At 68.7% G+C, this 230,686-nt stretch carries 209 protein-coding genes, 1 tRNA gene and 1 riboswitch (1 of these 211 cut by a window edge); of the genes, 161 read left to right on the top strand and 49 right to left on the bottom strand.

Annotated features, from left to right (window positions below; all coding sequences use genetic code 11):
* On the bottom strand, nt 1-731 hold the 5' portion of the coding sequence (locus DNK52_RS01035) for an alpha/beta hydrolase (protein ID WP_110238705.1). 64 nt of this gene lie to the left of the window's left edge; 731 of the gene's 795 nt are visible here — the first part of the coding sequence; its start codon is at nt 729-731; its stop codon lies beyond the left edge, outside the window.
* A gap of 115 nt (nt 732-846) precedes the next feature.
* On the opposite strand from DNK52_RS01035, the gene DNK52_RS01030 reads away from it, so the two are divergent.
* Genes DNK52_RS01030 through DNK52_RS01010 form a run of 5 tightly spaced genes read left to right on the top strand, consistent with a single transcriptional unit; the run spans nt 847 to nt 4,939 of the window.
* A complete protein-coding gene (locus DNK52_RS01030) occupies nt 847-1,620 on the top strand; it encodes a lysophospholipid acyltransferase family protein (protein WP_110238704.1) in 774 nt (257 codons plus the stop codon).
* 11 nt (nt 1,621-1,631) lie between these two features.
* Nucleotides 1,632-2,798: a MacS family sensor histidine kinase gene (gene macS, locus DNK52_RS01025; protein ID WP_110239898.1), complete on the top strand. Its 1,167-nt coding sequence runs from the start codon at nt 1,632-1,634 to the stop codon at nt 2,796-2,798.
* 19 nt (nt 2,799-2,817) lie between these two features.
* Nucleotides 2,818-3,354 carry a flavin reductase family protein gene (locus DNK52_RS01020; RefSeq protein ID WP_110238703.1) on the top strand — a complete coding sequence of 179 codons (537 nt, stop codon included), beginning with the start codon at nt 2,818-2,820 and terminating at the stop codon, nt 3,352-3,354.
* 33 nt (nt 3,355-3,387) lie between these two features.
* The gene (locus tag DNK52_RS01015) at nt 3,388-4,029 is read left to right on the top strand and encodes a response regulator transcription factor (RefSeq protein ID WP_204163378.1); all 642 of its coding nucleotides are present in this window, start codon (nt 3,388-3,390) and stop codon (nt 4,027-4,029) included.
* A 1-nt stretch (nt 4,030) separates the two neighbouring features.
* Entirely contained in the window at nt 4,031-4,939 is a 909-nt protein-coding gene (locus tag DNK52_RS01010) for a hypothetical protein (RefSeq protein WP_110238701.1), read from the top strand.
* Between the two features lie 38 nt (nt 4,940-4,977).
* Here the strand turns inward: DNK52_RS01010 and glpK are convergent, their stop codons facing one another.
* Together glpK and DNK52_RS01000 are read right to left on the bottom strand one after the other, a co-directional pair.
* Nucleotides 4,978-6,444, bottom strand: a complete 1,467-nt coding sequence (gene glpK, locus DNK52_RS01005; protein ID WP_110238700.1) for a glycerol kinase GlpK — start codon at nt 6,442-6,444, stop codon at nt 4,978-4,980.
* 91 nt (nt 6,445-6,535) lie between these two features.
* Nucleotides 6,536-7,741 carry a pyrophosphate--fructose-6-phosphate 1-phosphotransferase gene (locus DNK52_RS01000; protein WP_110238699.1) on the bottom strand — a complete coding sequence of 402 codons (1,206 nt, stop codon included), beginning with the start codon at nt 7,739-7,741 and terminating at the stop codon, nt 6,536-6,538.
* 135 nt (nt 7,742-7,876) lie between these two features.
* Here DNK52_RS01000 and DNK52_RS00995 point away from each other — a divergent pair, with 135 nt between their 5' ends.
* A complete protein-coding gene (locus DNK52_RS00995; protein ID WP_110238698.1) occupies nt 7,877-9,211 on the top strand; it encodes a class II 3-deoxy-7-phosphoheptulonate synthase in 1,335 nt (444 codons plus the stop codon).
* A 98-nt stretch (nt 9,212-9,309) separates the two neighbouring features.
* Nucleotides 9,310-10,311, top strand: coding sequence for a threonine aldolase family protein (locus DNK52_RS00990; protein WP_275426124.1), 1,002 nt, complete (start codon nt 9,310-9,312; stop codon nt 10,309-10,311).
* A gap of 47 nt (nt 10,312-10,358) precedes the next feature.
* Here DNK52_RS00990 and aroF read toward each other — a convergent pair whose 3' ends face one another.
* The 4 genes from aroF to pknB all read right to left on the bottom strand — a co-directional run bounded on the left by aroF (nt 10,359) and on the right by pknB (nt 15,507).
* Nucleotides 10,359-11,408 carry a 3-deoxy-7-phosphoheptulonate synthase gene (gene aroF / locus DNK52_RS00985; RefSeq protein ID WP_110238697.1) on the bottom strand — a complete coding sequence of 350 codons (1,050 nt, stop codon included), beginning with the start codon at nt 11,406-11,408 and terminating at the stop codon, nt 10,359-10,361.
* Nucleotides 11,409-11,517: 109 nt separating this feature from the next.
* Nucleotides 11,518-12,405 carry a DMT family transporter gene (locus tag DNK52_RS00980; protein WP_110238696.1) on the bottom strand — a complete coding sequence of 296 codons (888 nt, stop codon included), beginning with the start codon at nt 12,403-12,405 and terminating at the stop codon, nt 11,518-11,520.
* A complete protein-coding gene (locus DNK52_RS00975; protein WP_110238695.1) occupies nt 12,402-13,325 on the bottom strand; it encodes a deoxyribonuclease IV in 924 nt (307 codons plus the stop codon). The genes DNK52_RS00980 and DNK52_RS00975 overlap by 4 nt, the downstream gene beginning before the upstream one ends.
* Before the next feature lie 79 nt (nt 13,326-13,404).
* Nucleotides 13,405-15,507, bottom strand: coding sequence for a Stk1 family PASTA domain-containing Ser/Thr kinase (gene pknB / locus DNK52_RS00970; RefSeq protein WP_239455302.1), 2,103 nt, complete (start codon nt 15,505-15,507; stop codon nt 13,405-13,407).
* Between the two features lie 167 nt (nt 15,508-15,674).
* Between pknB and DNK52_RS00965 the strand changes: the two genes are divergently transcribed.
* Nucleotides 15,675-16,046, top strand: coding sequence for an Rv2175c family DNA-binding protein (locus DNK52_RS00965; protein WP_110238694.1), 372 nt, complete (start codon nt 15,675-15,677; stop codon nt 16,044-16,046).
* Between the two features lie 19 nt (nt 16,047-16,065).
* Here the strand turns inward: DNK52_RS00965 and DNK52_RS00960 are convergent, their stop codons facing one another.
* Nucleotides 16,066-17,154, bottom strand: coding sequence for a polyprenyl synthetase family protein (locus DNK52_RS00960; RefSeq protein WP_239455301.1), 1,089 nt, complete (start codon nt 17,152-17,154; stop codon nt 16,066-16,068).
* A 97-nt stretch (nt 17,155-17,251) separates the two neighbouring features.
* Nucleotides 17,252-18,553, bottom strand: a complete 1,302-nt coding sequence (locus DNK52_RS00955; protein WP_110238693.1) for a phytoene desaturase family protein — start codon at nt 18,551-18,553, stop codon at nt 17,252-17,254.
* Between the two features lie 125 nt (nt 18,554-18,678).
* Between DNK52_RS00955 and DNK52_RS00950 the strand changes: the two genes are divergently transcribed.
* The 7 genes from DNK52_RS00950 to DNK52_RS00920 all read left to right on the top strand — a co-directional run bounded on the left by DNK52_RS00950 (nt 18,679) and on the right by DNK52_RS00920 (nt 26,472).
* On the top strand, nt 18,679-19,143 hold the full coding sequence (locus DNK52_RS00950) for a hypothetical protein (protein WP_110238692.1): 465 nt from the start codon (nt 18,679-18,681) through the stop codon (nt 19,141-19,143).
* Between the two features lie 247 nt (nt 19,144-19,390).
* The gene (locus DNK52_RS00945) at nt 19,391-19,801 is read left to right on the top strand and encodes a DUF6504 family protein (RefSeq protein ID WP_239455300.1); all 411 of its coding nucleotides are present in this window, start codon (nt 19,391-19,393) and stop codon (nt 19,799-19,801) included.
* 9 nt (nt 19,802-19,810) lie between these two features.
* Nucleotides 19,811-20,281 (top strand): SAV_6107 family HEPN domain-containing protein, encoded by a 471-nt coding sequence (locus tag DNK52_RS00940; RefSeq protein ID WP_239455299.1) that lies wholly within the window; start codon nt 19,811-19,813, stop codon nt 20,279-20,281.
* Complete coding sequence (locus DNK52_RS00935) at nt 20,271-23,936, top strand: DNA polymerase III subunit alpha (RefSeq protein WP_110238690.1); 3,666 nt, start codon at nt 20,271-20,273, stop codon at nt 23,934-23,936. The genes DNK52_RS00940 and DNK52_RS00935 overlap by 11 nt, the downstream gene beginning before the upstream one ends.
* Nucleotides 23,937-23,967: 31 nt before the next feature.
* The gene (locus DNK52_RS00930) at nt 23,968-24,693 is read left to right on the top strand and encodes a methyltransferase domain-containing protein (protein WP_110238689.1); all 726 of its coding nucleotides are present in this window, start codon (nt 23,968-23,970) and stop codon (nt 24,691-24,693) included.
* A gap of 63 nt (nt 24,694-24,756) precedes the next feature.
* A complete protein-coding gene (gene dinB, locus DNK52_RS00925) occupies nt 24,757-25,941 on the top strand; it encodes a DNA polymerase IV (protein WP_110239895.1) in 1,185 nt (394 codons plus the stop codon).
* 90 nt (nt 25,942-26,031) lie between these two features.
* Nucleotides 26,032-26,472: a DUF3040 domain-containing protein gene (locus DNK52_RS00920; protein WP_110238688.1), complete on the top strand. Its 441-nt coding sequence runs from the start codon at nt 26,032-26,034 to the stop codon at nt 26,470-26,472.
* Nucleotides 26,473-26,515: 43 nt separating this feature from the next.
* On the opposite strand, the gene DNK52_RS00915 is transcribed toward DNK52_RS00920, so the two are convergent.
* From DNK52_RS00915 to DNK52_RS00905, 3 genes are read right to left on the bottom strand one after another with little or no spacing between them, the layout of a single operon-like run.
* Complete coding sequence (locus tag DNK52_RS00915) at nt 26,516-28,774, bottom strand: transglutaminase TgpA family protein (RefSeq protein ID WP_110238687.1); 2,259 nt, start codon at nt 28,772-28,774, stop codon at nt 26,516-26,518.
* The gene (locus DNK52_RS00910) at nt 28,771-30,009 is read right to left on the bottom strand and encodes a DUF58 domain-containing protein (RefSeq protein WP_110238686.1); all 1,239 of its coding nucleotides are present in this window, start codon (nt 30,007-30,009) and stop codon (nt 28,771-28,773) included. Before DNK52_RS00910 ends, DNK52_RS00915 begins: the two co-directional genes overlap by 4 nt.
* Nucleotides 30,002-30,940, bottom strand: a complete 939-nt coding sequence (locus DNK52_RS00905) for an AAA family ATPase (protein WP_420812340.1) — start codon at nt 30,938-30,940, stop codon at nt 30,002-30,004. Before DNK52_RS00905 ends, DNK52_RS00910 begins: the two co-directional genes overlap by 8 nt.
* 442 nt (nt 30,941-31,382) lie before the next feature.
* On the opposite strand from DNK52_RS00905, the gene mraZ reads away from it, so the two are divergent.
* The 46 genes from mraZ to pyk all read left to right on the top strand — a co-directional run bounded on the left by mraZ (nt 31,383) and on the right by pyk (nt 81,089).
* Nucleotides 31,383-31,811 (top strand): division/cell wall cluster transcriptional repressor MraZ, encoded by a 429-nt coding sequence (mraZ, locus tag DNK52_RS00900; RefSeq protein ID WP_110238685.1) that lies wholly within the window; start codon nt 31,383-31,385, stop codon nt 31,809-31,811.
* A gap of 235 nt (nt 31,812-32,046) precedes the next feature.
* Complete coding sequence (locus DNK52_RS15935; RefSeq protein ID WP_162598545.1) at nt 32,047-32,199, top strand: hypothetical protein; 153 nt, start codon at nt 32,047-32,049, stop codon at nt 32,197-32,199.
* Nucleotides 32,200-32,207: 8 nt separating this feature from the next.
* Nucleotides 32,208-33,173, top strand: coding sequence for a 16S rRNA (cytosine(1402)-N(4))-methyltransferase RsmH (rsmH, locus tag DNK52_RS00895; RefSeq protein WP_110238684.1), 966 nt, complete (start codon nt 32,208-32,210; stop codon nt 33,171-33,173).
* A complete protein-coding gene (gene ftsL, locus DNK52_RS00890) occupies nt 33,170-33,730 on the top strand; it encodes a cell division protein FtsL (RefSeq protein WP_110238683.1) in 561 nt (186 codons plus the stop codon). Before rsmH ends, ftsL begins: the two co-directional genes overlap by 4 nt.
* A 120-nt stretch (nt 33,731-33,850) precedes the next feature.
* Nucleotides 33,851-35,629, top strand: coding sequence for a peptidoglycan D,D-transpeptidase FtsI family protein (locus DNK52_RS00885; protein ID WP_239455298.1), 1,779 nt, complete (start codon nt 33,851-33,853; stop codon nt 35,627-35,629).
* Nucleotides 35,630-35,672: 43 nt separating this feature from the next.
* Nucleotides 35,673-37,208, top strand: a complete 1,536-nt coding sequence (locus DNK52_RS00880; protein WP_110238681.1) for a UDP-N-acetylmuramoyl-L-alanyl-D-glutamate--2,6-diaminopimelate ligase — start codon at nt 35,673-35,675, stop codon at nt 37,206-37,208.
* 5 nt (nt 37,209-37,213) lie between these two features.
* Nucleotides 37,214-38,593: a UDP-N-acetylmuramoyl-tripeptide--D-alanyl-D-alanine ligase gene (locus DNK52_RS00875; RefSeq protein WP_239455297.1), complete on the top strand. Its 1,380-nt coding sequence runs from the start codon at nt 37,214-37,216 to the stop codon at nt 38,591-38,593.
* Nucleotides 38,590-39,663, top strand: a complete 1,074-nt coding sequence (mraY, locus tag DNK52_RS00870; RefSeq protein ID WP_110238679.1) for a phospho-N-acetylmuramoyl-pentapeptide-transferase — start codon at nt 38,590-38,592, stop codon at nt 39,661-39,663. The genes DNK52_RS00875 and mraY overlap by 4 nt, the downstream gene beginning before the upstream one ends.
* Complete coding sequence (locus DNK52_RS00865; protein ID WP_110238678.1) at nt 39,660-40,676, top strand: Mur ligase family protein; 1,017 nt, start codon at nt 39,660-39,662, stop codon at nt 40,674-40,676. The genes mraY and DNK52_RS00865 overlap by 4 nt, the downstream gene beginning before the upstream one ends.
* A gap of 116 nt (nt 40,677-40,792) precedes the next feature.
* The gene (gene ftsW / locus DNK52_RS00860; protein ID WP_110238677.1) at nt 40,793-42,115 is read left to right on the top strand and encodes a putative lipid II flippase FtsW; all 1,323 of its coding nucleotides are present in this window, start codon (nt 40,793-40,795) and stop codon (nt 42,113-42,115) included.
* Between the two features lie 12 nt (nt 42,116-42,127).
* The gene (murG, locus tag DNK52_RS00855; protein ID WP_110238676.1) at nt 42,128-43,198 is read left to right on the top strand and encodes an undecaprenyldiphospho-muramoylpentapeptide beta-N-acetylglucosaminyltransferase; all 1,071 of its coding nucleotides are present in this window, start codon (nt 42,128-42,130) and stop codon (nt 43,196-43,198) included.
* On the top strand, nt 43,195-44,610 hold the full coding sequence (gene murC / locus DNK52_RS00850) for a UDP-N-acetylmuramate--L-alanine ligase (RefSeq protein ID WP_110238675.1): 1,416 nt from the start codon (nt 43,195-43,197) through the stop codon (nt 44,608-44,610). The genes murG and murC overlap by 4 nt, the downstream gene beginning before the upstream one ends.
* 87 nt (nt 44,611-44,697) lie before the next feature.
* Nucleotides 44,698-45,405 (top strand): cell division protein FtsQ/DivIB, encoded by a 708-nt coding sequence (locus DNK52_RS00845; RefSeq protein ID WP_239455296.1) that lies wholly within the window; start codon nt 44,698-44,700, stop codon nt 45,403-45,405.
* A gap of 245 nt (nt 45,406-45,650) precedes the next feature.
* A complete protein-coding gene (ftsZ, locus tag DNK52_RS00840; protein ID WP_110238673.1) occupies nt 45,651-46,850 on the top strand; it encodes a cell division protein FtsZ in 1,200 nt (399 codons plus the stop codon).
* Nucleotides 46,851-46,856: 6 nt separating this feature from the next.
* Nucleotides 46,857-47,549 (top strand): purine nucleoside phosphorylase YfiH/LACC1 family protein, encoded by a 693-nt coding sequence (locus DNK52_RS00835; protein ID WP_110238672.1) that lies wholly within the window; start codon nt 46,857-46,859, stop codon nt 47,547-47,549.
* Nucleotides 47,546-48,244 carry a YggS family pyridoxal phosphate-dependent enzyme gene (locus tag DNK52_RS00830; RefSeq protein ID WP_110238671.1) on the top strand — a complete coding sequence of 233 codons (699 nt, stop codon included), beginning with the start codon at nt 47,546-47,548 and terminating at the stop codon, nt 48,242-48,244. Before DNK52_RS00835 ends, DNK52_RS00830 begins: the two co-directional genes overlap by 4 nt.
* A gap of 58 nt (nt 48,245-48,302) precedes the next feature.
* Complete coding sequence (locus DNK52_RS00825; RefSeq protein WP_110238670.1) at nt 48,303-48,788, top strand: cell division protein SepF; 486 nt, start codon at nt 48,303-48,305, stop codon at nt 48,786-48,788.
* 4 nt (nt 48,789-48,792) lie between these two features.
* A complete protein-coding gene (locus DNK52_RS00820) occupies nt 48,793-49,086 on the top strand; it encodes a YggT family protein (protein WP_110238669.1) in 294 nt (97 codons plus the stop codon).
* A gap of 148 nt (nt 49,087-49,234) precedes the next feature.
* Nucleotides 49,235-49,990, top strand: a complete 756-nt coding sequence (locus DNK52_RS00815; RefSeq protein WP_110239893.1) for a DivIVA domain-containing protein — start codon at nt 49,235-49,237, stop codon at nt 49,988-49,990.
* A gap of 197 nt (nt 49,991-50,187) precedes the next feature.
* Nucleotides 50,188-50,646 carry a TraR/DksA family transcriptional regulator gene (locus DNK52_RS00810; RefSeq protein ID WP_110238668.1) on the top strand — a complete coding sequence of 153 codons (459 nt, stop codon included), beginning with the start codon at nt 50,188-50,190 and terminating at the stop codon, nt 50,644-50,646.
* The gene (lspA, locus tag DNK52_RS00805; RefSeq protein ID WP_110239892.1) at nt 50,619-51,236 is read left to right on the top strand and encodes a signal peptidase II; all 618 of its coding nucleotides are present in this window, start codon (nt 50,619-50,621) and stop codon (nt 51,234-51,236) included. The genes DNK52_RS00810 and lspA overlap by 28 nt, the downstream gene beginning before the upstream one ends.
* A complete protein-coding gene (locus tag DNK52_RS00800) occupies nt 51,233-52,171 on the top strand; it encodes an RluA family pseudouridine synthase (protein ID WP_110238667.1) in 939 nt (312 codons plus the stop codon). Before lspA ends, DNK52_RS00800 begins: the two co-directional genes overlap by 4 nt.
* Nucleotides 52,158-52,760, top strand: coding sequence for a GNAT family N-acetyltransferase (locus tag DNK52_RS00795; RefSeq protein WP_110238666.1), 603 nt, complete (start codon nt 52,158-52,160; stop codon nt 52,758-52,760). Before DNK52_RS00800 ends, DNK52_RS00795 begins: the two co-directional genes overlap by 14 nt.
* A gap of 18 nt (nt 52,761-52,778) precedes the next feature.
* Nucleotides 52,779-53,741 carry a DUF2332 domain-containing protein gene (locus DNK52_RS00790; RefSeq protein WP_110238665.1) on the top strand — a complete coding sequence of 321 codons (963 nt, stop codon included), beginning with the start codon at nt 52,779-52,781 and terminating at the stop codon, nt 53,739-53,741.
* A gap of 185 nt (nt 53,742-53,926) precedes the next feature.
* On the top strand, nt 53,927-57,484 hold the full coding sequence (gene dnaE / locus DNK52_RS00785) for a DNA polymerase III subunit alpha (protein ID WP_110238664.1): 3,558 nt from the start codon (nt 53,927-53,929) through the stop codon (nt 57,482-57,484).
* Nucleotides 57,485-57,555: 71 nt separating this feature from the next.
* On the top strand, nt 57,556-58,098 hold the full coding sequence (locus DNK52_RS00780; RefSeq protein WP_110238663.1) for a hypothetical protein: 543 nt from the start codon (nt 57,556-57,558) through the stop codon (nt 58,096-58,098).
* A 43-nt stretch (nt 58,099-58,141) separates the two neighbouring features.
* The gene (gene hisD / locus DNK52_RS00775; protein WP_110238662.1) at nt 58,142-59,455 is read left to right on the top strand and encodes a histidinol dehydrogenase; all 1,314 of its coding nucleotides are present in this window, start codon (nt 58,142-58,144) and stop codon (nt 59,453-59,455) included.
* Nucleotides 59,452-60,552, top strand: coding sequence for a histidinol-phosphate transaminase (locus tag DNK52_RS00770; RefSeq protein ID WP_110238661.1), 1,101 nt, complete (start codon nt 59,452-59,454; stop codon nt 60,550-60,552). The genes hisD and DNK52_RS00770 overlap by 4 nt, the downstream gene beginning before the upstream one ends.
* Nucleotides 60,549-61,175: an imidazoleglycerol-phosphate dehydratase HisB gene (gene hisB / locus DNK52_RS00765; RefSeq protein WP_110238660.1), complete on the top strand. Its 627-nt coding sequence runs from the start codon at nt 60,549-60,551 to the stop codon at nt 61,173-61,175. Before DNK52_RS00770 ends, hisB begins: the two co-directional genes overlap by 4 nt.
* Entirely contained in the window at nt 61,172-61,810 is a 639-nt protein-coding gene (hisH, locus tag DNK52_RS00760; protein WP_110238659.1) for an imidazole glycerol phosphate synthase subunit HisH, read from the top strand. Before hisB ends, hisH begins: the two co-directional genes overlap by 4 nt.
* A gap of 101 nt (nt 61,811-61,911) precedes the next feature.
* Nucleotides 61,912-62,652 carry a bifunctional 1-(5-phosphoribosyl)-5-((5-phosphoribosylamino)methylideneamino)imidazole-4-carboxamide isomerase/phosphoribosylanthranilate isomerase PriA gene (gene priA / locus DNK52_RS00755; protein WP_110238658.1) on the top strand — a complete coding sequence of 247 codons (741 nt, stop codon included), beginning with the start codon at nt 61,912-61,914 and terminating at the stop codon, nt 62,650-62,652.
* Nucleotides 62,649-63,410, top strand: coding sequence for an imidazole glycerol phosphate synthase subunit HisF (gene hisF / locus DNK52_RS00750; protein ID WP_110238657.1), 762 nt, complete (start codon nt 62,649-62,651; stop codon nt 63,408-63,410). Before priA ends, hisF begins: the two co-directional genes overlap by 4 nt.
* Before the next feature lie 63 nt (nt 63,411-63,473).
* A complete protein-coding gene (locus DNK52_RS00745; RefSeq protein WP_239455294.1) occupies nt 63,474-65,306 on the top strand; it encodes an ABC transporter ATP-binding protein in 1,833 nt (610 codons plus the stop codon).
* A complete protein-coding gene (locus tag DNK52_RS00740) occupies nt 65,303-67,165 on the top strand; it encodes an ABC transporter ATP-binding protein (protein WP_338036714.1) in 1,863 nt (620 codons plus the stop codon). The genes DNK52_RS00745 and DNK52_RS00740 overlap by 4 nt, the downstream gene beginning before the upstream one ends.
* A 57-nt stretch (nt 67,166-67,222) precedes the next feature.
* Nucleotides 67,223-67,576 (top strand): phosphoribosyl-AMP cyclohydrolase, encoded by a 354-nt coding sequence (hisI, locus tag DNK52_RS00735; RefSeq protein ID WP_110238656.1) that lies wholly within the window; start codon nt 67,223-67,225, stop codon nt 67,574-67,576.
* A complete protein-coding gene (locus DNK52_RS00730; protein WP_110238655.1) occupies nt 67,573-68,172 on the top strand; it encodes a Trp biosynthesis-associated membrane protein in 600 nt (199 codons plus the stop codon). Before hisI ends, DNK52_RS00730 begins: the two co-directional genes overlap by 4 nt.
* 70 nt (nt 68,173-68,242) lie before the next feature.
* Complete coding sequence (locus DNK52_RS00725) at nt 68,243-68,443, top strand: HGxxPAAW family protein (RefSeq protein ID WP_110238654.1); 201 nt, start codon at nt 68,243-68,245, stop codon at nt 68,441-68,443.
* 10 nt (nt 68,444-68,453) lie between these two features.
* Nucleotides 68,454-68,867, top strand: a complete 414-nt coding sequence (locus DNK52_RS00720; RefSeq protein ID WP_110238653.1) for a DUF2752 domain-containing protein — start codon at nt 68,454-68,456, stop codon at nt 68,865-68,867.
* A gap of 119 nt (nt 68,868-68,986) precedes the next feature.
* A complete protein-coding gene (trpC, locus tag DNK52_RS00715) occupies nt 68,987-69,769 on the top strand; it encodes an indole-3-glycerol phosphate synthase TrpC (protein WP_110238652.1) in 783 nt (260 codons plus the stop codon).
* Nucleotides 69,766-71,016 carry a tryptophan synthase subunit beta gene (gene trpB, locus DNK52_RS00710; protein WP_110238651.1) on the top strand — a complete coding sequence of 417 codons (1,251 nt, stop codon included), beginning with the start codon at nt 69,766-69,768 and terminating at the stop codon, nt 71,014-71,016. Before trpC ends, trpB begins: the two co-directional genes overlap by 4 nt.
* Nucleotides 71,013-71,816 (top strand): tryptophan synthase subunit alpha, encoded by an 804-nt coding sequence (gene trpA / locus DNK52_RS00705; RefSeq protein WP_110238650.1) that lies wholly within the window; start codon nt 71,013-71,015, stop codon nt 71,814-71,816. The genes trpB and trpA overlap by 4 nt, the downstream gene beginning before the upstream one ends.
* Nucleotides 71,813-72,436 carry an SCO family protein gene (locus DNK52_RS00700; protein ID WP_110238649.1) on the top strand — a complete coding sequence of 208 codons (624 nt, stop codon included), beginning with the start codon at nt 71,813-71,815 and terminating at the stop codon, nt 72,434-72,436. The genes trpA and DNK52_RS00700 overlap by 4 nt, the downstream gene beginning before the upstream one ends.
* A 34-nt stretch (nt 72,437-72,470) precedes the next feature.
* The gene (lgt, locus tag DNK52_RS00695) at nt 72,471-73,346 is read left to right on the top strand and encodes a prolipoprotein diacylglyceryl transferase (protein ID WP_110238648.1); all 876 of its coding nucleotides are present in this window, start codon (nt 72,471-72,473) and stop codon (nt 73,344-73,346) included.
* A 184-nt stretch (nt 73,347-73,530) separates the two neighbouring features.
* Nucleotides 73,531-78,072, top strand: coding sequence for a glutamate synthase large subunit (gene gltB, locus DNK52_RS00690; protein ID WP_420812326.1), 4,542 nt, complete (start codon nt 73,531-73,533; stop codon nt 78,070-78,072).
* The gene (locus tag DNK52_RS00685) at nt 78,065-79,525 is read left to right on the top strand and encodes a glutamate synthase subunit beta (protein ID WP_110238646.1); all 1,461 of its coding nucleotides are present in this window, start codon (nt 78,065-78,067) and stop codon (nt 79,523-79,525) included. Before gltB ends, DNK52_RS00685 begins: the two co-directional genes overlap by 8 nt.
* 115 nt (nt 79,526-79,640) lie before the next feature.
* Nucleotides 79,641-81,089 carry a pyruvate kinase gene (gene pyk, locus DNK52_RS00680; RefSeq protein WP_110238645.1) on the top strand — a complete coding sequence of 483 codons (1,449 nt, stop codon included), beginning with the start codon at nt 79,641-79,643 and terminating at the stop codon, nt 81,087-81,089.
* A 36-nt stretch (nt 81,090-81,125) separates the two neighbouring features.
* Here pyk and DNK52_RS00675 read toward each other — a convergent pair.
* A tRNA-Leu gene (locus DNK52_RS00675) sits at nt 81,126-81,202 on the bottom strand.
* Nucleotides 81,203-81,321: 119 nt separating this feature from the next.
* Here DNK52_RS00675 and DNK52_RS00670 point away from each other — a divergent pair.
* Nucleotides 81,322-81,924: an ANTAR domain-containing response regulator gene (locus DNK52_RS00670; protein WP_275426123.1), complete on the top strand. Its 603-nt coding sequence runs from the start codon at nt 81,322-81,324 to the stop codon at nt 81,922-81,924.
* A gap of 132 nt (nt 81,925-82,056) precedes the next feature.
* On the top strand, nt 82,057-82,632 hold the full coding sequence (locus DNK52_RS00665) for a GNAT family N-acetyltransferase (RefSeq protein ID WP_110238644.1): 576 nt from the start codon (nt 82,057-82,059) through the stop codon (nt 82,630-82,632).
* 6 nt (nt 82,633-82,638) lie between these two features.
* On the opposite strand, the gene DNK52_RS00660 is transcribed toward DNK52_RS00665, so the two are convergent.
* Nucleotides 82,639-83,115, bottom strand: coding sequence for a hotdog fold thioesterase (locus tag DNK52_RS00660; protein WP_420812325.1), 477 nt, complete (start codon nt 83,113-83,115; stop codon nt 82,639-82,641).
* A gap of 71 nt (nt 83,116-83,186) precedes the next feature.
* Between DNK52_RS00660 and polA the strand changes: the two genes are divergently transcribed.
* Complete coding sequence (gene polA / locus DNK52_RS00655; protein WP_110238643.1) at nt 83,187-85,859, top strand: DNA polymerase I; 2,673 nt, start codon at nt 83,187-83,189, stop codon at nt 85,857-85,859.
* 28 nt (nt 85,860-85,887) lie between these two features.
* Here the strand turns inward: polA and DNK52_RS00650 are convergent, their stop codons facing one another.
* Nucleotides 85,888-87,141, bottom strand: a complete 1,254-nt coding sequence (locus DNK52_RS00650; protein WP_204163325.1) for a lipopolysaccharide biosynthesis protein — start codon at nt 87,139-87,141, stop codon at nt 85,888-85,890.
* A 110-nt stretch (nt 87,142-87,251) separates the two neighbouring features.
* Here DNK52_RS00650 and DNK52_RS00645 point away from each other — a divergent pair, with 110 nt between their 5' ends.
* Both DNK52_RS00645 and DNK52_RS00640 read left to right on the top strand, forming a co-directional pair.
* Entirely contained in the window at nt 87,252-88,589 is a 1,338-nt protein-coding gene (locus DNK52_RS00645) for an acyltransferase family protein (RefSeq protein ID WP_110238642.1), read from the top strand.
* A complete protein-coding gene (locus DNK52_RS00640; RefSeq protein WP_110238641.1) occupies nt 88,586-89,683 on the top strand; it encodes a hypothetical protein in 1,098 nt (365 codons plus the stop codon). The genes DNK52_RS00645 and DNK52_RS00640 overlap by 4 nt, the downstream gene beginning before the upstream one ends.
* Before the next feature lie 61 nt (nt 89,684-89,744).
* On the opposite strand, the gene DNK52_RS00635 is transcribed toward DNK52_RS00640, so the two are convergent.
* Nucleotides 89,745-90,443 (bottom strand): class I SAM-dependent methyltransferase, encoded by a 699-nt coding sequence (locus tag DNK52_RS00635; protein WP_204163324.1) that lies wholly within the window; start codon nt 90,441-90,443, stop codon nt 89,745-89,747.
* Nucleotides 90,444-90,589: 146 nt separating this feature from the next.
* On the opposite strand from DNK52_RS00635, the gene DNK52_RS00630 reads away from it, so the two are divergent.
* The 4 genes from DNK52_RS00630 to DNK52_RS15930 all read left to right on the top strand — a co-directional run bounded on the left by DNK52_RS00630 (nt 90,590) and on the right by DNK52_RS15930 (nt 98,498).
* Nucleotides 90,590-94,666, top strand: a complete 4,077-nt coding sequence (locus tag DNK52_RS00630) for an alpha-(1->3)-arabinofuranosyltransferase domain-containing protein (RefSeq protein ID WP_162598544.1) — start codon at nt 90,590-90,592, stop codon at nt 94,664-94,666.
* Nucleotides 94,663-96,522 (top strand): hypothetical protein, encoded by a 1,860-nt coding sequence (locus DNK52_RS00625; RefSeq protein WP_110238638.1) that lies wholly within the window; start codon nt 94,663-94,665, stop codon nt 96,520-96,522. The genes DNK52_RS00630 and DNK52_RS00625 overlap by 4 nt, the downstream gene beginning before the upstream one ends.
* Nucleotides 96,523-96,623: 101 nt before the next feature.
* Nucleotides 96,624-98,330 (top strand): MmpA family trehalose lipid delivery protein, encoded by a 1,707-nt coding sequence (locus DNK52_RS00620; RefSeq protein WP_162598543.1) that lies wholly within the window; start codon nt 96,624-96,626, stop codon nt 98,328-98,330.
* Nucleotides 98,331-98,354: 24 nt separating this feature from the next.
* A complete protein-coding gene (locus DNK52_RS15930; RefSeq protein ID WP_162598542.1) occupies nt 98,355-98,498 on the top strand; it encodes a hypothetical protein in 144 nt (47 codons plus the stop codon).
* A 223-nt stretch (nt 98,499-98,721) separates the two neighbouring features.
* Here DNK52_RS15930 and DNK52_RS00615 read toward each other — a convergent pair whose 3' ends face one another.
* A complete protein-coding gene (locus DNK52_RS00615; RefSeq protein ID WP_110238636.1) occupies nt 98,722-99,840 on the bottom strand; it encodes a glycosyltransferase family 4 protein in 1,119 nt (372 codons plus the stop codon).
* A gap of 99 nt (nt 99,841-99,939) precedes the next feature.
* Between DNK52_RS00615 and DNK52_RS00610 the strand changes: the two genes are divergently transcribed.
* Complete coding sequence (locus DNK52_RS00610) at nt 99,940-100,692, top strand: class I SAM-dependent methyltransferase (RefSeq protein WP_239455293.1); 753 nt, start codon at nt 99,940-99,942, stop codon at nt 100,690-100,692.
* A gap of 136 nt (nt 100,693-100,828) precedes the next feature.
* Nucleotides 100,829-101,779 (top strand): cell envelope lipid trafficking protein PgfA, encoded by a 951-nt coding sequence (gene pgfA / locus DNK52_RS00605; protein WP_162598541.1) that lies wholly within the window; start codon nt 100,829-100,831, stop codon nt 101,777-101,779.
* An 86-nt stretch (nt 101,780-101,865) separates the two neighbouring features.
* Here the strand turns inward: pgfA and DNK52_RS00600 are convergent, their stop codons facing one another.
* Entirely contained in the window at nt 101,866-102,702 is an 837-nt protein-coding gene (locus DNK52_RS00600; RefSeq protein ID WP_239455292.1) for a class I SAM-dependent methyltransferase, read from the bottom strand.
* A gap of 50 nt (nt 102,703-102,752) precedes the next feature.
* On the opposite strand from DNK52_RS00600, the gene DNK52_RS00595 reads away from it, so the two are divergent.
* The 3 genes from DNK52_RS00595 (at nt 102,753) to coaE (ending at nt 106,022) form a co-directional block, all read left to right on the top strand.
* Nucleotides 102,753-103,628 (top strand): phosphotransferase family protein, encoded by an 876-nt coding sequence (locus tag DNK52_RS00595; protein WP_239455291.1) that lies wholly within the window; start codon nt 102,753-102,755, stop codon nt 103,626-103,628.
* 196 nt (nt 103,629-103,824) lie between these two features.
* Nucleotides 103,825-105,303, top strand: a complete 1,479-nt coding sequence (gene rpsA / locus DNK52_RS00590; protein WP_110238632.1) for a 30S ribosomal protein S1 — start codon at nt 103,825-103,827, stop codon at nt 105,301-105,303.
* 113 nt (nt 105,304-105,416) lie between these two features.
* Entirely contained in the window at nt 105,417-106,022 is a 606-nt protein-coding gene (coaE, locus tag DNK52_RS00585; protein ID WP_110238631.1) for a dephospho-CoA kinase, read from the top strand.
* 51 nt (nt 106,023-106,073) lie between these two features.
* Here coaE and DNK52_RS00580 read toward each other — a convergent pair whose 3' ends face one another.
* The gene (locus DNK52_RS00580) at nt 106,074-107,039 is read right to left on the bottom strand and encodes a sigma-70 family RNA polymerase sigma factor (protein ID WP_110238630.1); all 966 of its coding nucleotides are present in this window, start codon (nt 107,037-107,039) and stop codon (nt 106,074-106,076) included.
* Nucleotides 107,040-107,239: 200 nt separating this feature from the next.
* Entirely contained in the window at nt 107,240-109,390 is a 2,151-nt protein-coding gene (locus tag DNK52_RS00575; protein ID WP_110238629.1) for a S9 family peptidase, read from the bottom strand.
* A gap of 44 nt (nt 109,391-109,434) precedes the next feature.
* Between DNK52_RS00575 and DNK52_RS00570 the strand changes: the two genes are divergently transcribed.
* From DNK52_RS00570 to DNK52_RS00560, 3 genes are read left to right on the top strand one after another with little or no spacing between them, the layout of a single operon-like run.
* A complete protein-coding gene (locus tag DNK52_RS00570) occupies nt 109,435-110,124 on the top strand; it encodes a 5-oxoprolinase subunit PxpA (RefSeq protein ID WP_110238628.1) in 690 nt (229 codons plus the stop codon).
* Nucleotides 110,125-110,147: 23 nt separating this feature from the next.
* Nucleotides 110,148-110,792, top strand: coding sequence for a 5-oxoprolinase subunit B family protein (locus tag DNK52_RS00565; RefSeq protein WP_110238627.1), 645 nt, complete (start codon nt 110,148-110,150; stop codon nt 110,790-110,792).
* Entirely contained in the window at nt 110,789-111,622 is an 834-nt protein-coding gene (locus tag DNK52_RS00560; RefSeq protein WP_110238626.1) for a 5-oxoprolinase subunit C family protein, read from the top strand. Before DNK52_RS00565 ends, DNK52_RS00560 begins: the two co-directional genes overlap by 4 nt.
* Here DNK52_RS00560 and DNK52_RS00555 read toward each other — a convergent pair.
* A complete protein-coding gene (locus DNK52_RS00555) occupies nt 111,603-112,919 on the bottom strand; it encodes a DNA polymerase IV (RefSeq protein WP_110238625.1) in 1,317 nt (438 codons plus the stop codon). The genes DNK52_RS00560 and DNK52_RS00555 overlap by 20 nt on opposite strands.
* Nucleotides 112,920-113,056: 137 nt before the next feature.
* On the opposite strand from DNK52_RS00555, the gene DNK52_RS00550 reads away from it, so the two are divergent.
* Nucleotides 113,057-114,064, top strand: a complete 1,008-nt coding sequence (locus tag DNK52_RS00550) for a DUF4192 domain-containing protein (protein WP_110238624.1) — start codon at nt 113,057-113,059, stop codon at nt 114,062-114,064.
* 10 nt (nt 114,065-114,074) lie between these two features.
* Nucleotides 114,075-115,553: a glutamate-cysteine ligase family protein gene (locus tag DNK52_RS00545; protein WP_110238623.1), complete on the top strand. Its 1,479-nt coding sequence runs from the start codon at nt 114,075-114,077 to the stop codon at nt 115,551-115,553.
* A gap of 19 nt (nt 115,554-115,572) precedes the next feature.
* Here the strand turns inward: DNK52_RS00545 and DNK52_RS00540 are convergent, their stop codons facing one another.
* Nucleotides 115,573-116,010 (bottom strand): hypothetical protein, encoded by a 438-nt coding sequence (locus tag DNK52_RS00540; RefSeq protein ID WP_162598540.1) that lies wholly within the window; start codon nt 116,008-116,010, stop codon nt 115,573-115,575.
* 164 nt (nt 116,011-116,174) lie between these two features.
* Here DNK52_RS00540 and DNK52_RS00535 point away from each other — a divergent pair, with 164 nt between their 5' ends.
* The 5 genes from DNK52_RS00535 (at nt 116,175) to DNK52_RS00515 (ending at nt 120,784) form a co-directional block, all read left to right on the top strand.
* Nucleotides 116,175-116,573 carry a universal stress protein gene (locus DNK52_RS00535; protein ID WP_110238621.1) on the top strand — a complete coding sequence of 133 codons (399 nt, stop codon included), beginning with the start codon at nt 116,175-116,177 and terminating at the stop codon, nt 116,571-116,573.
* A 48-nt stretch (nt 116,574-116,621) separates the two neighbouring features.
* Nucleotides 116,622-117,182 carry an HhH-GPD-type base excision DNA repair protein gene (locus DNK52_RS00530; protein ID WP_110238620.1) on the top strand — a complete coding sequence of 187 codons (561 nt, stop codon included), beginning with the start codon at nt 116,622-116,624 and terminating at the stop codon, nt 117,180-117,182.
* A 175-nt stretch (nt 117,183-117,357) separates the two neighbouring features.
* Nucleotides 117,358-118,800: an RNA polymerase sigma factor gene (locus DNK52_RS00525; protein WP_420812339.1), complete on the top strand. Its 1,443-nt coding sequence runs from the start codon at nt 117,358-117,360 to the stop codon at nt 118,798-118,800.
* Nucleotides 118,801-118,927: 127 nt separating this feature from the next.
* Complete coding sequence (locus DNK52_RS00520) at nt 118,928-120,157, top strand: SGNH/GDSL hydrolase family protein (protein WP_110238618.1); 1,230 nt, start codon at nt 118,928-118,930, stop codon at nt 120,155-120,157.
* A gap of 81 nt (nt 120,158-120,238) precedes the next feature.
* Entirely contained in the window at nt 120,239-120,784 is a 546-nt protein-coding gene (locus DNK52_RS00515) for a hypothetical protein (RefSeq protein WP_110238617.1), read from the top strand.
* Between the two features lie 16 nt (nt 120,785-120,800).
* Here the strand turns inward: DNK52_RS00515 and DNK52_RS00510 are convergent, their stop codons facing one another.
* Nucleotides 120,801-121,277 (bottom strand): DUF456 domain-containing protein, encoded by a 477-nt coding sequence (locus DNK52_RS00510; protein ID WP_110238616.1) that lies wholly within the window; start codon nt 121,275-121,277, stop codon nt 120,801-120,803.
* A 125-nt stretch (nt 121,278-121,402) separates the two neighbouring features.
* Nucleotides 121,403-121,606 (bottom strand): DUF7455 domain-containing protein, encoded by a 204-nt coding sequence (locus DNK52_RS00505; protein ID WP_110238615.1) that lies wholly within the window; start codon nt 121,604-121,606, stop codon nt 121,403-121,405.
* Nucleotides 121,607-121,858: 252 nt separating this feature from the next.
* Between DNK52_RS00505 and DNK52_RS00500 the strand changes: the two genes are divergently transcribed.
* On the top strand, nt 121,859-123,931 hold the full coding sequence (locus DNK52_RS00500; protein ID WP_239455290.1) for a DNA gyrase/topoisomerase IV subunit B: 2,073 nt from the start codon (nt 121,859-121,861) through the stop codon (nt 123,929-123,931).
* A 39-nt stretch (nt 123,932-123,970) separates the two neighbouring features.
* On the opposite strand, the gene DNK52_RS00495 is transcribed toward DNK52_RS00500, so the two are convergent.
* Genes DNK52_RS00495 through DNK52_RS00480 form a run of 4 tightly spaced genes read right to left on the bottom strand, consistent with a single transcriptional unit; the run spans nt 123,971 to nt 129,444 of the window.
* Nucleotides 123,971-124,465 (bottom strand): beta-class carbonic anhydrase, encoded by a 495-nt coding sequence (locus DNK52_RS00495; protein ID WP_110238614.1) that lies wholly within the window; start codon nt 124,463-124,465, stop codon nt 123,971-123,973.
* On the bottom strand, nt 124,458-126,263 hold the full coding sequence (locus tag DNK52_RS00490; protein WP_110238613.1) for an MFS transporter: 1,806 nt from the start codon (nt 126,261-126,263) through the stop codon (nt 124,458-124,460). The genes DNK52_RS00495 and DNK52_RS00490 overlap by 8 nt, the downstream gene beginning before the upstream one ends.
* Nucleotides 126,260-126,958: an LppX_LprAFG lipoprotein gene (locus tag DNK52_RS00485; RefSeq protein ID WP_110238612.1), complete on the bottom strand. Its 699-nt coding sequence runs from the start codon at nt 126,956-126,958 to the stop codon at nt 126,260-126,262. Before DNK52_RS00485 ends, DNK52_RS00490 begins: the two co-directional genes overlap by 4 nt.
* Complete coding sequence (locus DNK52_RS00480; protein ID WP_110238611.1) at nt 126,955-129,444, bottom strand: DNA gyrase/topoisomerase IV subunit A; 2,490 nt, start codon at nt 129,442-129,444, stop codon at nt 126,955-126,957. The genes DNK52_RS00485 and DNK52_RS00480 overlap by 4 nt, the downstream gene beginning before the upstream one ends.
* 77 nt (nt 129,445-129,521) lie before the next feature.
* Here DNK52_RS00480 and DNK52_RS00475 point away from each other — a divergent pair, with 77 nt between their 5' ends.
* The 3 genes from DNK52_RS00475 (at nt 129,522) to DNK52_RS00465 (ending at nt 134,013) form a co-directional block, all read left to right on the top strand.
* Nucleotides 129,522-132,227: a bifunctional acetate--CoA ligase family protein/GNAT family N-acetyltransferase gene (locus DNK52_RS00475; RefSeq protein ID WP_239455289.1), complete on the top strand. Its 2,706-nt coding sequence runs from the start codon at nt 129,522-129,524 to the stop codon at nt 132,225-132,227.
* 68 nt (nt 132,228-132,295) lie between these two features.
* A complete protein-coding gene (locus tag DNK52_RS00470; protein ID WP_110238609.1) occupies nt 132,296-132,895 on the top strand; it encodes a DUF5998 family protein in 600 nt (199 codons plus the stop codon).
* Nucleotides 132,892-134,013 (top strand): alkaline phosphatase family protein, encoded by a 1,122-nt coding sequence (locus DNK52_RS00465; RefSeq protein WP_110238608.1) that lies wholly within the window; start codon nt 132,892-132,894, stop codon nt 134,011-134,013. Before DNK52_RS00470 ends, DNK52_RS00465 begins: the two co-directional genes overlap by 4 nt.
* Nucleotides 134,014-134,031: 18 nt before the next feature.
* On the opposite strand, the gene DNK52_RS00460 is transcribed toward DNK52_RS00465, so the two are convergent.
* A complete protein-coding gene (locus DNK52_RS00460; RefSeq protein ID WP_110238607.1) occupies nt 134,032-134,685 on the bottom strand; it encodes a thymidine kinase in 654 nt (217 codons plus the stop codon).
* Nucleotides 134,686-134,746: 61 nt separating this feature from the next.
* Here DNK52_RS00460 and DNK52_RS00455 point away from each other — a divergent pair, with 61 nt between their 5' ends.
* Complete coding sequence (locus tag DNK52_RS00455) at nt 134,747-135,757, top strand: aldo/keto reductase family protein (RefSeq protein ID WP_110238606.1); 1,011 nt, start codon at nt 134,747-134,749, stop codon at nt 135,755-135,757.
* Between the two features lie 50 nt (nt 135,758-135,807).
* On the opposite strand, the gene DNK52_RS00450 is transcribed toward DNK52_RS00455, so the two are convergent.
* The 3 genes from DNK52_RS00450 to DNK52_RS00440 all read right to left on the bottom strand — a co-directional run bounded on the left by DNK52_RS00450 (nt 135,808) and on the right by DNK52_RS00440 (nt 139,149).
* Entirely contained in the window at nt 135,808-136,671 is an 864-nt protein-coding gene (locus tag DNK52_RS00450) for an MOSC domain-containing protein (RefSeq protein WP_110238605.1), read from the bottom strand.
* A complete protein-coding gene (sepH, locus tag DNK52_RS00445) occupies nt 136,668-137,678 on the bottom strand; it encodes a septation protein SepH (RefSeq protein WP_162598539.1) in 1,011 nt (336 codons plus the stop codon). The genes DNK52_RS00450 and sepH overlap by 4 nt, the downstream gene beginning before the upstream one ends.
* Nucleotides 137,679-137,844: 166 nt before the next feature.
* Nucleotides 137,845-139,149, bottom strand: a complete 1,305-nt coding sequence (locus DNK52_RS00440; RefSeq protein WP_110238603.1) for a D-arabinono-1,4-lactone oxidase — start codon at nt 139,147-139,149, stop codon at nt 137,845-137,847.
* Nucleotides 139,150-139,240: 91 nt separating this feature from the next.
* Here DNK52_RS00440 and DNK52_RS00435 point away from each other — a divergent pair, with 91 nt between their 5' ends.
* The 3 genes from DNK52_RS00435 to DNK52_RS00425 all read left to right on the top strand — a co-directional run bounded on the left by DNK52_RS00435 (nt 139,241) and on the right by DNK52_RS00425 (nt 141,640).
* Nucleotides 139,241-140,356, top strand: a complete 1,116-nt coding sequence (locus DNK52_RS00435; protein WP_110239885.1) for a ferrochelatase — start codon at nt 139,241-139,243, stop codon at nt 140,354-140,356.
* Nucleotides 140,353-141,177 (top strand): inositol monophosphatase family protein, encoded by an 825-nt coding sequence (locus tag DNK52_RS00430; RefSeq protein ID WP_239455288.1) that lies wholly within the window; start codon nt 140,353-140,355, stop codon nt 141,175-141,177. Before DNK52_RS00435 ends, DNK52_RS00430 begins: the two co-directional genes overlap by 4 nt.
* A gap of 172 nt (nt 141,178-141,349) precedes the next feature.
* A complete protein-coding gene (locus DNK52_RS00425) occupies nt 141,350-141,640 on the top strand; it encodes a DUF4193 domain-containing protein (RefSeq protein ID WP_110238601.1) in 291 nt (96 codons plus the stop codon).
* 89 nt (nt 141,641-141,729) lie between these two features.
* On the opposite strand, the gene DNK52_RS00420 is transcribed toward DNK52_RS00425, so the two are convergent.
* Nucleotides 141,730-142,047 carry a DUF4235 domain-containing protein gene (locus DNK52_RS00420; RefSeq protein WP_110238600.1) on the bottom strand — a complete coding sequence of 106 codons (318 nt, stop codon included), beginning with the start codon at nt 142,045-142,047 and terminating at the stop codon, nt 141,730-141,732.
* A 28-nt stretch (nt 142,048-142,075) separates the two neighbouring features.
* The gene (locus DNK52_RS00415) at nt 142,076-142,537 is read right to left on the bottom strand and encodes a DUF3093 domain-containing protein (RefSeq protein ID WP_110238599.1); all 462 of its coding nucleotides are present in this window, start codon (nt 142,535-142,537) and stop codon (nt 142,076-142,078) included.
* Nucleotides 142,538-142,639: 102 nt separating this feature from the next.
* Here DNK52_RS00415 and dut point away from each other — a divergent pair, with 102 nt between their 5' ends.
* The 4 genes from dut to DNK52_RS00395 are packed head-to-tail and all read left to right on the top strand — an operon-like array spanning nt 142,640 to nt 144,896.
* The gene (gene dut / locus DNK52_RS00410) at nt 142,640-143,119 is read left to right on the top strand and encodes a dUTP diphosphatase (protein WP_110238598.1); all 480 of its coding nucleotides are present in this window, start codon (nt 142,640-142,642) and stop codon (nt 143,117-143,119) included.
* Nucleotides 143,120-143,150: 31 nt separating this feature from the next.
* On the top strand, nt 143,151-143,783 hold the full coding sequence (locus DNK52_RS00405; RefSeq protein WP_110238597.1) for a DUF3710 domain-containing protein: 633 nt from the start codon (nt 143,151-143,153) through the stop codon (nt 143,781-143,783).
* 1 nt (nt 143,784) lies between these two features.
* Nucleotides 143,785-144,147, top strand: a complete 363-nt coding sequence (locus DNK52_RS00400) for an OB-fold nucleic acid binding domain-containing protein (RefSeq protein ID WP_110238596.1) — start codon at nt 143,785-143,787, stop codon at nt 144,145-144,147.
* Nucleotides 144,144-144,896: a DUF3159 domain-containing protein gene (locus tag DNK52_RS00395; protein ID WP_110238595.1), complete on the top strand. Its 753-nt coding sequence runs from the start codon at nt 144,144-144,146 to the stop codon at nt 144,894-144,896. Before DNK52_RS00400 ends, DNK52_RS00395 begins: the two co-directional genes overlap by 4 nt.
* Here the strand turns inward: DNK52_RS00395 and DNK52_RS00390 are convergent.
* Entirely contained in the window at nt 144,887-145,552 is a 666-nt protein-coding gene (locus DNK52_RS00390) for a potassium channel family protein (protein WP_110238594.1), read from the bottom strand. The genes DNK52_RS00395 and DNK52_RS00390 overlap by 10 nt on opposite strands.
* A gap of 2 nt (nt 145,553-145,554) precedes the next feature.
* Nucleotides 145,555-146,202: a potassium channel family protein gene (locus DNK52_RS00385; protein WP_420812338.1), complete on the bottom strand. Its 648-nt coding sequence runs from the start codon at nt 146,200-146,202 to the stop codon at nt 145,555-145,557.
* 85 nt (nt 146,203-146,287) lie between these two features.
* Here DNK52_RS00385 and DNK52_RS00380 point away from each other — a divergent pair, with 85 nt between their 5' ends.
* The 11 genes from DNK52_RS00380 to DNK52_RS00330 all read left to right on the top strand — a co-directional run bounded on the left by DNK52_RS00380 (nt 146,288) and on the right by DNK52_RS00330 (nt 160,593).
* Nucleotides 146,288-148,333 (top strand): APC family permease, encoded by a 2,046-nt coding sequence (locus tag DNK52_RS00380; RefSeq protein ID WP_239455287.1) that lies wholly within the window; start codon nt 146,288-146,290, stop codon nt 148,331-148,333.
* Nucleotides 148,330-149,481, top strand: coding sequence for a class I SAM-dependent RNA methyltransferase (locus DNK52_RS00375; protein ID WP_110238591.1), 1,152 nt, complete (start codon nt 148,330-148,332; stop codon nt 149,479-149,481). The genes DNK52_RS00380 and DNK52_RS00375 overlap by 4 nt, the downstream gene beginning before the upstream one ends.
* A 274-nt stretch (nt 149,482-149,755) precedes the next feature.
* Nucleotides 149,756-152,593: an aconitate hydratase gene (locus tag DNK52_RS00370; protein ID WP_204163321.1), complete on the top strand. Its 2,838-nt coding sequence runs from the start codon at nt 149,756-149,758 to the stop codon at nt 152,591-152,593.
* A gap of 141 nt (nt 152,594-152,734) precedes the next feature.
* Nucleotides 152,735-154,102 (top strand): hypothetical protein, encoded by a 1,368-nt coding sequence (locus DNK52_RS00365; protein ID WP_110238589.1) that lies wholly within the window; start codon nt 152,735-152,737, stop codon nt 154,100-154,102.
* On the top strand, nt 154,089-154,604 hold the full coding sequence (locus DNK52_RS00360; RefSeq protein WP_110238588.1) for a SigE family RNA polymerase sigma factor: 516 nt from the start codon (nt 154,089-154,091) through the stop codon (nt 154,602-154,604). The genes DNK52_RS00365 and DNK52_RS00360 overlap by 14 nt, the downstream gene beginning before the upstream one ends.
* Nucleotides 154,601-154,900: a thiamine-binding protein gene (locus tag DNK52_RS00355; protein ID WP_110238587.1), complete on the top strand. Its 300-nt coding sequence runs from the start codon at nt 154,601-154,603 to the stop codon at nt 154,898-154,900. The genes DNK52_RS00360 and DNK52_RS00355 overlap by 4 nt, the downstream gene beginning before the upstream one ends.
* 161 nt (nt 154,901-155,061) lie before the next feature.
* A complete protein-coding gene (locus tag DNK52_RS00350) occupies nt 155,062-155,433 on the top strand; it encodes a hypothetical protein (RefSeq protein ID WP_204163320.1) in 372 nt (123 codons plus the stop codon).
* Between the two features lie 42 nt (nt 155,434-155,475).
* Nucleotides 155,476-156,327 carry an NUDIX domain-containing protein gene (locus DNK52_RS16220; protein WP_110238586.1) on the top strand — a complete coding sequence of 284 codons (852 nt, stop codon included), beginning with the start codon at nt 155,476-155,478 and terminating at the stop codon, nt 156,325-156,327.
* 103 nt (nt 156,328-156,430) lie between these two features.
* On the top strand, nt 156,431-157,078 hold the full coding sequence (locus DNK52_RS00340; protein WP_110238585.1) for a 4a-hydroxytetrahydrobiopterin dehydratase: 648 nt from the start codon (nt 156,431-156,433) through the stop codon (nt 157,076-157,078).
* Nucleotides 157,079-157,186: 108 nt separating this feature from the next.
* Nucleotides 157,187-159,091, top strand: a complete 1,905-nt coding sequence (dxs, locus tag DNK52_RS00335; protein ID WP_110238584.1) for a 1-deoxy-D-xylulose-5-phosphate synthase — start codon at nt 157,187-157,189, stop codon at nt 159,089-159,091.
* Entirely contained in the window at nt 159,088-160,593 is a 1,506-nt protein-coding gene (locus tag DNK52_RS00330) for an amino acid permease (protein ID WP_110238583.1), read from the top strand. The genes dxs and DNK52_RS00330 overlap by 4 nt, the downstream gene beginning before the upstream one ends.
* A 94-nt stretch (nt 160,594-160,687) precedes the next feature.
* On the opposite strand, the gene DNK52_RS00325 is transcribed toward DNK52_RS00330, so the two are convergent.
* Nucleotides 160,688-162,772 carry a 3-hydroxyacyl-CoA dehydrogenase NAD-binding domain-containing protein gene (locus DNK52_RS00325; protein ID WP_110238582.1) on the bottom strand — a complete coding sequence of 695 codons (2,085 nt, stop codon included), beginning with the start codon at nt 162,770-162,772 and terminating at the stop codon, nt 160,688-160,690.
* Nucleotides 162,772-163,971, bottom strand: coding sequence for a thiolase family protein (locus tag DNK52_RS00320; protein WP_110238581.1), 1,200 nt, complete (start codon nt 163,969-163,971; stop codon nt 162,772-162,774). Before DNK52_RS00320 ends, DNK52_RS00325 begins: the two co-directional genes overlap by 1 nt.
* A gap of 173 nt (nt 163,972-164,144) precedes the next feature.
* Between DNK52_RS00320 and DNK52_RS00315 the strand changes: the two genes are divergently transcribed.
* The 3 genes from DNK52_RS00315 (at nt 164,145) to DNK52_RS00305 (ending at nt 167,336) form a co-directional block, all read left to right on the top strand.
* Nucleotides 164,145-165,080, top strand: a complete 936-nt coding sequence (locus DNK52_RS00315) for a proteasome assembly chaperone family protein (RefSeq protein WP_110238580.1) — start codon at nt 164,145-164,147, stop codon at nt 165,078-165,080.
* A 5-nt stretch (nt 165,081-165,085) separates the two neighbouring features.
* Complete coding sequence (locus tag DNK52_RS00310; protein ID WP_110238579.1) at nt 165,086-165,940, top strand: acyl-CoA thioesterase; 855 nt, start codon at nt 165,086-165,088, stop codon at nt 165,938-165,940.
* Nucleotides 165,941-166,040: 100 nt separating this feature from the next.
* Nucleotides 166,041-167,336: a peptidoglycan DD-metalloendopeptidase family protein gene (locus DNK52_RS00305; protein WP_110238578.1), complete on the top strand. Its 1,296-nt coding sequence runs from the start codon at nt 166,041-166,043 to the stop codon at nt 167,334-167,336.
* A 34-nt stretch (nt 167,337-167,370) separates the two neighbouring features.
* On the opposite strand, the gene DNK52_RS00300 is transcribed toward DNK52_RS00305, so the two are convergent.
* Nucleotides 167,371-168,219, bottom strand: a complete 849-nt coding sequence (locus tag DNK52_RS00300) for a MaoC family dehydratase (RefSeq protein WP_110238577.1) — start codon at nt 168,217-168,219, stop codon at nt 167,371-167,373.
* A 1-nt stretch (nt 168,220) separates the two neighbouring features.
* Complete coding sequence (locus DNK52_RS00295; protein ID WP_110238576.1) at nt 168,221-169,555, bottom strand: 3-oxoacyl-ACP reductase; 1,335 nt, start codon at nt 169,553-169,555, stop codon at nt 168,221-168,223.
* 136 nt (nt 169,556-169,691) lie between these two features.
* Here DNK52_RS00295 and DNK52_RS00290 point away from each other — a divergent pair, with 136 nt between their 5' ends.
* The 5 genes from DNK52_RS00290 to DNK52_RS00270 all read left to right on the top strand — a co-directional run bounded on the left by DNK52_RS00290 (nt 169,692) and on the right by DNK52_RS00270 (nt 174,667).
* On the top strand, nt 169,692-170,972 hold the full coding sequence (locus DNK52_RS00290) for an acetyl-CoA C-acetyltransferase (RefSeq protein WP_110238575.1): 1,281 nt from the start codon (nt 169,692-169,694) through the stop codon (nt 170,970-170,972).
* A 16-nt stretch (nt 170,973-170,988) separates the two neighbouring features.
* The gene (locus DNK52_RS00285; RefSeq protein ID WP_110238574.1) at nt 170,989-171,804 is read left to right on the top strand and encodes a DUF1206 domain-containing protein; all 816 of its coding nucleotides are present in this window, start codon (nt 170,989-170,991) and stop codon (nt 171,802-171,804) included.
* An 87-nt stretch (nt 171,805-171,891) separates the two neighbouring features.
* Nucleotides 171,892-172,452 carry a bifunctional pyr operon transcriptional regulator/uracil phosphoribosyltransferase PyrR gene (gene pyrR / locus DNK52_RS00280; protein ID WP_110238573.1) on the top strand — a complete coding sequence of 187 codons (561 nt, stop codon included), beginning with the start codon at nt 171,892-171,894 and terminating at the stop codon, nt 172,450-172,452.
* Nucleotides 172,449-173,381 carry an aspartate carbamoyltransferase catalytic subunit gene (locus DNK52_RS00275; protein WP_110238572.1) on the top strand — a complete coding sequence of 311 codons (933 nt, stop codon included), beginning with the start codon at nt 172,449-172,451 and terminating at the stop codon, nt 173,379-173,381. Before pyrR ends, DNK52_RS00275 begins: the two co-directional genes overlap by 4 nt.
* A complete protein-coding gene (locus tag DNK52_RS00270; protein WP_110238571.1) occupies nt 173,378-174,667 on the top strand; it encodes a dihydroorotase in 1,290 nt (429 codons plus the stop codon). Before DNK52_RS00275 ends, DNK52_RS00270 begins: the two co-directional genes overlap by 4 nt.
* 32 nt (nt 174,668-174,699) lie before the next feature.
* On the opposite strand, the gene DNK52_RS00265 is transcribed toward DNK52_RS00270, so the two are convergent.
* Nucleotides 174,700-175,929 (bottom strand): acetyl-CoA hydrolase/transferase family protein, encoded by a 1,230-nt coding sequence (locus DNK52_RS00265; protein ID WP_110238570.1) that lies wholly within the window; start codon nt 175,927-175,929, stop codon nt 174,700-174,702.
* 177 nt (nt 175,930-176,106) lie between these two features.
* On the opposite strand from DNK52_RS00265, the gene carA reads away from it, so the two are divergent.
* The 14 genes from carA to DNK52_RS00195 all read left to right on the top strand — a co-directional run bounded on the left by carA (nt 176,107) and on the right by DNK52_RS00195 (nt 192,073).
* Nucleotides 176,107-177,255, top strand: a complete 1,149-nt coding sequence (gene carA / locus DNK52_RS00260; RefSeq protein ID WP_239455286.1) for a glutamine-hydrolyzing carbamoyl-phosphate synthase small subunit — start codon at nt 176,107-176,109, stop codon at nt 177,253-177,255.
* Between the two features lie 4 nt (nt 177,256-177,259).
* On the top strand, nt 177,260-180,568 hold the full coding sequence (gene carB / locus DNK52_RS00255) for a carbamoyl-phosphate synthase large subunit (protein WP_110238569.1): 3,309 nt from the start codon (nt 177,260-177,262) through the stop codon (nt 180,566-180,568).
* The gene (locus tag DNK52_RS00250; RefSeq protein ID WP_239455285.1) at nt 180,538-181,602 is read left to right on the top strand and encodes a quinone-dependent dihydroorotate dehydrogenase; all 1,065 of its coding nucleotides are present in this window, start codon (nt 180,538-180,540) and stop codon (nt 181,600-181,602) included. Before carB ends, DNK52_RS00250 begins: the two co-directional genes overlap by 31 nt.
* A gap of 41 nt (nt 181,603-181,643) precedes the next feature.
* Nucleotides 181,644-182,492: an orotidine-5'-phosphate decarboxylase gene (pyrF, locus tag DNK52_RS00245; protein WP_110238568.1), complete on the top strand. Its 849-nt coding sequence runs from the start codon at nt 181,644-181,646 to the stop codon at nt 182,490-182,492.
* Between the two features lie 21 nt (nt 182,493-182,513).
* The gene (gene mihF / locus DNK52_RS00240; protein ID WP_275426122.1) at nt 182,514-182,951 is read left to right on the top strand and encodes an integration host factor, actinobacterial type; all 438 of its coding nucleotides are present in this window, start codon (nt 182,514-182,516) and stop codon (nt 182,949-182,951) included.
* An 8-nt stretch (nt 182,952-182,959) separates the two neighbouring features.
* Nucleotides 182,960-183,547 (top strand): guanylate kinase, encoded by a 588-nt coding sequence (gene gmk, locus DNK52_RS00235; RefSeq protein ID WP_110239880.1) that lies wholly within the window; start codon nt 182,960-182,962, stop codon nt 183,545-183,547.
* Nucleotides 183,548-183,658: 111 nt separating this feature from the next.
* Nucleotides 183,659-183,979 carry a DNA-directed RNA polymerase subunit omega gene (rpoZ, locus tag DNK52_RS00230; RefSeq protein WP_110238567.1) on the top strand — a complete coding sequence of 107 codons (321 nt, stop codon included), beginning with the start codon at nt 183,659-183,661 and terminating at the stop codon, nt 183,977-183,979.
* A 67-nt stretch (nt 183,980-184,046) separates the two neighbouring features.
* Nucleotides 184,047-185,288 carry a bifunctional phosphopantothenoylcysteine decarboxylase/phosphopantothenate--cysteine ligase CoaBC gene (gene coaBC / locus DNK52_RS00225; RefSeq protein ID WP_110239879.1) on the top strand — a complete coding sequence of 414 codons (1,242 nt, stop codon included), beginning with the start codon at nt 184,047-184,049 and terminating at the stop codon, nt 185,286-185,288.
* Nucleotides 185,289-185,358: 70 nt separating this feature from the next.
* Nucleotides 185,359-186,552, top strand: a complete 1,194-nt coding sequence (gene metK, locus DNK52_RS00220; RefSeq protein ID WP_110238566.1) for a methionine adenosyltransferase — start codon at nt 185,359-185,361, stop codon at nt 186,550-186,552.
* A 49-nt stretch (nt 186,553-186,601) separates the two neighbouring features.
* Nucleotides 186,602-188,638, top strand: coding sequence for a primosomal protein N' (locus tag DNK52_RS00215; protein ID WP_110238565.1), 2,037 nt, complete (start codon nt 186,602-186,604; stop codon nt 188,636-188,638).
* 83 nt (nt 188,639-188,721) lie between these two features.
* Nucleotides 188,722-189,267, top strand: coding sequence for a peptide deformylase (gene def, locus DNK52_RS00210; RefSeq protein ID WP_110238564.1), 546 nt, complete (start codon nt 188,722-188,724; stop codon nt 189,265-189,267).
* A 1-nt stretch (nt 189,268) separates the two neighbouring features.
* Nucleotides 189,269-190,198, top strand: a complete 930-nt coding sequence (gene fmt / locus DNK52_RS00205) for a methionyl-tRNA formyltransferase (RefSeq protein ID WP_110238563.1) — start codon at nt 189,269-189,271, stop codon at nt 190,196-190,198.
* Nucleotides 190,199-190,257: 59 nt separating this feature from the next.
* Nucleotides 190,258-190,674 carry an MmcQ/YjbR family DNA-binding protein gene (locus tag DNK52_RS00200; RefSeq protein WP_110238562.1) on the top strand — a complete coding sequence of 139 codons (417 nt, stop codon included), beginning with the start codon at nt 190,258-190,260 and terminating at the stop codon, nt 190,672-190,674.
* The gene (locus DNK52_RS00195; RefSeq protein ID WP_110238561.1) at nt 190,667-192,073 is read left to right on the top strand and encodes a transcription antitermination factor NusB; all 1,407 of its coding nucleotides are present in this window, start codon (nt 190,667-190,669) and stop codon (nt 192,071-192,073) included. The genes DNK52_RS00200 and DNK52_RS00195 overlap by 8 nt, the downstream gene beginning before the upstream one ends.
* 21 nt (nt 192,074-192,094) lie before the next feature.
* Here the strand turns inward: DNK52_RS00195 and DNK52_RS00190 are convergent, their stop codons facing one another.
* The 3 genes from DNK52_RS00190 to DNK52_RS00180 all read right to left on the bottom strand — a co-directional run bounded on the left by DNK52_RS00190 (nt 192,095) and on the right by DNK52_RS00180 (nt 194,227).
* Nucleotides 192,095-192,814: an AAA family ATPase gene (locus tag DNK52_RS00190; RefSeq protein ID WP_110238560.1), complete on the bottom strand. Its 720-nt coding sequence runs from the start codon at nt 192,812-192,814 to the stop codon at nt 192,095-192,097.
* A gap of 31 nt (nt 192,815-192,845) precedes the next feature.
* Nucleotides 192,846-193,397 carry a hypothetical protein gene (locus tag DNK52_RS00185; protein ID WP_110238559.1) on the bottom strand — a complete coding sequence of 184 codons (552 nt, stop codon included), beginning with the start codon at nt 193,395-193,397 and terminating at the stop codon, nt 192,846-192,848.
* A 281-nt stretch (nt 193,398-193,678) separates the two neighbouring features.
* Complete coding sequence (locus DNK52_RS00180; RefSeq protein ID WP_110238558.1) at nt 193,679-194,227, bottom strand: hypothetical protein; 549 nt, start codon at nt 194,225-194,227, stop codon at nt 193,679-193,681.
* A gap of 138 nt (nt 194,228-194,365) precedes the next feature.
* On the opposite strand from DNK52_RS00180, the gene ligD reads away from it, so the two are divergent.
* From ligD to DNK52_RS00130, 10 genes are all read left to right on the top strand, one after another.
* Nucleotides 194,366-195,334: a non-homologous end-joining DNA ligase gene (gene ligD / locus DNK52_RS00175; RefSeq protein WP_110238557.1), complete on the top strand. Its 969-nt coding sequence runs from the start codon at nt 194,366-194,368 to the stop codon at nt 195,332-195,334.
* A 17-nt stretch (nt 195,335-195,351) separates the two neighbouring features.
* Nucleotides 195,352-196,020 carry a ribulose-phosphate 3-epimerase gene (rpe, locus tag DNK52_RS00170; RefSeq protein WP_110238556.1) on the top strand — a complete coding sequence of 223 codons (669 nt, stop codon included), beginning with the start codon at nt 195,352-195,354 and terminating at the stop codon, nt 196,018-196,020.
* A 111-nt stretch (nt 196,021-196,131) separates the two neighbouring features.
* Nucleotides 196,132-196,260, top strand: a riboswitch (FMN riboswitch).
* 86 nt (nt 196,261-196,346) lie between these two features.
* A complete protein-coding gene (ribD, locus tag DNK52_RS00165) occupies nt 196,347-197,447 on the top strand; it encodes a bifunctional diaminohydroxyphosphoribosylaminopyrimidine deaminase/5-amino-6-(5-phosphoribosylamino)uracil reductase RibD (protein WP_239455282.1) in 1,101 nt (366 codons plus the stop codon).
* Nucleotides 197,447-198,097, top strand: coding sequence for a riboflavin synthase (locus tag DNK52_RS00160; RefSeq protein WP_110238555.1), 651 nt, complete (start codon nt 197,447-197,449; stop codon nt 198,095-198,097). The genes ribD and DNK52_RS00160 overlap by 1 nt, the downstream gene beginning before the upstream one ends.
* Nucleotides 198,094-198,801 carry a nicotinamide riboside transporter PnuC gene (pnuC, locus tag DNK52_RS00155; protein ID WP_110238554.1) on the top strand — a complete coding sequence of 236 codons (708 nt, stop codon included), beginning with the start codon at nt 198,094-198,096 and terminating at the stop codon, nt 198,799-198,801. The genes DNK52_RS00160 and pnuC overlap by 4 nt, the downstream gene beginning before the upstream one ends.
* Nucleotides 198,798-200,021 (top strand): bifunctional 3,4-dihydroxy-2-butanone-4-phosphate synthase/GTP cyclohydrolase II, encoded by a 1,224-nt coding sequence (locus DNK52_RS00150; RefSeq protein WP_110238553.1) that lies wholly within the window; start codon nt 198,798-198,800, stop codon nt 200,019-200,021. The genes pnuC and DNK52_RS00150 overlap by 4 nt, the downstream gene beginning before the upstream one ends.
* Nucleotides 200,018-200,497, top strand: a complete 480-nt coding sequence (gene ribH, locus DNK52_RS00145) for a 6,7-dimethyl-8-ribityllumazine synthase (protein ID WP_110238552.1) — start codon at nt 200,018-200,020, stop codon at nt 200,495-200,497. Before DNK52_RS00150 ends, ribH begins: the two co-directional genes overlap by 4 nt.
* A 47-nt stretch (nt 200,498-200,544) precedes the next feature.
* Nucleotides 200,545-200,808, top strand: a complete 264-nt coding sequence (locus DNK52_RS00140) for a phosphoribosyl-ATP diphosphatase (RefSeq protein ID WP_110238551.1) — start codon at nt 200,545-200,547, stop codon at nt 200,806-200,808.
* Nucleotides 200,809-200,819: 11 nt separating this feature from the next.
* Nucleotides 200,820-201,686, top strand: coding sequence for an ATP phosphoribosyltransferase (gene hisG, locus DNK52_RS00135; protein WP_110238550.1), 867 nt, complete (start codon nt 200,820-200,822; stop codon nt 201,684-201,686).
* Nucleotides 201,670-202,137, top strand: coding sequence for a PH domain-containing protein (locus DNK52_RS00130; protein ID WP_110238549.1), 468 nt, complete (start codon nt 201,670-201,672; stop codon nt 202,135-202,137). Before hisG ends, DNK52_RS00130 begins: the two co-directional genes overlap by 17 nt.
* Nucleotides 202,138-202,169: 32 nt before the next feature.
* On the opposite strand, the gene DNK52_RS00125 is transcribed toward DNK52_RS00130, so the two are convergent.
* Genes DNK52_RS00125 through DNK52_RS16215 form a run of 5 tightly spaced genes read right to left on the bottom strand, consistent with a single transcriptional unit; the run spans nt 202,170 to nt 207,227 of the window.
* A complete protein-coding gene (locus tag DNK52_RS00125) occupies nt 202,170-203,453 on the bottom strand; it encodes a DUF1501 domain-containing protein (RefSeq protein ID WP_110238548.1) in 1,284 nt (427 codons plus the stop codon).
* A 7-nt stretch (nt 203,454-203,460) separates the two neighbouring features.
* Complete coding sequence (locus DNK52_RS00120; protein WP_110238547.1) at nt 203,461-204,936, bottom strand: DUF1800 domain-containing protein; 1,476 nt, start codon at nt 204,934-204,936, stop codon at nt 203,461-203,463.
* 32 nt (nt 204,937-204,968) lie between these two features.
* Nucleotides 204,969-205,544: a nucleoside/nucleotide kinase family protein gene (locus tag DNK52_RS00115; RefSeq protein WP_239455281.1), complete on the bottom strand. Its 576-nt coding sequence runs from the start codon at nt 205,542-205,544 to the stop codon at nt 204,969-204,971.
* 16 nt (nt 205,545-205,560) lie between these two features.
* Nucleotides 205,561-206,778 carry an amino acid deaminase/aldolase gene (locus DNK52_RS00110; protein ID WP_239455280.1) on the bottom strand — a complete coding sequence of 406 codons (1,218 nt, stop codon included), beginning with the start codon at nt 206,776-206,778 and terminating at the stop codon, nt 205,561-205,563.
* Nucleotides 206,775-207,227 carry a hypothetical protein gene (locus DNK52_RS16215; RefSeq protein WP_239455279.1) on the bottom strand — a complete coding sequence of 151 codons (453 nt, stop codon included), beginning with the start codon at nt 207,225-207,227 and terminating at the stop codon, nt 206,775-206,777. Before DNK52_RS16215 ends, DNK52_RS00110 begins: the two co-directional genes overlap by 4 nt.
* A 40-nt stretch (nt 207,228-207,267) precedes the next feature.
* On the opposite strand from DNK52_RS16215, the gene DNK52_RS00105 reads away from it, so the two are divergent.
* The 21 genes from DNK52_RS00105 to argH all read left to right on the top strand — a co-directional run bounded on the left by DNK52_RS00105 (nt 207,268) and on the right by argH (nt 230,306).
* Nucleotides 207,268-207,798: an SseB family protein gene (locus DNK52_RS00105; RefSeq protein ID WP_110238545.1), complete on the top strand. Its 531-nt coding sequence runs from the start codon at nt 207,268-207,270 to the stop codon at nt 207,796-207,798.
* A 316-nt stretch (nt 207,799-208,114) separates the two neighbouring features.
* The gene (infC, locus tag DNK52_RS00100; protein WP_110238544.1) at nt 208,115-208,783 is read left to right on the top strand and encodes a translation initiation factor IF-3; all 669 of its coding nucleotides are present in this window, start codon (nt 208,115-208,117) and stop codon (nt 208,781-208,783) included.
* Between the two features lie 65 nt (nt 208,784-208,848).
* Nucleotides 208,849-209,043: a 50S ribosomal protein L35 gene (gene rpmI / locus DNK52_RS00095; RefSeq protein ID WP_110238543.1), complete on the top strand. Its 195-nt coding sequence runs from the start codon at nt 208,849-208,851 to the stop codon at nt 209,041-209,043.
* Nucleotides 209,044-209,117: 74 nt separating this feature from the next.
* Nucleotides 209,118-209,501 (top strand): 50S ribosomal protein L20, encoded by a 384-nt coding sequence (rplT, locus tag DNK52_RS00090; protein WP_110238542.1) that lies wholly within the window; start codon nt 209,118-209,120, stop codon nt 209,499-209,501.
* A 7-nt stretch (nt 209,502-209,508) separates the two neighbouring features.
* Nucleotides 209,509-210,288 (top strand): TrmH family RNA methyltransferase, encoded by a 780-nt coding sequence (locus tag DNK52_RS00085; RefSeq protein WP_110238541.1) that lies wholly within the window; start codon nt 209,509-209,511, stop codon nt 210,286-210,288.
* Nucleotides 210,289-210,341: 53 nt separating this feature from the next.
* Nucleotides 210,342-211,394 (top strand): sensor histidine kinase, encoded by a 1,053-nt coding sequence (locus DNK52_RS00080; RefSeq protein WP_110238540.1) that lies wholly within the window; start codon nt 210,342-210,344, stop codon nt 211,392-211,394.
* An 88-nt stretch (nt 211,395-211,482) separates the two neighbouring features.
* Entirely contained in the window at nt 211,483-212,172 is a 690-nt protein-coding gene (locus DNK52_RS00075) for a response regulator transcription factor (RefSeq protein WP_110238539.1), read from the top strand.
* Nucleotides 212,169-214,781 (top strand): DUF4153 domain-containing protein, encoded by a 2,613-nt coding sequence (locus DNK52_RS00070; RefSeq protein ID WP_110238538.1) that lies wholly within the window; start codon nt 212,169-212,171, stop codon nt 214,779-214,781. Before DNK52_RS00075 ends, DNK52_RS00070 begins: the two co-directional genes overlap by 4 nt.
* A gap of 125 nt (nt 214,782-214,906) precedes the next feature.
* A complete protein-coding gene (gene pheS / locus DNK52_RS00065) occupies nt 214,907-216,004 on the top strand; it encodes a phenylalanine--tRNA ligase subunit alpha (RefSeq protein WP_110238537.1) in 1,098 nt (365 codons plus the stop codon).
* 12 nt (nt 216,005-216,016) lie between these two features.
* Entirely contained in the window at nt 216,017-218,497 is a 2,481-nt protein-coding gene (gene pheT / locus DNK52_RS00060; protein ID WP_110238536.1) for a phenylalanine--tRNA ligase subunit beta, read from the top strand.
* A gap of 77 nt (nt 218,498-218,574) precedes the next feature.
* Nucleotides 218,575-219,669, top strand: coding sequence for an SGNH/GDSL hydrolase family protein (locus DNK52_RS00055; RefSeq protein ID WP_110238535.1), 1,095 nt, complete (start codon nt 218,575-218,577; stop codon nt 219,667-219,669).
* A 155-nt stretch (nt 219,670-219,824) separates the two neighbouring features.
* Nucleotides 219,825-221,102: an SGNH/GDSL hydrolase family protein gene (locus DNK52_RS00050; protein ID WP_162598538.1), complete on the top strand. Its 1,278-nt coding sequence runs from the start codon at nt 219,825-219,827 to the stop codon at nt 221,100-221,102.
* Nucleotides 221,103-221,155: 53 nt separating this feature from the next.
* The gene (gene argC, locus DNK52_RS00045) at nt 221,156-222,193 is read left to right on the top strand and encodes an N-acetyl-gamma-glutamyl-phosphate reductase (RefSeq protein WP_110238533.1); all 1,038 of its coding nucleotides are present in this window, start codon (nt 221,156-221,158) and stop codon (nt 222,191-222,193) included.
* Nucleotides 222,190-222,591, top strand: a complete 402-nt coding sequence (locus tag DNK52_RS00040) for an ACT domain-containing protein (RefSeq protein ID WP_110238532.1) — start codon at nt 222,190-222,192, stop codon at nt 222,589-222,591. Before argC ends, DNK52_RS00040 begins: the two co-directional genes overlap by 4 nt.
* A gap of 28 nt (nt 222,592-222,619) precedes the next feature.
* Nucleotides 222,620-223,771, top strand: coding sequence for a bifunctional glutamate N-acetyltransferase/amino-acid acetyltransferase ArgJ (gene argJ, locus DNK52_RS00035; RefSeq protein WP_110238531.1), 1,152 nt, complete (start codon nt 222,620-222,622; stop codon nt 223,769-223,771).
* Nucleotides 223,768-224,703 carry an acetylglutamate kinase gene (gene argB / locus DNK52_RS00030; protein WP_110238530.1) on the top strand — a complete coding sequence of 312 codons (936 nt, stop codon included), beginning with the start codon at nt 223,768-223,770 and terminating at the stop codon, nt 224,701-224,703. Before argJ ends, argB begins: the two co-directional genes overlap by 4 nt.
* Nucleotides 224,700-225,884 carry an acetylornithine transaminase gene (locus DNK52_RS00025; protein WP_110238529.1) on the top strand — a complete coding sequence of 395 codons (1,185 nt, stop codon included), beginning with the start codon at nt 224,700-224,702 and terminating at the stop codon, nt 225,882-225,884. Before argB ends, DNK52_RS00025 begins: the two co-directional genes overlap by 4 nt.
* Nucleotides 225,881-226,804 (top strand): ornithine carbamoyltransferase, encoded by a 924-nt coding sequence (gene argF / locus DNK52_RS00020; protein ID WP_110238528.1) that lies wholly within the window; start codon nt 225,881-225,883, stop codon nt 226,802-226,804. The genes DNK52_RS00025 and argF overlap by 4 nt, the downstream gene beginning before the upstream one ends.
* Complete coding sequence (locus DNK52_RS00015; protein ID WP_110238527.1) at nt 226,801-227,397, top strand: arginine repressor; 597 nt, start codon at nt 226,801-226,803, stop codon at nt 227,395-227,397. Before argF ends, DNK52_RS00015 begins: the two co-directional genes overlap by 4 nt.
* A complete protein-coding gene (gene argG, locus DNK52_RS00010; protein WP_110238526.1) occupies nt 227,394-228,830 on the top strand; it encodes an argininosuccinate synthase in 1,437 nt (478 codons plus the stop codon). Before DNK52_RS00015 ends, argG begins: the two co-directional genes overlap by 4 nt.
* Nucleotides 228,831-228,878: 48 nt before the next feature.
* Nucleotides 228,879-230,306, top strand: coding sequence for an argininosuccinate lyase (argH, locus tag DNK52_RS00005; protein WP_110238525.1), 1,428 nt, complete (start codon nt 228,879-228,881; stop codon nt 230,304-230,306).
* The last annotated feature ends 380 nt before the right edge of the window (nt 230,307-230,686 follow it).

Below are 230,686 nucleotides of genomic sequence, written 5' to 3'. Positions count from 1 at the left end.
GCGACGATCATCTCGGCGTCGTTGTCGATGGTGGCCACGTGGTAGCTCTGGGGCAGCGAGAGCTCCACGAACTCCCGGGAGGAGACTCCCGCGCGGATGGCCGCCAGGGACGACGGGTCGACGACGTGGTCGGTCGCGGACTTCATGAAGAGGATCGGGGAGGTGACCTGCGGCAGCACCTCCCGGACCTCCTTCCACCCCTGCATCATCGAGTGCGCAGCCTTGAGCGGAGTCCGGTGGTAGCCGTGCTCGTCGACGCCGGGCTTCTTGATGTCATTGACGATGCCGGGCATCGACCCGAGCACCCACTTCAGCACGGGCAGGGCCAGCACGTCCTTGCGCTTCGTGGCCACCGCCGGGTTGACCAGCACCAGGCCGGCGACGCGGTCGCCCAGATCGGCGGCCAGACGCAGCACCAGCCCACCCCCCATGGAGAGTCCTGCGACGACGACGAGGTCGTTCTCCGCCTCGAGCTTCTCGAAGGTCCGGGTGATCTCGGCGTACCAGTCACTCCAGCGCCTGGTGTTCAGCTCCTGCCACGTCGTGCCGTGGCCGGGAAGCCTCGGAACCTCCACGGCGTAGCCGCGCTCCGCCAGCGCCTCGCCCCAGGAACGCATCGAGGCAGGTGAACCGGTGAAGCCGTGGCTCAGCAGCACGCCGACCCGGCGACCGCCGGTCGCTTCCGGACGGGCAGGGACGCTCAAGGGCGCGGCGAGTGGATGGAGGCTCATGGTTGTCCATTGTGCCGCAGTGGCCCACGTCCGGGCAGGTGTTGACGAGGGTTGCCGTGTCTTCGCCATCGATCAGTGAGGCGCGATACAGCGGGGGAACGGCTAGGCTCGGCTGGTGTTCTATTGGTTCCTCAAGTGGATCGCCCTCGGGCCCTTCCTCCGGGTCATCTTCCGTCCCCAGTCATCGGGCCTGCACCATGTCCCGGAAGAGGGGGCGGCGATCCTCGCCTGCAACCACCTCTCCTACGCGGACTGGTTGTTCATGCCGCTCACCCTGCAGCGCCGGGTGACCTTCGTGGCCAAGGCGGAGTACTTCACCTCTCCGGGCATCAAGGGCTTCTTCCAGAAGATGTTCTTCTCCGGCGTCGGCCAGGTGCCGATCGACCGGGCCAGTGGCAGCGCAGCGGCCGGCGCGATGCGCTCGGCGAGCAAGATCCTGTCCGAGGGGGACCTCTTCGGGATCTTCCCCGAGGGCACCCGCTCCCACGATGGCAAGCTCTACCGGGGCAAGACCGGTGTCGCCCGCCTGGCCCTGACCACCGGTGTGCCGGTGATCCCGGTCGCCGTCGTGGGCACCGACGTCGTGGCGCCTCCCGGCAAGACCTTCGGCGCACTCACCCGACCGTCAGTGCGCTTCGGTGCTCCTCTCGACTTCTCCCGCTACCAGGGCCTCGAGAACGACCGGTACATCCTGCGTTCGGTGACCGACGAGATCATGTACGAGATCATGCGGCTCTCCGGGCAGGAGTACGTGGACATGTACGCCACGAAGGCCAAGGAGGAGACCAAGAAGGCGCAGGCCGCGGCCAAGGCAGCGGCAGCAGCTGCCGAGCGTGCGGCGCTGGACGAGGAACTCCTCAGCTCCGGTCCGGACGAGAGAGTGTCCTGAGCGACCGGGTGGTGGCCCAAGGTCCTGGACCCGCAGCCAGGCTGGCGGTCGAGGACCGGCTCTACGCTGCCCTGGCCGTCCTGCGGGTCGTCGTCACCCTCAACTTCGTGGCCCTGACCATCTGGCGCTGGGACAACTTCAGTCGTCCCGGTTGGACCTTGGTCGTCGTGCTGGCGATCCTGCTCTGGACCGTGGTCGTCCAGATCCTCTACAGCGTCCCCTCTCGGCGCACGACCTGGCTCTACGTCGCCGACCTCGCGGTCACGATGGCGGCACTGGCCACCACTCCGTGGTTGAAGTCGGAGAACTTCCGCGCGACCACGCCCGGTTTCTGGGTGATGTGTGTCGTCCTGGCCTGGGCGATCCACTGGAACTGGCGCGGGGGTGTCGTGGCAGGTGCTGCGGTCAGCCTCAGTGACGTCGTGGTGCGGTCGGCGGCCATCACCCAGACCAACTACTCCAACATCTTCCTGCTTCTGCTCGGTGGCGCCGTGGTCGGTTACATGTGCCAGACCCTGCAACAGATGTCCGCGGAGCGGGCCGTCGCCGAACGGCGGGAGGCGATCGCGCACGAACGCGCCCGGTTGGCCCGGGCCGTGCACGACGGAGTGCTCCAGGTCCTCGCGCTCGTCCAACGGCGCGGCTCCGAGAGCACGGGTGACTGGGCCGAGCTCGGCGTGCTGGCCGGAGAGCAGGAGTCGGCGCTGCGGGCCCTGATCCACGCCCAGGACACGTGGTCCACCTCCGCCGTGACCGGAGGTGCCGGGGACGAGGGGCAGCCCGCTCTCCTCGTACGTGACCTCGCCGGTGCGCTGGAGCGCACCGTCGGCACACGGGTCACCGTGGCCACGCCCGGTCGCGCGGTCGATCTCCCGACCGAGGTCGTCGACACCCTCCTGGGCGCCGTCGGGGCCTGCCTGGACAACGTACGGCTGCATGTTGGGCTGGACGCTCCCGCGTGGGTGCTCCTCGAGGACCACGGCGACCGGGTCGTGGTGTCGGTGCGCGACGAGGGGCCGGGGATCGCGGCGGGACGTCTCGAAGAGGCCAGGAGCCAGGGACGCCTGGGCGTCAGCTCCTCGATCTGCGGCCGCCTCGACGAGATCGGTGGAACAGCGACGGTGCAGACTGGATCGTGGGGGACGGAGTGGGAGTTGTCCGTCCCGCGCGACCAGTGACAGCGAAGGGAGGAGCTCCATGACGATTCACAGCAGCCACCCCTTCACGGGTCCCCGTGACGCCCCCGACGAGGTGCGCCAACTGCGGGGCCGGATCGGCGGTGTGGTGACCCTGTGGACCACCGGCACCGGTGCCGCTCGCAGCGGGCTCACGGTCTCCAGCGTCATGGTGGCCCGCGGCGAGGAGGGTCGATTCCTGGCGCTGGTCGATCCGCTCTCCGACTTCGCGGAGGAGTTCGACCGCAACGGGCGCGCCGTGGTTCACCTGCTGCGTTGGCAGCACCGGGACCTGGCCGACATCTTCGCCGGCCTCTCACCTGCGCCGGGCGGGGCGTTCGCCTCCGCCGACTTCACCGGCGCGAGCCACGGGCCCCGACTGATGAGTGCCGGTTCCTGGGCGCAGGTGGAGCGGGAGGGGGCTGACGAGGTCGGCTGGTCCACCCTCTACACCTGCCGGATCGTGGAGGCGCACGTCGAGGACGAGGACGATCCCTTGGTGCATCGCCGGGGACGCTATCGGCGAGCGGCCGACGCGCAGGGGCCCGCCGAGCAGTAACCTCGCAGCGTGAGCGAGCAACCGATCCGAGTCATGGTCGTCGACGACCACCCGATGTGGCGTGACGCCGTGGAGCGTGACCTTGCCGCCTCGGGCCTGGACGTGGTGGCGGTTGCCGCCAGCGGTGACGAGGCGATCACCCGGTTCGCTGCCTCCCGCCCCCAGGTGGTCGTCCTCGACCTCCAGATCCCCGCGCCCAACGGTGTGGAGGTGACGCGCACCGTGCTGGCCCAGGACCCGTCCGCCCGGGTGCTGATCCTTTCGGCGTCCGGTGAGCAGGAGGACGTGCTGGAGGCCTTGAAGGCAGGAGCCACCGGCTACCTGGTCAAGTCGGCGTCGCGCACCGACCTCCTGGACGCAGTACGCCGCGTCGCCGGCGGCGGGACCGTCTTCACCCCCGGCCTCGCAGGGCTGGTGCTGGGGGAGTTCCGTCGGATCTCCGACCCCGCCAACCAGCGTCCCGAGACCCCGGAGCTGACCGAGCGTGAGACCGAGGTGCTCCGGATGGTGGCGAAGGGGTGGGGTTCCAAGCAGATCGCCGAACGCCTCTTCATCTCCCACCGGACCGTGCAGAACCACGTCCAGAACACGCTGCGCAAGCTGCAGCTGCACAATCGGGTGGAGTTGACCCGCTGGGCCATCGAGCAAGGACTCGACGAGGTCGACGAGGTCTGACATGGATGAGCCGGAGGCAGTCGACGAGCGTCTCCTGACGCTGGTCGACGAGTTGTACGCCCTCGACCCCTCCGACTTCACCGCCGCTCGTGACGCCCACGTGAAGGCGCTCAAGTCCGACGACGCGGCGTACGCCTCGCGGGTCAAGGCGTTGCGCCGTCCGGCCACAGCTGCGTGGGCGGTGAATCACTTCGTACGCCGTGAGGCCGCCCAGGTCGAACAGTTGCTGGCCCTGGGGGAGGCGTTGCGCGAGGCACAGAGCGCGTTGGACGGCGAGGAGTTGCGCAGCCTCACCCGCCAACGTCGCCAACTGACGGCTGCGCTCACTTCGCGCGTCAAGGAGGCCGCGGCCGAGTCCGACCAACGACTCAGTGCAGCAGTGCTCGACCAGGTGGAGGCCACGCTCACAGCGGCGTTGCTGGACGAAGGCGCGGCGGTGGCCGTGCGTTCGGGGACCCTCATCACACCATTGACTTCGACCGGGGTCGACGCCGTCGACCTCGCCTCGGCGGTGGCACTGCCCGCCACCTGGGGCTTCGTGCCCCGGGCTCGACCTCCGGTCGCCCCGAAGCGCCCGGCGCTGCGGCTGGTTCCACCTCCGCAGGTCTCGGCCCAGGAACGCCGGCAGGCCAAACAGGCGCTGGCGGAGACCGAGCGGACCCTCAGCCGTGCCCAACGGGAACATCGCAGCGAACAGCGTCGGGTGGGGGACCTCCAGGCCAGGACGCTGCAGGTCGAGTCCGAGCTCGACGAGTTGCGTCGACGCATCGCGCAGTTGGAGGCACAGGCGGCCGAGGTCGCGGACGAACTCGCTGCAGCTGAGGAGAGTTGCGAGGACGCGGCCAGCGCGGTCGCAGAGGCGGAGGAGGAACGCGACGCCGCCGCCACCGCGCTCAACGAGCTGCAGTGACTCCCGGGCGGGGTGCGCGGTGTCGGGTCACCGGCGGCTCAGGCCCAGCCCTTGGAGCGATGCACCGCCTCGGTCCAACGCTCGTAGCCCGCGTCGGCCGCCGTCCGTCCGTCGCCGGGGCTGAAGCGGGCCTCCAACTGCCAGGTCTGCTTCAGTTCTTCGGTCGAGGACCAGACCCCGGTGCCCAGGCCGGCCAGGAAGGCCGCACCGAGCGCCGTGGTCTCGACGAGCTTGGGTCGTTCCACCGGGAGACCGACCTGGTCGGCCTGCATCTGGCACAGCAGGTTGTTGGCGGCAGCGCCCCCGTCGACCTTGATCGAGGTCAGCTCCGGCATGGTCTCGAGGACGTCGCGGACCTCGAAGGCGATCGCCTCCAAAGTGGCGCGCACGACGTGGGCGCGGGTGGTGCCACGGGTCATGCCGATCAGCAGACCGCGCGCGTGCGGGTCCCAGTGGGGGGCGCCGAGCCCAGTGAGCGCAGGGACGAAGTAGACGCCGTCGGTGTCCTCGACGGTCCGGGCCACTGCCTCGGCCTCGGCGGCGGAGCCGATGATCTGCAGGCCGTCACGCAGCCACTGCACGGCCGCCCCGGTGACGAAGATGGAGCCCTCCAGCGCGTACGTCGTCTCGCCCTCGGGACTGCGCCACGCGGCGGTGGTCAGGAGCCCGGCGTCGGAGCGCACGGGCTCGGTCCCGGTGTTGGTGAGGATGAAGGAGCCGGTGCCGTACGTGCACTTGGTGTCGCCGACGTCGAAGCAGGTCTGGCCGAAGAGCGCTGACTGCTGGTCGCCCGCTATGCCGGCGATCGGCAGTTCGAGGCCGCAGAAGGACCGTGCGTCGGTGGTGTCGACGACGCCCCAGCTGGGCACGATCTCGGGCAGAGCCGAACGGGGCACGCCGAAAAGCTCGCAGAGCTCGTCGGACCAGTCACCCTTCCCCAGGTCGAAGAGCAGGGTGCGCGAGGCGTTCGAGACGTCGGTGACGTGCCAGTTGCCGCGCGTCATCCGGGCGATCAGGTAGGAGTCGACGGTGCCCACCGCGTACCGTCCGGACTCGACCAGGGCCCAGGTGTGGGGCTCGTTCTCGCGCAACCAGACCAACTTGGTCCCGGAGAAGTACGGGTCGAGGCGCAGACCGGTCAGCTCGGTGACCCGGTCCTCGTGCCCCTCCTCGCGCAGTCGGGTGCAGATGTCGGCGCTGCGGCGGTCCTGCCAGACGATGGCCCTGCGGGGGGAGCCGAGCGTCTCGCGGTCCCACAGGACCACGGTCTCGCGCTGGTTGGTGATGCCGAGGGCCGTGAGGTCGTCGGCGTCGACCTTGGTGAGGACCTCCTTGGTGGCGGCCAGCGTCGCCTGCCAGATCTCCTCGGGAGCGTGCTCCACCCAGCCGGGTTGCGGGAAGTGCTGGCTGAACTCCTGGTAGCCCTTGGCCACGATGCTGCCGTCGAGGTCCACCACCACGGCGGTCACACCGGTGGTCCCGGCATCGATCGCGAGCACGCTCATCTGGACTCCTTCGTCACGGGTGCCGGCCCTGAACGGTCCCGGCAGTGCTGGAGAAGACCCTAGTGGGCGCCACGGGCCACCACCTGGGCCGTCAGGGAGTCGTCTGGCCGATCCGTTCCAGGATCGCGGTGAACCAGGGCTGGGTGACGTCGAAGGGCTTGTGTCCCGCGATCCGTTCGAACTCGATGGCGCGCAACTCGTCGCCGCGTCCCTCGTCGTGACCGATGACGCCCGGGACACCGGCCATGGCGGAGGCCACCGCCATCTCACTCATCTCGCGGACCAGGGCGAGGTCGGTGTCGTTGGCGCGGGCGGAGCGGGAGAAGTACCCGGACTTCTGCACCATCTTCTTGCCCGCCCCGATGCGTGCCCCAAAGGTCTCGGCGAAGTACTGGCCTGGGTTGATCTTGTCGAGCATGACGTGACCGAAGGGATCGCGCTCGACCTCGGTGCCGTCCGCCTCCAGCTCGGCGACGATGTCGGACACCCCGGCTCCCTCGGAGAGGAAGATGTTGACGCAGCCGACCTCATCCATCACCCGGCGCAGCCTGACGGCCTCGGCGTCGAGGTCGATCGGCAACTCCGGGACGTACAGACCGTGGATGTCCCACCGCTCCGGCGCCAGGCCGATGCTCGGCAGCCACTCCTGCGCGGCATGCCAGGTCAGGTAGTCGCGGGCGGCCACGGCGGTCAGCCAACCGCTCGCGCGCCCCATCACCTCGTGCACGATCAGCATCCGCGGAGCGGCACCGTGCTCGGCGAGCACGTTGCGGGCAAAGATCGACGCCTGCTCGGCCGCGCTCTGGGCGCCGAGTGTCTGGCGGATCGGGACCACGTCGTTGTCGATCGTCTTGGGCAGCCCGACCACGGTCAACTCGATCTCGCTGGCCCTGAGGTGGGCGGCCAGGTCGGCAGCCGCCGTGTTGGTGTCATCGCCGCCGATCGTGTGGAGGACGTCGACGCCGTCGGTGACGAGACGGGTCGCCGCCACCTCGAGCGCGCTCTCACCGTCGCTGATCAGGCCACGCCTGCGGCAGTCCTCGTCGTTGGTCAACTTGACCCGACTGTTGCCGATGGGACTCCCGCCGAAGCGGTGCAGCACGGCGGCCCCGGCGCGCGCTGCCTCGTCCACGACGATGCTGTCGCCCTTGAGCAGACCTTCGTAGCCGTGCCGATAGGCGATGATCTCGGTCTCGGGGGAGTGGCGGGTCCAGATCTCGATCAGGGCACCCACCGCGGAGGAGAGGCAGGGTGCGTATCCGCCAGCGGTGAGGAGTGCCACACGTTTGGGTGCCATGGCGCGAGTCTAGGGGTTCCGGAAGTGGGTTGGGGAGCGTCACAGTCCGAGTGCGGGTCCAGGTCGACGTCGTCGCGGTGAGCCCGAGGGGCGGGCGAATCGGCCCTGTCAGTGCCTCGGACGTAGGCTTGGGGGGTGACCATCCCGAGCCTCGAAGACCTCAACGCCCTCGGTCGGGTTCAGCAGCCGAACTACCCAGATGCTGCTGCTCTCGAGAGTGCGGTTGCCCGCCTGCGCAAGGCGCCCCCACTGGTTTTTGCCGGTGAGTGCGACGACCTGACGGAGAAGCTTGCCGCCGTCACCCGCGGCGAGGCCTTTCTGCTCCAGGGTGGGGACTGTGCCGAGACCTTTGAAGGCGTGACCGCGGACAACACGCGCAACAAGTTGCGGGTGCTGCTCCAGATGGCCGTCGTCCTGACGTACGCCGGCTCCGTGCCGGTGGTCAAGGTGGGCCGCCTGGCCGGTCAGTACGCCAAGCCTCGCTCGTCCGACACCGAGACCCGCGAAGGCGTGACGCTGCCGGCCTACCGCGGCGATGCGGTCAACGGCTTCGCCTTCACCTCCGAGTCGCGCATCCCGGACCCGCAGCGTCTGGTCGACATGTACAACAACGCCGCGGCGACGCTCAACCTGGTGCGTGCCTTCACGACCGGTGGCTACGCCGACCTGCGCCAGGTGCATGCGTGGAACACCGACTTCGTACGCGACTCCGTTGCCGGCCTGCGTTACGAGAAGGTCGCGAGCGAGATCGACCGCGCCCTGAACTTCATGCAGGCCATCGGTGCCGACCCCGACGAGTTCCACCGCGTCGACTTCTACTCCAGCCACGAGGCGCTGCTGCTGGAGTACGAGCACTCGTTGACCCGCATCGATTCGCGCACCGAGAAGCCGTACGACGTCTCGGCCCACATGGTCTGGATCGGCGAGCGCACCCGGCAGATCGACGGCGCCCACGTCGAGTTGCTGAGCAGCATCAGCAACCCCATCGGGGTCAAGCTCGGCCCCACGACGACTGCGGACGACGCCTTGGCGCTGGCAGCCAAGTTGAACCCGGAGAACATTCCTGGACGACTGACCTTCGTCACCCGTTTCGGTGCCGGCAAGATCCGTGAGGGTCTGCCCCCGCTCGTGGAGAAGGTCAAGGCCGCGGGGATCCAGGTGGCCTGGGTCTGCGACCCGATGCACGGCAACACCTTCGAGGCGTCCTCGGGTTACAAGACCCGCCGTTTCGAGGACGTCATCGACGAGGTTCAAGGCTTCTTCGACGTCCACCGCGCCGCTGGTACGTGGCCCGGCGGCCTGCACGTCGAGCTGACCGGTGACGACGTCACCGAATGCGTCGGCGGCGGTGAGCTGATCGACGAGGCCGGCCTGGCCAACCGCTACGAGACGGTCTGCGACCCGCGCCTGAGCCGGGTCCAGTCCCTCGAGCTGGCCTTCCTGGTCTCCGAGATGCTGCGCAAGGCCTGAGCAAGCACGACCCGCACCTGACGACGGCGCGGTCCCGCAGGGGACCGCGCCGTCGTCACATTTCCGGTCGGTCGCAGGGGGTCCGTAGGGTTCAGTGGGTGAGCGACCTCGTTGATCTCCGTTCGGACACCCTGACCCAACCGACCCCGGCGATGCGACAAGCCATGGCCCAGGCGCCCGTCGGTGACGATGTCTACGGCGAGGACCCGACCGTACGGCTCCTGGAGGAGCGTGTCGCCGACCTCTTCGGACACGAGGCGGCCCTCTTCACCCCGACCGGTTCGATGGCCAACGTGCTGGCTGTGCGCAGCGTGGTGGCTCCCGGCCAGGAGATCCTCTGTGAGAGCTCGGCCCACATCGCACGCGCCGAGCTCGGTGCCCACGCCGTCTACAGCCAGGTCACCATGCGGACCTGGACCCGAGCGCGCGGACAGATCGACCTGAGCGCGATCCAGGCTCTGTACGCCCCGGACATGGGTCCGTTCTTCGTGCCGACCGCCGCGGTGTCGGTGGAGAACACCCACAACTTCGCCGGGGGAGTGACGCTCCCGCTGGCCGACCTCGAGGAGCTGCACCGGTGGGCGCAGTCAGTGGGCTGTGCCGTGCACCTGGACGGCGCGAGGATCTGGAACGCGCACGTCGCGACCGGCACCCCGTTGCGTGCCTACGGCGCGACCGCCGACGTGATGGCCGTCTGCCTCTCCAAGGGGCTCGGCGCCCCGGTCGGGTCCCTGGTGGTGGGTAGTCAGCACACGATCGACGAGGCCCGGGTGTGGCGCAAGCGGATGGGGGGCGGGATGCGTCAGGTGGGGATCCTGGCCGCGGCCGGGCTGCATGCGCTCGACCACCACGTCGAACGGCTGGCAGAGGACCACGACCACGCCCGCCTGCTGGCCCAGGCCTGCGGAGTCGACCCGAGCAAGGTCGACACCAACATCGTGGTCATGGAGCGGGACGATGCTGCTGTCTTCGTCGAGCGGGCAGCGAGCGAGGGAGTACGCGTGAGTGCCGTCGGTCCGAGGACGGTGCGCCTGGTCACCCACCTCGGCGTGGATGCCGCTGCAGTGGAGCGGGCTGCAGTCGTCCTGTCCCGGCTCTGAGGCGCTCGGCCCCGGAGACGCTCCGAGAACCGCCGAGGGCAGTCAGGTCAGCGAGCCCGGGCGACCGCGCCGGCGTCGTGCCGACCCATGACCTTCGGCAACTGGCGTACGGCCTGGGCGAGTTCTCGCAGGTCGCTGCCGAGCAGGGCCTGGGGGCCGTCGCACAGTGCAGTCTCCGGATCCGGGTGCACGTCGACGATGACCCCGTCGGCTCCGACGGCGATGGCAGCCCGCGTCAGCGGCACCACCAGGTCCTTACGGCCGGCAGCGTGCGAGGGGTCGACGATGACGGGCAGGTGGCTCAGGGTCTGGGCGAGGGGGACGGCAGAGATGTCCAGGGTGTTGCGGGTGGTGGGTTCGAACGTACGGATCCCGCGCTCGCACAGGACGATGTCGAGGTTGCCTCGCTGCGCGATGTACTCGGCAGCCATCAACCACTCCTCGATGGTGGAGTTCATGCCGCGCTTGAGGAGCACCGGCTTGCCTGACTGACCCACCTCCTGCAGCAACCCGAAGTTGGCCATGTTGCGGGTGCCGATCTGGAGCATGTCGACGTGGCTGGCGACGGTCTCGACGTCGCGCACGTCGACGACCTCGGTCACCACAGGCAACCCGGTGGAGAGACCGACCGAGCGCAGGATCTCCAGCCCTTCGACGCCCAGGCCTTGGAAGGCGTACGGAGAGGTGCGGGGCTTGTACGCCCCGCCGCGGAGCAGGGTGGCCCCGGCAGAGGCCGCCATCCGGGCGGCCGAGACTGTCTGCTCGGCGCTCTCCACGGCGCAGGGTCCGGCGATGAAGGTGAAGGTGTCGGGGCCGATCGGCACCTGGTGGTCGGCAGGGCCGACCCACACCGTGGACCTCTGCGGATGGTGCTGCCGACTGACGAGTTTGTAGGGGTCGGAGATCCGGTGCACCGTGGCGACGCCGCGCAGGGTGCGGAGGTTGAGGTGGTGGAAGGACTCGAGGTCGCCGATCAGACCGATGATCGCGCGGTTCACACCCTTGGAGACGAACGCCTGTCCGCCGGTGGACTCCACGCGTTCGACCACGTGCGCAATGTCCTCGTCGGTGGCTGCGGGTGACATGACGATGACCATCAGAACTCCTTCCGGCGGGCCCCGATGTGGAGTGGGGTGCCTGGTGACGAAGGTACGCGTCTGGGACCGAGCCACGCGCACCCTGACGGATCACAAGACGAGCAGCACCTCAGACGGTCAGGTGGGTCACTTCACCCTCGAGTTTGCGACCGGGGGAGAGCTCGACCAGGAGCATCGCCCCCAGGACCATCAGTCCCCCGAGGACCAGCCGGCCGGTGAGGACCTCGTCGCCCGCAGCGACCGCGAAGGTCGTGGCGAAGACCGGCTCCATGCTCATGATGATCGCGGCCCGGGTGGGGCTCAGGTGCGCCTGCGCCCAGGTCTGCACGAAGAGCGCGGCCGCTCCGGCGACCAGCGCCATGTAGACCAACGAGAGCCAGTCGGAACGGGTGCCGGGCAGGATGATCCCGTCGGGTGCGGTGGCCACGAAGCAGACGGCTGCGATCACCATCAGTTGCACGATCGACATCCCCATCGCTTCCTGCGGACGCGACCACGCACCCAACCCCACGATGTGCAGCGCGTAGAGGCCGGCGGCCACCAGGGTGATCGCCTCGCCGTAGCCGATCGCGACGCCCTGCAGGGTCAGCACCGCCAGGCCGAGGGCTGCCAGCGCCACCGCAGCCCAGGTCATGCGGTTGATCCGGCTCCTGAGCAGGACGGCCGCGAAGAGGGGGGTGAAGACCACGTACATCCCGGTGATGAAGCCGCTCACGCTCGCAGCCGTGTGGGCCAGGCCGGCGGTCTGCAGGATCTGTGCGATGCCGTACAGCACTCCGAGGACCATCGCCTGACGACGTGATTGCGCCGAGAGTCGGGCCAGTGCCCGGGGAGCGACCAGGAGCATGGCCGCGCTCGCGATGGCGAAGCGCACGGCCAGGAAGTCCAGGGTCGGGACCCGATCGAGCAGATCCTTGATCAGGAAGAAGGTGGAACCCCATGAAGCGGTGACGGCGATCAGGGCCAGCGTCGCAACCAGGGCGGGCCGGCGGGTCACAGCCGCGCTGCGAGGCCGTGTGCCCGGTCGCGGAGCGCCTTCAGCAACGGGATGTCGGCGTTGCCCTCGTCACGGGACCCCGGCGTCTCCAGGATGAACGGGACACCGGCGGTCTCCGGATGGGCGAACAGTTCGCTGAACGCGCCCGTGCCGATGTGCCCCTCGCCGATGCGCTGGTGGCGGTCCTTGAAGGCCCCTCGTACGTCCATCGAGTCGTTGGCGTGGATCAGCCGGAGCCGCCCCGGCCCGCCGATCTCGACGATCCGGTCGACGGCAGCGCCTGCGCCCCCCACTTCGTCCAACGGTTCGCCGGCGGCGAAGACGTGACAGGTGTCGAGGCAGATCCCTGCCTTCGGGTGGAGGTCGAGCGCGGACAGGTAGGGGTGCAGGTCCTCGACACCGGCGCAGAGCGAGCGTCCCTGGCCTGCGGTGGGCTCCAGCAGGAGCCAGGGAGCGTCGTCCCCCTCCAGGGTCTCGAGGATCGGCAGGAGGCCTTCGCGGACCTGCTTCATCGCAGCGTCGTACTTGTCCTGGTCGTCGCTCGGGTCGACGAAGGAGCCGGTGTGCACGACCACGCCCTCGACACCGAGGTCGGCGGCGCGCCGCAGGTTGTGGGCGAGGACCGCGACCGACTTCTCGTACGTCGCCGGTGTCGGTGAGCCCAGGTTCACGAGGTAGGGAGCGTGGATGAATGCGCGAATGCCTCGTTCCCCGCAGGTGTCCCGGAAGGCGGCGTCCACGGATGGATCACCTGGGGAGTGGGCCCAGCCGCGGGGGTTGCCCGCGAAGACCTGGATCGTCTCGGCGTCGAGGTCAGCGGCGCTGGCCAACGCTCCGGCGACCAGGCCCTTGCCGACCTGGACGTGCGTCCCGACCGGGTTGCGAAGAGCGGAATCGGCGGTGGTGAGGGTCTCGGGCACCGGTCCACAGTAGGTCTCCCGACCGGCCCGGCACGATCCGGGGCACCCCCGAGGCGGGCCGCCCGGGGCGGGTGACGGGTCAGACGAGGGAGAGGGTGACGGTCGACCCCTTGGGGACCATGGACCCGGCGCGAGGATCGGTGCTGAGCACGACCCGGAGCCCGATGAAGGCCGACGAGTTCTGCACCTCCACCTCGAAGCCGAGATCCTCCAGTGTCTTGGTGGCCGCAGCAACGCTCTGGGCGACCACTCGGGGCATCTCGACCAGGGTCGGGCCCTTCGAGACCTTGAGCGTGACGGTGTCTTCCTTGAAGAGCGTGCCCTCGGTGGGGCTCTGGCTGATCACGATGCCCTCGGCGACCTCGTCGTCGAAGACCTCGTCGCGCGCGACCACCAGACCAGCCTTCTCGAGCCTGGCCTGGGCACGGTCCGCCTTCTTGCCGGTGAAGTCGGTGACCTCGACCGGCTCGCGACCCTTGCTGAGCGTCACGTTGACGGCCGTGCCGGGACGTACCGTCGTGCCGGCCTTCGGGTTGGTGGAGATGACCTGTCCCTCGGGAACCGTCTCACTCCACTTCTCGACCTTGCGCCCGTACTCGAGCTTGAGCTCCTCCAGCGCAACACGAGCCGCGTCGTCGTCCTTGCCAGTCAGTTGCGGCACGTCGTAGCGCTCGGGCCCCAACGAGAGCGAGAGCGTGACGGTGTCGCCGTCCAGGACCCGGTCGCCGGGCTCGGGGTCACTGGTCACGACGAGGTCCTTGGCGATCTCCTCGTCGTAGGACGGCTCGCCGACCTGGGCCTGCAGACCGTTGGCCTCGAGCTCGGCGACGGCCTCGCTCTGGCTCAGTCCCATCAGGCTGGGTGTGGTCGTGTAGCGCGCGAATCCGAACCACCAGGCACCGACGCCGATGGCCAGCACGAGCAGCAGGGCAAGAATCAGCACGAACGGTCCGCGACGACCTCGACGACCGCGATCGGTGGTGCGTCGGTCGGCCTCAGGAGAGGGCAGTCGTCGGATCGGTTTGTCGGCGGCGTCCGCGTTGGCCAGGTGTGCTCCTCCGGTCGCGACGGCGCCGGGAGCACCGGCCCCCATGGCCTGGAGCTCGGCGGGTGAGAGAGCCTGCAGCTGTTGGGTGCGGTCGGTGACCGGAGCCGCGGCTGCGGTCGCGAAGACCTCCTCGACGTCGGAGATCCCTTCGCGCTCTGCCTCCAGCTCGACAGCCAGGGGCGCCACGACCGGTGCCGGGCGCAGGTCCGACTCCAGCTCGTGGTCCTCGGTGATCCCCTCACGCAGGGCCTGGGCCACGCGACGCACCTGGTGGAGCAGCACCCCTGCGTCCGAAGGCCTCTGGTCACGGTCGCGAGCGGTTGCCCGGGCCACCAAGGCATCGACGTACCCGGGGATCCCCGGGACCAGCAGCGACGGAGCCGGCACGTCCTCGTGCACGTGCTTGTAGGCCACCTGGATCTGGTTCTCACCCTCGTGCGGCTTGACGCCGGTGAGGAGCTCGTGGAGGACGACCCCGACGGCGTACACGTCGACCCGTGCGTCGGCCTGTCCCTGCACCACCAACTCAGGGGCGAGGTAGGAGACGGTCCCGATCACGACGCCGGTGGCGGTGTGCTGGCTGGTGGCGCTGATCGCCTTGGCCAGGCCGAAGTCGGCCACCTTGACCAGAGCCGGATCGCCGGCCTGTCCCTCGCCGATGAGCACGTTCTCGGGCTTGATGTCACGGTGCACCACACCGGCGCGGTGGGCGGCGGCGAGGGCGCCGAGGACGGGCTCCAGCAGCGCCAACGCCGCAGCGGGGGAGAGCGGAGCGCGGTCCTTGATCACGTCACGCAACGTCTGGCCGGGGACGTACTCCATGGCCAGGAAGACGATGCCGTCGTCCTCACCCTGGTCGTGGACGGCGACCACGTTGGGGTGTGAGAGCTTTGCGGCGGCCCTGGCCTCGCGTACGAAGCGGGCAGCGAAGTCGTTGCCGTCACCCATGCCGGGGTGCATGACCTTGATCGCCACGGTCCGCTCGAGCCGTTGGTCCACGGCCTCGTAGACGCCGGCCATGCCGCCCCGGGCGATCCGGCGCAGCAACAGGTAGCGGCGGTCGAGGAGGCGTCCGACCAAGGGGTCGCCCGGGTCCACCGACGCACGCTGGCGCGTGTGCTCGTCAGGTTCCACGGTGGGACCTCCAGTGCCGGGGACGGCTGATGTGACGAAGTTGGGATGGTGGTTGTTGGGGCAATCGTAGTGATTGCCCCCTCAGGCCCGGTCGTCCCTGTCCAGTTCCGGCGTGGCGTGACCCGGCCGAACGTGGCCTCGAGGGCGACTGGTGGCACCATGGAGCCATGGACGACGCACCCTTGGCAGACGCAGACCTCGACGCCCTCGTCCCCGAGTGGATGGACTGGGCCAGGGCTGCCCAGTTGCTGGGAGTCTCGGTGGGGCGGGTGCGCACGATGATCCGTGAGCACGAGTTCGCCGCTGCGGTTCCGCGGCCGGGTGCGGGGCAGCAGATCCCGGCTGACTTCATCCAGGACGGTGAGGTCGTCAAGGGCCTTCCCGGTCTCCTGACGGTCCTCCACGACGGGGGTTACGACGACCGGGAGTGCATCGCCTGGATCTACTCCGACCTGGACCTGCCGGGCCGACCGATCGACGCCCTCAGGGAGAACCGGGGTCGCGAGGCCAAGCGCCGCGCCCAGTCGATGGCCTTCTGAGCGCTCGCTTCTGGCAACGTCAGACGGTGCGTTGAGTCACGGCTTCGGCCAGCCAGCGCAGCACCCCGCAGGCGTGGGGGTCGAGTCCGGTTGCGTCCAGGCCGCGCAGGGCCTGGGAGACCAGGGCAGTGATCATCTGCTCGACCTCGGCCCGGGCCCCGGAATCGGTGATGATCCCACGCAGCTGATCCACCTGCGTCGTGTCGAGGGGACTGCCCAAGGCCTGGTCGAGCGTGGCGGCGTCGGCCGGGGAGGCGTTGGCGAGTGCGAGGGCGACGAGCACCGTTCGCTTGCCTTCGACGAGGTCGTCACCGGCAGGCTTGCCGGTGGCTGCCGGGTCGCCGTAGACCCCCAGGATGTCGTCGCGGAGCTGGAACGCCTCGCCCAACGGCAGTCCGAAGGCACTCAGTGCCTCGATCACCTCAGGAGTGGCCCCGGCCAGGGCCGCGCCCACGTGGAGGGGGCGTTCGATTGAGTACTTCGCCGACTTGTAGCGCAGCACCGTCATGGCTTCGTCGACGTCGGCGTGGCCGCGGGCCTGGACGGAGACGTCGAGGAACTGACCGGCGATCACCTCGCTGCGGCACAGGTCGAAGATCTCCAGCGCTGGAGCGACGTCGGCGAGCGGGAGCCCGCAGCCACGGAGCAACTCGTCCGACCAGGCGAGCAACAGGTCGCCGAGGAGGATCGCTGCTGCGGCGCCGTACTGGGCGGAGTCGCCGGGCCACCCGCGGGAGAGGTGCTCCTGCTCCAGCGACTTGTGCGCGGCGAGACGTCCCCGTCGGGTGTCGGAGGCATCCATCAGGTCGTCGTGGACCAGTGCGCTGGCCTGGAGGAGTTCGAGGGCGGAGCAGGCCCGTAGCAGTGCTCGTTCGTCGGTGACCTCGGGCCGCACCGCGCGATGCCCCCACCAGGCGAAGGTGGCTCGGAACCTCTTGCCGCCGCTCAGGGAGGTGCGGGCCTCGTCGAGGAGGCGCGTCGCGTCGGGGCCCAGGTCTCGCAGCCGATCGGTCTGTACGGCGAGGAACTCGTCCAGCGTGGTCTGGACGGCGGCACGGAACGGGCTCGGGTCCCACTCGGTCGGGGCAGTCAGGCACTGTTCTGGCACCCGATGAGCCTATCCAGTCGAGTGGTGACGGTTCCATTCGAGGCCGCTTGCCACGGTGTGTCCGGGTGGATGGGCAGCGGCGATCGCCGAGGTGCCCTCAGGCGGGACCGATGGCCTGGGCCACCAGGGCTCCCGACAGTCCGGTGAAGGGGAGCCCGGAGCCCGGCGTCGCGTGCGCTCCGGCTGCATAGAGCCCTTTCACGGGGGTGTCCGGGCCGAGACGGCGGCGCACGGTCCCGGAGCCGCGCCACTGCACGCCCAGAGGAGAGCCGCCCCACTCGCGGGTCAGGGTCTCCGGCGTACGGTCCAGGCGCGCGATGACACGGTCTCGCAGGTCGTGACCGCGCGCCGCCATTTCGTCGAGCACGTCGGCGGGGACCATCCCTCGGGACTGCACGGTGACGACCCGCCTGCCCTCGGGTGCGCTGCCGCCGTGGCGCAGCACCAGGGGTGAGGCACCGTGCAGGACGAGCTCTCCGGGGGGATCTGCGGCGCCGTCGTCGAGCAGACCGAGATGGGTGAGGTGCGGCAACGACGTGCTCCTCGTACGTTTCACCAGCGGCCGCAGGGCCGGCAGTCGCCGCGGGTCGACGGCACAGACCACGGCGTCGGCCGCCACCTCACCGGCTGCGGTGCGTACGCCGACTGCCCGTCCGCCGCGCACCAGCACGTCCAGGACCGGGGTGGAGGTGTGGATCTCGACCTTCCGGGTCCTCAGTCGTGACGCCATCACTGCACCGAGTCCTCCGAGGCCTTGGGGCGAGGTCCACGACCCGAACTTCTGCTCGACGTAGGAGAGGGTGCCGAGCCAGGCCGGCACTCGCCTCAGGTCGTGTCCCTCCGAGGTGAAGCGGTGGCCCGCGACCAGGGCGAGGCGGTCGTCGGTGAAGGCGCTGCGCAGTCGCTTGGTCAGGGAGAGGCGCGAAGCAAGGATCTTCTTCGACTCGGGAGAGGCCATGGTCGGATCCCAGGGGCGTTCGAGGTAGTCCTTGCGCAGTCGTTCCCAGACCTCGCCCCAGGTGTCGACGTAGCCGACCCACTCGTGGCCGAGTCCTTCGCCGAGAGCTTCGAAGGCGACCTTCTGGCCGGCCCTGGATCCTCCGGTCAGGGCGAGTGAGGTGCCGTCGACGAAGCGGTGCTCGGCGATCACCGGGACGGGGACGAGTTCGTACTCGCGCTCCAGGGGGCGTCCCGACTTGCGGAACAGGTCGCGGGTGACCGCCGGGAGCAGGGTCGTGCTGGGGCCGCTGTCGAAGATGAAGTCATCGAGTTGCACCTGGGAGAGCGCTCCGCCGAGGGCGGGTGCGGCGTCGAACAGGCTCACCGCATGGCCGAGCTTGGCCAGCCGTGCGGCGCTCGCCATGCCTGCGAACCCGCCGCCGATGATCACCACGTGCATGGGTGCAGGCTATCGGCGTACGACCCGGTCGCCGACGATGACCCGGGCCGGTACCGTTGTGCTCTGCCCCTGAAGGTTCGACGCTCACTCCAACTCCCACTCCTACTCCCATGGAGGCTCCACAGATGATCGACAGGCCCACCTCGGTCACCCTGGCCCTGCGCATCGTCGTTGCGCTCTCGTTCATGGCCGGAATGACCACGGTGATGGTCGCGATCTTCCGCACCGACCTCGTGCTCGCCTGGGCCGAGGGCAACGCCGGTGCGCGTCAGATCCTGCGTGAAGGCGGGCTGGCGGCGGTGGAGAGGAGTCTGACGGTGCCCGGGTTCGTCCCGATCGTGGTGACCTCGTTCGTCATCTTCCTGATGCTCGTGTGGGTCTTCGCCGTGTTCTTCCGGGAGGGCTTCACCTGGGGCCGCATCTGCTTGGGTGGGGTGGCTGTCTTCGGCATCTTCCTGGCCGTCCTGTGCATCGCCAGTGACATTCCGACCCTCTTCGTGGTGCTCTCGATCGTGATGATCGTGCTGTGTGCAGCGCTGCTCGTCCTCCTCCTCCACCCGGACACCACGCGCTACTTCCGCGAGATCTGAAGCGCCGACCCCCGGCTGCTCCGCTCGACGTTCCTCACGTCCGTCCCTGCTGACGCATTCCCTGCTGACGCACTTTCCTGAGGGCGTGTGCCACATCGACGATTCGTCCTTCTTGACCTGTTGTCGGTGGCTGGGTGTACCTTGAGAACTGTTCGAACAAACGTTCGAAGCGACCTCGGTGGTGGTGACCTCGACCCCCACCATCGCCGGGGTCGGAGCGGGGTCGAAGACTGCTCGAGGAGGAATCATGCGGCGGTACGACGATCTCGTGGAGGTCCGTAGAGGACCAGTGGCAGGGTGCGTGGACGGGCCCGAACAGTTCCTGTGGAGGGGACGACTCTGGAAGGTGCGGGCGGTGGTTGCCCGATGGGTGGAGACCGATCCGTGGTGGCAGTCGGCCCTGGTGGGCGCCGTCGTCGGTGACGTGAGCGATGACGCGCTCGCGTCGACCGGCCGAGCACCTGGCAGCGACTCGGGGGATCCGAAGGAGTGGCAGCAGTTCGGTTCTGCGCTGGTGGCCGAACGTGAGATCTGGCGGGTCGAGGCAGCCCGCCCGGGGCTGCGAGACCACGTGGATCCCTCGTTGAACGACGGGGTCTTCGACCTCTCCCACGACGCAGTCGAGGGGCGCTGGCAGCTCCTCGGGTGCCAGGACTGAGTGATGGTCATGACGAAGCCCATGAATCCGCACCTGTTGCCTGCGGCGACCCACTCCTACCTGGCCAGGTCGGCGGAGTCGCTCCAGGAGGCGGTGACCGCTCGTGACGTTCCGACCCGGTACGCCTGTGCCCACGTGGCGGCGTTGCGCGCTGCCGCCGCGTTGTTGGCTGCGAGGGCGTTGCCCACGCCGGGGAGGCGCAGACAACGCAACGCCTGGGTGCTGTTGGCCGAGGTGGCGCCTGAGTTCGTGGAGTGGGCGACCTTCTTCGCTGCCGGCGCGGGAAAGCGCGCAGCGGCTGAAGCCGGCTCGACCCGTGCGGTCAACGAGCGGGAGGCTGCTGATCTGGTGCGTGACGCTGACCGGTTCCTGGCCGTGGTGGAGCAATCCTTGGGACTGATCCCGCACACCCAGCACCCTGACCAGCTGGCGTTGGCGCTGGTGGGGGTGCGGACGGCAGGGCGGATCGGTGCCGCGTGACGAATTCGTCCATCTCCATGTGGCCTCGGGTCACTCGCTCCAGTACGGCGCCTCACACCCGAAGGCACTGGTCGAACGCGCCGTCGAGCACGGGATGGACCTCATGGCCCTCACCGACAGGGACGGCACCTACGGTGCGGTGAAGTTCGCGAAGGCTGCTGCCACTCTCGGGATCAGACCGATTCTCGGGGTCGACGTCGCGGTGGGCCCAGGGGCTCTGGCCGTGCAGCGCAAGCCGGCAGTGACACGACAACCCGTACGCGGTGGTGCCTTCCGGGACGACCGCTGGCCCCGGGCGACCTTCCTCGCCGAGGACGGAGCGGGGTGGGCCTCGCTGTGCCGGTTGATCTCCGACACCCACCTCACCGGGGAGCGGGGGAAGCCGGTTGCCTCACCAGAACTCCTGGCCCCGCACCTGGCCCAGGGGCGGGTGAGCGTGCTCCTGGGGCCAGCCTCGGACGTGGGAGCAGCAGTGGCGGCACGCCACGACGAGCTGGCTCGGACCCTGCTGGCGCGCTGGGTGCGTCTGGTCGGTCGTGACCACCTCCGGGTCGAGCTCGTCTCGCACCTGTTGGGGGCGAGCGCCACCGGCTGGTGGGCCGGCAGTACTCCGCACGCGGCCCGAATGGCAGGTCTGGCCGAGGAGGCGGGTGTGGAGACGGTGCTGAGCAATGCCGTCCGCCATGCGCGCAGGGAAGACGCGCCCACGGTCGACGTGCTCGACGCAGCCCGTCGGCTGGTGCCGTTGGACAGGCGACACCTCGACCGGAGGAACGCCGAGGGATACCTCAAGTCCGGCTGCCAGATGGCGGAGATCGCCCAGGAGATCTGCCGTTCCGCCGGACAGGGGCCGCGCGCGGCAGAGCGTCTGCTGGCGCGCACCCGGGAGCTGGGCGAGGCCTGTGCGCTGGACCTGCGGAGGGATCTGGGGATCGGCACGATCCATTTTCCGGAGTTCGAAGTCGTACGCCGTGACGGAGTCCCGGACGCGGGCGGCGGACGGACCCCGGCGGACGCTCAACTGCGCGCTCGATGTGAGGCCGCGATCGGATGGCGCTACGGGCAGTCGCCCCGGCAACGCATCTGGAAGCGGCTCCACGACGAGCTCGACGTCATCGAGTCGCTGGGCTATGCCTCCTACTTCCTCACCGTGGGTGAGGTGACCGACCTGATCCGTGACATGGGTGTGCGGTGTGCTGCCCGCGGGTCGGGGGCAGGCAGCCTCGTCAACTACCTCCTCGGGATCTCGGGCGTGGACCCGTTGCGACACGACCTGCTGATGGAGCGATTCCTCTCACCGCGCAGGAAGTCGCTGCCCGACATCGACGTCGACGTGGACTCAGCTCGACGGGCGGAGGTCTACGAGGCGATCCTGGAACGCTTCGGTGGTGACCGGTGCGTCTGCGTGTCGATGACCGAGACCTATCGGGTGCGACACGCGGTCCGCGACGTCGGTGCTGCGTTGGGGATGCCGCCGGGGGAGGTGGACGCGATCGCCAAGGCCTTCCCGCACCTTCGTGCCAGGGACGCCCGCTCCGCTCTGCGGGACCTCCCGGAACTGCGGGCCAGCGGTCTCGCAGCCGAACGTCTCGACCTGATGTTCGCCCTGGTCGAACGTCTCGACGGGCTGCCCCGACACATCGCGGTGCACCCGTGTGGCGTCCTGCTCTCGGATGCTTCCCTGCTCTCCCGCACTCCGGTCGAGGCCAGTGCAGCGGGCTACCCGATGAGCCAGTTCGACAAGGACGACGTCGAAGACCTGGGGCTGCTCAAGCTCGACGTGCTCGGCATCAGGATGCAGTCGGCCATGTCCCACGCGGTGGCCGAGATCAATCGGGTGGACCATGTCCGACTCGACCTGGACGACGAGTCCCAGGTGCCCTTCGACGACCCGCCGACCTATGAGTTGATCAGCAGCGCACGCACGTTGGGCGTCTTCCAGATCGAGTCCCCGGGGCAGCGTGAACTCGTCGGCAAGTCGGGCATCGACACCTTCGAGGAGATCATCACCGACATCTCCCTCTTCCGTCCCGGACCGGTCAAGAGCGACATGATCACTCCCTACCTGGAGGCGAAGCAGGGGTGGCGCCCGGTGGTCCACCTGCATCCGGACCTGAAACCGATCCTGGAGTCGACCCACGGCGTGGTGGTCTTCCACGAACAGGTGATCGAGATCATCGCTCGTCTGACGGGGGTCACTTTCGCCGAGGCCGACGAGAAGCGGCGGGCGATGGGCAGCGCCGAACAGATGGTGGACGTCCATGACTGGTTCGTGCCCCGTGCTCTCGAACGCGGCTACGAACCGCCCTTCGTCGACCAGATCTGGAAGGTGCTCGAGGCCTTCGCCTCGTTCGGGTTCTGCAAGGCGCATGCAGCGGCCTTCGCGCTGCCGACCTACCAGTCGGCCTGGCTGAAGACGCACTGGCCCGCTCATTTCCTGGCCGGGGTCCTGACCCATGACCCCGGGATGTACCCCAAGCGACTGATCCTCGATGACGCCCGGCAGTTCGGGGTGGCGGTGCATCCCCTGGACGTCAACACCTCCGAGCGGGACTACGTCGTGGCTTATGACGCCGACGCCCCCGCCGGTTACGGCATCCGACTGGCCCTGAGCGAGGTCAAGGGGATCAACGCCCACGAGGTCGAGCGGATCGTCGCAGCCCGCCCCTATTCGTCCTTGGCGGACTTCTGGCAACGGGCAGGCGTCTCGAGGCCGGTGGCCGAGCGCCTCGTGCTGGCCGGTGGGTTCGACCAGATCCATCGGATCGCCGGTGCGGATGCAGGGGTGGTCGTGCGTGACCAACTGACCCGTCGCGACCTCCTGCTCCAGGTGGCTGAGCTGGAGCGCTCCACCAAGTCGACGGGGCGTGGCGCGCGAGGGCGAGGCCGCTCCGTACGGGCAGGGGGAGGCGGTGACGTCAGGGCGCGAGCGGCGGCCCAGGTCCACACGTCGCCGGGCCAGGGTCAACTGGACTCGGTCCAGCTGGCGCTAGACATCGAGTCTGCAGGTGGGCGAGGGGTGAGTGGGCTGCCTGAGCTGAGTCTCGGCGAACGGATGTCGGCGGAGCTCGAGATCCTCGGGCTGGACGTCAGCGGTCACGTCATCGGGGAGTACGACGCTTTCCTCGATGCTCTGGGGGTCACCAGAAGTCGTGACCTGCTCCGCCGTCGGAGCCGTGCCGAAGTGCTGGTCGCCGGGGTCAAGGTGGCCACCCAGACCCCTCCGATCCGTTCGGGTCGACGTGTGGTCTTCCTGACCGTGGACGATTCGACCGGCCCGGTGGACGCCACCTTCTTCGAGGACGCCCAGGGTGCGTACGCCTCCACGGTCTTCTCCTCCTGGTTGTTGCTGGTGCGAGGAGAGGTGCGTCGGACCGGACACCGTGGAGTCTCCGTGCGCGCCACCGGCGCCTGGGCGTTGCCCGAGATGGCGGCGCTGTGGGACGCAGGGACCACCTCCGAGGAAGGACTGGCAGCGGTGCGGGCCCGGATGTCCCGTGCTCCCGTCACGACCACCGGGCCGGGACAACGCCGGGTGCTCGTGCACAGCAGCGGCTTCCGGATGTCGCCGTACGCGGACGTCAAACCAGCTGGTGGGTCGACGACCGCGCCTGCGCGTGGTCTGTGGCACCGAAGTCCGGGGAGCCCAGGATGAAATCGAGGTGTTTCGCCCTAGGGTGTGAGACATGTCAGTCAGCGAGCGACGCAGCGCGGCAAGGTCCTCCGTCGTCTGGGGGGCCCTCGCCCCGGTCCTGGACGGCACGGACGGACAAGTGGTGCTCGACATCGGTGGCGGCACGGGAGGCTTCGCCGTGCAGGTCGCGAGGTCGGGGCACCACGTCACCGTGGTCGATCCCAGTCCTGATGCCCTGGCGGCGCTCGGGAACCGGGCGAGTGAAGCAGGTGTGGAGGTCACCGGCCACCAGGGCGACCTCTCGACCCTGCTCGACGTCGTCGGACCCGGAAGTGTCGACGTCGTGCTGTGCCACGGAGTCCTCGAGATCGTCCCTGACCCGGTCGCTGCGCTCGAGGTGCTGGCCCGGGTGCTGCGCCCCGGAGGCACGCTCAGTCTGCTGGTCGCGCAGCGACATGCCGCCGTCATCGCCAGGGCGATGGCCGGACACTTCCACCAGGCCAGGGAGTTGCTCGATCCCGCTGAGGCCGTGCCCGTCCAGGGCGCACGCTCCACTCGTCGTTTCACGGCCCAGGAGATCGAACGCCTGGTCGTCGACCGCGGGTTCACCGTGGACCAGGTGCATGCCGTACGCGTCTTCGCCGATCTGGTCCCGGGGGCTCTGGTCGATCTCGAACCCGGAGCCACAGCAGCGTTGGTGGAGCTGGAGAAGGCGGTCTCGGAGCGATCCGAGTTCCTCCCCCTCGCAGCCCAGGTGCACCTGCTCGCCACTCACTGACCCGACCCCACAGGCCCCGTCGTTCCCGGAGCTCGGTCCTTGGTCGTCCTGGGTGGTCGGGTGATGAGCCGTACGCCGGTCCTGCACGTCGACATGGACGCCTTCTACGCCTCGGTGGCCACGCGTGATCGTCCCGACCTGGCCCAGGTGCCGGTGATCGTGGGCGGCGGGGGACGGGGGGTGGTGCTCTCGGCCAACTACCTGGCCCGGCGCAGCGGGGTGACGTCGGCGATGCCGATGACCCGGGCCCGTCGGATCTGTCCTGGTGCGGTGGTGCTCGCGCCGGACTTCGCCCTCTTCGACCAGGTCTCGTCGGCAGTGATGGAGAACTTCCGTCAGGTCAGCCCCCTAGTGGAGGTGCTCTCGCTGGACGAGGCGTTCCTCGACGTCTCGGGTGCAGCGCTGCGTCTCGGAACCCCGACCCAGATCGCGGAAGGGTTGCGGGCCACGATCCACGACGAGCAGCGGATCACCTGTTCGGTCGGGGTGGCTGCCACCCCGATCATCGCCAAGCTGGCCAGCCGCCGGGCCAAACCCGACGGCGTGGTCGTGGTCCGCCCCGAGGAGGTGACGTCCTTCCTGCACCCCCTCGACGTCGGTGAGCTCTGGGGGGTGGGGGAGAAGACCCGGGACCAGCTGCACAGATTGGGTCTCATCACCGTGGGGGACCTGGCCCACACTCCGCTCCACACGGTGCAACGGGCCCTGGGTCAGGTCACGGGCACCCAACTCCACGAGCTTGCCTGGGGAGTCGACCGACGGGTGGTCGCCCGGCGTCTCGGACCTCACGCACCGGATCGTTCGATGGGAGCGGACCACACCTTCGAACGCGACGTCGACGACCCGGACACGATCGACCAGGAGCTGTTGCGGCTCAGCGCGAAGGTCGCTGTGAGGATGCGGGCTGCCCGGGTTGCGGGCCGCACCGTCACGATCCGGATCAGGTTCTCCGACTTCACCACGATCACGCGTTCGCGCACCCTCGCCGAGGCCACCGACGTCACCGTGGAGATCCATCGGGTGGCCACCGCGCTCCACCGGGCCCTCGGTCTGCAACGGGCCCGTCTGCGGTTGGTGGGCGTGCGGGTGGAAGGTCTGGTGCCGCGCATCCAGGTGCATCGACAGATGGTGCTGGGGGAGCCGGAGCGAGGGTGGTCAGAGGCCGAACGAGCCATGGATGCTGCAACCCGCCGGTTCGGTTCTGCAGCCGTGCGGCCGGCCAGCTTGATCAGCCGTGGGAAAGGATGACGTATTTCACCCCTGCGGCTACCGTGGAGGAAGACCGCTGCCTAAACTTGGCCTTGCGGATGCTCCGCTTCAGAACCGTCGGGAGGAAAAGTGCCACTCTCGGAAGAGGAGTTGCGACTGCTCGAGCAGATGGAGCGCGCACTCGTCGAGGACGACCCCAAGTTGGCGCACACATTGCGCGGCACGGGCGTCCAGCGAGCTTCGCGCCGCCGCGCCGTCCTGGCGGGGGCAGCGTTCGTGCTGGGGGTCGTGGTGTTGATGACCGGCGCCATCGCCGCCCAACCCGTGATCGGTGTCATCGGGTTCATCGTCATGCTCGCCTCCGCCACCATCGCGGTGACGTCGCTGCGGGCACCACAACAGCCCTCCCCGACGCCCTTCCGTGCCACACCTCAAGGTTTCGGTGTCGCTGACGGCGGAAGCCGAGGTCGGTCCTCCAAGCGGTCTGTCCGCGGCTCTCGTTCCGGCAGCTCCTTCATGGACCGCATGGAGGAGCGCTGGCGTCGTCGCCGTGACACCGGCGGCTACTGACCACCCCTCAACCCCGGTCGAGGCAACACATCGGGCTGCGCGATCACCTGACCCACGGAGCCAGTGAGCGAGGCAGCCACCGTGCTCGCCGCCGGTCCCCACGGGTCCCAGCAGCCTCCAAGGAAGCCAGGCAGGTCTCCAGGTCCTGGATCAGTGCGGCAGTCGCGGGGCCCGAGGCCCGGCTGAATCGGTGGACCTCGACCGCGTGCACCAGACGTCGCACCGCCGCCTGGGCAGTCGGCTCGTCCGGATCGCACCATTTCCTGACCTGCTCGCCGATCACCTGGGGCGAGCGACCCCCTGGCCAGGGGAGACGGAGATCGATGGCGGTGTCGTGCAACTCCGTCCAGAGGCTCTCGACGTCGACCGACTGGAAACGCCTGTGGCGTCGGCGACGACGGAGCCACCCGGGCACAACTGCAACTCCGGCCAGGAGCACTGCCAGCAGCAGGCCGAGTGCCGTCGCCACCATCCAAGGAGACGGACCGGAGTCGGCCCGGTCTGCCTCTGTCGTCTCCTCGGCGCGCGGCTGGGCCTGCGGCGCCACGGGCTCCTCGGACGGCTCGGAGGAGGGGAGCGACTCCTCCGGCGCAGGCGCCTCCTCGCTCTGCTCGAAGTCGTCCTCCGAGTGCTCCGGGACCCCGGAGGCGCGACTGGCGGGCGTCGGTTCGAATCGCACCCACCCGGAGCCGGCGAAGAAGAGCTCGGGCCAAGCGTGCAGGTCGTGCGCCGAGAACTCCCAGAGGTCCTCGCCCACCGAGCGGGGTTCGAGGAAGCCCACGGCCACTCGGGACGGGATGTTGAGCGTGCGCGCCATCACCGCCATCGAGGCGGCGAACTGTTCGCAGTAGCCGACGCGGCCGGACTCGTCGAGGAAGGCGACCAACTCGTCGTTGCCCACGGAGTCGGCCCGCTCGAGGCTGTAGGTGAACTCGCTGCGGAACCACGACTGGAGTGCTCGGGCCTTGCGGTAGTTCGACTCGCTGTCACCGGTCACCCGATCGGCGAGGTCGGCGACCATCGGCGGCAGGTCATCAGGCACCTCCAAGAACTCGTCGGAGACCAGTCCGGTGCGTTCGGAGGCTCCGTCCAGTGTCTCGACGTCGTAGTCCAACTCCACGCCAGTCACCCGCCAGGACAGGCCCGCGGTGTCGAGGTCGTTGTCGAAGGCGGCGAAGTCCATCGTGGCGAGGTCGTAGCGCCAGTCGCCCTCGGCGGTGACCGTGTCGGTGAGTGGCATGACCGGGAGCCACCGTGACCGGAAAGCCGCGGTGGCCTCGAAGTCGTACCGGGTCCGCTCCTGACCCAGAGCGGGTGCGACCCCCGGCAGTTCGAGCGGTGCACCGTCAGCGCCCTGGACGCGGGCAGCGCGACGACTGCCGCTGCTCCACTCCCGCCCGTTGAAGGCGGCGAGCACGGCGGTGCGTACGTACGAAGGCTTGCGGGTGCCCTCCACCCGCAGCAGGGGTACGTCGGCCCCGCGCACCAGGTCACGCCTCAGGTCGACCAGAGGGCTGGTCAGGGTGACCTCGTTGCTCGCGGAGTCCTTCTGGGGGCCGAATCGGGTCCCGGTCCCGGGCACGACGCTGCTCAGCACCGTGGAGAGCGCAATCGCCCCGACCACGGAGAACACCCCGATCTGCCACGCGCTGACCCGACCGGTGCTCGCGTTCGTGACGAATCCCCGTCGGGACCCGGAGTCCGCGACGTCGTGGCCCCACTGGGTGATCACGTTGGCCTGACTCAGGAAGAGCAGACAGAGGTAGCCCGCGGCGACGAGGACGAAGACGAACCAACTCACCTCCGCGCCCAGGTTGACCGGCACGACCTGGAGCACGAAGAAGACCAGGCCGGTGAGTGCGACCCTCCTGGCCGACAGCGCCAGGAGACTGACCACCACCATGCTCACCAGACCCACCGTGAAGAAGAGGGGGGTCACCGGAGCGACGTCGGTGGGCACAGGGGCGGCATACCGATCAGCAGAGTCGAACGCTGCTGCGAAGACCTCGCCCAGTCGAATCAGACTGTCCGACCTCGGGACCGGGCTACCACTGGTCCACCACAGCAGGAGCAGGCCGGCAGTTGCAGTCTGGAGCAACGTGACCCACACGCCTGCCAGGTCGCGCAGACGTGCCACTGCGTTGGTCAGAGCCAGAAGCAGGACGCAGAAGAGCAGTGGAGTCAGGTGTTCGGAGGTGACCGACAGCGGTCGCCAGGCAAACATGGAGATCCAGACGGTGAGGGCGGCCGTCAACGACATCAGGAGGGCCCGCCCGAAGGTCAGGGGTCCCGGGCGGGTCATCGGGCCACCTGCTGCCACACCCGGTCAAGTGAGTCGGTCCGTCCGAGGAGTCCGGCGCGCCATCCACTCGCGGTGAGCAGGGCCACGGTGTCGTGATCGGTCTCCTCGCTGGGTCGGAGGGCGCCGTGCCTCCAGCCGCCGACGTCCAGGACCACAGCGCGGGGCGAGCGTCCATGTCGTTCCAGTCGGGCCAGGGCCCGATGGTCGGCCGCGGTCGTCCCACCCAGCACCGCGATGACCTGCGTGCCGGTCGGCGTGTTCCGCAACCACGAGAGGTCGAGCGCCCGCTCGCTCGTGAGTTCGACGTCCGCCAGCGACTCGAGCAGCGCGGCCGCGTCGCGGGCGGGCTCCGTCCCGCCCGAGAGCACCGTGTCCAACGACCCGGTGGCGGACGCGAGCGTCACCCGATGGCCGCGTGCGACCAGGTGGGTCACGATCGAGGCCGCCACGACCACCGCGGTCTCGAAGGAGGAGGAGAGACCCCGTCCGCCGTGAGCCACCGCTCGGTTGTCGAGCACGAGCACGGCACGCGCCTGGAGGGGCTGTTCCTCCCGACGCACCATGAGTTCCTCGGTGCGTGCTGACGTCGGCCAGTGGACCCGACGCATGTCGTCGCCCTGGCGGTACTCGCGCACGGTGACGTCCTCGGCATGCCCGACGGAGAACGAACGGGGGCGGCTGTGGCCCGAGCCCGCCCAGGTCTGGGCTGCCAGGCCCACCGAGAGCGGAATCGTGCGGGGCACGGCCACGAGGGGAGTGGTGCTCTGGAAGGTACGACCGAGCTCGACCAGGCCGAAGGGGTCGGTGACCCGGATGGTCAACGGCCCGACCGCGTGGCGCCCGCGCACCTCGGGACGCACCGGGTAGGTGAGGTGCTGGTCCCAGTTGCCGGCAATGCTGTTGAGGACGAACCGCGGGCGCGCCCCCAAGGCATAGGGGAGCACCTCTTCGAGGAGCAGGGTCCCGGTCGCCGTCCGGGCCTCGTTGGTGACCACGAGTCGTACGAGCGCAGGCTCGCCGGCGACCACGACCTGCGGCTCGACCGTGCGCCGCAGGACGAGCCGGTGGCGCGACCGACTCAGTACGTACGCCGACGCGACCGGCAGCAGGATCACCAGGGCACCCAGACGGGCCAGGGAGTCCTGTCCGAGGACGAGTGCGCAGACGAGGGCGGTGATGCCCCCTGCCAGGAAGGTGCGTCCCCGCACCGTCAGGGACGAGAGGGCGTCACGCACGACCGGCGTCCGGTATCGGCACCTGGTTGATGATCGTGGCCAGGATCGCCGTGGTGTCCAGCGCGCTCATCGTCGCCTCGATGCTGGGGAGCAGGCGGTGTGCCACCACCTGGGGGGCGAGCCGCACCAGGTCGTCGGGCAGGACGTAGTCGCGCCCGGCCACGGCGGCCGTGGCCTTGGCGGCTCGGACCAGGTGCAGGGTGGCCCGAGGAGAGGCGCCCAGCAGGAGGTGCGGCGAGGTCCGGGTGGCGGTCGCGAGGGCGACGGCGTACCGCTGGACGGTGGGGGAGACGTAGACCTGGTTGACCGCTGCGATCATCCGCCGGATCTCGTCCGCGGACGTCACCGGTGCCAGGTCGTCGAGCGGGTTGGCGGAGGTGTGGCCCTGGAGCACTGCCAGCTCGGCCTCCTCCACGGGGTAGCCCATCGACACCTTGGCCATGAAGCGGTCCCGTTGCGCCTCCGGCAGGGCGTACGTGCCCTCCATCTCCACGGGGTTCTGGGTGGCCACCACCATGAACGGCTGCTCGAGGGGCCATGTCACGTTGTCGACGGTGACCTGCTTCTCCTCCATGCACTCGAGCAGTGCTGACTGGGTCTTGGGGGAGGCTCGGTTGATCTCGTCACCGACCACGATGTTGGCGAACACCCCGCCGGGGCGGAACTCGAACGCGCCGGTGGTGCGGTTGTAGATCGAGACGCCCGTGACGTCGGAGGGCAGCAGGTCGGGGGTGAACTGGATGCGTCGTACGGTGCCGTCGATGCTGCGCGCCAGCGCCTTGCTCAGCATGGTCTTGCCGACCCCGGGGACGTCCTCGATCAGGAGGTGACCCTCCGCGAGCAGGACGACGATGGCGGTGTCGACCACCTCGGTCTTGCCAGAGATCACTCGTTCGATGTTGGCGCGCAGCCGGTCGGTCACTCGACGCAGGGTGTCGAGGTCGCCACCCGAGTTCGTCATGGTCACGCTGGTCCGCCTGTCGTTCGCTGGTCCGCCCCACTGCGCCGGACGGGTCGGGGCTGTCAGAGCCAACTTAGTCGGCGCATCCACTCCGGGGGGCCGGTGGAGAAGATCGCTCGATCGCCATGCGCAGTCTCCTCCACCGTCCTCCACCCACTCCTCTTCTCCTCCACCGTCGCTCCACCTGCACACCACTCTCGGTGCGAAAGCGCCACCCGGAGGCTCACCACAGCCCTGACCAGCGGTTTTCCCTCCATTCGGTGGGACGCGAGACCTGCGACTCCTGGTTCGCCACACACACCTCCTCCCACAAATAGGGGAGGAGGTGAGGCCGTTTGTGGTTGACGGTGGTGAATCGTGGGGTACTGTGGGGGAAAGTGGTGGAGGAGTCGACTGGGTGGGGAGGTTCCGAATGTTCTTCGGTACCTACACACCCAAACTCGATGACAAAGGGCGACTCTTCCTCCCCGCGAAGTTCAGGGACCAACTGACGGAAGGACTCGTCGTGACCAGAGGGCAGGAACGCTGCTTGACGATCTGGTCGACCGAGGACTTCTCACGACTCACCGAACGCCTCGCCCAGGCGCCGGTGACCAACAAGAGCACCCGTGACTACGTCCGCATGTTGTTCGCGGCCGCCAGCCAGGAGGTGCCCGACAAGCAGGGCCGGATCTCGATTCCGTCGGTGCTGCGCGACTACGCCTCGCTCACCAAGGACGTGGTGGTGATCGGCTCGATGAACCGCATCGAGATCTGGGACCCGACGTCGTGGGCGCAGTACAGCGAGCAGCAGGAGCAGGTCTTCTCCGACCTGAGCGACGAGGTGTTCCCGGGCATCTGAGCCCCAGTGTCAACCGCAGGACCAGCACCACAGCAGCAACAACTGAAGACACGGCGACGTGGGGTGAGGTCTCGGGCCCGCTCTCACGACCTTCTGGCACCACTTCCCCGGTACCAGACGGACTTCTGGACGAGAGCGGGCAGGGACCTGACCGACACGACGCCCCCGCACCACAGCACCGCGAGAACACGAGTTCTCCTCACACGTCAGCAACCGTCAGCACGGGGGTGGATCCATGAACGGCACGCACGTAGACCCCTTGCGGTCCACCTCGCACCCCCGGGTGCGTGAACAAGCACGCGACGTCTTTGCCGTGATGGCCTTCTCGGCGTGCGCCTCCGGTGCTTTCGCCCTGGTCTTCCTGTTGATGCTCCTCATGGGCGAGTAGGGCGGGCGATGACGAACTCACGCCACGTGCCCGTGATGCTCGACCGGGTCGTCGCGCTGCTCCGGCCACCCCTGGACCATCCCGGTGCGGTGATGGTCGACTGCACGTTGGGTCTGGGTGGGCACACCGAGGCGGTCCTCGAGGGATGTCCTCAGGCTCGCGTCATCGGCATCGACCGGGACACCCAGGCGATCGCCATGGCCAGTGAGCGGCTCGCTCGCTTCGGTGACCGCTTCACCGCCGTCCATGCGGTCTACGACGAGATCGCCGAGGTCGTCGCCGACCAGGGGCTGGACCACGTCGACGGTGTCTTCTTCGACCTCGGGGTTTCCTCGATGCAGCTCGACGTGCGCGAACGCGGCTTCGCCTACGCCGAGGACGCGCCGCTCGACATGCGCATGGACTCCACGGTCGGCACCACCGCTGCCGACGTCCTCAACACCTATTCAGTGGGTGAGCTCACCCGGGTGCTCAGGGACTACGGCGAGGAGAAGTTCGCCCGCAAGATCGCCTCGGCCGTGGTGCGCGAGCGTGAGAAGGAGCCGTTCGACCGCTCCGGCCGCCTCGTCGAGCTCCTGTACGCCGAGATCCCCGCTCCCGCCCGGCGTACGGGTGGGCACCCGGCGAAGCGAACCTTCCAGGCCCTGCGCATGGAGGTCAACGACGAGCTCGGCGTCCTGCGCCGAGCGATGCCGGCAGCCCTCTCGGTGATCGGTGTGGGCGGACGCGTGGTGGTCGAGTCCTATCACTCGCTGGAGGACCGGCTGGTGAAGCGAGCCTTCGCCGAGGTCACCCGACTCGACGTGCCCCCGGACATGCCCATCATCCCGGCCGGGAGCGAACCGCGGATGAAGCACGTGATCCGCGGTGCGGAAGTGGCCGACGAGGCCGAGAAGGAACAGAACCGCCGTGCTGCTTCGGTCCGTCTTCGGGCCGTCGAACGTGTCCTCCCTGACGTCAGGAGCCCCCGATGAGCAGTCCCGCAGTGCAACTGCGCTCCCGGGTCTCCAGTTTCGGTGAGGCCGCGGTCGAGAAGGCCCGTCTGACCGTCGTACCCGTCAACCGCGGACGCGCCCCCAGAGTTCCCTTCATCGTGCTCGTGTCGGCGCTGGCGATCGTCGGTGTGGTGGGACTGCTGCTCTTCAACACCTCCCTGCAGCAGGCGTCCTTCACCGAGGCGAAGCTCACCGAGCAGGCCTCGGCGATGGTGGACCGCGAGGAGACGCTGCGGATGCAGCTGGACGACCTGCGTGACCCGCAGCGGATCGCGGGCGAGGCCGAGAAGATGGGCATGGTGATCCCCGCTGCGCCCGCCTTCCTGCGTCTGGACGGCACCGTGGTGGGGGAGCCTCGCCCTGCGACCCCCGAGGACAAGTTGCGCATTCGTCCCAAGCCCAGGACGGTGCCCGCAGATCTGCGGCCCCGGGTCAACGTGGTCAAGGTCCGCGCCGACAGGGCCGACAGGGCCGACAGGGCCGACCGCGCCGAGCGCCGCGCCGATCGGAGCGCAGAGGTTGAGGGCAGTGACTGAGCCTGCGGGCGGCGTACCCCGCTGACCCGCCCGCCGACACGCCCACCCGCTGTCGCGGACCGGCCGCCGTGCCGGGTTTGAATGGTGGCCCCCATCAGCCCACGAGGGATCGGAGAACCGTTGTCGAGCAGCAGCCGACCCAGCGACGTCCCTCGGCCCGGCCGGGGCCGACGTGGGTCCCCGACGTTCCGTCTGCGCGTCGGTCTCCTGCTGATCGCAGTGGTGCTCTCGTTCTTCGGGGCGCGGTTGCTCCAGCTGCAAGGGCTCGACCCCAACTCCTACGCGGAGATGGCCACCGCCAAGGATGTGCGTGACGTCGTCCTTCCCGCCCAGCGTGGCGACATCCTGGACCGCAACGGAGTGGCACTGGCCGGTTCGGTGAGTGGCCGGATGATCCTGGCTGACCCGTTGCGCACCACCGCTGACGCACCCGCGATCGCAACCCTGCTCGCCGACGAGCTCGACGTCGACTACTTCGAGACGCTGGAGCAGCTGCGCCGGCCCGAGAGTCGCTACGAGTACATCGCGCGTCGCGTCCCGGCCTCCGATGCTCGCGACGTGTTGGACCGGATCAAGAAGGCCGGCTTCAAGGGGATCTGGACGGAGAACGAGCCGATCCGCGACTACCCGGCCGGCGACGTGGCCGCCAACCTGATCGGTTTCATGGGGACCGACGAGCCCCTGGCGGGTTTCGAACGGACCTTCGACGCCCATCTCTCGGGCAAGGACGGACGCAACCGGTACACGCAGGGCAACGGCTACCGGGTCCCGCTGGCCGAGAACTCGATCGTCAAACCCACCAACGGCCACGACCTCACCACCACCCTCGACCGTGACCTCCAGTGGTACACGCAGAAGGTCCTGGCGCAGACGGTCGAGGACTACAGGGCGAAGTCCGGGGTCGCCGTGGTCCAGGACGTACGCACCGGCGAGCTGCTCGCTGTGGCGGACGCCCCCACGTTCGACGCCAACGACCACCTGGCCGCAGATCCCGACGACCTCGGCTCCCGGGCGCTCAGTGACGTCTTCGAACCGGGCTCGGTGCAGAAGGTGCTCACCGCCGCGGCCCTGGTCGACGCCGGCAAGGTGACCGCGCGCACCAGGATCAAGGTGCCTGCCCAGCTCCGGCGGCAGGACCGCCCGATCAACGACTGGTTCAACCATGGGGTCCTGAAGCTCACCATGGCCGGAGTGATCGCCAAGTCCTCCAACATCGGCACCGTGCTCGCCGCGGATCAGATCGGCAAGCGCAAGCTGTCCAGTTATCTCACCGATTTCGGACTGGGTCAGCGCACCGACGTCGGTGCCAGGGGAGAGGCGAAGGGGCTGCTGCCCAACGCCTCACAGATGACGTCGCAGAACAAGGACCGGATCGTGTTCGGCCAGTCCCTCTCGGTGAACGCCGTCCAGATGACCGCCGCGATCAACACCATCGCCAACGGTGGCGTCCGGGTCTCGCCGAGCCTCGTCAAGGGGTCCGCCACCATGGAGGACGGCACCCTGGTGGGGACCGACCATGCCACCAGCTCCCGCGTCGTCAGTGAGCAGGCCGCCCGCGAGACCATGCTCATGATGGAGCGGGTCGTCGACCCCGAGGTGGGCGTTGCCCAGCGCGCCCGCGTGCCGCAGTACCGGGTCGCGGGCAAGACCGGTACGGCACAGCGAGTCGACGAGGACTGCGCCTGCTACGACGGCTCGTTCTCGCTCTCGTTCGGCGGTTTCGCGCCCGCCGACGATCCACGGTTCACGGTCTACGTCGTGATCCATGCCCCAGGTGTCGACGGTGGTGGCGGCTCGGTTGCCGGTCCTGCGTTCGCGAAGATCATGGCTCGGGCGCTGGCCCACTACAGCGTCCCGCCGACCGGCTCCGAGCCCAACCAGGTGCCGGTGGAGTGGTGACCACATGGTGACCCCGGACTCGGCTGGGGTTAGCCTCACTCGGATGGTCGATGTGCAGAAGGTGGCGGCGACGCGACCGGAGACCCCGCCGCGCAGCTCGCCCGCCGAGATCGCGACGTGGCTGGGCTCCATGGTGGGTGACCCGGCTGCGGTCGAGGTCCGCGGAGACGAGTCCGTCGAGATCACCGGTCTGATGCTCAACACCCAGCGAGTCCTTCCCGGCGACATGTACGCAGCCCTGCCGGGCACCAGGGTCCACGGGGCGACGTACGTCCCGCAGGCCTTGGCGGCCGGAGCGCGTGCAGTGCTGACCGACGCTGCCGGAGCTGCGATGGTGCCCGCTGACGTGCCGGTCGTGGTGGTGGACGCCCCCCGGCACCACCTCGGTGCGCTGGCCGCCCGTCTGTACGGCGAGCCCGCCACCGCCATGCGAATGGTCGGGGTCACCGGGACCCAGGGCAAGACCACGGTCACCCAGCTGGCGGAGGGCGGTCTTGCCAGGTCCGGGACGCCGGCGGCCGTGGTCGGCACCGTCGGCACGAGGATCGCGGGCGTCGACATCCCCTCGACCCTGACCACCCCCGAGGCCCCGGAACTGCAAGCGCTCTTCGCCTTGATGCGCGAGCGTGAGGTGGAGCTCTGTGCGATGGAGGTCTCCAGCCACGCACTGGTCATGGGTCGCGTGGACGCCGTGCTCTTCGACGTCGCCACCTTCCTCAACCTGGGGCGTGACCACCTCGACTTCCACGCCGACATGGAGGAGTACTTCGCGGCCAAGGCCTCGCTGTTCACTCCCCAACGGGCTCGCCGAGGGCTGGTCAACGTCGACGACGCGCATGGTCGCCGACTCGCCGCCGACGCGAAGATCGAGACCGCCACCTTCTCGGCATCAGGCGCCGAAGCCGACTGGCGAGCAGTCGACGTCAACTGCGGCGCGCACGGATCGACGTTCACGGTGCTGGGCCCCGACGGACTCATTCTGCACACCTCGGTGCCGCTTCCCGGCGACTTCAACGTGGCGAACGCACTGGCCGCCATCGCCTCGGTCGCACTCGCCGGTCAGGACCCGGTCGGCGTGGCTGCGGGGATCGCGAACGGTCCGGGAGTGCCCGGACGGCTCGAGAGCATCGAGGAGGGCCAGGAGTTCGCGGTGGTCGTCGACTACGCCCACAAGCCGGACGCGGTCGAGGCGACCCTGCGTACGCTCCGTCCTCTGACCCGGGGGCGGCTCATCGTCGTGCTGGGGGCCGGCGGCGACCGCGACACCGGCAAACGGCCGCTGATGGGTGAGATTGCGGCGCGCCTGGCCGACGTCCTCGTGGTCACCGACGACAACCCGCGCAGCGAGGATCCTGCCGTCATCCGCGCCGCTGTCCTGGCAGGAGTCACCGAGCCCCGTGCCGAGGTGCTCGAGATCGGTGAACGGCGCTCCGCGATCCGCGAAGCGTTGCGCCTCGCAGCCCCCGGGGACATCGTGTTGGTGGCGGGGAAGGGCAACGAGTCCGGTCAGGAGATCGCTGGCGTGACGTGGCCGTTCGACGACCGTGAGGTCGTGCGCGAGGAGTTGGCGACCCGATGATCCCGATGAGCCTGCCAGAGGTCGCCGAGGTGGTCGGTGGCGTGGTGCACGACGACCCCGAGGGGGTCACGGTCACCGATCCCGCCGGCGTCGACAGTCGCTCGGTCCCCGTCGGTGGCCTCTTCGTGGCCGTGGTCGGCGAGCACGCCGACGGCCACGACTACGCAGCGGGTGCCGTGGCGGCGGGCGCGGCCGCAGTGCTGGGATCGCGGCCCTGCGGGGTCCCGGCCGTCGTGGTCGCCGACCCCGTCGTCGCTCTGGGTCTGCTGGCCCGCCACGTCGTCGCAGCCCTGGGTGTCCGGGTGCTCGCCGTCACCGGCTCCCAGGGCAAGACCGGGGTGAAGGACTACCTGGCCGCCGTGCTGGCGGGTGTGGGGCCGACCGTGGCCACGCTGGGCAACAACAACAACGAACTCGGTGTGCCGCTCACGGCGTTGCGTGCCACGACCGGGACCGAGTACCTGGTCGTGGAGATGGGCGCGCGCGGGGTCGGGCACATCGACGAGCTCTGCGTGATCACGCCGCCCGACGTCGCCGCCGTCGTCAACGTGGGGACGGCCCATGTCGGGGAGTTCGGCAGCCGTGAGCGGATCGCGCTCGCGAAGGGCGAGATCGTCGAGGCCTTGGGGGACGACGGCGTGGCCGTCCTCAACGCCGACGACCCACTGGTCCGGGAGATGGCAACCCGGACCTCGGCCCGGGTGCTGACCTTCGGTGCCGAGGGGGAGGTGAGCTGGCGAGGCCTCGACTTCGATGCGCTCGGGCGCCCCACCTTCGAACTCGGCCACCGCGACCACTGGGCGCGCGTCTCACTGCAACAGCTCGGCGCGCACCAGGTGAGCAACGCCGCAGCCGCGGCTGCGATGTCCCTCGCGGTGGGCGTCGACCTCGACACCGTCGCGACGCGTCTGGGCCAGGTGGTCGAGGTGTCGAGGTGGCGGATGGAGCCCCACGTACGCAGCGACGGTCTCCTGGTCGTCAACGACGCCTACAACGCCAATCCTGAATCGATGCGCTCCGCGGTGCAGACCTTGGGTCACATCAAGGCCTCGCGGGCCGGGCGAACCATCGCCGTGCTCGGCGAGATGCGTGAACTGGGGGCTGACACCCTCACCGGTCACCGGTCGGTCGGGGAGAGCGTCGCGTCGGCCCGGATCGACGTCCTCGTCACGGTGGGGGACAGTGCGGCACAGATAGCCGACGCCGCCCAGCAGGAACATGGGTGGGTCGGTGAGGCGATCATCACGGCGAGCCGGGACGAGGCACTGCTCTGGGTGCGGGAGAATGTGACGGCCACGGACGCGGTTCTGGTCAAGGCATCACGAGGTGCGGCACTCGAACGCATCGTCGAAGAAATCCTCGCGGAAGGGGCTGCAGCCCGATGAAAGCGATCCTGTTCGCAGGTGGACTCGCCCTGATCCTGTCGCTCATCGGCACCCGCGGCGCCATCACGTTCCTCTCGCGCCGTGGTTACGGTCAGGAGATCCGCGAGGACGGGCCCACCACCCACCACACCAAGCGCGGCACGCCGACCATGGGCGGGCTGGTGATCATCGGCTCCTCGGTGCTCGCCTACTTCGTCGCCAAGCTGCTCACCGGGCAGGTCCCCAGTGCGTCGGCCTGGCTGCTCCTCTTCCTCTTCGTCGGTCTCGGGTTCGTCGGATTCCTCGACGACTTCATCAAGATCGTCAAGCAGCGCAGCCTCGGGCTGCGGAGCAAGGCGAAGATGATCGGGCAGACGGTCGTGGCCATCGCCTTCGGCGTGCTCGCGCTCTCGCCGATGTTGGCCAACGACCGCGGGCAGTCACCGGCCTCGCACCACATCTCCTTCATCCGGGACTTCGACGCCTGGAAGGTCCCCACGATCCTGCTCGTGATCTTCATCTGGTTCCTGATCACCGGCTTCAGCAACGCCGTGAACCTCACCGACGGTCTGGACGGACTCGCCACGGGTGCCGCCATGATGGTCTTCGGTGCCTACCTCCTGGTGAACATCTGGCAGTACAACCAGTCCTGCGCGCTCTCGCCGTCGACGAGTTGTTACGAGGTGCGAGATCCGCTCGACCTGGCGGTCATCTGTGCGGCCATCATGGGTGCCTGCTTCGGCTTCCTGTGGTGGAACGCTTCGCCGGCGCAGATCTTCATGGGTGACACGGGCTCGCTGGCCCTGGGTGGGGCGCTGGCCGGACTGGCGATCCTCACCCGCACCGAGCTCCTGCTCGTCATCATCGGTGGCCTCTTCGTCATCGAGACCCTCTCGGTCGTTCTCCAGGTGGGCTTCTTCAAGATCACCAAGGGCCGCCGGATCCTGCGGATGGCGCCGCTGCACCATCACTTCGAGATGCTCGGCTGGGAGCAGGTCACGGTGGTGATCCGCTTCTGGATCATCGCCGCGATGGCCGTCGCCGCCGGCATCGGCATCTTCTACGGCGAATGGGTGGCGGGGATCGGATGAGTCGCCCTGACCTCGACGCCCTGACCCGCAACGACTCCTGGGAAGGAGTCCGGGTGGCCGTGGCCGGGTTCAGCGTCGCCGGGTTCGCCTCGGCCGACAACCTGAACCACCTCGGTGCCAGCGTGGTCGCCCTGGACGAGAGGGCCGATCCCGAGCTCGAGGAGAAGGCCGAGCTGCTCGGCGTCCTGGGGGCGGACGTACGGCTCGGGGAGGGCGTGGCAGACCTGCTGCCCGCAGACGTCGACCTGTTGGTCGTCTCGCCCGGATGGCGCCCGGACTCCGCAGTGGTGCTGCAGGCCCTGGAGCGCGACATCCCGGTCTGGGGTGAGGTGGAGCTGGCCTGGCGACTGCGCGACCCCGAGCACGACGTCCCGTGGCTGGTCGTCACCGGCGTCGGCGCGCGCGGTACGACCGTCCGGATGCTTGACTCGATCCTGCGGGCCGCAGGAGTCAGGTCGGTGGCAGCGGGAAATGTGGGGCTCTCGCTCGTCGAGATCGTCATGGAGCCCGATCCCTACGACGTCATCTGCGCCGACGTCTCGAGCTTCCAGCTGCACCACACCTACTCCATGCGCGCCCAGTCGGCAGCGGTGGTCGGTCTCGGGAGCGCCGGCGAGGACGACTGGCCGCGCTGGCACGCCTCGTACGAGGCCTGGCTGGCCGACACGGCGAAGGTCTATGCCCAGGTCGAGCAGGTCTGTGTCTACAACGTCGCCGACGAGCGGACCCGGAAGATGGTCGAGGAGGCCGACGTCGTGGAGGGTGCCCGGGCCGTCGGTTTCACCTTCGGCATGCCCGGTGTCGGCATGGTCGGGCTGGTCGAGGACATCGTGGCCGACCGCGCCTTCATCCCGCAGCGCGACACCAGCGCCGCCGAGCTCTGCACGATCTCCGACCTCGCCTCGACCGAGCCCGAGTACGTCGCCGCCGCGATCGCAGCCGCGACGCTGGCACGCGCGTACGGCGTTCCCCAGGCGGCGGTGCGCGACGGTCTGCGCGCACACCAGCCCTGATCGCGACACGCGCACGATGTGCTGCTGAACGCCCCGGGGCCGGACGAGACTGGTCACACGCGTCTCGTCGAGTTGATGAGCGCTTGTCAGTGCAGTGGGCGACCGGGAGGAGTGAGATGGCCACCACCGGTGCCACCACGACTCGCCCGGATCCATCGCCCTCGGCCGCGCCCGGAGCCGATGACCGGGCCGATGACGTCGCCGGTGCCTCCAGGGGGTCCGTGTCCGCGTGGGGCGGCGTGCGCCTCGCGCTGCGTGACGGGTTGGCTCACCCGTTGGCGTCGTACTACCTCCTGCTCGGTGCCTCGGCCCTGTTGCTGACCATCGGTCTGCTGATGGTCACCAGCTCCTCCAGCGTGTACGCCTTCCGCTGGCACGACGACTCCTACGCCATCGTGAAGCGCCAGCTCATGTGGGTCGCGATCGGGCTGCCGGCTGCCTTCCTCGCTTCGCGGATGCGGGTCGACCTGCTCCGCAGACTGGTCTGGCCGGCGTACATCCTGGCGCTCCTCCTGCTAGCCCTCGTCCAGGTGCCCGGCCTGGGCGTCGAGGTCAACGGAAACACCAACTGGCTCGCTCTGGGGCCGCTGCAGATGCAGCCCTCCGAGGTCGCGAAGATCTCCATCGTCCTCTGGGCGGCCCACGTCTTCGCCCGCAAGGAGCACCTCCTCGACCGCACCTCCCACGTCCTGGTGCCGGTGCTTCCGGGCATCGGTGCACTGATCGGACTCGTGATCCTGGGGCGCGACCTCGGCACCGCGCTCGTGCTGGCCGGGATCCTGATGGCCCTGCTGTGGGTCGTGGGACTCGACTGGCGCTTCTTCGCCGGGGGTTTCGTGGCGATCGTCAGTCTGGCCTTCGTCGCTGCGTCGACGAGCGCCGTCCGCATGGACCGCCTGACCAACTTCGTCGACCCGATGAAGGACTACACCGACACCGGGTGGCAGGCCTCGCACGGCCTCTTCGCGATGGCGACCGGGCGATGGTTCGGGTCCGGGATCGGTGACTCCACGCAGAAGTGGGGTGACCTGCCGGAGGCGCACACCGACTTCATCTTCGCGGTCCTGGGCGAGGAGCTCGGTCTCGTCGGCACCACCTTCGTCGTGGCCCTCTTCGGCACCATTGCGTTCGCCGCGGTCAGGGTGGCGGTCGCCACGGCAGACCCGTTCGTGCGCTACGCCGCCTTCGGGATCGTGGCCTGGCTGCTGGGCCAGATGATCATCAACGTCGGCATGGTCCTGGCGATCATGCCGGTGATCGGGGTCCCGCTCCCGCTGATCTCCTACGGCGGGTCCGCCCTGGTGCCGTCCCTGGTTGCTCTAGGCCTGCTCATCGGCTTCGCACGGCGCGAGCCGGCCGCCGCAGCAGAGCTCGAGGCGCGTCGGGCTCGCAACTCCGGGGTCTCGGCCCGCCTGAGCTCCTCGCGCCGCACCTCCTAGGCTGGAGTCATCATGCATGTTCTTCTCGCCGGCGGTGGCACTGCCGGACACACCTCGCCCCTGCTCGCCACGGCGGACGCCCTCCGCCGGCTCCAGCCTGACGTGGTGATCACCTGCCTCGGCACGAGCACCGGTCTCGAGGCCCGCCTGGTGCCCGAGGCCGGATACCCCTTGGAGTTCGTCCCGAAGGTGCCGCTGCCCCGCAAGCCCGGCAAGGAGTTGCTGCGTACGCCCGCTCGGTTGCTGGCCGCCCGCACCGCCGCCCTGGAGGTGGTCGACCGCGTACGCCCTGACGTGGTCGTCGGTTTCGGCGGGTACGTCTCCGTGCCGGCCTACCTGGCGGCCCGCTCGCGCAAGCTCCCCATCGTGGTGCACGAAGGGAACGCCCTGGCCGGGATCGCCAACAAGTTGGGGGCCCGGATGACCCGTCACGTGGCCACGAGTTTTCCCGACACCGCCCTGCCGCACGCCACCTGGACCGGACTCCCGATCCGCCGCATGATCTCGACGCTCGACCGGGCGGCGCTGCGCGCCGAGGCCCGGATCACCTTCGGCCTCGACCCTGATCGTCCGACGCTGCTGGTCACCGGAGGTTCCCAGGGGGCGGCGCGGATCAACGCCGCCGTCTCGGGTGCCGCTCAGAGCCTGGCTGACGCCGGCGTCCAGGTGCTCCACGTGGTCGGTCCCAAGCAGGAGCTCCGGGCGCCCGAGACAGGCGTGCCCTACGTGGTTCTCAACTACGTCGACCGGATGGACCTGGCCTACGCGGCCGCCGACGCCGTCGTGTGCCGGGCCGGGAGCAACACCGTCACCGAGGTCTCCGGCGTCGGGCTGCCTGCCGTCTACGTACCGTTGCCGATCGGCAACGGAGAGCAGGCGCTCAATGCCCACCCCGTGGTGGACGCAGGGGGCGGGCTCCTCGTCGCCGATCGGGACCTGACCTCCGACTGGATCAGCTCGGCACTGCCGGCGCTGCTCAACGACGAGGCCGCCCTGGAGCTGATGGGTCGCTCAGCCTCGGACGTCATCCCGCTCGACGCCGACGACAAGTTGGCGCGCCTGATCCTGGAGGCTGCTCGATGAAGGTCCCCGTGCCCGACGTGATTCCGGCAGCCGAGGATCTCGGACGGGTCCACTTCGTCGGCATCGGCGGCGCGGGTCTCTCCGCCATCGCCAGGATCATGCTCGAACGCGGGGTGGTGGTCTCCGGCAGCGACGGCAACGACTCGCCCACCCTGGCGGCCCTGCGCGACATGGGGGCAACCGTCCACGTGGGCCACGCGTCGGAGCACGTTGCCGGCGCCGACACGGTGGTGGTCTCCACCGCGGTGCGCGAGGACAACCCCGAGGTCGTGGCCGCGATCGCCCAGGGAGCACGCCTGTGGCCTCGCTCGGCCGGCCTCGCCTCGGTGATGACGGGCAGACGCACCATTGCCGTGGCCGGCACGCACGGCAAGACCACGACGACCTCCCTGCTCACCTCGGCGTTGCAGGCAGCTGGAGCGGACCCCACGTTCGCGGTGGGCGGGGACTTCGCCGCCTCCGGCACCAACGCCCGTGTCGGCACCGGTGACGTCTTCGTGGCGGAGGCCGACGAGAGCGACGGAGCCTTCCTGGTCTACCGGCCCTTCGGCGCTGTGGTGACCAACGTCGAGGCAGATCACCTCGACCACTTCGGCACCGAGGAGGCGTACCGGGCTGCTTTCGAGACCTTCCTCGGGCGCATCGACCCTGACGGCTTCCTCGTGTGCGTCGTGGACGACCCCGGTGCCGCCGACCTGGCGGATCTCGCCGCCGGGCGCGGACTCGACGTCGTACGGGTCGGCGAGAGCGAGGGGGCCGACCTCCGCCTGGTCGATCTCGAGTTCGTCGGCAGCCGGTCCTCGGCGACCGTGCTGGGCGCCGAGGGCGAGCTCGGGCGTCTGGTGCTCCAGATCCCGGGGCGCCACTACCTCCTCGATGCCGCCGCTGCGCTGGCGGCCGGACTGCGCCTGGGGCACGGCTTCGACGAGTTGAACGCAGGTCTCGGCGCCTACGCCGGAACGCGGCGTCGGATGGAGCGCAAGGGTGAGGAGGCGGACGTGCGCGTCTACGACAGCTACGCCCACCACCCGGTCGAGATCGCGGGCGACCTGCAGGCAGCCCGCGCGCTCGCCGGCGAGGGGCGCGTCGTCGTGGCCTACCAACCTCACCTGGTCTCGCGGACCAAGATCTTCGGCGTGGCCATGGGTCGAGCGCTCGAGGCCGCCGACGAGGTGGTCGTCCTCGACGTCTACCTGGCTCGCGAGGAGGCGGATCCGGCGGTGACCGGTGCGCTGGTCGCCGACGCCTGCGAACTGCCGCCGGGCCGGGTCGCCTACCTCCCGGACTTCGACACCGTCCCGGCCGAGCTCGTACGCCGTGCCCAGCCGGGTGACCTCGTGCTCACGTTGGGTGCAGGGACCGTGACCCAGCTCGGCCCGCGGGTGCTGGAGCTCCTCGCCGAGCGGAACTGATCGATGGCCCAGACCCCTCGGAAGTCCCGGACGCCTCAATCGCCTGACCCCCAGCGGCGCGACCGTGCGGCTGCCTCCCAGGAGCGGATGCGTCAGCGGTTCGCCCGTCGACAGCGTGCCCGCCGGTGGGGGGTGTGGCGTCCGGTGCTGGCTCTTGTGGTGCTCGTGGCCGCGGGCGGGGCGGCCGTGTGGGTCGTGTGGTTCTCCTCGCTCCTGGCCGTGGAGTCCGTGGCGGTCGACGGCATCGACCACCTCACGCCCGATCAGGTGCGGAGTGTGGCTGGGGTCCAGGACGGAACGCCGCTCGCCGAGATCGACCTGGCCGGGGTCGAGCGACGGGTCGAGGCGCTGGCGCCCGTGCTCGAGGTGCGCGCAGAGCGGGACTGGCCGCACACACTCAAGGTCGAGGTGACGGAACGAGAGGCTGTGGCGGTCGCCGAGATCGGTGGCGAGACCCGGGGGATGGATCGCAGTGGCGTCGTCTTCCGCGACTATCCGCAGCCCCCCAAGGACCTGCCACGCGTGCGGGTCGGGAGCAACGTCGACCGGGACGCGCTCGAGGAGGCCGCCACCGTGCTGTCGGCGATGCCTGCCGACCTCGCGGCCAAGGTGCGTCGCGTCAACGTCGAGAGCATCGACCGGATCACCTTGGTCCTGCGCGGCGGTCGCACCGTCCTGTGGGGGAGTGGCGAGTCGTCACAGGACAAGGCCGCCGTCCTCGCGGCCCTGCTGAAGGCCCAGACTGCCAAGTCGTACGACGTCAGTGTCCCCGGGCAGCCGGTGGTGTCGGGTTGAACTTCCCGACTTCTGCTTTTCTTTGCTTTTTCTGACCGGCGCGGCGTGTCCAGGCCGATCGAGGCCTGGAGTCTGCCTACTGTCATGGACAACACGAGGTTGACATAACTATAACCCTCAGGCTCACGGTTAGAGTTCCTTCGGGCTCGAGGGCTTGAGGGGCAGGTCAGTTCGTGCCTACCCACCACACAGACATTCCGGAGTCGCGAGCACTGGCTCGGGCTCGAACCAGAAGGGCGTAGACCGTGGCAGCAGCCCAGAACTACCTGGCGATCATCAAGGTCGTGGGCATCGGTGGAGGTGGCGTCAACGCCGTCAACCGGATGATCGAGGTCGGCCTCAAGGGCGTCGAGTTCATCGCGATCAACACCGATGCGCAGGCACTCCTGATGAGTGACGCCGACGTGAAGCTCGACATCGGTCGCGAACTCACCCGCGGGCTCGGCGCCGGCGCCAACCCCGATGTGGGTGAGCGAGCGGCGGAGGACCACGCGGACGAGATCGAAGAGGTCATCAAGGGCGCGGACATGGTCTTCGTCACCGCTGGTGAAGGCGGCGGTACCGGTACGGGTGGAGCGCCCGTGGTGGCCCGCATCGCCCGTTCACTGGGCGCGTTGACCATCGGTGTGGTGACGCGGCCGTTCTCCTTCGAGGGGCGCCGTCGGGCGAACTCCGCCGAGGAGGGCATCAGCAAGCTGCGCGAAGAGGTCGACACCCTCATCGTCATCCCCAATGACCGTCTGCTGTCGATCAGTGACCGCAACGTCTCGGTCCTCGATGCGTTCAAGCAGGCGGACCAGGTCCTCCTGCAGGGCGTCTCCGGCATCACGGACCTGATCACCACCCCCGGCCTGATCAACCTCGACTTCGCCGACGTCAAGTCGGTCATGGCCAACGCTGGTTCTGCCCTGATGGGCATCGGGTCCGCGCGCGGTGACGACCGCGCTGTCCAGGCGGCAGAGATGGCCGTCTCCAGCCCGCTGCTCGAGGCCTCCATCGAGGGTGCGCACGGCGTGCTCCTCTCGATCGCCGGTGGCTCGGACCTCGGACTCTTCGAGATCAACGAGGCCGCAGCGCTGGTCGCCGACGCGGTGCATCCCGAGGCCAACATCATCTTCGGAGCCACCATCGACGATGCACTGGGCGACGAGGTGCGTGTCACGGTGATCGCTGCAGGATTCGACGGCGGGATGCCCAAGCGCCGGGACTCCGGCTCGGCGTTCAACCGCCCGGCCCAGACCCAGACGCAGGCCCAGACGCGCGAAGCGGCGCAGCAGTTCACCCAGAACGGTGGGGCGCGTCCCGCACCGGCGCCGGTGAATGAGGCTCCGGCTGCCCAGCCGGCGCCCGCCCCTGTCGAAACGCCTGCGGCTGAACGCCCCCGGGTCCAGCGCAAGGTCGAGTTCGACGGCGACGACCTGGACATTCCCGACTTCCTGAAGTGAGTTGACGTGTTCGCCGTACGGAGGAGGTCAGCGGGTGGTCCCGACCGGTTCACGGTCGAGATCGCCTTCACCGACGCCTCCGTCGACGTCTCCGAGGGGGCAGGGCGCGACCCGTCGCGTCTGGCTGCGGAGCTGTCGCGGTTGAGTGCCGCCATCGGCGTGCCGCTGGCGCGCATGTCCCAGGTGCACGGGGACGTCGTCGCCGAGGGGTCCACCGACAGCGTTCCGGAAGCGGATGTCCTCGTCACGGATTCGCAGGGACTTGCCCTGATGACGCGGGCGGCCGACTGTGTTCCCGTGGTGCTGGCCGACGACCGGGCGGGCATCGTGGCTGCTGTCCACGCGGGCCGTGCGGGAGTCGCCCTGGGAGTGGTTCCACGGGCCGTCGAGGCCATGCAGGAGCGCGGGGCCGCCGCGATCCACGCCTGGATCGGGCCGCACGTCTGTGGTGGGTGCTACGAAGTGCCGCTCGACATGCGCGCCGAGGTGGCGCGCGCGGTGCCGGCATCGTGGTCCGAGACCTCGTGGGGCACACCTTCCCTCGATCTCGGTCGAGGTGTGGAGTCCCAGCTCGAAGCGCTCGGTGTCGTCCACGAGCGGGTGGGCAGCTGCACGGTGGAGGATGACTCCCTGTGGTCCCACCGCCGAGGGGGCGCGCCGGCCGGACGTCTCGCCGGGCTCGTCTGGATGGCCTCATGAGTCGCCTCGATGACCTGGCCGCAGGACTGGCGACGGTGCGCGGCCGGATCAGTGGTGCGTGCCGAGAGGTAGGGCGCGACCCGGACAGCGTCTCGTTGGTGGTGGTCACGAAGTTCTTTCCTGCTTCCGACGTACGGCTCCTCGCGGAGCTCGGCGTCACCGACGTGGGGGAGAACCGGCACCAGGAGGCGGAGACGAAGGCGCGCGACTGTGCAGATCTCGGTCTGCGGTGGCACTTCATCGGAGGACTGCAGAGCAACAAGGCAGCCGCGGTGGCGGCCTATGCCGACGTCGTCGAGTCAGTGGACCGACCCAAGGTGGTGACCGGGCTCGAGCGTGGGGCCGCGGCCCGTGACCAGGTGATCGACGTCCTGGTGCAGGTGAGTCTGGATCCCCCGGGTGCTGAGCACCGGGCTGGAGTGGACCCGGAGCAGCTCGACGCTCTGGCCCGGACTGTGAGTGGCGCGTCTCATCTGAACCTGGCCGGCCTGATGGCGGTGGCGCCGCTGGGGGAGGACCCTGATCGTGCGTTCGCCCGTCTGGCCGAGGTGCGCCAGAGGTTCCTGGCCAGCCATCCGGCGGCCGTGACACTCTCGGCCGGGATGAGTGGCGACCTCCAGGCTGCCATCGCCCATGGCGCGACACACGTACGTGTCGGGTCTGCGATCCTCGGTCCAAGGCCGGAGATCTTGTAATGTCGAGAAATAGTTGGGTGTCCAACCCGGGCACCCCGATGTACCGGAGGAATGGCTCATGAGCGGCGGCACTATGCGCAGGATCGGCGAGTACCTCGGCCTGCTCGAAGACACCGGTCGGTACGACGACTACGCGGACGATCGAGCCGCGGACAATGAGGCGACCATGGCTGGACATCCGGAGGGCCGCGGCCCTGCGCCAATTGCAGACCTCTCGGAGCGTCGGCGTCCGGCGCCGGTCCCGCCTCCGCAGACAGTGACCGAACTGAGTCGCATCACCACACTGCACCCGCGCACCTACAACGAGGCTCGCACGATCGGTGAGAACTTCCGCGAAGGGGTTCCGGTGATCATGAACCTCTCCGACATGGACGACTCGGACGCCAAGCGTCTCGTCGACTTCGCAGCCGGGTTGGTGTTCGCGACACGAGGCAGCATCGAGCGGATCACCAACAAGGTGTTCCTGCTGTCACCGCCCAACGTGACCGTGGGTGTCGAGGAGAAGGAGCGCCTGGTGGAGGGCGGCTTCTTCAACCAGAGTTGATCGAATGAGTGCGCTCGGCCAGATCCTGTACGGGGTCGTCTGGTTCTTCCTGGTCCTTCTGATCGTGAGGCTCATCGTGGACTGGGTCCAGGTCTTCGCGCGTCAGTGGAGTCCCCGGGGCCCGCTCCTGGTCGTGCTCGAGGGCGTGTACACCGCCACCGACCCGCCCATCAAGGTGGTGCGCAAATGGGTTCCCACCGTGCGCATCGGTCAGGTCGGCCTCGATCTGAGTTTCATGATCGTGTTCATCGCCTGCTGGCTCCTGCTGAGCCTGATCACCGCCATTTTCCTGCGTTGAGTCCCCGCCCTGAGGGCGACCCTCGCGCCCCGCAGGGGTGTGCGACCAGCCTCCATGGCCGTGGGTCCGTCACCACGGGTGGAGAACTGGCGCTATTGTTCCCACAGTCAGAACCACATGTTTGTCGATGAAGAGATTGGGTGAGGTCATGCCGCTGACGCCTGAGGACGTGAGCAACAAGCGCTTTACTCCTGTCCGGCTCCGCGAGGGGTACGACATGGGAGAGGTCGATCAGTTCCTGGATGAGGTCGAGGCCGAGCTCGCTCGCCTGACCAAGGAGAACGACGACCTGCGCGCCAAGCTTTCCGCAGCGCAGCACGCAGCCCCCGCGGCCCCGGCGCCGTCCCCGTACGCGATCCAGGAGCCCGAGCCGGAGCCCGTGCCGGCCCCGGTCGTCGCCCCGGAGCCTGTTGCGCCGGTGATCGCTGCCGCGCCCGCGACCGAGACCATCAAGGTCGAGACCGTCGCCGAGGCCTCCAACGCTGCTGCACGCCTGTTGGAGATCGCCACGCGCAACGCGGACGAGCTCGTGGACAGCGCCAAGAACGAAGCCGACCGGATCGTCGGCGAGGCTCGCACCAAGGCCGAGCGCCTCGAGGCCGAGTCGAAGGGCAAGGCTGACCGTGTCGAGGCTGAGGCTCGCCAGCGGGCGCAGATGCTCGACTCCGAGACCGCTGAGCGTCGCACGCAGATGTTCGGTGCCCTGGAGACCGAGCGCGACAAGCTCAACGGTGAGGTCGAGACCCTGCGTTCCTTCGAGCGTGAGTACCGTTCGCGCCTGAAGACGTACTTCAGCCAGCAGCTCGAGGCACTCGAGGGCACTGCGAGCATGGAGAACCCGCCTGCCGGGGAGGCGTCGGCGCCCAAGCGTCTGCGTTCGATCCTCGGTGACGACGAGGGCTGAACTTCCACCAGTCACAGGTTCTGAGACAACGGCCGGTCCCTTCGGGGCCGGCCGTTGCCATGTCCTGGAGGACCGGCAGGTGCCTCGCCGACACGCAGGGGCGCGGACCATTGAGTCCTCTGCCGGAAAGCACTAACCTGCGATCCACGTGTGTGGCCCCGCGGTCACACTTCTCTTCTGCCCAAGGGGATGCTCCGATGGCTCCAACCGCCCGCAAGAGCGTCAAGACCAAGTCCACCTCGTCGACCTCCGGGTCCGGCCCGGACGGGTTCGTGGTCCAGGACGGTGAGGCCCAGTGGAGTCAGGCCGAGGTCGACGAGGTGCTCACCGAGCTCAACGAGCACCGCGAGCGGTTGGTTCGGATGATGGACGTCCAGGAGCGTGAGCTCACCGGTCTCATGCGCGACGCCGGGGACGGAGCAGGGCACGACCAGGCTGATGTGGGGGCGACGAGCTTCGAGCGCGACCAGGAGCTCACCCTGATGAACAACGAGCGCGAGATGCTCGCCCAGATCGACCGTGCTCTCGCGCGGATCGAGGACGGCTCCTACGGCGTCTGCGAATCGTGTGAGCAGCCGATCGGCAAGATGAGGGTCATGGCCTTCCCGCGTGCGACACTGTGCCTGTCATGCAAGCAACGCGAGGAGCGTCGCTGAGTTCCAGCGGCACGAGACCACGTCCGTCGTCAGGCCAGTGGACCCTTTTCGTCGCAGTGGCTCTGGGGGGTTACCTCCTGGACCAGATCACGAAGGCGTGGGCCCTGGTCGCGCTCGACGACCGCGACGTCGGGGTCATCGGTGACTTCTTCACCCTGCGGCTGGTCTTCAACCCGGGGGCCGCGTTCAGCACCGGCACCGAGTACACGATCGTGTTCACCTGCCTCTCGGCCGTGGCGGCCGTGGCGGTCCTGTACTTCAGTCGCAGGATGGCCAACACGCTCTGGGCGGTGGGGCTCGGTGTCCTCCTGGCCGGCATCCTGGGCAACCTGACTGATCGCGTCTTCCGGGAGCCGGAGCCCTTCCGCGGGCACGTGATCGACTTCCTGAGCTTCGGGAACTTCCCAGTCTTCAACTTCGCCGACGTCTTCATCAACGTGGCCGCCGGGGTGATCATCCTGCAGAGCCTGCGCGGGGTGGCCCTCGACGGGTCCCGCGAGACGGACGCCGACACCGCACCCGACAGCCCCGAGTCCGAGTCGAGCGAGCCCGCGCGACCTCTGAAGTCCGGAGAGGACACCCCCCGATGAACACCCGAGTCGACCACCGCACCGTGCTGGTCCCTGAAGGCCTGGCCGGAGAGCGGGTCGACGCGGCGATGGCCCGGATGTTCGGCTTTTCACGCACCCGGGCTGCCGACCTGATCGCCGTGGGCAACGTGCACCTCGACGGATCACTTGTCAGCAAGAGCGAGCGGGTGCACCCCGGTGCGATGCTCGAAGTGGTGATTCCAGTGGCGTCGGACCCACTCGCCGTGGTCCCCGAGATCGTGGAGGGGATCAAGATCATCCACGACGACGACGCCATCGTGGTGATCGACAAACCCGTCGGAGTAGCGGTCCACCCGAGCCCGGGCTGGGCCGGACCGACCGTGGTGGGCCACCTGGCCGGTGCTGGATTCCGGATCTCGACCTCAGGAGCCTCCGAGCGTCAGGGAATCGTGCAGCGTCTTGACGTCGGCACCTCCGGGGTGATGGTGATCTGCAAGTCCGAGCGCGCCTACACGGTGCTCAAGAATGCGTTCCGTCACCGCACGGTCGACAAGACCTACCACGCCCTGGTCCAGGGCCACCCGGACCCGCACGAGGGCACGATCGACGCCCCCATCGCCCGTCACCCCAGGCACGACTACAAGTTCGCGGTGATGGAGGACGGACGCGCCAGCGTCACCCACTACGAGACCTTGGAGGCGCACCGCTACGCCAGCCTCCTCGAGGTCCACCTCGAGACCGGACGCACGCACCAGATCCGGGTGCACATGTCTGCGCTCAAGCACCCCTGCGTCGGTGACATCACCTACGGCGCGGACCCCACGCTGGCCAAGAAGGTCAAGCTCGAACGGCAGTGGCTGCACGCAGTGAAGTTGGGGTTCGAACACCCCGAGTCCGGGGAGTACGTCGAGTACGAGTCGACCTACCCCGACGACCTGGCTCACGCCCTGGAAGTCATCCGTGGGGCCGACTGAGTCCTCCGGCGAGGACGAGGGTGTCGTACGACTGCGGCCCGCGCTGGTCACCGAGGCCGACCGCTTGGCGCTCCTCCAGTTGAGGGCTCGTGCAGCCACCACGATGCCCCCCGGCGTCCATGACCTCATTTCGCTCTCGGCCCGGTTGGCCGAGCAGATGGCCCAGGACGAGACCTGGGTGGCGGAGGCGGACGGTGCCGTCGTCGGCTACGTGCGTTTCACCGAGGAGTGGCTCGACGACATCTACGTCGACCCGGCGTGGAGCCGGATCGGGATCGGCGCCGCACTCCTCGACCTGGTGAAGTCCCGGATCCCCGGGGGCTTCGGGCTGTGGGTCTTCGAGGAGAACGCGGGCGCCCGTGCGTTCTACGCCCGGCACGGACTGCTCGAGCTGGAGACCACGGACGGATCCGCCAATGAGGAGCGGTGCCCCGACGTACGGACGGTCTGGCCGGGGTCGGACCCGCGCCGCCATCTCGCATGCCTGCTGGACGACGTGGAGGCTCAGCTCGGTGAACTCAGGTTGCGGCGCGATGCCCTGGTGACCGCACTGGTGCGCCTGGACGCATCAGTGGACACCCGCGACTGAGGTCGGCACAGTGGTGACGTGAAACTCTTTGCCACGGTCGACGAGGAGTACGCCGACTTCGCCGCGTACGCGGCCGACGAGTCGCCGTCCTTGGCCGCGTGGGCCCGGGCCGTTCCCGCCGATCCGGAGACGTGCGCATGGCTGGAGTCCTTGCCGGTCGCGAAGCGGCAACCCAACCTGGTGTTCGCAGCCCTGCGCCGTCACGGGGCCGATGCCCGGGATGGCTGGGACGTGGCGCGTGGCGTCCTGCTCGAGCGTCTGGCCCAGGTGGAGCACACCGTCCAGAGCCACGCCACGCAGACCAACGAGGTGGGACGCCTCACGAGCCTCATGCCGCTGCTGGGGGCCATCGAGGGACCGGTGGCGCTGCTGGAGGCCGGGGCGAGTGCGGGCCTGTGCCTGTATCCGGACCGTTACGACTACCGGTGGCAGGGAGCGGGGGAGCTGCGGGGATCCGGAGGCCCGTTGCTGGAGTGCCGGGCGAGTGGGCCGGTGCCCGTGCCGACCCGGTGGCCCGAGGTGGCCTGGCGCGGGGGCGTGGACCTCAACCCGCTCGACGTCGATGACCCCGACGACGTGGACTGGTTGGAGGCCCTGGTCTGGCCCGAACAGGACGAACGACGTGACCGTCTGGCCCGAGCGGTCGAGATCGCGCGCGCGGACCCTGCCCACCTGCACCGCGGGGACCTGCTCGAGACGCTCCCCGCGCTCGTGGAGCAGGCAGCGACGTACGGCACCGTTGTCCTCTTCCACAGTGCGGTGATCGCCTACCTGGAGCCAGCGGACCGGCTCCGCTTCGACGAGATGGCTCGCGGGCTGGTGGCCGCCGGTGCCTGTCGGTGGATCAGCAACGAGGGCCCTGACGTCCTGCCGTCGGTGACCGGGCAGGGCCGTGGGGAGACCGGCCAGTTCGTCCTCGGTCTCGACGGCGAACCGGTGGCGTGGAGCCACGGCCACGGACGCAGTCTGACCTGGCTGTGACCCGAGGGTGCCGACCCGGGCACGGAGGGAGAACGACCGTTCGCCGTCCCGCGAGGAGATTGTCTGCGGTGCCTGTCAGGATGGTCCCCGAGGACGACGTAGGCTGATTCTTCGCTGCACAGTTGCTGCGTTCCACGCCGCGCCGTCCAGTCCTGTCCGCTTGATCCAGGGAGATTGTCCGCCGTATGTCCGCCGGTTCCAGCGACAACTTCGTCCACCTGCACAACCACACCGAGTATTCGATGTTGGACGGCGCCGCACGCCTCCAGGACATGGCCGAGCGGACGGCCGAGCTGGGGATGCCGGCCATCGCGATGACCGACCACGGCAACGTCTTCGGTGCCTACGAGTTCTACAAGAAGGCGAAGAACGCCGGAATCAAGCCGATCATCGGCATCGAGGCCTACTTCACTCCCAACATCTCGCGCTTCGAGCGCAAACGGGTCAACTTCTACAAGGGCGGTCCCGACGACGTCTCGAGTCGAGGCGCGTACACCCACATGACGCTCCTCTCGGAGAGCACCGAGGGGATGCACAACCTGTTCAGGATCTCGACCGGCGCGTACCGCGACGGCTTCTTCCAGCATCCCCGCGCCGACCGCGACCTCCTGCAGCAGCACAGCAAGGGGATCATCGGGACCACCGGGTGCCCGTCGGGTGAGGTCCAGGTGCACCTGCGCCATGACAACTACCAGGCGGCGCGCCAGACCGCCGGGGACTTCCAGGAGATCCTGGGCCGGGACAACTACTTCCTCGAGCTCATGGACCACGGGCTCACGATCGAGAGCCGGGTCCGAGACGGCCTGCTGAAGCTGGCCAAGGACCTCGACATCCCGCTGCTGGCGACGAACGACTCCCACTACGTGCGTGAGGAGGACGCCCTCTCCCAGGAGCACCTGCTCTGCATCAACTCCGGTTCCACGATGGACATCCCGGCCGGTGACGGGCCCGGACAACGCTTCGCCTTCTCCGGCAGTGGCTACTACATCAAGTCCCCGGCGCAGATGCGGGCGCTGTGGCAGGACAAGTACGACCTGCGCGAGGCCTGTGACAACACCCTGTGGATCGCTGAGCGGTGCAACGTGGAGTTCACCGAGGGCAACGGCACCTACATGCCACGCTTCCCCTGCCCGGAAGGAGAGAACGAGGACTCCTGGCTGGTCAAGGAGGTTGAACGAGGGCTCCACTTCCGCTACCCGCAAGGCATCCCCGACGACGTGCGCAAGCAGGCCGACTTCGAGGTCGGCGTCATCACCCAGATGGGTTTCCCGGGCTACTTCCTCGTCGTCGCCGACTTCATCAACTGGGCCAAGGAGAACGGAATCCGGGTCGGCCCGGGCCGCGGCTCGGGCGCCGGGTCGATGGTGGCCTACGCCATGCGGATCACCGACCTCGACCCTCTCGAGCACGGTCTGATCTTCGAGCGGTTCCTCAACCCCGACCGCATCTCCATGCCGGACTTCGACATCGACTTCGACGAGCGTCGACGTGGTGAGGTGATCCGCTACGTCACCGAGAAGTACGGCGAGGACCGGGTCTCGATGATCATCACCTACGGCACCATCAAGGCGAAGCAGGCCGTCAAGGACTCGTCGCGGATCCTCGCCTACCCGTTCGCGATGGGGGACAAGATCACCAAGGCGATGCCCGCGGCCGTGATGGGCAAGGACGTCCCGCTCAAGGAGATCTTCAATCCCGAGCACAAGCGGTACGGCGAGGGTGGCGAGTTCCGGGCGCTGTACGACTCCGACGCCGACGTGCGGCGCGTCGTCGACACGGCCACCGGCATCGAAGGACTGAAGCGCCAGTGGGGTGTCCACGCCGCAGGCGTCATCATGTCCAGCGAGCCGCTCATCGACGTGATCCCGCTGCTCAAGCGTCCGTCCGACGGCGTGATGATCACCCAGTTCGACTACCCGACGTGTGAGTCGCTCGGCCTGATCAAGATGGACTTCCTCGGCCTGCGCAACCTCACCGTCCTCGACGACGCGGTGAAGAACATCAAGGCCAACCGCGACGTCGAGGTGGTCCTGGAGGACCTGGAGCTCACCGACCCGGAGACGTACGCGCTCATGCAGCGCGGCGACACCCTCGGTGTCTTCCAGCTCGACGGTGGTCCGATGCGTGCCCTGCTGCGCTCGATGCGTCCGGACGCGTTCGAGGACATCTCCGCCGTGGGTGCTCTCTACCGTCCTGGTCCGATGGGCGCCGACTCGCACAACAAGTACGCGCGCCGCAAGACCGGGCGCGAGCCCGTCGAGCCGATCCACCCCGACCTGGCCGAGGCGCTGGAGGACGTGCTGGGTGAGACCTACGGTCTCATCGTCTACCAGGAGCAGGTGATGGCGATCGCCCAGAAGTTGGCCGGCTACACGCTCGGTCAGGCCGACCTGCTGCGGCGGGCCATGGGCAAGAAGAAGAAGGAGGAGCTGGACAAGCAGTTCGTCGCCTTCTCCGGCGGTATGGTCGAGAGGGGCTTCTCCCAGGCATCGATCAAGGCCCTGTGGGACACCCTGCTCCCGTTCTCCGACTACGCCTTCAACAAGGCTCACTCCGCCGCGTACGGACTGGTCTCCTACTGGACGGCCTACCTCAAGGCGAACTACCCGGCCGAGTACATGGCCGCCCTCCTGACGTCCGTCAAGGACGACAAGGACAAGATGGCGATCTACCTCAACGAGTGTCGTCGCATGAAGATCCAGGTCCTGCCACCCGACGTCAACTCCTCCGACGCCAACTTCACCCCGGTCGAGACCGACATCCGGTTCGGACTGACCGCGGTGCGCAACGTCGGCGCCAACGTGGTCGAGGGGATCGTGTCGGCCCGTCGTGACCAGGGCCGGTTCAACGACTTCAACGACTTCATGGCGAAGGTCCCCGCGACCGTCTGCAACAAGCGCGTGATCGAGTCCTTGATCAAGGCCGGCGCCTTCGACGAGATGAAGCACCTGCGTCGGGCGCTCGTCACCATCCACGAGTCGGCTGTGGACCAGTACGTCGACATCAAGAAGAACGAGGCGATCGGGCAGGACTCGCTCTTCGGTGGTCTGGACGACGAGGACCAGGGCTTCGGGGTCACCGTGGAGATCCCCGAGATCGACGAGTGGGACAAGATGACCCTGCTCGGCCACGAGCGGGAGATGCTGGGGCTGTACGTCTCGGACCACCCGCTCCTGGGTCTGGAGCACGTCCTCTCCAACGGCACCGACTGCACCATCGGTCAACTGATGCTGGACGAGGACCGTCCCCACGGATCCACGATCACGGTGAGTGGGCTCGTCACTGCGGTCAACCGCAAGATCACCAAGCGCGGGGATGCCTGGGCGACCGTCACCCTCGAGGACCTCGACGGCGCGATCGAGGTGCTGCTGTTTCCGAGCTCGTACCAGTTGGCGGCTCCCTACCTGATCCAGGACGCCATCATCCGGGTGAAGGGCCAGCTCTCCCGGGACAAGGACCAGCCCGAGTTGCGGGGGCAGGAGGTCACGCTGCCCGACCTCTCTGACGGCCCCAGCGGTCCCGTGGTGATCTCCCTGCCCTCGACCCGCTGCACGGCCCCGGTCGTCGACCAACTGCGCGACGTGCTCGCTGCGCACCCGGGGATGACCGAGGTGCAGTTGCGACTGCTCTCGCGGGCCTCGACCACGGTCATGAAGCTGGACGACCGGCTGCGGGTCACGCCCAGTTCCGCGCTCTTCGCTGACCTCAAACAACTCCTGGGGCCGGGGTGTCTGAGCAGTTGAGCGTCCCCGAAGCAGAGAGCACGACCCCGCCCACCGCGGACGAGCCCGCGGCTCGTTCGAGGAGCCGGGGTGTGCTGTCGCTGGACGCTCTGCGGCACGCCCTGCTGGTCGCCGTCGCGGGCGCGTTCGTGGGTGCGTTGCTCGGGGTGGTGTGGGAGTGGGCCTGGACACCGCCCACCGGAGCAGCCTGGAAGGGCGAGTGGCTCCTCGATCCCGAGGGGGTCATGCAGGACGTCAGCTCGACGGGTTGGTTCACCCTGATCGGGCTGGTGGGGGGCATCGCCTACGGGTCGCTCGCGGCTCGCTGGGGCCTGCGACGCCCGCTGGCGACCTTGGTGGGTGTGACCCTGGGCTCGTTCGCCATCGCCTACGTGATGTACCACGTGGGCCACGCGCTCGGACCGCCTGATCCCAGGCCCCTGGCGATGGAAGCCGAAGACTGGGAGCCGATCGTCTCCGACCTGCGGCTCGCAGGGGTCGAGCATCCGATGCGCCCGTTCAGCCTCGAGACCGGAGCCGTGGTGGCTCCCGGGATCGGTGCCCTCATCGGGCTGATCGGGCTCTTCCTCGGCGGCTCCGGCGTGCCACGGACCCGACGCGGCGCCCAGGACTGATCCGGATCAGGGTTCGTCCGGTGGCGCCGCCTATCATGGGCACATGATCCGCCGCATCGACCTCAGGGACGCCGAGCCGTCCGTGGACTACCGCGCGAGCGTGCCTCGCGCCGAGTTCGACGTCGAGGCGGCCACCCATGCCGTGCGACCCATCATCGAGGCGGTCCGCACCCGCGGCGTCGACGCGGTCATCGAGTTCGCGGCACAGTTCGACGGTGTCGAGCAGAGCGAGATCCGGGTCCCGGTCGAGGCGACCACCGCAGCCCTGGCAGGGCTGGACCCGGCGGTGCGCGCTGCCCTGGAGGAGTCCATCCGGCGCCTCCGCATCACGTGTGCCGCCGAGCTCGAGTCCGACGTCGTCAGCGAGCTCGCACCGGGCGCCGTCATCACCCACCGCAAGGTGGCGGTGGACAGGGTCGGCCTCTACGTTCCGGGCGGGCTGGCCCCGCTGGTGAGCAGCGTGGTGATGAACGTCGTCCCCGCGCAGGTCGCGGGTGTCGGCTCCATCGCCCTGGCCAGCCCTCCGCAGAAGCACAACGGCGGTCTGCCCGAGTCCACCATCCTGGCGGCCTGTGCCCTGCTCGGCGTGACCGAGGTCTACGCGGCCGGTGGGGCCCAGGCGATCGCCATGTTCGCCCACGGGGCCGGGGAGTGTCGTCGGGTCGACCTGGTGACCGGTCCGGGCAACATCTACGTCGCTGCGGCCAAGCGTGAGCTGCGCGGCGTCGTGGGCATCGACTCGGAGGCGGGCCCGACCGAGATCGCGATCCTCGCCGACGACTCCGCGAACGCCTCCTTCGTGGCTGCCGACCTGATCAGCCAGGCCGAGCACGACCCGATGGCAGCCTCCGTGCTGGTCACTGACTCCGAGGCACTCGCTGACGCCGTGGAGGCAGAGCTGGAGCGCCAGGTCTCGGTGACCAAGCACGTCGACCGGATCCGTACGGCGCTGGCCGGGCGACAGTCCGGCATCGTCTTCGTCCGCGACGTGGAGCAGGGCCTCGACGTGGTCAACGCCTACGCCGCCGAGCACCTCGAGATCCACACCCGCGACGCCGCGGAGGTGGCTGCGCGGGTCCGCAACGCCGGCGCCGTCTTCGTGGGTCCGTGGGCTCCGGTCTCACTCGGCGACTACTGCGCCGGTTCGAACCACGTGCTCCCGACCGCCGGTTGTGCCTGTCACTCCAGCGGTCTCTCGGTGCGCGCCTTCACCAAGTCCGTCCACGTCATCGACTACTCCCGCCGAGCGCTGGACGACGTGGCCGACCACGTCGTCACGCTGGCCACTGCCGAGGACCTGCCGGGCCACGGCCAGGCGATCGAGGTGCGCCGCGCGCAGGACGGTGCTGGGCAGTGAGCGACCTCGCCTGGCCCCCGTTGCGTGACGCGCTGGCGGGGGAGGTGCCCTACGGCGCTCCGCAGCTCGACGTCCCGGTCCAGCTCAACGTCAACGAGAATCCGTACGGTCCCTCGCAGGCCGCTGCTGCTGACATCGCCGAGTCGGTGCGCGCCGCTGCGCTGACGCTCAACCGTTATCCCGACCGTGACTTCACCGAGCTCCGCGGAGCGCTGGCCGCCTACCTCAACACCGATGGTGGCCAAGGGCTGGTCCCGGAGAACATCTGGGCCGCGAACGGGTCCAACGAGGTGATGCTGCAACTGCTCCAGGCCTTCGGAGGGCCGGGCCGCACAGCCATCTCGTTCGCCCCCACGTACTCGATGTACCCGGAGTACGCGCGCGACTCGCTCACCGACTGGGTCGTGGGTCGGCGTGAGAGCGACTTCAGCCTCGACCTCGAGGTCGCGCGGGCCAAGATCCTCGCCGAGCGGCCGTCCGTGGTGCTCCTGCCCAGCCCCAACAACCCGACCGGGACGGCCCTGCCGCTCGAGGCCGTCTCGATGCTCTGCGAGGCAGCCGGCAACGGTGTCGTCGTGATCGACGAGGCGTACGGAGAGTTCCGTCGCGCCGGGACCCCGAGCGCGCTGGAGCTGTTGCCGCAGCACCGCAACCTGGTGGTCAGCCGGACGATGAGCAAGGCGTTCGCGCTGGCCGGGGCCAGGCTGGGATACCTGGCGGCGGCACCGGAGATCTGCGACGCCATTCGGGTCGTGCGGCTGCCGTACCACCTCTCGGCCGTCACCCAGGCCACGGCGCTGGCTGCCCTGCGGCACGCGCCCGAGCTCCTCGGCAAGGTCGACGAGTTGCGCGTCGAGCGCGATGCCTGCGTCGCGTGGTTGCGCGAGCAGGGCCTCACCGTGGCCGACTCGGACGCGAACTTCGCACTCTTCGGCACGTTCGAGGATCGCAGTGCGGTCTGGCAGGGCCTGCTCGACCGAGGCGTGCTGATCCGCGAGACCGGCCCGCCGGGGTGGTTGCGGGTGTCGATCGGGACCCCCGACGAGATGAAGGCATTCAAGCAAGCCCTCGTGGCTGTGATGGAGGAGACCCGATGAGCCGTACCGCCAGGATCGAACGGAAGACCAAGGAGTCCTCGGTCGTCGTCGAGGTCAACATCGACGGCTCCGGAAGGACCGACATCTCGACCGGGGTCGGCTTCTTCGACCACATGCTCGATGCGTTCGGTCGCCACTCCTTGGTCGACCTGACGGTCCACACCCAGGGCGACACCCACATCGACGCCCACCACACCGTCGAGGACACGGCGATCATCCTGGGCCAGGCGCTGCGCCAGGCGCTGGGTGACAAGCGGGGCATCCGACGCTTCGGCGACGCGACCGTCCCGCTCGACGAGGCGCTCGTCCAGGGCGTCGTCGACGTCTCGGGGCGTCCCTACTGCGTGCACACGGGTGAGCCCGAAGGGCAGATCTACGTCGCCATCGGGGGCGACTACCAGGGATCGCTGACGCGCCACGTCTTCGAGTCGATCTCCTTCCACGCCCAGATCGCGCTGCACATCCGCGTGCTGGCCGGTCGCGACCCGCACCACCTGGTCGAGGCGCAGTACAAGGCTTTCGCTCGCGCGTTCCGCGACGCGGTGGCCTTCGACCCGCGTGAGACCGGTGTGCCCTCGACCAAGGGGACGCTCGAGGGTGACGGAGTGGGTGACGCCCGTTGAGCCGCCGTCCCAAGGTCGTCGTCCTCGACTACGGCTCCGGCAACCTGCGTTCGGGGGTCCGAGCCGTCGAGCGTGCCGGGGCCGACGTGGAGCTGACCTCGGACTTCGAGGCGGGTCTGGCTGCCGACGGGCTGCTCGTGCCGGGGGTCGGCGCGTACGCCGCGTGCATGGAGGGTCTGCGAGCGATCAAGGGTGAGCGCCTGATCGGGCGCCGCCTCGCTGGTGGCCGCCCTGTGCTGGGCATCTGCGTCGGCATGCAGATCCTCTTCGCCCGCGGTGTCGAGCACGGCATCGAGACCGAGGGGTGCGACGAGTGGCCGGGCACGGTCGAGCGTCTTCGGGCGCCCGTCGTCCCCCACATGGGTTGGAACACCGTCGAGGTGCCCGATGGTTCGCGTCTCTTCGATGGCGTGGCCGACGAGCGCTTCTACTTCGTGCACTCCTACGGCGTGCGTGAGTGGGAGTTGGTCACCAATGACCGCACCGAGGCGCCGTTGGTGACGTGGGCCGAGCACGGCGGCGACAGGTTCGTCGCGGCGGTCGAGAACGGTCCGCTCTGGGCGACCCAGTTCCACCCCGAGAAGTCCGGCGACGCCGGAGCCGCGCTGCTGCGCAACTGGGTCGCCACCCTGTGAGGTGACCCGATGAGCCACCGCTGACCGGCAGCGGCTCCAGCACCACCCAGTTCCGTACGCCCCCCGCCGAGGCGGAGGTCTCGCCCCTCAGGAGTCCAGAAATGTCGCCCTACCTCGAACTGCTCCCCGCCGTGGACATCTCCGGTGGTCAGGCGGTGCAGCTCTCCCAAGGTGTGGCCGGCACGGGTGGCCAGTACGGTGACCCGGTCGAGGCCGCTCTGCGGTGGCAGGAGGCAGGCGCGGAGTGGCTCCACCTCGTCGACCTCGACGCCGCCTTCGGCAAGGGGGACAACTCGGAGCTGAAGACCGAGATCGTGGGCCGGCTCGACATCAAGGTCGAGATGACCGGCGGGATCCGGGACGACGAGTCCCTCGCCCGGGCGATGGCGACGGGATGCGCCCGGGTCAACATCGGGACCGCCGCGATCGAGAACCCCGAGTGGTGTGCGCGTGCGATCGCTGACTACGGCGACCGGATCGCGGTGGCGCTCGACGTGCGGGGCACCACCCTGGCCGGTCGGGGCTGGACCAGCGAGGGCGGCGACCTCTACGAGACCCTGGCCCGTCTGGACAGCGAGGGGTGTGCCCGTTACGTCGTGACCGACGTCGACAAGGACGGCATGCTGCAGGGACCGAACACCGAACTGCTGCGCAACGTGTGCGCCGCCACCACTCGTCCTGTGGTCGCCTCGGGCGGCGTCAGCACCCTGGATGACATCCGGGCGCTGGCGCAGCTCGTCGATCTGGGCGTCGAGGGCGCCATCGCCGGCACCGCGCTGTACGAGGGCCGGTTCACGCTCCAGGAAGCGCTCGCGATCACGTTGCCGGAGGGCCGCAGATGAGCCTCGCCGTACGCGTCATTCCCTGCCTCGACGTGGAGGGTGGGCGTGTCGTGAAGGGCGTCAACTTCCAGGGTCTGCGCGACGCCGGGGACCCGGTGGAGTTGGCCAGGCTGTATGACGCGGAGGGTGCCGACGAGCTGACCTTCCTCGACATCTCGGCGTCCCACGAGGGTCGAGCCACGACCATGGAGATCGTGTCGCGCACGGCCGAGGAGGTCTTCATCCCCCTGACGGTGGGTGGGGGAGTCTCCAGCGTGGCCGACGTGGACCGTCTGCTGCGGGCCGGTGCCGACAAGGTTGCGATGAACACCGCCGCGATCCACCGCCCCGAGCTGATCCGTGAGGTGGCGGACCGGTTCGGCAACCAGGTGCTCGTGCTGTCGGTCGACGCCCGTCGCGCCGCGGGCACCGACTCCGGTTTCGAGGTGACCACCCACGGTGGGCGCAGGTCCGCCGGGCTGGACGCCATCGAGTGGGCCGTGCGTGCCACCGCGCTGGGCGCGGGCGAGATCCTGCTCAACGCCATGGACTCCGACGGCACCCAGGACGGCTTCGACCTGGAGATCATCCGCGCCGTGCGTCGCGAGGTCACCATCCCGGTGATCGCCAGCGGCGGAGCCGGGAAGGCGGAACACTTCGCTCCTGCCGTGGACGCGGGCGCCGACGCCGTGCTGGCCGCGTCGGTCTTCCACTTCGGCACCGTGAGCATCACCGAGGTGAAGGCGTCCCTGGCTGCGGCGGGACATCCGGTGCGTTGAAACGTCGGCGCCCGGGAATAGCCTGAGGGGCGCCCGGGTTCGCACCGGGTGAGGAACAACGGTGTGAAGGAGTCGGAATTCGTGGCGGTCGACCAGCAGAAGCCGCGAGGTTCCACCACCCGGGAGGGGTTCCGCGTCCTGGGCGTTGCAGTGCGACGGGAGCCAGTGGTCTTCGCTCTCTCGACCATCGGCAGCGTGCTCTTCGCCGTGCTGACCGTCGCCGACGCGTGGGTGCTCGGGTGGTCGACGGAGAACGTCGTCATCCCGGCGTTCGAGACCGGTGAGATCGGCGCCGACATGCTCTGGGCGGTCGTGGCCCTCTTCATCGGTGTGGCGCTCCTGCGCGCCGTCGGCATCGTCGCGCGCCGACTGGGTGCCGGCATCATGCAGTACCGGATGCAGGCCCACACCCGCCGCGCGGTGACCCGCAAGTACCTCGAGCTGCCCATGGAGTGGCACCAGCGTCACCCCACCGGCCAGCTTCTCTCCAACGCCTCCAGCGACGTCGAGGCCGCCTGGGCGCCCATCGCCCCCTTCCCGATGGCCCTGGGCACGGTGGTGATGATGGTGATCGCCGTGATCCAGATGTTCGCCGCCGACGTGGTCCTGGCATTGGTCGGCCTCCTGGTGTTCCCGGCCGTGCTGGCCGCCAACCTCATCTACCAGCGGATCGCCTCACCCCTGATGACCCAGGCCCAACGTCTGCGCGCGGAGGTCGCCGAGGTCGCCCACGAGTCCTTCGACGGAGCCATGGTCGTCAAGACCCTGGGTCGTGAGGAGGAGGAGACCGCCCGCTTCACCGCGAAGGTCCACGAGTTGCGCGACGTCAACGTACGGGCCGGCCGGGTCCGTGCGGTCTTCGACCCGGTGCTGGCCGCGCTGCCCAGCCTCGGGGTGCTCGTCGTCCTGGCCGTGGGGGTGGAACGGGTCACCTCCGGAGCCGCCAGTCCCGGTGCCCTGGTCACTGTCGCCTACCTCCTCACCATCGTCTCCTTCCCGATCCGGGCCATCGGATGGCTGCTGGGGGAGTTCCCGCGCAGCGTCGTCGGGTACCGCCGCGTCAGCGCGGTCCTCGAGGCGACCGGTGCCATGCCGTACGGGCTGCGGAGTGCCCCCCGCGGGGCCGCTGGTGCCCGTCTCGAGGTGGATGGCCTGCAGTACGCCTACGACCAGGCGGTCCCACTCCTGCGTGACGTGACCTTCACCGTCGAGCCCGGCCGCACGGTTGCCGTGGTGGGTGCCACCGCGTCGGGGAAGAGCACCCTGACCAGCCTGCTGGCCCGCCTCGTCGACCCTGACGCGGGCACGATCCGCATCGACGGGGTGGACCTGCGCGACCTGCACGACGGAGCGCTCGCAGAGGTGGTTGCCGTGGTCCCGCAGACCGCCTTCCTCTTCGATGACACCGTGCGCGGCAACGTCGCCCTCGGCGCCGACGTGACTGACGACGAGATCTGGGCCGCCCTGCGCACGGCCCAGGCCGACGGTTTCGTGGCGGCACTGCCCGACGGGCTCGATGCCCAGTTGGGCGAGCGCGGCACGTCGCTGTCCGGTGGGCAGCGCCAGAGGCTCTCGCTGGCCCGCGCGCTGGTCCGCCGTCCTCGCCTGCTGGTGCTCGACGATGCCACCTCCGCGGTCGACCCCGAGGTCGAGGCTCGCATTCTTGCCTCCCTGCGCGAAGGGGCCGCAGGTACGACGCTGGTGGTGGTGGCCTACCGCAAGGCCACCATCGCTCTGGCCGACGAGGTGGTCCACCTCGAGGGCGGTCACATCGCGGATCGGGGCACCCACCGTGAACTTCTCGGGCGCAACGAGTCCTACGCCCGACTCGTCAACGCCTACGAGGTGGACGCGCCCGTCCCACCCGTCGTCGCATCGGAAGGAGTGCAGTCATGAGCACGACCGAGCACTCGACCGAGGAAGCACGGCCCGAGACGGTGACGACGGCGGCCACGGTGCGCACGAACGCGCAGGGCACCCGGATGGAGACCGGGGAGGAGATCGGGGCGATGGACACCATCCGTCGCGGCCTGCGGTTCTCGCCCGAGCTCACCGAGGGTTTCTGGGGCACACTGACGCTGGCGTTGGTGGCGGCGCTGGGCCAGGTGATCGTTCCGATCGCCGTCCAGCAGACCCTGGACACCGGCCTCAACGGACCGGACGGTCCGGACGTCGGGTTCGTGGTGACGATGGGTGTCGCCGCCTTCTTCGGGCTCGTGGTCACCAGCTTCGCGTCCTACCTGATGACCAGCCGCCTCTTCGCCACCAGCGAGAAGGGGTTGGCCACCCTGCGGATCAAGGCGTTCCGTCACGTGCACGACCTGCCGCTGCTCACCCAGAACACCGAGCGCCGCGGTGCTCTTGTCTCACGCGTCACCAGCGACGTCGACCAGGTCAGCCAGTTCCTCGTCTTCGGGGGACTGCTGTTGATCATCAGCGCCGGGCAGGTGCTGGTCGCCACGGTCATCATGCTGGTCTACAGCTGGCAGCTGGCCCTGGTGGTGTGGCTCTGCTTCGCGCCCCTCTTCATCTCCATCCGATACTTCCAGCGCAAGCTCTCGGCCGCGTACGGCGTCGTACGTCGTCAGGCCGGCGCCATGCTCTCTGCTGTCTCCGAGCCGGTGGTCGGAGCCTCCGTGGTCCGCTCGTACGCCGTCCAGGAACGCACCCAGGGCCGTATCGACACCAGCGTCGACGCGTTTCGCTCAGCAAGCACCAAGGCCCAGAAGTTCACCGTCATCTCCTTCTCCCTCGGAGGGATCTCGGCGGGGTTGGCCAACGCCGGAGTGCTGGTGATCGGCGTGTTCCTGGGTTTCACCGGCGACATGACCGCTGGTTCCGTGCTCGCCTTCGCCTTCCTGGTGACCCTCTTCGTGGGCCCTGTCCAGATGGGGACCCAGATCATCACCGACGCCCAGAACGCCATCGCCAGTTGGCGGCGGGTGATCGGGATCCTGGAGACCCCGGGCGACCTCGTCGACCCGGGCCCCGAGGGCGAGACGCTGCCGCGTGGTCCGATCGACGTCCGCTTCGCTGACGTCACCTTCGCCTACCCGGGCGGAGCGCCGGTGCTCCACGACGTCGATCTCACCATCGATTCCGGGACCAGGGTGGCGATCGTGGGCGAGACCGGCTCCGGCAAGTCGACCTTCGCCAAGTTGCTGACCCGTCTGATGGACCCGTCCGCGGGCGCGGTGCTCCTCGACGGCATCGACGTGCGTGACATCCGCGCGGAGAGTCTGCGCCGCTCCGTCGTGCTCGTGCCGCAGGAGGGCTTCCTCTTCAACGACACCCTGGCGGCCAACGCACGCTACGGACGCCTCGACGCCTCCGACGCCGATCTGGTCGCCTCGGCGACCGAGCTCGGGCTCGCGGACTGGCTCGCGGGCCTGCCCGACGGGCTCGAGACCAAGGTGGGCCAGCGGGGCGAGTCGCTCTCGGCCGGCGAACGCCAGCTGGTGGCCCTGTTGCGAGCTCACCTGGCCGACCCGGACCTGCTGGTCCTGGACGAAGCCACCAGCGCGGTGGACCCGGAGCTGGAGATGCGGATCGGGCGGGCCCTGGAGCGGTTGATGGCAGGACGCACGTCGGTGACCATCGCCCACCGACTGTCGACCGCCGAGCAGGCCGACGAGGTCGTAGTGGTGGATCGGGGCCGTGTCGTGCAACGGGGCCCGCACTCGGAGCTGGTGCTTGACGTCGGCTCTCCGTACGCCCGTCTGCACGCCTCCTGGGTGGCCCAGCAGGGGAAGTGAACCCCGCAACCGGGGTCTCCCACCACGTTGCCTGGACGTGGGCGCGATAATGGCCGGGTGACTGCACTCGACCCCGCCATCTCCGCCCGCCTCAAGCGCAACGCTGACGGGCTGGTGCCGGCGATCGTCCAGCAGCACGACTCGGGCGAAGTGCTCATGCTCGGATGGATGGATGACGAGGCCCTCCACCGCACCCTGACGACGGGGCGGGCCACGTACTGGTCCCGCAGCCGCCAGGAGTACTGGGTCAAGGGGGAGACCTCCGGGCACAGTCAGTGGGTCAAGGAGGTCCGTCTCGACTGCGACAAGGACACGATCCTCCTCAAGGTCGCCCAGGACGGTGCGGCCTGCCACACGGGCGATGCCACCTGCTTCGACGCGGACCTGCTGCTCGCGGTCACCGACTCATGAGCGACCGTACGTTCGGCCCGAGCGTCCTCGTCGGCCTCGCAGGATCCGGGCTGGCGGCCACGGCCGGGCACAAGGACTGGGTCGCGGTGGAGAGTTCGGCCCGCAACGAAGGGGCGATGACGTTCTTCTGGGAGAGTCACCCGGGGCTGGGCCAGATGCCGCTGGCCGGGGCGCTGGGTCTGTTGCTCCTCGCCTGCTGGGGAGTGGTCCTGGTCAGCCGTGGTCGGCCGCGGCGTGCGGTGGCGGTGCTGGGTCTGGGCACCGCCCTGGCGTTGGTCGCGACCTGGGTGGTCGGCTGGTCGAGCCTGCGCGACGACGTCGCCGCCAGGCTGGCCACCAGCGGCCCCGAGGTCGGACAGACACTGGCCTGGACCCCGTGGTTCTTCGCCGCGGGGGTCGGGGCCGCGCTGGCGGTCGCCGCCAGTGCGGTGGCGGTGGTGCGCGTGGCCGGATGGCCGGAGATGGGCAGTCGGTACGACGCTCCGGCCACGGCCAGCGCCGTCACGGGGTCGGAGGTCGTCGCTGTTGATCTCAGCGAGGCTGACCCGACAGACGTCTGGAAGGCGATCGACGAGGGTCACGACCCGACTCGTTGAGGCTCCCCCTAGACTGTGGGCGACCCGATCCTGGGTCTGAATTCCTCGGCTGACTTTGGAGCGCATTCTCATGGCTGACAACCACGGCAACACTCCCGCTGCTTGGACCGCGGTCGCGGTGTCCATGGTCGGGTTCGTGATCGGTAGCGTCGCGCTGATGTTGAGCCCCATCTCCATCGTGCTCTTCTGGGTTGGCATCGTCGTTGCCGTCGGCGCCTTCCCGCTCTTCCTGGTGCTGGCCAAGATGGGCTTCCACCAGGAGTCACACTGATCGTGGCGGGGTGAACGAGCTCTCCGACCGGACCACGGGCCTGGCCCGGGTCCTCGGGGTCGGGGCGATAGTGGGGATCGCCGTGGTGGCCCTGCACGTGCGCGACCCGAATGTCCGTGGCAGTTGGGGTTTCTGTCCCACCGCCCTGATGGGTTTCGACTGCCCCTTCTGTGGCGGGCTCCGGTCGGTGCACCACCTCAGCAACGTGGACCTGCCTGCTGCTGCCTCGAGCAACCTCCTCGTGGTGATCGGCGCCCCGGTGGTGGTCGGACTGTGGCTCTGGGCCCTCTTGCGTGCCTCGCGAGGGCTGCGTCCGCTGGTCCTGGAACGCGTCCCGCCCGGGGCGTGGTGGAGTCTGCTGGCCGTGCTCGCGGTCTTCGCCGTGGTGCGCAACCTGCCGATGGGGAGCTGGTTGGCCTCCTGAGCCACCGCGTCCACCGCGCGGTTCGCCCGCCCGGCAGGACTCGTGGTGAGACGTCACCGCGCAGGTGAGAGGCTTGACCCTGTTCGTACCGCTTCCCAGCCCGTCATGGAGGAATCTGCGTGTCCGTCCTCGACGACATCGTTGCCGGTGTCCGGATCGACCTTGCGCGTCGCGAGTCCGAGATCGGGTTGCGTGACCTCACTGCGGCGCTCGCCGACGTGGACGGCCCGCGCGACCCGATGCCCCACTTCCGGGCCCGGGGTTCCAGCGTGATCGCCGAGGTGAAGCGCAGCAGCCCCAGCAAGGGGCACCTGGCCGACATCCCGGACCCGGCCGTGCTGGCTGCTTCCTACGCCCGAGGAGGAGCCGCAGCTATCTCGGTGCTGACCGAGGAGCGCCGTTTCAAGGGCTCCCTGGACGACCTGCGCGCGGTGCGGGCCGCGGTGGAGACACCGATCCTGCGCAAGGACTTCATCGTGGAGTCCTACCAACTCGTCGAGGCCCGCGCGGCCGGAGCGGACCTCGCGCTGCTGATCGTGGCGGCCCTGGACGACGAGACCTTGCGTCGTCTGTACGACGAGGCGCGCGAGTTGGGGCTCACCGTCCTGGTCGAGGTGCATGACGAGCCCGAGACCGAACGGGCGGTGACGCTGGGTGCTGAGCTCATCGGGGTCAACGCCCGCAACCTCAAGACCTTGGCGGTCGACCCCGCCACCTTCGCCCGTCTCGCGCCGATGATCCCGGACGACCGGGTCAAGGTCGCCGAGTCCGGCATCAACACCCGTGACGACGTGGCCGGATTCGTGGCCGACGGGGCGCGTGCCGTGCTGGTGGGCGAGGCGTTGGTCAAGGACGGCGACCCTGAACGTGCAGTGCGCGACATGACGGGAGTGGGAGCATGAGCGGGATGGGTGACGAGAGCCGTTTCGGCGCCGACGAGCGAGGCTTCTTCGGGAACTTCGGCGGACGATTCATGCCGGAGGCACTGATCGCGGCGCTCGACGAGCTCGACGTCGCCTGGCGTGACGCCATGGCCGACGAGGCCTTCGTCAAGTCCTTCGACGACATCCTGGCCGACTACGCCGGTGCGCCGAGCAAGCTCTACCACGCGGAACGGTTGTCGGCGCAGCACGGCGCACGCATCCTGCTCAAGCGAGAGGACCTCAACCACACGGGTGCCCACAAGATCCGCAACGTCCTGGGGCAGGCACTCCTGACCAAGCGGATGGGCAAGACCCGGGTCATCGCCGAGACCGGTGCTGGGCAGCACGGGGTCGCCAGCGCGACCGCTGCTGCCTACTTCGGTCTCGACTGCACCGTCTACATGGGGGCGGTAGACACCCGCCGCCAGGCGCTCAACGTGGCCCGCATGCAGATGTTGGGCGCCGAGGTCATCGCCGTCGAATCCGGCAGTGCGACGCTGAAGGACGCCATCAACGAGGCGCTGCGCGAGTGGGTGGCCAGCGTCGACCACACCGCGTACCTCTTCGGCACCGCAGCAGGCCCACACCCCTTCCCCAGCATGGTCCGAGACTTCTGTCGCGGGATCGGCGACGAGGCCCGCGAGCAGTGCCTGGAGCAGTTCGGACGCCTGCCCGATGCGGTCACCGCCTGCGTCGGGGGCGGCTCCAACGCGATCGGCCTCTTCACCGCCTTCCTCGAGGACGAGGACGTGGCCATCTACGGCTTCGAGCCTGGTGGTGACGGCGTGGAGACCGGGCGTCACGCGGCGACCATCTTCGCCGGCGAGAGCGGCGTGCTGCACGGCGCGCGGACCTTCGTCCTCCAGGACCAGGACGGTCAGACCGTGGAGTCCCACTCGATCTCGGCCGGTCTGGACTACCCCGGTGTCGGGCCCCAGCACTCCCACCTCGCGCAGGTCGGACGCGCGCGCTACCTCCCCGTCACCGACGCGGAGGCCATGGACGCGATGGCGCTGCTGGCCCGGACCGAGGGCATCATCCCGGCGATCGAGAGCGCCCACGCGCTCGCCGGCACCCTCAAGCTGATCCCTGACCTGGTGGCCCAGCACGGTCCTGAGGCGACCGTGATCGTCAACCTCTCCGGTCGCGGGGACAAGGACATGGGGACGGCCATCGAGTGGTTCGGTCTGGGCCGCTCGGACGACGAGACGGGAGACCCCCGGTGAGCGTCAACTCCACCGCCCACGCTTTTGCCACGGCACGGTCTGAGGACCGCGCCGCCCTGGTCGGCTACCTGCCGGCGGGCTTCCCCGACGTGCAGGGCTCGATCGACGCGATGCGCACCATGGTCTCGGCCGGTTGCGACGTCATCGAGATCGGGCTGCCCTACAGCGACCCGGTGATGGACGGCCCCACCATCCAGGCGGCTGCCCAGCAGGCGTTGGAGCAGAAGACCCGTACGACCGACGTGCTCCGGGTCGTCGAGGCAGTGGCGGCCACCGGCACGCCCACCGTGGTGATGACCTACTGGAACCCCGTCGAGCGCTATGGCGTCGAGCGGTTCGCCACCGACCTGGCCTCCGCCGGGGGCGCTGGCCTGATCACTCCCGACATCACCCCCGACAGCGGTGCGGAGTGGATCGCCGCCGCGGACGACCGTGACCTGGACAAGATCTTCCTGGTCGCGCCCAGTTCGACCGACGAGCGCATCGCGATGACCACGGCCAACTGCCGCGGTTTCGTCTACGCCACCGCGGTCATGGGTGTCACCGGTACCCGCTCCACGACCAGTGACCTCGCGGGCCCGTTGGTGGCCAGGACGAAGGCCACCACCGACCTGCCGGTCGGGGTGGGGCTCGGAGTCAGCAACGGGGCACAGGCCCGTGAGATCGCGCAGTTCGCCGACGGCGTCATCGTGGGCTCCGCCTTCGTCCGCGTCCTGCAGGAGCACTCTGCCGACCGCGCTGCCGGGCTCCGGGCGCTGGGCGCGCTCACGGAGGACCTGGCCCGGGGCGTACGTCGATGAGCGGGATTTCGCGGCGTTCCGGGCGGCGACTGCTTGCGGCGCTCCTCGCCGTCGTGGCGATCCTGCTCAGTGCGTGCAGTGCCAGCGAGCCCGCGGCCGACGAGAAGATGCACGGCGCTGAGCTCGACCAGAAGTACGTGGCGTCACCCATCGAGCTGACCGACACCACGGGTCAGGACGTCGCCCTCGGTGACGTCGAGAAGGACCTGACCCTGGTCTTCTTCGGTTACACCCGGTGTCCCGACATCTGCGGCATCGTGATGTCGAGCATCACCTCGGCCATCACCCGACTGGACGACGACCTGCGGGAGCGCGTCGGCATGGTCTTCGTGACAACCGACCCCGCCCGGGACGACACGAAGACCCTGCGCGGCTACCTCGACCGCTACGACCCGTCCTTCACGGGGCTCACCGGCGACCTCGACGACGTCGTCGAGGTCGGGCGCTCGATGAAGGTCATGGTCGACGAGGGCGAGAAGTTGCCCAGCGGTGGGTACGAGGTCGTCCACAGTGACCACGTCGTGGGTCTGGACGCCGGGGGAGAGGGCACCATCGTCTGGACGAAGGACGTCTCCGCCTCCGAGATGTCCGAGGACATCGAGGCACTGCTCACCCGCTGATCGACCCGACCCGTCCGACCAGGAGACTGCCACCATGCTCAGCCAGGTCCTCGCGCTCACGATTCCCAGCCCGTCCCAGGGCGTCTGGGAGATCGGCCCCTTCCCGCTGCGCGCGTACGCGTTGTGCATCATCGCCGGCGTCGTGGTCGCCATCTGGATGGGGGAGAAGCGCTGGGTGGCCCGCGGCGGGGCCGCCGGCGACGTCCAGGACCTGGCGATCTTCGCGGTCCCGTTCGGCCTCGTGGGCGGTCGGCTCTACCACGTGATCACCGACCACCAGCTCTACTTCGGCGAGGGCGCCAACCCCATCGAGGCGTTGTACGTCTGGCGCGGCGGCCTCGGCATCTGGGGTGCGATCGCCCTGGGCGCCCTCGGGATCGTGATCGGGGCGCGCATCAAGAAGATCAAGGTGTTGCCGATGCTGGACGCGCTCGCGCCCGGGGTGCTGCTGGCCCAGGGGATCGGTCGTTGGGGCAACTGGTTCAACCAGGAGTTGTACGGTGCCCCCACCGACCTGCCGTGGGGTCTGGAGATCGACGACGCGCACCGTCCGTTCGAGTACATCGGTGCCGATGTGGCCTTCCACCCGACCTTCCTCTATGAATCCCTGTGGGCCGTCATCGGCTGCGTGTTCCTGCTGTGGGCCGACCGCCGCTGGCAGCTGGGCCACGGTCGCGTGGTGGCGCTCTACGTGATGTTCTACACGTTGGGCCGTGGGTGGATCGAGGACCTGCGCATCGACACCGTGCAGTACGACGACGTCCTCGGGCTGCGCCTCAACTCCTGGACCTCGATCGTGCTGTTCGTGGCGGCGCTGGTCTTCTTCGTCATCCAGGTCCGCCGCCGCCCGGGTCGCGAGAGCGTCGTGACGTCGCGGCAACCCGGCGAGGACGCCACAGCGGTGGGCTGATTCATGCGCTTGCCCGATGCCCTGGACCCGGTCCGGTCCTCGCGCTGACCTTCGGGTGTGGCTTGAGCCCTCAGGAGTGTTACAGTTTTCCGCCCCGGGCCAACGTCGTCCCGTGCCTCATTACTTGATCAATCCTCACTCCACACGAGTCGACGTTGATCCCAGGACGACGGGAGAAATGCCCATGCACGCATTCCCGCCGCAACAAGGGCTCTACGACGCCTGCCACGAGCACGACGCTTGTGGTGTGGCCTTCGTAGCGACCCTGACCGGCGTTCCGAGCCATGACATCGTTGCCAAGGGCCTCCAGGCCCTGCGCAACATGGAGCACCGCGGGGCGGCAGGTGCTGAACCCAACTCGGGTGACGGCGCCGGCATCCTCCTGCAGGTACCTGACGGGTTCCTCCGAGCGGTCGTCGACTTCGACCTCCCGGCCCCCGGCGCGTACGCCGTCGGCACGGCCTTCATCCCCGGGGACGTCTCCGCAGTGGCTGACACCCGGGCCGCGGTCGAGAAGATTGCTGCCGAGGAGGGCCTCGAGGTCCTCGGGTGGCGCGAGGTCCCAGTTGTTCCCGAGTCGTTGGGCGCGACCGCCCGCTCGGTGATGCCGACCTTCGTCCAACTCTTCGTCTCCGCCCCCGGGGCGGCTGTGACCGGCATGGACCTGGAGCGCCAGGCGTTCTGCCTGCGCAAGCGTGCCGAGCGTCTGACCGAGGTGTACTTCCCCTCGCTCTCCTCGCGCACCCTGGCCTACAAGGGGATGCTCACCACCGAGCAGCTCGACCAGGTCTTCCCGGACCTGTGTGACGAGCGCGTCGCCTCCGCGGTCGCGGTGGTCCACTCGCGCTTCTCCACCAACACCTTCCCGAGCTGGCCCCTGGCCCATCCGTTCAGGTTCATCGCGCACAACGGCGAGATCAACACCGTGATGGGCAACCGCAACTGGATGCGGGCGCGCGAGGCGCTCCTGGCCTCCGAGAAGTTCGGCGGTGACCTGGAGCGACTCTTCCCCATCTGCACCACGGGCGCATCGGACTCCGCGTCGTTCGACGAGGTCCTCGAGCTGCTGCACCTCGGCGGCCGCTCGCTTCCGCACTCGGTCCTGATGATGATCCCCGAGGCGTGGGAGAACAACGACCTGATGGACCCGCAGCTGCGGGCCTTCTACGAGTTCCACTCGACGATGATGGAGCCGTGGGACGGTCCGGCCTGTGTCGTCTTCACCGACGGCGCCCAGGTGGGGGCGGTCCTGGACCGCAACGGCCTGCGTCCCTCCCGGTACTGGGTCACCGAGGACGGCCTCGTCGTCCTCTCCTCCGAGGTCGGCGTGCTCGACATCGACCCCGCGACCATCGTCCGCAAGGGCCGGCTCAAGCCCGGCCGGATGTTCCTGGTCGACACCGAGGAGCACCGCATCGTCGAGGACGCCGAGGTCAAGGAGACCCTGGCCGCCGAGCACCCGTACGAGAGCTGGCTCTCCGAGAGCCTCATCAACCTCAACGACGTGCCCGACCGCGAGCACGTGGTGCACACGCACGCCTCCGTCGCGCGGCGTCAGCAGGTCTTCGGCTACACCGAGGAGGAGTTGCGCGTCATCCTGGCTCCGATGGCCAACACCGGTGGTGAGGCGCTCGGCTCGATGGGCACCGACACCCCCATCGCAGCCCTGAGCCAGAAGCCCCGCCTGATCTTCGACTACTTCCAGCAGTTGTTCGCCCAGGTGACGAACCCGCCGCTGGACGCCATCCGCGAAGAGCTCGTCACGTCGCTGTGGGGCACGGTCGGGCCGGAGTCCAACCTGCTGGAGCCTTCTGCGGACTCCTGCCGCCAGGTGGTCATCCCGTTCCCGGTCCTCTCCAACGACGACCTCGCCAAGCTGCGCTACCTGCACCAGGACTCAGAGCGCCCCGAGTTCGTGACCCACGTCGCTCGCGGTCTCTTCGAGGTTGCCGGTGGCGGCAAGGCTCTCGCCGCCCAGATCGAGGAGATCTGCCGCGACGTGTCCGCCGCGATCGACGACGGCGCCCGGATCATCGTGCTCTCCGACCGTCACTCGACGGCCGACCTCGCTCCGATCCCGTCGTTGCTGCTGACCGCAGCCGTCCACCACCACCTGGTGCGCGAGAAGACGCGTACCCAGGTGGGACTGGTCGTCGAGGCGGCCGACGTCCGCGAGGTGCACCACGTTGCCCTGCTCATGGGTTACGGCGCCAGTGCGGTCAACCCGTACCTGGCGATGGAGTCGGTCGAGGACCTAGCCCGCGACGGCTACTACGTCCACGCCGACCCGGAGCTCGCGGTCAAGAACCTGATCAAGGCCTTGGGCAAGGGCGTCGTCAAGGTGATGTCGAAGATGGGCGTCTCCACGGTGGCCTCCTACACCGGGGCCCAGATCTTCGAGGCGATCGGACTGTCGAGCGAGCTGGTCGACAAGTACTTCACCGGCACCACGTCCCGGCTCGGCGGCATCGGCATCGACACCGTCGCCCGGGAGGTCGCGCTGCGCCACGCGGAGGCGTACCCCCGCGGTGGCGTGGTCAAGGCCGACCGCGAGCTCAACAGCGGTGGCGAGTACCAGTGGCGTCGTGACGGTGAGCCGCACCTGTTCGACCCGGAGACGGTCTTCCGTCTCCAGCACGCCACTCGTGAGGGCCGTTACGACATCTTCAAGCAGTACACCTCCCGGGTGGACGAGCAGTCGCAGCGTCTGATGACGTTGCGCGGCCTCTTCCGGTTCAAGGACGCCGGCGAGTCCGGACGCAGCCCGATCTCGATCGACGAGGTCGAGCCGGTCAGCGAGATCGTCAAGCGGTTCTCGACCGGCGCGATGTCCTACGGCTCGATCAGCCAGGAGGCGCACGAGACCCTCGCGATCGCCATGAACCGGTTGGGCGCCAAGTCCAACACCGGTGAGGGCGGCGAGGACGCCGAGCGTCTCTACGATCCCGAGCGCCGCTCGTCGATCAAGCAGGTCGCCTCGGGTCGCTTCGGCGTCACGAGCGAATACCTGAGCAACGCCGACGACATCCAGATCAAGATGGCCCAGGGCGCCAAGCCCGGTGAAGGTGGCCAGCTGCCCGGCAACAAGGTCTACCCGTGGGTGGCCAAGACCCGGCACTCCACGCCCGGCGTGGGTCTGATCAGTCCGCCGCCCCACCACGACATCTACTCGATCGAGGACCTCGCCCAGCTGATCCACGACCTGAAGAACGCGAACCCGGCTGCCCGGGTCCACGTGAAGCTGGTCTCCGAGATCGGCATCGGCACGGTCGCGGCCGGCGTCTCCAAGGCACACGCCGACGTCGTCCTGGTCTCCGGCCACGACGGGGGTACCGGCGCCTCGCCGCTCACCTCGCTCAAGCACGCCGGCGGTCCGTGGGAGCTCGGCCTGGCCGAGACGCAGCAGACGCTGCTCCTCAACGGACTGCGTGACCGGATCGTCGTACAGGCCGACGGCCAGCTCAAGACGGGCCGCGACGTCGTGATCGCAGCGCTCCTGGGCGCAGAGGAGTACGGCTTTGCCACCGCTCCGCTGGTCGTCTCCGGTTGCGTGATGATGCGGGTGTGCCACCTGGACACCTGCCCGGTGGGTGTCGCCACCCAGAACCCGGTGCTGCGTCAGCGGTTCAGCGGCAAGCCCGAGTTCATCGTCAACTTCTTCACCTACATCGCTGAGGAGGTGCGCGAGATCCTGGCCGAGCTGGGGTTCCGTACGCTCGACGAGGCGGTCGGACAGGTCGAGGTGCTTGACACCGTCGAGGCAGTCGACCACTGGAAGGCCGAGGGTCTCGACCTCTCGCCGATCCTGCACAAGGTGGAGAACCCTGCGCAGTTCCCCGACCAGGACCTGCGGTGCACCCAGACCCAGGACCACGGTCTCGCCAAGGCTCTGGACAACAAGCTGATCGAGATCTGCGCCCCGGCGCTGGAGTCCGGTGAGCCGGTCCGTGCCCAGGTCGAGGTCTGCAACGTCAACCGCACCGTCGGCACCATGCTCGGTCACGAGGTGACGAAGCGGTACCGCGCGGCGGGTCTGCCCGACGGCACCATCGACATCACCTTCACCGGTTCGGCCGGTCAGTCGTTCGGCGCCTTCGTCCCCAAGGGCATCACGATGCGCCTGGAGGGCGACGGCAACGACTACGTCGGCAAGGGGCTCTCGGGTGGCCGGATCATCGTCCGCCCTGCGCGCACCGCCACGTTCGACGCCAGCCAGCAGGTGATCGCAGGCAACACGATCGGCTACGGCGGGACGTCGGGGCAGATCTTCCTGCGTGGCCAGGTGGGCGAGCGGTTCTGCGTCCGCAACTCCGGCCTCACCGCGGTCGTCGAAGGACTGGGCGACCACGGCTGCGAGTACATGACCGGTGGTCGGGTCGTGGTCCTGGGACCGACGGGCCGCAACTTCGCGGCGGGCATGTCGGGCGGCTACGCCTTCGTGCTCGACCTCGACGAGGGTCGCGTCAACCGAGAAATGGTCGATCTCTCGCCCGTCGAGGGGGAGCGGGTCGCCGAGCTCGAGTCGATCATCCGCGAGCACCTCGAGGAGACCGGTTCCACGGTCGCCGACGAGTTGCTCCACGACTGGCCCGCCGCCGTGGGCCGGTTCACCGAAGTCATGCCTCGTGACTACCGTCGCGTGCTCGAAGCCCGCACGGAGGCCCTCGCCGAGGGTCTCAGCGAGGACGAGGCTGCTGCTCGCATCATGGAGGTGCTTCATGGCTGACCCGAAGGGATTCCTCAAGCACGGACGTGAGGTGGCAGGCCGCCGCCCGGTCGGGGAACGAGTCCAGGACTGGAACGAGGTCTACCCCGGGAGCATGGGACGCGCCCTGCTGCCGATCATCAAGACCCAGGCCAGCCGGTGCATGGACTGCGGCATCCCGTTCTGCCACCAGGGCTGCCCGTTGGGCAACATCATCCCGGAGTGGAACGACCTGGTCTTCCGTGACGACTGGGACGGCGCGATGGACCGGTTGCACAAGACCAACAACTTCCCGGAGTTCACCGGTCGCCTGTGCCCGGCCCCGTGCGAGACGGCCTGTGTCCTGGGGATCAACCAGGACCCGGTCACCATCAAGAACGTCGAGGTCGCGATCATCGACCGGGCCTGGGAGTCCGGGTACGTCCGTCCCGAGGCGCCGGAGTGGTTGTCGGGACGTACGGTCGCCGTCATCGGGTCCGGCCCCGCCGGACTGGCTGCGGCCCAGCAGCTGACCCGGGCCGGCCACACGGTCGCGGTCTACGAGCGCGCCGACCAGCCGGGCGGGTTGTTGCGCTACGGCATCCCGGAGTTCAAGATGGAGAAGAAGTACCTCGATCGCCGGCTCGACCAGATGCGCCGCGAGGGCACCATCTTCCGCTCCGGCGTCGAGGTCGGAGCAGGTTCCCTCAGCGGCCAGCGGTTGCTCCAGCGCTACGACGCCGTCGTGCTGGCCATGGGTTCCACGGTCGCCCGCGACCTGTCGGTGCCCGGGCGTGCGCTCAACGGGATCCACCAGGCGATGGAGTTCCTGCCGCAGGCCAACCGCGAGGCGCTCGGCGAGGAGGTTCCGGACCAGATCCGGGCCGACGGCAAGCACGTCGTGATCATCGGTGGCGGTGACACCGGCGCGGACTGCCTGGGCACCTCGACCCGTCACGGTGCAGCGAGCATCACGCAGTTGGAGATCATGCCGCAGCCGACCGAGGTGCGCCCGGCCGGTCAGCCGTGGCCGACCTACCCGATGCTCTTCCGGGTCTCCTCGGCCCACGAGGAGGGTGGCGAGCGGGCGTACTCGATCTCCACCACCGAGTTCGTCGGGGACGACGAGGGCAACGTGAAGGCGCTGCGTCTGGTCGAGGTCGACGCGTCGTTCCAGCCGGTCCCCGGCACGGAGCGCGAGATCCCGGCCGACCTGGTCCTCCTGGCGATGGGCTTCGTGGGCCCGGAGCGGGCTGGCCTCGTCGAGCAGCTCGAGGTGGAGCTGGACGACCGCGGCAACGTGGCGCGGGACGAGGACTACCAGTCGTCGGTCCCCGGTGTCTTCGTCGCCGGCGACGCCGGTCGTGGTCAGTCCTTGATCGTGTGGGCCATCGCCGAGGGACGCGCTGCCGCGGCCTGCGTGGATGAGTTCCTCACCGGGTCGACCGAGTTGCCGAAGCCGATTCCTCCGACGGCACGTCCGTTGATGGTCTGAACGGTCCAGCTCACCGGCACCGGCCGGGTCGCCCTGTGGCGGCCCGGCCGGTGTTGCATGTCCCCAGCGCATGGCGGAGCGACGGGTGCGCAGCGCTGACCGCTAGGATCGAGGAGTGCGTAGAGCGAAGATTGTCTGCACCCTCGGCCCTGCTGTCGACACCCCTGAGCGGATCAGAGAGCTGATCCAGGCGGGGATGAACGTCGCGCGGCTCAACATGAGTCACGGCACCCACGCCGACCACGCGCGGATGTACCAGATGGTGCGGGAGGCCAGCGACGAGAGCGGTCGCGCGATCGGCATCTTCGCCGACCTCCAGGGCCCGAAGATCCGCCTCGGCGTCTTCCGTGACGGCCCCGTCGTGCTCGCGGCGGGCCAGGAGTGGACCATCACCACGCGCGACGTGCTCGGTGACGCGGTGGTGTGCGGGACGACGTACGCCGGGCTCCCCGGCGACGTCACCCCCGGGGACCCGCTGTTGATCGACGACGGCAAGGTGCGGCTCGTGGCGACGGCCGTCGACGGCCAGGACGTACGTACGCGGGTCGTGGTCGGGGGCACGGTCTCCAACCACAAGGGCATCAACCTGCCCGGCGTCGCGGTCTCGGTGCCGGCGCTCTCCGAGAAGGACACCGAGGACCTGCGATGGGCGCTGCGCCAGGGCGTCGACTTCATCGCCCTGAGTTTCGTCCGCCAGGCCGAGGACGCCGACGACGTGCGCGCGATCATGGAGGAGGAGGGCATCTCCGTCCCGATCATCGCCAAGATCGAGAAGCCCCAGGCCATCGACAACCGTGAGTCCATCATCGACGCCTTCGACGGCCTGATGGTGGCCCGTGGCGACCTGGGCGTGGAGTGTCCGCTCGAAGAGGTCCCGCTGCACCAGAAGACACTCATCGAGCTGGCCCGCCGTCACGCCAAGCCCGCGATCGTCGCGACCCAGATGCTCGAGTCGATGATCACCGCGCCGGCCCCCACCCGGGCCGAGGCCTCGGACGTCGCCAACGCGGTGCTGGACGGTGCGGACGCCGTGATGCTCTCGGGTGAGACGAGCGTCGGGGCCTACCCGATCGTCACCGTGCGCACGATGGCCCGGATCGTGGAGAACACCGAGGACCACGGTCTCGCGCGGATGGCAGCCGTCGACTGGCAGCCGCGGACGAAGGGCGGCATCATCTCCAAGGCCGCCGGCGAGGTGGCGGCCCGGATGGGCGCCAAGTTCATGGTCACCTTCACCCAGAGCGGTGACTCGGCGCGGCGCCTCTCGCGCTACCGCGGTGCGATTCCGCTGCTGGCCTTCAGCCCGCTGGCCTCGACGCGTGCCGAGCTCTCACTGAGCTGGGGGGTCGAGACCCTGCAGACCCCTGACGTCGGCAGCACCGACGAGATGGTGCGCCAGGTCGATGAGCTGCTCCTGTCCTCCGGGCGGGTGCAGGAGGGTGAGTTCATCGTCATCACCGCCGGTACGCCCCCGGGCATCCCCGGTTCGACGAACGCCCTGCGCGTCCACCGGATGGGCGACGCGATCCACGGCGTGGCTGCGGCCTACCGCGGCGAGGGCTGAACGCGGCCTGCAGCTGGCTCGAGCTCGGGCGGGGTGTGGTGCCCCGGGTGGGATTCGAACCCACACTGGACGGTGTTTGAGACCGCTTCCTCTACCGGTTGGGATACCGGGGCTTCACCACGGCGACAAAGTTACCGGAGGGGCATCGAGATCCCACCACGGGGGCCGGGGGTGATCGGGGAGTCACCGCGTCGGCGCTGTGCTCATGGGGTGGAGGCGATAGCCTTCCACCGTGACCACTCCGCCCGTCCCCGCAGCAACCGTCGTCATCGCCGAGGACGAGGCGCTGATTCGCATGGACCTGGCAGAGATGCTGGCCGAGGAGGGGTACGACGTCGTCGGTCAGGCGGCCGACGGTCAGCGCGCGATCGAGCTGGCCGAGGAGTTGCGTCCCGACCTGGTCATCCTGGACGTGAAGATGCCCATCCTGGACGGGATCGCTGCCGCCGAGCGCATCGCTGCGCAACGCATCTGCCCGGTCGTCATCCTCACTGCCTTCAGCCAGCGTGACCTCGTCGAACGCGCGCGCGACGCAGGAGCGATGGCCTACCTCCTCAAGCCGTTCAGCAAGGCAGACCTGACTCCCACGATCGAGATGGCGGTGGGGCGGTTCGCCGAGGTGAGGGCCCTGGAGTCCGAGGTGGCCGACCTGGCGGAGCGCCTCGAGACCCGCAAGAGCATGGACCGTGCCAAGGGGCTGCTGCAGAGCGAGCTGGCCATCACCGAGGTCGAGGCCTTCCGGTGGATCCAGAAGACCGCCATGGACCTGCGGCTCTCCATGCGTCAGGTGGCCGACGGTGTGATCGAACACGGTCCCGGGATCGCCAAGGGCTGAGCGGCCACGCTGCTGCGGTGCCCGGAGTCAGCGATGAGGTGTCGGCGGAAGCCTCGAACGGATACGCTGCTGGCAGGGCGCACCGGGGGGCTGTGGCGCCGGCATAGTTTCTTCGTGGTGGGAGGTGGAGCCATGACGCGTGCCACGGTCATGTTGCGTACTGCGGTGGTCGAGGATGCCGCCGTGTTGCGCGAACTGTGGGCCGACGTGTTGCGCTCGGCGCCACTGCCCGACCAGTTGAGTGACGTCGTGGGGATCATCGAGACTGCGGCTTCCGATCCGGACGCGCGTGTGGTGGTCGCCGAGGTCGACGGCCACGTCGTGGGAGCGGTCCACCTCAGGTGCGCTCCGATCACCGCCCTGAACCTGGACCAGATGGTGCACGCCTTCGCGCCCCACGTGCTTCCCGATCACCAACGCCGCGGAGTCGGAGCCGCACTGATGGACTCCGCCGTCACCTTCGCCGAGGAGCGAGGCACCGCGTACGTCGGTTCGGCTGCCTTGGCCTCGTCCCGTGACGCCAACCGCTTCCTGGCCCGTCTGGCGATGGCCCCGCGAGCAGTGCTCCGGGTGGCCCACACCCACGCCCTGCGTCAGCGACTCTCCGCCTCCAGGCCGTCCCGGGGTGTGGGGTCCTCGAGCAGTCGGCACATCGACAAGGTGCTCGCGGCACGTCGCGGTCGCCGCGGTTCCCGCATCGATTCCTGAGCAGGCTCAGCGTTCGGTGGGAAGCAGCGCGCAGGTGATGCGGGAGGTGCACACCCGGCGTCCGGATTCGTCGCTGACGACGATCTCGTAGGCGGCGCTGGTCCGACCCAGGTGGATCGCCGTCGCTACCCCGGTGACCGTGCCCGAGCTGGCGGAGCGATGGTGGGTCGCGTTGATGTCCACCCCCACAGGGAATCGGTCGGGGTAACCGTGCACGGCGGCCCCGATCGATCCCAACGACTCGGCCAGCACCACGGATGCCCCGCCGTGCAGGAGCCCGTACGGCTGGGTGTTGCCCTCGACCGGCATGCTGGCGACGACTCGTTCGGCCGACACCTCGAGCAACGCGATGCCCATCTTGTCCGAGAGCGCTCCCATGTGGTTCTTCATCTCCGCCAGGAGCCCCTCCAGCGACGTGATGTCGGTGCGGTCGGAGCGAGGGGGCGCTGTGGGCACTGCCGGGGTTGCTGGGGGCTGCGTCATGCGCCCATTGTGACTGATGGACGTTCTGGCGGGGGCGAGTTGTGTCGCCGCGTGCAGATAGTGTTCCCGATGTGACCGACAAGCACTCCCGACCTCGTCTGCTGCTCCTGGACGGCCACTCGCTGGCCTATCGAGCCTTCTTCGCGCTCCCGGTGGACAACTTCTCCACCAGCACCGGGCAGCACACCAATGCGGTCTACGGATTCACCTCGATGTTGATCAACGTCCTCCGCGACGAGGAACCGACCCACGTGGGGGTGGCTTTCGACAAGTCGCGTCAGACGTTCCGCCTGGAGGAGTACCCGGAGTACAAGGCGAAGCGAGCCAAGACTCCCGACGAGTTCGGTTCGCAACTGCCGCTCATCCAGGAGGTCCTGGACGCTCTGCACATCCCGCACCTCTCCATGGACGGGTACGAGGCGGACGACATCATCGCGACGCTCGCCACCCAGGCCGTGGCGGCCGGCATGGACGTGCTGATCCTGACCGGTGACCGGGACTCGCTCCAGCTCGTCAACGAGCACACGACGGTTCTCTACCCGATGCGCGGCGTCTCGGAGCTGGCGAGGATGACCCCCGCGGCGGTGGAGGCGAAGTACGGCCTCCCGCCCCACCGCTATCCCGAGCTCGCCGCCCTCGTCGGTGAGGACTCCGACAACCTCCCCGGCGTGCCCGGGGTCGGACCCAAGACGGCAGCCAAGTGGATCGCCACCCACGACGGCCTCGACAACGTGATCGCGCAGGCCGACCAGATCAAGGGCAAGGCGGGGGAGAGCCTGCGCGCCCACCTGGGTGACGTGATCCGCAACCGTCGCCTCAACGCACTGCTGTGTGACCTCACCCTCGAGCTGACGCCGGACGACCTGCTGCGTCGTCCCTGGGATCGTCAGGAGGTGCACACCCTCTTCGACGGCCTCGAGTTCCGGGTGCTGCGCGACCGGCTCTTCGAGTCCTTGACGTCCGAGGAGGAGACCGAGGAGGGCGGCTTCGAGGTCGACGGAGCCACGTTGGCTCCCGGCGCCCTGGGTGCATGGCTCGAGGAGCACGCCACGACTGACGTCGGGTTGCACGTGCGCGGCACGTGGGGAGCAGGGACGGGACGGGTCGACGGACTGGCCCTCGCCAATGCCAGCGGGCAGGCGGCGTACGTCGACGTGGCGGAGCTGACTCTCGACGATGACCAGGCGTTGGCGCTCTGGTTGGCCGACGACACTCGTGGCAAGTTCCTGCACGACGCCAAGGGGCCGATCCTGGCCCTGGGCGCCCACGGTTGGCAGCTCGCGGGGTTGCGCGGTGACACCGCCCTCTCCGCCTATCTCGTACGCCCCGACCAGCGCTCGTACGACCTCGCCGACCTCACCGTTCGCTACCTGCGCCGTGAGCTCAAGGAGGAGGGCGACGGGGCGCAGGGCCTGCTCTTCGCCGAGGACGACGCCGTGGCAGACCTCGCGATGCTGCGGGCGCGAGCGGTGCTCGACCTGGCCGGGGCCCTGGCTGACTCCGTCGAGGAGCACGGGGGTACGACCCTGCTGGCCGAGGTCGAGCTCCCCCTGGTGCACACCTTGGCGCGGATGGAGCAGACCGGCATCGCGGTCGACCTCGATCACCTCCAGGGGCTGGAGTCCGAGTTCGCGGGGGAGGTCAAGCAGGCCGCTGAGGAGGCGTTCGACGTCATCGGCAAGGAGATCAACCTCGGCTCTCCCAAGCAGCTGCAGGTCGTGCTCTTCGACGAGCTCGCGATGCCGAAGACGAAGAAGACCAAGACCGGATACACGACCGACGCCGACGCGCTCCAGCAACTCTTCGAGAAGACCGCACATCCCTTCCTGCAGCACCTGCTGCGCCACCGCGACGTCACCCGCCTGCGTCAGACGGTCGAGGGATTGCTGAAGACGGTGGCTCCCGACGGTCGCATTCACACCACGTTCAACCAGATCATCGCGGCCACGGGGCGGCTCTCCAGCACGGACCCCAACCTCCAGAACATCCCCGTCCGCACGGCTGCTGGCCGGCGCATCAGGGAAGCCTTCGTTGTCGGTGACGGCTTCGAGTCCTTGATGACAGCCGACTACAGCCAGATCGAGATGCGGATCATGGCGCACGTCTCGGGTGACGAACTGCTGGCGGAGGCATTCCGCTCCGGTCACGACTTCCACTCGATCACCGCCTCTCGGGTCTTCGGGGTGGACGCCGACGACGTCACGCCGGAAATGCGCGCGAAGATCAAGGCGATGAACTACGGCCTGGCCTACGGGCTCTCCGCCTTCGGTCTCTCCGGTCAGCTCAAGATCACTCCGGCCGAGGCGCGTCTCCTGATGGACGACTACTTCGAGACCTTCGGCGGGATCCGGGACTATCTCCAGGGCACGGTCGACGAGGCCCGGCGCACCGGGTTCACCGAGACGATCATGGGCCGACGCCGCTACCTGCCGGACCTGACCAGTGACAATCGCCAACGCCGGGAGATGGCTGAGCGGATGGCGCTCAACGCGCCGATCCAGGGCTCTGCCGCTGACCTGGTCAAGGTCGCCATGCACGGGGTCGAGCGGGCGCTCGTCGAGGAGAAGTTGTCCTCCCGGATGCTCCTGCAGGTGCACGACGAACTTGTCCTGGAGGTGGCGCCGGGCGAGCACGAGGCGCTCGAGGCGCTGGTCCGTCGGGAGATGGGGTCGGCGGCCGAGCTGTCAGTTCCCCTCGACGTGTCGGTCGGCACCGGCCGCAGCTGGCACGACGCGGCGCACTGAGCCTCGTCGCGGATCGAGGACGCCGGCCTCAGTGGGGGACGCTCAGCGGCTTCTGCTCGGAAGCCGGTTGGCGGACGATGCTGTAGCTGATGGCCACGAGCGTGACCAGCAGTCCGACGTCGACGAGCAGGACCCACACGAGGAGCCCGGCGACGGAGTCGGTCATCAGGCCGCCCACCACCAGCACGACGAGCGCCAACCACACGATGTAGGACGAGCGCTGTCCTTGACGGGCCAGCACGGAGTAGACCACCAGCTGCAGTAGTGCCAGCACCGTGCCCAGCAGCGCGAAGAGCCAGAGCTGGTCCTGGATCTCCGCAAACTCCTGGCCCCCAGCGAAGTAGAGGGCCAGCCAGGAGAGCATCCAGACGCCCAGGGTGCAGACCATGCCCAGGGCGGTGATCCCGGTCAAACTCTGGGTCAACGCTCGGGTGCGTTGACTGGCCGAAGCCATGGTCGGAAAGGCGACGACCACCACGAACTGGGGCAGGAAGGTCAGCATCTTGGCCAGGATCACTCCGCCGGCGTAGAGGCCGGCGTCATGGTCGGAGAGCGTGTTGCGAGCGACGATCACGTCAGCACTCGACAGGGCGAAGAGGGCCAGCAGCGCCTGCGAGTTGTGCAGCGTCTCGCGCAGGATGGCGCTCGCCGAATGGGTCGGATCCGTGGTGTCGGGCCTGCGGTTGCTCCGCAGGATCCACCAGCCCAGCACGACCGGGAAGATGGCACCGAGCAGCACCGCGAGGACTGCGACCGATGCTGTGGGGCGCCAGGCCAGCAGAGCGACGCCGAGCGCCAGGCGAGGCAGGCCCGCGGCCATGTAGAGAAGTCCGAGGGGCAACCAGCGGCGTTCGCCCTGGAGGATGCCGATGTAGCCACCCACCAGGGTGAGCGGCACGGAGACCGGGCCGGCCAGGGCCGCCAGACCCATGCTGTCCAGACGCAGGACCACGTTGATCACCGGGGTGAGAGCCAGCAGGACGACACCGATCCCGATGGAGACCCGCCAGGTCAGGGACAGCACCTCTGCCTCGATCTGGGCGACGTGCTCGGGGTGGGCAGAGATGCGCCGGGCGGCCGTGGCCTGCAGTCCGAGAGCACCGACGCTGATGACCGTCAGGAGGCTCATCATCGCGGCCACCGGGCTGTAGGCGCCGGGACCCATCAGACTGGCCGCTCCGAGGGTGAAGGCGTACACGGCCACGTTCATGACGCCCATGGCGACGGCGATGCCGGCACCTGTGCTCATGACGGCCTTGGCGCGGTACGTCAGTGAAGTCACCCGAGGAGTCTAGGGGGATCGGCTACCCATGCGTAGGGGGGCAGGCCTCGCGCACGTCCAGAGACCATTCATACGAAGACACAGTGGGCGGCTCATGCTTGAATGTGCGCGTGGCTGCGACTGACGCGACGGTGACCGACCCCACCTCACGTGAGGTGCGGGACGCCCAGATCTCCTCCCTGACGGGCATGCGCGGTTTTGCTGCCCTCATGGTCGTCCTGGTCCACACCGCTGGCAAGACGGAGTACCCGTGGCTGGGTGTGCACGGGTACGGCCCGATCGCGCTCTTCGTCCTCTCCGGTTTCCTGCTCTACCGGCCCTTCGGGCGCTGGATCATGGGGTGGGCGCCGAGACCGTCCCTGCCGGGTTTCGCCATCCGTCGCGTCCTGCGCATCTTCCCGGCCTACTGGGTCACGCTGCACGTCTGGTACTTCATCTACCCGAAGGCAGTTCCGGACACCTTCGGTGAGTGGATTCGTGACCTCACCCTGGTCAACACCCTCCAGTTCTTCGAGCTCACGGTCGGCCTGGAGCAGGCGTGGTCCATGGGGGTCGAGCTGACCTGGTACCTGGCCCTGCCGATCCTTGCGATCGTGCTGCACGGCGTGGTGCCCCGCGTCCCCGAGCGGCACCGACTGAAGGCCCATGTGGGGATCCTGGTGGCGATCTTCCCGGTCTCCGTGGCCTACCTGGCATGGGCGCACCAGCAGGATGTCTGGGACAGCGCCGGCATGTGGCTGCCCAGGTACCTGATCTGCTTCGCCTTCGGTGCCCTGATCGGGTTGATGATGGATGCCGAACGCGCCGGAGCGACCGACATCACCCGCGGACGCAAGATCATGACCGACCCGTGGCTGCTGCCCATGCTGGCGCTGGTCTTCGCGGCTGTCGCGATCTCCGAGTGGAGCGGGCCGGTCTCCTTCACCAAGCTCACCCTCACCCAGGAGTACGTCCGGGACGGCGCCGGACTCGGGCTCGCGGGGACGCTCCTGATCATCTCCGTCTTCTCGGGTCCCGGCGCCCCGTTGGTGCGACTGCTCAGCTCCCGCGTCATGCAGGCGACCGGGCGGTGGTCCTACGGCATCTACCTGTGGCACCTGCCCGTCATCACGATCCTGGCTGAGGACGTCACCTTCCAGGAGGGGCCGCAGGGCCTGTTCTTCAGGTTGCTCTGGCTCCTTCCCATCGCCTATCTCCTGGGCGCGATGAGTTACGCATGGGTCGAGACCCCGGCGATGCAGTGGGCCAAGCACCTCTCCAAGCCCTACGACGGCACCGCGAAGACGGGCGGCAGGCGCCGGAGCGACATCGGGCCGGTCGTGTCGGAGGCGCCGGAGATGCGCGATGCCGTCGCCTCAGAAGCCCCTTACTCGCCCGACCAGTCGCCCTCCGTCGACGCCGCCGCCCCACGGGACGACTCTCGTGGGGGTCCGGGCGCGGTCCAGTGACCGACAGTGACCTGGGTGCGCCGCGCGTGGTGAGTCCCCAGGAGAATGAGACAGCCCTGCGTCGAGCCCAGGAGGTCGTCGGGCTCTACGGGGACCCCGACGTCACCTGGGGGATCTCGCTGGAGCTCTCCTTCGCCGAGCCCGTCGACCTGACCGGCGCACCGGCGCGGCTGACCACGATGGTGCGTGAACACCCGCACCTCGGCCCCGTGCCGAGTCTGCGGCAGGTCCCTGCCCAGGAGTGGGACCGGGTGCGCGAGGAGAGCGCGAGTGCCGACTTCGGTGACGGTCGCCTCGTACGCCTCCTGGCGAGGTCGGACGCTCGTACGTTCTTCGTCACCGCCCATCACGGAGTGTGCGACGGCCTGGGCCTGGTCGCCATCGCTTCGTCGCTGGTCGGCCGGGAACTCTCCTCCTCGGCCCGAGGGGTGGGGGAGCGTCGTTCGTCCCGGAGTTTTCTGACCTCCAGCATCGTCCGGCTGGGTGAGGCCCTGGTGAGCCCTCCCGCACGGTTCGGAGGCACCCGCAATCCCGCCCGCGTGGCCGAGCCTGAAAGTCTTCTCCAGGAGTCCGCGACCCGGTGGAAGGTCAACGGTACGACGGTCTGCACCGCGCTGACCAAGGTCTACGCCGCCTGGCCGCGAGGCCGCTCGCGCGGGGGCCGTCGCTTCCTGGTCGTGATGGGCGCCTCACGGCGAGCCCCGGGGGACATCGCGCCCGATCGACGGACCGCCTACCTGCGGATCCCGCTCAAGCTCGGCTGGGACGAGGCGCGGGTGAAGGCAGCGATCCGCGCGGTGGAGCCGGAGCCCGACTTTCCCGAGACGTCGGCGGGAGGAGTGGGCCCGATGGTGATGCGGGCCCTGAAGAACCGTCTCGGCTACACGGTGAACGTGAGCAACCTCGGTCTGGTGACGGGGGACGGGCTGGAGTCTCTGGCGATGTTCCCCGCGGTCAACGGCCCCCAGGCTGTGGGCATCGGGCTCGTCTCGACCCCACTGCGTACCACCGTGTCGGTCAGGACTCGACGCTCGGACTTCTCCGAGGACGAGGCGCGGCTGCTCCTGCGTCGGCTCGTGGAGGAGATGGGCTGAGGGGCTGCCGTCGACCCGGCCGTGACCGGGCCCTGGTGCCCAGGGCCCGGCGGCTGCTGGCTCAGTACGGGTCGTACGGCGAGTCGTGCCCGAAGACTCGGGCCACGGGGCGCAGCTTGAGGCGCAGCAGCACCTTGATGAAGACGTTGCGGATCCACCACGGCATCTCAGCCAGGATCCGGACGCGGTCTGCGGCGCTGGGCTTGCGCACCCGGAAGAGTGCCTGGGAGTTGCTGCGGCGTTCGTAGGTGATGCGGTTGGAGAAAAGCACGTGACGCAGGATGCCGAGCGTGACGCCGATCGACGAGAAGCAGTCGTGGATCACGATGCCGCCGCCCTCGGGAAGGTGGACGCTCCACTTGAGGTCGTCCGACAGCGTCCAGTAGTCGTGCTTGCCGTCGATGTAGAGCAGGTCGAAGCCGCGGGTCCACGTGGGGCGTAGCCCGGTGCTGTAGTCCTGGACCAACTCGACGACCTGGTTGAGGTCGTTGCTGGCCATGTTGCGCTCGAACTTCTCCTTGGTGGAGAGGCCGCCGAAGAGTTTTCCCTCGACGAAGGGGTCGACGGCGATCACAGTGCCGTCCTTGGGGCGGAGTGCTTCCCCGAGGATGACGGTGGAACGGCCCTGGTGGGAGCCGATTTCAAGGACGGTGCCGCCGGTTCCGAGCTTGGTTGCTTCGTCCCAGAGAATCTGGGCCTGACCCTCCTTGAGCCACCCGGGGACGTCCTGGACCCGCTGCCAGGCCTCGGCAAACGTCACGGGGGCTTGGTCGCGGTCACTGGACAAAGGCGGAACATCTGCGTGGGACATTGCTTGGACCCCTATGGGATGGTTCTGTGCGGGTAAGGTGCCCCGCAGGTTACTACTGAGTTGTCTTATTGCAAGGCGGGTTTCTCACTGTGTGGTTGGGTCGACGTGCGTGGTTCACCCACGCTCATCAACGGTTGTGGCCGCACCTGCTTGTCTGGGCTGCGCTCATCTTCCTCTCGTTCCGCCAGCAGGTGGGACAGACGACCTTCGACACGAAGCTTGATCTGTCGGTCGACGTGGGGTCCTTCCTCGAGCGCACCCTGACCGCGTGGAACCCGATGAGCGCCTTCGGTGAGATGCAGAACCAGGCGTACGGCTATCTCTTCCCACAGGGCGCCTTCTTCCTCCTCGGCGACACGGTCGGCCTCCCCGAGTGGGTCGTGCAGCGGCTGTGGTCCGCGCTGCTGCTCGTGGTGGCCTACGAGGGAGCACGACGACTCTTCGCGGTGATCGACGAGCCGCGCAACCGTGCCTGGCTCCCGATGATGGCTGGTCTGGCCTTCGCGCTCTCTCCTCGGCTCCTGGGCCTCTCGGGGGTCCTGACCGGTGAGATCCACCCGACCGCCGTGCTGCCGTGGGTGGTGCTCCCGCTCGCGCTGGCGTTGCGGGGTGTGCTGACTCCGCTCCACGGTGCCGCCTGGTCCGGATTCGGCGTCCTCATGATGGGCGGAGTGAACGCGACCGAGGTGTTGCTCGCGCTGCCGGTGGCGGGCTTCGTCATCCTGTGCGCGATGCGTGACCGGGTCGGGCGAGCCCTGGCCATCTGGTGGCCGATCGCAGTCATCCTGGCCACCAGCTGGTGGGTCTCCGGCCTGCTGACCCAGGGCAGGTACAGCCCTCCCTTCCTCGACTACATCGAGACGGCCTCGACGACGACGGGCACGCTCGGTTGGGCCAATGTCGTACGGGGTGCGGACCACTGGCTCTCCTTCATCTGGGTCGGCGGTCAACCGTGGTGGGAGGGTTCGTACGAACTCGCCACCGACCCGTGGCTGGTGGGCATCACCGGTCTGGTGGCCGCGGTCAGCCTCTTCGGGCTCTTCCATCACCGGATGCCCTGGCGCCTGCCCTTCGCGCTCAGCGCGCTCACCGGCATGATCCTGCTGGGCATGGGCCACGCAGACGCCTTGGCAGGCCCCTTCTCGGGCACGTTCCGAGGTCTGCTGGACGGCCCCCTGAGTCCGTTCCGCAACATCCACAAGCTCGACCCGATCGTGAGGCTCCCGCTCGCCCTGGGCTTCGCCCACGGGGTGGGCGTCATCACCCATGTCCTGGCCACCCAGCTGGAGCGGCGGCCGCCCCACAGCTCCTTGGTCCCGTACGTCCGGCACGCGCGCCCCGCGACCATCGTCGTCGCGCTCCTGCTGCTGCTGGCGTCGGCCCAGCCGTTGATCTCCGACCAGCTCCGCAAGCCCGGTTGGGACGAGTTCCCGCGGGCTTGGTACGAGGCGGCGGAGTACCTCGAGCGCAACTCCGGCCAGGGGCGGACCCTGATCCTCCCCGGCTCCGGCTTCGGTCAGCAGACCTGGGGTTGGACCATCGACGAGCCCATGCAGCCGTTGGCCGGCGCGCCCTGGGTGTCGCGCAGTCAGATCCCGCTGGCACCGGGAGGGACCATCCGCTACCTCGACGCCATCGAGGAACGGATCCAGGACGGCGTCGGTTCGCCGGTGCTGGCCGATGCATTGGCCCGGGCAGGCATCAAGCACGTTCTGGTCCGACGGGATCTCGACTCGTGGGCGACCGAGACACCTTCCCCCGTGCGTGTTGACCAGGCGCTCAGCCTGAGTCCGGGACTGAAGAAGGTCGCCTCCTACGGCACCGCCGACTTCGGGGTCCAGCCGATGATCGACATCTTCGAGGTGGATCGCAACGTTCCACTCCTCGAGGCGGTCGACCTCGACTCGGTGAAGACCCTGTCCGGTGGACCCGAGGACACCATCACCGCCATGGAGGCGGGGCTGCTCAAGCCGGGCGAGGTGACCGTGAACTTCTCCGAGCCGGGATGGAGCGCCACGCCCGACATCGTCGGTGACGGGTTCCGACGGCGAGAGCGGCAGTTCGGTCGCCTCGTCGACTCCGTCTCCCAGGTGATGTCGGCCTCCGAACCGTTCCGCACCAAGCGCGCTGCCCACGACTACCCGGGGGTGTCCGAGGACGACCGAGTCGTCGCCCAGTACACCTCGTTGGCCTCTGTCACGGCATCGACCTCTTCGGGATACGTCGACATGTTCGGCGCGATCCAGCCGGAGATGGGTCCGTTCGCTGCGCTCGACGGGACAGAGGAGACCTACTGGCGTTCGGCGCCACTGGCCGACCCCACCGATCAGTGGTTGGAGATGCGGTTCACGAAGCCCGAGCCGCTCACCGAGTTGCGTCTGGTTGCCGGCGTCGACGGTGTCTCCGGGGTCCCGGTGCGTCGGGTCAGGGTGCAGGTCGGCCCACGTGAGTTCGAACGCGGGGTCGATCCGGCCACCGGCGAGGTGGTCATTCCGCTCACCGGGGCGAACGTCGACAAGGTGCGCATCGAGGTCGCCGCGGTCTTCGGTGACCCGGAGATGGGCGTCGTCGCTCTGCGTGAGGTCGCCTTCAAGGGCGTCGAGATCGACCGGACCCTGCTGTTGCCCGACAACGGCGCGACCGGGGACACGGCGTTCGTCTTCCGTGCGCGACCGTCCCGTCGCGCCTGCGTCGACATCGGTTACGGCCCCCAGTGCGACGTGAGTTCTGCCCGTGCCAGCGAGGAGGAGTTCGGCCTCAACCGGCGCTTCGTCACCGAGACCAGCGGCAAGTACCTGCTCTCCGCCGAGGTGGTGGTCCGCAGCACGCAGGAGAGCGCGCTCCTGCTCAATCCGTTCCCGAACCAGTTGCGGGCACTGGCCTCATCCACGGTCGGGTGGGATCCCTCGGTCGCCGGCCAGCGGGCCGTCGACGGCGACCCGTCCACGCTCTGGGTGGCCGGACGCAGGGACACTGCTCCGAGTCTGGACCTCGACTGGGGGGTCGAGCGCACGATCAACCAGTTGACCTTCGACCCGGCCAACATCTCTGCCTCACAACCCGTGAAGGCGATCATCGAGGCCGGCGACGAACGACGGGAGGTGGACATGACCGCGGACGCGCTGGGCTACTTCAAGCCGATCACCGCGTCCAGGGCCAAGATCACCTTCCCGATGGCGGCGTACACACCCGGTGGTGACGAGCTTGCTCCGCTGGCGATCGGTGAGCTCAACATCGGAGGGCTCGAGGAGGTCAAGGCGCCGTGGTCCCCTGATCAGCCGACCGGAGCGGTCTGCGGATTCGGCCCGGACGTCAACCTCGACGGAGAGAGGTACCGGACCAAGGTGGTCGGGAAGATGGGCCAGGTCGTCACGGGCACCCCACTCCAACTGGAGCTGTGTGGGAGCGACGAGGTCGACCTCGCTTCCGGTGACCACCGGCTCGCCGTCACCTCCACGCCGCAGTACGCGGTCACCTCGCTGACCCTGACCCCGGCCGAGGAGCGCGGGCTCGTCGAGGAGGAGGAACGAGGCCGTGAGGTCGCGATCCTGGACTGGTCCGCCAGCGAGCGCACGGTCCGCGTCGGCCAAGGACCGGAGGGCGTCCTGCGCGTCCCGGAGAACGTCAACATCGGCTGGGTGGCCACCCTCGATGGGGAGGAACTGGAACCCCTGCGGCTGGACAGTTGGCAACAGGGCTTCAAGCTGCCGGCGGGAGAGGGTGGGGTGGTCGAGCTCAAGTTCGCTCCCGACTCCACCTATCGGATCCAACTCGTCCTGGGAGCCATCGCCGCGCTCCTGGTCTTCGGTGTCGCCGTGGTGCTCGAGGTCGTACGGGTTCCCGGTCCGCGCCGGGTGGCCTCGGTGCCGGTGCCCCGTTGGCTGGGTCGCGGCCGACGGAGCAGGTACGCGGTCGGCGCCGTGGCCGGGTACGTCTTCGCTGGCGTACCGCTGGCTGTCGGCCTCCTGCTGGGGGTCGCGCTGATCGGCCGTGGGGCTGCGCGAGTGCTGCTACCGTCGGCCTTCGTCGTCGTGGCGACCACCGGCCAGGCGATCTCCGCGTCGAACGGGGGAGGGGTCCATGTCTCCTGGACCGACTGGGTGGCGGGTGCTGCTGTGGGCCTGTTCCTGATGACTCTGGTCCTGCCCAACACGGGAGAAGAGGAACGATGACCGACATCGAAGTCCAGCCGACACCGCCGCGGGCCAAACGCCGACTGGAGGCACCCAAGGAGCCGGGGTGGTTGAGCCTGGCGGGCTCCGCCTTCCGGACCCCCGCTGGCTTCATCGCGGTCCTGGTCATCGCAGTGCAGGCGATCTGGCGCGGGGGCCTGGTGGCAGGAGGCTTCTTCACCCAGGACGACTACCTCATGCTCGACCGCGCCGCCAACGAGGCGATGGACCTCGATCACCTGGCTGCCTCCCACTCCGGCGAGTTCTCCCCGCTCGGCAACCTGATCGTGTGGGCAACCACCCAGGCGGCCGGCATCGACTGGGGCGCGGTCACGCTCGTCGTGGTGGGGCTCCAGACCGCAGTGGCGGTGTTGACCTGGGTCGTCCTGACCCAGATCCTCGAGGACCGATGGGTCCGGATCCCCCTGCTGGCCGTCGCCTGCTTCACCCCCCTCACGTTGGGCACCACCTTGTTGTGGGCGCTCGCCACCACCCATCTGCCCGCCGTGTTGCTGCTCCTCCTGGGAACCTCCGCCCTGCTCGCGCACCTGCAGGCGGACTGGCGGCCAGGAGTACGGGTGGCTGCGGCGTGCCTCGTCCTGGTGATGTTCTGCAGCGACCGGGCTCTGCTCCTGCCTGCGGTCTCCCTCATCGCCGTGGCTGCAATGCTTCGACCGGCCAACCTGGGGGTCAGGGCCCGACTCGTCCAGGCGGTCGCCCTCTACGGGCGACTCTGGCTGATCCTGCTGGTGGCCCTGGTCGCTCGGATCCTGCTCTCGGTGAACCGTGAGGGGTCAGGTTTCGGGTGGCCGTCCACCTTCAGCGATGCCCGGTACATCTTCGAGCAGTACTTCCGCCAAGGTGTTTCCGGCCTGGTGGGTGGCCCCTGGTCCGGAGAGATGTCGTCCAGCGTGCTGGTGCCGTCGGCCAACTGGCCCTTGGCCGTCGCCGGTCTGGTCTGCATCCTGCTCGCCGTTCCTGTGGTCCGGTGTCTGAAGGACCCTGTCGTGGCGGTCTCGGCCATCGGTCTGTTCGGATACTTCGTCCTCGGTGCCGGGGTCCTGCTGGTCACCCAGGAGGGCCTCAACGCCATGGGGATGGTCTCGCGGTTCGTGGCCGACGTCGTGCCCGCGGTGGTCCTCTGCCTGGCGTTGGCCCTGCGCCGCAGCACCGTGCCCCACGAGATCGGCCACTGGGTGCGCAAGGCGCCGGCTGGCATCGCTGTCGGCCTGGCCATCGTCTACCTGGTCTCTGCCGCAGTGACCACGCGAGCCGTCACCCCCGTGCTCCAGAACACCGACGACAGGGACTTCGTCGAGCAGATCCGCACCGGCCTCGAGGTCGACCCGCGCATCGTGCTGCTCGACGGGCCAGTCCCGGAAGGGGTCATGTCGACCTGGTTCGGCAACGAGGCGAAGGTCTCGACAGTCGTCGGCCTGCTGCCCGAGCAGCCCACGTTCGACCTCCCGAGCGAACAGTTGCGGATGGTGGACGGGACCGGACTCCTGCGCGAGATCCAGTTGGGCACGGCGGTCTCCGCCGAGGCCGCGGAGGACCCCTCGTGTGGGTGGCCGGTCACTTCGAAGGGCCTGACCGTGCCCATGCAGGGCAACGTCGCCGCAGGTGACCACGTGATGTCGATCGGCTATCTGACCAACGCCGACACGTACGCCCAGATCCAGGCCGGCGACACCTCCCTGCGGATCCCGATCCGTACCGGGTTGAACACCATCTTCGTCCCGGTGAAGTCAGCTTTCGACGAGGTGCAGTTGACCCTCGAGACCATGGACCAGACCTTGTGCGTGGGGTCGATCACCGTTGGCGTGCCAGAGCCGGCTCCCCTGACCGGGGGCTGAGGCGTGCCGGACAGGCTCTCACCGGGCCCCCGTAGGGCTTCGGGGCAACGGTGAGGGACGTACGCGGGAGAGGCCCGGCAGACTCGCTCTTACGAGGTCCGTTGCGCTGGCCAGATCTCGCGTTGGCCGTGGTGGTTGCCATGGTGGTGCTGGGGCCCTTGGTCCTCGACCGCGGCTTCATCCTGGTGGGCGACATGGTCTTCGTGCCGGACCAGCCGTGGAAGGACGCCTGGACCGGAGGGGACGGCGGGGTTCCGCGAGCGGTCCCCGGCGACGCCTGGGTCTCCCTCCTGGATTCGGTGCTGCCCGGCGCAGTCCTCCAGCGCCTGATCCTCCTGGCCACCCTGATCGGTGCCGCGCTGGGAATGTCGCGTCTCACCGCGGGGCTCTCCTTCGGGGCGAGGGCTGCGGGTGCCGTCCTCTTCGTCTGGAACCCGTACGTGTTCGAGCGGCTCGCGATCGGCCACTGGGCGCTCCTGTGTGGCTATGCGGCCCTGCCCTGGGTCCTGGACGCAGCGTTGAAGTTGCGTCGCGAGGACGCCAGCCCCCGAGTCTGGCTCCACCTGCTCCTCCCACTGGCGGTGGCCGGCTGGGCCTCTCCCACCGGCGGAGTCCTGGCGGTCATGGTGGCGTTGGCCTTCACGCTGTCGCGGTGGCGACGGGCCGCTGCAGTGCTGGCCCTGGGCCTGTGGGTGAACCTGCCGTGGATCGTGCCCGCGTTCGGCAACGGCGCAGACCAGCTGTCTCCGGACGCGTTCGGCGTCGCGGTGTTCGCCACGCGTTCGGACACTCCTTGGGGACTCCTCGCTTCCGCTCTCACCTCCGGGGGGATCTGGAAGGAGTCGATCCTTCCCGCTGATCGCGCCAACACCTGGCTGTCGCTGGTGAGCCTCGCCATCCTCGCTCTCGCGGTGTGGGGGCTCTTGTCTCGCCGCGGCAGGGTCCTGTTGCCACCGCTGCCCACGGCCCTCCTGGCAGGCACCGCGCTGGTGTTGGCGCTGGTGGGCGCGGTGGAGTTGACCCGGCCCCTCCTCGAGTGGACGGTCCTCCATGTGCCCGGCGGGGGACTCCTGCGCGACGGGCAGAAGTGGTTGGCCCCGTGGGTCCTGGTGGCGTGCGTGGGGTTCGCCGTCACCGTGGAGCGTCTCGGGGAGCTGACCGCTCGTCGGGCGCCTCAGTCACGCAACTGGGTGGTGAGCCTGGCGCTCCTTCCGGTGATGGCGTTGCCGTCCCTGGCCTTCGGTCTCGGCGGGTTCCTGTCCGCCGACGAGTTCCCCGAGCAGTGGTTCGAGATGCGTCAGGAGATGGAGCAGTTGGACCTGGCCGAGGAGCTCGTGGTGGTGCTGCCGTTCTCGACCTATCGACGCTTCGACTGGACTCCGCGAACGATCCTCGATCCTGCCCCGAGGTTCTTCCCGGGAAGGATGGTCACCGAGGACGCCTTGACGACACGCCAGGGCACCGTGGGTGGCGAGAGTGCCCTCGCCGCACGTGTGCGGGCGACCTCGGACGGTGACGAGCTGGCCCAGGTGCTCAGCGAGGGTGGCGTGCGGTGGGCCCTCGTGCACCGCAGCAGTGACCCGGGTCCGACGCCGACCGGCGCGACGGTCGTGAGCGCAGGCGACCAGGTCTCTTTGCTGAAACTCCCATCCCCGGTCGCCGAACCTGCGTATGCTGGCCACTGGCGCCCCACTACTTACGCTGTGCTCGACTTGGTGGTGCTGAGTAGCGTGGCCTTGACGCTTTGTTCCGCGATGTGGGCAAGGGGTCGCAATGCTGGCTACCGACGCGTACTCTGCAAGCAGTAACCGTTAGGTCTGGGAGGACACTAAATGTTTGGTTGGTTGTTTTCGATCCTCGCGGGCGCCATTGCGGCCGTAGTCTCTATCCTCATCGCTGTCGCCAGCCTGACCGGCGTCGACGCTGACAACGGCGGCCCCAACGAGCCCGGTTCAGGTCAGTACGGCGACGAGTGACCCACGGCCACTGATGGTGGCCCATTGACTTCTCTCTTCAGGGCGAACTCCTTATGGAGTTCGCCCTGAAGCGCGTGCAGAGGCGCCAACGCGGTGGGTGTCGAGGCCGCCCTGCCCAGGACTGGCAGCTCCCGCAGGGCTCGGTGGGGCGACGTGCGAATTGGTCTTGAGACGTGAAAGGGCCCCGCCACAGGCGGGGCCCTTTCACGTCGTGGGGGATCTGTCAGCGCCGGGTGTGAGCCTCGCTGGTCGGAGCAATCTCCAGGCAACTCTCCACCACTGCGGTCGTGGCCTCCCACGTGAATTGCTCACTGCGCATCGCTGCCTTGGTGCCCATGCTTTCCCGCAGAGCGTGATCGGTCAGGAGGCGGCGTACACAGTCGGTGAAGTCAGCCTGGTCGCTGGCCAGTAGACCGGTGACGCCGTCGAGGATGGACTCCTGGACTCCTCCGGCGGAGCGGTAGGCCACCGACGGTGTGCTCACGTGCGCAGCCTCGACGATGGAGAGGCCCCAGCCCTCCTTCAGGGAAGGCATGACGTGGACCCAGGCGCGTGACAACTCGATGAACTTCACCTCGTCGTCGACGAATCCGAGGAAGCGGACGCGGTCGCTCAGACCCAGCTCGTCCACCAGAGCGACGAGGTGGTCGGTCCACCAGCCGTCACCCATGATGGTGAGGGTCGTGGCGGGGCACTCGTCGCGGAGATCGTGCAGTGTGTGGATGGCGTGCTCGATCTGCTTGTGAGGCACGAGACGGCTCAGGGCCACCAGGCTCGGGTGCTTGTCGCGTCCCGGCTCCTCGAACTCAGGCACCGGAGGAACGCCGTTGTAGGCGATGCGGATGCGCTCTGCGTCGACGCCGAGCTCGACCAGTTCTGAGGCGGTGATCTGGCTGACCGCCACGTAGTCGTTGTTCCGGTTCACCCGAGGAGCGGCCTGTGACTCCATGAACCACCCGATCCTGGCCAGCACGGGTCCGACCACGGGCCACTGTTCACGGTGGACGTGGTGCACCAGCACCGTCACCTTGGCCCGGGTGAAGAGGGTCGCCAGGAATGGCATCCCGTTCTGGACCTCGATCACGTGGTCGATGCGCCCCAGTCGGCCGGTGAGCAGGTAGAAGGCCGCCCACAGGTACACGGTCATGTGGCGTCCGACGCGAACGTAGCGGACGCCGTCCCGCGTCTCTTCCTTGGCGCTGCCCGGATACCGCGCGGTCAGCGTCGTCACGTCGTGCCCTGCGGCCGCGAGCCGAGTGGCGACCTGGCGGAGATAGGTCTCCGACCCACCGCCTTCTGGGTGCCACTGGTCGCGCCAGTTCAGGATGACGAGTCTGCTCATCAGTGCACCCCTCCCGTAGGCCCTATGACTGCTGTTCGAATGGTGAACACCACCTGGTCTCCCTCCCGGTGCTGATTACCGGAGGGTAGCATTTCAGATGTGAGCCATTCCACAGAATCTACCGCTGTCGTTCGTGATGACTGGCGTCGTTCGGTCAAGCTCTTCAAGTCCTTCCTGACCGAGCAGACGGACCCAGAAGGGTTCTACGGCCTCATCGCCGACGACACCCTCGAGTTGATGCGCCCGCACGTCGACCTCAGGGGCAAGACCGTCGCTGACTTCGGGGGAGGAGCGGGGTTCTACTCCGACGCCTTCACCCGTGCGGGTGCGACGTCGCTCGTCATCGACCTCGACCACCAGGAGGTGCTGTCCCACGGTGTTCGACACCCACTGTCGGTGGTGGCGCGCGCCGAGGAGGCGCCATTGCGTGACGGTGCGGTCGACATCGGGTTCTCCAGCAACATGCTCGAGCACGTACGTGACCTCCCCGCCGTTGCCGACCAGATCGCCCGGGTGGTCAAGCCCGGTGGTCTCGTCGTGCTGTCGTACACCGCCTGGTACGGCCCGTGGGGCGGGCACGAGACCTCCCCGTGGCACTACCTCGGTGGCGCCCGCGCCGCGCGGCGCTACGAGCGGAAGAACGGGCATCCGCCCAAGAACGTCTTCGGCGAGAGCATGTTTGCGGCGAAGGTCTCCGAAGGATTGGAGTGGGCGCGCTCGCGCGACGACCTCGAGCTTCTCGATGAGCGACCGCGTTACCTGCCCCCTGCCAGTCGCCACCTGCTGCGGGTGCCGGGTGTCCGGGAGGTGCTGACCTGGAATCTGTGGCAGGTTCTCCGAAAGAAGGAATGAGGTCCCGGAATCTCCGGCGACCTGTTCTACACTCCACAGACTCGGGGGAGTTTGTGGCCTGCGTCACCCGTAACGTCTACCGGCTGGTAGCGTGCGGCTACTTAGTGGCATGTTCATGTCTGGAGGGAGCACGCAAGTGCGAGGAAAGTTAGGTCCGATTCTGTCGGGCATCGGTGGATTCCTGCTGATCATGGGAGTTCTCCTCAACGTTTACGCGTACCCGCGGTTGGCCACGGCCCCCGCGGACCAGAACAGCACCTCGGTGCTCAGCGGCCCTGACGCCACGGTGTTCGACAGCGATCCCACCGTCCTGGCGGAGTTCCAGACCAACTTGACGACCACGGCTCTGACCGTCGGTGACGTCGACGCGGCCGAGCGGGCCGGCGACAACGTTCGCGTGTGGGTCAACTCCACCTCGACGAAGTCCGACGACGGTGTTGTTCGCTCGCGAAGTGTCGAGCGAGTCGCCTTCGACGGCTTCACGGGTGAAGCGGTGGACTGCTGCAACGCCTTCTCGGAGACGACGCAGGGTCAGCCCGAGGAAGTCAAGTTCGAGGGTCAGATCTTCAAGTTCCCCTTCCAGACCAAGAAGGAGACCTACAAGTGGTGGGACGGCACCCTGAAGCGTGCAGTCGACGCTGAGTTCGAGCGCGAAGAAGAGCTCGAGGGCGTCAACACCTACGTGTTCGTCCAGACGATCGAGCCCGAGGTCTGGACCCAGCAGGAAGTGCCGCCGTCCGTGGTGGGGGAGTCGGGCGAGGAGTCCGTCATCGCTGACCGCACCTACGGCAACATCCGTACGTTCTGGGTCGAGCCCGAGACGGGCGTCGTCCTCAACCGTACCGAGGAGCAGTCGGCCTACCTTCAGGTCGACGGCGAGAACCGCACGACACTGACCTCGGTCAAGACGGCGTTCTCCGAGGAGACGATGAAGAAGAACATCGATGAGTACTCTGGCAAGTCGACCCAGCTCAAGATGATCCGCTCCACCCTGCCGCTCGTCCTGGGCGTCGGTGGTCTGGTTCTTCTGATCGTCGGTTTCCTGCTCTACCGTCGGTCGAACTCCAGGAGCACCTCGAAGCGCTGAGCAGCTCTGACAGCACCTTCCTCGAGGAAGGAGAAGGGCCCGGACGGATCAACTCCGTCCGGGCCCTTCTGTGTCGCGTGGAAGTCCTAGCCGAGGTCGGCGACGAAGACGGCGGTGCCGGGGATGAGCAGTCCGCGCGTGCGTGACCAACCACCCCAGGTCCGATCGTGCTTCTCGGGCCACTCCGGTTCCTTCAGGGCGACAAGACGGAAGCCGTTCCCCGCGAGGACCTCGACCCAGTCGCCCAGCGTGCGGTGGTGCTCCACGTAGGAGGGTGTGCCGGTCTCGGGGTCCGTCTCCACGTAGGGGGTCCGGTCCCAGTACGACTGGGAGGCGGTGAGTCCTTCTACTCCGGGGTCGTCGGGGAAGGACCAGCGCGTCGGGTGGGTGATGGAGAAGGCGAAACGCCCGCCCGTACGCAGCACCCGCGCTGCCTCGGAGAGCGCCGCGGGGAGGTCGGCGATGAACTGCAGGGCGCCGAACGAGGAGAAGACGACGTCGAACGAGTCGTCGGCGAAGGGGAGCTGGGTCGCGGTCCCGACCACCGAGGGGACCACCACGCCCGTCTCCTCGTCGATGCGACGGGAGTGCTGCAACTGGCGCATGGACAGGTCGAGGCCGATGCCGTTGCCGCCCCTGGCAGTGACCCAGCGCGAGCACTGGCCGGCACCACTGCCCACCTCGAGGACTCGACGGCCGGCGACCGGGCCGAGTGCTCCGGCTTCGTCCTCGCTGAGCCCCTCGGGGCCCCAGATGAACCCTGTGTCACCGAGGAAGGCGCCATGGGTGGCCTGGTACTCGTCGGCGTACCTGTCCCAGTCGGGGCCATTGGCCCGTCGCGAGTCGGCCTCGCTGATCTGGCGCCGTTCGACGCTCACCGACTGGGGTAGATGGTCTGTCCCCGAAGGGATCGTCTCGGACACGGTGTCGATGCTACGCGCGCAACCGGCGTGGGAGTATGGACGGCGTGGAGATGACGTGGGACCCCCTGCCCGGCGGATGGTCGGGGGAGAGTTTTCTCGCGGAGATCGACGGGGTCCGGTCGGTGGTCAGGATCTGTGCCACCCCCAGTGCTCGCGGCGAGCGTGCCGCCGATGTGGACGGCGCCCTGATGCGACTGCTGAGGGGGCTCGTACCGGTCCCCGAGGTGTTGGAGGTCAGAGCGGCCCGGGACGGCAACCCGCCGCTCCTCATCACCCGCTACGTGCCGGGAGTCCGGGCCGACAATCTCGTCCGGGGGCAGGACGCGGGCGTCCTGGCTCCCCTGGGTGCCCAGTTGGGCCGCATCGCAGGCACGCTGGCGGGCATTCCGACCGTGGGCAGCGGCCATTTCGTCGATGCGGGTCTGAGGATCGAACCATTCGCTCCGGAGGCCGACGACCTGCTCTCCCACGTGATGTCGCGCTTGCCCTCGTTGCGAGACTTCGGTCCGGCCCGGACCGAGGGCCTGCTCGAGGTCGCCCGACGTGCCCAGGACGAACTCGACTCCGTCCCACGGACCTGCCTGGTGCACGGTGACCTGAACCCCAAGAACGTGGTCGTCGACCCCGACACCGGGTCCGTGGTGGCGGTGGTCGACTGGGAGCACGCTCATGCCGGGTCTCCTTACGCGGACCTCGGCAGCCTCCTGCGCTTCGATCGTCACAGTGCGTGGGAGGAGGCCGTGCTCTCCGGCTGGGTGGCGGTGCGCGGGGGGACCGCGGAGCAGGCCCGTGACCTGGCCCGTTGTGCCGATCTCTTCGCGCTCCTCGACCTGGCGTCCCGTCCCGCAGGGAACCTGGTGGTCGACCTCGCCGAGGTGTTCCTGCGAGAGATCGCCCGTGAAACCGACTGGAACGCCGCGCCCTGAGCCGAGGTCGCGACCGCTTGTCTGCAGAGCATGCCGGTTGGACGCTGCGCGGTCCGCACGCGTAGAGTAAGACCTTGCGTCACAGGTCTGCTCGGATCCCATACGGAGCGGCTCCCAGCTCGCTGCCGACGTTCGGCGGTGAAACGGTCCTTTGGCGAGCCGTACGACTCCATCCATCCAAGGACAACTCTCCCTTATGACGAGCACGCACATCCCTCTTCCCGATTACGACGCGCCGCAGGTTGCGATCAACGACATCGGTTCCGAAGAGGACCTTCTCGCCGCGATCGACGCGACGATCAAGTACTTCAACGACGGCGACATCGTCGACGGCATCATCGTGAAGGTCGACCGTGACGAGGTGCTCCTCGACATCGGTTACAAGACCGAAGGTGTCATTCCCTCGCGCGAGCTGTCGATCAAGCACGACGTGGACCCGTCCGAGGTCGTTGCCATCGGCGACAAGGTCGAGGCCCTGGTTCTCCAGAAGGAGGACAAGGAAGGTCGTCTGATCCTGTCGAAGAAGCGTGCTCAGTACGAGCGTGCCTGGGGCACCATCGAGCAGGTCAAGGAAGAGGACGGCGTCGTCGAGGGCACCGTCATCGAGGTCGTCAAGGGCGGCCTCATCCTCGACATCGGTCTGCGCGGCTTCCTGCCCGCCTCGCTGGTGGAGATGCGTCGCGTCCGCGACCTGCAGCCCTACGTGGGTCAGACCCTCGAGGCCAAGATCATCGAGCTCGACAAGAACCGCAACAACGTGGTCCTGTCGCGCCGTGCCTGGCTCGAGCAGACCCAGTCCGAGGTGCGTCACGGTTTCCTCACCCAGCTCCAGAAGGGCCAGATCCGCAAGGGTGTCGTGTCCTCCATCGTCAACTTCGGTGCCTTCGTGGACCTGGGCGGTGTCGACGGCCTCGTGCACGTCTCCGAGCTCTCCTGGAAGCACATCGACCACCCGTCCGAGGTCGTCACCGTCGGTGACGAGGTCACCGTCGAGGTGCTCGACGTCGACATGGACCGCGAGCGCGTCTCCCTGTCGCTCAAGGCCACCCAGGAAGACCCGTGGCAGCACTTCGCCCGCACCCACCAGATCGGTCAGATCGTTCCCGGTAAGGTCACCAAGCTGGTGCCCTTCGGTTCGTTCGTCCGCGTCGAGGAGGGCATCGAGGGCCTCGTGCACATCTCCGAGCTGGCCGAGCGCCACGTGGAGATCCCGGAGCAGGTCGTCCAGGTCAACGACGACGTCATGGTCAAGATCATCGACATCGACCTCGAGCGTCGCCGCATCTCGCTCTCGCTCAAGCAGGCGAACGAGACCTCCGCAGCAGCCGACGTCGACGAGTTCGACCCGACGCTGTACGGCATGACCGCCACGTACGACGACCAGGGCAACTACGTCTACCCCGAGGGCTTCGACCCGGAGACCGGCGAGTGGCTCGAGGGCTTCGACGACCAGCGCGCGACCTGGGAAGAGCAGTACGCCAAGGCCCACACCCGCTGGGAGGCGCACGTCAAGCAGCAGGCCGAGGCCAAGGTTGCCGAGGCCGAGGCTGGCGAGTCCACCTCGTACAGCTCCGGTGGCGAGGTCGAGCAGGCCGAGGAGGTCGGCGGTTCGCTGGCGTCCGACGAGGCTCTGCAGGCCCTGCGCGAGAAGCTCACCGGCGGCGCGGCGAGCTGAGTCAACGCTTGACCCGCAACTAGCACCACCACGTACGGCCCGCCCGGTCACACCGGGCGGGCCGTACGGTATTTTTCGCCTCTGCACGAGACCTGTGGGCAAGAAGGAGTGGAATGACGATTCGAGTTGGTCTGACCGGGGGAGTGGCATCCGGCAAGAGCACCGTCTCCGCCCGTCTCGCCGAGCTCGGCGCCGTCGTCGTCGACGCAGATCTACTGGCCCGTGCGGTGGTCGGGCCGGGGACCCCCGGCCTGGCGGCAGTGGTGGAGGAGTTCGGTGAAGGCGTGCTGACCCCCGAGGGCCTGCTGGACCGTCCAGCTCTGGGATCTCTGGTCTTCGCTGACGAGTCCCGGCGCAAGGCGCTGGAGGCCATCCTTCACCCCTTGATCCGTGCGGCTGGCGCTGAGCTCGAGGCGGCTGCCCCTGAGGGTGCAGTGGTGGTGCACGACATCCCGTTGCTCGCCGAGACGGGCCAGGCGGGAGCCTTCGACGCGGTGGTGGTGGTCGACGTCCCGGTCGAGGTGCAGATCCAGCGGATGGTGGAGCAACGCGGCATGTCGTTGGCCGACGCCCGGGCTCGGGTCGCCGCCCAGGCCAGTCGTGAGGAGCGCCTGGCCATCGCAGACTTCGTCATCGACAACACCGGCGACCTCGGTGCGCTCGAGGCCCGCGTCGATGAGATCCATGAAGCACTTCGGGCCCGCGCCGGAGCTGTCTGAAAAGACAGCCTCCGTGCGGGCCCGAAGGTTTTGGCCGACCGGGGAGGGAGGTCAGGCGGCCAGATCTGGATCGCCGAGACGGCGCAACTTCTGCAGGGCCTCACGCTCGAGCTGACGTACGCGCTCGGCGGAGATGCCGTGCTGGGCACCGATGTCGGCCAGCTTGTGCTGCCTGCCGTCGGTGAGTCCGTAACGTGCCCGGACGATCTCAGCCGAGCGTTCGTCGAGTTGGGACACCAGGGTGTCGAGACGCTGGCGGGCCTCCACGTCAAGGACGGTCCCGTCGGGACTGGGAACAGTCTCCTGTGACATCAGGTCACCGAGGGTGGTGTCACCGTTCTCGTCCAGAGGAGTGTCGAGCGAGACGTGGTCCCGACCCCACGCCATCAGGTCGAGGACCCGGTCGATGCTGAGCCCCAGCTCGCCGGCGATCTCGGCGGGCTCGGGGTCCCGGCCGAGCTGCCGCTCGAGAGTGCGGCGGGCGTTGCCCACCTGGTTCAGCTCCTCGACCACGTGGACGGGAAGACGGACCACGCGTGCCTGCTGGGCGATGCCTCGCGTGATCGCCTGACGCACCCACCAGGTGGCGTACGTGGAGAACTTGTAGCCCTTGGCGTAGTCGAACTTCTCGACCGCGCGGATCAGGCCGGTGTTGCCCTCCTGGATCAGGTCGAGCATCGGCATCTGCGCGCGCCCGTACTTGCGAGCGATCGAGACCACCAGACGGAGGTTGGCGCTGACGAACGTGTTGATCGCCTTCTGGCCCTCCTCGGCGAGCCAGGTCAGCTCCTCCTCGGTCGCGCTCATCGGGGCGCCGCCCTTGCGACGGCCGACCCGGCCGGTGGCGAGCAGGTGCTCAGCCATCAGCCCGGCCTCGATGGTCTTGGAGAGCTCCACCTCGGTGATGGCGTCCAGCAGCGGGGTCCGGGCGATCTCGTCCAGGTAGAGACCGACTGAGTCCCGTCCTTCGATTTCGCGGGTCACGCTCTGCGGGCGGGTTGCCGTACGAGTGGCCATGAGGTTGCCTCCTGCTCCGTGTCCGCACTGGGGCGGTCACACCGTGGTCAACGGCTGCTGGTGCACGAAGATTCCCGAAGATCCGCATGACCAAACACCGTGTCTCTCACAGGGTTCGACGTCCGGGGTGGCCGTGAAGTTGCCGCGGGAGCCAACTCTCAGGGAGTTTTCAGGACCGCCCCCACAAGTGCGGGGATTCTTCAGGCAACACCGGTGCTCTGGCCGCTCAGGCCCATCCGGTCGAGGATCCAGGCCAGGGAGAAGGCGCGGTCGTGCCAGGCCTTGTAGCGACCCGAGACGCCCCCGTGTCCGGCGCTCATCTCGGTACGCAGCAGGAACTCCCGCCGGCCCTGGGCAGTGGCTCGGAGCTTGGCGATCCACTTGGCCGGCTCGACGTAGAGCACCCGGGTGTCGTTGAGGGAGGTCTCGGCCAGGATCGGCGGGTAGTCGACGGGGGCGACGTTGTCGTAGGGCGCGTAGGAGGCCATCAGCGCGTAGACGTCGGCGTCGGCCTCGGGGTTGCCCCACTCCTCGTACTCGCCGATCGTGAGCGGCAGGGTCGAGTCCAGCATCGTCGTCAGGGCATCGACGAAGGGAACATTGGCCACCACCCCGGCGAAGAGCTCCGGAGCCTGGTTGACCACGGCCCCCATCAGCAGTCCGCCGGCGCTGCCACCTTCGGCCACCAGGGTGTCCGGACTGGACCACCCGGTCTCGACGAGGTGACGCGCGACATCCACGAAGTCGTTGAAGGTGTTGGCCTTCTGCGCCAACTTGCCCATGTCGTACCAGCGCCGTCCCATCTCTCCGCCCCCACGCACGTGGGCGATGGCGAAGGCGGCGCCGCGGTCCAGGAGGGAGAGGCGTGGCACGGAGAAGTACGGGTCGATGGAGGACTCGTAGGAACCGTAGCCGTAGAGGAGCGTGGGGACAGGTCCGTCGGCCCTCGCCCCCTTGCGGCACACCAGGGAGACCGGAACCTTCTCGCCGTCACGGGCCGTGGCCCACAGCCGGTGCTCCTCGTAGTCGTCGACGTCGAAGCCTCCGAGCACGGGGGTCCGGCGCAGCAGGGTGAGTTCGCGGCTGCGTACGTCGTAGTCGTAGACCGAGGCCGGCACTGCCAGCGAGGTGTAACCGAGCCGTACGGTCGGCTGGTCGAAGTTGGGGTTCCCACCGGAGCCGATCGTGTATACCTCGCGGTCGAACTGGACCAGGTGGCCCTCGCCGACACCGTCGGGGCCGAGGTCGACGATGCGCAACTGGGTCAGTCCCTCGCTGCGCTGGTGGACCACGAGGTGGGTGGCGAAGGCGTCCACGTCCTCGAGGCGCACCCGGGGGTCGTGCGCAATGAGAGCCTTCCAACTCCCGGGCCCGCAAGGGGATGCCGGGGCGATCGCCAGCTCGAAGTCGGGACCCGCGTGGTTGTGCAGCACCAGGAAGACCGACTCACCGCCGATCAGGGCCGGCTCGAGGTTGTACTCGAGGCCGTCCTCTCGGGGGTGGAAGACGACAAGCTCGGCTGCCTCGTCCGCGGTGTCGATGTAGCCCCACTCGGTGGTGCTCTTGGAACCGGAGACAGTGAAGATGTAGCGGTTGTCGCGGCTGCGCCCGACGCCTACCCAGTAGCGTGCGTCCGCCTCGTGGAGGACCAACTCGTCCGCCTCCTGGGTGGTCCCCAGGTGGTGTCGCCAGACCTTGTCGGAGCGCCAGGCGTCGTCGACGGTCGTGTAGAAGAAGGAGTTGCCGTCCGGGTGCCAGGTGACGCCGCCCAGGACGCCGGTGACCACGTCGGGCAGCAGCTCGCCGTCGGCGAGACGCTTGATCCGCACGGTGTAGCGCTCGTCGCCCTCGGTGTCCACCGACCAGGCCAGCAGGGTGTCGTCCAGGGTGAGGGCCGAACCGCCCAGGGAGAAGAAGTCGTGCCCCTCGGCCAACTCGTTCAGGTCCAGCAGGACCTCCTCCCCGGGGAGGGCGGGCTGGTCCACGTGGGCCTGGGCGTCGGGGACCGGGGGCGTCCAGTCGTTCTCGTCGATGACCGGGACCCGGCAGCTGGCGCCGTACTCCTTGCCCTCGAAGGTGCGTGAGTAGAACCACCAGCCCCGGTTGCGGGTGGGGATGGAGAGATCTGTCTCGAGGGTGCGTGCCTTCGTCTCCTCGAAGAGGGTCTGGCGCAGGTCGGCGAGGTGTGCCGTGGCTGCCTCGGTGTAGGCGTTCTCCGCCTCGAGGTGGGCAAGCACCTCCGGCGACTCCTTCTCGCGCAACCACTCGTAGTCATCGGTGCGGGTCAGCCCGTGGAGCTCGCGGGAGACGGGACGACGTGGTGCCACGGGGGGCCGCAGTGAATCCGACATGCAGCGAAGGCTACGGGTCATGACCGAGGGAGCAGAATGTCGCCATGCACGTGGACCTCAACGCAGACCTGGGCGAGGAGATCACCGATGACGCTGCGCTGCTCGAGGTGGTGTCCAGTGCCAACGTGGCGTGCGGCTACCACGCCGGGTCGGCCGCGATCATGCGGGAGGTGTGCGCCCGGGCCACGGCACTGGGGGTCTCGATCGGCGCCCAGGTCTCCTACGACGACCGGCCTCACTTCGGGCGAGTGGTTCGTGACGTCGAGTACGAGGTGCTGCGCGAGCAGGTGGCCGACCAGGTCGGACAACTCAGCAGCATCGCGGAGTCCGAGGGCACACGTGTGCGGTACGTGAAGCCACACGGCGCCCTCTACCACCGGGCCATGGACGACCCCGACCAGGCGAGGGCCGTGCTCGACGGGTCGGGGGACCTGCCTGTCCTGGGGATGGTCCCCGGAGTCCTCCTTGACCTGGCGTCAACGAGCGGGCGCCGCACCTGGTCGGAGGCCTTCCCGGACCGTGGCTACGGCCCAGACGGACGCCTCCTGTCCAGGGAATTGCCCGGTGCCCTGATCGAGGGTGCCGGCACCGTCGCTGCCCGCGCGGTGGAGCTGGCGCAGGACCCAGGGTTCGACTCCCTGTGCCTGCACGGTGACAACCCGGGAGCGGTGGAGACCGCGCGCAGGGTACGGCGCGAGCTCGTCAGGGCGGGGTTCGTGCTGCGCGGGCTGTGAGCCCGGTCTTCTAGGATCTCGGCATGGACCGGCGCAGCGTGCACAGTGACGGGTCGCGCACCCGCCGCGGCCGGACGCTCGCCGTCGGTCCGCACGCGCTGCTCGTCGAGGTGAGTGGCGCCGACGAGGCCCGAGTGCTCGCCGACTGGATCCGGGCCGGCCCCCTGGTCTGTGACGACGTCGTGCCCGCCGCGAGCACGGTGCTGCTGGACGGAGTGGCCGACCTGGACCGGGCCCGGAGCATCGTGGAGAACTGGTCGCCCGAGCAAGCGGTCGCCCAGCACGGTGCCCTGGTGCGCATTCCGGTGCACTACGACGGCGAGGACCTCGGGCGGGTGGCCGACCTGTGGGGAGTGAGCCTGGACGAAGTGGTCGGCCGGCACACGGGGTGCGAGTTCGTCTCCTCCTTCACCGGCTTCGCCCCGGGCTTCGCCTACCTCACGGGCCTGCCCCCGGCCTGGGCCGTCAGTCGACTCGAGTCACCCCGGGCCCATGTCCCTGCGGGTTCGGTCGGGCTGGCGGACGCCTGGTGCGGCATCTACCCGACGTCGTCTCCCGGCGGGTGGCTGCTGCTGGGGCGCACCGACGCCGTGCTCTGGGACCTGGACCGGTCAGGTGGTCCCGCACTGCTGCCCCCCGGCACGCGCGTCCGGTTCGTGGTCGCGTGAGCATTCGCGTCATCGACCCCGGCCCGCTCACCACGGTCCAGGACGGCGGGCGCCTCGGCTGGGCCCACCTGGGGGTGCCACGGGCCGGCTGGTTGGACGCGGACTCAGCGAAGTTCGCCAACCGACTGGTGGGCAACGCCGAGGGAGCCGCTGTTCTCGAGACGACGTACGGCGGAGTGAGCTTCGTGGCGCAGCGGGCCCTGACCTTCGCGGTGACCGGGGCTCGGTGTCGAGTCACGGCAGCTGGCCGTGCAGTGTCCGGTGACGAACCCGTGACCGTACGCGCCGGCGCCGAGGTGGTGGTGGGCCCGGCCCTGGCGGGCGTACGGTCCTATGTCGCCCTCGGCGGCGGGGTCGCCGTCCCCGCAGTCCTCGGATCCCGTTCCAGGGACACCCTGGCGGGCATCGGTCCGGAGGTGCTGCGGTCCGGTGCTGTGCTGGCGCTGGGTGTCGCCGGTCGGCCTGCACCGCTGGATGTGCCGCCCCGGGACCGGCGCTCGGGGGTCCTGAGGCTGCACCGCGGGCCACGGGCGGACTGGCTGCTCGAACCCGACGCGCTCCACGGTGCCTCCTACACGGTCGCCGCCGACTCCAACCGTGTCGGCCTGCGACTCGAGGGGCGACCGGTCCTGCGACGTGCCGGCGAGCTGGACAGCGAAGGAATCGTGCTGGGAGCCGTGCAGGTGCCCGGGTCGGGGCAACCGGTCGTGTTCCTGCACGACCACCCCACGACCGGGGGCTATCCGGTCGTGGCGGTGCTCGACCCGCAGGACCTGGCCGCTTGCGCCCAGGCCCGGCCGGGGGAGCGGTTCACACTTCGTCTGGTGTGACCTCGGGGGCCACCGACAGGTGCAGGGCAGGGTCGTCGAGGGAGAAGGAGCGTACGGGGCCGGGTCCGGTCTCGGCAGTCTCGAACCTCACCGTCACGACCCCACGCCCCGAGCCCCACACCCACCCGGGGCCGTGCTCGTCGTGCACCACGTCGTTGCCGGGGGCCCAGACCGGACGTCGGGAGACGGGGACGGTCACCGGTGGTGGCAGAGGGATCTCCTCGGTGTCTCCGAAGAGCCCCTCCTGCACCCAGTCGGCGAGTCCCGAGATCCCCACCCCGAGGAGCCGGACGCCACCGGAGGTGTCCACCTCGGCAAGCAGGGAGCGAGCCGTCCTGGCGATCAGGGGGGCACTGTCGGTGGGAGCCGGAAGGGTGGAGGAACGACTCATGGTGGTGAAGTCGTGCAGGCGGACCTTGATGGTCACCGTGCGACCCGACTGGTGGGCCTTCGTGAGCCGACTGGCCACCGTCGTGGCCTGACGCGACAACAGCCCTTCCAGGAGGCTCCGGTCGACCAGGTCCTCGGCGTAGGTGTCCTCGACACTGATCGACTTGGCCTCGCGTTCGGCGACGACGGGTCGTGTGTCGATGCCGTGGGACAACCGGTGGAGCACGTGTCCCTGGGCCTTGCCGAGCAGGCGTATGACCTCCGCCTCATCAGTCGCCTCCAGCTCGGCGACCGTGTGGATCCCTGCTCGTCTGAGTCGCTCGACGGTCGCCGGCCCGACTCCGGGGATCACCTTGACGTGCATCGGCCGGAGCAGGTCCTGCTCGGTCCCCGGGACGACGACGGTGAGGCCGTCGGGCTTGTCCAGCTCGCTGGCGATCTTGGCCATGAACTTCGAGCTGGCGAGCCCGACCGTCGCGGTGAGTCCGCCGGTCGCCTCCTGGACGTCACTGCGCAGTCGGACCGCCAGCGCGGTGACGGTCTCCACGTCCAGGTCGGGCAGGTCAGCGGCAGCCAGGTCGACGAACGCCTCGTCCAAGGAGAGGGGTTCGACCAGCGGTGAGATCTCGCGCAGCAACGCCATCACGATCCGGCTGCTCTCCCGGTAGGCGTGGAAGCGCCCGGAGAGGAAGGCGGCGTTGGGGCAGCGTGCGCGGGCCTCACGGGTCGACATCGCGGAGCGTATTCCGAACTTCCGGGCCTCGTACGAGGCAGTGGCGACGACACCGCGTCCTCCGACGCCGCCGATGACGACCGGCTTCCCGCGCAAGGAGGGCTTGTCGCGCTGTTCCACGGAGGCGAAGAACGCGTCGAGGTCGATGTGCAGCAGGGATGCCGTGCTACGCATCACGCCGTCCGCATCGCATGCTCCATTCTCACCTCTCCCGCCACTTCCTGTGCACAGCCACACCGGCCCGGGGGTGAAAGTCGCTTCTCCACAACGACCGCGGCCCGGGGAGGGACACTGGGACGACGCTGGCCTGCATGACATCCCACACCGCTCTGACCGTCCGTACTCCCTCCGACCTGCTCGCCTGTGTGCCACTGCTCCTGGGCTTCGTGCCCGAGGAATCAGCGGTGGTGATCTCCCTGCCCCCCGGTACTGGGCCCCACGTGCGGGTCGATCTCGGCGAGCCCGAGGACCTGACCAGACTGGCGTGCTCGCTGGTGGAGCCAACCCTGCGCCACGGCGTACGACGCATCGCACTCGTCGTCTTCAGCAGTCTCGAGCGAGCACCTGGTCCCGCCCGGTTCCTGGCACGGTCCTTCGCGGAGGCCGGGATCGAGGTCGCGGCCCTGGTGGCCGCCGACGGCAGTCGCTCGATCTCCCTCACCCCGGGCCACGAGAACGACGTACCGACTCCCTACGACTCACTGAGCCATCCCTTCGTGGCCGAGGCGGTCCTTCGAGGACAGGTGGTGCTGGGTTCCCGAGAGGAGTTGCGCGAACAACTCTCGCCGGACGTCGACGCCGTCGCCCGGGTGGCCGCACTGGTCGACGATGAGGTCGGGGACGGGACGGGGCCGGTCGCTGTGCGGCGTTCTGCCCGGTGGGTCACACGCTGTCTGGCCGCACACGCGCGCGCTGGCTCCCTGCCCTCGGACGAGGAGGTCGCGAGCCTTGTGCTGAGCCTCGAGCGAACCCCTTGCCGTGACGCGGCCTGGGCCTGGGTCAAGCGCGTCGACGCCCGCGCGCACGTGGAGATCTGGCTCAGGATCGTGCGCTCGACTCCCGTCGAGTACGCCACCGCGCCGGCGGCAGTTCTCGCGTTCCACGCCTGGTTGGCCGGCGACGGGGCCCTGGCGTGGTGCGCCGTCGAGCACTCCGTGGCGAGCGGCCAGTCGTGCTCACTGACGGATCTGGTCGAGGACCTGCTCGAGCGGGCTGCTCCGCCGCATCTCTGGACGCCCCTCATGGAGGACGCAGTCGATGAGGATTCCTGGGGCGACGTGGTGCCCATGCCTCGCCAACCGGGCCCCCGCGTTGGCTAGTGTCAGCGTCATGGGTGAAGACGTCGATGCGCAGGGCTTCTCGCGTGCTGATCGCACCAGGCACCGGGCGAAGGTGAAGCGCTGCCTCGATGTGTTCGCACAGATGTTGGGCCGTGCCCACTTCGACACCGACGATCCCATGACGGGGATGGAGGTGGAGTTCAACCTGGTGGACGAGCAGGGGTGGCCGACCCTGAAGAACGAAGAGGCGCTGGCGGCGATCGCCGACCCCGCCTTCCAGACGGAACTGGGCCGCTTCAACGTCGAGATCAACTGCGACCCCAAGCGGCTTCGCGAGAAGGGGCTCACCCGTTTCGAGGAGGATCTGCGTCGAAGTCTCAACGCGGCCGAGGCGCGGTCCTCCGAGGTCGGGGCACACCTGCTGATGATCGGTATCCTCCCGACGCTCAACGAGAAGGACCTCGGGGCCGACGCCCTGAGCAGTGATTCCCGGTACCGGTTGCTCAGCGACCAGATCCTGGACGCGAGGGGTGAGGACATCGAGATCGTCATCCACGGTCCCGAGACCCTGCGCACGATCACCGACACGATCATGCCCGAGGCGGCGTGCACGAGCACGCAGTTCCACGTGCAGACCTCGCCGGACGAGTTCGCCGCCCACTGGAACGCCAGCCAGGCAATCGCAGCGGTACAGGTCGCCCTCGGCGCGAACTCCCCGTACCTGCTGGGCAAGGAGCTGTGGCACGAGACCCGCATACCACTCTTCGAGCAGTCCACGGACACCCGCAGCGACGAGTTGAAGTCACAGGGCGTGCGCCCCCGGGTCTGGTTCGGGGAACGATGGATCAACTCGGTCTTCGACCTCTTCGAGGAGAACGTCCGCTACTTCCCCGCCCTGCTTCCCGTCGTCGACGAGGAGGACCCCGACCAGGTGTTGGCCGCAGGCGGGACGCCGCAGTTGCGGGAGCTTCGCCTGCACAACGGCACGATCTATCGGTGGAACCGTCCCATCTACGACATTGCTGACGGAGTGCCGCACCTGCGGGTGGAGAACCGGGTGCTCGGGGCGGGTCCCACCGTGGTGGACACCATCGCCAACGCGGCCTTCTACTTTGGCCTGGTTCGCTCGTTGGTGCGCCAGGACCGTCCGCTGTGGTCGCAGATGTCGTTCGGCGCAGCAGAGGAGAATCTGCACGTCGCGGCCCGACACGGCATCGGTGCGGAGATCTACTGGCCCGGGACCGGCCAGGTCCAGGCCACCGAGTTGGCGCTGCGCCGGCTCCTCCCGTTGGCAGACCAGGGCCTTCAGGACTGGGGGGTGGAGGCCGCCGAACGGGATCGATACCTGGGGATCATCGAAGGTCGATGCCGCACCGGGCGCAACGGCGCCGAGTGGTTCATCCGCCGGGTCGCCCAACGCAGAGGAGCCTCCGAGGGTGAGGGCGCACGTTCGGAGGCGCTGCGTGCCACCGTGATGGAGTACTCGGAACTGATGCACACCAACGAGCCGGTCCACACCTGGGACTGAGCGGGTCGACGACGCGGGGTCATTTGCGCAGTCGCTTCCAGCGCTGCTCGACCCCGCTGGGCAGGTGCGTCCATCCCTCGCGGGTGATCACCGCGAAGCCATGGGGGAGTCCGAGCTCGGCCCAGACCTCGCGGCTGGTCGAGTACCAGCGGAGATCCTCCGAGGAGGGCTCTGGACCTCCTGAGCGAACGATCCACAGCAGGGGAGTGTCCACCCGGTCGCGCACGGCCAGCACCAGCGACATCACGATGTCGACGTGGTGGCCCCGGTCCAGGGTGGTCCGCGGAGCGCCGTGCCCGGTGTCGAAGTTGACGCTCTGAGCAGGCTCCGTGGTGCCCGGGACTCCCACCCAGACCTGGGCAGGCACGTGTCCGCGGGCGCGATGGGCCTTCAGGCCCAGGGCGGCCGTGCGCATCCCCGCACGCAGCGGGCGGGAGAGGGGTGAATGGTCCGACACCTGCGCCAGCCTGCCGCAGCCTGAAGTGCCGTGCGACGCGTTGTCCACAGGCCTCCCGCCCACAGGTCTCCCACCCACAGGCCTCCCGCCCACGGGGCGACATTGGGTACGGTCGTGTCAGGGGCCGAGCGGATCGGGACGCCCACGAGTCGAGGAGTCGTGCCATGGGAACAGTGGTCGTCGGGTACGTGTCCACAGCCGAGGGGGAGGCTGCACTCGAGCGCGCAGTGGCCGAAGCGCAGTTGCGCGGTGCAACCCTCGTGGTGGTCAGTTCGCACCGTGGCGGTGGGGGAGAAGACGACGATGAGGAGCGCCGCGCCGAAGCGCGGGCAGAGTCGGTGAGACGGCGCCTCGAGGAGGCAGGGGTCCCCAGCGAGGTGCACACCCTCGTACGGGGATTCGAGCCGGCAGAAGACCTCATAGCCCTGGCGGAGGCGAACCATGCGGAGTTGATCGTGATCGGCCTGCGCCGACGCAGCCCGGTGGGCAAGCTGATCCTCGGGAGCAATGCGCAGCGGGTCCTGCTCGACGCCCCCTGCCCGGTGCTGACCGTGAAGGCCTGACACCACCTGTCCTCTGCCCGGGTTCGTTCGCACTGGCATGCTGGTCCCATGGCCATCCAGATTGCTCAGGACCCGACTGCCGACGGTCTCCTCCAGGAGTCATCCTTCGCCCTGCTGGTCGGGATGATGCTCGACCAGCAGTACCCGATGGAGCATGCTTTTCGGGGGCCGGCGAAGATCCGGGAGCGTCTCGGCAGTTTCTCGGTCGAGGCGATCGCACATGCCGACCCCGAGCAGTTCGCCGAGATGGCCTCGACCACCCCCGCGATCCACCGGTTCCCGGGATCGATGGCTGCCCGGATGCAGGAACTCGCCCGGATCGTGCTCGAGGAGTACGACGGCGACGCCGCTCGCATCTGGACCGAGGCTGCTGACGGCAAGGACCTGATGAAGCGTCTCACCGCACTGCCGGGGTTCGGCAAGCAGAAGGCGCAGATCTTCGTCGCGTTGGTGGCCAAGCAGATGGGAGTGCGGCCCCAGGGCTGGGAGAAGGCCGCGGGAGACTATTCCCTCCAAGGACACCGTTCCGTGGCGGACGTGGTCGACGGCGAGTCGTTGCAGAAGGTGCGGGACTTCAAGAAGGCACAGAAGTCTGCCGCGAAGGGCTGACTGGTGGCCCCGACGGGGGTGGTGTGGCCCTTCACCATTCGCGTGGCACAATGATTCAAAGCGGCTCTTGACTTTACCGGGCTCGGCCGCGCCCCTTTTCTCTTCCCGAGAGGTGTTCGTGTCTTCGAGCGCACGCAAAGTACTCCCCGCGGAGGTGCTGTCGCACCCCGCCGTCGTGTCCTTGATCGAGGCCGGGTCCGGTGACGGCACCGTCACTCCGGACCACGTACGTCAGGCCAGTGATGCTGCGGCGGTGGAGCCGAGGCACCTGAAGGCGCTGCTGACCCACCTGAGTGGCCTCGGCATCTCGGTGGACATCTCGGCCGTCTCTGCGCGCGCCGCGGCTGCCGACGGGGCACGCAAGACGACCACCGCCAAGACCGCCACCAAGGCGGCAGCGAAGAAGGCGACGGCCAAGAAGGCCGCGGCCCCGGAACCCGCGGGCGAGGTTGCGGTGGCCAAGAAGGCGACCGCGAAGAAGACGACCACCAAGAAGGCGACCGCGAAGACGGTGGCCGACGTGGTCGACCTCGCCGAGGTGGTCGTGGGCGCCGACGGCAAGAAGGTTCTGCCGGACATCCCGGACGAGGTGTTCGAGAAGGACGTCGCCACCGACCCCACGATCAAGAAGGACGAGAAGGAAGCATCCTTCGTCGTCTCAGCGGCTGACGAGACCGACGAGCCTGAGCAGCAGGTGATGGTGGCCGGCGCCACCGCTGACCCGGTCAAGGACTACCTCAAGCAGATCGGCAAGGTCCCGCTGCTCAACGCGGAGATGGAGGTCGAGCTCGCCAAGCGCATCGAGGCCGGTCTCTTCTCCGAGGAGAAGCTCGGCAAGGGCGGCAAGATCACGCCGAAGGTGCTCGAGGAGCTGGAGTGGATCGTCGAGGACGGTCGCCGCGCCAAGAACCACCTGCTCGAGGCCAACCTGCGTCTCGTCGTCTCGCTGGCCAAGCGCTACACCGGTCGCGGCATGCTCTTCCTGGACCTGATCCAGGAGGGCAACCTCGGTCTGATCCGTGCCGTCGAGAAGTTCGACTACACCAAGGGCTACAAGTTCTCGACCTACGCGACCTGGTGGATCCGTCAGGCCATCACCCGTGCCATGGCCGACCAGGCCCGCACCATCCGGATCCCCGTGCACATGGTCGAGGTCATCAACAAGCTGGCCCGGGTCCAGCGCCAGATGCTCCAGGACCTGGGTCGCGAGCCCACTCCGGAGGAGCTGGCCAAGGAGCTCGACATGACCCCCGAGAAGGTCATCGAGGTCCAGAAGTACGGCCGCGAACCTATCTCGCTGCACACTCCTCTGGGTGAGGACGGCGACTCGGAGTTCGGCGACCTGATCGAGGACTCCGAGGCCATCGTGCCCGCGGACGCCGTCTCCTTCACGCTCCTCCAGGAGCAGTTGCACGCTGTGCTCGACACCCTCTCCGAGCGTGAAGCAGGGGTGGTCTCGATGCGCTTCGGCCTGACCGACGGTCAGCCGAAGACTCTGGACGAGATCGGCAAGGTCTACGGCGTGACACGTGAACGGATCCGCCAGATCGAGTCCAAGACGATGTCCAAGCTGCGTCACCCCAGCCGCTCGCAGGTGCTGCGCGACTACCTCGACTGACGAGTCATGACGGTGCCCCCGCTTCGGTCCTTGACCGGCGCGGGGGCATCGTCATGTCCGGGGAGAAAACCGTCCGAGCCCGTGCGTGAGGCTTTTCCATCGGACCACGAGGCGCTACCTTTCATCGATGCCCCGTCGAGTTCGCATCCTTCTGTACGCGATCGTTCTCCTGGTTCTGGCGGTTGCCGTCGGCAAGGTCATCTCGGACCGGTGGCCCGACTCGGACCGGCCTCGCCCCTCAGCGCGTGAGGGGGGCGCCGTGCGCGAAGGGCTCGAGGAGTTCCTCGAGCGGTGGAGCGAGGCGATCCGCAACCAGGAGGAGGAGCCTGCCACGGTCGTCGTCGTGGGGGACTCGATCTCCGAGGGGACGCTCGTCCCCTCTCCCATCCACCGCAACCGCTTCGTTGGCCTGCTCCAGGACCGGCTGAGAGAGTCGCAGGAGATCGAGGGGGGCGCCGGATGGCTCCCGGCCTACTACGGGGACCGGTTGAGCGTCGACGACACCTTGCGCAGCGGCCCTCCCTCCCAGGAGTACATGTTCAAGTCCTGGGGGCTGGGAGGGCGCGCGCTCCTCATGCCTGCAGAGGCTGGGCTGACCTACCCGGAGCAGACAGCGACCAGCGTGCGGGTCTGGTACGGCCGCACCTCGTTGTTCGGAGGACAGGGCAGGGTGCTGGTCGACGGCAAGGACATCACCGACCAGGGCGAGTTGAGTTCCGGGGAGAAGTCAGGCGCGACGATCAACGGTGCTTCTGCCAGCGACGAGTCCGGTCTGTGGTGGACCTCCCCGCCGTTGGACCGTGGCCCTCACGTCGTGCAGGTCAAGAGCTTCGCGCCCAACTCGTTCTTCGTGCACACGGGGGTCGAGTTCTTCGACGGCGACGAGACCTCGGGGGTCAGGGTGGTCGACGCGTCGCACTCCGGAGCGACGGCTGCACACTTCGCGAGCGACAACGCCGTGCGAGGACACTGGAAGGAGGTTGCGACGCTCGAGCCGGATCTGATCCTCGTCAATCTCGGCACCAACCCCGAGAGCGATTACGCCGCCAGCCTGAGCACCATGGTCGCCCACGCGCTCACGGCTGCTCCCACGGCACGCATCCTGCTGGTGGACGGGTATGAACCGGGCAACTGGGACTCGGAGGCCTGGGAGACGATCAGGAAGGCGCGCGCAGACGTGGCTGCGCGGTATCCCGATCGTGTGGAGGTCTTCGACCTCGCCTCCCACTGGCCGGAGCTGGCCAAGGACGGAAGCACCAGCGAGGGGCTGATGGCGGAGGCCACGATGCCGGTGCACCCGAACGCTGAGGGGAACGTACGCATGGCTGAGATCTTTGCGGAGCTCCTCATCCCGTGACCCTCTGGCCGCGCGGGTGACATCGGCGTACGGTCGGTCCCGGAGGGATCTGCTCGGGAGACCTCTCGGACGGAGGAGATCATGAAGCGGTCGAAGTTGGCGGGTCTGGTTGCTGTGACGGCGACACTGGTCGCCACCGTGGCGGCGCCGGCCTCAGCAGGATCGGTGCGCGTGGTGGACGGCGACGACAGCACCATGCTGGCGGACATCCATCGAGTACGTGTCACCCACACCGAGAAGTGGGTCAGGGTGAGGATCAGGTTCGACGACCTGGCCGGGAGCGGTCTGCGGCGGACCCAGGCCTTGTCGATCTTCCTCGACACCGATGCTGCGAGGACGGGCCCCGAGTACCGGTTCCAGACCGGCCTGAACAGGGGCACCGACTACCGTCTCCACAAGGTGAAGAGTTGGGGCGCTCCCGGTCGTCACGTCGACGACTGCGGGTACCGGCTCAAGATCGACTGGACCAGGGACCTCGCCACGTTGGCCGTCCCGCGCGCGTGCCTGAAGGACCCGGCCAAGGTGGCCGCCGCCGTGAAGGCGGTCGAGTGGAACAACAAGGGCACCAAGAAGGTCGACTGGATGACGGCCCGCCGCGCCTTCAGCCCCGCGGTCGCGGCAGGCTGACGAAACCGTCCGCAGGTCAGACCACGAAGAGGCCGACGACCCAGGTCAGGGTGGCGAGCATCGCCGCGGTGAATTCGATCAGGATGCTCAGCCCCACTGCCTTGAGTGCGCTGACGGTGGCGGGCCAGGCCTGGGCGCTGTCGAGGCGACGCAACTCAGCGAGGTAGACGCCGAGGACGAAGCCGAGCAACAGCCCGATCACCGGGATCACGAAGAACCCGACGATCGCCAGGGCTGCGCCGAGCAGCAGGGTGGAGTTCGGCACCCCGGCCGTCTTCAGTCGCCGGCCGGGCACCACGTACTTGACGACGGTCCCCAGGGCGATGAACGTCACAGCCACTGCGAAGACCGTCCAGGCCGTCGGGCTGCCGACGACGACGGCCCAGACGAGGATCGCCCCGCCCACCAGCAGCATTCCCGGGAGGATCGGTACCACGATGCCGACCAACCCCACGGCGATGGCCACGGCCACCAACACATTCGTCAACGTCACGGGTCCACCCTGTCATGGTCCTCGGCCCGGGTCCCTGGGGCACTCGCGCCGGGACTGCCGAAATGATGGCGACCCCGGACCATCAAGGTCCGGGGTCGCGGGGCTCGGTCACACCTGGGCGGTGATCAGCCTTCGGAGAGTCGGTGGGTCTCGTCGACGACCGTCACGGCGATCTCACGGAGCTTGTCCCCGTGTTCACGCGCGTGGTGGGCGCAGAAGAGCAACTCGCCACCACTCTGGAGCTCCACCCGGAGGTAGGCCTGGGCTCCGCAGCGGTCACAGCGGTCCTCCGCCGTGAGGGCGGGCTTGGGGGCAACTGCAGTAGTCACATCGGCCTCATTTCTGTGCTTCGGTGTCTGGCCCAACGTACCGGTCGAGGAAAAGATTCCCCGAGCCCGACGACTGGACTCATCCAATCATGCGCGCGCGCTTCCCGGGGGCCCATTCTGCGGTTGGTCTCGAACTTGCCGCATCGCGGGTGCTGTGAGGCATCAGGCAAGCACCTAGTCGCGCTGCGACGCAGCTGGCCGGTTGGCGTGGCTGCCGGCTTGTGTCGGAGGTCGAAGGTAGATTCGTCTCCCGTGGCCGCACCCAGTGACAACACCTACAACGCAGCGCACCTCCTCGTCCTCGAAGGGCTGGAGGCCGTACGCAAGCGGCCCGGCATGTACATCGGCTCGACCGACACCCGTGGTCTCATGCACTGCCTGTGGGAGTTGATCGACAACGGTGTCGACGAGGCGCTGGCGGGCGCTGCCCACCGCGTCGAGGTGATCCTGCACCCCGACGACTCCGTCGAGGTGATCGACGACGGCCGGGGCATCCCCACCGACAAGGAGCCGCGTACGGGGCTGCCAGGCGTCGAGGTCGTCGCGACCAAGCTGCACGCGGGCGGCAAGTTCGGTGGCGGTTCGTACGTCGCCACCGGTGGCCTGCACGGCGTGGGCCTCTCCGTGGTGAACGCCCTCTCCTCCCGCATGGACATCGACGTGGACCGCTCACCGAGCCAGCAGGGCATCAGTTTCCGTCGGGGCACCCCCGGCGTCTTCGAAGCACCCGGTCCCGACGGCGCCTTCTCACCCCAGAACGGTCTGACTCGCAAGGGAAAGCGCGTCGCCAAGGGCAGGAGCGGCACCACTGTCAGGTTCTGGCCGGACCGTCAGATCTTCACCAAGGACGCCAGGTTCGAGATCGACGGGATCGTCACCCGGGCCAGGCAGACGTCCTACATCGTCCCCGGACTGGAGATCGTCATCCGGGACCTGCGCGGAGACGAACCCGTCGAGGAGAGCTTCAAGCACGACGGCGGCATCGGCGAGTACGTCGATTTCCTGTCGGCGGGCGAGAAGGTCACCGACGTGCTGCGTCTCCAGGGGGAGGGCACCTTCACCGAGACCGTGCCCCTGCTCGACGAGGCAGGTCACATGACCCCGCAGGAGGTCGAGCGCGAGCTCGGCGTCGACGTCGCCCTCAAGTGGGACATGGGCTACGAGACCCAGGTCCGTTCGTACGTCAACGTGATCGCCACCCCGAAGGGCGGCACGCACGTCAGCGGGTTCGAGAGCGCCCTGACGAAGACCTTCAACGACGTGATGCGCACCGCCAAGGTGCTGAAGGTCAACGACCTGGACGTGATCAAGGACGATGTCCTGGAGGGGCTCACCGCGGTGGTGACCGTGCGACTGGCGGAGCCGCAGTTCGAGGGACAGACGAAGGAGATCCTCGGCACCCCAGCTGCTCGCGCCATTGTCCGCAAGGTGATCAGCGCCGAGCTCAAGAGCTGGCTGACCTCGAACAAGCGCGACGAGAAGGCCCAGGCCAAGCTCCTGATGGAGAAGGTCCTGGGAGCGTCCAAGACTCGGATCGCCGCCCGTCAGCACAAGGAGACCCAGCGTCGTAAGACCGCGCTGGAGTCGTCCGCCCTGCCCGCCAAGCTGGCCGACTGCCGCACCAACGACAACGAGCGCTCCGAGCTCTTCATCGTGGAGGGTGACTCAGCCCTGGGCACGGCCAAGCTGGCGCGTGACTCCGAGTACCAGGCGCTGCTCCCCATCCGCGGCAAGATCCTCAATGTCCAGAAGGCCTCCGTGGCCGACATGCTGAAGAACGCCGAGTGCGCTTCGATCATCCAGGTCGTCGGAGCGGGTTCAGGGCGTACGTTCGACCTCGACGCAGCCCGCTACGGTCGGATCATCTTCATGGCCGACGCGGACTCCGACGGCGCCCATATTCGATGCCTCCTGGCGACCCTCTTCTTCAAGTACATGCCGGAGTTGCTCGCCGCGGGGCGTGTCTACACCGCGGTGCCGCCGCTGCACCGGATCGAGTTGGCGAACCCGAAGAAGGGCATGGACAAGTACGTCTACACGTTCTCGGACGACGAGCTGCAGCGAAAGCTCGCGGAGCTCAAGAAGAAGAACGTCCGCTGGAAGGACCCGGTGCAGCGCTACAAGGGTCTCGGCGAGATGGACGCCGACCAGTTGCAGGAGACCACCATGGATCCTCGACACCGCACGCTGCGCCGCCTGACCGTCGACGACGCAGGCGCGGCCTCCACCGTCTTCGAGCTGCTGATGGGCTCGGACGTGGCTCCCCGCAAGGAGTTCATCGTCCAGGGCGCCTACGAGGTCGACATGGCGGCCCTGGACGCCTGACCCGGTGGCGGGTGGTCGGGTCCCGAGGGACCCGCCTGATCACTCGACCGGGTCGAGCAGACCGGTGTCGACGTCGTAGATGAACCCACCGACCTTGACGGTGTCAGGGATCAGCGGGTGGGAGTGCACCTTGCGCACGTCCTCGCGCAGACCGGCGACCTGGTCGCTGACCACCCCGAAGGACTGCCACGAGGCGTCGATTCCGGACGACTCGGTGATCATGTCGCGCAGCACCGGCTCGCTGTGCTTGGCCATGGCGCACTTGGTGTGCGGCACCACGAGGATCCGCTCCACGCCCAGCAGGTGCACACCCAGGACGAGCGCCTCGAGCGCCTGGGGAGTCACCCGGCCACCCGGGTTGCGGAAGATCTTGGCGTCGCCGTGCTTGAGGCCCAGCATCGCCAGGGGGTCGATGCGTGAGTCCATGCAGGTCACCAGGGCCACTCCGGCGTGGGCCTTGCCGTCGAAGCCGCCGAGGGTGAAGTCCTCGGCGAAGTGGCGGTTCGCTGCCAGGAGGTCGTCGAAGTCAGTCATGCCTCAACCCTAGACCGGAGGCGGACCTCGTCCGAGCAGGAGTTGCTGTGCGGAACATCACCAACGCCAGCACCGCCGCGACGACGGCCAGCACGGCGGCGCCGGCGAAGACCGTCGTCTCCTGGGCGAGTCCGGCCTCCTTGAGAAGGAGTGTGAAGGCATCGCAGCGTGAGGCGCCGCCACAGACCTCTCGGACCGACGGAAAGGTTCCCTGCACCGCGTAGTAGCGCCGCAGACCGATCGCGGTGAGGCTGGAGATGCCGACCAGCATGCCCACCATGCGAGCGACCACCACGAGGGCACTGCTCAGGCCGTGCAGGGAGTCGTCGGTGAAGGCAAGGACAGCGGCATTGACCGGAGCGAGTGCCAGTCCGAACCCGAACCCGCAGATCACCAGCACGAGGCTCGAGGACCAGTGCTCCAGGGCAGTGAGTCCCCACTGCGACATGGAGGCGAAGCTGCCTGCTGCCAACAGCATCCCCAGCGCGGTGGGGGGCCCTGAGCCCCACATCCGGGTGAGGTGTCCACCGACGACTGCCCCCACCGGCAGCGCCACCAGGAAGCGCAGGAGGACCAGCGCTGCCATCAGTTGGGAGTCGCCGTGGATCGTGGTGCGGGCGAAGAGCGGGATGTCGATGAGCGCAGCGATCAGGGCGGTGCCGACGAAGAAACTCACCAGCAACGCTCCCCATGCGGGGGTGCGGCGCAGGGCACCGCGTGGCACCAGCGGTTGCGCGGCTCGCCGTAGGTGGACGACCAGGCAGACAGCTCCGAGAGCAGCACCGAGGAGATACCACTCGCCGTGGTCGGCGAAGAGCTGGACCTTGGGGTCGGCGGTCGCGAAGGCAAGGATGATGCCACCCAGAGCCACCGCCAGGAAGGCGGAGCCGACGAGGTCGGCCTCCAGGGCGGCCCGGATCCAGGGCCGTACGTCGATGAGAGGCCGTCGCGCAGTGAGGAGGCGTACGACGAAGAGGGCGAAGGCGGCCATCGCCGTGACTCCCGCGGGGGTGAGCCACCTGCCGTCAGCCAGGAACGGGATGAACATCTGGCCCCAGAAGAGGTCGCGCATCACCACCGCCGGACGCAGGAGGACCAGGGCGGCAGCCACCAGGGCAACCAGCCCCAGAGCCGCTCCCAGTACGTCCGGAGAGCCGTCGAGCCGTCGCTGCAGCAGGGCCGCGGCACGCGCGTCCAGGAGGTCAGGATGTCGGGCAGTCAGGACGCGCAGGGCCGCGGCCAGGACGAGAGCGACTGCCAGGTTGAGGGCGAAGATGGCACGCCAGTCGGACACGGTCAGGACGACGGCCCCGAGGAGCGGGCCGATGACCGATCCGATCTCCTGGACTCCCGAGACGACGCCCAGCGGGACACCTCGCCGGTCGGCGGGGTAGAGATCGGCCACCAGGGCCAGGGTCGCCGGCACCAGTCCGCCGCCGCCGACTCCCTGCAGGAACCGGCCCACCACCATGGAGTTCATGTCGTAGGCCAAGGCCGTCACGAGTGAGCCGACGGCGAAGACCAGCAAGGCCATGACGAGCACCGGGACCCGGCCGTGGAGGTCAGCGATCCGTCCGATCAGGGGCAGCACAGCGACGTAGCCGAGAAGGAAACTCGAGATGATCGGGGCAGCCCGCTGCAGTTCGTCGATCGGGATACCGGCGCTGCCCATCATGTCCGGCAGGGCCAGCACCACCACGTACGTGTCGGCGGCGGCGAACGCGACCGCGATCGCGGCCAGGGCCAGCAGCGAGCGGGTCCCGCGAGGTGCAGTGGCGGGACTGGCGAGACCGCTCACGGCTTGGTGATCGTCCTGTCGAGGCCGTACTCGGTGACAGTGAGGGTGTAGGTCATCTCGTCGCTGTCCTTGTAGAAGACACCCGTCATCTCCGTCTGACGCAGTTGACCGTCGGAGGTCACGTGGTGGACCACGTCGAAGGTGTCGTCCGCGCTGCTCGGGATCACCCGCTTCATGACGTCACCCGCGATGGTTCCCGTGTAGGTCGTGAGTACCTCGGAGTTGTCCTCACCCCCGCGCACGGTGTCCTGCTTGGTCGGATCGTCAGTTGCCTCCAGCAGGGCGACGAGGCCGGCGTCGGCGCCGATGAGTCCTGACGGATCCGGTGCCCCATAGGCGCCCGGATCGATGTCTGACCAACCGGAGGTCAAGGGGATCTGGGCCCAGACCTTGCCGTCGACGGCGATCACCGGCACGTCGAAGTCGATGCCGCCGAGACGGATGTCGAGGGTCCCGTCGAAGGCGGGGGCATCGGTGACCGCGCCCACCGCCGAGGTGATGCCGTTGACTCCCTCGGGCAGCTCGTCCGTGGCCAGCGTCAGGCTGGTGCCGCTGGTCTCGCTGAGCGTCTCGGCCGCACCGGCGAGCACGCTGGCAGGGTCCTCGGAGTGGACGCCCTCGTCGCTGTCGCCCGAGCAGGCGACGAGTCCCAGGCATGCGACGGTCAGAAGCGCGGGGAGCAGGGTGACTCTCATGACGGGGACTCTTCCACGACGCTGTTGACCTGGAGATGGAGGGAGACCGCAGAGGCACAGGCGGCCAGGGGTTGGGCCACCGGGACCCCCGATCCGTCGCGGCGTCCATCGGCCTTCGGCAGGGGCACGGGAGAGCCGTTCGAGGCGGCACCACGTGCCGGGCCGCGGCCAGCCCAGGCGAAGGTGAGGGCGTCCTCGCCCTTGAGGAAACGGTGGCAGCGCACGCCACCGGTGGCACGTCCCTTGGCGGGGTACTCGGAGAACGGGGTGACCTTCACGGACCCGTTGTCCGTGCCCGGCAGTGCCGTGGACGAGCCGGACGAGGTCACCACCACGGCGTCCTCGGTCTCCAGTGCGCCGAACCAGATGGCGGTGGCCCTGTCGGCGAGTCGGATCCCTGCCACGCCGCCCCCGGTCCGGCCCTGGGCGCGGACGTTGTCGGCCGAGAAGTGCAGGAGCTGGGCATCGGAGGTGACGAAGCACAACGTCTCCGAGCCGGTGACGAGTTCGACCGCCCCCACCACGTGGTCGCCGTCCTTCAATGAGATGACCTCCCACTCGTCGCGGGTCAGGACCTCGGGGTTCACCCTCTTGACGACACCGTCGCGGGTGCCGAGGGCCAGGCCCGGCCCGTCCTCGGAGAGGCGGGTGAGGGCAAGGGGCAGTTCACCCTTTTCCAGGTCGACGATCTCGGTCAGCGGTAGGCCGCCGGCCAGGGTCGGGTCGTTGGCCGACGAGGGGAGCTCCGGGAAGTCGAGGACCTGGAGTCGCACCACGCGCCCACGGCTGGTGAGCAGACCGACCTCGCCGCGCACCGTCGTACGGACCGCGGAGACCACCACGTCGTGCGCGGCGCGGTCGCCGCCGTGCCCGGGCGAGGTGACGTCGGAGGAGCGGGCCAGCAGCCCGGTCGAGGAGAGGAACGCCAGGCACGGGTCGTCGGGCACCTCGAGGGCTGATGCCGAGGACGCCGTGACGGTGGTGCCTCCGGAGGCGAGCAGGACCGTACGCCGCGGTGTGCCGTGCGCCCGGGCCACGTCGGTGAGCTCGTCCGAGACGACCTTGCGGAGCAGTTTGTCATCGGCCAGGATCGCCTCGAGTGCCTCGATCTGGGCCTCGAGCTCCGACTTCTCCTTCTCGAGCTCGATCTTCGAGAACTTCGTCAGGCGACGCAGCGGCATGTCGAGGATGTACTCGGTCTGCAGCTCGGTCAGGTCGAAGACCGACATCAGGCGTTCCTTGGCCATCGCGGTGTTGTCGCTGCTGCGGATCAGCTGGATCACCTCGTCGATGTCCAGGATCGCGACCAACATGCCGTCGACCAGGTGCAGGCGGGCGGCGGCCTTGTCCCGACGGTGGGTGGAGCGGCGGCGTACGACGTCGAAGCGGTGGCCGAGGAAGACCTCGAGCATCTCCTTCAGCCCCAGGGTGCGGGGTTGGCCGTCGACCAGCGCGACGGCGTTGATCCCGAAGGAGTCCTCCAACGGAGTCTGCTTGTAGAGCTGCTCGAGCAGCACCTCGGGCACGATGCCGTTCTTGACCTCGATGACGAGTTGCAGGCCGTTGGCGCGGTCGGTGAGGTCCTTGACGTCACTGATGCCCACGAGCTTCTTCGACTGGACCAGGACCTTGATCCGCTCGATGATGCGCTCGGTCCCGACTCCGTAGGGGAGCTCGGTGACCACGATCCCCTTCTTGCGGGCAGTGACGTTCTCGATCCGCGCCGTGGCCCGCATCCTGAAGGTGCCCCGGCCGGTCTCGTACGCGTCGCGGATCCCGTCGAGGCCCACGATCTTGCCGCCGGTCGGCAGGTCCGGGCCCGGGATGAACCGCATGAGGTCGTCGACGGTCGACTTCGGGTGCGAGATCAGGTGCTTGAGCGCCTGGACCACTTCGACGAGGTTGTGGGGGGCGATGTTGGTGGCCATGCCCACTGCGATGCCGGTGGCACCGTTGACCAGCAGGTTGGGGATGGCGGACGGCAGCACGGACGGTTCGGACTCCCGGCCGTCGTAGTTGGGCTTGAAGTCGACGGTGTCCTCGTCGAGCGACTGCGTCATCGACAGTGCCGCCGGTGACATCCGGCACTCGGTGTAACGCATCGCCGCGGGCGGGTCGTCGGGGGAGCCGAAGTTGCCGTGCCCGTCGACCATCGGGAGGCGCAAGGAGAAGGGCTGAGCCATGCGGACCAGGGCGTCGTAGATCGCGGTGTCTCCGTGCGGGTGCAGCTTGCCCATGACCTCGCCGACCACCCGGGCGCTCTTCACGTGACCACGATCGGGGCGCAGCCCCATGTCGTCCATCGTGTAGAGGATGCGGCGTTGCACGGGCTTGAGCCCGTCGCGGGCATCGGGCAGAGCGCGCGAGTAGATGACGGAGTACGCGTACTCCAGGAAGGACGATTTGATCTCGTCGCCGACGTCGATGTCGAGGATGTGTTCCTCGAAGTCGTCAGGGAGAGGAGTCGAGGTGCTGCGACGTGCCATGGAGGCATTCTCCCCGTTCGATGACAGGTAGCGGGCACAGGGCGCGCCGGTGGGGCCCTACCGATAGATTCACCTGCGTGACCGATCCCGCGAGCGGCCCCACCCCCGCACCTCCCACCCACTGGGAGGCCGATGTCCTGCTCCGCGACGGCCGGGTGGCACACATCCGCCCGATCAGGGGCGACGACGAATCCCTCCTCGTGGAGTTCTACAGCCGGGTCTCGGACGAGTCCAAGTACTACCGGTTCTTCGCGCCGATGCCGAAGCTGTCCGACAAGGACGTGCGCCGCTTCACCCACGTGGACCACACCGACCGAGTCGCGTTCGTGCTGCTGATCGGGCAGCAGATGATCGCGGTGGGACGCTATGACACGGTCGCTCCGGGAGAGGCCGAGGTGGCCTTCCTGGTCGAGGACAAGCACCAGGGGCGCGGCATCGGTCAACTGCTGCTCGAGCACCTGGCGCAGGCCGGACGGGAGCGGGGCATCGAGCGCTTCGTTGCTGAGGTGCTGCCCGACAACCACCCCATGATCCGTACGTTCAAGGACGCCGGGTACCAGGTCGCCAGCCAGTACGACGACGGCGTGGTGAGCCTGGAGTTCTCCATCGACTCCACGATGTCGGCCATTGACGTCATGGAGCAGCGCGAGCACCGCGCGGAGTCGGCCTCCATCGAGAAGTTCTTCAACCCACGCTCGATCGCGGTGATCGGCGCCAGTCGCCGTCAGGACACCATCGGTCGGACCCTCGTCCGCAACCTGGTCCTGGGCGACTTCACCGGTCAGGTGCACGCGGTCAACCCGAGCGCCGACGCCGTCTCGGGCCTGCCGGCGTACGCCTCGGTGGCCGACATCCCCGGTGACGTCGACCTGGCGATCGTGGCAGTCCCGGCGGAGAAGGTGCAGGACGTCGTCCTGGACTGCGCGGCCAAGGGGGTGCACGGCCTGGTGGTGATCTCGTCCGGGTTCGCCGAGACCGGCGACGAAGGGCGTCGCCGCCAACGCCAGCTGGTCGGGTTGTCCCGCTCGTACGGGCTCCGCCTCATCGGCCCGAACGCTCTGGGTGTCATCAACACCGCACCGGACGTTTCACTCAACGCCTCGCTCTCCTCGGTGATGCCACCCCGAGGGCGGGCCGGCTTCTTCTGCCAGTCCGGCGCCCTCGGCTCTGCCATCCTCGAGAAGGTCAACAACCGCGGTCTGGGCCTGACCACCTTCGTCAGCGCCGGCAACCGCGCCGACGTCTCCGGCAACGACCTGCTCCAGTACTGGGAGGAGGACGACTCCACCGAGGTGGTGCTCCTCTACCTGGAGTCCATCGGAAACCCGCGGAAGTTCTCGCGCATCGCCCGCCGCGTCTCGCGTCGCAAGCCGATCATCGCGGTGCGTTCGGGACGTGCCACCCAGGGGGTCCCGATGGGCCACGCCGTCCGGAAGATCGCGGCGCCCTCCCAAGCGGTCGACGCCATGTTCCGGCAGGCAGGGGTGATCCAGGTCGACACCCTGGAGGAGATGTTCGACGTCGCCCAGTTGCTCGCGCACCAGCCGTTGCCCCGAGGTCGCCGCGTGGCCGTGGTCGGCAACTCGGACGCTCTCGCCCTGCTGGCCGCTGACGCCGCCGCGGGTGCGGGACTGGTGGTCAACAAGACCGTTGCCCTGGGTGCCGAGGCGGGCGCCGAGGACTTTGAGGACGCACTGGACGCTGCGATCGACGACCCCGAGATCGACGCCGTGGCCGCCATCTACATCCCACCGCTGAACGTTTCTGGGGAGGAGGTCGCCAACGTCCTGGCGGCGATCGGTGAGCAGTCCGACAAGCCGTTGGTCTCGACCTTCCTGGGGGCAGAGGGTGTCCCCGAACTGCTCCGCGTCCCCGACGTCTCGGGCTCCACGGCCGGACGCGGCTCGGTGCCGTCCTACCCTGCCGTCGAGGCGGCCGTCCGGGCGCTGGCGCGGGTCGTGGAGTACTCCGTCTGGCTGCGTACGCCCCAGATCACGCCCAGCGACGAGGCCCTGGTGGACCGGTCGGCGGCCAAGAAGCTGGTCCACGAGCTGCTGCAGCGTCATCCGGAGGGTCGCGACCTCAACGACGACGAGCAGCAGGAGTTGTTCGCCTGCTACGGCATCGACCTGTGGCGCACCATCCGGGTGTCGACCCTGGACGAGGCGATCGCTGCGGGGGAGGTCCTGGGTTGGGAGGCCGTACTGAAGGCCACGGCGACGCACCTGCGTCACCGCCCCGACCTGGCGCACGTGTGGCGCAACATCGACGACGCCGACGACATGCGTACGGCCTGGGAGAGCCTGCACGAGGTGGTCACCCACCCGGGCGGAGCCGGTTTCGTGGTGCAGAAGAACGCGCCGCCCGGGGTGCCCGTGACCGTCTCCACCACCGAGGACCCCCTCTTCGGGCCGGTGGTCTCGTTCGGCATCGGAGGCCCGCTCACCGAGCTGCTCCAGGACCGGTCCTTCAGGATCCCGCCGCTGGCCGAGCACGACGCCCAGGACATGATCCGCGAGATCAAGGCATCGCCGTTGCTGTTCGGTTTCCGGGGGAGCGAGATCGTCGACGTCACCGAGGTCGAGCGCATCGTCCGCCGCGTGGCCCAGTTGCAGTACGACGTGCCCCAGATCCGGCAACTGAGTCTTCCCCTCATCCTGGCCGGCCAGGACAGCTGTGCAGTGCTGGGAGCGAACACTCGCATCGAGCCGGTCATCGACCCGCGATCGGACTGGTTCGTGCGCCGTCTCAGCGTGATGCCCGGCGACACCCTCCCCGGGTGAGGCGCTCGGCGTCCACAGCTCTCGTGACTGTTGACCCCGGTGGGGCGTGCGCATGACAGACTGCAGACATGCGTAGCAGGACCTCCGACCATGCCCACTCCGAAGTCGACCGCGGGCGTGAGTTGCGCCGAGCCATCGACCGGACCGGGTACTACCCCGAGGTGGTCGCCGACGGTGTCTTCGCCGCTGTCGGGGGAGAGGCAGTCGTGGCGTTCTACGTCCACCACGAGCCGACCTTCGAGCGCGACGAGGTGCGTCGGCACCAGAGCGTGATCGTGCTGACGCCGTCGCGTCTCCTCCTGGCCCACACCGACGAGCACCCGGGCGACGACGTGCTGCCCGAGCCCTACACCTCGACCTCCACGGAGGCGATCACGTTGAGCGCAGTGCGCTCGGTCGTGGTGACCCGCATGGTCACCAACCCCACGTCAGGCCCCGCGCCGGCAGTGGAAGCGGTCCTGACCATCGGCTGGGGAGGCGTGTCCCGGATCGACCTCGAGCCGGCCGACTGCGCCGACCCGGCCTGCGAGGCCGACCACGGCTACACGGGTCTCCTGGCGGGTGACGACTTCTCGCTGAGGGTCTCGGCCGCTGCTGACGGAAGGGACGCAGTGGGTGGTCTGCTCGCCTTTGCGGAGTCGCTCTCCTCACGCACCCGTGGAGCATGAGCAACGCGTTCGTCGAGCCGGCGTACGGAGTTCGTTCGCTCGCTGACGTCCTCCCGGCCGTGGCGCAGGCGCTGGGGCATCCCCTGCCCGGCGCCGTCACGCAACTGCGACTCCCCGAAGCAGGGGCCTACGTGGTCCTCCTCGTCGACGGGATGGGCGCCGAGTTGCTGCGCCGCCACGCGCACGCGGCCCCCTTCCTCTCCGAACTCCTGGAGACGCAGCAGGCAGCCACTGCGGGGGTGCCGACGACCACGGTCACCAGCCTGACCTCGCTCGGCACCGGGCTCGCCCCCGGCACCCACGGGATGGTGGGTTACACGGCCCGGATCCCCGGGACCGACCGCCTGCTCAACGCCCTGCAGTGGGATCCGTCCGTGGATCCCGTGGTCTGGCAACCCCACGCGACGGCCTTCGGCCGACTGGCCGAGGCCGGCGTCCGGACCACCGTGGTGAACAGGCGTGACTACGCGACCAGTGGCCTCACCGTCGCCTCCAACCGGGGAGCCGGGTTCGTGGGCGCCGACGGCGCGGACGAGAGACTGGCGGCGGTGGTGGATGCGGCTGCGGCCTCGCCGTCGCTCACCTACGTCTACGACTCCGAGCTCGACTCCACCGGCCACAGGTTCGGGGTCTCCTCGTGGCAGTGGCTCCAGCAGTTGTCGAACATCGACGAAGAGGCCGAGCGGATGCGGGAGCTGCTCCCCGCCAGCACGCGGATGCTGGTCCTCGCGGACCACGGCATGGTGGACAGTCCGCCGGAGTCTCGCATCGACATCGACGAGGTGCGCGTCTTGCGCCACGGAGTGGCCCTGTTCGGCGGGGAGGCGCGCTTCCGCCACCTCTACTGCCGCCCGGGTGCAGTCGACGACGTCGTCGCGACCTGGCGCGAAGTGCTGGGAGAACGGGCCGAGGTGCTGACGCGGCACGATGCCGTGCGGCGTGGCTGGTTCGGCTCCTCACTCGACAGCGTGATCCCACGTCTGGGTGACGTCATGGTGGCCTGTCGTGGCGACCTGGCGATCCTGTCGAGCCAGGACTTCCCCAAGGAGGGCCAGATGATCGGGATGCACGGATCGTTGACCCCGGTGGAGATGCTCATCCCGATGCTGGTGGTCTGAGCAGCTTCCAGGAGCCGTTCAGCCGAAGGGCAGAGGCTCCGGCGCCAGGCTCACTGCCTTGGCGCGAGCTGCGGTCAGACGCCTGCGGTGATGCTGACGGCACAACACTTCGTAGGCCACCTCGGCGGCAGGCTCGTCCGCCATGTCGACGTCGCCCACCACCACGACCTCGCCGTCAGTGACCATGACCCCGCTCTCGGTCCGGGCGTTGTGCAGCGCACGCTTGCCGCACCAGCACAGGGCCTCGACCTGGAGGACGTTGACGCGGTCGGCCAGCTCCACCAGACGCGCGCTCCCCGGGAAGAGGAGAGTGCGGAAGTCGGTCAGGATCCCGAAGGCGAAGACGTCGATCTGGAGCTCGTCGACGAGCTTGGCGAGTTGTTCGACCTGGGCTGCTGAGTAGAACTGTGCTTCGTCGCAGACTAGGTAGTCGATGCGGGCGCCCTGGGTGAGAGAGCCGACGACATGGGCCCAGAAGTCGAAGTCACCAGTGACCTCGAGGGCGTCACGCCTCAGCCCGAGGCGGCTCGAGACCACCGCTGGACCGCCACGGTCGTGGGCGGTGAAGATCTGCCCGACGCGACCCCGGGCTGCGTGGTTGTGGTCGGTCTGCAGCGCCAGTGTGCTCTTGCCCGAGTCCATGGTGCCGGTGAAGAAGTGGAGTTCAGCCATGATGAAGTGATCCTGTCACGCAGGGCGCTGGCCCTGCGCACCACCAGTTAGGTTGGAACACATGGAATTCAGGTTCTTGGGAAACAGCGGACTGAAGATCTCCGCCATCACGTACGGCAACTGGATCACCCACGCGTCCCAGGTCGAGGACGACACCGCCACCCAGTGCGTCAGAGCTGCGCTCGAGGCCGGCATCTCCTCCTTCGACACCGCTGACGTCTACGCGAACACGGCCGCTGAGACCGTGCTCGGCAAGGCACTGGAGGGAGAGCGCCGCGAATCGCTGGAGATCTTCACGAAGGTCTACTGGCAGACCGGTCCGGGCGGTCCCAACGACAGCGGACTCTCGCGCAAGCACATCATGGAGTCGATCAACGGCTCCCTGACCCGGCTCCGGACCGACTACGTCGACCTCTACCAGGCGCACCGTTTCGACACCCAGACTCCGTTGGAGGAGACCATGCAGGCCTTCGCCGACGTGGTGCGCTCAGGCAAGGCGCTCTACATCGGGGTCAGTGAGTGGACCGCTGACCAGATCACCGCCGGTGCCGCGATGGCCAAGGAATTGGGCTTCCAGCTCATCTCCAGCCAGCCGCAGTACTCGATGTTGTGGCGCGTGATCGAGGACGAGGTCGTGCCGGCCTCGCGCGAGGCAGGCGTCTCCCAGATCGTCTGGTCACCGATCGCCCAAGGTGTGCTCACCGGGAAGTACCAGCCTGGCCAGTCCTACCCGGCCGGCTCCCGTGCCACCGACGAGAAGGGCGGTGCGACCACGATCTCCCGCTTCCTCACCGACGAGGTGCTCACGGCTGTGCAGCGGCTGCGACCGCTGGCCGAGTCCCTCGACCTGACCATGTCTCAGATGGCGGTGGCCTGGGTGCTGCAGAACGACAACGTAGCGTCCGCAATCATCGGCGCCTCCCGCCCTGAGCAGGTCCACGAGAACGCGGCCGCCGCTGGCGTACGCCTTCCCGCGGAGACGCTCGCCGCCATCGACGAGGCCCTCGGCGACCTGGTGGAGCGCGATGCCTCCCTGACCGAGAAGAACGCTCCCACCGAACGCCCGACCTGACGCACAGCACTCATCGCGTCAGGGTCGCTCAAGGTGGTGCCCGCGCGGGCTCAGGCCCGTTCGGGCACCACTGCGTCCCCCAGGGTGAGGATTCCCTCGCCCTCGGGGATCAGATTCATCGCGAAGATGACCTTCGAGCCAGACCTTCGGTGACGGGCCAGCGTACGAATCGGCTCCTTGCCGCGTTCGAGTGTCCGCGGATCCACCGTCGTCATGACGCATCGCCCCGACGGGTGGGTGACGCGGAAGGAGACGTCGCCGATCCGGACCCGCTGCCAGAGCTCCTCTTCGAAGGGGGAGGTGCCGCTCACGACGAGGTTGGGCCGGAAACGTTCCATGCCCAGCGGTGCGGGGGTGGGCTCGCCACGCTCGATCGCTCCCTGGGTGATCCACTCGTTGAGCTGAGCCAGCGACGAGTCAGTGGCGAGGGTGAGGGGATACCCGTCCGCGTACGCCGTGTGGTCCTGGGGTGCCGCGTACGTGGGGTTGAGAGAGCGTCCCTGCGGATCGTGGCACCACAGGAGCCGTAGGTCAGAGCGCCCCAGGGTGGTGCGAAGCCATTGCTGTACCTCTGGCGCCGCTTCGGTCCCAGCGAGTGCCTGCCCGAACATGGTGACGCTGCTGCGGGGAGCATTCGGGATCTCGACGAGGAGATCCGGGCGCCCCGAGGATCGGAGACGCAGCGGGGCCTGCAACCCCGGGGAGGTGATGGGGGTGTCGGCCTCCACGGAGAAGAGCGCCGGGAACTCGCGCGCTGAAACCAGGTCGCCCTCGGAGTCGACCACGACCCAGGAACGGTCGTCCTGCAGCCCACGAGCAAGCACCGCACTCCTGGAGAGCGTCCGGATGGCCATGCTCTTGACGGGATGGATGTGGAGACCGGTGAGCAGCGGCTCCGGTGCTGCGGGGCTCACTCGTTGGTGCCGCCGCCGAACATGATCTCGTCCCAACTCGGTACGGAGGCGCGACCACGCTTCTTGCTCGACCGACGGGGGGCTTCGGCCGGCGGCTCGGTCGCAGCGGGGGACTCCGACTCAGACTCGGCCTCGGCTTCCGCGTCGGTCGAGGCGGACTCCGGCGCCGCGGGACGGGGCGTCCCGGTCGGAGCCTGCTCCGACGGCGCCGGCGTGCTGGCCGCCCTGTCGGTTGCGGCGGGCGCGCTGCTGTCGGGGGTGAGGTTGCGGATGAAGTCCGGGGTGCTGTCCAGCTCCGGGCGCGCCGGAGTGACCAGCTCGATGGCGTCGTCACCCAGGGCAGGAGCGTCACTGCGGACGGCGCTCAGGCGCCGTTGACCGGCCGCCACCTCAGGAGCAACGGCGGCAGCGGTCTCCTGGGGCGCGTCACCGACGAGCCAACGCGCGTCCTCGTCCTCCAGGTTGACGTAGTTGCCGCGCATGTCGAAGGTGAACGTGCCGGTGCCACTCCGGGTGCTCGTCTCGAACAGCCCCGTCAGCGTCCAACGTCCGTCCTCGCGACGGAAGGCGTCCCACTCGACGGACTCGGGGTCGACGTTGTGGCCGCGCAACTGGTGGGCCACGGCTTCGCGCAGCGTACGTCCGCCGCCCAGGGAACCGGTCCCTTCGGTCGCGCGGCGCCGCACGGAGGAGAGTTGCGCCCGCTCGGCGACGTGTGCGCGCTCCGCGAGCACGGGAGCGGCGTACGGCATGATCTTCTCCACGCTCGACCTGGCAGCTTCGGCGACGGCCTCGGCCGTCTCTCCGGCTCGAATGCGTGCCTGGATGTCGCGGGGGCGAAGGGCGCTGTCCATACGTGTCTCCAAGTGGCCTGGGCGGGGCTGCTCACCACGGAGGGCGGAGCGTAGAGCGGTGTCGATGTCGAGGGTGAACTTCTCGCCGCCATCGGCGACGAGCAGCAGTCGAGTGCGGTCCTCGCTCAGTCCGACGAGCGTGAGGTGCGCCATCGCCTGCCGTGCTCCTGCCCCTTGTGCTGCCCCCGGAGTCGCCCGGGGGGTGGTGCCTTCGTGGGTCGAGCCTACGCCAGCGACACCTGCGTCGCGGGGATCGGTGGACGGCGGGCCGTCCCATGGACCGCGGGCAGGCTGTTGGGGCGCGTGGGGCCCCTGTGACTCACTCGCCCAGGACATGGCGGAGATGGGGGTTGGTGAGGACCCGGTCGGGGTCGAGACGGTCGCGCACGGCCAGGAACTCCTCGAATCTGGGATAGAGGGAGGCGAGGTCGTCACGACCCCTCTGGTGCATCTTGCCCCAGTGCGGGCGTCCACCGTAGGTCTTCATCACGTCCTCCATGGCAGAGAAGTACTCGGTGTGGTCGGCGCGGTGGTGCACGTGGAAGGCCAGGTAGAGGCTGTCGCGTCCTGAGGCCATGGAGAGCGCTGCGTCGTCGGCCGGTGCCGTGCGCACCTCCACGGGGAATCCGATCCGCCAGTCGTTCGCCTCGATCACGCGGCGCGCTTCGCGCAAGGCGTCGAGACCCACCTCTCGCGGGACGGCGTACTCCATCTCGCGGAAGCGGACGCGACGTGGTGACACGAACACTCGGTGCGCGACGTCGGAGTAGGTGCGCGGTGAGAGTGCGCCGGTGGCGAAGCGGTTGATGGTCGGGGTCAGGGAAGGTCGTCGGGTGCCGAGTCCGGTGACGGCGCCGAAGACCGTGTTGGCGAGGAAGTCGTCGTCCCACCATCCCCGTAGGCGCGAGACCGGCTCGGCCTCGCTGACCGGGCCGGCGAGCCGGGTGTTGGCCTTCAACAAGGCGCCGTCGGTGTGCGGGAACCAGTGCACGTCCACGTGGTGGTGAGCTCTCGTCAGGTCGTCGAAGGTGGCGAGCACCTCGCTCCACGACACCGGTCGCTCCTCGGCCTGCAGGCAGAAGAGCGGCTCCACGCGGAAGGTGATCTCGGTGAGGATGCCGAGGGCCCCCAGCCCCACGCGGGTCAGTCCCAGGAGGTCGTCGGGGCTCTCGGCGTCGACGGTGAGGACTTCGCCGGTGCCGGCGACCATTTCGAAACCGGCCACCTGTGCTGCCAGTCCTGCGGCGACGCCGCCAGTGCCGTGGGTGCCCGTGGAGATGGCTCCGGCCAGGGTCTGTTCGGCGATGTCACCCATGTTGTGCAGCGAGAGACCCGCCGACTGCAAGAGCCTGTTCAGGCTCTTCAGTTGGGTCCCGGCCCGTGCGGTGACAGTCATCGCGTCGCGGTCGATCCGGACCAGGCCAGTCAACTCGTCGGGGGAGAGCATGGTGTGCTCGGGCGCCGCGATCGAGGTGAAGCTGTGACCGCTCCCGACCATCTTCACGCCTGTGCCCTCGTCGCGCGCCCTGGTCACCGCTGCGGCAACGGCAGCAGTGCTGGTCGGACTCTCGACGCGGAGCGGGGTCGCGGACTCGACTCGCGCCCAGTTGCTCCACACCGTCATGGCACTGAGCGTAGTGGGCGACGGTGGAGAAGCGGGTGATTCGCCGCGAGGAACTCGTCGGCGTCAACCAGCCCTCTCTACGATGTTCAGCATGAACTCTCACCCCCGCCCCGAGGTCGCCCCCTACGACGCGTTGCTGCTGCTCTCGTTCGGCGGTCCGGAGAAGCCGGAGGACGTGGTGCCCTTCCTCGAGAACGTGACGCGAGGGCGCGGAATCCCCAAGGAACGCCTCGAGGTGGTGGGTGAGCACTACTTCGGCTTCGGCGGCAAGTCGCCCATCAACGACCAGAACCGGGCGCTGCTCGCCGCCATCCGGGAGGACTTCGCGGCCGCCGGGATCGACGTCCCGGTCTACTGGGGCAACCGGAACTGGGCTCCGTACCTCGATGACGCCGTCGAGCAGATGCGCCGCGACGGAATCCAGCGGGCTGCGGTGTTGACGACCTCCGCCTACTCCTCGTACTCGTCGTGCCGTCAGTACCGGGAGAACCTCGCTGACGCGATGGGGACCGCCGACGAGACCGGCGCCACGCCCCGGCTCGACCGTCTGCGGCAGTACTTCAACCACCCGGGCTTCGTGGAGCCCTTCGTGGACGCCACCCTGGCAGCCCTCGACGAGCTGCCGGCGGAGTTGTGTGACGACGCCCGACTGCTCTTCGTCACCCACTCGATCCCGATCACGATGGCCGAGGGGAGCGGGCCTGAGGGCAACGCCTACGTCGAGCAGCACCTGAGCGTGATGGACCAGGTCGCAGCCGCCGTCGACCGGGCCACAGGAGACACGCGGGAGTACGAACTCGTCTACTGCTCGCGCTCCGGCGCGCCTCACATCCCGTGGTTGGAGCCCGACGTCAACGACCGACTCGAGGAGTTGGCCGAAGCCGGAGTTGCGGGCGTCGTGATGATCCCGATCGGATTCGTCTCCGACCACATGGAGGTCGTCTACGACCTGGACACCGAGGCCCAGGCGACGGCGCAGCGGCTCGGCCTCACCGCGACCCGGGCATCCACCCCAGGCGTCGATCCGCGCTTCGTGGAGCTGGTGCGGGACCTCTTCGTGGAGCGCGCCTCTGCGGAGCGCGGAGAAGGCCCCGTACGCCGGGCGATGGGCACCATCGGGGCGTGGCCCGAGCTCTGTGCGGTCGGCTGCTGCCCCAACCCGCGCGCTGAACGACCCGCCGCCTGCGGCGTGAAGGTCGAGCCGTGACCCTTCCCCCGGACGTGGACCCAGCCGGTCTGCGGGACCTGGCCGTCGAGGTGGCCAGCCGCGCTGCGGATCTCGTACGAGTCGGGGCCCAGGCAGGCGTCGAGGTGGCCGCCACGAAGAGCAGCCGGGTGGACGTGGTGACGGAGCTGGATCGCCGCAGTGAAGCCCTGATCCGCGAACTCATCGCCGTGGCGCGTCCTGATGACGCGGTCCTGGGCGAGGAGGAGGGGGACACCTCCGGCACCTCCGGCGTCCGATGGGTCGTCGACCCTGTCGACGGGACCGTCAACCTGCTCTACGGCATCGGGGAGTACGCCGTCTCGGTCGCGGCCGAGGTCGACGGCGCGCCCGTTGCCGCCGCCGTGGTCGACGTGGTCAAGGGACATGTGTACGCCGCCGCGCTCGGGTGTGGCGCGACGAAGGACGGGGTGCGGCTGCAGGTGCGAGCGGCGACAGATTCCGGCTCGCGGCTCGTCCTGACGGGCTTCGGGTACCGCTCTGAGGTGAGGGCGCACCAGGGAGCTTGCGTGGCGCGACTGCTGCCCGTGGTGCGGGACATCCGGCGGATGGGCTCGTGCGCACTCGACCTGTGTCACGTGGCGGAGGGGATGGCCGACGGGTACGTCGAGGAGGGCCCCCGCCCGTGGGACTGGGCTGCGGGACGGCTGGTGGTCACGGAGGCCGGTGGCCGGTTCGAACTGCTGCCCGGACACCTCGGCCGTCTCGAAGGATGGCCGAAAGAGTCGGTGGTGGTTGCGGCCCCGGCTGCGGGGTGGGACGGTTTCGTCTCCGATCTCGCAGCAGCGGGATTCCTGCTCTGAATGAGGATTGGCCCGCGCGCCCGCGAGGTAGGAATAGGGCGCGGTTCGATTCTGTTTGTCCCACACGCGTTAGACGGTGCTGCATTTCGCGGCTCCGTGATGCACAATCCTCGCGCCGAGAATGGCTCGGGACCTAAGTACGGCACACGAGTTCGGGAAACTGGAAGAAGAGATGGCGACCGACTACGACGCACCACGCAAGACTGAGGAAGACCAGAGCGAAGAGAGCATCGAAGAGCTCAAGGCGCGAAGGCACGACAAGAACTCCGGCAAGGTCGACGAGGACGAGACCGAAGCGGCGGAGTCCTTCGAGTTGCCCGGCGCCGACCTCTCGCACGAAGAGCTCGCGGTCGAGGTGAAGCCCAAGCAGGAGGACGAGTTCACCTGCATGAGTTGCTTCCTGGTCCACCACCGCTCGCAGTTGGCGGACGCGACCAAGGTCATCTGCCGCGACTGCATCTGACGCTCAGCGCACCCCAGTACGACGGAAGCCGTGCCCCCGCGTGGGGGCACGGCTTCCGTCGTCGGACGAGGTGAAGGCTGTCCGCAGGGTCAGGGCGTCTGTGCCTCGGCCTTGTCAGCGTCCTGGCCATCCTTCTGGAGACCGGGCGGGAGGTGGCCGGTCGACTGCGCGTAGTAGTTCGCTGCCTTGCGGGCTGCGAGCATCCGGGCCACCGCGATCGCGGTACCGCTCACCGCCGCCCACATGACTGCCTCCCACAGGTCCACGTCGGGATCGGCTGGGTTGGCCGGGGGGTTCTTGCCCGTGGTCACACGCCACGACTGGTCGAGCGCCTTCTTCGTGATCGCAGCCGCGCCGAGCGCCGCGGCGAGCGACATGACGCTCCAGACCTTGGATCCTGATGCCATTTCTTCCTCCTGAGGGTCGGGGTCGAGACTAGCGAACGGAGCTGTTCGTGGCCCTGCCAGCGGCGTCGAGAGCGCTGACCAGGGCGTCGGGGTGGCGGGTGCTGATCAGCCAGTAGGGGGTGGAGTCGTCGGGATCGGTGATGACGACCCGGACCGACCGCTTGAGGTAGGGGCGCAGCACCAGGTGCGCTCGGGCATCGGCCTCGACACCGGCGACCCGTCTCGTCTCGTCCTTGTCCAGGGCCTCGGCGGCGCCCAGGTGCTCGATCCCGATGTGGGCCTTGCCTGCCCTGAGTCGGGAGCCGTCCACACTGACACGGGCGCCGTACGCGAGGAATGCCGCGGCCATCGCGACCAGCGCCACCGCGGTGAGCGCCCACGCCAGGGGTTCGGGCAGGGCCACCAGAAGGGTCAGCCAGAAGGTGGCGACCAGCATCGTGCCCTGGACCCACCACCGCAGCGGAACGTGCAGGCGTTCGGAGTACTCCACCCCTCAAGCCTAGGGGGGCGACGGGCGGGGACCGCGGGCAGGTGCGGCGACCCCTGTCTGCCGCTGGGTCCCGGGTGGTGGACCCCGGTAGGGTCTGACGACGTGAGTGAAGTCTCCCTGGACGTCCAGATCCTCCGGCTTGACGCCGGGCTCCCGTTGCCGTCGTACGCACATCCCGGCGACGCGGGGGCCGACCTGCGCACCACCGTCGACATCACTCTGGCACCCGGAGAGCGAGCCCTGGTCCCCACGGGGGTCGCCGTGGCACTGCCGGACGGATACGTCGCCCTGATCCACCCGAGGTCGGGTCTGGCCGCCAGGCACGGCCTGTCCATCGTGAACACTCCCGGCACCGTCGACGCGGGCTACCGTGGAGAGATCAAGGTGCTGCTGATCAACCACGACCTCACGGAGACACTCAGCCTCGCGCGCGGGGACAGGATCGCCCAGTTGGTCATCCAGCGGTTCGAGCGCGCTCGCTTCGTCGAGGTGGAGGCGCTCTCCGACTCGGTCCGGGGCGCCGGGGGTTACGGTTCCACCGGAGGCTTCACCTCCGTCGCCGGGCAGTCCGCCCCGGCCTGAGGCCCACTCGTTCCTGCAGGAGGCATCACCCGTGAAGTTCCGCCGCAAGTCCACCCCAGCACCTGGTTCCGCGCCCGCTCCGGCCAGCACCGAATCCGCTCCTGCCGAATCCGCTCCGGCCGGACCAGGGCCGTACGACGTCAACCAGATCCCCGACGACATCGACCGGGTGGACCTGGGGGCGCTCCTGGTGGCCCCGGTGCAGGGGTGCGACCTGCGGCTCCAGGTGAACGAGAAGAGCAACGAGGTTGCCGCAGTGATCCTGGCGGGCGAGGAGGGCGCCATCGAGTTCCAGGCGTTCGCGGCGCCGCGTACGGGCGGGTTGTGGGACGAGGTCCGTCCGCAGATAGCCCAGGACGTGGCACGACGGGGCGGTGAGACCAGTGAGCGTGAGGGCCGCTTCGGGACCGAACTCCTCTGCAAGGTGCCGGTGGACCGCAAGAACCCTGCCTCGGACGTCCAGATTTCTCGCATCGTCGGTGTGGACGGTCCCCGGTGGATGCTGCGCGCCACCTTCTTGGGGCGTCCAGCGATCGAGCCCGACAACTCGGACCAGTGGGAGCACGCGCTCTCGCTCGTGGCCGTCCGCCGCGGAGACCTGGCGATGCCGCTGGCGACCCAACTGCCGTTCGTCATGCCGCCCGAAGCCCGACGGAGTGAGTGAGGTGGCCACCCCACGGCGTCTGCGCGGTGCCATCTCGAGCTGGGCCGACTCCGGTGACCAGGAGATCCGCGACCTGCGCAAGCAGTACGGCGGCGCGGGCACGCTCCGGATCGCCGAGGCTCCCGACCGCCAGCCCGTGACGCTGCGCGGCAGCCTGCGTGCGGTCACCCTGATGCCACGAGGTGGCGTGCCTACGCTGGAGGCGGATCTGGACGACGGGACGGGCACGGTCACGCTCGTCTGGTTGGGGCGCCGCCGGATCCTCGGTATCGAGCCCGGACGATCATTGAGCGCCACCGGCCGGATCGGGATCCACGACGGTCGTCGGATCATCTACAACCCACGATATGAGCTGATGCCGTGAACGAGCAGGAGCGGGGGACCGACGAGGCACTCGGCGAACGCCCAGGTGATGTAGAGACCGTCGAGGCTCTCGTACGCCGCCAGTTGGGGCAGGCGCTCGGCGGGCGGCGCGGCATGGTCGAGGCGGCCGTGCCCACCATCCTGTTCACTCTCACCTGGCTGATCGGACGGGACCTGCGTACGGCGCTCGTCGTGAGCGTCGGTGCCGCGGTCATCCTGCTCGCGATCCGGGTGGTGCAACGTTCTTCGGTCCAGTTCTGCGTGAACGCCCTCTTCGGGATCGCCCTGGGGTGGTTCTTCGTGCAGCGCTCGGCCGCCTCCGGCGGGTCAGCCGAGGACCAGGCTCTGGCCTACTTCCTGCCCGGCATCCTCTACAACGGCGGTTACGCAGTCGTCCTCGGCTTCACCTGCCTGGTCGGGTGGCCTCTGGTCGGTTTCATGGTCGGCAGCGTGACGGGCGATCCCACCGCGTGGCACCAGGACCGTCAGATCGTCCGGTTGAGCACGTTGCTGACCTGGGTGCTGGTCATCCCTTGCGTGCTGCGCGTCGCCGTGCAGGCGCCCGTCTACCTGGCCGGCAAGTCAGCCGCGATGAACCCGGACGCTGCAGTTGCCACGTTGGGACTGATGAAGATCGCGTTGGGATGGCCGCTGCAGCTGGCCGCCCTGGCGGCGATGGTGTGGCTGTTGGGTCGCAACCACACGCCGCTCGCCGATGTGGGTCCCACTGCCTCTCCCAGTCAGGCGTGACGAGGGGCGAGCAACCGCTGCAGCTCGTCCTCGGAGTCCTCACCGATGACGAAGAGCAACTCGTCGCCTGACTCCAGGGGTTGGTCGGCGCTCGGAGGGTAGACCTGTCCGTCGCGCAGGATCGTCACCAGGAGGCAGTTTTCCGGCAGGGGGACGAGCCCGGCCGGTCGGCCGACGTAGGGGGAGTCGTCGGGCAGGGTCATCTCCACGAGGTTGGCGTTGCCCTTGCGGAAGGTGAAGAGCCGCACGAGGTCACCGACCGTGACCGCCTCCTCGACCAGGGCGGACATGATCCGGGGAGTCGAGACGTTGACGTCCACCCCCCAGGCCTCGGTGAAGAGCCATTCGTTGTCGGGGTGGTTGACGCGGCCCACCGTGCGGGGGACTCCGAACTCGGTCTTCGCCAGCAACGAGGTGACCAGGTTGGCCTTGTCGTCACCGGTCGCGGCGATCACCACGTCGCAGGTGTCCAGCCGGGCCTCCTCGAGCGACGAGAGCTCGCAGCAGTCCGCCAGCAGCCAGGTGGCCTCCGGCACTCGTTCCGGCTTGACCGCAGTGACGCTGCGGTCGATCAGGAGCACCTCGTGCCCGCTCTCGATCAGCTCTCGGGCGATGGCCCGCCCGACGGCGCCGGCTCCGGCGATGGCAACACGCATACTCAGTCTTCCTCGGGGCCCTGCTCGATGGTCCGGTACGTCTCCGCAGCGGTCTCCTCGCGCATCACGAGGTGGAGGATGTCGCCCTCCTGGATCACTGAGTCGCGGTGGGGCAGCATGCCTTCTCCCAGACGGTCGATCCAGGCGATTCGGCTGCGGGTCTGCATCTGGAAGTTGACGGTGCGTTGACCGATCCACTCGTTCGTCACCGGCACCTGGTCCAACCTGATGGTCCCGGCGTGGTCGCGGAAGTCCGGCTCGGCCCCGGCCGGGAGGATCCTGCGCAACATCTGGTCGGCGGTCCACCTCACCGTGGCGACGGTGGTGATCCCCAGCCGGGTGTAGACCTCGGCGCGACCCGGGTCGTAGATCCGGGCCACCACCTGCGCGATGTCGAAGGTCTCACGCGCGACACGCGCGGCGATGATGTTGGAGTTGTCCCCGCTCGAGACGGCGGCGAACGCATCGGCACGTCTGATGCCTGCCTTCTCCAGGACTCCCTGGTCGAAGCCCACCCCGGTGATCTTGTCGCCGTTGAAGTCAGCCCCCAGACGACGGAAGGAGTCGGGGTCGGTGTCGATGACCGACACCGTGTGGTTGCGGTCCTCGAGGCTTCGGGCGAGGGTGGAACCGACTCGGCCACAACCCATGATCACGACGTGCACGGCTCCACGCTATACCGGAAGCGGCCGCGCGGGGCCGCGCCGCGGAGCTTTAGGGCTTAGCCTTCCTTGCGTGGGTGTCGGTGATGTCTCTAAACGGATCCTTCTGGGTCGCAAGCTGCGCAGTTCCCAGTTGGGGGAGACGCTGCTCAAGAAACGGGTCGCGCTCCCGGTCTTCGCCAGTGACGCGCTCTCGTCGGTGGCGTACGCGCCCGACGAGATCTTCATCATGCTCTCCCTCGCGGGGGCCTCGGCCTACACGATGTCGTGGCAGGTCGGTGTCGTCGTCGCCATCGTGATGACGGCGGTGATCGCCTCGTACCGCCAGACGGTCCACGCCTACCCGAGTGGTGGCGGGGACTACGAGGTAGCCAAGGTCAATCTGGGCCGTACGGCCGGGGTGACGGTGGCCAGTGCCCTGCTGGTCGACTACGTCCTGACGGTGGCGGTCTCCATCAGTGCCGGTGCCCACTACGTGTCGGCCGCCGTGCCGTTCCTGAGTGGCCATGAAGTAGTCTTCGCCTCGGCGACCATCGCCTTCCTGGCAGCCCTCAACCTGCGCGGCGTACGAGAGTCGGGCATGTACTTCGCGGTCCCCACCTACGTCTTCATGCTCTCGATCCTGGGGATGTGCGGCTACGGACTGCTGCGGCTCTACCGAGGGACGCTGCCCGAGGTCGAGAGCGCGGGGCTGAGGATCCAGGAGGCACCCGGCTACGAGGGCGAGCTCACCACCATCGCGCTGCTCCTCCTGCTGGCCAGGGCCTTCTCGTCCGGCTGCGCAGCGCTGACGGGCGTCGAGGCCATCTCGAACGGGGTGCCGGCGTTCCGTAAGCCGAAGAGCCAGAACGCGGCCACCACGCTCGCTCTCCTGGGCCTGATCGCCATCACGATGATGATGAGCGTCATCGTGCTGGCCAAGCAGATGGACATCCGCCTCGTCGACCCGTACGAGCTCGATCGGCTCGTCGGTCCGGACGGCTCGCCGGTCACCGGCTACGACCAGCATCCGCTGGTCGCCCAGATCGCCCGCGGAGTCTTCAATGACTTCTCACCGGGTTTCTATCTCGTCGTGATGATCACCGGGGTGGTGCTGGTGCTGGCGGCCAACACGGCGTTCAACGGGTTCCCGGTCCTCGGCTCGATCCTTGCCGAGGACGGGTTCCTCCCGAAGGCTCTCGGCTCGCGCGGTGACCGGCTGGCGTACAGCAACGGCATCGTCTTCCTGGGCGCGATGTCGATCGTCCTCGTCGTTGCCTTCGACGCCGAGGTCACCCGTCTCATCCAGCTCTACATCGTGGGCGTGTTCACCTCGTTCACCCTCAGCCAACTCGGGATGGTCAAGCACTGGACCCGTCACCTGCGCACCGAGCGCGACCCGGCAGCACGAGGGCGCATGCAGCGGTCGCGCGTCATCAACGCCGTCGGTCTGTCGTTCACCTCCGTGGTGCTGGTCGTCGTCCTGGTCACGAAGTTCACCCACGGAGCGTGGATCACCGTGCTGGTGATGGGGACGTTCTTCCTGCTGATGCGCGCCGTGCACAAGCACTACGCCCAGGTCGCGCTCGAGCTGGCCGTGGACGAGCAGGACAAGGCACTGCCGACCCGGGTGCACGCGATCGTGCTGGTCTCCCAGCTGCACAAGCCGACGCTGCGCGCGCTGGCGTTCGCGAAGGCCACTCGTCCCAACGTGCTCGAGGCGGTCTACGTCGACACCGACCGGACGGCAACCGCCAAACTGATGCATGACTGGGAGGAACGGGACCTGGGCATCCCACTCAAGATCCTGCACTCGCCCTACCGCGAGGTGGCCCGACCGATCGTCGAGTACGCCCAGGCGATCCGACAGGCCACTCCTCGGGGGGTGGTGGCCGTCTACATCCCCGAGTACGTGGTGGGACGCTGGTGGGAGCAACTGCTGCACAACCAGAGCGCCCTGCGTCTCAAGGGCCGATTGCTGTTCGCGCCCGGTGTCATGGTCACATCGGTGCCCTACCAACTCGAGTCGTCCCAGGTGGCTCGAGAACGCGCGGCCCGTGACCAGAAGCGGGTCAAGGCCGGCGACCTCCGTCGCGGCCGTGTGGTCGACGACGATGATTTCAGGCAGGGAAGACGATGAACAGACACGGCAGGCGCACCCCCCGACAGCGCAAGGTGCGCGGCGAGTCGAGGGTCGGCGAGCGCTTCGAAGCAGTGGTCGGTCCGATCGCCCATGGAGGTCACTGCGTCGCCAGGGTTGCGGCCGACCCCTCGGACCCGACAGTGAGCCGAGTGGTCTTCACCCGCCACACGCTGCCGGGTGAGCGCGTCGTCATCGAGATCACCGAGGGCAACGACGGTGACCGTTTCTGGAGGGGAGACGCCGTCGAGGTGCTCGAGCCTTCGAAGCAACGCGTCGAGGCGCCGTGCCGCTTCGCCGGGCCGAAGGCCTGCGGCGGCTGCGACTTCCAGCACGTGGCCCTCCCTCACCAGCGGGCGTTGAAGGCGGACGTGGTGCGCGAGCAGTTGGTCCGGATCGCGCGCATGGACCCGGCGCACCCCCTCGTCACCGGGCTCAGGGTCGAGGCGGTCAAGGGCGACGTCAAGGGGCTGCGTTGGCGCACCCGCAGCAACTTCGTCGACCTGGGTGAGGGTCGTCGCGGGATGCGCAAGTTCCGCTCCCGCGAGGTCGTGGAGATCGACGACTGCCTGATCTCTGCTCCCGGCACCGAGTCGCACACGGTGCACGGAGTCGACTTCATCGTGGCCCCCGACGGTTTCTGGCAGGTGCACCCCGGTGCCCCCGAGACCTTGGTCAGCACGGTCCTGACGATGCTTGACCCGAAGCCCGGAGAAGCAGTCCTCGACCTGTACGCCGGGGTCGGCCTCTTCGCCCGGTTCCTCGCCGCCGAGGTGGGGGAGGAGGCGCGCGTCGTGCTCGTCGAGGGGGACAAGCAGGCCGCCAACCTGGCCAAGAGCAACCTCGGCAAGCTGGCCAAGGTCCGGGTCAGCGCCCAGATGGTCTCGGACGCCCTCAAGCACGACTTCGACGAACCCTTCGACCTGGTCGTGCTCGACCCCCCGCGCGAGGGTGCCCGCCGTGGCGTCGTGGAGGCAGTCGTCGACCGCGCACCGCGCGCGGTGGCGTACGTCGCCTGCGACCCGGCCGCACTGGCCCGCGACGTCGCGATCTTCGCCGAGCACGGCTACAAGTTGGAGCAGCTGCGGGCCTTCGACCTCTTCCCGATGACGCACCATGTCGAGTGCGTGGCACTGCTGACCCGCTGATCACCGCTCGTGTCCAGCGCCCCCGTCGACTGCTCGGCGGGGGCGCTGTCGTGCGGCGACACGGCGGTGACACGGCGGAGGTGCGCCGGACGGGCGCCGGACATGTGTCGGACATGCGGTTGGGTCGGTCGCCGGACATCGTGTATCTTGATGTCGAGAGACATTCGGTTCTCACCCGGTGCAGGTAAGGGAAACCTTGCTTCCCGCCCGCCACTGAGCGCGGCAAGATGGGTCCGAGTGCGACAACCCCCAATCCCGGTAGGAGATGCGACTGATGGCCAGTCACGACAGCTTCGGTGCGAAGAGCACCCTGGACGTGGACGGGAAGTCCTACGAGATCTTCCGCCTCGACGCGGTGACGGGTGACGACGTCAACGTCGAGACCCTCCCGTTCTCCCTCAAGGTGCTGTTGGAGAACCTCCTCCGCACCGAGGACGGCGCCAACATCACGGCCGACGACATCCGCGCCCTCGCCGGCTGGGACGCCGACGCCGAGCCCGACAAGGAGATCCAGTTCACGCCGGCCCGCGTGATCATGCAGGACTTCACCGGCGTGCCCTGCGTCGTCGACCTCGCCACCATGCGTGAGGCGATGGCCGACCTGGGCGGCGACCCCACCAAGATCAACCCGCTGGCGCCCGCCGAGATGGTCATCGACCACTCCGTGATCGCCGACGTCTTCGGCACTCCCGAGGCGTTCGAGCGCAACGTCGAGATCGAGTACGAGCGCAACCGCGAGCGCTACCAGTTCCTGCGGTGGGGCCAGGGTGCGTTCGACGACTTCAAGGTCGTCCCGCCCGGCACCGGCATCGTGCACCAGGTCAACATCGAGCACCTGGCTCGTACGGTCTTCACCCGCGATGTCGACGGTGAGCTCCAGGCCTACCCCGACACCTGCGTCGGCACCGACTCCCACACCACCATGGTCAACGGCATTGGCGTCGTCGGCTGGGGTGTGGGTGGCATCGAGGCCGAGGCAGCCATGCTCGGCCAGCCGGTCTCCATGCTGATCCCGCGCGTGGTCGGCTTCAAGCTCTCCGGTGACCTGCCCGAGGGGTCGACGGCCACCGACCTCGTGCTCACCATCACCGAGATGCTCCGCGAGCACGGTGTGGTCGGCAAGTTCGTCGAGTTCTACGGCCCCGGCGTCTCGGTCCTGCCCCTGGCCAACCGCGCCACCATCGGCAACATGTCGCCGGAGTTCGGCTCCACGATCGCGGTCTTCCCGATCGATGAGGAGACCGTCAAGTACCTGCGCCTCACCGGCCGCTCCGACGAGCAGATCGCCCTCGTCGAGTCGTACGCCAAGGAGCAGGGCCTGTGGCACGACCCGGCAGCCGAGCCGCGCTTCTCCGAGAAGCTCGAGCTCGACCTGTCCACCGTGGTTCCCTCGATCGCCGGCCCGAAGCGCCCCCAGGACCGCATCCAGGTCACCGACGCCAAGCAGTCGTTCCGCGGTGCGCTGGCCGACTACGTCGACGAGGGCGAGCAGGAGACCAGCGGCTACGACGAAGAGGTCGAGGACACGTTCCCCGCCTCTGACCCGCCCAGCCACAACGGAAACGGCTCGCCGGCGCCCACCGACCACCTGTCGGCTGCGCCCAAGGACGGCGGTCGTCCCAGCAGCCCCGTCGAGGTCACCCTCGAGGACGGCACGAAGTTCACCCTCGACCACGGCGCTGTGACCATCGCTGCCATCACCTCCTGCACCAACACCTCCAACCCGAGCGTGATGATCGGTGCGGCACTGTTGGCCAAGAAGGCAGTCGAGAAGGGCCTGACCAGCAAGCCGTGGGTCAAGACGACCTTGGCCCCGGGCTCGAAGGTGGTCAGCGACTACTACGAGAAGTCCGGTCTGACCCCCTACCTGGACAAGCTCGGCTTCAACCTCGTCGGCTACGGCTGCACCACCTGCATCGGCAACTCCGGTCCGCTGATCCCCGAGGTCTCGGCAGCGGTCAACGAGAAGGACCTCAGCGTCGTCTCGGTGCTCTCCGGCAACCGCAACTTCGAGGGTCGGATCAACCCCGACATCAAGATGAACTACCTGGCCTCCCCGCCGCTGGTCGTTGCGTACGCGCTGGCCGGCTCGATGGACGTCGACCTCTTCGACGACCCGCTGGGCCAGGACCAGGACGGGAACGACGTCTTCCTCAGGGACATCTGGCCGTCCCCGACCGAGGTCGAGGAGACCATCCGCGGCGCCATCGACACCGAGATGTTCGACTCCTCCTACGCCGATGTGTTCGCCGGTGACGAGCGCTGGCGCTCGCTGCCCACTCCCGAGGGCAAGACCTTCGAGTGGGACGCCGAATCGACCTACGTGCGCAAGCCTCCGTACTTCGACGGCATGGAGCGCGAGCCCAGCCCGGTCACCGACATCTCGGGTGCCCGCGTGCTGCTCAAGCTCGGCGACTCGGTCACCACCGACCACATCAGCCCTGCTGGTGCGATCAAGAAGGACTCGCCCGCGGGCAAGTACCTGGCCGAGAACGGTGTCTCGCACCGTGACTTCAACTCCTACGGCTCGCGCCGCGGAAACCACGAGGTCATGATTCGCGGCACGTTCGCCAACATCCGCCTGCGCAACCAGCTCGCTCCCGGCACCGAGGGTGGCTTCACCCGCGACTTCACCCAGGCCGACAACGCTGCGGACGCCCCCGTCACCAGCGTGTACGACGCCTCGGTCAACTACCAGGAGGCCGGTGTCCCGCTGGTCGTCCTGGCTGGCAAGGAGTACGGCTCCGGCTCCTCGCGTGACTGGGCCGCCAAGGGCACCTCGCTGCTGGGCGTCAAGGCGGCCATCGCCGAGTCGTACGAGCGCATCCACCGCTCGAACCTGATCGGCATGGGTGTCATCCCGCTGCAGTTCCCGGCCGGTCAGACCGCTGACTCGCTCGGCCTGACGGGTGAGGAGACCTTCGCGTTCTCCGGCATCACCGAGCTCAACGAGGGTCGCATCCCCAAGGCCGTCAAGGTCACCGCCACGAAGGCCGACGGCTCCGACGTCTCCTTCGACGCAGTGGTCCGCATCGACACCCCCGGTGAGGCGAACTACTACCGCAACGGCGGCATCATGCAGTTCGTCCTGCGCAACCTGCTGAAGGGCTGACGCAGCAACGGATCGTCCGGAGCCCTCGTCCCACCCAGGTGGGACGGGGGCTCCTTCGATTTCGTCGAGAAACATTCGCGCCGCACCCAACCACCGCGACCCTGACGGCGTACTGGTGGGAGAGCGCACACGGGAGGTGTCATGGTCCAGCCAGGACTCGAGGAACGGTTGACGCGGCTTGTCGACCCACAGGTGGATGCTGTCGTGCCCCCGGCCGACGAGCTCTGGCAGCGAGGTCGACGGTGGGGTCGTCGCTCGCGGCTCGTCAACGTGGGCGTGGCTCTGTGCACCGTGGCACTGTTGGCAGGGATCGGAGTCTGGGGCAGTCAGGGCCTCCGGCACCCAGGTCCGGTCCAACCCGTCGACTCCGGGTCCGGGGTGGGCGTGCCGTCCCGGGTGCACACGAACATCTCCTCACGGATGCCCTACCTCGCAGAGCCCGGCGCGCTGGTGGCGGTGACTTCGTGGTCCCACACCACATGGTGGGGACGGTCGGAGCCTGCGGTGGCCGCCGTCTCCGCGCGCACGGGGGAGTACGGCTTCGTCAGGACGCCGGGGATGGCAGGTGGCGAGCCCGCGCTCTCACCGCGAGGAACGCATCTGGCCTACTGGACCGCCGGCACGCCCTCTGGGAGCCCCAACACGACGCGCAACGACGGTGGGACGCTCACCGGGGTGGCGGTCCTGGACTCCGTGACCGGTGAGGTGGTGCGGCACGAGATCGAGACAGCGCACGGTCTCTCCGACCAGGAGCTCTTCTGGTTGGATGACCAGCACCTGCTCGTGCACCCCTTCCACCTGCTCGCAGGCGACGACGGGCCGGAGGAGGAGCAGTGGGCCTCGCGTGGCAAGGACGCCTTCGTCCTGGATGCGTCCACGGGGGAGGTGTCACCCTGGAGATGGGCGGAGCGACTGCCGGTGGACGGTTGGTTGCGGTCCGGGGACGGTGTCCTCGTGTCCGAGCGCGGCGATGCGCTCGTCAACCACCGGACCGGTCGAGTCCTCGAGGTCGGGCTGCCTGCGGATCCGGCGGATCTCGTCACCAGCGACGGGGCACTGTCTCCGGACGGGGACGTGGCACGAGTGGTCCACGGGGACAAGAACACCGACACCGGCCTGACGACCATCTGGGTTGCTCGTCTGGCGCGTCCTGGCTCCGCCGAGAAGTGGCGTGAGGTGCCGCGAGAAGGGTCGTACGTCCATGAGGCGCTGGGCTGGCGTGACGGAAGGATCGTTGCCCTCACTGGTGGCGAGGAGCAGGCGCTGATTCTCGTCGACCCCAGCGACGGCGAGGAGGAGACCCTGGTCGAGTACGTGGAGGACGACGGGCGAGGGGACGGGTCGGTCGGCTGGTCCTGGGCCACTGACCTCCTGCAGACTGCGGACGTGGTCGACAGCCAGGAGCCGGTGTACCCGGTGAATCCGCTGCTCGTCCTCGGTGCCACCGCGGCGGTCCTGACCGCCGCCGCGATCGCTGTGGTGGGGTGGAGGCGTCGTGGCCACCCCTGAACAGTTCGAGGAGTTCGTGGCCGCCAGGTTTCCCGCGCTGGTCCGTTCGGCTCGGTTGTTGGTGGCCGACCCGTCGCTGGCCGAGGACCTCGTGCAGGACGCCCTGATGCGGTGCGTGCCCGTGTGGTCGCGCATCGAGGGGGACCCTGAGGGATACGTACGCACGGTCATGGTGCGCACCAACATCTCCCGCTGGCGACGGCGTCGGCGGGTCATGGAGTCCCCGACAGAGGTCCTGCCCGAGACCGCGACGTGGGACCCCGAGGTGGCAGAGCAGGACGCACTGCGCCGGGCCCTCGGCGAGCTTGGCCCCAAGCAGCGTGCCGTCGTGGTGCTGCGTCACGTCGAAGGGCGTGCCGTACGTGAGGTGGCACAGATGATGGGCTGCAGTGTCGGGACCGTGAAGTCCCAGTCCTCGGCAGCCCTCGCGAGGTTGCGTGTCCTGTTGGCGGAGAATGAGGTGCCCGCCTCCGCCCCACCCGCAGCTAGCCTGATCCCATGATCGTCGCCATCAGCATCAGCCCTTCAGGAGCCGACGAGACCGGGGGTGTTGCGGCGGGCGTCGCCGAGGCCGTCCAGGTGATCCGTGACTCAGGCCTGCCTTGTGAGACCAACTCGATGTTCACCAACATCGAGGGGGAGTGGGACGAGGTGATGGCGGTGGTGAAGCAAGCCGTCTTCAAGGTCGCCGAGAGCTCACCCCGGGTGGGTCTGGTGCTCAAGGCCGACCTGCGAGCGGGGCACGACCACGGGGAGCTCAGCGCCAAGGTGGAGCGCCTGGAGGAGCACCTCGCCTGAGTCGTACCGTCCGGTGAGTGGGCCGCTCGCTCCCTGCTCCGCCGGGATGGGAGGCGCGACAGTGTGGGGCTGCGCGACCCACGGCTGGCGGAGATTGAGGGGAGACCTCAAGAACTGACCTTCACACCTTGTTCGAACAGATGTTCGAGTACGATGACTGGATGTCGATGCCAGTTGCTCCGCCGGGATGGCCTCGGGAGGTCCGTCCTCCCGATGCGCCCGACTGGGAGACGACCGCGGTCAACTGGTTGCTCGATCTGTGCCCCTCGGAGTACCGGCGGTACCAGGGGTTGCGTCGTCACGCCGTGGTGCTTGCCCGCTTCGCCGTGATCCATGTGGAGGCCGACCAGGCAGCCGTGCGGCGCGGCCTCAGCGGGATCAGGGTCGACCTGCGCGACGTGGCCAACGACGCGGTGATCGAGGCTGCCGTGCAGACGTTCCTGATCGAGGACGCCCGTCTCGCTGCCGTGCGCCGTTCGGCGGGACTGGTCGAGGAGGCACTGCGCGGACGGCGCTACGTCGCCCGCCTCTGAGGCGCGGCGAGGTCCCATCGGTGCCGGCGCTAGGTTTCAGTCATGGTCGACTTCGCCTGCGTCGCTCTCGTGGATCCGCGGGGCTGGGTGCTCATGCAGGAGCGCGACACCCGTGCGCGCCGATGGCCGGGGCAGTGGTGCTTCCCCGGTGGCAGCCGCGAGCCTGGTGAGGACGCGGTGGGGTGCGCCGTGCGGGAAGTGGCGGAAGAGACCGGCGTACGGCTCGATCCCGGTGAGTTGACCAGCCTCGGCGAGCAGCAGGAGATTGACCCCGACGGGACCAGGTGGAGTTGGGAGTTCTTCGCCGCACGCAGCGACCTCGGGCAGGAGGACGTGAAGTGTCACGAAGGAGCCCAGATGCTGTTCCGGGACCCGAATGACCTGGCCGGGATCGACCTGGTTCCGTCAGCCACCGATGTCGCCCCGGTGCTGCGGGAGTGGATCTCACGCACACCGCCGGTCCTCGGCGAGAGACGCTTTGCGGGTGTCCTCCTGGTTGACCGCCGCGGACGCCTCCTGCTCCAGGAACGCGATGAGCATGCACGGATCGACCCGGAGCGGTGGGGACTCCCCGGTGGCCACGTGGATCCGGGCGAGACCTTCGCGGCTGCAGCTCCGCGCGAGCTCCTCGAGGAGACCGGCGTGCGTCTGCCCGAAGGAGCCCTGCGCCTCCTGCGTGAGTTCGTCGTGGACCACCGCGCGGCGCACGGCACCTGGGACCGGATGCAGGTCTTCGTCGCGCGTGTCGACCTCACCGACGACGACGTCGAGTGCCATGAGGGACGCCAGATCGTCTTCATCGAGCCCTCGGCCGTGCCCGACCTGCCCCTGACCAGTGCAGCGGCCCAGATCATCGAAGCCTTGCCGCCGGAATGGCTCAGGAATACGTCGTAGGGTGGGTCCATGAGCATCCCCACTGCGCCCGTGGTCGTCGTGGTCGTCGACACCAGGCGCTGACACCGGGGCCGCCGAGCCCGCGTACAGATTCGGAGGACAGATGAGCATCCTCACCTCAGCCCAGGTCGACGAGGCCGGCCTCCACGACTGGCGCCTGCTGCACCACGCCTTGCAGACGCGCTACCGCACCGGTGACTTCGTCACCGGCCTCTCCCTTCTCAACCGGATCGCTGCTGTGGCCGAGGAGATGAACCATCATCCCGACCTGGACCTGCGCTACGGCCACCTCAACATCCGCCTCTTCAGTCACGATTCCCTCGGCGTGACCGGGCGTGACGTACGACTGGCGCGTCGCATCACCGACATCGCCCGGGATGTCGGCGTCGAAGCGGTCCCGGAGGGGCTCTCGGTCGTCGAGATCGGACTGGACACGCCTGACCGCGCCGCGATCGCACCCTTCTGGGCTGCGGTGCTCGCGATGGAGAGCCCCACGACGGATGACGAGGTGCGCGACGACGACGGAGACCTGCCCCGGGTCTGGTTCCAGGAGAGTGGTGGCGAGGAGCCGCGCCAACGCTTCCACCTCGACGTCATGGTGACGCTCGAGGAGGCGCCACGCAGGATCGAGGCGGCGCTCGCGGCGGGGGGACGACTGGTGAGTGAGGGCGATGCCCCGGCGTTCGTGGTGCTCCAGGACGCAGAGGGCAACAAGGCCTGCATCTGCACCATGCAGGGGCGCCACGAGTGACAGCCCACTGGGGCGATCACCTAGACTTGCGGTTTCTCGAACGAGCGCCCCAGCCCAGATGCCCAGCATGCCGGCACAGGCTGTTTCCCACACCGAAAGCGGAGGACCATGGGTCATCTGGACTCGATCGCCACCCCACGTGACCTGCGGGGGTTGAGCGACGCCCAGCTCACCGAACTGGCCGCCGAGATTCGTGACGTCCTGATCAGCACCTGCGCCCGGACCGGGGGACACCTCGGTCCCAACCTGGGCGTCGTCGAGCTGACCCTGGCCATCCACCGGGTCTTCGACTCGCCCCGCGACCGGGTGGTCTTCGACACCGGTCACCAGTCGTACGTTCACAAGCTCGTGACCGGTCGCGCCGCCCGCTTCTCCACGCTGCGTCAGGAGGGTGGCCTCTCGGGCTACCCCAGCCACCTGGAGTCCGAGCACGACATCGTGGAGAACTCGCACGCCTCCACCTCGCTGAGTTACGCGGACGGGCTCGCCAAGGCGTACGCGATCCGTCGCGAGGACCGGCACGTGGTCGCGGTGATCGGAGACGGCGCGCTCACCGGCGGCATGGCGTGGGAGGCGTTGAACAACATCGCCATCGCCAAGGACTCCAAGCTCGTCATCGTCGTCAACGACAACGAACGTTCCTACACCCCCACCATCGGCGGTCTCGCGACGGCACTGACCCGGCTGCGCACCGACCCGCGTTACGAGCAGGTGCTCGACGTGGTGAAGAAGCGTCTGCACCAGGTGCCCGGGGTCGGCGGTGCGGCGTACGACGCCCTGCACGCCATGAAGAAGGGGATGAAGGACGCCCTCGCTCCGCAGGGTCTCTTCGAGGACCTCGGGCTCAAGTACGTCGGCCCCGTCGACGGCCACGACCTGAACGCGATGGAGCAGGCGCTGAGCCAGGCCAAGAGGTTCGGCGGCCCGGTCATCGTGCACGCCCTCACCCGCAAGGGAGCCGGGTACGACCCCGCCGAACGGCACGAGGCGGACCAGTTCCACGCGCCTGGTCCCTTCGACGTGCAGAACGGTGCCGAGAAGCCCAAGGGGCGGATCTGGACCGACCACTTCTCCGACGCCATGCTCGACCTCGGGGAGCGCCGCGACGACATCGTGGCGATCACGGCAGCCATGATGCACCCGGTCGGTCTCGACGCCTTCGAGCGGAAGTACCCCCGTCGTACGTTCGACGTCGGCATCGCCGAGCAGCACGCGGTCACCTCGGCCGCAGGCCTGGCCATGGGCGGGCTGCACCCGGTCTTCGCGGTCTATGCGACCTTCCTGAACCGGGCCTTTGACCAGGTCCTCATGGACGTGGCCCTGCACAAGTGCGGCGTCACCTTCGTCCTGGACCGCTCCGGCATCACCGGTGACGACGGAGCCAGCCACAACGGGATGTGGGACATGTCGATCCTCCAGGTCGTCCCGGGTCTGCGCCTCGCAGCCCCGCGTGACACCGCGCGACTCGTCGAGCTCCTGGACGAGGCGGTCAAGGTCGATGACGCCCCGACCGTCGTACGTTTCCCCAAGGGCCCGCCGCCGGCCGACATGGAGGCCGTCGCGAAGCTCGGCCAGGCCGACGTGATGGTCCGCGAGGGGGAGAAGGACGTCCTGCTGGTGGCCGTCGGAGCGATGGTCGCCACCGCGCTCGAGGTCGCGGAGCGTCTCCTGGCCCAGGGCATCGGCGTCACCGTGGTGGATCCGCGCTGGGTCAAGCCGGTGGACCCGGCGATCGTGGAGGCCGCTGCTGAGCACCGTCTGGTCGTGAGCATCGAGGACAACGGTGTCGTCGGCGGGTGCGGCTCGGTGCTGCTCCAGACCCTCAGCGCACACCGGGTCACCACGCCGGTCCGGCTGCACGGCATTCCGCAGGAGTTCCTGGAGCACGCCAAGCGCCCGGTGCTCCTGACGCGGTCCGGGTTGGACGCCCAGTCCCTGGCCCGTTCCATCGTCGAGGACGTCACCGCCGTCCAGGCCGGCGCGGACGTCTTCGAACCCACCCACGGAGCATGAACCTTCTGCGCACCAAGAGCGTCGAGCAGTCGATCGCCGACACCGACGCGCCTGAGCACCGACTGCGCAAGAGCCTCACCGCTCTCGACCTGACGGTCTTCGGGGTCGGCGTCATCGTCGGCGCAGGCATCTTCGTCTACACCGGGACCGTCGCCGCCCAGAACTCAGGCCCCGCGATCTCGGTCTCCTTCCTCGTCGCCGGACTGGCCTGTGCCCTCGCGGCCCTCTGCTACGCCGAGTTCGCCTCGACCGTCCCGGTCGCGGGCAGCGCGTACACGTTCTCCTACGCGACCTTCGGCGAGTTCGTAGCGTGGCTGATCGGCTGGGACCTGGTGCTGGAGTTCACCGTGGGTGGGGCGGCCCTGGCCTCCAGCTTCTCGGGATACCTGCAGAAGCTCCTCGTCGGCACCCCGTTCGAGCTCCCGGCGGCCCTCGCCTCGTCGACAGATGGCTTCGTCAACCTGCCGGCGGTGCTCATCGCCCTGCTGGTCACCCTCGTCCTGGCGCGAGGCATCAAGCTGGCGAGCATCGTCAACCAGGTGGTCACCGGGATCAAGCTCGCTGTGGTCGCCCTCGTGGTCGTCATGGGCATCGCCTACGTCAACACCGCCAACTGGGTGCCCTTCGTGCCAGAGAGCCGCTCGGTCCCCTCGGAGGAGGCCTCTTTCTGGACGTCGCCGCTCGTCGCCACGCTCTTCGACCTCGAGCCGGCCGTGTACGGCTGGGCCGGGGTGATGGCCGGCGCCGCGGTGGTCTTCTTCGCATTCCTGGGCTTCGACGTCGTCGCGACCGTGGCCGAGGAGACGAAGAACCCCCAGCGCGACGTGCCGCGCGGGATCCTCGCCTCACTGGCGATCGTCACCGTGCTCTACGTCGCGGTGAGTCTCGTGGTCACGGGGATGCAGAACTACACCGACATCGACCCGGAGGACTCCGCCCCTCTCGCGACGGCCTTCCAGTCCGTCGGTCAGGACTGGGTGGGAACGGTGATCGCCGTCGGCGCCACGATCGGACTCACGGTGGTCACGATGACGCTGATCATGGGCCAGACCCGGGTGGCTTTCGCGATGGCCCGGGACGGTCTGCTGCCCCGCTGGCTGGCCAAGGTGCACCCGGTGTACCGCACGCCCTCACGCATCACCGTGATCACCGGTGGCGGGGTCGCCCTGCTGGCAGGTTTCGTCGACTTCGAGACGTTGGGACACCTGGTCAGCATCGGCACCCTCTTCGCCTTCGTCCTCGTCGCCATCGGGGTGGTGGTGCTGCGCAGGACCCGGCCGGACCTGCCGCGTGGCTTCCGCACCCCGGCCGTCCACGTCGTCGCCGTGCTCTCGGTCCTGCTGAGCCTCTACCTGATGCTCAACCTGGTCGGCGAGACCTGGGTCCGGTTCGGCGCATGGATGGTGCTCGGCGTGATCGTCTACTTCTCCTACGGGCGGCGTCACTCAGTGCTCGGTCAACGTGAAGCCGGCCTCGCATCGTCTGTGTCGGCGTCGACCTGACCCGTGTGACCCGTCTGCTCCACGCTTCCGCCTGAAATGCCGCAAGGGCGCCCGAACCCCATGGTCGGACGCCCTCGCGGGCCGTGCTGTCAGATCAGTGGAAACGCTTGCCGTTGACCTTCTCCGAGACGCCGGAGGAGTCGAGCAGCATCGTGAGACCACCGTTCCAGAACGAGAAGCCGGCTCCGGTGATCATCGCCAGGTCGAGGTCCTCGGGGGCCGCGACGACGCCCTCCTCGAGCATCAGACGAGCCTCCTCGGCCAGACCGGAGAGAGCGGCCTCGCGGATCTGGTCCTTCTCGAGCGCGACCGGGTTGGCCGGCTGCTCGAGCATCGCCTTGATCTCGGGGTCGATCGTCAGGTCGGGGCCGTAGAAGGACGACTTCTTCGCCGCCACCACGCGCTCGAGCGCGGGGGAGACGTAGAAGCGGTCCGGGAAGGCCTTGACCAGGGTCTCGTTGTTGTGGAGCGCGATGGCAGGACCGACGAGGCCGAGCAGCATGAACGGCGGCATCGGGGCGATGCCGGCGAACGCAGCGTCTGCGTCCTCGATCGGCGTGCCTGCGTCGACGACCTTCGCGACCTCACCCAGGAAGCGACCCAGGAGCCGGTTCACGATGAAGGACGGGCTGTCCTTGACCAGGATGCTCGTCTTCTTCAGGCCCTTGCCGGTGGCGAAGGCCGTGGCCAGCGTCGCGTCGTCCGTGGCGTCGCCCTTGACGATCTCGAGCAGCGGCATGATCGCGACCGGGTTGAAGAAGTGGAAGCCCACGACCCGCTCCGGGTGCTCGAGCTCGGAGGCCATCTCGGTGATCGACAGCGACGAGGTGTTGGTGGCCAGCACGCACTCGGCGCTGACGACCTTCTCGACGTCGGCGAAGACCGACTTCTTGACCGACATCTCCTCGAAGACGGCCTCGATCACGAAGTCAGCACCGGCGAAGGCCGTGGCCTTGTCGGCGGAGCCACTCACGAAGGACTTGAGCCGGGTGGCCTTGTCGGAGGAGACCCGACCCTTCGACAGCAGCTTGTCGATCTCGGTGTGGACGTAGTCGACACCCTTCTGGGCACGCTCCTCGTCGAGGTCGGTGAGGACCACCGGGACTTCGAGGCGGCGGGCGAACAGGAGCGCCATCTGGCTGGCCATCAGGCCGGCGCCGACGATGCCGACCTTGGTCACCTTGCGAGCCAGGGCCTTGTCCGGCGCGCCGGCGGGACGCTTGGCGCGCTTCTGGACCAGGTCGAAGGCGTAGAGGCTGGCGAGCAGCTCCGGGGTCTTCGACATCGCTTCGAGAGCAGCGTCCTCAGCGGCGAAGCCCTCCTCGCGGGTCGCGGTACGAGCACCCTCGAGGAGCTTGACGATGGTCAGCGCAGCCGGGGAGGCGTTGCCGGTCCTGGCCCACACGACGCCCTTGGCGCGCTCGATGGCTGCGTCCCACGCGGCGCCACGGTCGATCTCGTCGCGCTCGACGGCGACCTTGCCGGCCAGCACGTCGCCGGCCCAGAGCAGGGACTGCTCGAGGTAGTCGGCTCCGCTGAACACGGCGTCGGCCAGACCGAGCTTGAAGGCGGCAGCACCGTTGACGGTCTTGCCGTTGTTCAGCGGGTTCTCCAGAGCCACCGTGACGGCCTTGTCGGCGCCGATCAGGTTGGGCACCAGCCAGGCGCCGCCCCAGCCGGGGACGAGACCCAGCATGGCCTCGGGCAGACCCAGCGCGGGCGCGGAGTCCATGACCGTGCGGTAGTCGCAGTGCAGCGCGACCTCGAGGCCGCCACCCAGTGCGAGACCGTTGATGAAGCCGAACGAGGGCTTCGAGCCGTGCAGCTTGCCGAAGACGGCGTGGCCGAGCTCGGCGACCGTACGCACGCCCTCGGGCCCGCTGGAGGAGACCGACGTGAGGTCAGCGCCCGCAGCCAGGATGAAGGGCTTGCCGGTGACACCGATCGCGGTGATCTCGTCATCGGCCAGAGCTGCGTCGATGGCGGTGTTGAGGGAGATCAGGCCCTTGAACCCGAACGTGTTGGGACGGGTGTGGTCGTGGCCGTTGTCGAGGGTGATCAGTCCGATCACGTCCGCGCCACCGGGCAGGGTGACCTTGCGCAGCTTGGCCTCGGTGACGACTTCGGCGTCACTGGCCAGACCGGCGGCCTTCTCGAGCAGGGTGTTGAGGTCGGACATCAGGCGTTCTCTCCGTTCCAGTGCGGGTTCTCCCAGATGACCGTGCCGCCCATGCCGATACCGACGCACATGGTGGTCAGGCCGTAGCGGACCTCGGGGCGCTCGGAGAAGGTGCGGGCGAGCTGCGTCATCAGGCGTACGCCGGACGAGGCGAGCGGGTGGCCCATGGCGATGGCGCCGCCGTACGGGTTCACGCGCGGGTCGTCGTCGGCGATGCCGTAGTGCTCGAGCAGGGCCAGCACCTGGACGGCGAAGGCCTCGTTGATCTCGAAGGCACCGATGTCGTCGATGGTGAGACCGGCCTGCTTGAGGGCCTTCTCGGTCGACGGGATCGGGCCCGCACCCATGACCTCGGGTTCGACACCGACGTAGGAGTAGGAGACGAGACGCATCTTGACCGGCAGGCCGAGCTCCTTGGCGGTCTCCTCGTCGGCGAGGATCGCGGCCGTGGCACCGTCGTTGATGCCAGAGGCGTTGCCGGCGGTGACGTTGCCGTGGGCGCGGAAAGAGGTCTTGAGTCCGGAGAGGGAGTCCATCGTGGTCCCGGGACGGGGAGCCTCGTCGGTCGTGGCCAGGCCCCAACCCTGCTCGGCGGAGCGGGTGGCGACGGGGACCAGGTCAGGCTGGATCTTGCCGGCTGCGTAGGCAGCCGCAGTCTTGGCCTGGCTGTTCACGGCGTACGCGTCGGCGCGGGCCTTGGTGATGGTGGGGTAGCGGTCGTGGAGGTTCTCGGCCGTCTTGCCCATGACCAGTGCATCGGGGTTGACGATCTTCTCCGACACGATGCGTGGGTTGGGGTCGACGCCCTCGCCCATGGGGTGGCGTCCCATGTGCTCGACGCCGCCGGCGATGACGACGTCGTACGAACCGAAGGCGATGCCGCCTGCGACCGAGGTCACGGCGGTCATGGCGCCGGCACACATCCGGTCGATCGAGTAGCCGGGGGTGGTGTCCGGCAGGCCGGCCAGCAGCGCGGCGGTGCGGCCCATGGTCAGGCCCTGGTCGCCGATCTGGGTGGTGGCTGCCAGGGCAACCTCGTCCACCCGCTCGGGCGGCAACGAGGGGTTGCGACGCATGAGTTCACGGATGCACTTGATGACGAGGTCATCGGCACGGGTCTCGGCGTACTGGCCCTTGGCCTTGCCGAACGGCGTGCGCACGCCGTCGACGAAGACGACCTCTCGCAACTGTCGGGGCACTGAGTCTCCTGGGATCGTGGTGGACCCGGCCGACACGGCGCGGGTGTGCGACACGTTACCCCTCGGTAACTAATCCGTCACCACTCAGGAAGTGTGCCCGTCGTCACCCTGGCGGGCACCCCCGCGGAGCAGGTGGTCGGAGCCCGGGCGGTGCCTCCGCCTAGACTTGGCCCATGTCAGAACCCGCGTCTCGCCTCGTGCACATCGTCGACGACGTTCCTGAGCTCGACGGGGTGGACGAGTTGACGATGGTGGTGGCCCTCACCGGCTTCCTCGACGCGGGTCAGGCGAGCGCCCTGGCCGTCCAGCACCTGCTCGACCAGGGTGAAGGCCCGGTCGTCGCCACCTTCGACGTCGACTCCTTGCACGACTACCGTGCTCGCCGACCTCCGATCTCGTTCGTCGAGGACCACTACGAGAGGTATGAGGCGCCGCGGCTCTCGGTGCGGGTGCTGCACGACACCGGCGGCACGCCCTACCTCCTGCTGCGCGGGCCCGAGCCCGACATCCGGTGGGAGGGCTTCGCCCTGGCGGTGCGTGAGGTCGTGGAACGCCTGGGTGTCACGCGGGTGGTGAGTCTCGGCGCCATCCCCATGGCCGTCCCGCACACGCGACCCACCGCCGTGACGTACCACGCGAACGATCCGGCTCTGCTGACAGGCCGCAGTGTCTGGCGCGGTGAGGTGCGCGTGCCCTCCAGTGTCCAGGCACTCCTGGAGGTGCGGCTGGGGGAGTGGGGTCACCCTTCCCTGGGCTACATCACCCACATCCCGCACTACCTGGCCCAGATGGACTACCCGGTCGCCGCGCTGGTGCTGCTGGAGCAGCTGGAGCGCGGGGGGCGTCTCACGATCGACCTGACTTCGCTGCGCCGGGCCGCCGAAGGGTGCGAGGGTGAGATCCTCGAGTTCCTCGAAAGCCATGCAGAGGTGGCGGACGTGGTCCACGCGTTGGAGCAGCAGTACGACACGTTCCGGCGCGCCGAGGAGTCCGGAGCCTCACTCTTGGCTTCGGACGAGCCGCTGCCGACCGGAGACGATCTGGGTGCCCAGTTCGAACAGTTCCTGGCAGGGCTCGATCGTCCGGATGATGAAGCCGAGCAGGGGTAGGTCACATGGCTGGCAGTGTGGAGAAGCTCCTGGCATTGCTGGAGCTGGAACAACTCGACGTCGACCTGTACAGGGGAGCCCAGCCTGACACCGAGAGGCAGCGGGTCTTCGGTGGTCAGGTCGCCGGACAGGCCCTGATCGCGGCCTGTCGCAGTGCGGACCCGGAGTTCGAGCTGCACTCGCTGCACTCGTTGTTCCTGCGACCCGGTGACACCCGGGTGCCGATCATCTACCAGGTCCACCGGATCAGGGACGGACGCTCCTTCGAGACCCGTCGGGTGGTCGCGCTCCAGCACGGTCGCGAGATCTACTCCCAGACGTGCAGCTTCCAGAAGCCTGAGCCCGGGTTCGACCACAGTGACTCGATGCCGCAGGTGGGTGGACCGGAGTCGGGCATGCCCTTGGTCGACCTGGCCGCGCGCAACGAGGAGGACCTACGGCAGTGGCAGCACGAGTGGGCCGGGCTGGACATGCGCCATCTCGGGATCACCGGGATGGGTCTCGACGCCGATCCCCATCGGGCGGCCCAGGCACGCCTCTGGGTGCGGGTGGACGGGGACCTTCCCACCGACCCGGTCATCCAGAAGGCTGCGTTCACCTATGCCTCCGACCTCACGCTGATCGGGGCCGCGTTGGTGCCGCACGGCATCACCGTCAACTCCAAGAAGTTGCAGCCGGCCTCACTGGACCACACCATCTGGTTCCACCGGCCGCTGCGCGCCGATCACTGGTGGCTCTACGACCAGGAGTCGCCGTCTGCCTCCGGCGGACGTGGGCTCGCGCTGGCACGAGTCTTCTCGCAGTCCGGTGAGCTGGTGGCCACGGTCGCCCAGGAGGGCCTGATCCGACGGATCGGCTGACCTCTAGCATTACAACGGTGTAATTCCCCGCAATTGGGGACAGACACGCCGATGGAACTTACTGTAGGGGCTGTTGTGACGGCTGTGCCTCGTGTGACTCGTGAATCCGAAGGGTTTCTGGTCGGCGGGAGCGGGCGTCTTCCTGCGTCCTAGGGCGGTCCCCGCTGTGCGAGCCTCACGTCGATCAAGACTGCTGAGCGCCGTCATCTGTGCGGTCCTGCCGTTGTCGGTCTTCATCACGGCGTCGCCGGCGCAGGCGAAGAAGAAGAAGGAGCCTGTGCCCGTCACCGGCTACCAGATCCCCTTCGAGTGCAACCAGTCGTGGACCGGGTCCACGCGGTCAAGCCACTCACCCAGCGCCCAATCCGTCGACTTCAATGCGCCCGGTGACCTGGGGAAGCCGGTTGTCGCCGCGGCCCCGGGTCGTGTGGTGACTGCAAACAACTCCAGCAACAAGGGCTATGGACGATATGTGGTCCTGGACCACGGCAACGGCGAGTCATCCGTCTACGCACACCTGAAGAAGGTCACCGTCACGGTGGGCACCTGGCTCGACCAGGGTGCCCTGCTGGGGACGCTCGGAACGACCGGTAACAGCTCCGGTCCGCACCTCCACTTCGAGCAGAAGGTCGGCAAGAAGGTCGTCCCTGCGTGGTTCGGTGGTGCGAAGTACCGCTACGGGACCGCGCGCTCCGCCAACTGCGTGGACGTGCCGATCGCGGGCAACCTCCTGGCGGGGCCGGAGGCTGAGGTGGCGGTCTTCCGCCGGGTCTCCGGACCCTCGTTCCACGTGCTGTCCGCCGCCGACGGGACCACCCGCACCATGCGGGTCGGCAGGGCGTTCGACGAGCCTGTCGTCGGTGACTGGGACGGCGACGGGCTCTCGGAGGTGGGGGCGTACGCAGCCTCAGGCCGGATCTTCACCCTCGCCGGGGAGGCCAACTTCGTCAAGATCAAGTTCGGGGCCCGGGGAGATCGCCCGGTTGCTGGTGACTGGGACGGTGACGGCGCCTCGGAGGTCGGCATCTATCGGCCGTCGAAGGGCATCTTCCGGCTCCGTAGCTCGACCGGTGCGAAGAGCACCATCAGGATGGGACGTACGGGTGGGGTGCCGGTCACGGGCGACTGGGACGGTGACGGCCTCACCGACGTCGGGCTCTACGACCCGAGCACGGCGACGTTCCTGCTCCGTACGCGTTCCGCCGCACCGGTCGTGACCTCGGTGAAGTACGGCTTCGTCGGGGACCTGCCGACCGTCGGGGACTGGGACGGTGACGGGGTCACCGACCTCGGAACCTGGACCCCGGGGACCGCCACCTTCAACCAACGCGTCGCCGCGGCGCCGAACGCGGCGACCCAGCCGCGGAGCATCAGGTTCGGCACTCCGCGGCGGTGAGCGTCGGTGGGTGGACCGTGTCCGCGTCCGGGGGCTAGAGAGCGGTGACCCGTCCCACCACGTGAGGCGACCCGTCCTTGGGGTTGCGGACGGCGAAGTGCCAGGCACTGCGGTCGCCCGTCACCCCGAAGGCAACCTTGCTGGGGAGAAAGACCGGCTTCTTGAAGGCCACGTCGATCTGGACGGCGTCGGGCAACCGGTTCTCGATCGCAGCAAGAGCCCGTGCCTTCGTCCACATGCCGTGGGCGATGTGACGCCGGAACCCCAGCGCCTTCGCGGTCAGCGGGTAGAGGTGGATCGGGTTCATGTCGCCCGAGACGCGCCCGTAGCGGCGACCCAGGTCGTCGCCCAGACTCCACACGGCCTTGCCGTCGGGGGCCTCGGGAAAGGTCAGGCCCGAGGGAGCGTCGTCGGTGCCGCCACCGCGGACGAGGTAGGAGGAGACTGACTCCCACACCGTCTCCTCCCCGGAGCGGATGGTCGAGACGAAGTCGACGACCGTGCCCTTCGCGTGCGGACGCGTGGTCTCGACGTCCACCTGCACTCCGAGCGTCTCGTCCAGCCCGATGGGGCGGTGCGAGGTGATGCGGTTCTCCAGGTGGACGCTGCCCATGGCCGGCCAAGGGAAGGCCTGGTCAGCCATGACACTCATCTGGGCCCCGAAGGTCAGCAGGTGGGGATAGGTGACGGGGACGGTGTCGCGCCGGGGGAAGCCGCAGACCTGGGAGTACCGAGCGACGTGCCCGGCATCGATCGGGACGGGAGGTGTCGTGACGTGCACACCGGCGAAGTCACGAGGCTTGACCTTGCGCACGCCCGGCAACTGGTTGACCCCCGGGACCGAGGGGAGCGCGGCCCGGGTCAGATGGCCCAGTGCACCCATCTCAGGCGCCCAGCATCATCTGGCCGCAGACGCGGACCACGTTGCCGTTCACGGCCGTCGACCCCGGGGAGGCGTACCAGGCGATGGTCTCGGCGACGTCGACGGGCAGACCGCCCTGGCTCATCGCGTTGAGGCGCTGGCCGACCTCGCGGGTGGCGAAAGGCACGGCAGCGGTCATCTGGGTGATGATGAAGCCCGGTGCCACGGCGTTGACCGTGATCCCGTCGGTCAGCTCGCCCGCCAGGTCCTGCACGAGGCCGATCACACCGGCCTTGGACGCTGCGTAGTTGGTCTGGCCCACGTTGCCCGCGATGCCGGCGATCGACGAGACACCGATGATCCGGCCGTTGGGGTTGATCACGCCCTGGTCGAGGAGTTCGCGGGTGATGGTGGCGGGCGCCGTGAGGTTGACCGCGATCACGCTGTTCCAGCGGTCGTCGGCCATGTTGGCCAACTTCTTGTCCCGGGTGATCCCTGCGTTGTGCACGACCACGTCGACCCCGCCGTGCTCGGTCGCCAGGTGGTGCGCGATGCGCTGGGCAGCGTCGGGGTGGGTGATGTCGAGGGCGAGGTGGTCGCCGTCCAGCTCCGTCATCAGCGAGACGAGGTCGCTGGCGGCCTGCGGCACGTCGACGCCCACGACCTTCGCTCCGTCGCGGTGCAGGACGCGTGCGATCTGCTCGCCGATGCCGCGGCTCGCGCCGGTGACCAGAGCGACCTTGCCCTCGAGGGGGCGGCTCAGGTCGGCGACCTCGCCGGCCTCCTGGCTGCCCTCGACGCCGATGCGGACGACCTGCCCGGAGACGTACGCGGACTTGGGGGAGAGGAAGAAGGCGAGGGTGGAGTCGACGGCGCGCTCTGCGCCCGGGGCCACGTACACCAGTTGCGAGGTGCCGCCCCGGCCGATCTCCTTGCCGAGCGAGCGGGTGAAGCCTTCCAGAGCGCGCTGGGTGATGCGGGCGTCGCCCGTGAGGCTCTCCGGCGGCGTGCCCAGCACGATCACGCGGGGGCACGAGGCCAGGCGTCGCATCACCGGGGTGAAGAACTCACGCAGCGTCACCAAGGTGTCGGGGGACTCCAGGCCGGTCGCGTCGAAGACGAGGGCCTTGTACTTCGCGCCCTCGGTGTCGTGGTCGGTCGCGGTGACCTCGAGCTCCTTGAGGGCTGCCACCAACTGGGGGGCGAGTCGGCCGGCACCACCGACCAGGACGGTGCCGTCGACCAGCGGGGCTCCAGGCGTCCAGCGGTCGAGTCGGGTCGGGTTGGGCAGGCCCAGGTTCTTGACGAGAAACTTGCCGATGGACGAGGAGACGAACCCCTGGTACTTGTCGCTCATGGGAAGGACCTCCGAAGCTGGTGTGCAGGCGTGGACGGTGTGCGCCGGTTGCGCGCTATGTGTAACTCTAGGTGTAACTGCACGTTCCACCAATGGCGTCCACATCTGTGGCGCCCACTGAGACAGGAGACACGTGATGCAGGCACAGACCCGCCGCGTAGCCGTCATCGGCGGAAACCGGATCCCCTTCGCCCGGTCCAACGGCGTCTACGCCGACGTCTCCAACCAGGAGATGCTGACCGCCGCCATCGACGGACTCGTCACGCGCTTCGGCCTGGAGGGCGAGCGCGTCGGTGAGGTCGTCGCCGGTGCAGTGCTCAAGCACGCCCGCGACTTCAACCTGGTGCGCGAGTGCGTCCTGGGTTCCAAGTTGGACCCCCGGACCCCGGCCACCGACATCCAGCAGGCCTGCGGCACGGGTCTCCAGGCCGTCATCCAGGTCGCCAACAAGATCGCCCTCGGCCAGATCGACGTCGGCATTGCAGGTGGCTCCGACACCACCTCGGACGCCCCCGTCGCGATCAGCGACAAACTGCGCAAGAAGCTGATGAAGGTCAACACCGCGCGCGACACCAAGGCCAAGCTCACCGCGCTCGCCAAGATCCGTCCGGGCGACGTGGGTCTGGACATCCCCCAGAACGGCGAGCCCCGCACCCGCCTCTCCATGGGTGAGCACCAAGCGCTGACCGCGCTGGAGTGGAAGATCAGCCGTGAGGCCCAGGACGAGCTCGCGGCCCGATCGCACCAGAACCTCGCCCGCTCCTACGAGGAAGGCTTCCACGACGACCTGATCACGCCCTTCCGAGGCGTGGAGCGTGACACCAACATGCGTGCCGACTCCAGCGTGGAGAAGTTGGCAAAGCTGAAGCCCGTCTTCGGCAAGGGGGCTGCGGCCACCATGACCGCCGGCAACTCGACCCCGCTCTCCGATGGCGCGTCCGCCGTCCTGCTGGCCTCCGAGGAGTGGGCTGCCGAGCGCGGTCTGCCGGTGCTGGCCTACATCACGGCGTACGAGACCGCAGCGGTCGACTACGTGAACGGCAACGAGGGGCTGCTGATGGCCCCGGCGTACGCAGTCGCCGAGATGCTGCAGCGCGAGGGATTGTCGCTGCAGGACTTCGACTACTACGAGATCCACGAGGCGTTCGCCTCCCAGGTGCTCTCGACGCTCAAGGCCTGGGAGGACCCGGTCTTCTGCAAGGAGCGTCTGGGCCTCGACGAGCCCCTGGGTGCGATCGACCGGGCCAAGCTCAACGTCAACGGCTCCTCGTTGGCCGCCGCACACCCGTTCGCCGCCACCGGCGGGCGCATCGTGCCGGTTCTCGCCAAGCTCCTGGACGCCAAGGGCTCGGGCCGTGGCCTGATCTCGATCTGTGCCGCCGGCGGCCAGGGCGTCGTCGCCATTCTGGAGAAGTAGGGGCACACTGCTCGGTGTGAACAACATCGGCCGGGCAACGAAGACAACGGGTCGCCAGGCCCACCACAGCACCTGGATGGACCACCTCGCGCGCGTCGGACTCGTCGCGTACGGGGTGGTCCATCTGCTCATCGGTTGGGTGGCGGTGCAGCTGGCCTTCGGGGAGTCGAAGCGGCAGGCCTCGAGCACCGGCGCGTTCGCCGAGCTCGCCTCGCAGCCCTTCGGCACTGCGGCCCTGTGGGCATTGACGCTGGGACTGGTGCTCCTCGTCCTTTGGCGCGTCCTGGAGGCCGGGTTCGGTCACGAGGACGAGGATGACTCCGATCGCCTGCGCAAACGCGCAGCCTCGGGCCTGAAGGCCGTCCTGTACGGAGCCCTGGCCCTGAGCGCGTTCAGGATCCTGCTCGGCGACAGTGGATCCAAGGGACGGTCCACGACGGGCACCGTCATGTCGTGGCCCGGTGGTCAGTGGCTCGTGGCGTTGGCCGGCCTCGCGGTGATCGGTTATGCGGCGTGGACCGCCTACCGAGGGTGGAGCGAGAAGTTTCTCGAGCACCTCGACCAGCAGGGACGGATCGGGGAGATCGGCGATCTCTACCGGTGGTTCGGGAAGATCGGCTACATCGTCAAGGGCCTCTCCATCGCGGTGGTCGGTGGACTCGTGGTCCACGCTGGATGGACCCACAGCGGCAAGGAGGATCAAGGGCTCGACGACGCGCTGCGCACCGTGCTCGAGCAGCCCTTCGGGCCGTACCTGCTGACGGCTGTCGCCGCGGGGTTGGCCTGCTACGGGTTGTTCTGCCTGGCTCGTGCCAGATACCTCGACCGCTGAGCGGAGCGGCGCGCTGGTAGGGTGCGCCGTGATCGACATCCTTTAACGAGCCGTCCTGTGAGGCGGAGAAGGAGGTCCGGCTCGGACATGTCTGAAGCCCCCACCGATGAGACCCCAGATGGGTCCGTACGTACCGTCCTCGACGCCCGCGACGTCTCCCGGGCCCTGACCCGGATCGCGCACGAGTTGCTCGAACGCAACCGCGACGTCTCCGACCTGGTCCTGCTCGGACTGCACACCCGTGGTGTGCCACTCGCCAGGCGGATCGCCGAGCGCATCACCGCTGTCGAGGGAGTGCCGGTGGCCGTCGGCGAGCTCGACGTGACGATGTACCGGGACGATCTACGCAAGCAACCCACCCGTCGGGCCCACCGCACCGACATCCCCGCCGGCGGCATCGACGACCGCGTCGTCGTCCTCGTCGACGACGTGCTCTTCTCGGGCCGCACCATCCGAGCGGCGCTGGATGCCCTCGCGGACCTCGGGCGGCCTTCTGCCGTACGACTGGCGGTCCTGGTGGACCGTGGTCACCGCGAGCTGCCGATCCGGGCCGACCACGTCGGCAAGAACCTGCCCAGCGCCCGGAGTGAACGCGTCAGCGTCCGCGTCGCAGAGGTGGACGGGATCGACGAGGTGACGATCTCGTGAAGCACCTGCTCTCCGTGGACGACCTCGACGTCGACACGATCCAGGAGATCTTCTCGACTGCTGCCGACATGCATGACGTGCAGTCGCGGTCGGTCAAGAAGCTGCCCGCGCTGCGCGGCCGCACGGTCGTCAACATGTTCTTCGAGGACTCCACCCGCACCCGCTCCAGCTTCGAGATCGCCGGCAAGTGGCTCTCAGCCGACGTCATCAACATCTCGGCCAAGGGATCCTCGGCCTCCAAGGGAGAGAGCCTGCGGGACACCGTCCTCACCGTCTGTGCGATGGGGGTCGACGGTCTCGTGATCCGTCATCCCGCCAGTGGTGCGGCCCAGCAGGTGAGCGAGTGGGTCGACGCCAGTGTGGTGAATGCCGGTGACGGCATGCACGAGCACCCGACGCAGGCCCTGCTCGACGCGTACACGTTGCAACGTCAGCTGGGTTCGCTCGAGGGGAGGCACGTCGCGATCATCGGCGACCTCACCCACAGCCGGGTGTTCCGCTCCAACATCCAGTGCCTCACCAAACTGGGTGCTCGGGTCACCGCGGTGGCACCCCCCACCCTGATGCCCAGCGGGGTCACCTCGTGGTCGGCCTCCGCAGGTTTCGAGACCTCGTACGACATCGACGAGGTCCTGCCCCATGCTGACGCCGTGATGATGCTGCGGGTGCAGAGGGAGCGGATGTCGGGCGGCTTCTTCCCGAGTGCGCGTGAGTACACCGTCGGCTACGGCCTCACCAAGGACCGGCTGGCCGTGCTCGGGCCCGACGTGCCGATCTGCCACCCCGGTCCGATGAACCGGGGACTCGAGATCGCGGCCGACGCGGCGGACGCTGCCCAGTCGCTCATCCTCGACCAGGTCTCCGCAGGACTCGCCGTGCGGATGGCCGTGCTCTACCACCTGCTTGCCGGAGAGGAATCCAGCGCGTGAGTCTGCTGATCAAGGGAGCTTCGCTCTTCGGTCGTGAGACGGCCGACCTGCTCGTCGTCGACGGGGTGATCGCGGGGGTGCACGAGGGCGTTGCCGCCGACGTGCCCGCTGGCACCGAGGTGCTCGACGCCGACGGACTCGTGGCGCTGCCCGGTCTCGTCGACCTGCACACCCACCTGCGCCAGCCCGGACGGGAGGACGCCGAAACCGTCCTGACGGGATCGCGAGCCGCCGCGGTCGGCGGGTACACCGCGGTCCTGGCCATGGCCAACACCAGTCCCGTCACCGACACTGCCGAGGCCGCCCTGCGTGTCTGGGAGCTCGGTCGTGAGGCCGGGCTCGTCGACGTGCAGCCCGTCGGGGCCGTCACCAAGGACCTGGCCGGGGTCGAACTCGCCGAGCTGGGCCTGATGCACCGATCGAAGGCGCGGGTCACGGTCTTCTCCGACGACGGCAAGTGCGTCCACGACCCCCGCGTGATGCGTCGGGCCCTGGAATACGTACGCGCCTTCGGCGGCGTGGTCTCCCAGCACTCCCAGGACCCGGCGTTGGCCGGTGCCACGGCGTGCTGCCACGAGGGGGAGATCTCCGGGCGGCTGGGGCTGCCCGGGTGGCCCGGGATCGCCGAAGAGGTGATCGTCGCCCGTGACGTCATGCTCGCGCGGCACACCAGCTCCCGCCTGCACGTCGCCCACGTCTCCACCGCCGGCTCGGTCGACGTCATCCGTTGGGCGAAGGAGCGCGGGATCGACGTGACCTGCGAGGTCACCCCCCACCACCTGATGCTCACCACGGACCTCCTCGTCGGCTACGACCCGGTCTTCAAGGTGAATCCGCCCCTGCGTCCTGAGGAGGACGTCCTCGCGCTGCGCGACGCGCTCGTCGACGGCACCATCGACGCCGTGGCCACCGACCACGCACCGCACGCCCGCCACGACAAGGAGCACGCCTTTCCTGACGCAGCCTTCGGGATGCTCGGGCTGGAGACGGCCCTTTCCGTGGTCCGTACGGCGATGGGCGAGGAGTTCGGTTGGGACGAGATTGCGCGCGTCATGTCGCGCACCCCGGCGAAGATCGCTGGCCTGACGAGCCAGGGTGGTTCGCTGGCGCCGGGGGAGGCCGGCCACGTCGTGCTCGTCGACCCGACGGCCACCGTCACCGTCGATCGCGCCGACTCCGTCTCTCTCTCCCGCAACAACCCGTGGCACGGTCTCGAGCTGGACTCGCGGGTGGTGCACACCGTCTACGGCGGCAAGGTCACCGTCCGCGACGGCGTCCTGACCTGACCGAAGCGCTGGGATCGTCGACGGGCAGCTGCTCAGGCCAGGCCCAGCGCTCCTGCTTCCTCCCACAACTCGTCGCGTACGTCGGGGTGGGCGGCGTACTGGATCAGGTTGGCCGCCTGTTCCTTCTCGCTGCGGCCGGTCAGCCGTGCCAGACCCTGCTCCGTGACCACCGCGCTGTGTTGGAACGAAGTCACCGGTTCGTCCACCAGTGGCACGATCGTCGACACGTCTGCGCGCGGGTGCCAGCTGCGCAGCGCCATGAAGGACTGCCCGCCCGGCGAGTGGGTGGCGCCGACGGTGAAGTCGGTCTGACCGCCGAAGCCGCTGTAGATCCTGGCATTGATGCGAGAAGCGTTGGCCTGGTCGAAGAGGTCGACCTGGAGAGCCGTGTTCACCGACGTCATCCCGGGCTGCTGCGCGATCACGGCCGGGGCGTTGGTCACCTCGGTTCGTCGCAGGCGCACCCGCGGGTTGCGGTCGAGCCACGCGTACAACTCGTCGCTGCCGAAGACGAAGGAGGTGACGATCTCCACGTCGGTGTCCAGGACGCCCTGGCGCTCGAGAGCCAGCACCCCGTCGGAGAACATCTCGGTCCAGATCCTCAGTCCCCGTCGGTCGGTCAGTCGCGCCACGACTGCGTCCGGGACCTCACCGATGCCGGCCTGCAGGGTGGAGTTGTCCCGGACGTGCTCCGCGACGCGCGCTCCGATCACCGCTGCGTCGTCGCCGGGAGCCCTGGCCCGGTGGGAGGCGAGAGGCTCGTCGACGTCGACCCCCAGGTCGATCAGGTCGAGGTCGATCTCGGCGTCACCGAACGTCCACGGCATCCGTGGGTTCATCTGCGCCACGACCACCGCGCCGCGGGCCCTGGCAGCCTCGATCGCGGCGGGAAGGATGTTGACCTCGAGGCCGAGGGACACCTTGCCGTCGCGCGGGGTGGTGGTGTGCACGACCACCACGTCGGGGTGCAACGCGGTGGAGAAGAGTGTGGGCACCGTGGAGAGGCGGGCTGGCACGTAGGCCAGCCGCGGATTGCGCCGCGCCCCCGGACCCACGAAGCACGTCTCGGGCACCACACCGTCGTGCAGGTCCAGGCCCGGTTGAAGGTTCAGCGCATGGAAGCGGACCCGCTCGAAGGCGGCCAGCAGTGGCGCGAGCGTCGTGCGGGGGGTGGCGAAGTTGCCGCTGGCGACGATGCGGATCTCACCGTTGTCGAGGGTGGTGACGTGCCGGACCAGCTCTTCCAGTGACACGGTGCGCATGGGTCCACCATGGCACGGCGGCACCGCGGTCCGGAGCCCTTCTACGGCATGGTTCATGTGGCCCCGCACACCTGCGCCCGTGCGGATCGCGGACTCCGGGCAGGTGCTTGGTACGCTTCGCGCAAGTTCCGAACATCCTTTAACTATCCGTCCTGTGAGGCGGAGAAGGAGGTCGGCGTGCCTCTGCATGCCCCCAAGCCCGCGATCCTCGTCCTGGAGGACGGGCGCACCTTTCACGGTGAGTCCTACGGCGCCGAAGGTGAGACCTTCGGCGAGGCCGTCTTCTCGACCGGCATGACCGGTTACCAGGAGACCCTGACCGACCCGTCGTACCACCAGCAGGTGGTCGTGATGACCGCGCCGCACATCGGCAACACCGGCATCAACGACGAGGACATGGAGTCGACCCGGATCTGGGTCGCCGGCTACGTCGTCCGTGACCCTGCCCGCGTGCCCTCCAACTGGCGCTCGCAGCGTTCGTTGGACGACGAGCTCGTCGCGCAGGGAGTCGTGGGGATCTCCGGGATCGACACCCGGGCCCTGACCCGCCACCTCCGTGAGCGGGGCGCGATGCGCGTGGGGATCTCCAGCGTCGAGTCCGACCCGGCCGCTCTGCTGGCCAAGGTCACGGCGAGCGCCGAGATGCAGGGCGCCAACCTCTCGGCCGCTGTCTCGGTCTCCGAGGCGTACGTCGTCCCGGCGGTGGGGGAGAAGAAGTTCACCGTCGCTGCGGTCGACCTCGGGATCAAGGCGAACACTCCACGGATGATGGCCGAGCGCGGCATCGAGGTCCACGTGCTGCCCGCCACGAGCACCTTGGCGGAGGTCCTGGCGGTCTCGCCCGACGGACTCTTCTTCTCCAACGGCCCGGGCGACCCGGCAGCCACCACGCGTCAGGTCGAGCTGCTCCAGTCCGCCCTCGATGCCGGTCTGCCCTACTTCGGGATCTGCTTCGGCAACCAGCTCTTCGGACGTGCGCTCGGTTTCGGCACCTACAAGTTGAAGTACGGCCACCGCGGCATCAACCAGCCGGTGATGGACCGCACCACCGGCAAGGTCGAGGTCACCGCGCACAACCACGGGTTCGCGGTCGACGCCCCTCTCGAGGGCTCCACCGAAACGCCGTACGGCACGGCCACGGTCAGCCACGTCTGCCTCAATGACGACGTGGTGGAGGGTCTCGAGCTGCGCGACGCAGCCGGTGCGCTCAAGTCGTTCTCGGTGCAGTACCACCCCGAGGCCGCAGCAGGGCCGCACGACGCGGCCTACCTCTTCGACCGTTTCTGCGACCTGATGGCCGCCCGCACCACCGCCCAGGAGGCCTGAGCACATGCCGAAGCGTGATGACATCAAGTCGATCATGGTGATCGGCTCCGGGCCGATCGTCATCGGTCAGGCCTGCGAGTTCGACTACTCGGGCACCCAGGCGTGCCGGGTCCTGAAGGAGGAGGGCCTGCGGGTCATCCTGGTCAACTCCAACCCGGCCACGATCATGACCGACCCCGAGTTCGCCGACGCGACCTACGTCGAGCCGATCACCCCGGAGTACGTCGAGAAGGTGATCGCCAAGGAGCGTCCCGACGCCCTTCTGGCCACCCTGGGTGGACAGACCGCGCTGAACTGCGCCATGCAGCTCGACGCGGCCGGCATCCTCGAGAAGTACGACGTCGAACTGATCGGTGCCTCCATCGAGGCGATCAACCGGGGCGAGAACCGCGAGCAGTTCAAGGCGATCGTCGACAAGCTCGGCGGCGAGTCCGCCAAATCGGTCGTCTGCCACACCATGGACGACCTGCTGGCAGGTGCCGACGAGCTGGGTTACCCCGTCGTCGTACGCCCCTCCTTCACGATGGGTGGCACCGGCTCCGGGTTCGCCCACGACGAGGACGACCTGCGCCGCATCGGTGGCGCCGGCCTCGCCGCGTCCCCGACCACCGAGGTGCTCCTGGAGGAGTCCATCCTCGGCTGGAAGGAGTACGAGCTCGAGGTCATGCGCGACACCGCGGACAACGTGGTGATCATCTGCTCCATCGAGAACCTGGACCCGATGGGCGTCCACACCGGCGACTCGATCACCGTGGCTCCCGCTCTGACGCTCACCGACCGTGAGTACCAGGCGATGCGCGACATGGCGATCGGCATCATCCGCGAGGTCGGGGTGGACACCGGTGGCTGCAACATCCAGTACGCGGTCAACCCGGCCGACGGTCGCTTGATCGTCATCGAGATGAACCCTCGGGTCTCTCGTTCCTCCGCGCTCGCGTCGAAGGCCACCGGCTTCCCGATCGCCAAGATCGCCGCCAAGGTCGCCATCGGTTACACGCTCGACGAGATCGCCAACGACATCACCACCCGTCCTGACGGCCAGAGCACCCCGGCCTCCTTCGAGCCCACCCTCGACTACGTGGTCGTCAAGGTGCCGCGCTTCGCGTTCGAGAAGTTCCCCGGCGCCGACACGACGCTCACGACCCACATGAAGAGCGTGGGAGAGGCGATGGCCATCGGCCGCAACTTCACCGAGTCGCTGCAGAAGGCACTGCGCAGCCTCGAGTCGAAGGAGGCGATCTTCGACTTCGCCTCCGAGACCGGAGATCTCACCGCGCTCCTCGAGAAGTCGACGACACCGACCGACGGCCGACTCTCCACCGTGATGCAGTCGATCCGCGCCGGGGCCACCCCCGAGCAGGTCTTCGAGTACACGAAGATCGACCCGTGGTTCGTCGATCAGCTCTTCCTGATCAAGGAGATCGCCGACACCATCGGTGCTGCGGACGAGTTGGACCTCGCCACCCTGCGGCTGGCCAAGCGCCACGGCTTCAGCGACGCCCAGATCGCTGGAATCCGCGGGCTCGCCGAGGCCGAGGTGCGCAGCGCCCGCCACGGCTTCGGTCTGCGCCCGGTCTTCAAGACCGTGGACACCTGCGCCGCGGAGTTCGCAGCCTCGACGCCCTACCACTACTCGTCCTACGACGAGGAGACCGAGGTCCGCCCGCGCGAGCGTGAGGCCGTCATCATCCTGGGCTCGGGTCCCAACCGCATCGGGCAGGGCATCGAGTTCGACTACTCGTGCGTGCACGCCTCCCTGGCTCTGGCGGAGGCCGGCTACGAGACCATCATGGTCAACTGCAACCCCGAGACGGTCTCGACCGACTACGACACCTCCGACCGTCTCTACTTCGAGCCGCTCACCCTGGAGGACGTGCTCGAGATCGTCCACGCCGAGCAGCAGGCCGGCCCGCTGGCCGGCGTCATCTGCCAGCTGGGTGGACAGACCCCGCTCGGTCTCGCGCAGGGACTGGCCGACGCCGGCGTCCCGATCGTCGGCACCAGCCCCGAGGCGATCGAGCTCGCCGAGGAGCGTGGGGCCTTCGGCAAGGTGCTGCAGGCCGCTGGGCTCCCGGCGCCGAAGTTCGGCATGGCGACGTCGTACGCCGACGCCAAGGAGATCGCCGAGGGCATCGGCTACCCGGTGCTGGTGCGGCCCTCGTACGTCCTGGGTGGTCGCGGCATGGAGATCGTCTACGACGACGAGTCGCTGCGCGGCTACATCGAGCGTGCCACGGTGATCAGCTCCGAGCGTCCGGTGCTGGTTGACCGCTTCATCGACGACGCGATCGAGATCGACGTCGACGCGCTCTACGACGGCACCGAGCTCTTCCTCGGCGGTGTGATGGAGCACATCGAGGAGGCAGGGATCCATTCCGGCGACTCCTCGTGCGCCCTCCCACCGATCACGCTGGGTGGCTTCGAGATCGAGCGCATCCGACGCGCGACCGAGGGCATCGCCGACGGGGTGGGTGTGCGTGGCCTGCTCAACATCCAGTTCGCGCTCGCCTCCGACGTGCTCTACGTCCTCGAGGCCAATCCCCGGGCCTCACGGACGGTCCCGTTCGTCTCCAAGGCCACGGGCACCCCGCTCGCCAAGGCGGCGGCCCGGTTGATGATGGGTGAGTCGATCGCCGAGCTGCGCGCTGCCGGTGTGCTGCCCGCCACCGGTGACGGCGGCAACCTGCCGTCCGACGCCCCCATCGCGGTCAAGGAGGCAGTGCTTCCCTTCAACCGCTTCCGTACCCCCGAGGGCATCAACGTCGACACGGTGCTGGGTCCGGAGATGAAGTCGACCGGAGAGGTGATGGGCTTCGACGCCGACTTCGGCACGGCCTTCGCCAAGGCCCAGACCGCGGCCTTCGGTTCGCTCCCGATGTCGGGGCGGATCTTCGTCTCGGTCGCCAACCGGGACAAGCGCAACATGATCTTCCCGGTCAAGGTGCTTGCCGACAAGGGCTACGAGATCCTGGCGACCTCGGGTACGGCCGAGGTGCTGCGGCGCAACGGAGTCAAGGTCACCACGGTGCGCAAGCACCACCAGGGCGAAGGCCCCGACGGTGAGCTGACCACGGTGCAGATGATCCACAACGGTGACATCGACCTGGTCGTCAACACGCCGTACTCCACCGGCAAGGCAGGTCGTGCCGACGGCTACGAGATCCGTACGGCAGCGGTCCTCGCCAACATCCCTTGCATCACGACGGTGCAGGGACTGGGCGCGGCGGTGCAGGGGATCGAGGCCCAGCACCGAGGTGACATCGGCGTACGCAGCCTGCAGGAGTGGAACGCGGCCTCCGCGCGGTCGCGCTGATGTACGACCAGCTGTTCGAGCGGGCCCTGACCCGGATCGACCCGGAGAGGGCGCACCACGCTGCCTTTGCCGCGATCCGGGCGGCCCGACCGGTGACAAGTCGCGTCCTCGGGGCCCCGCAGGAGAGCGGAGCTCCGGTGAAGGCGTTGGGGATCACCTTTCCGCACGCGCTCGGGCTGGCGGCCGGGTTCGACAAGAACGCCGTCGGCATTGACGCGCTCGCCGCCCTGGGCTTCGGTCACGTCGAGATCGGCACGGTGACGGGGGAGCCGCAGCCGGGCAATCCTGCCCCCCGCCTCTTCCGGCTGACCGCGGACCGGGCGATCATCAACCGGATGGGTTTCAACAACGAGGGAGCCGAGGTCGTGGCCCGACGTCTGGCTGCTCGCTCGGCTGCAGGACCGTCCCCGGTCGTGGTGGGCGTCAACATCGGCAAGACCAAGGTCGTCGCCGAGGAGGACGCGATCGGTGACTACGAGAAGTCCACCGGTCTGCTCGCGCCGCACGCCGACTACCTCGTCGTCAACGTCTCCTCGCCGAACACGCCCGGTCTGAGGGACCTCCAGGCAGTCGAGAAGCTGGAGCCCTTGATGCGTGCCGTCCGGGCGCGCGCCGACCAGGTGAGCGGCGAGCGTCGCGTCCCCCTGCTCGTGAAGATCGCCCCCGACCTCAGCGACGAGGACGTGCTGGCCGTGGCCGACCTGGCCACGCACGTGGGTCTCGACGGCATCATCGCGACCAACACCACGATCTCGCGCGACGGGCTCGCGAGCCCGACGGCGACGGTCGAGGCGATCGGGGCCGGAGGTCTGTCGGGTCGTCCGTTGACCGAGCGGTCGCTGGCCGTGATGAAGATGCTTCGGGGGCGCGTCGGGGCCGGCATGACGCTGGTCGGCGTCGGTGGCATCACGACCGCCGACGATGCCCGGGCCCGGCTGGAGGCGGGCGCGGACCTGCTCCAGGCCTACACGGCCTTCGTCTACGAGGGCCCGCTGTGGCCCCGCAGGATCGTCAGCGCGCTGGCGCGCGGGTGACGCGGGTCCACCCCGCGTCGACAGAGAACTCGAGGAGAGCCATGACCGTGGATGGAAACGGCCCGGAGCCGTTCGGAACCCGCCTGCACCGTGCCATCGCTGAGCGCGGACGTCTCTGCGTGGGCATCGATCCGCACGCCGCCCTGCTCGAGGCCTGGGGCCTCGACGACGACGTGGCCGGGTTGGAACGCTTCGCCCTGACCGCGGTCGAGGCGCTGGCGCCCGTCGTCTCCGTGCTGAAGCCGCAGAGTGCCTTCTACGAGCGCTTCGGGAGCAGGGGAGTGGCGGTCCTGGAGAAGGTCATCGCCCACGCCCGCGAGGCTGGTGCGCTGGTGCTGTTGGACGTCAAGCGGGGGGACATCGGCTCCACCACCCAGGCCTACGCGGATGCGTACCTCGACCCGGCTTCCCCCTTGGCCTGCGACGCCATCACAGCGAGCCCGTTCCTGGGTTTCGGCTCGCTGGACCCGATGGTCCAGACCGCGAGGAAGCACGGCGCTGGCCTCTTCGTGCTCGCGCTCACCTCGAACCCGGAGGGCCACGAGGTGCAGAGGGCCCGTGCGGACGATGGCCGTACCGTCGCCGAGCACGTCCTGGCTGACCTGCGGGCGCTCAACGCCGAGGCCTCGCCCCTGGGCAGTTTCGGCCCGGTGATCGGGGCCACCATTGCCGACCCGGAGACGGAGGTGGACGTCAACGGGCCGATTCTCGTGCCCGGTTACGGCGCCCAGGGCGGCACGGTGGCGGACATCCGACGGATCTTCGGCGCCGCTTCGGCTGCCGTGCTGCCCAGCACCAGTCGTGAGGTGCTGCGCGCCGGCCCCAGCGTCTCGGGGCTGGTCGAGGCCGCGCGTCGCGCCAACGATGACGTGTCCGCCCTCGACGGTTGAGGACGGCTGCTCCACAATGGCGTGAGCGACATCGGTTGCATCTCGGGCACCTGGCTTGTCGTCACCCGTGACGGGGTGACTAGATTGACTCCTTCCGCCGACGAGCGGCGACCCAGCGACAACGACGAGGACCCAGACGTGGCACTGCCCCAGCTCACCCCTGAACAACGCCAGGCGGCGCTCGACAAGGCAGCTGCCTCCCGTCGGGAGCGTGCCGAGGTGAAGAACCGCCTGAAGAACTCCGGTGGCTCGATCCTCGACGTGATCCGCGAGGGTCAGGAGAACGAGGTGGTCGGCAAGATGCGGGTGATCGACCTGCTCCAGTCGATGCCCGGACTGGGCAAGGTCCGGGCCAAGGCCCTGATGGAACGCCTTTCGATCGCCGAGAGCCGCCGGGTGCGTGGCCTGGGGGTCAAGCAGATCGCCGCGCTCGAGCGCGAGTTCGCGGCTCCGGAGTGAGCAGCGCCGTGAGCAGCCCCGCCCCCGACGCCGGACCGGGTCCCTCCAGGCTGGTCGTCCTGGCCGGCCCCACGGCCGTGGGCAAGGGAACGGTGGCAGGCCGGATGCGTGAGGCCAACCCCGACGTGTGGATTTCCGTGAGCGCCACGACGCGTGCCCCGCGACCCGATGAGGTCGACGGTGTGCACTACTGGTTCGTCTCCGATGACGAGTTCGACCGGATGGTGGCCGAGGACGAGCTCCTCGAGTGGGCCGTCGTGCACGGCGCCGCGCGCTACGGCACGCCGCGCGCTCCGGTGGAGGAGGCCCTGGCCGAAGGTCGCCCGGCGATGCTGGAGATCGATCTGCAGGGTGCGCGTCAGGTTCGCGAGACCATGCCCGGGGCGCTCTTCGTGTTCCTCGCCCCGCCGTCCTTCGAGGAACTCGAGCGGAGACTGGTCGGGCGAGGCACGGAGACAGCGGAGGAAAGGGCCCGCCGCCTGGACACGGCGCACGAGGAGCTGGCCGCCGAGAGCGAGTTCGACGTGACGATCGTGAACCGCGAAGTTACCGCCGCGGTCGATGAGTTGGTAGCCTTGCTCAAGTCTGGGTCCTGAACGCCCGCGAGGCTTGTCCTGCAGCGGCGCCGTAGCACTCCAGAAGATCACCTGCACCACCCTCGTACGCTCCTGCGTACGAACCACTACGACCACCAGCGAGGCCCACGCGTGTCTGCACCTCTCATCGCCGCCGAGGGCGTGACGAACCCCTCGATCGACGACCTGCTCACCAAGACCGACAGCAAGTACAAGCTGGTCCTGTACAGCGCCAAGCGCGCGCGCCAGATCAACGCCTACTACTCGCAGCTCGGCGAGGGCCTGTTGGAGTACGTCGGCCCCCTCGTGGACACCCACGTCCAGGAGAAGCCCCTTTCGATCGCCCTGCGCGAGATCAACCAGGACCTCCTCACCTGCGAGGACGTCGACCCGGCCGAGCTGGCCGCCGAAGAGGCTGCTGCCAAGGCTGCGGCCCAGGCCGGCACCGAGTGACCCTGCAGTGACCTGCACCGTGAGCGGTTGCGTGATCTGAGTGACTGCACACGAGATCGACGATGTGATCGACGAGGCCGCGCCCCCCTCGGGGGCGCGGCCCCGCGTCGTACTCGGGGTGAGCGGCGGCATCGCGGCCTACAAGGCCTGCGAGTTGCTGCGTCGCTTCACCGAGTCAGGACACGACGTGACGGTGGTGCCGACCGCTGCCGCCCTGGAGTTCGTCGGTGCCCCGACGTGGGCTGCGCTCTCCGGCAAGCCCGTCTCCGCCGGTGTGTGGGCCGACGTGCACCAGGTGCCGCACGTCCGTATCGGCCAGCAGGCCGATCTGGTCGTGGTGGCGCCCGCCACGGCGGACGTCATGGCCAAGGCTGCCCACGGGTTGGCGGACGACCTGTTGACCAACACCCTGCTGACCGCCCGCTGCCCCGTGGTCTTCGCGCCGGCGATGCACACGGAGATGTGGGAGCACCCCGCCACCGTGGCCAACGTCGCGACCCTGCGTGAGCGGGGAGCAGTCGTCCTGGAACCGGCAGAGGGGCGGCTCACCGGCAAGGACACCGGCAAGGGCCGCCTGCCCGAGCCGGTCGAGATCTTCGAGAGTGCCGTCCAGGTCATGCTGCGGGGAGCGGTGACCCAGGACCTCGCGGGTCGCCACGTGCTCGTCTCCGCCGGCGGCACCCGCGAATATCTCGACCCCGTGCGTTTCCTCGGCAACCGCTCGTCCGGGCTCCAGGGGTACGCGTTGGCGCGCGCAGCGGTGGCCCGCGGGGCGCAGGTCACCCTGGTGGCTGCCAACGTGACTCTGCCCGACCCCGCCGGCGTCGTGGTCCGCAAGGTCGAGACGACGGCACAGATGCGTGAGGCCGTGGTGGCCGGCGCGGCTCTGGCGGACGCGGTGGTCATGGCTGCGGCCCCCGCCGATTTCCGTCCGACGTCGCTGAGCGAGTCCAAGATCAAGAAGGCCGCCGACGGATCGGCCCCCGCCATCGAGCTCGAGCAGAATCCCGACATCCTGGCCGAGGTGGCTCAGAACCGTGCCCGCCAGGGACAGGTCGTGGTCGGGTTCGCGGCCGAGACCGGCGACACCACCGGCTCCGTCATGGAGCTGGGACGGGCCAAGCTTGCCCGCAAGGGATGCGACCTGCTGGTCGTCAACGACGTCAGCGGCGGCGCCGTCTTCGGATCGGCGGACAACGACGTGGTCATCCTCGACGCCGACGGCAGCGCCCTCGACGTGGAGCGCGGCTCCAAGAACATCGTGGCCCACGCCATCTGGGACCAGGTCGTGCGCCGATTCGTGATGTGAGACGGACGTCTTGCATGCTGGTCCGCCTCTAGTCTTGAGGGAACAACACCACCTGGGAGAGAGTGACACCGTGGCAGGACGACTTTTCACGTCTGAGTCCGTGACCGAAGGTCACCCGGACAAGATGGCGGACCAGATCAGCGACAGCGTGCTCGACTACCTCCTGGAGCACGACCCGGCCAGTCGGGTTGCGGTCGAGACCCTGTTGACCACCGGGCTCGTCGTCGTGGCGGGCGAGGTGACCACCAAGGCGTACGCGCCGGTCGCCGCGATCGTGCGCAAGAAGGTGCTCGAGATCGGCTACGACGCCTCCGACAAGGGGTTCGACGGCGCTTCCTGCGGCGTCACCGTGGCCATCGGTGCCCAGTCTCCCGACATCGCCCAAGGCGTCGACGATGCGCACGAGGAGCGGGTGGGGGAGTCCACCGACGACCTCGACAAGCAGGGTGCGGGCGATCAGGGTCTGATGTTCGGGTACGCGTGCGACGACACGCCTGAGTTGATGCCGCTGCCTATCACCATCGCCCAGCGCCTGGCAGAGCGTCTCTCCGCGGTCCGCAAGGACGGCACGTTGCCGCACCTGCGCCCCGACGGCAAGACCCAGGTCACCATCGAGTACGACGCCGACAACCGCCCGGTACGTGTCGACACCGTGGTGCTGTCGACCCAGCACACCGAGGAGACCGACCTCGACAAGCTCGAGGCCGAGATCAAGCAGCACGTCATCGACCCGGTGCTTGCCTCCTTCGACATCCCCAACGACGGCTACCGCCTGCTGGTCAACCCGACCGGTCGCTTCGTCATCGGCGGCCCCATGGGTGACGCCGGCCTGACCGGTCGCAAGATCATCATCGACACCTACGGCGGCATGGCTCGTCACGGTGGCGGTGCCTTCTCGGGCAAGGACCCGTCGAAGGTGGACCGCTCGGCTGCCTACGCCATGCGCTGGGTCGCCAAGAACGTCGTCGCAGCCGGTCTCGCCCGTCGCTGCGAGGCGCAGGTGGCCTACGCGATCGGCAAGGCTGCCCCCGTGGGTGTCTTCATCGAGACCTTCGGCACTGGCGTCGTCCCTGACGAGAAGATCCAGGAAGCAGTCCTCGAGGTCTTCGACCTGCGTCCCGCGGCGATCATCCGCGACCTGGACCTGTTGAAGCCGAAGTACGCCCAGACCGCGGCGTACGGCCACTTCGGTCGTGAGCTCCCCGGCTTCACCTGGGAGGTCACCGACCGTGCCGACGCCCTGAAGGCGGCCGTGGGCCTCTGAGATCGAGGCAGGGCGCCGGATGTCGGCGCCGACTGGTAGTAATTCGCACATGAGTGATGCACACGAGGCCGGGCAGCTGGACATGCTGCCCGGCCTCCGTGCGTCCGTGGCGCAGGCCAAGGCCCAGGTCAGCGAGAGCAGCCGACGCAAGGTGAAGGAGCAGGCGCCCGCCGAGGTCGACCCGGTGGCGCGGGTCCTCGTCGACGTGCCCCTGGCCCACCTCGATCGGCCCTTCGACTACCTGGTCCCGTTGACGATGACTGCGACTGCCGTGCCGGGAGCCCGCGTGAAGGTGCGTTTCGCGGGTCAGGACGTCGATGGGTTCGTCGTTGAACGGGTCGCCTCCAGCGACCACCCCGGAGCGCTGAAGCCACTGCGGCGCGTGGTCAGTCCGGAGCCGGTGCTGACCCCCGCGATCCAGGCGCTCTCCGCCGAGCTCGCCACCCGTTATGCGGGTGCTCGTGCCGACGTCCTCCGGCTGGCCGTGCCCCCGCGCCATGCGACGACCGAGAAGGCACCTCCGCTTCCGAGCGCTCTCGCGGTGTCTGCCGACCTGCCGGCCGCGCTGTTGGCCTGGCGAGGCCACGAGCCTGCCGAGCCCTTCTTGTCCCACCTGGCAGCCGGCGGGGCCCCGCGGGCTGTGTGGCAGGCCCTGCCGGGGGCCGACTGGCCGGCCCAGATGGCTCACGCAGCGGCGCTGACCGCCTCCAGCGGGCGGGGCGTCGTGCTCTGCGTGCCGGACCACCGCGACGTCGCCCGGGTGGCTGCCGCTCTGACCGCGGTGGTGGGCCCTGACCAGTTCGCGGTCCTGACCGCCGACCTGGGGCCGGCGCGTCGATACGAAGCCTTCCTGTCCGTGGTCCGGGGCCAGCGCCGGATCGTGGTCGGCACGCGCTCGGCTGCCTTCGCTCCCGTCGTCGATCTGGGTCTGGTAGTGATCTGGGACGACGGTGATGACCTGCATGCCGAGCCGAGGGCCCCCTACCCGCACACCCGCGAGGTGCTGCTCACCCGCGCCGAGCACGAAGACGCAGCCGTGCTCCTCGGGGGTCTCGTACGCACCGTCGAGGCCGAGTACCTGGTCCGGACGGGGTGGGCCCACACACTCGGGCCAGCACGGGCGCTGGTGCGTGAGTCGGTCCGCGTCGACCTCGTGGCCACCGACGAACAGGCCAAGGGCGCCAGGGTGCCCGGGCAGGCTGTCACTGCCGTGCGCCGTGCCCTCGAGCACGGCCCGGTCCTGGTGCAGACCCCGCGTTCGGGATACGCCGCGCATCTGGGGTGCGAACGCTGCCGTACGCCGGCGCGCTGCCAGTCCTGTCGAGGGCCGCTGCGGCTCGCTGGCCCGACCGAGCCACCCACCTGCGGCTGGTGCGGGATCGTCGACCATGCGTGGGCCTGCCAGGAGTGCGGACACCGAGGGCTGCGGGCCCCGGTGATCGGGCGCGACCGGACGGCCGAGGAGATGGGGCGCATGTTCCCGGGCCACACGGTGCGCAGCTCCGGCGGTGACCGTGTGCTGAGCGAGGTCGGGGTCAGCGCCGACATCGTGGTGGCCACCCCGGGCGCCGAGCCGCCCGCTCGCCAGGGATACGAGGCAGTGTTGCTGCTCGACACCTGGCTGGGTCTGGGGCGCAGTGACCTGCGTTCTGACGAGGAGGCCGTGCGCCGCTGGTTCAACGCCGCCGCTCTGGTGCGTCCGGGCGGCCGCGTGATCGCGATGGGCGATCCCTCGCTCCCGTTGCTCCAGACCCTGGTCCGTTGGGACCCTGTCGGGTTCGCGGGGCGCGAGTTGGAGGCTCGTCAGAGCGCGCACCTGCCACCGGCAGTGCGCATGGCCTCGGTGACCGGACTCCCGGACGCAGTGGAGGAGGCGATGGCACTGGTGGAGCTGCCTGCTGTCGCCGAGGTGCTGGGACCGGTCCCGGTGCTCCAGCGCGAGGAGACGGAGGAAGTACGCGTGGTGATCCGGGTGCCCCGTCACCTCGGAGCAGCCCTGAGCCAGGCGCTCGGTGACATGCAGAGGGCCCGTTCGGCGCGGCGTCTGGCTGCTGTCCGGGTCCAGGTGGAGCCCCTCCAGCTCTGATGTGATCCCCGCAGGGCGCAGGGCGGGGGAGTCGTGCGCCTACGTAGACTGGCGACGAATCCGACGATCGAGGAGCACCATCCGTGGCAGTCCAGCCCATCCGCCTGTTCGGCGATCCGATCCTCCGCAGACCGGCGCTGGAGGTCGTGACCTTCGACAAGGAGTTGCGCACGCTGGTCCAGGACCTCACCGACACCATGGTCGAGGCTTCGGGTGCGGGTCTCGCGGCTCCCCAGATCGGGGTGGGCCTGCGGCTCTTCACCTGGCATGTCGACGGCGAGATCGGTCACCTGATCAACCCGTCCCTCGACCTCTCCGACGAGATCCAGGACGGGCCTGAGGGGTGTCTCTCCCTGCCCGAGTTGACCTACGACTGCCGCCGAGCGCTCAATGTCGTGGCCACCGGCTTCAACATGCACGGCGATCCGGTCAAGGTCGAGGGTTCCGAGCTGCTGGCTCGCGCCCTCCAGCACGAGACAGACCACCTCGACGGAGTGCTCTTCATCGATCGCCTCGACCCCGATGCGCGCAAGGCCGCGATGCGTGAGATCCGGGAGTCGGAGTGGTTCGGCCTGGATCAGCCGACGGTCAAGGTCTCACCCCACGCCACGAACGGATTCGGTTTCTGACATGCGCCTCGTCTTCGCCGGCACCCCTGAGGTTGCCGTTCCTTCCCTCAACGCCCTGGTCGACTCACCCCACGAGGTGGTCGCCGTGATCACACGTCCTGACGCTCCGTCGGGTCGTGGCCGCAAGTTGGTCGCCAGTCCGGTCGCGCAGCGGGCCGAGGAGTTGGGGATACCGGTGCTCAAGCCGGAGCATCCACGCGACCCCGACTTCCAGGCTGAGCTGACGGCCCTCGCTCCTGAGGCGTGCCCGGTGGTGGCGTACGGCGCGCTCCTGCCGCAGTCGGCTCTCGACATCCCGAAGCACGGGTGGATCAACCTGCACTTCTCGATCCTGCCCCAGTGGCGTGGCGCAGCCCCGGTGCAGCACTCGGTCTGGGCCGGGGACGAGTTCACCGGAGCCACCACCTTCCGGATCGTCAAGGCTCTCGACGCAGGTCCGACCTTCGGGGTGATGACCGAGCGGATCCTCGCGACCGACACCTCCGGCGACCTGCTGGGTCGACTCGCCGAGGGCGGAGCCCACCTGCTGGTGCAGACCATCAACGGCATCGAGTCGGGTGAGATCGAGGCACGCGAGCAGCCGACCGAGGGGATCACGATGGCGCCCAAGATCCTGGTCGAACACGCCGAGATCGACTGGAGCCAGCCTGCAGTGGCGATCGATCGACAGGTTCGCGCCTGCACGCCCGCCCCCGGAGCCTGGAGCACCCATGACGGGGAACGCATCAAGATCGGGCGCCTCACCCCGGTCGAGCGCGAACCGTTGGCTGCCGGCGAGTTGGAGGTCACCAAGAACGCGGTCTTCATCGGCACGGGTTCGACCCCGGTGCAGCTGGGCGAGGTCAAGGCGTTCGGCAAGAAGCAGATGCAGGCCGCCGACTGGGCCCGAGGTGTGCGCCTCGAGTCGGGCGTACGCTTCGGCAACACCTGAGGTCGTCGGCGCACTCGCTGGGCTGTCACGCAACAGTGTCGCTGGCCTAGGCTCGTCAGATGAGCCAGCCAGCCCGGCCCGAGGACGTGGACGAGATCTGCGGGTCCCTGCCCGAGACCGAACTCGGTACCTCGTGGGGGGATGTCCCCACGTGGAAGGTCCCGCCGGGCGAGAAGGGCAAGGGGTTCGTGATGTACCGACAACCGCGCCAGGATGCCAAGCATCCCGTGACCGGTGAGGTGTACGACGATCTCGTCGTCATCCTCACGCCGGGGCCGGGGGAGAAGGCCGCACTGGTCGAGGACCCCGACTCGCCGTTCGTCACGATCGACCACTTCCGCAACTTCAACGCCGTACTGGTCCAGGAGTCCCGCCTGGGTGAGATCACCCGGGACGAACTGGCCGAAGTCATCACCGATGCCTGGTTGACCCGGGCCCCCAAGAAACTGGTCAAGGAGTTCCTCGCAGATGGCTGAACCACGGCGACGCGGAGCAGGACAACAACGGCGCCGGCAGGGGGCCCCAGCGCGCGGCGCCACCGCGAAGCCGGCGCCGCAGCCACGCGAGTCGAAGGTCGACCCTGCCCGGAGAGCGGCCTGGGAGGTCCTCAAGGCGGTTCGCGTGGACGATGCGTACGCCAACCTCGCCCTGCCCCAGGCGTTGGCGACGTTCGAACTCAGCGGTCGCGACGCTGCCTTCGCCACCGAGCTCACCGCCGGCACGATCCGCAGTCAGGGCCTTTACGACGCCATCATCGATGCGTGTCTGGACAAGCCCAAGCTCGAGGCGAAGGTGCGCGACGTGCTGCGGCTCGGCGTCCACCAGGTCCTGGCCATGCGGGTGCCGGACCACGCCGCGATCGACTCCTCGGTCGAGCTGGCCCGGGAGCGGATCGGTACCGGTCCCACGGGCCTGGTCAACGCCGTGCTGCGCAAGGTGATGAGCCAGGACCTCGCCGCCTGGATCAACCAGGTGGCGCCCCCGTTGAAGAAGGACCCCAACGGTCACCTCGCGGTGGCCACCTCGCACCCCAGGTGGATGGTCGAGGAATTGCGCGGCGCCCTCTACGGTCACGGCCTCAGCACGGACGCCCTGCCTGACCTGTTGGCTGCCGACAACGTCTCGCCGCGCGTGACGTTGGTGGCGCGCCCCGGGCTGGTCGAGGTGGAGGAGTTGGTCGAGGCCGGCGCGGAGCCTACGGGTCGCTCGCCCTACGCCCTGACCTGGACCGGGGGTGACCTGAGCTCGTTACCTGCCGTCGCCCAAGGTCGGGCTGGCATCCAGGACGAAGGCTCACAACGAGTGGCCCTGACGCTCGCCGAAGCTGAGCTCACGGGGCGTGATGAGCGCTGGCTGGACCTCTGCGCGGGCCCGGGAGGCAAGACTGCTCTGCTGGCTGCCATCGCCGCCACGCGTGGTGCGAAGGTGCTGGGCAACGAGCGCCAGCACCACCGGTCCCAGTTGGTCTCACGAGGCGTTCGGGCTGTGCCCGGGGGAATGCTCGGTGTCGTCACGGCCGATGGACTCAACCCGGCGTGGGCGCCCGGCACGTTCGACCGGGTGCTGGTCGACGCCCCGTGCACGGGGCTCGGCGCACTCCGGCGCCGGCCGGAGTCTCGTTGGCGCCGTACGAAGGCCGACATGGACGACCTGGTCGAGCTCCAGAAGGGTCTGCTGGCCACGGCGTTGGACGCTGCCCGGGTCGGGGGAGTCGTGGTCTACGCGACCTGTTCGCCGGCGATCCCCGAGACCCTCGACGTGGTCGATGCCGTGCTGGCCACCCGCACCGATGTCACGCGCGAGGAGGTCACCCAGTTGTGGCCGCACACCGACGGTTGCGACGCCATGTTCTCGGCGGTGCTGCGCAAGCAGTGAGGTCGCCCCTCAAGTGGTGGTTCAGTCGACCAGGTGACGCAGGTAGCGCTCCGGTTCGTTCATGAACGACCTCCAGTGCCAGACCAGGTCCAACTCGTCCCAGGTCGCTTCGCGCAGACCCCATGCCCCGACTTCGAGGAGGCGGGCGCCCGGCAGTGCGGCGAGGACCGGGGAGTGAGTTGCACAGAGCACCTGGCCGCCCGCGGCGACGACGTCGAGAAGGGCGGACATGAGGGCGAGCGTCCCCTGGAACGACAGGGCGGCCTCGGGTTCGTCGAGGACGTAGAAGCCCGGGCCCGTGAGGTGCTCGCGCACCACCTCGAGGAAGGACTCGCCATGGCTCACCTCGTGGTAGCGCGGACCCGGGCCGCCGAGACCCTCGGCGAACGTGTACCACGAGTGCATCGTCTCGGCCCGCAGGAAGAACCCCCACCGTCGAGTGCCGACGCCGCGCTGGGCCCGGATGATCTCGCCGAGTGGTGACTCCGTCGCACGGGTCGAATGGACACCGTTGATGGTGCCTCCCTCGGGGGACAGTCCGTACGCGGCGGCAGCGGCTTCGACCACGGTCGACTTGCCGGAGCCGTTCTCGCCGACCAGGAACGTGATCCCGGGGGAGAGGACCAGCCCGTCGCGGACCACTTGGGCCACGGCGGGGACGGTCATCGGCCACTGATCCCGGGGCAGCGCAGTCGGATCGTCAACGTCGAGGCGTACCACCGGTGGCTGCTGCAGGCGCATGGTGCGCAGCCTAGACACCGCCTCGCGCTGGTCAGCGGATCCTGGTGGGCCGTGCCTCCAGGACGCGCAACGACTGTGGCGTACCGGCCACGACATGGGTCCCGTCGATGTCGATCCAGGCGCCGCCACCCACGCGGTAGCGACCGGTGTAGGTCACGTCGACGCTGGGGCGTACGGCATCTGAAGCGCGTCGGTACGCGTGAGTGATGGTCGCGTTCGGGTGGGCTGCGCCGGGAGTCGTGGTGGTGTGCGTGGTGACGTCCTCCTCGGTGGCGTCGTCGCCCGGCTGGGCCCAGTGCCACGTCCAGGAGGTGGGAGTGGCTTCGAGTTGGATGCGCACCCCGAGCAGCGTGACGGAGCGGGACTGAGCGGCCGTGTCCGGCGTGCGGAAGATCGTGGGGAGGTTGACCAGCGTCTCACCGTCCGGAGGCTGGATCAGCAGCGTGGCCTCGGGCCAGGTGAGCTCCGTGAAGGCTCGACGGACCTCCACCTCGGTGACGCCTTCGGTCACCTCAGACTCGTCGTCGAGGCACAGAGTCGCCACGTAGGTCCAGTCCTCCTGACCGACGGTGGCCTCTTCCATCCAGTAACTGCTCTTCCCCTCCCAGTAGCAATCAGATGCGCCTCGACACTCGTCTCCGCCCTCATATTTGCAAGTGATCCGGTAGCGGTACTTCTTCGTGGCGACATTCCTGTTGACACGCTCACGCGCCTGATGGGTGGTGTAGGTGCATTCGCGCTCTAGTTCCAGGAGATCGGACCTTTGATCACATGACCGGGACGCCCAAGCTGGGGTGCCAGAGCCCTCGACCAGTTCGAGGAGTCCGAGGAGTCCGGCCACCAGCACGAGAACGAGCGATCGACTCATTGGCCTTCTTCCACCAGTTGAGCGAGTACGAAGCTGTCTTGATGCCTTTTCAGGTGGATTCTGTAGCGGCTCTCCCCGCCTTCCAAACTCTCAACCGGAGCTCCCGCAGTTGACTGGTATTCAGTCGGCGCCGCAGCAACCTTGACGGAATACCGGTTCCGTCCCTTCTCGTCCACCCCTTGGATCAAGCGACCATCTGTGCGGATGAAGCCGTCGTTGGCATAGATCTCTTCGACCCTTTTGACCAGGGCTTCGCAGGGTTGGCAGCCCGCCGACAGGGCGGCGTACTCCTCCGTCTTGCCCGTGTTCTGCATCTCGCGTTCAACCTCGGCCCACCGCACCAGGAACTCTTTGACGGTTTCCTTCTTCGGGGCGGCGTCAACCGTCGGGCTCGGCGGCTCGGCCGTCGGCTCCTCTGCGAACTTGGGCTCGGGTTGCTCCCCGGAGCAGCCCACCAGCAAGGTCAGCCCCATCGCGACGGCGACGAGCGAAGCGCTGACGCGCCGAGCGCCCTGGCGGTGAAACAGAGGAGGCAGACGAAGCATGGGGTCCCTTCCCGAAAATGGTTCGTTCGGGAGCGTAGGGGTTCAAGAGCGCCGCGTGGGCGCCGTCCACGTCGTCTGTGCACAACTCGACCAAGTTCCCCCAAGTGGAGGAGACCCTCACCTGAGTACGGTGAACCCATGGCCAGTTCCCCGTTCGTCGAGATCGAGGTCGAGGACCGTCTCGTCAAGGTCACCAACCCTGAGCGCATCTACTTCCCGGAGATCGGTGCGACCAAGCTCGACCTGGTCGAGTACTACCTCTCCGTCGGGGACGGGATCGTCAACGCCCTGTACGAGCGCCCGTGCATGCTCCACCGGTTCCCCAAGGGACTCGCTGGCGACAAGGTGCACCAGAAACGGATCCCCAAGGGCGCACCCGACTGGGTCGAGACCGTCGAGCTCCACTTTCCGCGCTACAACCGCACCGCCGACGAGCTCTGCGTGACCTCGCTGGCCTCGGTCGCGTGGGCCGTGCAGATGTCGACCGTGGAGTTCCACCCCTGGAACAGTCGCCGCGCCGACACCGAGAAGCCGGACGAGTGGCGCATCGACCTGGACCCCGGCCCGGAGTGTGACTGGGCGACCGTGCAACGGGTCGCTGGCGTAGTGCACGAAGTCCTTGACGAACTGGGCGCAGTCGGCTTTCCCAAGACCAGCGGCGGCAGCGGTCTGCACGTCTACGTCAGGGTGCCTGCCGAGCACGGTTTCGCGGACGTACGTCGCGCAGCCCTCGCGTTCGCCCGCGAGGTCGAGCGCCGCGCACCCGACGACGTGACCACGGCCTGGTGGCGCAAGGACCGGGACCCGAAACACCTCTTCGTCGACTACAACCAGAACGCACGCGACCACACGATCGCCTCCGCCTACTCGGTGCGGGGAGTGCCGAACGCTCAGGTGAGCGCCCCGGTGAGGTGGGACGAGGTGGATGCCTGCGAGCCGGGCGACTTCACCATCCGGACCGTGCCGCAGCGCTTCGAAGAGCTCGGTGACCTGCACTCCGAGATCGATGACCACCCCTTCGACCTGGCGCCCCTGCTCGAGTGGTCGGACCGCGACGAAGCCGACGGAGAAGAGGCAACAGGTCCGGACGAGGACGGGGCGGGCTGAACGCATAGACTGCCCTCGTGGGAATCCAGATCACGCCGTCCATCCTCAACACCGACTTCTCCCGCCTCGGGGAGGAGATCGCTCGCATCCCGAGCGCCGACTGGATCCACGTCGACGTGATGGACAACCACTTCGTCCCGAACCTGACCTTCGGCCCGTCGATGATCGAGGCGCTGAACCGCGCGACCGAGACCCCGTTGGACGCCCATCTCATGATCGAGGACGCGGACCGCAATGCTCCCGCGTACGCCGAGGCCGGGGCAGACAGCGTCACCTTCCACATCGAGGCCACCAAGGCTCCCATCCGTCTGGCCCGCGAGATCCGCCTGCAAGGGGCTCGCGCCTCGATGGCATTGAAGCCGGCCACCCCCATCGAGCCCTACGAGGACCTGCTCCCCGAGCTCGACATGCTGCTCATCATGACGGTGGAGCCCGGGTTCGGCGGCCAGAAGTTCCTCGACCTCTGCCTTCCCAAGATCCGTCGTGCCCGCGCACTGATGGAGAAGCATGGCGTCGAGACCTGGCTGCAGGTCGACGGCGGTGTGAGCCTCGAGACCATCGAACGTTGTGCCGAGGCAGGCGCCGACGTCTTCGTGGCAGGCTCCGCGGTCTACTCCGCCTCTGATCCTGATGCGATGGTGCGCCAGTTGAAGGTGACCGCCGAGATGGCCAGTCCGCTCCTCTGACGGAAGTCACCCCGCCCCGCCTGACTCCTGGTCGGGTGAGGTACGTCATCTGGGCCTGAACGCTCTGACCCCGCGCAATGGGTTAGTCTTCACCCATCGAGTTGACTCAACTCGCGTGCTCTGGGGGCGGTGAAATTCCGCACCGGCGGTAAAGTCCGCGACCCGGCCACTGCCAGTGGCCGGTTGAACAGGTGAAATTCCTGTACCGACGGTTAAAGTCCGGATGAGAAGCGCACGCAGATGGATCCACGCTGCAACGTTGTTGCATTTTCTGGATCCGTCGGCAGACCTCCCTGGTTCGCGAAACCGCACAGGAAGCGTCGCCCATGTCGTCCAGTCCCGCCGAGCAGAGCGCCGACGAGCTCAGCGCCAGCGAGCTCAGCGCCATGCGGCGCGCCCTCGCGTTGGCGGCGACCCCCGGGGTGCCGCTGGGCCCCAACCCCCGCGTCGGGTGTGTGCTGCTGGACGACGCCGGCCAAGTGGTCGCCGAGGGGTTCCACCGGGGAGCGGGCACGGCCCACGCCGAGGCCGACGCCCTCGCCGCGGCCGGTGAGGCCGCTCGCGGCACCACGGCGGTCGTCACCCTCGAACCCTGCAACCACACCGGCCGGACCGGCCCCTGCGCCGAGGCGCTGATCGCTGCCGGCGTCCGTCGAGTGGTCTTCGCCCAGGCAGACCCCAACCCGGTCGCGAGCGGCGGCGCCGAGTCACTGCGTACGGCGGGGGTCGACGTCACCGGTGGGCTGCTGGCCGCCGAGTCCGCCCACCTGAACCGAGCCTGGACCCATGGCCTGACCCACGACCGCCCGTTCGTCACCTGGAAGTTCGCGACCACCCTCGACGGCCGCAGTGCGGCGGCCGACGGTACGAGTCGTTGGATCACCAACCCCGCCTCCCGCCTCGACGTGCACCGCCTCCGTGGCGAGTGCGACGTGGTGCTGGCCGGGACCGGCACCGTCGAGGTCGACGACGCCGAGCTCACCGTCCGGGACTCCGACGGTGAGCCCCTCGACGTCCAGCCACTGCGGGCGGTGATGGGGCTGCGCGAGCTCGCCGCCGACCTACGGGTCTTCAACGACCGAGCCGACACCGTACGCCTGCTCACCCAGGACCCCGACGAAGCGTTGCGGGCGCTGGGCGGGCTCGAACGGCACCACGTCTTCCTCGAAGGTGGACCGACGCTGGGCTCCGCCTTCCTGCGGGCAGGTCTGGTCGACGAAGTCATTGCGTACGTCGCTCCCGTCCTGCTCGGGGCCGGCGCGCACTCCGTCGCAGCGCTGGGCATCGACACCATCGCGGACGCGCTGCGCCTCCACGTGGTCGACGTCCAAACGATCGGCGCCGGTCCCGACACCGACATCCGCCTGACCCTCGTGCCCCGGCGTTCCGGCGCACCGACGAACCCCCATGATCGAGAGGCCTCCTGATGTTCACCGGCATCGTCGAAGAACTGGGCACCGTGCACGCGGTGCTCGACCAGACCGACGCCATCCGCCTCACCATCCGGGCCGAGACCGTGCTCGACGACGTCCACCTGGGCGACTCCATCTCCGTCAACGGTTGCTGCCTCACCGTCAGCGACGTCGGTGCCAGCGACTCCGCTGACCCCGGTGCCACCGTTGACCTCTGGACCGCGGACCTCATGCAGGAGACGCTCGACCGGACCAGCCTCGCGGGCGTTCGACCCGGTGATCGGGTCAACCTCGAGCGGGCCGTGACCGCTGACAAGCGTCTGGGTGGTCACATCGTCCAGGGTCACGTCGACGGCGTCGGGGAGATCCTGGCTCGCACCGCCAGCGAGCACTGGGAGGTCGTCCAGATCTCACTGCCGCCAACGATGGCGCCGTTCCTGGTCGAGAAGGGGTCCATCACCGTCGATGGCGTGAGTCTCACGGTCGTCGACGTCAGCGACGACTCGTTCACCGTCAGCCTGATCCCCGAGACCCTGAAGCGGACGACCCTGGGCCTGCGGCAGGTCGGCGAGCGAGTCAACCTGGAGACCGACGTCATCGCCAAGCACGTCGCCAAACTGGTCCGGGCCTACCTGCCCGGTGCCGTTGAGGAGAAGAACGCATGAGCATCCTGGAGTGGCTGGCCACCGGACAGATCGACATCGGCTCCAGCTTCCTGAGCGTGCCGGAGGTGCTCGGCAACGTCTTCGGGCTCACCAGCGCGATCCTCGGCATGCGCCGGTGGGTGCTGGCATGGCCGATCGGGCTGGTGGGCAACGTCCTCCTCTTCTTCGTCTTCACCACGGGCTCGATCGCCGAGGTCGGCGAGGAGCCACTGTGGGGTCAGGCAGGGCGCCAGGTCTTCTTCGCCGCGGTGAGTCTCTACGGGTGGTGGCGCTGGACCCGGCAACGTCACTCGGGAGGTTCGGCCGACGGTGGCGCCATCACACCCCGCTGGGCGACCTGGAACGAGCGCTTCCTGCTGCTGGCTGTCGGCGCCGGCGTCTACGCCCTGACCTACGCGGCTCTGCTGCAGATCGGCTCCTGGAGCCCGCCCACCGAGGCCTGGATCGTGGCCGGCTCGATGCTCGCCACCTGGGGCATGGCCCGGGGCTGGGTGGAGTTCTGGCTGGTCTGGATGCTCGTCGACGTGGTCGGTGTGGTCAGCCTCGTGCGCTCGCCCTACCCGGCCCACGCGACCGTGGGCATGTACCTCTTCTACGCATTCTTCGTGGTGATGGGTTTCTTCGTCTGGTGGCGGGCCGCGCGCGACGCGACGCCCCAGACGTCTCCTGTCACCGACCCGTCCCTGGAAGGAGTGGGCGCATGAGCATCCGACTGGACTCCGTCGAGCGTGCGATCGCTGACATCGCCGCGGGCAAGGCCGTCGTCGTCGTGGACGACGAGGACCGCGAGAACGAGGGGGACATCATCTTCGCCGCGGCCAAGGCCACGACCGAGTTGATGGCCTTCACGATCCGTCACTCGAGCGGAGTGATCTGCGTGCCGATGCCGGCCGCCGAGCTCGACCACCTGGACATCGGTCTGATGACCCCGAACAACCAGGACCCGATGCGCACGGCGTACACGATCTCGGTCGATGCCCGCGACGGCGTCTCCACCGGAATCTCCGCTGCCGACCGAGCCCGTACGGCCCGTCTGCTGGCCGATCCGGAGACCCAGCCCTTCGAGCTCACGCGGCCCGGCCACGTCTTCCCGCTGCGCTACCGCGAGGGCGGCGTGCTGGTGCGGCGGGGGCACACCGAGGCTGCCGTGGACCTGACCAGGATGGCCGGGCTGGCACCGGTGGGCGTCCTGGTCGAGATCGTGAACGACGACGGCTCGATGAAGCGCGCCCCCGAGTTGCGCGAGTTCGCTGACGAGCACGGTCTCGCCATGATCTCGATCGAGGACCTCGTCCGGTATCGCCGCCGCCACGAGCTGTTCGTCGAGCGGGCAGCTGTCACCGAGCTCCCCACCGTGCACGGTGACTTCACCGCGTACGGCTACCGGATCACGATCGACGACTCCGAGCACCTGGCGCTCGTCCACGGCGACCTCTCCGGCGACGAGCCGGTCCTGACCCGGGTCCACTCCGAGTGCCTCACCGGTGACGTCTTCGGCTCTCGCAAGTGCGACTGCGGTCCGCAGCTGGACGACGCCATGGCCCGCATCGTCACCGAGGGCAGGGGAGTGGTCGTCTACCTCCGTGGGCACGAGGGACGCGGCATCGGGCTGCTCTCCAAGCTGCGCGCGTACGCCCTCCAGGAGGACGGGCGTGACACCGTCGACGCCAACCTGGACCTGGGGCTCCCCGCCGACGCCCGTCACTACGGTGCAGCCACCCAGATCCTGCGTGACCTGGGCGTGGGCACGGTGCGCCTGATGACCAACAACCCCGACAAGGTCACCAACCTGCGCGACTACGGCATCGACGTCGCCGAGCAGGTCACCCTGACGCCGGTGCCCAACGAGCACAACCGCGCCTACCTGCGCACCAAGCGTGACCGGATGGGTCACTCGATCGCCAACCTGGAGGAAGACCTGTGAGTGGAGACGGAGCCCCCGCGAGTGAGCTGTTCGACGCCGGTGACCTGAAGGTCGCCGTGGTGGCGGCCAGTTGGCACACCGAGGTGATGGACGGGCTGCTGGCCGGTGCCAGACGCGCCCTGACGGCCTACTCGGCCACGGCGGTCGAGTTGCGAGTGCCCGGCACCTTCGAGTTGCCGGTGGTCGCCCAGGCGCTCGGCGCCGAGGGGTACGACGCTGTCGTGGCCCTCGGTGTGGTGATCCGCGGTGGCACCCCGCACTTCGAGTACGTCTGTTCCGCGGCCACCGACGGGCTGACCAGGGTCGCGCTCGACCACCGGGTCGCGATCGGCTTCGGCGTCCTCACCTGTGACACCGACGCCCAGGCCCTGGACCGTGCCGGACTGGACGGGTCCAAGGAGGACAAGGGGTACGAGGCAACCTCGGCCGCGCTCGAGACCGCCCGGGTGATCAGGGCCATCCGTTCCGGTGCCTGACGGACGCGAGGTCACCTTGTGATCTTCGACCACCTAGGCTGGGCCCTGTGAAGACGTTCGAAGGTCTGTGGGACGAGCTCAACGAGCTTGCCCGGACCCGCCCCGAAGGCTCCGGCACCGTACGAGCGCTCGACGCCGGCGTCCATACGATCGGCAAGAAGCTGGTCGAGGAGGCTGCCGAGTCCTGGATGGCGGCCGAGTACGAGGGCAAGGAGGCGACCGCTGAGGAGATCAGCCAGTTGCTCTACCACGCCCAGGTGCTCATGATCGCCAGCGGCATCACGCTCGAAGACGTCTACTCACACCTCTGAGGACCCCACCCATGGCACAGACTCCCCACGGCCCGCTCCTGCGCGTCGCCGTGCCCAACAAGGGCTCCCTGTCGACCGCTGCGTCCGACATCCTGCGCGAAGCGGGCTACCGGCAACGCCGCGACACCAAGGAGTTGGCGCTGACCGATGCCGAGAACGGCGTCGAGTTCTTCTACCTGCGCCCGCGCGACATCGCTCTGTACGTCGGCCAGGGCACCCTCGACGTCGGCATCACGGGCCGCGACCTGTTGCTCGACTCGGGAGCGGCAGCCGAGGAGGTGCACGCCCTGGGCTTCGGTCGTTCGCGTTTCCACTTCGCCGGCCCTGCTGGCAGGTACCACTCCTTCGACGACCTCGCCGGCAAGCGCATCGCCACGTCCTACGACGGCGTCGTCCGGGCGTTCCTGGAGGAGCGGGGCATCGACGCAGAAGTGACCCGCCTCGACGGCGCGGTGGAGACCAGCATCCAGCTGGGCGTCGCCGACGTCATCGCCGACGTCGTCGAGACCGGTAGCACGCTGCGGGCCGCGGGTCTGGCCACCTTCGGTGAGCAGATCCTCGCCTCCGAGGCCGTGCTCATCTCGCGCGGCGGAGAACGGCCGGCCGGGTTCGAGACCTTCCGTCGTCGCGTCGAGGGCGTCCTGCTGGCCCGCAGCTACGTGATGATGGACTACGACATCCGCAGTGAGCACGTCCAGCCGGCAGTCGCGCTCACGCCCGGCATCGAGAGCCCGACGGTCTCACCGCTGCACCGCGAGGGGTGGGTGGCCGTTCGAGCCATGGTCCCGCGCAAGGGCAGTCAGCGTCTGATGGACGAGTTGTTCGACCTCGGGGCACGAGGCATCCTGCTGACGGACATCCATGCGTGCCGACTCTGAGCATTCGTCGGGCGGCGGCTCGGGGGAGCCGAGTCTGCCCAGGACCTGGCGCCCCGTCGGCGTCCGGGTGGCAGCCATCTTCTTCGGGCTGACCCTCGCGGTCGTCTGCACCTTCGCCTGGCTCGGTCTCGACCAAGCGGTCAGGGACAAGTTCACGCCCTTCCAGTTCGCCACCATGGCAGTGCTGGCCCTCGGCATCCTCGCCGGAGGACATGCCCTGGGGCGCGCGCGGGTGGAGGCGAGGACCGAAGGGCTCGTCGTGGTCAACGGCTACCGCAAGCACACGCTGGCCTGGGAGAGCATCACGAAGATCTCCCTGCCCTCGGGTGCTCCGTGGGCCCGCCTGACCCTCGCCGACGGCAGCCAGGTCTCGGTCACGGCCCTGCAGGCCACCGACGGCGGGCGCGCGACCGCCGCGGTGCGGGAGATCCGTACGCTGCTCGCGCGCTGAACCACACCGGCGGTCCACTCCTACTGGCGCGCCTACTGCCCGATCATGGCTCCCACGCGTCGAGGCGTGAACCCCGGGAAGACCTTCGCGTGGCTGGTGTCGAAGCGGGCCTTGACGACCTCGGCGAGCACGCTGCGGTAGTCGGTGGTGACCAGCAGGTCGGTGTCCGGTCCGTTCGTCAGGCCGGGCCACGTCCCGTGGTAGCCGCCCCTGACGCCGGCGCCCAGCAGGAGCATGGCGGTGCCGTAGCCGTGGTCCAGTCCCCAGTTGGCGTTCTCGGCCACCCGCCGACCGAACTCACTGAGACAGACCACGGTGACGGTCTCGCCCAGGGCGCCGAGGTCGTCGAAGAAGGCCGCCAGGGCGCCGGCCAACTCGGAGGTGTGCTGCTTCATCGCTCCCCACTCGAGATTGCCGACATCGGTGTGCATGTCCCAGTCGCCGTGGTCGACGGTCACGACCTCCGTGCCCACGTCGGTCCGTACGATCCGCGCCACCTGGGCCATCGCCCGCCCGAGGTCGGTGCTCGGATAGGTCACGCCCTTCTTCGGGTTGCTGGAACTCCTCGTGACCGGTTCGAACTCCTTCACCGCGGAGAAGGTCGCCTGCATCGCTGCGCCCAGGGGGCCGTCCTGGGCGCCCCAGAGCGTCTTGAGTGAACGAGTCCGTGCTGCGTTCCCGTCGGAACCGGCGAGGGCGACGTCCTCGATCTTGCCGGCGCTGAGGAAGGGCTGCGTCCCGTACAGCGCAGCGGGAGGGGTGCCACCCAGGTTGATCGACTGCAACGGGGATGGATTGGAGTCCACCCCGATCAGGCGGTTCAACCAGCCGCTGCGCACGGTCGAGCCAGGGGCAGCGTTCTCCAACTCCTCCATCGCGGAGAAGTGGGACCGGTTGCGGACCGGTAGTCCCGCGGCATGGATCGCCGCGACCCGCCCCTTCTGCCACATCGGGACGAGGGGTGCGAACTCGGGGTGGAGGCCGAAGAAGTCGTCCTTGACGAGGAGCTTCTCCGACGGGATCGCGATCCGCGGCCGGGCCTTCGCGTAGACCGGGTCGCCGTGCGGCACGACGAGGGAGAGTCCGTCTGCAGCGCCACGCAACGAGAGGACCACCATCACGCCACGGCCCCGGGTCGCGGCAGCGGCGGCGTCGGGAGCCGCCGCCACCTGCACCACGGTGGAGCCGAAGGTCGTTGCGACGCCGGTGGCGATGGCGCCCACCATGAAGCCACGGCGGGAGACCTCGCCGAGACGTGCGTACTCGGGGCAGCAGCCGGAGCCGTCGTGGGGAGTGCGGGGGTCAGATGCCGTCATTGCGAGCTCACCGTCCGAAGAAGTGGGGGGAGTCGAGCACGGTCGTGAGCAGCCTGGGCATCTGCCATCTCACCAGCGCATGGTCGTGGGTGATCCTGGTCCCGGCCTTGATCCCGACCGCTTCGCTGCAGGCCCGCACGAGACGCGGCGTCGCGGGACGGTGCAACAAATTCCGTGAGAGGTGGTCGACCAGGGCGTCGAACCTCATGCCCGACTTCGGCACCCAGGAACGAGGGGTGCGGTAGGTGAGTCGCTCGGTCGGCCACCACCCGCCCGACATCGTGTAGTGGTTCCGCAGGGAGGCCAGGATCCGCGACGTGGAGGTCCAGGGGCCGTTGTCGATGGGGGTGCCGTCGGGCCGTGGCCAACCGAACGGGGTGGCCCCGATGCCCTGGGCCTGCCAGAGGACGGCGTTGGCGCCTGAGGACGATGACGTCGGCCTGGCGACCTTGACCCCCAGCACCCGGTAGGTGGCGATCACGTCCTCGATCGGGTCACGCACCTTCTTTCCTGCCGAGGCCTTGAAGGCCTTGGACTGGACCAGGGCGTTGAGCACCGGCTTGATGGCTGTGTCGTTCTTCAGGTAGACCCGCGCCAACTTGCTGACCAGCGCGGGGGACGGATTGTCGCCGACGAACTTGATGGCGAGCTTCGTCGCGATCCGGCGTGCGGTGTCGGGGTGACGGGCCAGGTGGTGGAGATACTTCCGGGTGAGTTCACGCCCGTCCCCCGAGGCGTTGGCGTGGGAGAAGTTCTTGACCTTCACCCGACCGGTGGCGTGCATGTCGGTGCGGTACGAGGCCTTCCACGTCTTCCACATGTCGACGTGCCAGCCGGTGAGGATGCGAGCCGAGTCCTTGACGTCGGCCTCCGTGTAGTGACCGCGCCCCACGGTGTGGAGCTCGAGAAGTTCGCGCCCGAGGTTCTCGTTGGGGCTCTTGGCGGTCGAGGTCGCGTTGTCGAGGTAGAGCAACATGGCCGGGTGGGTGATGGCGGCGTACAGCATCTGGTCGTAGCGGCCGAGCGCGTGCTTGCGAATGGTCTCCCCGTAGGAGACGCGGTGGGTGAACCACTGCTCGCCGTTGGTGGGGACGTAGAGGTGCCCCTCCCAGAACTGCGTCATGGTTTCCAGCACCTGCTGCTGCGAGGTCATCCGCCGCACGATCACCCAGCGCTGGTAGTCAGCCATCACCTCCCAGCCACCGCGCACCCCACTGGAGCTGCGCTTCCACAGGCTCTCCGGGCCACGGGCCAGGTCTGGCCACCACGTCTTCGTCGTCGCGTGGGTGCGGTCCTTGATGGCCGTTCCCTTGAGCTGCCAGGCGAACCACTTCTTGGCGCCACCCTTGCGGCGGACCTGGGTCGCGAGGGCGGGCGTGACGCCGTACGAGAACCTGCTGACGAGGTGTCGCTGGCCTGCGGGCAGCAGCTTGCCACCCGCGTACGTACGCGGTGCGGCAGCGGCAGCCAGCAGTTCAGCCATGCGCAGGACTCTAAGGAGCGCCTCGGGCCCTGTCAGGCGAACGTCCCGATCACCAGGTCGGCGGCGGACCTGGTGCGCTGAGTGGCGAAGAGCTGCTCCTCCTGGGCGGCCCAACGAGCCCAGTGCGGCGCGAAGGCATCCCCGTCGCGTGCGATTCCTCGTCGGCGACGCAGGACGGCAGGAGCCTCGAGCCAGACCAGGGCACTACGCAACGGCGCGGTGACCAGCGAGCCGGACCCCACCCCCTCGACGACGAGCAGCGGGTGGTGCGGCACCAGCACGGTCTCGGCGAACTCGCCCGCCAGCCAGTCGTAGCGCCGGTAGGAGCCGACGAGGCCCTGCGACAGAGGGACCAGGACGTCACGGGTCAGGGTGTCGGCGACCTCGAGCAGCCCGTCCCATCCGTCGAGCAGGTCGTCGAGGCGCACCAACCCCGTGTCCGGACGGGCCGCGACGAGACTGTCGGCCAAGGTGCTCTTGCCTGACCCGGTCGGTCCGTCGATGCAGAGCAGGCGTGCTGTGCCCAACGACGCCGGTCGGCTGTCCACCAGGGCGAGGACGCGGTCGACGACACCACGAGAGGGTTCGGGGGAGGGCAGCGCGGCCAAGGGTCAGAATGCCTGGTCAGAAGGCCTGGCCGGCGCCACGGTAGGTGGGCACCGAGTCGACGATGCGGTCTCCACGCACCAGGTGGGCCGTCGTCGTGTGCTCGAAGAGCTCTCCCGACTTGGCGTGTCGGAACCAGACCAGGTCCCCGATCCTGAGCACCTCGGCCGGGTGGCCGGTGAGAGGCGTCTGCACCTCGCCCGCCCCCTCCAGTCCGGTGAGGGAGAGCCCCGGGGGAGCCCACGGCTGGGGCGCCCGGTCGGGACCGGGAGTGCCGGAGGCGACCAGCCCTCCGCCGTGCACCGTCACCACGGAGTCGGAGGGCCGACGCGAGACGCGGAGCCCGAAGAAGGCTGCGGGCAGGGGGTCGAAGGAGCGGTAGTGGTCGAACAGCCCCGGGACCAGGAGCCCGGATCCGGCGGCCAACTCGGTGACGGCGCCGTCTGCCGCGGTCGCCTTCACCGACCCCGACCCGCCGGCGTTCCAGAACTCCAGCGAGACCAAGCTGCTGAGTCGCGAGTTCAACTCTTGGCGGCGCTGCGCCAACTGCGCGAGGGATGCCTGCTTGACCTGGCGTACGACGCGCGAGCGGGCGCGTTGGCCGGGGACATCGTCGGGGACCCCCGCGACCTGACCTTCGTACGTCATCACTCCCGCCAGGCGGAAGCCTGCGCGTCCGACGACGGTTCGGGCCAGTGCCATCACGGCGTCCGCCTCGAAGAGCGGAGACCTCTTGGGCCCGAGGTGCTGGCCGGCGAAGCGGAGCCCGGCATCGATGTCCAGGGCCACCCGCAGCGTGACCTCGGGGGACCGGTGCGCATCGGCGAGGTCGAGGTGCGCCGGGTCGTCGACCATGAGCGTGATCGCGCGCGCGGCAGCCGGGTCGGCGCCGATTCGGCGCAGGGCGCCCCGGTCGACGCTCGGGTAGGCGACGACGATGTCGTCGCTGACGCCGTGTTCGTGGAGCCAGAGAGCTTCGCGCAGTGTGTAGGCCAGCACCCCCGAGAAGCCGGGGAGGGCGAGTGCCCGTGTGATCAGGTCAGGAACCCGCAGGGACTTCGACGCCACCCGGATCGGTACGCCTCCCGCGCGGCGTACGAGGTCGGCGGCGTTGGCCTCGAAGGCGTCGAGGTCGACCACGGTGATCGGGGTGGAGAGGTCTTCGGGGTGGTGCTCGACAGCGGTGTTGAGGCGGGTCCAGAGTTGGTTGCGTTCGATCCAACCAGCTGGGGTCACTGGATGCCTCGCTTGCGCAGCATGGCCTCGATGTCGGCGAACTCGTCGTCCACCGGGGCCGGGCCTGCGCCGGTCGCGGGCGGGAGCGACTTCTTGCCCCGGGCGGACTTCACGCTCTTGTCCCCCCGACCCGCTGCCGCTGGGGTCACCCCACGACGCGAGTCGATCAGGCGGGCGAGGAGGAAGAGGGCCACCGACACTCCGGCTGCGCTGGTGCCGAGCCAGACGATGGGGGAGAAGACCAGGCTCGTGGCCCACCGGCCGACGGAGTTCGCGATCTGGGTGAACATCTGCAGCGTGCCGGTCAACCATGCGGCCATCGGGAGCAGCGTCAACGCCAGTCCCCGCATGCCCGGCGTCAACCCGCGTCGGGTGAACGCCCACCAGGTGTAGAACCCACCGGCCAGCGTCAGCGTGAGAGCAAGCGCTCCCCAAGTCACTTCATCCACGCGTCCAGCGTCCCACACCGGCGGCTAGGCTCGTCACACCATGGTTGACCCGAATCGTTTCGCTGGCGCCGAGATCCTCCAGTCCTCCTTCCCGGACGACGACGGCACGATCTCGCCGGCCCTCCTCGCTGCGCTCGAGGCCTACGCCGTGACCCCCGCGCGCTCGGCCGACGTGATCCAGGCGCTGGCACCGGCCCGCCTGCTGGTCCCGGTGGTGGCAGTCCTCGGCGAGGTCGAGTACGACGACCGGGGCCTGGCCCACGACAAGAGCAGTGACATGGCGACCGTGCTCATCACCGGGGCCGACGGGCGCCAGGCCCTGCTCGCGTTCACCTCCACCGAGACCCTGCAGCGCTGGAACACCGACGCCCGGCCGGTTCCGGTGCCTGCCGCGGTCGCGGCCCAGAGTGCCGTCGAGGAGCAGGCTGCCGCTCTGGTCCTCGACATCGCCGGGCCGGTGACCTTCGTCCTGGAGGGTCAGGACCTGGAGGCCTTCGCGGCCGGTTGGACTCTGGCCCGGGTCGGCGAGCGCACCGGGTGGATCCGTCCCGCGGACTCGATCGACGGCTGAGCCGGCACCAGTTCGCGTCGATTCGCGTCACCGGGAACGCTTCGGCTACTGTTGCTCCGTTGACCGATCAATCCGACACCGTCGGGGCGATCACCAAGCGGAGGCAAGTACCACGTCTCCCACCCGCATCGACCGATTCAGGTCGTCGGGTCCGGTCCGAGAAAAGCACGCCGCACGGCGCGCCGATCTCACACCACGTTTTCAGTTCCCGGGATACGTGTGACTGGCTTCCGCTGACGACACAGCGGAAGCCATTGTTCATTTCGGGCGGTGTCTCCGATTCGCACAAACCACTGGAGGACACATCAGTACTGAGTTGCGCATCAACGACCGGATCCGGGTTCCCGAGGTTCGGCTCGTCGGTCCCAACGGTGAGACGGTCGGCATCGTTCCGACCGATCAGGCACTGAAGCTTGCCCAGGAGGCAGATCTCGACCTGGTCGAGATCGCGCCCCAGGGTCGCCCGCCCGTCTGCAAGCTCATGGACTACGGGAAGTTCAAGTACGAGAACGCCCAGAAGGCCCGTGACGCACGACGCAACCAGACGAACGTGATCATCAAGGAGATGAAGCTTCGTCCCAAGATCGACGCGCACGACTACGCGACGAAGAAGGGCCACGTGGTCCGCTTCCTCAAGGCCGGTGACAAGGTCAAGATCACGATCATGTTCCGTGGCCGTGAGCAGCACCGTCCCGAGCTCGGCTTCCGCCTCCTGCAGAAGCTGGCAGAGGACGTCGAGGAGCTGGGCTTCGTCGAGTCCTCGCCCAAGCAGGACGGTCGCAACATGATCATGGTGCTCGGCCCCCACCGCAAGAAGGCGGACGCCAAGGTCGAGGTCCAGGCCGAGAAGGACGCCAAGGTCGCCGAGCGCGCCGAGGCGGAGGCCCAGGAGCGCGCCGACCGTGCGCCCAAGCCGGGTCAGGAAGTCGCGAAGAAGAAGGAACGCGGCCGTTCGGAAAACCTCGACCCCGAGATCGAAGCCTGAGTTTCCACACGTACTCGGTGGCCCGGTAGGCCGCCGCACGCATCACGAGAAGAGAGAGCATCCAGATGCCGAAGAACAAGACCCACTCCGGAGCCAGCAAGCGCTTCCGTGTGACCGGATCGGGCAAGATCCTTCGCGAGAAGGCTGGCAAGCGCCACAACCTCGAGAAGAAGTCCTCCAAGGTCACCCGTCGCCTCACCGGCACGGTCGAGGTTGCCAAGGCTGACGTGCCTCGCGCGAAGAAGCTGCTCGGTCGCTGACGCGACGCTCACCCCATCTTCGGCCGCTGACCTCGAGTCGGCTTCCGGTCTGACAAGCATCAAGGAGTAAGAAAATGGCACGCGTCAAGAGGGCGGTAAACGCCCACAAGAAGCGTCGGGTAATCCTGGAGCGCGCCTCCGGCTACCGCGGTCAGCGTTCGCGCCTGTACCGCAAGGCCAAGGAGCAGGTCACCCACTCGCTGGTCTACAGCTACAACGACCGTCGCAAGAACAAGGGCAACTTCCGCAAGCTCTGGATCCAGCGCATCAACGCCGCTGCCCGCGCCGAAGGCATGACCTACAACCGTTTCATCCAGGGTCTCAACCTGGCTGGCATCGAGGTCGACCGCAAGATCATGGCTGAGCTGGCCGTCAACGACGCCCCGGCGTTCTCCGCCCTGGTGGCGGCTGCCAAGGCTGCTCTGCCCGAGGACGTCAACGCCCCCAAGGCGTCCTGACGACTTCGTGAACACCCCTCTTTCGCACGCGAACACTCGCGTCAAGGAGGCACGGAAACTCAGCCGCCGCTCGGTGCGAACCGAGCGGCGGCTTTTCCTTGCCGACGGTCCCAAGGCCGTTGAAGGAGCCCTCACCGTGCCCGACTGCGTCATCGAGGTCTACGCGACCGTGGACGCGGCAGAGCAGTACGCCGACCTCTTGGTCAGTGCCCCGCAGGTCTGGTTGGTCGAGGACCGCGCCATGGACTCGCTCTCCGACTCCGTCTCCCCAGCCGGCCTCGTGGCGCTCTGTCGTTTTCTCGACGTCCCTCTCGACCAGGTCCTCGCCGAGTCCCCGAGGCTGGTGACCGTCTGCGCTGACGTCCGGGACCCCGGCAACGCCGGCACCGTCATCCGGACGAGCGACGCCGCCGGAGCGGGCGCAGTGGTGCTGGCTGGTCACTCGGTGGACCCCTACAACCCCAAGACGGTACGAGCGAGCGTCGGGAGTCTCTTCCACCTGCCGATCGTGCTGGTCGATGATCCCGTCGAGGCGGTCGTCCGACTCCGCGCCACCGGACTCCGGGTCCTCGCGGCCGACGGTGGCGGGGAGAGCGACCTCTTCGACATCGACCTCGCTCCCGCGACCGCCTGGCTCTTCGGCAACGAGGCGTGGGGCCTGCCCGAAGAGCTCGCTCAGGCCGCGGACCTGCAGGTCTCGATCCCGATCCACGGTCGCGCCGAGAGCCTCAACCTGGCCACTGCAGCGGCAGTCTGCCTGTACGCCAGTGCCCGCGCCCAACGCTGAACCCCGGTGCGGGCTGCAGACATCGGGGCGTCTGACTCGTTAGATTCGCCCTCGTGACCCAACAGTGGCTGGACGCGCTTCCCGACGGTGTGGTGGTCGCGGACGCGACGCAGACGGTGCGGGCGATCAACATCGTGGCCCGCCGGATGTTGGGAGCAGGTGCCGAGGTCGGTCGACCGCTCGCCGAGGTCATGTCCCTGGTGGACCACCACGGCGTCGGTTGGTGGGAGAGCAACTGCCCCTACGCGGGGCTGGGCACGCGCTCGGGGATTCCCGAACAGTCATGGTTGTTGCCCGACGGGCAAGAGGTCCTGGTGCTGGCCAAGCTGCACCGTCCCGGTCGTGGGGCTCCGGTGGAGCAGGTTGCCCTCACGTTGCGCAGCGGCCGGGGTCGCGCGCGCCTCGATCGCGAGCGCTCGGATCTCGTGGCCACCGTTGCGCACGAGCTGCGCTCTCCGCTCACAGGGGTCAAGGGGTTCGTCCAGGCCATGCTGAACCGGTGGGACGTCCTCAACGACGACCAGAAGAAGCTCATGCTCAACACGGTCAACGCCGATGCGGACCGTCTCACACGCCTGATCGCAGAACTGCTCGACGTGGCACGTCTCGACACCGGACGTCTGAGCCTCTACCCACGTGAGGTCGACGCCTCGACCCTGGCCAGGCGTGTGGTCGACTCGGTGGGGGCCGCCACCTCACGTCCGGTGACCCTCGACGTCGAGGTGGATGCGTCGGTCGGCGAAATCTTCGCGGACCCCGACAAGTTCACCCAGGTGCTGACCAACCTCGTCGAGAACGCCGTACGCCATGGGGACGGGCACGTGCGGGTGGGGCTCAGGGTCCTGGCGCCGGAGGCCGAGTACCCCGGTGTCGAAGTGCGGGTCACCGACGAGGGGGAGGGCATCCCGGAGCAGTTGCGTCGTCGCGTCTTCACGAAGTTCTGGACCACCCAGGGCTCCAGCGCCGGAAGCGGACTCGGCATGTACTTGGCGCACGGACTGACACGAGCACACGGCGGTGACCTGAGCATCGGCGACGCCGAGGGCGGCGGTGCGTTGGTGAGCATTCGGTGGCCCTCGGTCGACCGTCGCGACCAGGTCCGCTGAGTGGCCGCTTCGTCGTCGCCGCGATCTGCACAGAACCTTCACACGTCGCGCCCTGTTCCTGCGCGGGTCCGAATCTAGGGTCGGTGCCATGACGAAGAGACGAGTCCTCGTGGTCGAGGACGAGCGCAGCATCAGTGAGGCGCTCAGCGCACGGTTCCGGTCGGAGGGGTACGAGGTCCTCCAGGCCTTCGACGGCCCCGGAGCCGTGCGGGTGGCCCTCGACGAGTCGCCGGACGTGGTGGTCCTGGACGTGATGTTGCCCGGCTTCGACGGGCACGAGGTGTGCCGCCGGATCCAGGCCGAGCGTCCGGTGCCGGTGCTCATGCTCACTGCGCGTGACGAGGAGTCGGACGTCCTGGTCGGGCTCGGCGTGGGGGCCGACGACTACCTCACCAAGCCGTTCCGCATCCGTGAGGTCGTCGCCAGGGTCGCGGCTCTCCTACGTCGGGTGGAAAGGGCCTCCCAGCTCCAGGACTCGACCGGCGAGGGCGAGATGGTCATCGGCGACCTGCACGTCGATCCGGCCACCCGTCGGGTCCGGATCGCGACCCGGGAGGTGCACCTGACCAGGACCGAGTTCGACCTGCTGAGCGTTCTCGCGCACGAGCCAGGACGCGTGCTCAACCGCGAACGCCTGCTCGCCGAGGTGTGGGACTGGGCGGACGCCGCCGGCACCCGGACGGTTGACAGTCACGTGAAGGCCCTGCGTGCCAAGATCGGCGCGGATCGGATCAGGACCGTCCACGGAGTCGGGTACGCGCTCGAGGTGTCCTCATGAGCTGGCTCGAAGGCATCGGCTCCATCAAGGTCAAGCTGGGTGCTCTGGTGATCGCAGCGGCGACCGTCGCCGCGGTGGTGGCAGCCATCGGTGGGCTCACCGGAGTGCCGCTGGTCCTGACCCTTCCGGTGACCCTGCTCCTCGCGCTGGTCGTGACCCAGCTGCTTGCCGCCGGCATGGTGGCCCCACTGCAGGAGATGACCGCGGCGGCCCAGGGGATGGCACGCGGCGCCCACGGCGTCCGCGTCCGCACCCAGAACACCGACGAGGTGGGGCGTCTCGCGGCTGCCTTCAACCAGATGGCGGCCGACCTCGAGAAGGTGGACGTCGAGAGACGCGACCTCATCGCCACGGTCTCCCACGAGTTGCGTACGCCGGTGGCTGCGATCACGGCCCAGCTGGAGAACCTGGTGGACGGGGTCGTCGAGGTTGACCGTGACCACCTCGAGCAGGTGCTCGACAGCGCCGAACGGCTCGGCGCCCTGGTGAGGGACCTCCTCAACCTGTCGCGCCTCGAGGCGGGAGTCGTGGATCTCGACCTGGCCCCGGTGGACCTGCGTGAGCTGGTCGACCAGTGCCTGACCGACGTCCGGTCCACCGGGCGTGACCCGCGTGTGGAGCTGTCAATCCCCGAGGGCATGCAGGTCCTTGTCGACCCTGCCCGCATGCGTCAACTGCTCATCAACGTGCTGGACAACGCCGCTCGTCACGCCCCGGCCGAGAGCGTGGTGCGGGTGCATGCCGGGACCGAGGCCTCCGGAGCGTGGTGGCTCGAGGTGCTCGACGAAGGGCCGGGGGTGGCCCCCGAGGAGAGAGAACGGGTCTTCGAACGGTTCGGCACTGATGCCGCCGGCGGTGGGACGGGGGTCGGCCTGGCCATCGCGCGTTGGGTGGCCCGGTTGCACGAGGGACAGTTGGCCTTCCTCGAGCCCGACGCCGGTTCGTCCGGGGCCCGGCTGCGCCTCGACCTGTCGGCGTTGCCGAGCGCCCGGGCGATCAGTGCCTCGGCGCCCGCCCCGCTCACCGTCGACATCGGGCAGCAGCCCTACCCCGTGACCTCCGGTGTCGCGTCGCCCACCGCCGCGCCCTTGGTCACCGAGCATCCACTGGTGTCTCGGTGGCCCGAGCGCAGTCCCGAGCCGGACCTGCGGGTCGTCGGGGCGAGTGCTGCGGTGGGCCTTCTGGCAGGAGCGGTCATGGCCTTCTCCGGCCCGGGAGTGGGCTGGGTGCTGGTCCTGACCGCTGCAGGAGCGACCGCGTGGTGGGCCTCGGCCAGACGACGCGAGACGTTCACCCTGGTCACCACCGCACTGGCCACGGCACTGGTGCTGAGCGTGCTCGTCAACTCGACCAGTCCGATGGTCGCGGTGGCCATCTTCGTCGCGGCCGGCACCTTCCTCAGCGGTGTGACCGGTGCTCGTACGCTGCGCGGCATGCTGGCTTCCGGCTTCGCCTGGCCACTCTCGTCCCTGCGTGGCATGCCGTGGTTCGCCCGTACGTTGCACCTCGCGGGCTCCACCGCACGCGGACCGGCGGTGGTCAGGACGATCCTGGTCTCCTCGGGTCTGACCCTGGTCTTCGGTCTCCTCTTCGTCTCCGCCGACGCGGTGTTGGCGCGCTGGCTCGACAACCTCATCCCTGAGCTGAGGGTCGACACCGCCGTGGCTCGACTCTTCGTGGCCGGGGGAGTCTTCGCAATGACGCTGGCCGCCGCCTACCTCGGACGCAACCCGGTGCGGGTCGACCCGGTCGAGCGCGAGGTCACCCCGTCCGCGAACCGCTGGGAGTGGCTGGCCCCGGTGCTCGTGGTCGATGCCATCTTCGCGGTCTTCGTGGCCTCCCAGGTCTTCGTCGTCCTGGCTGGGCACGAGTACCTGCGTGAGACGGTCGGGCTGAGCTACGCCGAGTACGTGCACGAAGGCTTCGGTCAGTTGGTCGTCGCCACGGCACTCGCCCTGGTCGTCGTCTGGGCCGCATCGCGCCGTGCGGGTGCGAGCGCTGCGGACAGACGGTGGCTGCGCATCTCCACGGGCATCCTGGGGGCGCTGACGCTGGGGGTGGTCGTGTCGGCCCTGGCGCGGATGGCCGTCTACCAGGACGCCTACGGTTTCACCCAGCTGCGGGTCCTGGTCAATGCCTTCGAAGGTTGGCTCGGGTTCGTCGTGGCCGCCGTGATGATCCTCGGGCTCCTCGGCAGGGCCCGCTGGGTGCCCCGCGTGGCACTGGTCAGCGGAGCCGCGGTGGTTCTGGCGCTCAGCCTGCTGAACCTGGACGCCTTCGTGGCCGAGCGCAACATCGATCGCTTCGAGCGCACGGGTCGGCTCGACGTGGAGTACCTGGCCCAGCTCGGGGACGGTGCGCTGCCCACGGTGGTCGACCGTCTCGACCCCGAGCTGGCTCGCTGCGTGGTGGAGCTCGGCCCGCGGGGTGCGGGGCGCACGTACGACGCGGAGAGCGACGAGTTCGGCTGGGAGTCCTGGAGCATCGGCCGGGCCCGCGCCGACGAGGCGATGTCGCAGTTGGGCGACGTACGCCCCGCCGGCGGCGGCGAGTGCGTGCGTGCCCTGGGGGGTTCGGGCCCCGAGACCGGGAGTGACTCCGGAGGGTGAGCCATCCCGGTTGACCGGCCCGGTGGCGTACGCCTCACTCTCGTCGCCGGGTCCGGGGAGTCCTCTCGCCCCGTCCGACCCATAGAATCTGCTGCGTCCGTGTGCCCGCAGCTGGAAAGGGAGCCATGTCCGGCCCCAACAACGATTACGACCCCGTCGAGGTCACCCCGCTCAAGGCTGAAGAGCTCGAGGCCGCACGCGATGCAGCGTTGGTGGCGGTCGCGGCAGCTCAGGACCTCGATGAACTCAAGCAGGCACGGCTCGAGCACGCCGGTGACAGGTCGCCGCTGGCCCTGGCCAACCGCGAGATCGGCGCCCTGCCGCCGCAGGCCCGCAAGGAAGCCGGCCAACGCATCGGCCAGGCCCGTGGAGCCGTCAACAAGGCGATCGCCGAACGTCAGGCCGTGCTCGAGGTCGAGCACGAGGAGCGGATGCTGCTGACCGAGACCGTGGACGTCACCCTGCCCACGGCTCGTCGTCGGCGCGGTTCACGCCACCCGCTGACACTGCAGTCCGAGCTGATCGCCGACATCTTCGTCGCCATGGGGTGGGAGATCGCCGAAGGCCCGTTGGTGGAGGCCGAGTGGCTCAACTTCGACGCCCTCAACCTCGGACCGGACCACCCGGCCCGCACGATGCAGGACACCTTCTGGACCGAGCCCGCGGAGAACCACGTGGTGCTGCGGACCCAGACCTCGCCGGTCCAGGCCCGGACCATGCTCACCCGCAAGCCGCCGATCTACATCGCCTGCCCGGGTCGGGTCTTCCGCACCGACGAGTACGACGCGACCCACAGCCCGATGTTCCACCAGGTCGAAGGGCTGGTCGTGGACAAAGGCATCTCGATGGCCCACCTGAAGGGCGCGCTCGACCACTTCGCGACGCGGATGTTCGGCGAAGGCGTCGACACCCGCTTCCGCCCGTCGTACTTCCCCTTCACCGAGCCCAGCGCCGAGGTCGACCTGAGGTGCTTCGTCTGCCTCGGAGAGAACTCCGAGGAGTGCCGCACCTGTCGAGGCGAGGGCTGGATCGAGTGGGGTGGCTGCGGCGTGGTCAACCCCCGAGTCCTGATCGCCTGCGGCGTCGACCCGGAGGTCTACTCCGGCTTCGCCTTCGGCATGGGCATCGACCGCTCGTTCATGTTCCGCCACAACCTGGAGGACCTGCGCCCGCTCTTCGAGGGCGACGTGCGCTTCGCCTCCGCCTTCGGCACCGAGATTTGAGGACCAGCACCCATGAAGGCACCCATCTCCTGGATCAAGGAGTACGTCGACGTCCCCGCCGACGTGACCACCGACGAGATCACCCGACGACTCACCATGACGGGTCTCAAGCTCGAGGCGATCGACAGCCCCGGCGCCCAGATCACCGGTCCGCTGGTGATCGGCCGCGTCCTCACCATGGAGCCCGAGCCGCAGAAGAACGGCAAGGTCATCAACTGGTGCACCGTCGACGTCGGTGACGCGAACGGCACCGGCCAGCCTCAGGGCATCGTCTGCGGCGCGCACAACTTCGCTCCCGGCGACCTGGTCGTGGTGATCCTCCCGGGCGGCGTACTCCCCGGCAACTTCGCCATCTCTGAGCGCAAGACCTACGGCCACCTCTCGGCAGGCATGATCTGCTCGACCTCCGAGCTGGGTCTGCCCGAGGACGACGACGGCATCATCGTGCTGCCCTCCGACGCCGGCGAGCCCGGTCAGGACGTGCGCTCGGTCCTCGGTCTGGACGAGGAGATCATCGAGTTCGAGGTCAACCCGGACCGTGCGTACGGTCTCTCACTGCGCGGTATCGCTCGCGACCTGGCCGTCTCCGTGGAGGGGGCGACGAACTTCCGCGACCCCGCGATCCGTGACACCCCTGCGGCCAACGACCAGGGTCACCCGGTCGTGCTGGAGGACACCGTCGGGTGCCCGGTCTTCGTGGCCCGCAAGGTCACCGGCTTCGACCCCTCCGCCCCGACACCGAGCTACATCTCGCAGCGCCTCGTCGCTGCGGGGATGCGCTCGATCTCGCTGGCGGTCGACATCACCAACTACGTGATGCTCGAGACGGGCCGTCCGATCCACGGTTACGACGCCGACAAGTTGCGCGGAGCGATCGTCGTACGACGTGCTCGCGCGGGCGAGACCCTCACGACCCTCGACGGCACCGACCGCACGCTCTCGACCGAGGACCTGGTCGTCACCGACGACTCCGGCATCATCGGGCTCGGTGGCGTGATGGGCGGGGAGACCACGGAGATGGGGGAGTCGACCACGTCGATCCTCGTCGAGTCGGCCCACTGGGACGCGGTCTCGATGTTCCGCACGGGCAAGCGTCACAAGATCTCGTCGGAGGCAGGCAAGCGCAACGAGCGCGGTGTCGACCCGACGATCTGCGAGGCTGCGGCAGATCGAGTGGTCGAGCTGCTGGTGGCCCACGGCGGCGCGAGCGCCGACCCGGGTGTCACCGTGGTCGGCACGCCCCCCGAGGCGCCCGTGATCACGGTCTCCGGCGACAAGGCGGCTCTCGTCTCCGGGATGGAGATCTCCGAGGAGACGGCCGTGGAGGCCCTGCGCGCGGTGGGCTGCGACGTCACCGGATCGGGCACGCTCACCGTCGTGCCGCCGCCGTGGCGCCCCGACCTGACCGACGCCCAGGACACCACGGAGGAGGTCATCCGTCTCGTCGGCTACGACAAGGTGCCGTCAGTGCTGCCGATCCCGCCCGCGGGTCGAGGACTGACCAGGGCCCAGCAGTTGCGCCGCCGCTTCGGTCGGGCGGCCGCTGCGGAGGGATTCACCGAGATCGTCACCTTCCCGTTCGTGGGGGAGAGCGACTTCGACGCCCTGGGCATCCCGACTGACGACGTACGCCGCAACGCGCTGCGTCTGGCCAACCCGCTGAGCAACGAAGCGCCGTTGATGACCACCACGGTGCTGGTCGGTCTGCTGCGGGCGGCCGCGCGCAACGTCGGCTACGGCGCCTCCTCCTTCGGCCTCTTCGAGACCGCGACCGTCACGCTTCCCACCGGCGGTGTGGCGCCGATCCTCCCGGTGGATGCTCGACCGAGCAAGGAGGAGTTCGCTGCTCTTGACGCTGCGCTTCCCCGGCAGCCGTTGCACATCGCGCTCGTCGGCGTCGGAGAGGCGGACGCCTCCGGGTGGTGGGGTGAGGGACGCGGAGTGACGTGGGCCGACGCCGTCGAGGCAGTCCGGGCCGTCGCTGACTCCGTCGGTCTGTCGGTCACGACGCGCGGGGTCGAGATGGCCCCGTGGCACCCCGGCCGCTGTGCCGAGCTGAGCGTGGCGGGCGAGGTCGTCGGCCATGCCGGCGAGCTGCACCCCAAGGTCTGTACGGCCCTGGGGCTGCCGCGCGGGAGCGTCGCGGCCGAAGCCGACCTGGACGTACTGATCGAGCACGCAGTTCATCTGCGGCCTGCACCGACCTTCTCGACCCAGCCCCTCGCCAAGGAGGACGTGGCCCTCGTCGTGGACGAAACGGTCGCCGCAGCCGACGTGGAGGCGGCCCTGCGCAGTGGGGCCGGTGACGTGTTGGAGTCGATCCGACTCTTCGACGTCTACACCGGACAGCAGGTCGGGGCGGGCAAGAAGTCGCTGGCCTTCGCGCTCCGCTTCCGCGCCGACGACCGCACCCTCACCGAGAAGGACACGAGCGCCTTCCGCGATGCAGCGGTTGCGGCCGCGGTGGCGAAGGTGGGCGCCGTCCAGCGCTGAGCCTCCGGGCGCCGGGATCCCGTCCCACCGTCCGTCATGGTGGGCACGGGAGCCCCGTGGTGCGCTATGCATGGGTCATGGGGGCAAGAACTGTGATCGCGGCACTGCTCGGGCTGTCGCTCGCGCCGGGCATGACGTCGTGCACCGGGGCCGAGGAGTCGGAGGGGCCGATGCGTGTCGTGGTCCTGGGCGACTCGCTCACCCATGGGTCGAGCGGCGACTGGACGTGGCGCTACTTCCTGCACCAGCAGTTGCTGGCCGGTGGCGCCGACGTCGAGTTCGTCGGTGGGCGGACCGGGGTCGCCGACGATCCGCCTGACGAGTGGGGTGAGAGCAAGACCCCCGAGGACGCGATCGCCTACGCCGACTCGAACTTCGACAGTGACCACCACAGCGTCTGGGGTGACTCGGTGACGCTCGGCACCAGCACTCCCAGCGCCGTGATGGCGCAGCACGATCCGGATGTCGTGGTGTATGCGCTCGGGTGGAACGACCTGACGTGGTTGCGGGTCGACCCTCAGCAGCTCCTCAGTGAGGTCCAGGCCCAGGTCGTGGAGTTCAGAGCCGCGAACCCCTCGGTGCGCATCGTCATTGCCCAGGCGATGGTGGACGTGGCCCACTGGAGTCAGTTCCCGGTGGCCGAGTACAACAGGTTGCTGCTGCAGAGTGCCCCGTCCTGGAGCACCGCCGAGTCGCCGGTGGCGGTCGCCACCGTGCCGGCTGACCTGCAAGCGGTGGGCAAGGGCGAGGAACGCGACACGTGGGACGGTGCCCACCCGGACACGTCGGGCCAGGTGAAGATCGCCTCCCAGGTGGCTGATGCCCTGGCCGAGGTGGGTGTGGGCTCAGGGCACGACCCCAGCCTGGTGGTGCCGACAGAAGGGTTGCGCAGCAGTTCGACCCTGAAGGTGAAGTACCCGGCCGGCGACCCTACCTCCGCGCGGCTGGCGTGGGTGGGGCCGCCCGGAGCAACCGGACACGACGTGTGGATGGCGCTCGACGACGGTGACTACACCCAGGTCGCCAGGGACGTGCGTACCGCCGGACATAAGGTCACAGGACTGGAGCCGGGGCATCGTCACACGTTCAAGGTGATCGCACGCAAGCACGCCGTACGTTCGGCCGACGACCAGTTCTCGACGCCCGTGAGCGTCGTCGCACGACCCGGGTGAGCCCCGTGTGAGCACAGAGCATCCGAGGGGTGGGCGGTTCTGCTCCCTCGGGGGCGAATCTCTGCTCTTCTTTGCTCATGGGGGCATGGCGGAGATCGGTGGGCCTCGCGACGGTTCTTGCCGTGGCGTCGGGTGGGATTCTGCACGCCCCGGCCGTGCGCGCGGAGCAGCCGGCGCCCGTCACGGTCGAGGAGACCTCCGAGATCCTGATCGTCGGCGACTCGATCACTCATGCCTCGGTCGGTGACTACTCCTGGCGGTACTTCGCCTGGCAGCAGCTGAGGTCGGCTAAGGCCGACGTGGACTTCGTGGGACCGGAGCGGGACCCCTTCGTGGGACGCGGGTCCACGTGGAGACCCCGCTACAGCGACGCGGACTTCGACCAGGACCACGCAGCCACCTGGGGCGACCGGATTGCCTTCCAACCCCTTCACGACCGCACCGCCCTGATGACGACGTACCGCCCCGATGTCGTGGTCCTCGCGCTCGGAGCCAACGATCTCGGCTGGATGGAGATGGATCCCCACGACGTGCTCCCCTGGACGCGCGCCTGGCTGGTCGAGGCTCGCCGGCTGGTGCCGGACGTCGACATCGTGCTGGTGGACGTTCCGTGGACCACCAGCGCTGACGCGCGGACCTACAACTCGCTGCTCGAGGACCTCGCGGCCGAGCTGGACGACTCCCGCGCGCGGGTCATCGTGGCTGCCGCTGCGCACGACTACCAGATGGGCCGCAAGAACGGGACCGGTGACACGTACGACGCCATGCACCCCAACACACGTGGCCAGGTGAAGATCGCGGCGGCAGTGACCGATGCCCTGGCCGAGCTCGGAGTCGGCAGCCGCTACCCGAGACCGCTCCGGTTCCCGGCCGAGGGACCGCGGGTCCGCCCGCAGATCCAGGGCCGCTCCAGCACGACGACTGCGAAGTGGCGGTGGAGTGTGCCACCGGGGACGACCTCTTTCGACGTGTGGCTGCAGCGCCAGGGCAAGCGGTGGGTGCGGGCCGACCGGTCCCGGTCAATCAACACCTACCGAGTCAAGGACCCCCAGCGGTGTGAGGCACAGACACTGCGCGTGAGGTCCCGCAAGGGCTGGACGCTCGCGGGCAGGGACATGACCACACGCTCGCTCACCCTGCGCGTGGGACCGAAGGTCTCCGGTAGGGCCACCCTGCGGGGAGCGAAGCCACGCACTCGCGGGGTCGCCGTCTCCTGGGCGAGGACCCGGGGTGCGTGTGCCTACGTGGTGCGCGCCGTTCGGGTGGACAACCAGGGCCAGAGGATCGTCGCTCAGAGCGTAGTGACGGCGTCGAGGAGGAGTACGGTGGTGCGCGGAGTCCGCTCCCGCACGAAGGTGCGTGTCCAGGTGCGGGCGATGGGTGCCCGCAACGCCACGCGGTGGTCGAAGACACGAGTCGTGAGACCGCGGTAGCGGGGCTCTCGTGGAGACCCGAATGTGATGAACATGCAGGGGCATGTATATTCATGCGCATGAGTCAGGTGCGCGTAGCCATTGCAGGAGCCAGCGGGTATGCCGGCGGTGAAGTCGCCCGGCTGTTGCTGGGTCATCCCGGGGTGACGATCGGCGCCCTCACCGGCGGGAGCAACGCCGGAGAACTGCTCGGCACCCTCCAGCCCCATCTCCTTCCGTTGGCGGATCGGGTCCTCGAGCCCACCACCGTCGAGACCTTGTCCGGCCACGACGTGGTCTTCCTCGGCCTGCCGCACGGTCAGTCGGCAGCGATCGCCCAGGCCCTGCCCGAGAGTACGATCGTGATCGACTGCGGTGCCGACTTCCGCCTGGCGGACCCGGCCGTGTGGGAGCGGTTCTACGGCAGTGAGCACGCCGGGACCTGGCCGTACGGGCTTCCCGAGCTCCCCGGGCAGCGTGACGTGCTCTCAGGAGCCACTCGGATCGCCGTGCCGGGCTGCTACCCCACCATCTCCACCCTCACCATCGCTCCGGCGTTGGCCGCCGGACTCATCGAGCCCGACGTCGTCGTCGTCGCCGCGAGCGGCACCAGTGGCGCCGGCAAGGCCGCCAGGACGAACCTGCTGGGCTCCGAGATCATGGGCAACGCAAGCGCGTACGGGGTCGGTGGCGCCCACCGCCACACCCCCGAGATCTCGCAGAATCTCGCGGCCCTGAGCGAGGCAGCCGTGAAGGTCTCCTTCACCCCGATCCTGGTCCCGATGTCCCGCGGGATCCTGGCGACCGTCTCCGCCCCGGTCGCCGGTGACGTCTCCGCCGAGCAGGCACGAGCCGCGTACGCCCAGGCGTACGGCGCCGAGCAGTTCGTGCACCTGCTGCCCGAAGGCATGTGGCCGCAGACGAAGTCCGTGCTCGGATCGAACGCCGTGCACCTCCAGGTCACCGTCGACGAGGCAGCCGGTCGACTGGTCGCAGTCGGCGTGGTCGACAATCTGGCGAAGGGCACTGCCGGCGCTGCCGTGCAGTGCATGAACATCGCGCTCGGACTCCCCGAGGCGACCGGACTCACCACTGTGGGGTTGGCACCATGACCGAGAACGACATCAGGATTTCCCAGTACCCCGAGCAGATCGCGGTCGTCCGCCTGGGGTCGGGCGCGATGGTGCCCGAGTGGGCCGAGTCGTCCTCGGTCTTCTCCATCACGGCCACGGCGACGCACACGACCCTGGTCTGTGCCGCGCGCAGCGTGCCGAAGAAGGCCCGGCACGTACGTTCCTTCACCGCGTTCGCGGCCCTCGGCACGCCCGACCTGGAGAAGCCCGGGACATTGGCCAGCCTGGTGGCGCCGCTCGCTGCGGCGGGCATCAGCGTGGTGCCGGTCGCCACCTTCGACGAGCCGTGGTTGCTGGTCCCGCAGAACGACGCGAGCGCGGCGGCTGACGAGTGGCGACGACAGGGGTTCACCGTCGCCCCTGCCAAGCCCGCCTGATCGACCTGCCCTGAGAGGCCACACCAACATGAGCGTCACCACCCCAGCCGGATTCCTCGCATCCGGCGTCGCAGCCGGTCTCAAGTCGACCGGTGCCGAGGACCTCGCCCTCGTCGTCAACACCGGACCCACCTGGGACTCCGCCTCCGTCTTCACGGCCAACCGTTGCAAGGCCAACCCCGTGCTGTGGAGCCAGGAGGTCGTGAAGGACGGGGTCGTCCGTGCGGTCGTCCTCAACTCCGGGGGAGCCAACTGCTACACCGGTGCCGAAGGGTTCCAGACCACGCATGCCGTCGCCGAGAAGGTGGCGGAGAAGTTGGGTATCGGCGCCATCGACGTGGTGGTCTGTTCCACCGGTCTCATCGGACTCACCAACTCGCGCAGCGACCTGCTCGCCGGCGTCGAGGCGGCTTACTCCGCGCTCGCGGCCGACGGCGGGGACGCCGCCGCCACCGCGATCATGACCACCGACTCGGTCTCCAAGCAGGCAGTGGTCGAGGGCGCCGGATGGTCGATCGGTGGGATGGCCAAGGGTGCCGGAATGCTGGCACCCCAGTTGGCCACCATGCTGGTCGTCATCACCACCGATGCGGTGGTGCCCGCCGCCGACCTCGACACCGCGCTGCGTGCTGCGACCCGGGTCTCGTTCGACCGGCTCGACTCCGACGGCTGCATGTCCACCAACGACACCGTCACCGTGATGGCCAGTGGCGCCAGTGGCATCACGCCGCCGTTGGAGGAGTTCACGTGGGCGCTCACCCAGATGTGCACCGATCTGGCCATGCAGTTGCTCAAGGACGCCGAGGGCGCGGACCACGAGATCGCGATCACCGTCCTCAACGCTGCTGACGAGGACGACGCGGTGGAGGTGGGTCGCTCCATCGCCCGGAGCAACCTCTTCAAGGCCGCCATCTTCGGCAAGGACCCCAACTGGGGTCGCGTGCTGGCTTCCCTGGGCACCACACAGGCCGCCTTCGACCCGGCCGACCTCGACGTGGCGATGAACGGCGTCTGGGTCTGCCGCAACTCCACGCCCCACGAGGACCCTGCCGGCGTCGACCTCGAGCCCCGTGAGGTGACCGTCACCGTCGACCTCAAGTCGGGTGACGCCCGTGCGACGGTCTGGACCAACGACCTGACGCACGCCTACGTCCACGAGAACAGTGCCTACAGCTCATGAGTGAGAAGAAGATGATGCGCCCCGACCCCAAGAAGGCCGCCACCCTGGCTGCGGCCCTGCCGTGGCTGAAGAAGTACCACGGCCGCACGATCGTCGTGAAGTACGGCGGCAACGCCATGACCGACGACGCCCTGAAGGTCGCCTTCGCCGAGGACATCGCGTTCCTGCGCTTCGCCGGCTTCAAGCCGGTCGTCGTGCACGGTGGTGGCCCGCAGATCAATCGCATGCTCGACAAGCTCGGCATCAAGTCCGAGTTCCGTGGTGGCCTCCGGGTGACGACGCCCGAAGCGATGGACGTCGTACGCATGGTGCTGGTCGGCCAGGTCCAGCGCGAGCTGGTGGGCCTGATCAACTCCCATGGTCCCCTCGCCGTGGGCCTCTCCGGTGAGGATGCCGGCCTCTTCACGGCCAAGCCGACCAACACCATCATCGACGGTGAGGAGATCGACCTGGGCCTGGTGGGTGAGGTCGCCGAGGTGCGCCCCGAAGCTGTCCTCGACCTGGTGCAGGCCGGTCGGATCCCGGTCATCTCCAGCGTTGCGCCGGACATCCACGGCGTGGTGCACAACGTCAACGCGGACACTGCGGCCGCGGCCCTGGCCGTCGCCCTGGGGGCCGAGAAGTTGTTGGTGCTCACCGACGTCGAGGGACTGTTCCGCGACTACGGCAACTCTGACGACGTCATCCAGGAGATCAGCCCTGAGTCGCTCGCGGAGATGCTGCCGAGCCTGGACGCCGGCATGGTGCCCAAGATGCAGGCCTGCTACGACGCCGTGAGCGGGGGAGTGCCGCGCGCGACGGTCGTCGACGGTCGCGAGCCCCACGCCGTACTCCTGGAGGTCTTCACCGACGAAGGCGTCGGCACCCAGGTCCTGCCCGGTGTCGAGACCAGGATCCGCAAGGGCTACGCCGACGAGGAGGTCACCCCATGACGTGGCAGGAGCGCTACGGCGCAGGTCTCATGAACACCTACGGCACCCCTCCGTTGCTGTTGACGCGCGGCAAGGGCGCCCACGTGTGGGACGTGGACGGCAAGGAGTACGTCGACCTCCTCGCCGGGATCGCGGTGAACTCCTTGGGCCACGCCCACCCGGCCGTGGTCGCCGCGGTGACCGAGCAGGTCTCGACCCTGGGTCACGTCTCCAACCTCTTCGCCTCCGAGCCGCCGATCGCCCTCGCCCACCGCCTGCTCGGCCTCCTGGGTGCTGAGGGCCGCGTCTTCTTCTCCAACTCCGGCACGGAGGCCAACGAGGCGGCCTTCAAGCTGACCCGTCGCACCGGGCGTACGCACGTGGTCGCGACCGAAGAGGCCTTCCACGGGCGCACCATGGGCGCCCTGGCGCTCACGGCCAACGCGGCGTACCGGACGCCGTTCGAGCCACTGCCGGGGCACGTGACCTGGGTGCCGTTCGGCGACGCCGAGGCGCTCGCTGCCGCTGTCACCGACGAGACGGCCGCGGTCGTCGTCGAGCCCCTCCAGGGCGAGGCCGGCGTCAACCAGCCCGACAAGGACTACCTGGCCCGGGTTCGTGAAATCACGACTCGTCACGGGGCCTTGATGTGGCTCGACGAGATCCAGACCGGCGTCGGACGGACCGGCACGTGGTTCGCCCACCAGAATCCCGCGTTGGTCGACGGTGTGGTCGTGCCCGACGTGATCACCCTGGCCAAGGGACTGGGCGGTGGAGTGCCCATCGGCGCCACCATCGCGTTGGGTGCCGCCGCGACGCTGCTCGAGCCCGGCAACCACGGCACGACGTTCGGAGGCAACCCGATGGCCACGGCGGCAGCCCTGGCCGTGCTCGACACGATCGAGTCCGAGGGACTGCTGGACCACGTCACGGAGATCGGCGCCCTGCTGGTCGAGGGACTCACCGCTGACGCGCGGGTCACCGAGACCAGAGGGGCGGGCCTCCTTCTCGGCCTGGACCTGGCCGCGGGCATCGACGCCAAACTGGTCGTCTCGGCCGCGATGGCGGCGGGTTGGCTCATCAACAGCCCGCGCCCGCACCGGATCCGTCTGGCACCGCCGTTGGTGCTCACCCGCCAGGACGCCGAGGCGTTCGTCGCTGCCTGGCCGGCGATCCTCGACTCGGCGGGCGCGGCATCGTGACGCGCCACCTCCTGGCGGACGACGACCTGACTCCGGCGGAGCAGGCCGAGGTCCTTGACCTGGCAGCCGAGCTGAAGTCGGCCCCGTACGACCACAAGCCGCTTGCCGGCCCCGTCACGGTCGCGATGGTCTTCGACAAGCCGACCCTGCGCACCCAGACCTCGTTCAGTGCAGGGGTCGCCGAGCTCGGCGGCCACGCGATGATGATCGACGGTGCGATGGCCGGCATCGGCGTGCGCGAGTCGGTGCCCGACGTGGCCCGTATCCTGGGCCGTCAGGCGGGGCAGATCGTGTGGCGTACGTACGCGCAGTCCGGCGTGGAAGAGATGGCCGCCCACGCCGGAGTCCCGGTGATCAACGCGCTCACCGACGAGTTCCACCCGTGCCAGCTGTTGGCCGACCTGCTCACCATCCGCGAGCACAAGGGTCAGTTGGCCGGCCTCAGGGCCGTCTTCCTCGGTGACGGCGCCTGCAACATGGGCAACTCCTGGTTGTTGGCCGGCGCCACGGCGGGGATGCACGTCGTGATCAGTGGTCCGCAGGGCTACGAACCCGAGCGGGAGATCGTCGACCGTGCCGCTGCGATCGCTGCCACCACCGGTGGCTCGGTGGCGCTGGAGAGCGACCCCGTGGTTGCGGTGACCGCCGCCGACGTGGTGATCACCGACACCTGGGTCTCGATGGGCAAGGAGGACGAGGCGGCCATCCGTCTCGGCGACCTCGCGCCGTACCAGCTGAACGCACCCCTTCTGGAGCACGCAGCGACCGATGCCATCGTGATGCACTGCCTGCCGGCCTACCGCGGCAAGGAGATCACCGCTGAGGTCCTCGACGGTCCGCGCAGCGTGATCTGGGACGAGGCCGAGAACCGGCGTCATGCCCAGAAGGCTGTGATGACGTGGTTGCAGGCACGCCGATGACCGCCGTCAGTCCGCTCACCAAGGGGGCCAGGCAGTCCAGGATCATCGATCTGCTCACCCACCACGTGGTCCGGTCCCAGACCGAGTTGGCCACCATGCTGGCGGAGCAGGGTGTCCACGTCACCCAGGCCACCCTGAGCCGCGACCTGCTCGAGCTGGACGCGATCAAGGTGCGGGGGCCCGGGGGGTCCCTCGTGTACGCGGTCCCGGGCGAGGGCGGCGACAGGACGCCGACGTCGCCGCGCGAGACCACGGCCTCCCTCGAGCGCCTCGCCCGACTCTGCAGCGAGTTGCTGGTGAGCGCGGAGGGCACCGCCAACCTCGCGGTGCTGCGTACGCCCCCCGGTGCTGCGCAGTTCCTGGCCAGCGCCTTCGACCGCGCCGAGTTCCACGACGTGCTCGGCACCATCGCCGGCGACGACACCGTCATGGTGATCGCCCGAGATCCCGGCGGAGGAGCAACACTGGCTCAACGGTTCCTCGACCTGGCCAACGACGTGGGTTCCTCCTCGCCCCGCAGAACCATCCCCGAGACTCCTCGGAGCAACGCCACCCAGACACCAGCCCGAAGCACAGCAAAGGACGACCAGTGAGCAAGGTCTTGACATCCCTCCCCGTCGGCGAACGAGTCGGCATCGCCTTCTCGGGTGGCCTCGACACCTCCGTCGCGGTCGCCTGGATGCGCGCCAAGGGTGCCGTCCCGTGCACCTACACGGCTGACATCGGCCAGTACGACGAGCCGGACATCTCCGGCGTCCCCGATCGGGCGAAGCTGTACGGCGCCGAGATCGCCCGCGCGGTCGACATCAAGCCCCAGTTGGTCGAGGAGGGCCTCGCCGCGTTGGCGTGCGGCGCCTTCCACATCCGCTCGGGTGGCCGCTCCTACTTCAACACCACCCCGCTGGGCCGTGCCGTGACCGGCACGCTGTTGGTGCGCGCGATGATGGAGGACGGCGTCAACATCTGGGGCGACGGCTCCACCTACAAGGGCAACGACATCGAGCGGTTCTACCGCTACGGACTGATGGCCAACCCGGCGCTGCAGATCTACAAGCCGTGGCTCGACGCCGACTTCGTGACCGAGCTGGGCGGTCGCTCGGAGATGAGCGAGTTCCTCGTGCAGAACGGCCTGCCCTACCGCGACTCCGTCGAGAAGGCGTACTCCACCGACGCCAACATCTGGGGTGCCACGCACGAGGCCAAGACGCTAGAGCACCTCGACGTCTCCCTCGAGGTGGTCGAGCCGATCATGGGCGTGAAGTTCTGGGACCCCTCCGTCGTCATCGAGACCGAGGACGTGACCGTCCGGTTCGAGGCGGGTCGACCTGTTGCCGTCAACGGCAAGCGGTACGACGACGCCGTGGAGCTGGTGCACGAGGTCAACACCATCGGTGGGCGTCACGGCCTGGGCATGAGTGACCAGATCGAGAACCGCATCATCGAGGCCAAGTCGCGTGGGGTCTACGAGGCGCCCGGCATGGCTCTGCTCTTCATCGCCTACGAGCGGCTGGTCAACGCGGTGCACAACGAGGACACCGTCGCCCAGTACCACAACGAGGGCCGCAAGCTCGGTCGACTGCTGTACGAGGGCCGCTGGCTCGACCCGCAGGCCCTGATGATCCGTGAGTCGATCCAGCGCTGGATCGCGTCCTTGGTCACCGGTGAGGTCACCGTGCGCCTGCGTCGCGGCGAGGACTACACGATCCTCGACACCCAGGGAGAGAACTTCTCCTACCACCCGGAGAAGCTCTCGATGGAGCGCACCGAGAACGCGGCCTTCGGCCCGGTCGACCGCATCGGTCAGCTCACGATGCGCAACCTCGACATCGCCGACTCCCGGGCCAAGCTCGAGATGTACGCGAGCCAGCCGCTGGACCAGGGACAGGTGCTCGTCGAGAACGGCACACTCTTCGGAGAGCTGCCTGCCGGTGGCGCCGACGTGATCACCGCGAACCCGCAGGTCGAGGACGAGTCCGACATCGAGAACTCCGGTGACTCCGCCGCCATGGAGTTCGGCGCGGACTGATCCCGCCCGACCGGACAGCGACACGGCCAGAACGACTGAGGAGCAGTAGTGAGCGAGCACGAGGGCACCACCAACCAGGGCAAGCTCTGGGGTGCGCGATTCGCGGGCGGTCCATCGCCGGAGTTGGAGGCGCTCTCGCGCTCCACCCACTTCGACTGGCGTCTGACCCCGTACGACCTGGCGGGCTCGCGGGCCCACGCGAACGCGCTGCACAAGGCGGGTCTGCTGACCGACGAGGACCACCGGGCGCTCCTCGACGGACTCGACCGGCTGGGGGAGCGGTACGCCGCCGGCACGCTCCTGCCCCACGAATCGGACGAGGACGTCCACGGGGCGTTGGAGAGCCTGTTGCTGGCAGAGGTCGGCACCGAGATCGGCGGACGGATCCGTGCAGGTCGCAGTCGCAACGACCAGATCGCCACGCTCTTCAAGATGTTCCTGCGCGACCACGCGCGGGTGATCTCGGGACACGTGCTCGACCTGGTCGAGGCACTCGCGCAGCAGGCCGTGGCCAACCACGGCGCGATCATGCCGGGGCGCACCCATCTCCAGCACGCGCAGCCGGTCCTGCTCTCGCACCACCTCCTGGCGCACGTCTGGCCCCTGCTGCGTGACGTGGACCGGTTGGCAGACTGGGACGACCGCGTCGCCGCGGACTCTCCGTACGGTTCCGGTGCCCTGGCCGGCAGCACGTTGGGGCTGGATCCTGAGGGGGTGGCGCACGAGCTCGGCTTCACCGGGTCGACGGCCAACTCCATCGACGGTACGGCCGCTCGGGACTTCGTGGCCGAGTTCGCCTTCGTGACCGCCATGATCGGTGTGGACGTCAGCCGTCTGGCGGAGGAGATCATCCTGTGGTCGACCCGGGAGTTCGACTTCGTGAAGCTGCACGACTCCTGGTCGACGGGGTCGAGCATCATGCCGCAGAAGAAGAACCCGGACATCTCCGAGCTGGCCCGGGGCAAGGCTGGGCGCCTGATCGGCAACCTCTCCGGTCTGATGGCCACCCTCAAGGCACTCCCACTGGCCTACAACCGCGACCTCCAGGAGGACAAGGAGCCGGTCTTCGACTCGGTGGACACCCTCGAGGTGCTGTTGCCCGCCTTCACAGGTCAGGTCGCGACGCTCGCGTTCAACACCGACCGGATGGCCGAGCTGGCGCCGCAGGGCTTCTCCTTGGCCACCGACGTCGCTGAGTGGTTGGTACGCGAAGGCACGCCCTTCCGTGTGGCCCACGAGGTCGCGGGCACCTGTGTACGAGTGTGCGAGGAGCAGGGGATCGAGCTCCACGAGCTCACCGACGACCAGTTCTCGGCCATCTCACCGCACTTGACCCCCGCCGTACGCGAGGTTCTCACCGTGGAGGGGTCGGTCGCGGCTCGTACGGGCCGGGGAGGCACCGCTCCGGTGAGGGTCTCCGAGCAGCTGCAGGAAGTGGCGGCGGCAGTCTCGGCGCGACGCTCCCGGCTGGGCTGATGCTGCCCCCCACCCGGCCCTGACCTGCGCAAACGTGCCGACGTAGCCCCGATTGGACCCCCTGCGTCGACAGCGTTGGGACAAGGTGTTAACGTTCTACCTGTCGCTGCGAACGACGCCCTCCCGGGCCAGAAGGTCCGGATCGGAGGGAGTCCCGCCGCAGTGACCAACAGCTTGGCCGGTCAGGACGACGGCGAAGCAACTGGAGCAGGATTCGGATTTGGTTCCGACTGAAAGCTCCGCTAAGTTTCACCAGGCGCCGCAGCTGGCTCGGAAGAGTTGGCACGGTTATGCGTTTGATCCTTGAGAACTCAACAGTGTGTCATAGTCGACGAATTAGTTTAATTGCCCTGTCGGCATGCTTTTCGGAGTGTGTTGAT

The organism is Nocardioides gilvus, assembly GCF_003194605.1.
GTDB classification, from domain to species: domain Bacteria; phylum Actinomycetota; class Actinomycetes; order Propionibacteriales; family Nocardioidaceae; genus Nocardioides; species Nocardioides gilvus.
The sequence above is the reverse complement of the archived record's forward strand: the minus strand, read 5'-3'. Positions and strand labels throughout refer to the sequence as shown.

Excerpts from the sequence above, each read along its gene's own strand:
- DNK52_RS01020 (WP_110238703.1), top strand. The coding sequence starts at position 2,818 with ATGACGATTCACAGCAGCCACCCCTTCACGGGTCCCCGTGACGCCCCC.
- DNK52_RS01015 (WP_204163378.1), top strand. The coding sequence starts at position 3,388 with ATGGTCGTCGACGACCACCCGATGTGGCGTGACGCCGTGGAGCGTGAC.
- DNK52_RS01010 (WP_110238701.1), top strand. The coding sequence starts at position 4,031 with ATGGATGAGCCGGAGGCAGTCGACGAGCGTCTCCTGACGCTGGTCGAC.
- glpK (WP_110238700.1), bottom strand. The coding sequence starts at position 6,444 with ATGAGCGTGCTCGCGATCGATGCCGGGACCACCGGTGTGACCGCCGTG.
- DNK52_RS01000 (WP_110238699.1), bottom strand. The coding sequence starts at position 7,741 with ATGGCACCCAAACGTGTGGCACTCCTCACCGCTGGCGGATACGCACCC.
- aroF (WP_110238697.1), bottom strand. The coding sequence starts at position 11,408 with ATGGTCATCGTCATGTCACCCGCAGCCACCGACGAGGACATTGCGCAC.
- DNK52_RS00965 (WP_110238694.1), top strand. The coding sequence starts at position 15,675 with ATGGACGACGCACCCTTGGCAGACGCAGACCTCGACGCCCTCGTCCCC.
- DNK52_RS00955 (WP_110238693.1), bottom strand. The coding sequence starts at position 18,553 with ATGCACGTGGTGATCATCGGCGGCGGGTTCGCAGGCATGGCGAGCGCC.
- DNK52_RS00950 (WP_110238692.1), top strand. The coding sequence starts at position 18,679 with ATGATCGACAGGCCCACCTCGGTCACCCTGGCCCTGCGCATCGTCGTT.
- DNK52_RS00945 (WP_239455300.1), top strand. The coding sequence starts at position 19,391 with ATGCGGCGGTACGACGATCTCGTGGAGGTCCGTAGAGGACCAGTGGCA.
- DNK52_RS00940 (WP_239455299.1), top strand. The coding sequence starts at position 19,811 with ATGACGAAGCCCATGAATCCGCACCTGTTGCCTGCGGCGACCCACTCC.
- DNK52_RS00930 (WP_110238689.1), top strand. The coding sequence starts at position 23,968 with ATGTCAGTCAGCGAGCGACGCAGCGCGGCAAGGTCCTCCGTCGTCTGG.
- dinB (WP_110239895.1), top strand. The coding sequence starts at position 24,757 with ATGAGCCGTACGCCGGTCCTGCACGTCGACATGGACGCCTTCTACGCC.
- DNK52_RS00915 (WP_110238687.1), bottom strand. The coding sequence starts at position 28,774 with ATGACCCGCCCGGGACCCCTGACCTTCGGGCGGGCCCTCCTGATGTCG.
- mraZ (WP_110238685.1), top strand. The coding sequence starts at position 31,383 with ATGTTCTTCGGTACCTACACACCCAAACTCGATGACAAAGGGCGACTC.
- DNK52_RS15935 (WP_162598545.1), top strand. The coding sequence starts at position 32,047 with ATGAACGGCACGCACGTAGACCCCTTGCGGTCCACCTCGCACCCCCGG.
- rsmH (WP_110238684.1), top strand. The coding sequence starts at position 32,208 with ATGACGAACTCACGCCACGTGCCCGTGATGCTCGACCGGGTCGTCGCG.
- ftsL (WP_110238683.1), top strand. The coding sequence starts at position 33,170 with ATGAGCAGTCCCGCAGTGCAACTGCGCTCCCGGGTCTCCAGTTTCGGT.
- DNK52_RS00880 (WP_110238681.1), top strand. The coding sequence starts at position 35,673 with ATGGTCGATGTGCAGAAGGTGGCGGCGACGCGACCGGAGACCCCGCCG.
- DNK52_RS00875 (WP_239455297.1), top strand. The coding sequence starts at position 37,214 with ATGAGCCTGCCAGAGGTCGCCGAGGTGGTCGGTGGCGTGGTGCACGAC.
- mraY (WP_110238679.1), top strand. The coding sequence starts at position 38,590 with ATGAAAGCGATCCTGTTCGCAGGTGGACTCGCCCTGATCCTGTCGCTC.
- DNK52_RS00865 (WP_110238678.1), top strand. The coding sequence starts at position 39,660 with ATGAGTCGCCCTGACCTCGACGCCCTGACCCGCAACGACTCCTGGGAA.
- ftsW (WP_110238677.1), top strand. The coding sequence starts at position 40,793 with ATGGCCACCACCGGTGCCACCACGACTCGCCCGGATCCATCGCCCTCG.
- murG (WP_110238676.1), top strand. The coding sequence starts at position 42,128 with ATGCATGTTCTTCTCGCCGGCGGTGGCACTGCCGGACACACCTCGCCC.
- murC (WP_110238675.1), top strand. The coding sequence starts at position 43,195 with ATGAAGGTCCCCGTGCCCGACGTGATTCCGGCAGCCGAGGATCTCGGA.
- DNK52_RS00845 (WP_239455296.1), top strand. The coding sequence starts at position 44,698 with ATGCGTCAGCGGTTCGCCCGTCGACAGCGTGCCCGCCGGTGGGGGGTG.
- DNK52_RS00830 (WP_110238671.1), top strand. The coding sequence starts at position 47,546 with ATGAGTCGCCTCGATGACCTGGCCGCAGGACTGGCGACGGTGCGCGGC.
- DNK52_RS00825 (WP_110238670.1), top strand. The coding sequence starts at position 48,303 with ATGAGCGGCGGCACTATGCGCAGGATCGGCGAGTACCTCGGCCTGCTC.
- DNK52_RS00820 (WP_110238669.1), top strand. The coding sequence starts at position 48,793 with ATGAGTGCGCTCGGCCAGATCCTGTACGGGGTCGTCTGGTTCTTCCTG.
- DNK52_RS00815 (WP_110239893.1), top strand. The coding sequence starts at position 49,235 with ATGCCGCTGACGCCTGAGGACGTGAGCAACAAGCGCTTTACTCCTGTC.
- DNK52_RS00810 (WP_110238668.1), top strand. The coding sequence starts at position 50,188 with ATGGCTCCAACCGCCCGCAAGAGCGTCAAGACCAAGTCCACCTCGTCG.
- lspA (WP_110239892.1), top strand. The coding sequence starts at position 50,619 with ATGCAAGCAACGCGAGGAGCGTCGCTGAGTTCCAGCGGCACGAGACCA.
- DNK52_RS00800 (WP_110238667.1), top strand. The coding sequence starts at position 51,233 with ATGAACACCCGAGTCGACCACCGCACCGTGCTGGTCCCTGAAGGCCTG.
- dnaE (WP_110238664.1), top strand. The coding sequence starts at position 53,927 with ATGTCCGCCGGTTCCAGCGACAACTTCGTCCACCTGCACAACCACACC.
- hisD (WP_110238662.1), top strand. The coding sequence starts at position 58,142 with ATGATCCGCCGCATCGACCTCAGGGACGCCGAGCCGTCCGTGGACTAC.
- hisB (WP_110238660.1), top strand. The coding sequence starts at position 60,549 with ATGAGCCGTACCGCCAGGATCGAACGGAAGACCAAGGAGTCCTCGGTC.
- priA (WP_110238658.1), top strand. The coding sequence starts at position 61,912 with ATGTCGCCCTACCTCGAACTGCTCCCCGCCGTGGACATCTCCGGTGGT.
- hisF (WP_110238657.1), top strand. The coding sequence starts at position 62,649 with ATGAGCCTCGCCGTACGCGTCATTCCCTGCCTCGACGTGGAGGGTGGG.
- DNK52_RS00740 (WP_338036714.1), top strand. The coding sequence starts at position 65,303 with ATGAGCACGACCGAGCACTCGACCGAGGAAGCACGGCCCGAGACGGTG.
- DNK52_RS00730 (WP_110238655.1), top strand. The coding sequence starts at position 67,573 with ATGAGCGACCGTACGTTCGGCCCGAGCGTCCTCGTCGGCCTCGCAGGA.
- DNK52_RS00725 (WP_110238654.1), top strand. The coding sequence starts at position 68,243 with ATGGCTGACAACCACGGCAACACTCCCGCTGCTTGGACCGCGGTCGCG.
- trpB (WP_110238651.1), top strand. The coding sequence starts at position 69,766 with ATGAGCGGGATGGGTGACGAGAGCCGTTTCGGCGCCGACGAGCGAGGC.
- DNK52_RS00700 (WP_110238649.1), top strand. The coding sequence starts at position 71,813 with ATGAGCGGGATTTCGCGGCGTTCCGGGCGGCGACTGCTTGCGGCGCTC.
- lgt (WP_110238648.1), top strand. The coding sequence starts at position 72,471 with ATGCTCAGCCAGGTCCTCGCGCTCACGATTCCCAGCCCGTCCCAGGGC.
- gltB (WP_420812326.1), top strand. The coding sequence starts at position 73,531 with ATGCACGCATTCCCGCCGCAACAAGGGCTCTACGACGCCTGCCACGAG.
- DNK52_RS00685 (WP_110238646.1), top strand. The coding sequence starts at position 78,065 with ATGGCTGACCCGAAGGGATTCCTCAAGCACGGACGTGAGGTGGCAGGC.
- DNK52_RS00665 (WP_110238644.1), top strand. The coding sequence starts at position 82,057 with ATGACGCGTGCCACGGTCATGTTGCGTACTGCGGTGGTCGAGGATGCC.
- DNK52_RS00660 (WP_420812325.1), bottom strand. The coding sequence starts at position 83,115 with ATGACGCAGCCCCCAGCAACCCCGGCAGTGCCCACAGCGCCCCCTCGC.
- DNK52_RS00625 (WP_110238638.1), top strand. The coding sequence starts at position 94,663 with ATGACCGACATCGAAGTCCAGCCGACACCGCCGCGGGCCAAACGCCGA.
- DNK52_RS15930 (WP_162598542.1), top strand. The coding sequence starts at position 98,355 with ATGTTTGGTTGGTTGTTTTCGATCCTCGCGGGCGCCATTGCGGCCGTA.
- DNK52_RS00615 (WP_110238636.1), bottom strand. The coding sequence starts at position 99,840 with ATGAGCAGACTCGTCATCCTGAACTGGCGCGACCAGTGGCACCCAGAA.
- DNK52_RS00595 (WP_239455291.1), top strand. The coding sequence starts at position 102,753 with ATGACGTGGGACCCCCTGCCCGGCGGATGGTCGGGGGAGAGTTTTCTC.
- rpsA (WP_110238632.1), top strand. The coding sequence starts at position 103,825 with ATGACGAGCACGCACATCCCTCTTCCCGATTACGACGCGCCGCAGGTT.
- coaE (WP_110238631.1), top strand. The coding sequence starts at position 105,417 with ATGACGATTCGAGTTGGTCTGACCGGGGGAGTGGCATCCGGCAAGAGC.
- DNK52_RS00580 (WP_110238630.1), bottom strand. The coding sequence starts at position 107,039 with ATGGCCACTCGTACGGCAACCCGCCCGCAGAGCGTGACCCGCGAAATC.
- DNK52_RS00575 (WP_110238629.1), bottom strand. The coding sequence starts at position 109,390 with ATGTCGGATTCACTGCGGCCCCCCGTGGCACCACGTCGTCCCGTCTCC.
- DNK52_RS00570 (WP_110238628.1), top strand. The coding sequence starts at position 109,435 with ATGCACGTGGACCTCAACGCAGACCTGGGCGAGGAGATCACCGATGAC.
- DNK52_RS00565 (WP_110238627.1), top strand. The coding sequence starts at position 110,148 with ATGGACCGGCGCAGCGTGCACAGTGACGGGTCGCGCACCCGCCGCGGC.
- DNK52_RS00555 (WP_110238625.1), bottom strand. The coding sequence starts at position 112,919 with ATGCGTAGCACGGCATCCCTGCTGCACATCGACCTCGACGCGTTCTTC.
- DNK52_RS00550 (WP_110238624.1), top strand. The coding sequence starts at position 113,057 with ATGACATCCCACACCGCTCTGACCGTCCGTACTCCCTCCGACCTGCTC.
- DNK52_RS00545 (WP_110238623.1), top strand. The coding sequence starts at position 114,075 with ATGGGTGAAGACGTCGATGCGCAGGGCTTCTCGCGTGCTGATCGCACC.
- DNK52_RS00535 (WP_110238621.1), top strand. The coding sequence starts at position 116,175 with ATGGGAACAGTGGTCGTCGGGTACGTGTCCACAGCCGAGGGGGAGGCT.
- DNK52_RS00530 (WP_110238620.1), top strand. The coding sequence starts at position 116,622 with ATGGCCATCCAGATTGCTCAGGACCCGACTGCCGACGGTCTCCTCCAG.
- DNK52_RS00520 (WP_110238618.1), top strand. The coding sequence starts at position 118,928 with ATGCCCCGTCGAGTTCGCATCCTTCTGTACGCGATCGTTCTCCTGGTT.
- DNK52_RS00515 (WP_110238617.1), top strand. The coding sequence starts at position 120,239 with ATGAAGCGGTCGAAGTTGGCGGGTCTGGTTGCTGTGACGGCGACACTG.
- DNK52_RS00495 (WP_110238614.1), bottom strand. The coding sequence starts at position 124,465 with ATGACTGACTTCGACGACCTCCTGGCAGCGAACCGCCACTTCGCCGAG.
- DNK52_RS00485 (WP_110238612.1), bottom strand. The coding sequence starts at position 126,958 with ATGAGAGTCACCCTGCTCCCCGCGCTTCTGACCGTCGCATGCCTGGGA.
- DNK52_RS00480 (WP_110238611.1), bottom strand. The coding sequence starts at position 129,444 with ATGGCACGTCGCAGCACCTCGACTCCTCTCCCTGACGACTTCGAGGAA.
- DNK52_RS00470 (WP_110238609.1), top strand. The coding sequence starts at position 132,296 with ATGCGTAGCAGGACCTCCGACCATGCCCACTCCGAAGTCGACCGCGGG.
- DNK52_RS00465 (WP_110238608.1), top strand. The coding sequence starts at position 132,892 with ATGAGCAACGCGTTCGTCGAGCCGGCGTACGGAGTTCGTTCGCTCGCT.
- DNK52_RS00460 (WP_110238607.1), bottom strand. The coding sequence starts at position 134,685 with ATGGCTGAACTCCACTTCTTCACCGGCACCATGGACTCGGGCAAGAGC.
- DNK52_RS00455 (WP_110238606.1), top strand. The coding sequence starts at position 134,747 with ATGGAATTCAGGTTCTTGGGAAACAGCGGACTGAAGATCTCCGCCATC.
- sepH (WP_162598539.1), bottom strand. The coding sequence starts at position 137,678 with ATGGCGCACCTCACGCTCGTCGGACTGAGCGAGGACCGCACTCGACTG.
- DNK52_RS00440 (WP_110238603.1), bottom strand. The coding sequence starts at position 139,149 with ATGACGGTGTGGAGCAACTGGGCGCGAGTCGAGTCCGCGACCCCGCTC.
- DNK52_RS00435 (WP_110239885.1), top strand. The coding sequence starts at position 139,241 with ATGAACTCTCACCCCCGCCCCGAGGTCGCCCCCTACGACGCGTTGCTG.
- DNK52_RS00425 (WP_110238601.1), top strand. The coding sequence starts at position 141,350 with ATGGCGACCGACTACGACGCACCACGCAAGACTGAGGAAGACCAGAGC.
- DNK52_RS00420 (WP_110238600.1), bottom strand. The coding sequence starts at position 142,047 with ATGGCATCAGGATCCAAGGTCTGGAGCGTCATGTCGCTCGCCGCGGCG.
- DNK52_RS00390 (WP_110238594.1), bottom strand. The coding sequence starts at position 145,552 with ATGCGTGTTGCCATCGCCGGAGCCGGCGCCGTCGGGCGGGCCATCGCC.
- DNK52_RS00385 (WP_420812338.1), bottom strand. The coding sequence starts at position 146,202 with ATGGGTTGTGGCCGAGTCGGTTCCACCCTCGCCCGAAGCCTCGAGGAC.
- DNK52_RS00375 (WP_110238591.1), top strand. The coding sequence starts at position 148,330 with ATGAACAGACACGGCAGGCGCACCCCCCGACAGCGCAAGGTGCGCGGC.
- DNK52_RS00370 (WP_204163321.1), top strand. The coding sequence starts at position 149,756 with ATGGCCAGTCACGACAGCTTCGGTGCGAAGAGCACCCTGGACGTGGAC.
- DNK52_RS00365 (WP_110238589.1), top strand. The coding sequence starts at position 152,735 with ATGGTCCAGCCAGGACTCGAGGAACGGTTGACGCGGCTTGTCGACCCA.
- DNK52_RS00355 (WP_110238587.1), top strand. The coding sequence starts at position 154,601 with ATGATCGTCGCCATCAGCATCAGCCCTTCAGGAGCCGACGAGACCGGG.
- DNK52_RS00350 (WP_204163320.1), top strand. The coding sequence starts at position 155,062 with ATGTCGATGCCAGTTGCTCCGCCGGGATGGCCTCGGGAGGTCCGTCCT.
- DNK52_RS16220 (WP_110238586.1), top strand. The coding sequence starts at position 155,476 with ATGGTCGACTTCGCCTGCGTCGCTCTCGTGGATCCGCGGGGCTGGGTG.
- DNK52_RS00340 (WP_110238585.1), top strand. The coding sequence starts at position 156,431 with ATGAGCATCCTCACCTCAGCCCAGGTCGACGAGGCCGGCCTCCACGAC.
- dxs (WP_110238584.1), top strand. The coding sequence starts at position 157,187 with ATGGGTCATCTGGACTCGATCGCCACCCCACGTGACCTGCGGGGGTTG.
- DNK52_RS00330 (WP_110238583.1), top strand. The coding sequence starts at position 159,088 with ATGAACCTTCTGCGCACCAAGAGCGTCGAGCAGTCGATCGCCGACACC.
- DNK52_RS00325 (WP_110238582.1), bottom strand. The coding sequence starts at position 162,772 with ATGTCCGACCTCAACACCCTGCTCGAGAAGGCCGCCGGTCTGGCCAGT.
- DNK52_RS00315 (WP_110238580.1), top strand. The coding sequence starts at position 164,145 with ATGTCAGAACCCGCGTCTCGCCTCGTGCACATCGTCGACGACGTTCCT.
- DNK52_RS00310 (WP_110238579.1), top strand. The coding sequence starts at position 165,086 with ATGGCTGGCAGTGTGGAGAAGCTCCTGGCATTGCTGGAGCTGGAACAA.
- DNK52_RS00300 (WP_110238577.1), bottom strand. The coding sequence starts at position 168,219 with ATGGGTGCACTGGGCCATCTGACCCGGGCCGCGCTCCCCTCGGTCCCG.
- DNK52_RS00295 (WP_110238576.1), bottom strand. The coding sequence starts at position 169,555 with ATGAGCGACAAGTACCAGGGGTTCGTCTCCTCGTCCATCGGCAAGTTT.
- DNK52_RS00290 (WP_110238575.1), top strand. The coding sequence starts at position 169,692 with ATGCAGGCACAGACCCGCCGCGTAGCCGTCATCGGCGGAAACCGGATC.
- pyrR (WP_110238573.1), top strand. The coding sequence starts at position 171,892 with ATGTCTGAAGCCCCCACCGATGAGACCCCAGATGGGTCCGTACGTACC.
- DNK52_RS00265 (WP_110238570.1), bottom strand. The coding sequence starts at position 175,929 with ATGCGCACCGTGTCACTGGAAGAGCTGGTCCGGCACGTCACCACCCTC.
- carB (WP_110238569.1), top strand. The coding sequence starts at position 177,260 with ATGCCGAAGCGTGATGACATCAAGTCGATCATGGTGATCGGCTCCGGG.
- pyrF (WP_110238568.1), top strand. The coding sequence starts at position 181,644 with ATGACCGTGGATGGAAACGGCCCGGAGCCGTTCGGAACCCGCCTGCAC.
- DNK52_RS00215 (WP_110238565.1), top strand. The coding sequence starts at position 186,602 with ATGAGTGATGCACACGAGGCCGGGCAGCTGGACATGCTGCCCGGCCTC.
- fmt (WP_110238563.1), top strand. The coding sequence starts at position 189,269 with ATGCGCCTCGTCTTCGCCGGCACCCCTGAGGTTGCCGTTCCTTCCCTC.
- DNK52_RS00200 (WP_110238562.1), top strand. The coding sequence starts at position 190,258 with ATGAGCCAGCCAGCCCGGCCCGAGGACGTGGACGAGATCTGCGGGTCC.
- DNK52_RS00195 (WP_110238561.1), top strand. The coding sequence starts at position 190,667 with ATGGCTGAACCACGGCGACGCGGAGCAGGACAACAACGGCGCCGGCAG.
- DNK52_RS00190 (WP_110238560.1), bottom strand. The coding sequence starts at position 192,814 with ATGCGCCTGCAGCAGCCACCGGTGGTACGCCTCGACGTTGACGATCCG.
- DNK52_RS00185 (WP_110238559.1), bottom strand. The coding sequence starts at position 193,397 with ATGGAAGAGGCCACCGTCGGTCAGGAGGACTGGACCTACGTGGCGACT.
- DNK52_RS00180 (WP_110238558.1), bottom strand. The coding sequence starts at position 194,227 with ATGCTTCGTCTGCCTCCTCTGTTTCACCGCCAGGGCGCTCGGCGCGTC.
- ligD (WP_110238557.1), top strand. The coding sequence starts at position 194,366 with ATGGCCAGTTCCCCGTTCGTCGAGATCGAGGTCGAGGACCGTCTCGTC.
- ribD (WP_239455282.1), top strand. The coding sequence starts at position 196,347 with ATGTCGTCCAGTCCCGCCGAGCAGAGCGCCGACGAGCTCAGCGCCAGC.
- DNK52_RS00160 (WP_110238555.1), top strand. The coding sequence starts at position 197,447 with ATGTTCACCGGCATCGTCGAAGAACTGGGCACCGTGCACGCGGTGCTC.
- pnuC (WP_110238554.1), top strand. The coding sequence starts at position 198,094 with ATGAGCATCCTGGAGTGGCTGGCCACCGGACAGATCGACATCGGCTCC.
- DNK52_RS00150 (WP_110238553.1), top strand. The coding sequence starts at position 198,798 with ATGAGCATCCGACTGGACTCCGTCGAGCGTGCGATCGCTGACATCGCC.
- hisG (WP_110238550.1), top strand. The coding sequence starts at position 200,820 with ATGGCACAGACTCCCCACGGCCCGCTCCTGCGCGTCGCCGTGCCCAAC.
- DNK52_RS00130 (WP_110238549.1), top strand. The coding sequence starts at position 201,670 with ATGCGTGCCGACTCTGAGCATTCGTCGGGCGGCGGCTCGGGGGAGCCG.
- DNK52_RS00125 (WP_110238548.1), bottom strand. The coding sequence starts at position 203,453 with ATGACGGCATCTGACCCCCGCACTCCCCACGACGGCTCCGGCTGCTGC.
- DNK52_RS00120 (WP_110238547.1), bottom strand. The coding sequence starts at position 204,936 with ATGGCTGAACTGCTGGCTGCCGCTGCCGCACCGCGTACGTACGCGGGT.
- DNK52_RS00105 (WP_110238545.1), top strand. The coding sequence starts at position 207,268 with ATGGTTGACCCGAATCGTTTCGCTGGCGCCGAGATCCTCCAGTCCTCC.
- rpmI (WP_110238543.1), top strand. The coding sequence starts at position 208,849 with ATGCCGAAGAACAAGACCCACTCCGGAGCCAGCAAGCGCTTCCGTGTG.
- rplT (WP_110238542.1), top strand. The coding sequence starts at position 209,118 with ATGGCACGCGTCAAGAGGGCGGTAAACGCCCACAAGAAGCGTCGGGTA.
- DNK52_RS00075 (WP_110238539.1), top strand. The coding sequence starts at position 211,483 with ATGACGAAGAGACGAGTCCTCGTGGTCGAGGACGAGCGCAGCATCAGT.
- DNK52_RS00070 (WP_110238538.1), top strand. The coding sequence starts at position 212,169 with ATGAGCTGGCTCGAAGGCATCGGCTCCATCAAGGTCAAGCTGGGTGCT.
- pheS (WP_110238537.1), top strand. The coding sequence starts at position 214,907 with ATGTCCGGCCCCAACAACGATTACGACCCCGTCGAGGTCACCCCGCTC.
- pheT (WP_110238536.1), top strand. The coding sequence starts at position 216,017 with ATGAAGGCACCCATCTCCTGGATCAAGGAGTACGTCGACGTCCCCGCC.
- DNK52_RS00055 (WP_110238535.1), top strand. The coding sequence starts at position 218,575 with ATGGGGGCAAGAACTGTGATCGCGGCACTGCTCGGGCTGTCGCTCGCG.
- argC (WP_110238533.1), top strand. The coding sequence starts at position 221,156 with ATGCGCATGAGTCAGGTGCGCGTAGCCATTGCAGGAGCCAGCGGGTAT.
- DNK52_RS00040 (WP_110238532.1), top strand. The coding sequence starts at position 222,190 with ATGACCGAGAACGACATCAGGATTTCCCAGTACCCCGAGCAGATCGCG.
- argJ (WP_110238531.1), top strand. The coding sequence starts at position 222,620 with ATGAGCGTCACCACCCCAGCCGGATTCCTCGCATCCGGCGTCGCAGCC.
- argB (WP_110238530.1), top strand. The coding sequence starts at position 223,768 with ATGAGTGAGAAGAAGATGATGCGCCCCGACCCCAAGAAGGCCGCCACC.
- DNK52_RS00025 (WP_110238529.1), top strand. The coding sequence starts at position 224,700 with ATGACGTGGCAGGAGCGCTACGGCGCAGGTCTCATGAACACCTACGGC.
- DNK52_RS00015 (WP_110238527.1), top strand. The coding sequence starts at position 226,801 with ATGACCGCCGTCAGTCCGCTCACCAAGGGGGCCAGGCAGTCCAGGATC.